The sequence below is a fragment of the Pedobacter jeongneungensis genome (genome assembly GCF_000633455.1).
GTDB lineage: Bacteria > Bacteroidota > Bacteroidia > Sphingobacteriales > Sphingobacteriaceae > Pedobacter > Pedobacter jeongneungensis_A.
Map to the genome: position 1 here is coordinate 1 of NZ_AYMG01000014.1, position 230,686 is coordinate 230,686.

General features: G+C 38.3%; 190 protein-coding genes (1 of these 190 cut by a window edge). 117 read left to right on the plus strand and 73 right to left on the minus strand.

Annotated elements, in window-relative coordinates:
- The first annotated feature begins 138 nt into the window (after positions 1-138).
- A complete protein-coding gene (locus tag U859_RS0113780; RefSeq protein ID WP_025143944.1) occupies positions 139-747 on the plus strand; it encodes a SprT-like domain-containing protein in 609 nt (202 codons plus the stop codon).
- 199 nt (positions 748-946) lie between these two features.
- Here the strand turns inward: U859_RS0113780 and ade are convergent, their stop codons facing one another.
- From ade to pdxA, 19 genes are all read right to left on the minus strand, one after another.
- On the minus strand, positions 947-2,584 hold the full coding sequence (gene ade / locus U859_RS0113785; RefSeq protein WP_025143945.1) for an adenine deaminase: 1,638 nt from the start codon (positions 2,582-2,584) through the stop codon (positions 947-949).
- 95 nt (positions 2,585-2,679) lie between these two features.
- A complete protein-coding gene (locus U859_RS0113790) occupies positions 2,680-4,656 on the minus strand; it encodes a thiamine pyrophosphate-dependent enzyme (RefSeq protein ID WP_025143946.1) in 1,977 nt (658 codons plus the stop codon).
- Between the two features lie 60 nt (positions 4,657-4,716).
- Positions 4,717-4,932: a hypothetical protein gene (locus U859_RS0113795; RefSeq protein ID WP_025143947.1), complete on the minus strand. Its 216-nt coding sequence runs from the start codon at positions 4,930-4,932 to the stop codon at positions 4,717-4,719.
- A 90-nt stretch (positions 4,933-5,022) separates the two neighbouring features.
- The gene (locus tag U859_RS0113800; RefSeq protein WP_029985760.1) at positions 5,023-6,408 is read right to left on the minus strand and encodes a LutB/LldF family L-lactate oxidation iron-sulfur protein; all 1,386 of its coding nucleotides are present in this window, start codon (positions 6,406-6,408) and stop codon (positions 5,023-5,025) included.
- A gap of 137 nt (positions 6,409-6,545) precedes the next feature.
- Positions 6,546-6,932: a type II toxin-antitoxin system VapC family toxin gene (locus tag U859_RS0113805; RefSeq protein WP_025143949.1), complete on the minus strand. Its 387-nt coding sequence runs from the start codon at positions 6,930-6,932 to the stop codon at positions 6,546-6,548.
- The gene (locus tag U859_RS0113810; protein ID WP_025143950.1) at positions 6,932-7,141 is read right to left on the minus strand and encodes a DUF2281 domain-containing protein; all 210 of its coding nucleotides are present in this window, start codon (positions 7,139-7,141) and stop codon (positions 6,932-6,934) included. The genes U859_RS0113805 and U859_RS0113810 overlap by 1 nt, the downstream gene beginning before the upstream one ends.
- Before the next feature lie 107 nt (positions 7,142-7,248).
- Entirely contained in the window at positions 7,249-8,883 is a 1,635-nt protein-coding gene (locus U859_RS0113815; RefSeq protein ID WP_025143951.1) for a M28 family peptidase, read from the minus strand.
- Between the two features lie 27 nt (positions 8,884-8,910).
- On the minus strand, positions 8,911-9,348 hold the full coding sequence (gene rpiB, locus U859_RS0113820) for a ribose 5-phosphate isomerase B (protein ID WP_025143952.1): 438 nt from the start codon (positions 9,346-9,348) through the stop codon (positions 8,911-8,913).
- A gap of 45 nt (positions 9,349-9,393) precedes the next feature.
- A complete protein-coding gene (tatC, locus tag U859_RS0113825) occupies positions 9,394-10,275 on the minus strand; it encodes a twin-arginine translocase subunit TatC (RefSeq protein WP_025143953.1) in 882 nt (293 codons plus the stop codon).
- 119 nt (positions 10,276-10,394) lie between these two features.
- A complete protein-coding gene (locus U859_RS0113830; protein ID WP_025143954.1) occupies positions 10,395-11,597 on the minus strand; it encodes an LVIVD repeat-containing protein in 1,203 nt (400 codons plus the stop codon).
- Positions 11,598-11,768: 171 nt separating this feature from the next.
- On the minus strand, positions 11,769-13,112 hold the full coding sequence (gene accC, locus U859_RS0113835; protein WP_025143955.1) for an acetyl-CoA carboxylase biotin carboxylase subunit: 1,344 nt from the start codon (positions 13,110-13,112) through the stop codon (positions 11,769-11,771).
- 217 nt (positions 13,113-13,329) lie between these two features.
- Positions 13,330-13,806 carry an acetyl-CoA carboxylase biotin carboxyl carrier protein gene (gene accB / locus U859_RS0113845; RefSeq protein WP_025143956.1) on the minus strand — a complete coding sequence of 159 codons (477 nt, stop codon included), beginning with the start codon at positions 13,804-13,806 and terminating at the stop codon, positions 13,330-13,332.
- 117 nt (positions 13,807-13,923) lie between these two features.
- Positions 13,924-14,922, minus strand: coding sequence for a beta-ketoacyl-ACP synthase III (locus tag U859_RS0113850; RefSeq protein WP_025143957.1), 999 nt, complete (start codon positions 14,920-14,922; stop codon positions 13,924-13,926).
- An 18-nt stretch (positions 14,923-14,940) separates the two neighbouring features.
- Positions 14,941-15,879, minus strand: a complete 939-nt coding sequence (plsX, locus tag U859_RS0113855) for a phosphate acyltransferase PlsX (RefSeq protein ID WP_025143958.1) — start codon at positions 15,877-15,879, stop codon at positions 14,941-14,943.
- Between the two features lie 101 nt (positions 15,880-15,980).
- On the minus strand, positions 15,981-16,172 hold the full coding sequence (gene rpmF, locus U859_RS0113860; RefSeq protein ID WP_025143959.1) for a 50S ribosomal protein L32: 192 nt from the start codon (positions 16,170-16,172) through the stop codon (positions 15,981-15,983).
- 15 nt (positions 16,173-16,187) lie between these two features.
- Positions 16,188-16,718: a YceD family protein gene (locus tag U859_RS0113865; protein WP_025143960.1), complete on the minus strand. Its 531-nt coding sequence runs from the start codon at positions 16,716-16,718 to the stop codon at positions 16,188-16,190.
- Between the two features lie 134 nt (positions 16,719-16,852).
- Positions 16,853-17,695 carry a sulfurtransferase gene (locus U859_RS0113870; protein ID WP_025143961.1) on the minus strand — a complete coding sequence of 281 codons (843 nt, stop codon included), beginning with the start codon at positions 17,693-17,695 and terminating at the stop codon, positions 16,853-16,855.
- 135 nt (positions 17,696-17,830) lie between these two features.
- Positions 17,831-19,012 (minus strand): MFS transporter, encoded by a 1,182-nt coding sequence (locus tag U859_RS0113875; RefSeq protein WP_029985761.1) that lies wholly within the window; start codon positions 19,010-19,012, stop codon positions 17,831-17,833.
- A gap of 281 nt (positions 19,013-19,293) precedes the next feature.
- Positions 19,294-20,373, minus strand: a complete 1,080-nt coding sequence (pdxA, locus tag U859_RS0113880) for a 4-hydroxythreonine-4-phosphate dehydrogenase PdxA (protein ID WP_025143962.1) — start codon at positions 20,371-20,373, stop codon at positions 19,294-19,296.
- 194 nt (positions 20,374-20,567) lie between these two features.
- Here pdxA and rsmA point away from each other — a divergent pair, with 194 nt between their 5' ends.
- The 3 genes from rsmA to U859_RS0113895 all read left to right on the plus strand — a co-directional run bounded on the left by rsmA (position 20,568) and on the right by U859_RS0113895 (position 22,468).
- Positions 20,568-21,353: a 16S rRNA (adenine(1518)-N(6)/adenine(1519)-N(6))-dimethyltransferase RsmA gene (gene rsmA, locus U859_RS0113885; RefSeq protein ID WP_025143963.1), complete on the plus strand. Its 786-nt coding sequence runs from the start codon at positions 20,568-20,570 to the stop codon at positions 21,351-21,353.
- A 140-nt stretch (positions 21,354-21,493) separates the two neighbouring features.
- Positions 21,494-21,757 carry a hypothetical protein gene (locus U859_RS0113890; RefSeq protein ID WP_162799934.1) on the plus strand — a complete coding sequence of 88 codons (264 nt, stop codon included), beginning with the start codon at positions 21,494-21,496 and terminating at the stop codon, positions 21,755-21,757.
- A 111-nt stretch (positions 21,758-21,868) separates the two neighbouring features.
- Entirely contained in the window at positions 21,869-22,468 is a 600-nt protein-coding gene (locus U859_RS0113895) for a thioredoxin family protein (RefSeq protein ID WP_025143965.1), read from the plus strand.
- On the opposite strand, the gene U859_RS0113900 is transcribed toward U859_RS0113895, so the two are convergent.
- The 3 genes from U859_RS0113900 to U859_RS0113910 are packed head-to-tail and all read right to left on the minus strand — an operon-like array spanning position 22,469 to position 23,331.
- Positions 22,469-22,798, minus strand: a complete 330-nt coding sequence (locus U859_RS0113900; protein ID WP_025143966.1) for a type II toxin-antitoxin system RelE/ParE family toxin — start codon at positions 22,796-22,798, stop codon at positions 22,469-22,471.
- Positions 22,788-22,994 (minus strand): hypothetical protein, encoded by a 207-nt coding sequence (locus U859_RS0113905; RefSeq protein ID WP_025143967.1) that lies wholly within the window; start codon positions 22,992-22,994, stop codon positions 22,788-22,790. Before U859_RS0113905 ends, U859_RS0113900 begins: the two co-directional genes overlap by 11 nt.
- 55 nt (positions 22,995-23,049) lie before the next feature.
- Positions 23,050-23,331 carry an ATP-dependent Clp protease adaptor ClpS gene (locus U859_RS0113910; RefSeq protein ID WP_025143968.1) on the minus strand — a complete coding sequence of 94 codons (282 nt, stop codon included), beginning with the start codon at positions 23,329-23,331 and terminating at the stop codon, positions 23,050-23,052.
- 156 nt (positions 23,332-23,487) lie between these two features.
- Here U859_RS0113910 and U859_RS0113915 point away from each other — a divergent pair, with 156 nt between their 5' ends.
- The gene (locus tag U859_RS0113915) at positions 23,488-24,534 is read left to right on the plus strand and encodes a 3-oxoacyl-ACP synthase III family protein (RefSeq protein WP_025143969.1); all 1,047 of its coding nucleotides are present in this window, start codon (positions 23,488-23,490) and stop codon (positions 24,532-24,534) included.
- A gap of 158 nt (positions 24,535-24,692) precedes the next feature.
- On the opposite strand, the gene U859_RS0113920 is transcribed toward U859_RS0113915, so the two are convergent.
- A complete protein-coding gene (locus U859_RS0113920; protein WP_025143970.1) occupies positions 24,693-27,143 on the minus strand; it encodes a hypothetical protein in 2,451 nt (816 codons plus the stop codon).
- Complete coding sequence (locus tag U859_RS0113925) at positions 27,109-28,134, minus strand: hypothetical protein (protein ID WP_029985763.1); 1,026 nt, start codon at positions 28,132-28,134, stop codon at positions 27,109-27,111. Before U859_RS0113925 ends, U859_RS0113920 begins: the two co-directional genes overlap by 35 nt.
- Before the next feature lie 30 nt (positions 28,135-28,164).
- On the opposite strand from U859_RS0113925, the gene dtd reads away from it, so the two are divergent.
- The 3 genes from dtd to U859_RS0113940 all read left to right on the plus strand — a co-directional run bounded on the left by dtd (position 28,165) and on the right by U859_RS0113940 (position 30,568).
- Complete coding sequence (dtd, locus tag U859_RS0113930) at positions 28,165-28,617, plus strand: D-aminoacyl-tRNA deacylase (RefSeq protein ID WP_025143972.1); 453 nt, start codon at positions 28,165-28,167, stop codon at positions 28,615-28,617.
- A 90-nt stretch (positions 28,618-28,707) separates the two neighbouring features.
- Entirely contained in the window at positions 28,708-30,249 is a 1,542-nt protein-coding gene (locus tag U859_RS0113935; RefSeq protein WP_025143973.1) for a glycosyltransferase family 39 protein, read from the plus strand.
- Positions 30,239-30,568 carry a nucleotide pyrophosphohydrolase gene (locus U859_RS0113940; RefSeq protein WP_025143974.1) on the plus strand — a complete coding sequence of 110 codons (330 nt, stop codon included), beginning with the start codon at positions 30,239-30,241 and terminating at the stop codon, positions 30,566-30,568. The genes U859_RS0113935 and U859_RS0113940 overlap by 11 nt, the downstream gene beginning before the upstream one ends.
- Positions 30,569-30,609: 41 nt before the next feature.
- Here the strand turns inward: U859_RS0113940 and U859_RS0113945 are convergent, their stop codons facing one another.
- Positions 30,610-30,921: a DUF4286 family protein gene (locus tag U859_RS0113945; RefSeq protein ID WP_025143975.1), complete on the minus strand. Its 312-nt coding sequence runs from the start codon at positions 30,919-30,921 to the stop codon at positions 30,610-30,612.
- 105 nt (positions 30,922-31,026) lie between these two features.
- On the opposite strand from U859_RS0113945, the gene U859_RS0113950 reads away from it, so the two are divergent.
- From U859_RS0113950 to U859_RS0113960, 3 genes are read left to right on the plus strand one after another with little or no spacing between them, the layout of a single operon-like run.
- Positions 31,027-31,290, plus strand: coding sequence for a hypothetical protein (locus tag U859_RS0113950; RefSeq protein ID WP_025143976.1), 264 nt, complete (start codon positions 31,027-31,029; stop codon positions 31,288-31,290).
- Between the two features lie 18 nt (positions 31,291-31,308).
- The gene (locus tag U859_RS0113955; protein WP_025143977.1) at positions 31,309-31,872 is read left to right on the plus strand and encodes a GNAT family N-acetyltransferase; all 564 of its coding nucleotides are present in this window, start codon (positions 31,309-31,311) and stop codon (positions 31,870-31,872) included.
- A gap of 32 nt (positions 31,873-31,904) precedes the next feature.
- Complete coding sequence (locus tag U859_RS0113960) at positions 31,905-32,561, plus strand: hypothetical protein (protein ID WP_025143978.1); 657 nt, start codon at positions 31,905-31,907, stop codon at positions 32,559-32,561.
- Positions 32,562-32,667: 106 nt separating this feature from the next.
- Here the strand turns inward: U859_RS0113960 and U859_RS0113965 are convergent, their stop codons facing one another.
- Positions 32,668-34,491, minus strand: a complete 1,824-nt coding sequence (locus U859_RS0113965; protein ID WP_025143979.1) for a tetratricopeptide repeat protein — start codon at positions 34,489-34,491, stop codon at positions 32,668-32,670.
- A gap of 226 nt (positions 34,492-34,717) precedes the next feature.
- Between U859_RS0113965 and U859_RS0113970 the strand changes: the two genes are divergently transcribed.
- The 3 genes from U859_RS0113970 (at position 34,718) to U859_RS0113980 (ending at position 39,145) form a co-directional block, all read left to right on the plus strand.
- On the plus strand, positions 34,718-36,601 hold the full coding sequence (locus U859_RS0113970) for a S9 family peptidase (protein ID WP_025143980.1): 1,884 nt from the start codon (positions 34,718-34,720) through the stop codon (positions 36,599-36,601).
- 2 nt (positions 36,602-36,603) lie between these two features.
- On the plus strand, positions 36,604-38,277 hold the full coding sequence (locus U859_RS0113975) for a sensor histidine kinase (RefSeq protein ID WP_025143981.1): 1,674 nt from the start codon (positions 36,604-36,606) through the stop codon (positions 38,275-38,277).
- Positions 38,278-38,455: 178 nt separating this feature from the next.
- Positions 38,456-39,145, plus strand: a complete 690-nt coding sequence (locus U859_RS0113980; RefSeq protein ID WP_025143982.1) for a response regulator transcription factor — start codon at positions 38,456-38,458, stop codon at positions 39,143-39,145.
- 109 nt (positions 39,146-39,254) lie between these two features.
- Here the strand turns inward: U859_RS0113980 and U859_RS0113985 are convergent, their stop codons facing one another.
- The 5 genes from U859_RS0113985 to U859_RS0114005 form a co-directional block, all read right to left on the minus strand.
- Positions 39,255-40,517, minus strand: a complete 1,263-nt coding sequence (locus U859_RS0113985; RefSeq protein WP_025143983.1) for a metallophosphoesterase — start codon at positions 40,515-40,517, stop codon at positions 39,255-39,257.
- A 92-nt stretch (positions 40,518-40,609) separates the two neighbouring features.
- Positions 40,610-42,097, minus strand: coding sequence for a sigma 54-interacting transcriptional regulator (locus tag U859_RS0113990; RefSeq protein WP_025143984.1), 1,488 nt, complete (start codon positions 42,095-42,097; stop codon positions 40,610-40,612).
- 20 nt (positions 42,098-42,117) lie between these two features.
- Positions 42,118-42,411, minus strand: a complete 294-nt coding sequence (locus U859_RS0113995) for a DUF3861 domain-containing protein (RefSeq protein WP_025143985.1) — start codon at positions 42,409-42,411, stop codon at positions 42,118-42,120.
- A 62-nt stretch (positions 42,412-42,473) separates the two neighbouring features.
- Positions 42,474-43,571, minus strand: coding sequence for a vWA domain-containing protein (locus U859_RS0114000; RefSeq protein ID WP_025143986.1), 1,098 nt, complete (start codon positions 43,569-43,571; stop codon positions 42,474-42,476).
- A 345-nt stretch (positions 43,572-43,916) separates the two neighbouring features.
- The gene (locus U859_RS0114005) at positions 43,917-44,795 is read right to left on the minus strand and encodes a carbohydrate kinase family protein (protein WP_025143987.1); all 879 of its coding nucleotides are present in this window, start codon (positions 44,793-44,795) and stop codon (positions 43,917-43,919) included.
- 94 nt (positions 44,796-44,889) lie between these two features.
- Between U859_RS0114005 and U859_RS0114010 the strand changes: the two genes are divergently transcribed.
- Complete coding sequence (locus tag U859_RS0114010; protein WP_025143988.1) at positions 44,890-45,315, plus strand: YybH family protein; 426 nt, start codon at positions 44,890-44,892, stop codon at positions 45,313-45,315.
- A 134-nt stretch (positions 45,316-45,449) separates the two neighbouring features.
- On the opposite strand, the gene U859_RS0114015 is transcribed toward U859_RS0114010, so the two are convergent.
- The 7 genes from U859_RS0114015 to hemW all read right to left on the minus strand — a co-directional run bounded on the left by U859_RS0114015 (position 45,450) and on the right by hemW (position 51,974).
- The gene (locus U859_RS0114015) at positions 45,450-46,064 is read right to left on the minus strand and encodes a sugar O-acetyltransferase (RefSeq protein WP_025143989.1); all 615 of its coding nucleotides are present in this window, start codon (positions 46,062-46,064) and stop codon (positions 45,450-45,452) included.
- A 104-nt stretch (positions 46,065-46,168) separates the two neighbouring features.
- On the minus strand, positions 46,169-47,047 hold the full coding sequence (locus tag U859_RS0114020; RefSeq protein ID WP_025143990.1) for a cupin-like domain-containing protein: 879 nt from the start codon (positions 47,045-47,047) through the stop codon (positions 46,169-46,171).
- A 126-nt stretch (positions 47,048-47,173) separates the two neighbouring features.
- A complete protein-coding gene (locus U859_RS0114025; protein WP_025143991.1) occupies positions 47,174-47,959 on the minus strand; it encodes a DUF3050 domain-containing protein in 786 nt (261 codons plus the stop codon).
- 82 nt (positions 47,960-48,041) lie between these two features.
- Complete coding sequence (locus U859_RS0114030) at positions 48,042-48,923, minus strand: cupin-like domain-containing protein (RefSeq protein WP_025143992.1); 882 nt, start codon at positions 48,921-48,923, stop codon at positions 48,042-48,044.
- Positions 48,924-49,126: 203 nt separating this feature from the next.
- Positions 49,127-49,678 carry a fasciclin domain-containing protein gene (locus U859_RS0114035; RefSeq protein WP_025143993.1) on the minus strand — a complete coding sequence of 184 codons (552 nt, stop codon included), beginning with the start codon at positions 49,676-49,678 and terminating at the stop codon, positions 49,127-49,129.
- 307 nt (positions 49,679-49,985) lie between these two features.
- Positions 49,986-50,768, minus strand: coding sequence for an SDR family oxidoreductase (locus U859_RS0114040; RefSeq protein ID WP_025143994.1), 783 nt, complete (start codon positions 50,766-50,768; stop codon positions 49,986-49,988).
- 72 nt (positions 50,769-50,840) lie between these two features.
- The gene (hemW, locus tag U859_RS0114045) at positions 50,841-51,974 is read right to left on the minus strand and encodes a radical SAM family heme chaperone HemW (protein ID WP_025143995.1); all 1,134 of its coding nucleotides are present in this window, start codon (positions 51,972-51,974) and stop codon (positions 50,841-50,843) included.
- 192 nt (positions 51,975-52,166) lie between these two features.
- On the opposite strand from hemW, the gene U859_RS0114050 reads away from it, so the two are divergent.
- From U859_RS0114050 to gldN, 9 genes are all read left to right on the plus strand, one after another.
- A complete protein-coding gene (locus U859_RS0114050; protein ID WP_025143996.1) occupies positions 52,167-52,625 on the plus strand; it encodes a mobile mystery protein A in 459 nt (152 codons plus the stop codon).
- A complete protein-coding gene (locus U859_RS32210) occupies positions 52,616-52,798 on the plus strand; it encodes a hypothetical protein (RefSeq protein WP_205314400.1) in 183 nt (60 codons plus the stop codon). Before U859_RS0114050 ends, U859_RS32210 begins: the two co-directional genes overlap by 10 nt.
- Before the next feature lie 28 nt (positions 52,799-52,826).
- The gene (locus U859_RS30435) at positions 52,827-53,213 is read left to right on the plus strand and encodes a mobile mystery protein B (protein WP_240183053.1); all 387 of its coding nucleotides are present in this window, start codon (positions 52,827-52,829) and stop codon (positions 53,211-53,213) included.
- Positions 53,214-53,303: 90 nt separating this feature from the next.
- Entirely contained in the window at positions 53,304-54,281 is a 978-nt protein-coding gene (locus U859_RS0114060) for a DUF4271 domain-containing protein (protein ID WP_025143997.1), read from the plus strand.
- 14 nt (positions 54,282-54,295) lie between these two features.
- The gene (locus tag U859_RS0114065) at positions 54,296-55,066 is read left to right on the plus strand and encodes a uroporphyrinogen-III synthase (RefSeq protein ID WP_025143998.1); all 771 of its coding nucleotides are present in this window, start codon (positions 54,296-54,298) and stop codon (positions 55,064-55,066) included.
- Positions 55,067-55,290: 224 nt separating this feature from the next.
- A complete protein-coding gene (locus U859_RS0114070; protein ID WP_025143999.1) occupies positions 55,291-56,616 on the plus strand; it encodes an SUMF1/EgtB/PvdO family nonheme iron enzyme in 1,326 nt (441 codons plus the stop codon).
- A gap of 41 nt (positions 56,617-56,657) precedes the next feature.
- Positions 56,658-57,464 (plus strand): gliding motility protein GldL, encoded by an 807-nt coding sequence (gene gldL, locus U859_RS0114075; RefSeq protein ID WP_025144000.1) that lies wholly within the window; start codon positions 56,658-56,660, stop codon positions 57,462-57,464.
- Positions 57,465-57,506: 42 nt separating this feature from the next.
- Positions 57,507-59,039, plus strand: coding sequence for a gliding motility protein GldM (gldM, locus tag U859_RS0114080; protein WP_025144001.1), 1,533 nt, complete (start codon positions 57,507-57,509; stop codon positions 59,037-59,039).
- A 7-nt stretch (positions 59,040-59,046) separates the two neighbouring features.
- Positions 59,047-59,961, plus strand: a complete 915-nt coding sequence (gene gldN / locus U859_RS0114085; protein ID WP_025144002.1) for a gliding motility protein GldN — start codon at positions 59,047-59,049, stop codon at positions 59,959-59,961.
- A gap of 324 nt (positions 59,962-60,285) precedes the next feature.
- On the opposite strand, the gene U859_RS0114090 is transcribed toward gldN, so the two are convergent.
- From U859_RS0114090 to U859_RS0114110, 5 genes are all read right to left on the minus strand, one after another.
- A complete protein-coding gene (locus U859_RS0114090) occupies positions 60,286-61,659 on the minus strand; it encodes a DNA/RNA non-specific endonuclease (RefSeq protein WP_025144003.1) in 1,374 nt (457 codons plus the stop codon).
- Between the two features lie 38 nt (positions 61,660-61,697).
- Positions 61,698-62,096, minus strand: coding sequence for a nuclease A inhibitor family protein (locus tag U859_RS0114095; protein ID WP_025144004.1), 399 nt, complete (start codon positions 62,094-62,096; stop codon positions 61,698-61,700).
- Between the two features lie 129 nt (positions 62,097-62,225).
- Positions 62,226-64,028, minus strand: coding sequence for an excinuclease ABC subunit UvrC (gene uvrC, locus U859_RS0114100; RefSeq protein ID WP_025144005.1), 1,803 nt, complete (start codon positions 64,026-64,028; stop codon positions 62,226-62,228).
- 192 nt (positions 64,029-64,220) lie between these two features.
- Positions 64,221-66,440 carry a transglycosylase domain-containing protein gene (locus U859_RS0114105; RefSeq protein ID WP_025144006.1) on the minus strand — a complete coding sequence of 740 codons (2,220 nt, stop codon included), beginning with the start codon at positions 66,438-66,440 and terminating at the stop codon, positions 64,221-64,223.
- Between the two features lie 105 nt (positions 66,441-66,545).
- Entirely contained in the window at positions 66,546-69,311 is a 2,766-nt protein-coding gene (locus U859_RS0114110) for a tetratricopeptide repeat protein (protein WP_025144007.1), read from the minus strand.
- A gap of 111 nt (positions 69,312-69,422) precedes the next feature.
- On the opposite strand from U859_RS0114110, the gene U859_RS0114115 reads away from it, so the two are divergent.
- The 11 genes from U859_RS0114115 (at position 69,423) to U859_RS0114170 (ending at position 78,431) form a co-directional block, all read left to right on the plus strand.
- Positions 69,423-69,647 carry an AtpZ/AtpI family protein gene (locus U859_RS0114115; protein ID WP_025144008.1) on the plus strand — a complete coding sequence of 75 codons (225 nt, stop codon included), beginning with the start codon at positions 69,423-69,425 and terminating at the stop codon, positions 69,645-69,647.
- A gap of 206 nt (positions 69,648-69,853) precedes the next feature.
- Positions 69,854-70,243 carry a hypothetical protein gene (locus U859_RS0114120; protein WP_025144009.1) on the plus strand — a complete coding sequence of 130 codons (390 nt, stop codon included), beginning with the start codon at positions 69,854-69,856 and terminating at the stop codon, positions 70,241-70,243.
- A 14-nt stretch (positions 70,244-70,257) separates the two neighbouring features.
- Complete coding sequence (gene atpB, locus U859_RS0114125; protein ID WP_025144010.1) at positions 70,258-71,391, plus strand: F0F1 ATP synthase subunit A; 1,134 nt, start codon at positions 70,258-70,260, stop codon at positions 71,389-71,391.
- Positions 71,392-71,433: 42 nt separating this feature from the next.
- On the plus strand, positions 71,434-71,646 hold the full coding sequence (gene atpE, locus U859_RS0114130; RefSeq protein WP_025144011.1) for an ATP synthase F0 subunit C: 213 nt from the start codon (positions 71,434-71,436) through the stop codon (positions 71,644-71,646).
- Between the two features lie 89 nt (positions 71,647-71,735).
- Positions 71,736-72,230 (plus strand): F0F1 ATP synthase subunit B, encoded by a 495-nt coding sequence (locus U859_RS0114135; protein WP_025144012.1) that lies wholly within the window; start codon positions 71,736-71,738, stop codon positions 72,228-72,230.
- Positions 72,231-72,348: 118 nt separating this feature from the next.
- Positions 72,349-72,888 carry an ATP synthase F1 subunit delta gene (gene atpH / locus U859_RS0114140; RefSeq protein ID WP_025144013.1) on the plus strand — a complete coding sequence of 180 codons (540 nt, stop codon included), beginning with the start codon at positions 72,349-72,351 and terminating at the stop codon, positions 72,886-72,888.
- Positions 72,889-73,031: 143 nt separating this feature from the next.
- A complete protein-coding gene (atpA, locus tag U859_RS0114145) occupies positions 73,032-74,606 on the plus strand; it encodes a F0F1 ATP synthase subunit alpha (RefSeq protein WP_025144014.1) in 1,575 nt (524 codons plus the stop codon).
- Positions 74,607-74,693: 87 nt separating this feature from the next.
- On the plus strand, positions 74,694-75,590 hold the full coding sequence (gene atpG, locus U859_RS0114150; protein ID WP_025144015.1) for an ATP synthase F1 subunit gamma: 897 nt from the start codon (positions 74,694-74,696) through the stop codon (positions 75,588-75,590).
- A 183-nt stretch (positions 75,591-75,773) separates the two neighbouring features.
- Complete coding sequence (locus U859_RS0114155; RefSeq protein WP_025144016.1) at positions 75,774-76,538, plus strand: 5'-nucleotidase, lipoprotein e(P4) family; 765 nt, start codon at positions 75,774-75,776, stop codon at positions 76,536-76,538.
- 57 nt (positions 76,539-76,595) lie between these two features.
- On the plus strand, positions 76,596-76,814 hold the full coding sequence (locus tag U859_RS0114160) for a hypothetical protein (RefSeq protein ID WP_025144017.1): 219 nt from the start codon (positions 76,596-76,598) through the stop codon (positions 76,812-76,814).
- A 723-nt stretch (positions 76,815-77,537) separates the two neighbouring features.
- Positions 77,538-78,431 (plus strand): DUF4349 domain-containing protein, encoded by an 894-nt coding sequence (locus U859_RS0114170; protein WP_025144019.1) that lies wholly within the window; start codon positions 77,538-77,540, stop codon positions 78,429-78,431.
- Between the two features lie 404 nt (positions 78,432-78,835).
- Here the strand turns inward: U859_RS0114170 and ruvC are convergent, their stop codons facing one another.
- Positions 78,836-79,423, minus strand: a complete 588-nt coding sequence (gene ruvC, locus U859_RS0114175) for a crossover junction endodeoxyribonuclease RuvC (protein ID WP_025144020.1) — start codon at positions 79,421-79,423, stop codon at positions 78,836-78,838.
- A gap of 39 nt (positions 79,424-79,462) precedes the next feature.
- On the opposite strand from ruvC, the gene U859_RS0114180 reads away from it, so the two are divergent.
- From U859_RS0114180 to U859_RS0114190, 3 genes are read left to right on the plus strand one after another with little or no spacing between them, the layout of a single operon-like run.
- Positions 79,463-80,440, plus strand: a complete 978-nt coding sequence (locus tag U859_RS0114180; RefSeq protein ID WP_025144021.1) for a lysylphosphatidylglycerol synthase domain-containing protein — start codon at positions 79,463-79,465, stop codon at positions 80,438-80,440.
- The gene (locus U859_RS0114185; RefSeq protein WP_084153070.1) at positions 80,418-81,554 is read left to right on the plus strand and encodes a glycosyltransferase family 2 protein; all 1,137 of its coding nucleotides are present in this window, start codon (positions 80,418-80,420) and stop codon (positions 81,552-81,554) included. The genes U859_RS0114180 and U859_RS0114185 overlap by 23 nt, the downstream gene beginning before the upstream one ends.
- Positions 81,554-82,696 (plus strand): ABC transporter permease, encoded by a 1,143-nt coding sequence (locus tag U859_RS0114190; RefSeq protein ID WP_025144023.1) that lies wholly within the window; start codon positions 81,554-81,556, stop codon positions 82,694-82,696. The genes U859_RS0114185 and U859_RS0114190 overlap by 1 nt, the downstream gene beginning before the upstream one ends.
- Positions 82,697-82,801: 105 nt before the next feature.
- Here the strand turns inward: U859_RS0114190 and U859_RS0114195 are convergent, their stop codons facing one another.
- From U859_RS0114195 to pgi, 6 genes are all read right to left on the minus strand, one after another.
- A complete protein-coding gene (locus U859_RS0114195; RefSeq protein WP_025144024.1) occupies positions 82,802-83,749 on the minus strand; it encodes a DUF5777 family beta-barrel protein in 948 nt (315 codons plus the stop codon).
- 5 nt (positions 83,750-83,754) lie between these two features.
- Positions 83,755-84,297 carry a YceI family protein gene (locus U859_RS0114200; protein ID WP_025144025.1) on the minus strand — a complete coding sequence of 181 codons (543 nt, stop codon included), beginning with the start codon at positions 84,295-84,297 and terminating at the stop codon, positions 83,755-83,757.
- 48 nt (positions 84,298-84,345) lie between these two features.
- The gene (locus tag U859_RS0114205; protein ID WP_025144026.1) at positions 84,346-84,714 is read right to left on the minus strand and encodes a hypothetical protein; all 369 of its coding nucleotides are present in this window, start codon (positions 84,712-84,714) and stop codon (positions 84,346-84,348) included.
- A 377-nt stretch (positions 84,715-85,091) separates the two neighbouring features.
- On the minus strand, positions 85,092-87,170 hold the full coding sequence (locus tag U859_RS0114210; RefSeq protein ID WP_025144027.1) for a M16 family metallopeptidase: 2,079 nt from the start codon (positions 87,168-87,170) through the stop codon (positions 85,092-85,094).
- A 33-nt stretch (positions 87,171-87,203) separates the two neighbouring features.
- Complete coding sequence (locus U859_RS0114215; protein ID WP_025144028.1) at positions 87,204-88,517, minus strand: M16 family metallopeptidase; 1,314 nt, start codon at positions 88,515-88,517, stop codon at positions 87,204-87,206.
- A 178-nt stretch (positions 88,518-88,695) separates the two neighbouring features.
- Complete coding sequence (gene pgi, locus U859_RS0114220; protein WP_025144029.1) at positions 88,696-90,342, minus strand: glucose-6-phosphate isomerase; 1,647 nt, start codon at positions 90,340-90,342, stop codon at positions 88,696-88,698.
- 157 nt (positions 90,343-90,499) lie between these two features.
- Between pgi and U859_RS0114225 the strand changes: the two genes are divergently transcribed.
- The 8 genes from U859_RS0114225 (at position 90,500) to U859_RS0114265 (ending at position 98,435) form a co-directional block, all read left to right on the plus strand.
- Positions 90,500-91,009: a hypothetical protein gene (locus U859_RS0114225; protein ID WP_025144030.1), complete on the plus strand. Its 510-nt coding sequence runs from the start codon at positions 90,500-90,502 to the stop codon at positions 91,007-91,009.
- Positions 91,010-91,074: 65 nt separating this feature from the next.
- Positions 91,075-92,256 carry an NHL repeat-containing protein gene (locus U859_RS0114230; protein WP_025144031.1) on the plus strand — a complete coding sequence of 394 codons (1,182 nt, stop codon included), beginning with the start codon at positions 91,075-91,077 and terminating at the stop codon, positions 92,254-92,256.
- A 102-nt stretch (positions 92,257-92,358) separates the two neighbouring features.
- On the plus strand, positions 92,359-93,663 hold the full coding sequence (locus U859_RS0114235) for an amidohydrolase (protein ID WP_025144032.1): 1,305 nt from the start codon (positions 92,359-92,361) through the stop codon (positions 93,661-93,663).
- A gap of 156 nt (positions 93,664-93,819) precedes the next feature.
- A protein-coding gene (gene prfB, locus U859_RS0114245; protein WP_115684151.1) for a peptide chain release factor 2 occupies positions 93,820-94,894 on the plus strand; the annotation gives its coding sequence in 2 pieces (ribosomal slippage) (positions 93,820-93,879 and positions 93,881-94,894; 1,074 coding nt in all).
- A 10-nt stretch (positions 94,895-94,904) separates the two neighbouring features.
- Positions 94,905-95,819: an alpha/beta hydrolase gene (locus U859_RS0114250; RefSeq protein ID WP_025144033.1), complete on the plus strand. Its 915-nt coding sequence runs from the start codon at positions 94,905-94,907 to the stop codon at positions 95,817-95,819.
- Between the two features lie 40 nt (positions 95,820-95,859).
- A complete protein-coding gene (locus tag U859_RS0114255; RefSeq protein WP_025144034.1) occupies positions 95,860-96,696 on the plus strand; it encodes a hypothetical protein in 837 nt (278 codons plus the stop codon).
- A 364-nt stretch (positions 96,697-97,060) separates the two neighbouring features.
- Positions 97,061-97,885, plus strand: coding sequence for a glycoside hydrolase (locus U859_RS0114260; protein ID WP_025144035.1), 825 nt, complete (start codon positions 97,061-97,063; stop codon positions 97,883-97,885).
- 67 nt (positions 97,886-97,952) lie between these two features.
- Positions 97,953-98,435 carry a CAP domain-containing protein gene (locus U859_RS0114265; protein WP_025144036.1) on the plus strand — a complete coding sequence of 161 codons (483 nt, stop codon included), beginning with the start codon at positions 97,953-97,955 and terminating at the stop codon, positions 98,433-98,435.
- Here the strand turns inward: U859_RS0114265 and U859_RS0114270 are convergent.
- Together U859_RS0114270 and U859_RS0114275 are read right to left on the minus strand one after the other, a co-directional pair.
- The gene (locus tag U859_RS0114270; protein ID WP_025144037.1) at positions 98,430-99,551 is read right to left on the minus strand and encodes a glycoside hydrolase family 18 protein; all 1,122 of its coding nucleotides are present in this window, start codon (positions 99,549-99,551) and stop codon (positions 98,430-98,432) included. The genes U859_RS0114265 and U859_RS0114270 overlap by 6 nt on opposite strands.
- A 14-nt stretch (positions 99,552-99,565) precedes the next feature.
- Positions 99,566-100,429, minus strand: a complete 864-nt coding sequence (locus U859_RS0114275; protein WP_025144038.1) for a transglutaminase-like domain-containing protein — start codon at positions 100,427-100,429, stop codon at positions 99,566-99,568.
- 44 nt (positions 100,430-100,473) lie between these two features.
- On the opposite strand from U859_RS0114275, the gene U859_RS0114280 reads away from it, so the two are divergent.
- The 6 genes from U859_RS0114280 (at position 100,474) to U859_RS0114315 (ending at position 109,259) form a co-directional block, all read left to right on the plus strand.
- Positions 100,474-101,256 carry an O-methyltransferase gene (locus U859_RS0114280; protein ID WP_029985770.1) on the plus strand — a complete coding sequence of 261 codons (783 nt, stop codon included), beginning with the start codon at positions 100,474-100,476 and terminating at the stop codon, positions 101,254-101,256.
- A 4-nt stretch (positions 101,257-101,260) separates the two neighbouring features.
- On the plus strand, positions 101,261-101,932 hold the full coding sequence (locus tag U859_RS0114285; RefSeq protein WP_025144040.1) for a DUF1345 domain-containing protein: 672 nt from the start codon (positions 101,261-101,263) through the stop codon (positions 101,930-101,932).
- 836 nt (positions 101,933-102,768) lie between these two features.
- Complete coding sequence (locus U859_RS0114300; protein WP_029985772.1) at positions 102,769-103,137, plus strand: BlaI/MecI/CopY family transcriptional regulator; 369 nt, start codon at positions 102,769-102,771, stop codon at positions 103,135-103,137.
- Positions 103,134-104,693, plus strand: a complete 1,560-nt coding sequence (locus U859_RS0114305) for an N-acetylmuramoyl-L-alanine amidase (RefSeq protein ID WP_025144042.1) — start codon at positions 103,134-103,136, stop codon at positions 104,691-104,693. Before U859_RS0114300 ends, U859_RS0114305 begins: the two co-directional genes overlap by 4 nt.
- Positions 104,694-104,705: 12 nt before the next feature.
- The gene (locus U859_RS0114310) at positions 104,706-106,880 is read left to right on the plus strand and encodes a M56 family metallopeptidase (protein WP_025144043.1); all 2,175 of its coding nucleotides are present in this window, start codon (positions 104,706-104,708) and stop codon (positions 106,878-106,880) included.
- Complete coding sequence (locus tag U859_RS0114315) at positions 106,881-109,259, plus strand: outer membrane beta-barrel protein (protein ID WP_025144044.1); 2,379 nt, start codon at positions 106,881-106,883, stop codon at positions 109,257-109,259. It abuts the gene before it with no gap.
- On the opposite strand, the gene U859_RS0114320 is transcribed toward U859_RS0114315, so the two are convergent.
- Positions 109,256-109,501: a hypothetical protein gene (locus tag U859_RS0114320; protein WP_025144045.1), complete on the minus strand. Its 246-nt coding sequence runs from the start codon at positions 109,499-109,501 to the stop codon at positions 109,256-109,258. The two genes, U859_RS0114315 and U859_RS0114320, sit on opposite strands and share 4 nt — an antisense overlap.
- Positions 109,502-109,726: 225 nt before the next feature.
- Positions 109,727-110,857, minus strand: a complete 1,131-nt coding sequence (locus U859_RS0114325) for a BamA/TamA family outer membrane protein (protein WP_025144046.1) — start codon at positions 110,855-110,857, stop codon at positions 109,727-109,729.
- 677 nt (positions 110,858-111,534) lie between these two features.
- Between U859_RS0114325 and U859_RS0114330 the strand changes: the two genes are divergently transcribed.
- The 33 genes from U859_RS0114330 to U859_RS0114490 all read left to right on the plus strand — a co-directional run bounded on the left by U859_RS0114330 (position 111,535) and on the right by U859_RS0114490 (position 151,401).
- Positions 111,535-112,515 carry a deoxyhypusine synthase family protein gene (locus tag U859_RS0114330; RefSeq protein ID WP_025144047.1) on the plus strand — a complete coding sequence of 327 codons (981 nt, stop codon included), beginning with the start codon at positions 111,535-111,537 and terminating at the stop codon, positions 112,513-112,515.
- A gap of 255 nt (positions 112,516-112,770) precedes the next feature.
- The gene (locus tag U859_RS0114335; protein ID WP_025144048.1) at positions 112,771-114,069 is read left to right on the plus strand and encodes a c-type cytochrome; all 1,299 of its coding nucleotides are present in this window, start codon (positions 112,771-112,773) and stop codon (positions 114,067-114,069) included.
- A gap of 48 nt (positions 114,070-114,117) precedes the next feature.
- Positions 114,118-117,156, plus strand: a complete 3,039-nt coding sequence (locus U859_RS0114340; protein ID WP_025144049.1) for a TAT-variant-translocated molybdopterin oxidoreductase — start codon at positions 114,118-114,120, stop codon at positions 117,154-117,156.
- Positions 117,157-117,182: 26 nt separating this feature from the next.
- The gene (nrfD, locus tag U859_RS0114345) at positions 117,183-118,655 is read left to right on the plus strand and encodes an NrfD/PsrC family molybdoenzyme membrane anchor subunit (protein ID WP_025144050.1); all 1,473 of its coding nucleotides are present in this window, start codon (positions 117,183-117,185) and stop codon (positions 118,653-118,655) included.
- A 2-nt stretch (positions 118,656-118,657) separates the two neighbouring features.
- A complete protein-coding gene (locus U859_RS0114350) occupies positions 118,658-119,194 on the plus strand; it encodes a DUF3341 domain-containing protein (protein WP_025144051.1) in 537 nt (178 codons plus the stop codon).
- Positions 119,166-119,771, plus strand: a complete 606-nt coding sequence (locus U859_RS0114355; RefSeq protein ID WP_025144052.1) for a c-type cytochrome — start codon at positions 119,166-119,168, stop codon at positions 119,769-119,771. The genes U859_RS0114350 and U859_RS0114355 overlap by 29 nt, the downstream gene beginning before the upstream one ends.
- 16 nt (positions 119,772-119,787) lie before the next feature.
- Entirely contained in the window at positions 119,788-121,011 is a 1,224-nt protein-coding gene (locus U859_RS0114360; RefSeq protein WP_025144053.1) for a hypothetical protein, read from the plus strand.
- A 69-nt stretch (positions 121,012-121,080) separates the two neighbouring features.
- Positions 121,081-122,313 (plus strand): cytochrome c oxidase subunit II, encoded by a 1,233-nt coding sequence (locus U859_RS0114365; protein WP_025144054.1) that lies wholly within the window; start codon positions 121,081-121,083, stop codon positions 122,311-122,313.
- A gap of 23 nt (positions 122,314-122,336) precedes the next feature.
- Positions 122,337-124,217, plus strand: coding sequence for a cbb3-type cytochrome c oxidase subunit I (locus U859_RS0114370; protein ID WP_025144055.1), 1,881 nt, complete (start codon positions 122,337-122,339; stop codon positions 124,215-124,217).
- 83 nt (positions 124,218-124,300) lie between these two features.
- On the plus strand, positions 124,301-125,359 hold the full coding sequence (locus tag U859_RS0114375) for a COX15/CtaA family protein (protein ID WP_025144056.1): 1,059 nt from the start codon (positions 124,301-124,303) through the stop codon (positions 125,357-125,359).
- Positions 125,360-125,371: 12 nt separating this feature from the next.
- Positions 125,372-126,280 (plus strand): heme o synthase, encoded by a 909-nt coding sequence (cyoE, locus tag U859_RS0114380; protein ID WP_025144057.1) that lies wholly within the window; start codon positions 125,372-125,374, stop codon positions 126,278-126,280.
- 15 nt (positions 126,281-126,295) lie between these two features.
- A complete protein-coding gene (locus U859_RS0114385) occupies positions 126,296-126,862 on the plus strand; it encodes a heme-copper oxidase subunit III (protein WP_084153072.1) in 567 nt (188 codons plus the stop codon).
- A 31-nt stretch (positions 126,863-126,893) separates the two neighbouring features.
- Positions 126,894-127,601 carry a cytochrome c oxidase subunit 3 gene (locus tag U859_RS0114390; RefSeq protein ID WP_025144059.1) on the plus strand — a complete coding sequence of 236 codons (708 nt, stop codon included), beginning with the start codon at positions 126,894-126,896 and terminating at the stop codon, positions 127,599-127,601.
- Between the two features lie 25 nt (positions 127,602-127,626).
- Complete coding sequence (locus tag U859_RS0114395; protein WP_025144060.1) at positions 127,627-127,980, plus strand: cytochrome C oxidase subunit IV family protein; 354 nt, start codon at positions 127,627-127,629, stop codon at positions 127,978-127,980.
- Entirely contained in the window at positions 127,980-128,675 is a 696-nt protein-coding gene (locus U859_RS0114400) for an SCO family protein (protein WP_025144061.1), read from the plus strand. Before U859_RS0114395 ends, U859_RS0114400 begins: the two co-directional genes overlap by 1 nt.
- 70 nt (positions 128,676-128,745) lie before the next feature.
- Entirely contained in the window at positions 128,746-129,288 is a 543-nt protein-coding gene (locus U859_RS0114405) for a DUF420 domain-containing protein (RefSeq protein WP_025144062.1), read from the plus strand.
- A 102-nt stretch (positions 129,289-129,390) separates the two neighbouring features.
- Entirely contained in the window at positions 129,391-129,993 is a 603-nt protein-coding gene (locus U859_RS0114410; RefSeq protein ID WP_025144063.1) for an RNA polymerase sigma-70 factor, read from the plus strand.
- A gap of 111 nt (positions 129,994-130,104) precedes the next feature.
- Positions 130,105-131,070, plus strand: a complete 966-nt coding sequence (locus U859_RS0114415; RefSeq protein WP_025144064.1) for a FecR family protein — start codon at positions 130,105-130,107, stop codon at positions 131,068-131,070.
- Positions 131,071-131,107: 37 nt separating this feature from the next.
- Entirely contained in the window at positions 131,108-134,689 is a 3,582-nt protein-coding gene (locus U859_RS0114420) for a SusC/RagA family TonB-linked outer membrane protein (protein ID WP_025144065.1), read from the plus strand.
- Between the two features lie 10 nt (positions 134,690-134,699).
- Positions 134,700-136,277, plus strand: a complete 1,578-nt coding sequence (locus tag U859_RS0114425; protein ID WP_025144066.1) for a RagB/SusD family nutrient uptake outer membrane protein — start codon at positions 134,700-134,702, stop codon at positions 136,275-136,277.
- 1 nt (position 136,278) lies between these two features.
- Complete coding sequence (locus U859_RS0114430; protein WP_025144067.1) at positions 136,279-137,172, plus strand: putative zinc-binding metallopeptidase; 894 nt, start codon at positions 136,279-136,281, stop codon at positions 137,170-137,172.
- A gap of 11 nt (positions 137,173-137,183) precedes the next feature.
- Positions 137,184-138,053 carry a DUF4302 domain-containing protein gene (locus tag U859_RS0114435; protein ID WP_025144068.1) on the plus strand — a complete coding sequence of 290 codons (870 nt, stop codon included), beginning with the start codon at positions 137,184-137,186 and terminating at the stop codon, positions 138,051-138,053.
- A 262-nt stretch (positions 138,054-138,315) separates the two neighbouring features.
- Positions 138,316-138,879, plus strand: a complete 564-nt coding sequence (locus tag U859_RS0114440; RefSeq protein WP_162799935.1) for an RNA polymerase sigma-70 factor — start codon at positions 138,316-138,318, stop codon at positions 138,877-138,879.
- 63 nt (positions 138,880-138,942) lie between these two features.
- The gene (locus U859_RS0114445) at positions 138,943-140,103 is read left to right on the plus strand and encodes a FecR family protein (protein WP_025144070.1); all 1,161 of its coding nucleotides are present in this window, start codon (positions 138,943-138,945) and stop codon (positions 140,101-140,103) included.
- Between the two features lie 342 nt (positions 140,104-140,445).
- The gene (locus U859_RS0114450) at positions 140,446-144,060 is read left to right on the plus strand and encodes a SusC/RagA family TonB-linked outer membrane protein (RefSeq protein WP_084153073.1); all 3,615 of its coding nucleotides are present in this window, start codon (positions 140,446-140,448) and stop codon (positions 144,058-144,060) included.
- 8 nt (positions 144,061-144,068) lie between these two features.
- Positions 144,069-145,541, plus strand: a complete 1,473-nt coding sequence (locus tag U859_RS0114455; protein ID WP_051584702.1) for a RagB/SusD family nutrient uptake outer membrane protein — start codon at positions 144,069-144,071, stop codon at positions 145,539-145,541.
- Positions 145,542-145,560: 19 nt separating this feature from the next.
- Positions 145,561-146,901, plus strand: a complete 1,341-nt coding sequence (locus tag U859_RS31100) for a putative zinc-binding metallopeptidase (protein ID WP_025144073.1) — start codon at positions 145,561-145,563, stop codon at positions 146,899-146,901.
- Positions 146,902-146,924: 23 nt separating this feature from the next.
- Positions 146,925-148,244, plus strand: a complete 1,320-nt coding sequence (locus tag U859_RS0114465) for a DUF4302 domain-containing protein (RefSeq protein ID WP_025144074.1) — start codon at positions 146,925-146,927, stop codon at positions 148,242-148,244.
- A gap of 192 nt (positions 148,245-148,436) precedes the next feature.
- The gene (locus tag U859_RS0114470; protein ID WP_025144075.1) at positions 148,437-148,820 is read left to right on the plus strand and encodes a hypothetical protein; all 384 of its coding nucleotides are present in this window, start codon (positions 148,437-148,439) and stop codon (positions 148,818-148,820) included.
- Between the two features lie 98 nt (positions 148,821-148,918).
- Complete coding sequence (locus tag U859_RS0114475) at positions 148,919-149,191, plus strand: hypothetical protein (RefSeq protein ID WP_025144076.1); 273 nt, start codon at positions 148,919-148,921, stop codon at positions 149,189-149,191.
- 4 nt (positions 149,192-149,195) lie between these two features.
- Positions 149,196-149,594, plus strand: coding sequence for a hypothetical protein (locus tag U859_RS0114480; RefSeq protein ID WP_025144077.1), 399 nt, complete (start codon positions 149,196-149,198; stop codon positions 149,592-149,594).
- 138 nt (positions 149,595-149,732) lie between these two features.
- Positions 149,733-150,395 carry a DUF2461 domain-containing protein gene (locus U859_RS0114485; RefSeq protein ID WP_025144078.1) on the plus strand — a complete coding sequence of 221 codons (663 nt, stop codon included), beginning with the start codon at positions 149,733-149,735 and terminating at the stop codon, positions 150,393-150,395.
- A gap of 166 nt (positions 150,396-150,561) precedes the next feature.
- Positions 150,562-151,401 (plus strand): flagellar motor protein MotB, encoded by an 840-nt coding sequence (locus tag U859_RS0114490; protein ID WP_025144079.1) that lies wholly within the window; start codon positions 150,562-150,564, stop codon positions 151,399-151,401.
- Between the two features lie 467 nt (positions 151,402-151,868).
- Here the strand turns inward: U859_RS0114490 and U859_RS0114500 are convergent, their stop codons facing one another.
- Entirely contained in the window at positions 151,869-154,403 is a 2,535-nt protein-coding gene (locus U859_RS0114500; RefSeq protein ID WP_162799936.1) for a hypothetical protein, read from the minus strand.
- A 298-nt stretch (positions 154,404-154,701) separates the two neighbouring features.
- Between U859_RS0114500 and U859_RS0114505 the strand changes: the two genes are divergently transcribed.
- The 4 genes from U859_RS0114505 (at position 154,702) to U859_RS0114520 (ending at position 174,594) form a co-directional block, all read left to right on the plus strand.
- Entirely contained in the window at positions 154,702-168,165 is a 13,464-nt protein-coding gene (locus tag U859_RS0114505; protein ID WP_084153074.1) for a putative Ig domain-containing protein, read from the plus strand.
- 37 nt (positions 168,166-168,202) lie between these two features.
- On the plus strand, positions 168,203-169,204 hold the full coding sequence (locus tag U859_RS0114510; protein ID WP_037505489.1) for a PorP/SprF family type IX secretion system membrane protein: 1,002 nt from the start codon (positions 168,203-168,205) through the stop codon (positions 169,202-169,204).
- Positions 169,205-169,290: 86 nt separating this feature from the next.
- On the plus strand, positions 169,291-171,294 hold the full coding sequence (locus U859_RS0114515; RefSeq protein ID WP_025144084.1) for an OmpA family protein: 2,004 nt from the start codon (positions 169,291-169,293) through the stop codon (positions 171,292-171,294).
- Positions 171,295-171,792: 498 nt separating this feature from the next.
- Positions 171,793-174,594, plus strand: coding sequence for a lantibiotic dehydratase (locus U859_RS0114520; protein WP_025144085.1), 2,802 nt, complete (start codon positions 171,793-171,795; stop codon positions 174,592-174,594).
- Here the strand turns inward: U859_RS0114520 and U859_RS0114525 are convergent.
- Positions 174,591-175,706: a sensor histidine kinase gene (locus U859_RS0114525; RefSeq protein WP_025144086.1), complete on the minus strand. Its 1,116-nt coding sequence runs from the start codon at positions 175,704-175,706 to the stop codon at positions 174,591-174,593. The genes U859_RS0114520 and U859_RS0114525 overlap by 4 nt on opposite strands.
- A gap of 145 nt (positions 175,707-175,851) precedes the next feature.
- On the opposite strand from U859_RS0114525, the gene U859_RS31995 reads away from it, so the two are divergent.
- A complete protein-coding gene (locus tag U859_RS31995; protein ID WP_162799937.1) occupies positions 175,852-176,001 on the plus strand; it encodes a hypothetical protein in 150 nt (49 codons plus the stop codon).
- Positions 176,002-176,055: 54 nt separating this feature from the next.
- Positions 176,056-176,202 carry a hypothetical protein gene (locus U859_RS32000; RefSeq protein WP_162799938.1) on the plus strand — a complete coding sequence of 49 codons (147 nt, stop codon included), beginning with the start codon at positions 176,056-176,058 and terminating at the stop codon, positions 176,200-176,202.
- A 67-nt stretch (positions 176,203-176,269) separates the two neighbouring features.
- On the opposite strand, the gene U859_RS0114535 is transcribed toward U859_RS32000, so the two are convergent.
- On the minus strand, positions 176,270-177,013 hold the full coding sequence (locus U859_RS0114535) for a LytR/AlgR family response regulator transcription factor (RefSeq protein ID WP_025144087.1): 744 nt from the start codon (positions 177,011-177,013) through the stop codon (positions 176,270-176,272).
- 384 nt (positions 177,014-177,397) lie between these two features.
- Between U859_RS0114535 and U859_RS0114540 the strand changes: the two genes are divergently transcribed.
- Complete coding sequence (locus U859_RS0114540; protein ID WP_025144088.1) at positions 177,398-177,772, plus strand: hypothetical protein; 375 nt, start codon at positions 177,398-177,400, stop codon at positions 177,770-177,772.
- A gap of 21 nt (positions 177,773-177,793) precedes the next feature.
- Positions 177,794-178,288 carry a type I restriction enzyme HsdR N-terminal domain-containing protein gene (locus tag U859_RS0114545; RefSeq protein ID WP_051584703.1) on the plus strand — a complete coding sequence of 165 codons (495 nt, stop codon included), beginning with the start codon at positions 177,794-177,796 and terminating at the stop codon, positions 178,286-178,288.
- A gap of 261 nt (positions 178,289-178,549) precedes the next feature.
- Here U859_RS0114545 and htpG read toward each other — a convergent pair whose 3' ends face one another.
- From htpG to U859_RS0114580, 7 genes are all read right to left on the minus strand, one after another.
- A complete protein-coding gene (gene htpG, locus U859_RS0114550; protein ID WP_205314401.1) occupies positions 178,550-180,436 on the minus strand; it encodes a molecular chaperone HtpG in 1,887 nt (628 codons plus the stop codon).
- A gap of 1,003 nt (positions 180,437-181,439) precedes the next feature.
- Entirely contained in the window at positions 181,440-182,180 is a 741-nt protein-coding gene (locus U859_RS0114555) for a DUF4241 domain-containing protein (protein WP_025144090.1), read from the minus strand.
- Positions 182,181-182,279: 99 nt separating this feature from the next.
- Positions 182,280-182,672 carry a PleD family two-component system response regulator gene (locus U859_RS0114560; RefSeq protein WP_025144091.1) on the minus strand — a complete coding sequence of 131 codons (393 nt, stop codon included), beginning with the start codon at positions 182,670-182,672 and terminating at the stop codon, positions 182,280-182,282.
- Between the two features lie 116 nt (positions 182,673-182,788).
- Complete coding sequence (locus tag U859_RS0114565; protein ID WP_025144092.1) at positions 182,789-183,652, minus strand: N-acetylglucosamine kinase; 864 nt, start codon at positions 183,650-183,652, stop codon at positions 182,789-182,791.
- Between the two features lie 248 nt (positions 183,653-183,900).
- Positions 183,901-185,211: a TolC family protein gene (locus U859_RS0114570; protein ID WP_025144093.1), complete on the minus strand. Its 1,311-nt coding sequence runs from the start codon at positions 185,209-185,211 to the stop codon at positions 183,901-183,903.
- Position 185,212: 1 nt separating this feature from the next.
- Positions 185,213-188,323 (minus strand): efflux RND transporter permease subunit, encoded by a 3,111-nt coding sequence (locus U859_RS0114575; RefSeq protein WP_025144094.1) that lies wholly within the window; start codon positions 188,321-188,323, stop codon positions 185,213-185,215.
- A 2-nt stretch (positions 188,324-188,325) separates the two neighbouring features.
- On the minus strand, positions 188,326-189,423 hold the full coding sequence (locus U859_RS0114580; RefSeq protein WP_025144095.1) for an efflux RND transporter periplasmic adaptor subunit: 1,098 nt from the start codon (positions 189,421-189,423) through the stop codon (positions 188,326-188,328).
- A 369-nt stretch (positions 189,424-189,792) separates the two neighbouring features.
- Here U859_RS0114580 and U859_RS0114585 point away from each other — a divergent pair, with 369 nt between their 5' ends.
- Entirely contained in the window at positions 189,793-191,622 is a 1,830-nt protein-coding gene (locus U859_RS0114585; RefSeq protein WP_025144096.1) for a M61 family metallopeptidase, read from the plus strand.
- Between the two features lie 135 nt (positions 191,623-191,757).
- Here the strand turns inward: U859_RS0114585 and U859_RS0114590 are convergent, their stop codons facing one another.
- Positions 191,758-192,222, minus strand: a complete 465-nt coding sequence (locus tag U859_RS0114590; RefSeq protein ID WP_025144097.1) for a hypothetical protein — start codon at positions 192,220-192,222, stop codon at positions 191,758-191,760.
- A 253-nt stretch (positions 192,223-192,475) separates the two neighbouring features.
- Between U859_RS0114590 and U859_RS0114600 the strand changes: the two genes are divergently transcribed.
- From U859_RS0114600 to U859_RS0114615, 4 genes are all read left to right on the plus strand, one after another.
- Complete coding sequence (locus U859_RS0114600; protein WP_025144098.1) at positions 192,476-194,251, plus strand: AMP-dependent synthetase/ligase; 1,776 nt, start codon at positions 192,476-192,478, stop codon at positions 194,249-194,251.
- Entirely contained in the window at positions 194,223-195,944 is a 1,722-nt protein-coding gene (gene ggt, locus U859_RS0114605; protein ID WP_025144099.1) for a gamma-glutamyltransferase, read from the plus strand. Before U859_RS0114600 ends, ggt begins: the two co-directional genes overlap by 29 nt.
- 87 nt (positions 195,945-196,031) lie before the next feature.
- On the plus strand, positions 196,032-198,368 hold the full coding sequence (locus U859_RS0114610) for a GAF domain-containing protein (protein WP_025144100.1): 2,337 nt from the start codon (positions 196,032-196,034) through the stop codon (positions 198,366-198,368).
- A 465-nt stretch (positions 198,369-198,833) separates the two neighbouring features.
- Complete coding sequence (locus U859_RS0114615) at positions 198,834-200,156, plus strand: DUF6089 family protein (protein ID WP_025144101.1); 1,323 nt, start codon at positions 198,834-198,836, stop codon at positions 200,154-200,156.
- A gap of 207 nt (positions 200,157-200,363) precedes the next feature.
- Here U859_RS0114615 and U859_RS0114620 read toward each other — a convergent pair whose 3' ends face one another.
- Positions 200,364-201,341: a hypothetical protein gene (locus U859_RS0114620; RefSeq protein WP_025144102.1), complete on the minus strand. Its 978-nt coding sequence runs from the start codon at positions 201,339-201,341 to the stop codon at positions 200,364-200,366.
- A gap of 110 nt (positions 201,342-201,451) precedes the next feature.
- Between U859_RS0114620 and U859_RS0114625 the strand changes: the two genes are divergently transcribed.
- From U859_RS0114625 to U859_RS0114675, 10 genes are all read left to right on the plus strand, one after another.
- Entirely contained in the window at positions 201,452-201,886 is a 435-nt protein-coding gene (locus U859_RS0114625) for a MarR family winged helix-turn-helix transcriptional regulator (RefSeq protein WP_025144103.1), read from the plus strand.
- Between the two features lie 79 nt (positions 201,887-201,965).
- On the plus strand, positions 201,966-204,371 hold the full coding sequence (locus tag U859_RS0114630; protein ID WP_025144104.1) for a 3-hydroxyacyl-CoA dehydrogenase/enoyl-CoA hydratase family protein: 2,406 nt from the start codon (positions 201,966-201,968) through the stop codon (positions 204,369-204,371).
- A gap of 74 nt (positions 204,372-204,445) precedes the next feature.
- The gene (locus tag U859_RS0114635; RefSeq protein ID WP_025144105.1) at positions 204,446-204,820 is read left to right on the plus strand and encodes a four helix bundle protein; all 375 of its coding nucleotides are present in this window, start codon (positions 204,446-204,448) and stop codon (positions 204,818-204,820) included.
- A 137-nt stretch (positions 204,821-204,957) separates the two neighbouring features.
- Positions 204,958-206,133 (plus strand): acetyl-CoA C-acyltransferase, encoded by a 1,176-nt coding sequence (locus U859_RS0114640; protein ID WP_025144106.1) that lies wholly within the window; start codon positions 204,958-204,960, stop codon positions 206,131-206,133.
- A 105-nt stretch (positions 206,134-206,238) separates the two neighbouring features.
- Positions 206,239-206,595, plus strand: coding sequence for a four helix bundle protein (locus U859_RS0114645; RefSeq protein ID WP_025144107.1), 357 nt, complete (start codon positions 206,239-206,241; stop codon positions 206,593-206,595).
- Between the two features lie 171 nt (positions 206,596-206,766).
- Positions 206,767-208,560, plus strand: coding sequence for an acyl-CoA dehydrogenase family protein (locus tag U859_RS0114650; protein WP_025144108.1), 1,794 nt, complete (start codon positions 206,767-206,769; stop codon positions 208,558-208,560).
- 576 nt (positions 208,561-209,136) lie between these two features.
- On the plus strand, positions 209,137-209,583 hold the full coding sequence (locus tag U859_RS0114660) for an FKBP-type peptidyl-prolyl cis-trans isomerase (RefSeq protein ID WP_025144110.1): 447 nt from the start codon (positions 209,137-209,139) through the stop codon (positions 209,581-209,583).
- A 155-nt stretch (positions 209,584-209,738) separates the two neighbouring features.
- Positions 209,739-210,230 (plus strand): FKBP-type peptidyl-prolyl cis-trans isomerase, encoded by a 492-nt coding sequence (locus U859_RS0114665; protein WP_025144111.1) that lies wholly within the window; start codon positions 209,739-209,741, stop codon positions 210,228-210,230.
- Between the two features lie 3 nt (positions 210,231-210,233).
- On the plus strand, positions 210,234-211,172 hold the full coding sequence (locus tag U859_RS31105) for an FKBP-type peptidyl-prolyl cis-trans isomerase (protein WP_025144112.1): 939 nt from the start codon (positions 210,234-210,236) through the stop codon (positions 211,170-211,172).
- Between the two features lie 171 nt (positions 211,173-211,343).
- Positions 211,344-212,354, plus strand: a complete 1,011-nt coding sequence (locus tag U859_RS0114675; protein ID WP_025144113.1) for a hypothetical protein — start codon at positions 211,344-211,346, stop codon at positions 212,352-212,354.
- Here the strand turns inward: U859_RS0114675 and U859_RS0114680 are convergent.
- Together U859_RS0114680 and U859_RS0114685 are read right to left on the minus strand one after the other, a co-directional pair.
- Positions 212,351-213,646, minus strand: a complete 1,296-nt coding sequence (locus tag U859_RS0114680) for a cryptochrome/photolyase family protein (RefSeq protein ID WP_025144114.1) — start codon at positions 213,644-213,646, stop codon at positions 212,351-212,353. The genes U859_RS0114675 and U859_RS0114680 overlap by 4 nt on opposite strands.
- Positions 213,647-213,735: 89 nt before the next feature.
- Positions 213,736-214,638, minus strand: coding sequence for a TIGR01777 family oxidoreductase (locus U859_RS0114685; RefSeq protein WP_025144115.1), 903 nt, complete (start codon positions 214,636-214,638; stop codon positions 213,736-213,738).
- 168 nt (positions 214,639-214,806) lie between these two features.
- On the opposite strand from U859_RS0114685, the gene U859_RS0114690 reads away from it, so the two are divergent.
- The 4 genes from U859_RS0114690 to U859_RS32650 all read left to right on the plus strand — a co-directional run bounded on the left by U859_RS0114690 (position 214,807) and on the right by U859_RS32650 (position 220,832).
- The gene (locus U859_RS0114690) at positions 214,807-216,081 is read left to right on the plus strand and encodes a DASH family cryptochrome (RefSeq protein WP_025144116.1); all 1,275 of its coding nucleotides are present in this window, start codon (positions 214,807-214,809) and stop codon (positions 216,079-216,081) included.
- A gap of 187 nt (positions 216,082-216,268) precedes the next feature.
- Positions 216,269-219,064 carry a 2-oxoglutarate dehydrogenase E1 component gene (locus U859_RS0114695; protein ID WP_025144117.1) on the plus strand — a complete coding sequence of 932 codons (2,796 nt, stop codon included), beginning with the start codon at positions 216,269-216,271 and terminating at the stop codon, positions 219,062-219,064.
- 83 nt (positions 219,065-219,147) lie between these two features.
- On the plus strand, positions 219,148-220,386 hold the full coding sequence (odhB, locus tag U859_RS0114700) for a 2-oxoglutarate dehydrogenase complex dihydrolipoyllysine-residue succinyltransferase (protein WP_025144118.1): 1,239 nt from the start codon (positions 219,148-219,150) through the stop codon (positions 220,384-220,386).
- Positions 220,387-220,472: 86 nt separating this feature from the next.
- Positions 220,473-220,832, plus strand: coding sequence for a DUF2809 domain-containing protein (locus tag U859_RS32650; RefSeq protein WP_025144119.1), 360 nt, complete (start codon positions 220,473-220,475; stop codon positions 220,830-220,832).
- Positions 220,833-221,044: 212 nt separating this feature from the next.
- On the opposite strand, the gene U859_RS0114710 is transcribed toward U859_RS32650, so the two are convergent.
- From U859_RS0114710 to ileS, 5 genes are all read right to left on the minus strand, one after another.
- Complete coding sequence (locus tag U859_RS0114710; protein ID WP_025144120.1) at positions 221,045-221,725, minus strand: DUF1080 domain-containing protein; 681 nt, start codon at positions 221,723-221,725, stop codon at positions 221,045-221,047.
- Positions 221,726-221,995: 270 nt separating this feature from the next.
- On the minus strand, positions 221,996-222,514 hold the full coding sequence (locus tag U859_RS0114715) for a DUF4269 domain-containing protein (protein WP_025144121.1): 519 nt from the start codon (positions 222,512-222,514) through the stop codon (positions 221,996-221,998).
- A 305-nt stretch (positions 222,515-222,819) separates the two neighbouring features.
- Positions 222,820-223,422 (minus strand): lipoprotein signal peptidase, encoded by a 603-nt coding sequence (locus U859_RS0114720; RefSeq protein WP_025144122.1) that lies wholly within the window; start codon positions 223,420-223,422, stop codon positions 222,820-222,822.
- The gene (locus tag U859_RS0114725) at positions 223,422-223,805 is read right to left on the minus strand and encodes a TraR/DksA family transcriptional regulator (protein ID WP_025144123.1); all 384 of its coding nucleotides are present in this window, start codon (positions 223,803-223,805) and stop codon (positions 223,422-223,424) included. The genes U859_RS0114720 and U859_RS0114725 overlap by 1 nt, the downstream gene beginning before the upstream one ends.
- Before the next feature lie 30 nt (positions 223,806-223,835).
- The gene (gene ileS, locus U859_RS0114730; protein WP_029985787.1) at positions 223,836-227,237 is read right to left on the minus strand and encodes an isoleucine--tRNA ligase; all 3,402 of its coding nucleotides are present in this window, start codon (positions 227,235-227,237) and stop codon (positions 223,836-223,838) included.
- A gap of 268 nt (positions 227,238-227,505) precedes the next feature.
- Between ileS and U859_RS0114740 the strand changes: the two genes are divergently transcribed.
- The 5 genes from U859_RS0114740 to U859_RS0114760 all read left to right on the plus strand — a co-directional run.
- Positions 227,506-227,775, plus strand: coding sequence for a hypothetical protein (locus U859_RS0114740; protein WP_025144125.1), 270 nt, complete (start codon positions 227,506-227,508; stop codon positions 227,773-227,775).
- 130 nt (positions 227,776-227,905) lie between these two features.
- The gene (locus U859_RS0114745; protein ID WP_025144126.1) at positions 227,906-228,571 is read left to right on the plus strand and encodes a DUF6134 family protein; all 666 of its coding nucleotides are present in this window, start codon (positions 227,906-227,908) and stop codon (positions 228,569-228,571) included.
- 1 nt (position 228,572) lies between these two features.
- Positions 228,573-229,577 carry an NAD-dependent epimerase/dehydratase family protein gene (locus U859_RS0114750; RefSeq protein WP_025144127.1) on the plus strand — a complete coding sequence of 335 codons (1,005 nt, stop codon included), beginning with the start codon at positions 228,573-228,575 and terminating at the stop codon, positions 229,575-229,577.
- Positions 229,578-229,720: 143 nt separating this feature from the next.
- On the plus strand, positions 229,721-230,512 hold the full coding sequence (locus U859_RS0114755; RefSeq protein ID WP_025144128.1) for an SDR family NAD(P)-dependent oxidoreductase: 792 nt from the start codon (positions 229,721-229,723) through the stop codon (positions 230,510-230,512).
- 126 nt (positions 230,513-230,638) lie between these two features.
- Positions 230,639-230,686: the start of an RNA polymerase sigma-70 factor gene (locus U859_RS0114760; RefSeq protein WP_025144129.1), read on the plus strand. The gene runs 519 nt beyond the window's last position; only the first 48 of its 567 coding nucleotides appear in the window; the start codon lies at positions 230,639-230,641; the stop codon falls past the right edge of the window.

Genomic DNA, 230,686 nt, shown 5'->3' on the forward strand with positions numbered 1-230,686 from the left:
ATAAAGGATGGAGTAAAGCGTATTGTAAATGGTTATTAAAACTGCCTCTGTTTTCTCTGTGTAAACTCCGTGTACTCTGTGGTTAATCTATCATAAAATTGTGTTTTCTATGCAAAACTTTGCGAACTTTGCGGTTAAATGGAAAAGGTTAAAGTTTTAGCGCAGTACATGCCAGAACCAGCGGCACCGCTAATTGCCAAGTGGATAGATTATTTTCAATGTGAATTTAAGATCGCTAAAACCCGTTCTACAAAACTGGGTGATTACCGTCATCCTTATCAGGGACGAGGCCATCGCATCTCGGTAAATTTCAACCTTAACCACTATGCTTTTTTGGTTACCACTGTGCACGAGTTTGCGCATTTACTCACCTGGAACGATTTTAAAAATAAAGTAAAACCACATGGCTCTGAATGGAAGAAGAATTTCCAACGGATGATGGTCCCATTTTTTGAGCTGAACATTTTTCCTGATGATATCCACAAAGCGATTGATAATTACATGTCTAATCCGGCCGCATCAAGCTGTTCCGATCTGCATTTATCACGTGCATTAAAAAAATACGATAGCAACAAAACCGAAACGCTGCATTTGGAGCAACTACCGATTAATACCATTTTTAAAATCAAAGATGGGAGACGTTTTACCAAAGGTGAAAGGATCAGGAAAAGGTACCGCTGTGTATGCCTGGATGATAAACGTTTGTATCTGTTTAATCCTTTGGCAGAGGTTTTTGTAGTGGAATAACGAAAAGTCGTCATTTCGAGGAATAATTTATTGCATAAAAGTCAATATGAATAACAGGGGAGCCTCAACCCACAGATAAAACGCCAGAAGTCGTCATTGCGAGAAGGCTTTTTCAGCCGACGAAGCAATCTTAAACTATAGGTTATAGCGATCGTTGTAAGATTGCTTCGTCGTTCCTCCTCGCAATGACGACATTTTTTTATACAAACTTAAACTCATCCCCATCAAATAAACCTTTGTCGCTTAGTTTTAAATGTGGAATCACCAATAGAGCCATAAAAGAAAGCGTCATGAAAGGGGCAAGTAAAGTGGAGCCTAAATCTTTTGCAAACTGATCTATTGAAGTATAACTTTCTGCAACTCGGTAACCGTTCTGATTGCTCATTAATCCGGCTACAGGCAAAGCTAGAACTTCTTCTTTCCCGTTGCCCAGGGCTACTACACCTCCGGTTTCTTTGATGACCAGGTTCACAGCTTCACAAATGCTCTTATCATCAGCACCAACGGCAATAATGTTATGACTGTCATGGGCAACGCTCGAAGCAATTGCGCCGTGCTTCAAGCCAAAATTCTTAACGAACGAAATTGCAACAGGTGCATCATGGTAACGGTTTACGACTACCATTTTTAATACATCATTTTCCAGATTGCTGACAATGTTATTATTTAAAATCTTTGGTTTAGCTGATAAGCTGTTGGTGATCAATTGTCCGTCTAAAGCTTCAATTACGGGAATTTCTTCTTGTCCTGTAAATGGATAAACAAAATCTTCTTCTTTTTTTAAACTGCAGTCGAAATGGTTTACCGATTCCTGATCTTTTACATGTTTTACCCAATCTCCAACGGTTTTACCATTTTCGGCAAGTAATAACCCATCGATATAGGTTTGGTTAACTTTAAAGTTTTTTAAATCTTCTAATATGATAAAATCTGCCGGATCGTTAAATTGTAACGAACCAACATCTAGTTTATAATGAAGAATAGGGTTGATACAGGCTGCTTGTAGGATATTGAAAATGTCGATCCCCTTTGCTACTGCCCTTGCACAAAGCTGATTGATGTGGTTTTCGACCAAGCTATCGGGATGTTTATCATCACTGCAGAACATCATCATTTGAGGCCAATCGTTTAACAGATCGATCAATGCTTCGAAATTTTTGGCTGCACTTCCCTCGCGGATGAGGATTTTCATTCCGCGCTGTAATTTGTCCAGCGCTTCTTCTGCAGTAAAACATTCGTGATCTGTAGAAATTCCGGCATCGATATATTGTTGAACGGCATCGCCGCGTAAGCCTGGTGCATGTCCATCAACAGGTTTACCTAATTGATGAGCGGCAGCAATCTTTTTTAGAACCTCTTCATCTTTATAAAGTACACCCGGAAAATTCATCATTTCGCTGAGGTATTTTATCTCAGGACGTTCTAAAAGCGCTTTTACATCATCGTGATTTAATTCTGCACCTGCAGTTTCAAAAATTGTGGCCGGAACACAGCTCGGTGCGCCAAAGTTAAATTTAAAAGGCACGGTATTGCCGTTTTCGATCATAAATTCTACACCTTCCATGCCGCAAACATTGGCAATTTCGTGGGGATCGCTTATGGTAGAAACCGTTCCGTGTACAACTGCCAGCCTCGCAAATTCACTTGGAATTAACATGCTGCTTTCTATATGCACATGACTATCAATGAAGCCCGGAGAGATAAAAGGAAAGCCTTCCCGCTGGTCAGAAATTTTGGTGATTGATTTTATTTTGCCTCTATCAACCTCCACTTCGCCAAAGAAAATATTTCGTTTTGTGATGTCGATGATATTTCCTTCGACTTTAAAATTGCTCATTTATTTTGTGTTTAACTGGTTAATTGTATAATCGGTTAACTGTAGATTTACCTTAACAATTAACCGATTTGAACAGTTTATACGATTAATCTATCTTAGTATTTTAATAATTTATCTATGGTTTCTGCTAATCTTGCCTTAGCCAGGAAATCGTCTTCTAATACCTTGCTCATCGGGATTGCCGTATCTAAACTTGCACAACGCATTACAGGAGCATCCAGATAAGAGAAACAATGTTCCCCGATCCATGCGGAGATTTCTGCACCAAAACCGTTGGTTAAGGTATCTTCGTGTAAAATTAAAACTCTCCCTGTACTTTTTACGGCTTTACTAACGGTTTCTTTATCCCAGGGTTGAAGTGTACGCAAATCAATTAAGGTAGCACTGCTTTCCGGGTGTTGTTTAAGGTAATCTAAAGCCCAATGAACGCCTAAACCGTAGGTAACAATGGTGAATTTATTTCCATCGATAAGTTTAACGGCTTTTCCAATTTCCGTAGTATAATAACCATCTGGAACAGGAGCAGTTAAACTTCTGTACAGGTATTTATGTTCAAAGTACAGAACTGGATTAGGATCTTCAATAGCTGCCAGTAGCAAACCTTTCGCATCTTCAGGGAAAGCCGGATAAACGATTTTCAAACCAGGTGTTTTGGTAAACCAGGCTTCATTACTTTGTGAGTGAAATGGGCCGGCACCTGTTCCTGCCCCTGTAGGCATGCGCACTACCACATCGGCCTTTTCGCCCCAGCGGTAATGTGTTTTGGCGAGATTATTCACGATCTGATTAAATCCTACGGTTACGAAATCGGCAAACTGCATTTCTACCACGGCTTTATAACCATTAATGGATAAGCCTAAACCAGCACCAACAATGGCCGATTCGCAGATGGGAGTATTGCGGACCCTGCCTTTGCCATATTTTGCGGTAAAACCATCGGTGATTTTAAAAGCGCCACCATAATCAGCAATATCCTGGCCCATTAAAACCAGATTAGGGTATTTTTGCATAGCCAAGTCCAATCCATCTGTTATGGCATCTAAATATCTTTTATCTGTGGAAGTTTGACTAGATCGAATAACTTCTTGCTGATAGGGATAATACATATCAGTCTCTTCCTGATTGGCATTCGCCACAGGCTCAGCTTCGCTAAAAGCTTCTTCAACTTCTAATTCAATATCTCTTTTAACCTGAATTTTAATGTCGATTACCGCATCAGAAGTTAAAATGCCTTGCTCAATTAAATAGGCTTCGTAATTGTTCAAGGGATCTTTCTTTTCCCATTCATCAAATAGTTCTTGTGGGACATATTTAGTGCCTGATGCTTCTTCATGTCCACGCATCCTGAAAGTAAGGCATTCTACCAAAACTGGTCTTGGATCTTTTCGGATTTCCATGGCTAGCTGGTTGATGGTATCATAAACTTCTAAAATATTATTCCCGTCTATCTGAATACCTTCTACACCATAACCAACGGCCTTATCGACCAAATTTTTGCACCTGAACTGTTCTGAATTTGGCGTAGAAAGCCCATATCCATTATTTTCGATAAGGAAGATAACAGGGAGGTTCCAAACAGCCGCAACATTTACAGCTTCATGGAAATCGCCTTCGCTGGTTGCACCTTCACCGGTATAAACCAAGGTGGCATGTTGTTTACTGGCCAAAACATCGGCCAATGCAATACCATCGGCTAAAGCCATCTGTGGGCCGAGGTGGGATATCATCCCAATGATTTTATAATCTTGCGTGCCAAAATGGAAGGAGCGATCGCGGCCTTTTGTAAAACCGGTGATTTTACCCTGCCATTGGGCCATTAATTTTTTTAAGGGGATATCGCGTGAGGTAAAAACACCCAGATTACGGTGCATAGGTAAAATATATTCATCGCTTTGCATGGCCAGGGTGCTGCCAACTGCTATGGCTTCCTGACCAATGCCCGAAAACCATTTGCCAATCCGGCCCTGACGCAAAAGTTTAAGCATTTTGTCTTCAACCATCCGGGGGTAAAGCAATCTTTTGTATAAATTCAATAAGAATTTGTCGTCTTTATCTCCTCGATTGAAATGCATAGTAGGCTTTTGATTATTGCTTTAAGAAATATCCCATGGATTGAAGGCTTTAAATGGAACTTAGGCATTATTGTTGTTGCCTCTACCATCAATTACAGATTGTTGAAATTCCTCATATTGCTCATCAGTTAGATTTAAAGAACCTCTAAATCTTTTATGAAGACTTTCTTTTGGCTTGTTATCTTTTTCTAAGATTTTAACAATACCTAAAGCCTCTAAATCTTGTATAAGTTTGTAAGCTTTATCGTTTTTGATTTGCAACAAAACCGTATCCATATTTTTTTTCTAATGTATATCAAATATACAAAATATGAGGTTGACTATGTACTTTATGATTTAATGTTAGGCGGACTGAAGACTCCGGACTTAGGACTCCCGACTTTTCTTCAACTCTTCCCACTGTTTGGCGAAAGATTTATCTGCTACTTTTGGCATTTCGCGGTACTTGCCCCAGCTCTTTTTGAAGAAACTTTTGAGCATAAAGTTTTTAAACTTGCCACCGAAGAAATCCATCCATTTGCGGTTTTGCATCATTTTATTAAACATGCTCCAGCCAATTTCCTCTTTTTTGCCATTATCATGAGCCGCTGCAGCATCCCTACGATTAAGGAGTAACATTTTATGGATATCGATTTTAACAGGGCATACTTCCGAACATTTGCCGCAAAGGCTGGAAGCATAGCTTAAATGTTTAAACTCTTCCATGCCTTTAAAATGAGGCGTAATAACCGATCCGATAGGCCCACTATAAGTAGTATTGTAGGTATGCCCACCAATATTTTTATAAACCGGGCAGGCATTTAAACAAGCACCGCAACGGATGCAGTATAAAGCCTGTCTTTGGTCTTTTTGTGCCAATAAATTAGTACGACCGTTATCCAGCAAGATCACGTACATTTCCTCAGGTCCATCGGTTTCATTTGGCTGGCGTGGACCACTTAAAATGGTATTATAAACGGTTAAGTTCTGTCCGGTTCCGTGTGATGCCAGTAAAGGCCAGAACAGATCAAGATCGGCCATAGAAGGAATTACCTTCTCAATGCCTACAATTGCAATATGAATTTTAGGGAAAGTGGTACTTAAACGTGCATTGCCTTCATTTTCAGTAAGAGCAATGCTTCCGGTATCTGCAATTAGAAAATTCCCACCACTGATGCCAATATCGGCTGTTAGATATCTATCACGAAGCAATTCCCTTGCTTTTTGTACCAACTGAGGGGGAGTAGCATCTATAGGGGTGCCAAATTTATCATGAAATAGCTGAGCAATATCAGTTGCACTTAAGTGCATGGCCGGGGTAACAATATGGTAAGGCGCTTGCCCAAGCAATTGAACAATGTATTCGCCTAAATCACTTTCTAAAGATTCAATGTTGTTCTTTTCAAGGAAATCGTTGAGGTGGATTTCCTCAGTGGTCATCGATTTTGATTTGATAACCGTTTTGCCGTTATTCCTTTTGATGATGTTGAGGATTTCCTGCTGTGCTTCTTCGGCATCATTTGCCCAGATTACCTTACCGCCACGGCGCTGGAAATTCGACTCGAATTCTGGTAAGAACTTGTCGAGATTTTCCATTACCCGCCATTTAATAACGTGTGCCTTTTTTTTGGATGCCTCTAAATTTTCAAATTTTGACAGGCCGCGTTCAACAGCTACATTGTATTTGCCAATATTATAATTTATGGTTTTACGATGCGGTAAATCGAAAGCTTTTTCGTCAGATTTCTCTAAAAATTCCTCGGCAATATTCATCAATAGTTATTTTGTAATAGGGTAACGAATATTAAATGATTTTAGTTTTTAGCTATTCCGTTATAAATTCAAAGATAGGAAACCGTATTGAGTTTATTTTTAGAAAAGTTAAACAAACGAAATAGTTGTTTTTTGTTTTACCAGATTACAGTAGCTAGGTATCTTTTTGCAACCTCATCACTTGAAATTAGATTTAAACCTAATTCCATACTTGTAGCTATAATAATTCTGTCAAATGGATCGCGGTGAATAAAAGGGAGTGTCTTAAGTATTTTTAATGTCTCAAAATTAATCGGGATGATAGTAATTTTACTGGCATTACACGAATCTATTAATTCATCTAATGAATATTGTAACTGCAATTTGCCCAAAGATTGCTTTATGGTAATTTCCCATAAACTTGCGATACTTAAGTAAAGTTGTGTGGTTGAATCTTCTAAAATTTTTCTTGCTGCTTTCGATAGTGCAATATTATCATCTTGCATCCACAGTAAAACATGAGTATCAAGCAAATACTTATTCACTACATATATTCTTTGAAATCATCCAACGGGGCATTAAAATCATCACTCATCTTCATCTTCCCCTTAAGTAAACCGAGTTTTCTAGGGTTATTTCCCTCATCTTTTTTATTTACTTTCTTTTGTAAAATAAAATCAATAAAGTCTTCTACCTCTTGCTGATAGGCAACAGGGATCATCTTAATTTTTTCAAAAATATTGAACTGATCCATAAATGCGCTTTTATCAAAAATAACATTTTAATCTTGAAATATAAAGTTGCAAATCACTGTACATAAAAAAGCCCCGACATTAATCGAGGCTCAGTGTTTTTATATCATTATTTCTTTGGATTTCCTTTTCCATCCATGTCTACTGCCGGACGTTTAGGTCTGTTGGCCAGTTCCCATGCGGTAAAATAGGTCAGTTTTGCTCTTTTAGCCAAAAGTGGAAAGTTGATTTTGCTTACCTCATCACCTGGCTTGTGGTAATCCTGTTGTAGCATTCCGTCATAATAGAAGATGATTGGAATACCCAATTTAGCGAAGTTATAATGATCTGAGCGGTAATAAATCTGCTCCGGATCTTTTGGATCATCATATTTGTAATCCAGTTTCATTTTGGTATAAGTTGCATTAACCTGCTCACTTAATTTACCCAAATCGCTGCTTAGCATATTCGAGCCTACAGAGTAGATATAATTTGCAGAATCTGGCTTGCCCAAATATTCTTCACCTGTACGGCCGATCATGTCTGTATTTAAATCCGCAATGGTGTTTGCAACAGGAAAAACAGGGTGTTCAGAATACCATTCAGAACCCCAAAGTCCTTTTTCCTCACCAACAACAGTCATAAAAAGGATACTGCGTTTAGAACCTTTTCCAGCTTTTTTAGCATCTGTAAATGCTTTAGCCATCAATAAAACACCAGTAGTTCCCGATCCGTCATCGTCGGCACCATTGTTTACTTTGTCTTTTGCATTTGGATCAGTTTCTAAACCGATGTGATCATAATGACCTGTAAGGATCAATACTTCTTTTTTAAGTATCGGATCAGAGCCTTCTAAATAACCTAAAACATTTTCGCATCTAACCGCGGTTTCTGTTTTTGCTGCACTTGCCGAGAAAGGTGTATTTAATACTTTTGAAGCAGGAGCCTGGCTTTCTGTTATTTTTTTCTGAAGATCTGCAACAGTAGTATTAGATGCTTTGAACAATTCATTTGCTAAAGCTACTGATATCGAGATACGAGGTGTTTCATTTTGCTTTTGAGCTTCGATAGCCGCATTGGTTTTCACCATCACGCGACCTTTTTTTAAGGTTTGTTTGGTGTTTTCGGTTATCCTGTCAACAGCAGGATCAATCAGGATAATTGCTTTAACATTGTTTTCGGCAAAATATTTTGCCCTTGCCTCCAAAGTTGCACGATAAGCTGCTCTATCGATCCTTGTGCCTGGTTTTAAGGTTGGATCGCCACCATTGAACATCATCACTACTTTACCTTTAATATCAGTACCTGCAAAATCGTTGTAGTTATCTCTTTTTATTCCATAACCAATAAATACAATTTCGTCTGTAGAGAAGGTAAAACCTTTATCGCTAATTAAGCTAGGTGATACCAGGTAATCTTTTTGGTATTCTTTTGGCTGACCATTCACCGTTAACTGGCTTTCTTTTAAAGTAACATTAACCAGATCGATCTTTTGGAAGTAGCTGCCATTTACCGGTGCTTTTAAACCTAACGACTTGAAGTAATTGCTGATATAATCTGCGGCCATCCAGGCACCTTTAGTTCCCGTTTCACGGCCCTCATATTCATCAGATGCTAAAACAGAAAGGTGTTTGTAAGCATTCTCAGGATTAATCGCCTTGCTAAACTTTATGGCATCCTGATTAGGCTTTAGTGGTGTGATTTGGCTAAAGCAACTCGCTGATATAAGCGACGCCAAACCAAAGGTTAAAAATTTTTTGTTCATTATGATAATAGTTAGTTGAGTTTTTTGTTAGCACGAAATTTTTTCTACCCTGTTCTGGTGGCGGCCGCCCTCAAAATCTGTAGTTAAAAAAGTAGTGGTAATTTCTTTAGCCAGTTCTTCTGAAACAAATCTTGCCGGAATGCACAAGACATTTGCATTGTTGTGTTTGCGTACCAAAGAAGCAACTTCATTTTCCCAACATAAACCAGCTCTGATGTGCTGATGTTTATTGGCCGTAATAGCTACTCCGTTTGCCGAGCCACAAAGTAAGATGCCGTAGGTAAATTCTCCATTTTCTACTGCTGCCGCAACCGGATGAGCAAAGTCTGGATAATCTACAGAGCTTTCAGAATAGGTTCCAAAATCTTTTACTTCGTAATCCTGTAAAAAATCTTTTAATATTTCTTTGTATTCAAACCCGGCGTGATCCGCTCCAATAGCAATTTTAATTTTTGTATCAGACATTGTCAAATTTATAGAGAATTATGAAATCCGTTCGTAATGTTTTTGTTAGTTAGCATAGAAAGCTGCCTCGGCTTTTTTCTTCTTCTTTTCAATGTAGGCCGAAACAAAAATACTTAACTCATAAAGTAAGAATAATGGTGTAGCTACAATCAACATCGTCATAATATCAGGTGTTGGGGTAACAATAGCGGCAATAATTAAGATAATTACAGCTGCGTACCTTCTGCTTGATCTCATTAGTTTCGGGGTCATTAATCCCAGTTTTGACAGGATGAAAATAATAACGGGGAGTTCGAAAATAATACCTGTACCTAAAGTTAAGGTAGCAACAGATGAAAGGTAAGAATCAACAGTGAATGTGTTTTTGATTTCGGCACTTACGGTATAACCAGTTAAAAAATTAACTGATAACGGACATACTACAAAATACCCAAAAAAGATACCGATAATGAAAAGTATAGAGGCAAAGAATACAAAACCACTAGCCGATTTACGTTCGTTCTCGTGTAGTGCTGGTTTAATAAAACGCCAGATTTCCCACAATAGATAAGGAAAGCCAACCACAATACCACACATTACACAAACGTTTAGCTGGAGATTAAACTGGCCGGCCATTTCGGTGTTGATAATTTCGCCGTTAATTTTGGTAATACACATATCCTTACCCAATGATGGGAAATGTTCAACCAATTTACACATCATGCGATAAGTCCAGAAATCTGGCTTTTTCGGCCCGAAGATTATTTTATCAAGGATCTCTTCATTGAAGTAAAAAGCGATACCCGTAAAAACGGCAACTGCAATTACGGCTCTGATTAAATGTTTGCGGAGAACATCCAGGTGATCAAAAAAAGACATTTCTGCCTCTAATGTGGTGCTCTTTTGCCCGATAGCTTTTGTAAGTAGATTTTTTTTAGTGTCGCTCATGTTGAAAACAAAAATACCATTCTATTTGAATAGAATGGTATTTACGTGTTAAATATAGAAATAGTTTATATTATAATGAGAAATGATTATAAAAATTGAACACAGCCACAGCAGTTGTTTTAAAGTTGCACCTTAATTACGCTCATTTGCATTAAATTAGCTGCATTGTTGTAATTAAATTGATATACACCATCGTCTCCTGTAACGATTAAAGATTTAGGCCCGGCAATCACATCAAAACTTTTGATCGTATTTAAATGCTGCAACATGTTGTCGCCTATTTTGGTCTTATTTGCGATATTAAAGCTTTTTATTCCATAACTGCCTTCGCATAGAAATAAATTATCACCACTGGTGCTCAGGCCGTGTGGGTTTTGCATGGTATAAACTGCAATCTGTTTCGGGTTACTTGGGTCTTCTATATCTACAACTTCCAGTTGATTGTTTGCTTGCCTGCACATATTGCCCGTACGCAAGGTAACATAAGCATACTTTCCCTGAACAACAACGGGGTCACAGGCAAAAATATGGCTGTAAGTAGATAGTCGTACAGGATTGGCCGGATCGGTAGTGCTAAAAATATGCATACCCCTATTGGTACCGATAAATAATTTGTTTTCGTATGGGAAAATAGTTTCAACACCCCAGTCTAAATTAATGGCCTTCAAAAAAGTTGGGTTTGATGCTGTCTTAACATCAAACAGGCTTAAATTATTCATACCAACAGTATAGAGGTAATCGTTCATTAATGTAAATCTGGCCATTGAGCCACCTTGTCCAGACGAACCTCCTTGCGATGCGTTGCTGATATAAGCAGCATCATAAAACATCCCTTTTTTGTAAGTTTGTTTCTTAACCAAGGTGTCTTTATAAGTGTAAAGATATTTTTCTGCACCTGCTGAATATAATTGATTGAAAACATCAGTTACTCTTTTAACCTGTTTGATATCATTCATATTTGAAAGATCAAAAGCCAGTAAATCAATAAAATTGTCGGCGTAAAGGATGTTATTGTGAACCGCTAAATCCACGTTTCCCGGAATTTGCAGAAAACCCACATTTACAGGAGCACTCGGATTAGCATTATTATAGATATGAATACCTTCGTTAGGTTCGTTAATGAAGAGGTAATCGTTGTAAATGTATATCTTCCCAGTTCTTTTGGCTTGAACAGCCTTAGTCATTCCTACAGGTAAAGCCCTCATTTCTTTAACAGAAATCATTTTTACAATCTGTATCCTTTCGTACTCATCTTTTTTACAGCTGGTAAATACTGCGAAAACAAGTAGAAAGAATAATGCGTTAATTAGATTTTTTTTCATAATTCGAGTGTTTCTTTATCAAACGTAAAAAATTAATTAAACGCTACAGTATTGGACTTAAATATTAATTATCAGTTATTTATCTAATAACTTGATTGAAATCTGGAACAATAAAAAAGGCTGTCCAAATATTTTGAACAGCCTTTGTATGGTTATACGTAAAAAACGTGTTTATCCTTCTACAAATTCAAAAGTTTCCATAAATTTCGTAGTGAAATTTCCTGCCCTGAAGTTAGGGTCTTTCATCAACTGTAAATGGAAAGGAATGGTAGTTTTAATCCCTTCGATCACGAATTCACTCAAAGCACGCTCCATGGTACAGATGGCTTCTTCGCGGGTTTGCGCTACGCAGATTAATTTTGCAATCATCGAATCGTAGTTAGAAGGAATTGAATACCCTGCATACACGTGGGTATCAACACGCACACCGTGTCCGCCTGGAGAATGGAAATTAGTAATTCTGCCTGGAGAAGGACGGAAGTTGTTTGCAGGATCTTCTGCATTGATACGACATTCAATGGCGTGCATTTCAGGCGTATAATTTTTGCCTGAAATCGGGATTCCGGCAGCAACTTTAATCTGTTCTTTAATTAAATCGAAGTTGATTACTTCTTCAGTAACCGGATGCTCTACCTGGATACGGGTGTTCATTTCCATAAAATAGAAGTTGCGGTGTTTATCAACCAAAAATTCGATTGTACCTGCACCTTCGTAGTTTACAGCCATTGCACCTTTAATCGCAGCTTCGCCCATTCTTTCGCGGAGTTCTTCAGTCATAAACGGAGAAGGAGATTCTTCTACCAATTTCTGGTGACGGCGTTGAATAGAACAATCGCGTTCTGATAAGTGACAAGCTTTACCAAACTGATCTCCGATGATCTGGATTTCAATGTGGCGTGGATCTTCGATATATTTTTCTAAATATAAACCATCGTTACCAAATGCTGCGCCAGATTCCTGACGGGCGCTATCCCATGCATTTTCGAAATCTTCATCTTTCCATACCACACGCATCCCACGGCCACCACCACCGGCAGTTGCTTTTAAAATAACAGGATAACCCATTTCATTGGCAATTGCAATACCTTCTTTAACGCTGGTAAGCAAACCTTCCGATCCCGGGATGGTTGGAACACCCGCAATTTTCATGGTTTCTTTTGCAGAGGCTTTATCGCCCATGCCATTGATCTGCTCAGGAGTTGCACCAATAAATTTGATGTTATACTCACGGCAAATGTTAGAAAACTTAGCATTTTCTGATAAGAAACCGTAACCTGGGTGAATGGCATCGGCATTTGTTAATTCTGCTGCCGAAATGATATTCGGGATATTTAAATAAGAATCTTTACTAGGTGGGGGGCCAATACAAACAGCCTCATCAGCAAAACGTACGTGTAAACTCTCACGATCTGCGGTAGAGTAAACAGCAACAGTTTTGATGCCCATTTCCTTACAGGTACGGATAATACGCAAAGCGATTTCACCCCTGTTGGCAATTAGTATTTTTTTAAACATAATTTTTTAATTGATGATTGCACCAATGATATAATTACACTGATCATTTGCGTAATGTAAACCGATATAATCAAATTTTAAATTAAATGCCATGGTTCGTGTCGCCACGAACCATTTATATTTTTTCAGTTTGCTAAATGCAAAACTGAAGATCATCATAATTTTACGGTATTTCGGTCAGTGAGGACACAGACCGAGGCGTAAGGTGACGTTACGATTAAATAGGTTCTACTAAAAATAACGGTTGATCGTACTCTACTGGTGATGCATTATCTACCAAAATTTTAACGATACGACCAGAAACTTCACTTTCGATTTCGTTGAAAAGTTTCATCGCTTCAATAATACAAACTACTTTACCTGCACTGATCTCGTCGCCAACATTAACAAACATTGGTTTATCCGGACTAGCTGAGCGGTAGAAAGTACCGATCATAGGCGATTTAATTGTCAGGTATTTCGAAGTGTCTTCTGCGGCAGGTACAGCAGGTGTCGCTGCAACCGGAGCAGTAGGAGCTGTAGCAACTGGTGCAGCAGCCTGTACAAGCGGAGCTTGTGGTACGGTAGCATGCACAACTGTTGGTGCTTGGTTTGTTTTGATCGTGATTTTGAAGTTTTCCTGCTCAATAGCAACTTCATTTACTCCAGAACGAGAAACAAATTTAATCAGTTCCTGTATTTGTTTGATATCCATTTTTTAGGCTAGTTATGTAAAAAATAGTGTTTATTGAATTAACTAAGTTATACTTTTTTTGTTTTATTTTTTTTCGGGCGATACTATTACATCGGACTCCGGACTAAAGGCTTCTGACTATTTTGTGTCGTATGCCCATTTAAGGTATATAGAACCCCAGGTGAAACCGCCACCAAAGGCAGCTAAAACGATGTTATCGCCTTTTTTCAGTCTGCTTTCCCACTCCCATAAACATAATGGAATGGTTCCGTTGGTTGTATTTCCGTAACGTTCGATGTTAATCATTACTTTATCGGTGGTAACACCCATGCGGTTTGCAGTAGCATCGATAATGCGTTTGTTGGCTTGGTGAGGTACTAACCAGGCAACATCATCAGCGGTTAAGCTGTTACGTTCCATAATTTCTGCAGCAACATCGGCCATATTGGTTACGGCAAATTTAAATACCGTTGGTCCTTCCTGGTGTGCAAAATGCTCTCTTGCATCAACCGTTTCGTGTGTAGCTGGTTTAACAGAACCACCGGCTTTCATACCCAAAAAGTCTCTTCCGGCACCATCTGTTCTTAATATAGAATCCTGAATGCCTAAGCCTTCTTCATTTGGTTCTAATAAAGCACAGCCACAGCCATCGCCAAAAATGATGCAGGTGGTACGGTCTTCGTAATTGATAATTGATGACATTTTATCGCCCCCAACTACTAAAACTTTTTTATGTCTACCTGATTCGATGAATGATGCACCGGTAGCAAGACCGAAAATAAAGCCAGAGCATGCAGCTTGTAAATCGTAACCCCATGCATTTTTAGCTCCAATTTTATCAGCTAAAACGTTTGCTGTAGCAGGGAAAGTAAAATCTGGAGTAGTGGTGCAAAAGATAATCAGTTCAATTTCCTTTGCATCAATTCCCCTCTTTTTAAGTAAACCATTTACAGCATGAACCGCCATATCGGATGTACCTAAACCTTCTCCCTTTAAAATTCTACGTTCTTTAATTCCCGTTCTGCTGGTAATCCATTCATCCGAAGTGTCAACAATGGTTTCTAACTCTGCGTTTGTAAGCACATAGTCGGGAACGTAACCATTTACTGCTGTAATAGCAGCGTGAATTTTACTCATTTTAAGAATTTTAATAAATTATTTAAATGCCATTCTAATTTTTTCTACCAATCCGGTGGTAATCATTTCCCTGGATTGGAGAACCATATTTTTAACAGCTAGCGGACTGGAAATTCCGTGTCCGATAACAACTGGAGCGTTAACACCTAAAACCGGACTTCCACCGTACTGTTCATAGTTAAAACGATCGAAGAACTCATCTTTAAGTCCTTTTTTGATGGTAAGCACGTAAAACGATTCTGCTAATTTAAGCATTACATTTCCAGTAAAGCCATCGCAAACAATTACATCCGCTTTTTCATTAAACAAATCCCTTCCTTCAACATTACCCACAAAGTTGAACAGATTGGTTTCTTTCATTAACGGAAAAGTGGCCATGCTAAGCATGTTTCCTTTTTCATCTTCTTCACCAATGTTCATTAAGGCTACTTTCGGATCGTTAATCTGCAAAAGGTTTTCTGCATATAAACTACCTAAAACACCAAATTGTAATAAAATATCAGGTTTACAGTCGGCATTCGCACCTACATCTAACAGTAAACCGGTACCGCCTTTAATTTTTGGAAGAATTGTACATAAACAAGGGCGGATAATGCCCGGGATGGTTTTAACGCTAAATACAGCGCCAACCAACATGGCTCCAGAGTTACCTGCACTTGCAAAAGAATCGAGTTTACCTTCTTTTAAAAGGTTAAAACCAACTGCTATGCTCGAATTCGGTTTCTGAACGATTGCTTTGGTGGGATGTTCGCCCATACCAATTACTTCATCAGTATGAACGTATTCAAAATGATCTGGATTAAAACCTTCTTCTGCAAGGATGGGTTTAATCTGTTCGGTATCGCCAATAAGAACTAAATGCTCTTCGGCGTTAAGCGATTGATGAGCAGCTATTGCTCCCAAAACAATTGCTTTGGGAGCATAGTCTCCGCCCATTATGTCGAGGCCTATTTTCATAGAAAAAATCTGTTTGTGTTAAGTCAGGTGTAATCCTGAATTTTTCAGTGGACTAAGGTATGACTAAAGCCGCTGAAAACACAAACAATTTTTTAAGAAAATTACCCAATCTGAGTATTTTCGATAACCAGTTTGCCGTTGTAGTATAAGTTACCATCAACGTTGTAAGCACGGTGAGGTACGTGGATAGCACCTGTTGCCGAGCATGTTGCTAAAGAAGGAGTAACAGCTTTATAGTGCGTTCTTCTTTTATTTTTTCTCTGTTTCGAGATCTTCCGTTTTGGATGTGCCATTGCTGTATAATCTAATTATTTTTTTAACTTATTAAGGGCTTCCCAACGTGGGTCGCTTGTTTGTTCATTTTCTTCAGCCTGCTTTTGGATAGATAACTGATTTAAGCGATCAATCATTTCCTGATCACAATCTTTACCTGCCTGTTCGCAGTTTTTGATATAAGGTACCGCTACGTTAATCATTTCGTATAAAGGGCCCGATATATCAATTTCGGTATCTTTACGGCTTAAAGAGATAATTTCTTCGTCATCGCTTTCCAGTTCATCTTCAGCAAACTTTACAATCTGCCTTTCGTAAAGGTTTACCGGGTAAGCAAATTCTGATAAACATTTATCACAATCTAAATTTACGGTACCAATAACTTTAAATTTTAGAAGTAACATGGTCTCTTGTTTCTCAAGTTCCAGGTCTACTTTTAAATTTCCACTTTTGATTAACGAGTACTCAAATGCATTAAAAAAGGCGTCATCAAGCTCATAATCAAACTGATGGGTTCCCAATTTTAATCCGGTAAACGGTAATGAAAATTGTTTTAGTGGGTTCAAAGTACTGTAAAATTTTAGCCTGCAAATGTAGGGATAAAAAAATTAGATTAAAAATGTTTTTTAAAAATTGTTGGTGTTAACTCTTGATTTTTAGACCTTATAGGTTTGAGAAACTTATAAGGTCTGCAGGATGGTTAGTTAGCTAACACCATTTCTTTATTGTTTCTGCTCCATTCGCTCCACGAGCCTACATAAAGTTTAGGAATGGGTAAACCGGCATAATCCATAGCCAAAAGGGTATGGCAGGCCGTAATGCCCGAACCGCAGTGAACAATTACATTTTCGGGCTTCACATGTGCTAAAGCTTCTACGTATTTTTCTTTTAATATTTCAGGAGCGAGGAAAGCACCGCTTGCATCTAAATTTTCGGTATAGGGAATATTGGCTGCACCCGGAATATGTCCGGCAATTAAATCAATCGGCTCGGTTAAACCCGCAAAGCGGTTGGCATCGCGTACATCGATTACAATATAATCGTCGGTTTTAGCTACTTTTTCTACTTCGTTAATGTTGGATAAAGGAAGCTCCCATGCTTTTACTTCATAAGGATCCACAGATTTTGGGATTTCTACTTTATCCGTAGTTGGGAAACCCGCTTTTACGGCCGCCTGGAAGCCGCCATCAATAACCTGTACTTTTTCATGCCCAATGGCTTTTAGCATCCACCAGAGTCTTGCAGCTGCATTACCGCCATTTTTATCATCATATACAATAACATGACTGTGTTTGGTAATCCCGAGTTTTTGTAATACGGTAGAAAACTGTTCAGAAGTTGGTAGAGGGTGACGTCCACCTACAGCAAAATCGCCAATATTGGCTAAATCTTCATTCACGTCTGCAAAAAGGGCTCCGGCCAAATGTTGTTCATCGTATCTGGCTTTTGAACCAGCACTGGCATCAATAATCACGATTTCATCGTCTTGATTTAACCAGGTTAATTCTTCGGGTTTTATGATTGGGGATAATTTATTTTCCATTTTCTAATTCTGTTTATCTATAATTAAACCATACGGTACCAGTGCCGTTGGCGCTGTGATTAAGTGAATGTCAAGTCCCATGACTTAGGTTTTGGCTCAAATTTCCTGCAATATAAGAGATTTTGGAAATCAGCTCTAATCTGTTTTTTTGCTGATCAAAGCCCATAGTCCCAATATAGGCCCGATTGCTAAAACCATATAAAGATATTGAACATTGAGCTGTTTTGATAATAAACTGACTACCTGGATACTGATAATCGTGATGGCAAAACCAATGCAGTTTACTAATGTTAGCGAAGTTCCCCGCAAACTCTCTGGTGCATTTTTGGCAATTAAGGAAGAAAAAAGTGGCGAATCGGCTGTACCGGATAAACCCCAGCAAAATAAAAAGATAAGGAAAAGGTAAGCTGAGCCGCTGAAAAGAAAAATGGGAGAAAGCAGACAGCATAAGCCTGAAATAGCCAGTGCAATGGTTGCTATTCTTTTTGTACCAAATTTTTGCGATAACATACCACCAATCATACAGGATATTCCGCCTGATGCAATAACCAAAAATGAAAATAATGGGATATTTAAAGTCGAAAAAGGATGTTTGCTGTTAAAAAGCATTAGCATGCCAGGCAGAAAAGCCCAGAAAGTATAGAGTTCCCACATGTGGCCAAAATAACCGAAAGCTGCCGACCGGAACCCCGGCTTTTTAAAACCACTGAGGCAGGAACGAAAATTGAATTTCTGACCAACTGTTCTGAACGGGCCATTCGGTACGAATAATAAAATCGCAAGCGCACCAATGATCGACAAAGCTGAAGTAGCAAAAATGACATACTGCCAGGGGAAACTCGCCGTAAATGTTTTTAATAGATGTGGAAAAGCAGTTCCAAATACCAGCGCACCGACCAAAAAGCCCAACGATTTGCCGAGACCTTCTTTAAAATAATCGGAAGCGATTTTCATTCCAACCGGATAAATCCCGGCAAGCATAAAACCGGTTAAAAACCGGAAGAGCAATAATAAATGCACATCGGATAATTCGAGGCAGATGCCCAGGTTAAACAATGCAGCTGCAATTCCACAGATAAAGAACACTTTTGAGGGTGAAAAAATATCTGAAATGGCAAAAAACGCAAAAACTAAAGTGCCGCTGATAAAGCCAAATTGTACCATGCTGGTAAGGTTGGCCAAAAGGTTCGTTTCATGAGGGAAGTTTTTAACAATATCGGGTAATACGGCATTACCCGCAAACCACAAAGAAGTGCAAAGGAATTGCGCAATAACGATTGTGGGGAGAATGTATTTAGTTATTTTAGTGCTGTTCATTTTTAATTTAGTGCACAATTTTAACTAAAATAAACCTGATTGGACGAAAAGCCCCAATTCTTCATTGGGCTTGTAGGGAAAGCAGGGCTTTCGGAACCGATGGAACACAAGGCCTTGCTTTTCAAAAAAAAATCGACCACCTAGGCCACCTTAGTATATCTGAGTTATAGAAAGTCTGGGGTCGGGTGTCCGAAGTCAGGGGCCATGGTTGTTTAGCCTATAGCTTATCTGCTTTGGTCTTTCAGCTTTAACCTTTCTGCTCTTTAAAAACTTTCTACCTCCTAAGAAGCATCATCTTTAATATCGAACTGTGTTTCTACAACTTTACCGCCCGAACGTAATTGGTTAGCCAACATTTCTTCCTGTTCTCTGCGGTTTTTTACAATATGGATGGCCGAAAATAGCGCTTCGGTAAAAGAAGTAGAATCAGCAAGATCTTTACCTGCAATATCGTAACCGGTACCATGATCGGGAGAGGTACGTACAAAGTTTAAACCTGCTGTATAGTTTACGCCATTATGGAAAGCCAAAGTTTTAAAGGGAATTAAACCCTGATCGTGGTACATGGCCAAAACGGCATCAAACTGTTTGTAACTACCATTGCCGAAAAAACCATCGGCAGGGTATGGACCAAAACAAACAATACCTTTATCGTAAGCTTCCTGAATGGCAGGAGTAATGATTTCAGCTTCTTCGGTACCTAATAATCCGTTATCGCTTGCATGTGGGTTTAAACCCAAAACAGCAATTTTCGGCTTTTCGATCCAGAAATCTTTTTTCAGACTTTCGTTTATTAGCTTTAGTTTACTGATGATCTTGTCTTTCGTAATTGAGGTTGGAACATCCTTTACAGGGATATGACCGGTAACTACACCCACGCGTAAATTTTCGCTAATCAGAAACATCAATACATCTTTACTTCCGCTTTTTTTCTGTAAGTATTCGGTATGTCCCGGAAAAGCAAAAGTTTCTGATTGAATGTTATGTTTGTTGATCGGGGCTGTAACCAAAGCATCGATATCACCGTTTACCAGGTCGGCGGTTGCCCGTTCTAACGATAAAAGTGCATATTTTCCGCCTGTTGCAGTAACCTGCCCCAATTCGATTTTTACGTCTTCTTCCCAGCAATTGATCATGTTTGCCTTTTTAGGCTGCGCCTGATTGGCATGATTAACCACGTTAAAACTGAAATCGCCAAGGTTATTTGCTTTTCTGTGAAAAGATGAAACCTTGGTATGGCCATAAACAATTGGTGTACAATAATTTAAAATAGCAGGATTGGATAATGTTTTAATGATTACCTCTAAACCTATGCCGTTTACGTCGCCTATACTGATGCCAATTTTAAGTTTATCGCTCATAATTACTGGAAAATTTTAGCGCAAATTACTGATTTTCGTTTAAACAGGTGCTTACCGGATAAAAATTAGTTATTTTGTATAAAATAGAGTTGCTATAGAAACACGGTTTGCAGAGAGGAGAGATAGTGTTATCCCATTACTAAACCTAATTTTTCTGTGGTTTCTGTGCCTCCGTGGCAAAATAAAGCGTAAAGATGAGTTTAGTAAAAGCAAAAAAACATTTAGGTCAGCATTTTTTAACCGACAAAGGCATTGCCAATCGCATTGTTGAGGCTTTGGTGAGTACCAATAAATACCATCAGGTTTTAGAGGTAGGACCAGGGATGGGAATTTTATCTGACTTTTTGTTGCAACGTAAAGACCTGGAAACTTATCTGATTGATATCGATACAGAGTCTTTCCATTTTTTGAATGAAAAATATCCTCAGCTTGGCGACCGCTTAATTAATGGTGATTTTTTAAAACTCAATTTTGACGATATTTTTCCTGAAAAATTCGCCATTATCGGTAATTTTCCATATAATATCTCATCGCAGATCTTATTTAAGATTTTAGATAACCGCCATAAGGTGGTAGAAATGGTGGGCATGTTTCAAAAGGAAGTAGCACAACGTTGTGCAGCGCCTGCAGGGAATAAAGAATACGGTATTTTGAGTGTGTTTCTTCAGGCTTATTATAAAATAGAATACCTGTTTACCGTTAAACCAGGGACGTTTAATCCACCACCAAAGGTACATTCAGCCGTAATTCGCTTAACCCGCAATGAAGTGGAGGCTTTAGACTGCGACGAAAAATTATTCTGGCGTGTAGTGAAAGCGGGTTTTAATCAGCGGAGAAAAACCTTGCGTAATGCTGTTTCTGCGGTAATGCCAAAAGATAAAATGGACGATCATATCTATTTTGAGAAGCGTGCCGAGCAATTAACCGTGGCAGATTTTGTGGCGTTAACGCAGCATGTGAGCAAGTTGATGCAACCTTAAGTTTTAATTACTCGTCTATCTGAAATAAATTAACGCCTGACATGAAAAATCAAATTAAGACCGCTTTTAGTATCTTTTTGTTATCCATAATAATGATTAGCTGTTCCTCTTTACATATGGATACTAAGTCGTTATATATTATGAAACCTTTGGCTCCAGGTAAAAAGTTATTAATATATCTGGAGGACAGATCCGCATTCGATATGGATATTAAAAATGCTACAATGGATACTTTAGTACTTAAAAGGACGGGTCATGAAGATCAGATAATAATAAATAAGCAGATTTCGATAGCGGTGGTTGAGAGAAGTGATGTTGAAATATTAAACCTGTCAAAGAAAAATATTAAGACGGTTGTACGGGTATATAACCATAAATCAAAAGTTATTAATGAAATCAAGTAGGCTTTAAATCGCAAGCTTTTTCATTATTTAGGCTTAATATATCAAATTGCAAAGCCATGATCATTTTCAGCTAATTTCTCCTTTCCTTTGCGCTGTAATTTTAAGGAAAACATGATAAATTATCGCGAAATTTTTGAACAACAAGGACTTGATTATTTAACCTACCGTGCACTGATTGACCAACTTCTGTTAGAGGGAAAGGCCACTGGCGATGTCACTTACGATTTGCACTACACTAAAATGAATGTGCAGCGCATGAATCGCGTGGATAAAACGGTTAGCTTAAATGATGAGTTGACTTCAACTATTGAACATCTTAAAGAAAATTATAAATTTCTGGTAATTACCGAAGGCTGGTGTGGCGATGCCGCTCAAATAGTTCCGGTGTTCAATAAAATCGCAACGGCATCATTAGGTAAAATAGATCTGAAATTTGTGCTTAGAGATAAAAATCTGCCCTTAATAGATGCGCATTTAACCAATGGTGGAAGGGCTATTCCCGTTTTAATTGTGTTAAACGAATCAGCAGATCAAGTTTTAGGCACCTGGGGCCCAAGACCACAAATTTTACAGGAACTTTTAAAAGAGTGGAAAAAAGAAAACACTGAAATGCCAATTTTAGCAGAAAAACTTCACGGCTGGTATGCTAAAGATAAAACGCAAACCACGCAGGCTGGGTTAATAAATCTTTTGAAAAGATTGGAGAATTAATTATTCCTCAATTGATTTTAAAACTGCTTCAAGTTGTTTCTCTGCAATAGAATCCCGTTCTGATTTATCATAAATAGATAAAAGATAAATTATTTCATTAACGACACGTATTTTAGTGATTAACCTAACGCCTCCCGACTTACCTTTTCCTTTACTAGAAATGGCTATTCTTATCTTGTAACAATCGTTACCGATAGGAATGCCCTGTGTTGGGTTTGTCTTAAGATTTTCTACAAAAGTAATAACATCACTTTTTGCAGATTTATGTTTTTTACAGAGTTTTTTGAATTCTTTATTGAATAGGGATGATGTAAATACATCAAATTTCATTTATTAAATCCTCAAACTTTTTTAAGTTTATTTTTCCTTTTTCCGCTAATTCTGTCTCTTTATAAGCATTTGCTAGATCATTAAGATATTTTTCATTTGATTGCTCAATGTTCTTAATCTTAATTCCTTTAATACTCTTCAATGTCTCCAGAATTGAAAAAGCATTATCATCCTTTATTTCTAATGTAACTTGCATAGCTCTAATTACTTATTTAAAGATAGTGATTTTGTTTCTTTAAAGAAAGTCACATTTAATCAACAGAAACAGTCAAGCCTTCTTGTTGTAAAATTTTGCGGTATACCTCCATTTCAGTAAATGATCCTTCTAAAACAGGACATTTACCTTCATTATGCACTTTCCATGCAATTTTTTCGGCCTGCGATTCGTTATAATCGAGGTATTTCATCATGCAGTAAATCACGTGATCAAAGGTATTGATATCATCATTCCACAAAATAAGGCGATGTACGGTTTTTAGGGAAGTTAAAATTTCTTCGAGCGTAAAGGTCTCTTCTTTGGTTTCTGTAGACATGGTGCAAAAATAAACAATAATTTAGAAGATTTGAGACATTAGATCTGAGATATTAGATTTTAGGACGTTAGGATAAAATCTCACCTCTCAAATCTCACCTCTCATATCTTTTTTTAATTAACTAACTTTGCTAACCAAATAATAATAAATACGAGCATGCACCAGTCTAAAATTGCAGGAATAGGTTATTACGTTCCTAAAAATGTATATACCAACGATGATTTAAGTCGTTTTATGGATACTAACGATGCGTGGATCCAGGAGCGTACCGGAATTAAAGAACGTCGTTTTGCCGATCGTAACGAGGAAACCACCACCACAATGGGCATTGAAGCAGCTAAAATTGCGATCGAGAGGGCTGGAATTACCGTTAAAGATGTCGATTTTATTGTTTTTGCAACCCTTAGTCCTGATTATTATTTCCCAGGTTGCGGTGTATTATTGCAACGCGAAATGGGCATGGGTGAAATTGGTGCGCTCGATATTCGTAACCAATGTTCTGGCTTTGTATATGCCCTTTCAGTGGCCGATCAGTTTGTAAAAACCGGCATGTATAAAAATGTGCTGGTGGTGGGCAGCGAAAAACACTCCTTTGCAATGGATTTCGAAACCCGTAGCCGCAATGTATCGGTAATTTTTGGTGATGGTGCAGGAGCGGTAGTATTGCAGCCTACAGATGAGCCAGGAAAAGGAATTTTAAGCACACATTTACATAGTGACGGTGCCGATGCAGAAATTTTGGCCATGTATTACCCAGGTTCTCACGCCAATAAATGGTTAAAAGATAAACCAGCTTACCCGGAACAGGAATTGGGCGGGTTATTTATGACGAATGAAATTTTAGAAAGCGGTGCCGCCTTACCTTACATGGATGGTCCGGCAGTTTTCAAAAAAGCGGTGGTGAAATTTCCGGAAGTAATTAAAGAAGCGTTGGCAGCAAATAACTTAACCGAAAAAGATATTGATATGCTGGTGCCACACCAGGCAAACTTGCGTATTAGTCAATATGTACAACAACTGTTGGGCTTGAGCGACGATCAGGTTTTTAACAATATCCAAAAATATGGCAATACAACAGCCGCTTCTGTTCCGATTGCTTTATGCGAAGCATGGGAAGCTGGCAAAATTAAAGACGGCGATCTGGTTTGCCTCGCTGCATTCGGTTCGGGCTTTACCTGGGCAAGTGCGCTGATTAGGTGGTAGCTGTAGATTCGTTATTTCGAGCGGAGCGTAGCGAAGTCGAAAAATCTGGGGCATTGATATAACCTAAGCACCTTATTTATTTACCATTAAGAAGTTAAGAACATTAAGTTTTTAGTACATTTTCTTAATTACCTTAACTTCTTAATGATAAAAACCATCTATTGCGTTTTCGGCTTAATAAAATCTCCTAAATAACTACATTCTCCGGCTGCAACAGCATAAAAAGGTGTTTTGCCGTAGCTAAGCCTTAATTCTTTAAGGTAAGGATTGTTATAATTGGCCTTGATGAAGTTTCTCCACTTTACATCGGTTTTATCATAATAGTAAAACGATAATGGATTTGCATTCATAATAATCTGCTTTTGCAAACATTTAGCGAGCATAAAAGTACATTTTGCTTTAAAATCGGCATTAGTGCTTAAGGCCCTCGCTTTTAAATACCAGGCTTTTGCCGTTTGTGCTTTTTTATAATCGCCATCGTACACATATTTTGCCGGATTGCTATTATCGTAAGATGACCAATCATAACTGATCAGAAACCAGCTATTTCCAAAATAACCTGTTTGGTAAACCGCATTGGCCATCTTATAGTAATAAAGCGCAGCATTCTTTTTATCGCTCACCGTTAATTTTTGCAAGCGGAGCATTTCTGCAGCGTAAGCCTTTTTGGTAATTGATGCCTTGGCCGTTACATACTTTTTAGGGAAATCGTTAATGGTTTCGATAAATGGATTGGCATACAGTTTTGACTCCGATTCTGCCCCATACCAGTTCTCCGGACTGAAATATTTGTAATTTGCTGAAACTTTTGCAAACATTTGAACAGCCTTGTCGTATTGATGTGTACGTAAATAGGTAGTGCCATAAAGCTCATAAAAATCATCGCTTTTGAGTTGATTTAAGGCTGAAGCCAATAAACTGGTAACATCATTGCCTGCTGCCTTGGTTTTATAAACGGCTAAACCCTGCATGCTTTTCGGACTTAAATTTTTCTGCCAAAAAGCGATGCTCTGGTAGCTCATGTTCTGAAAAAGAGAATTTTCTTTCAAAGTTTTGTATGTAAGGTCACCTTTAACCATGGCTAAAGCCGCTTTAGCCGTATCGCCCATATTTAAATAGGCGGGTGCCAGTATCTGTTGATAAAAGTTTCTGGTCGTTCTGCTGAAACGTTTATCGGCCTGATCATTATCATAATATTGCCCACTTGGCTGACTTTTATTTTCTGCAAAACGTTTTTCATCCAGCCATTTTAGAGTAGGTAGCAAATCATTCTCATTAAAAGGATTGCCTTTTTTAATGTTTTTAGCTTTGATCAACAGATCCGTAATGCGGTATTGATCGCGTAATCTTTCCGGCAGTTTATCTGGTTTTAAAATGGCAAGGTAATTTGAGGCCAGAAAATCTTTATTCTCCATCCACGATAAATAGGCAGCTGTTAATGTGCCCAGTTCTGGCTGCGGATATTTTTTTTCGGTAGCCAGTTTTACAGCAAAATTCCTGATTTCATTCAGGTATTTTAGATTAACTGTTTTCAAACTGTCTTTATATTTAGGATTGCCATTATCCGAAAAGTAATAATTATAACCAATTTTAGCAATGTCGTTCGCTTCGATAAGATCTTGCTCTAATTTGTTTACTTCACGTACCAGCAATGTCCCGTTCAGCTGACTTTTCGGTTCATACTGGTAAACTTTATTTAAACTTTCTATACCTGAATCGTTACCGCCAAATCCATTTATCGCCCAAATATTGGCTTTCTCATTATTGGTTTTGGCATATTTTAACGCCCCGTTAACAGGAGTGCTGTTATAGTAATAGTTTTTATAAGCTTGTACCCTCCGTTCCGGATTACTTGCAAAAACCTTTGAAAACAAAAAGGCAGATTCTTCTGGATTCCCTAATCTGCGGGTAGAACCTGCATATAAGGCTAATGCCCAGCCTTTGGCGGCACTATTTACCTTGCTGCTTTTAATGTATTTATCGTAGGTTGATTTACTCTCGGCATGGTAACCAGCAAAATGGAACATCCGTTCAGCCTGATATGCGTAGCGTAATTTCAGAAAATCGTCTTTTTCAGCTTCTGTTAATTTTAGTGCTTCTTTAGCTTTTGATCCCATAGCTGCTGTATCACGGGGCTTCGGATCCCAAAGACTAAAATCTACATTGGCCAGGGGTTCGCAGCTCTTTGCAAACAGGTAATATTTTAAAGGTTCTTTACGTTTGCTTAAAGCCTGTATAAAGCTGTTCTGCTTTAAACTGTCTGGTAATGGCGAAAGGTTGCCATCAAAATTAACCAGTTTTACATTTGTAGCGCTATCCGTTTTGTACATTACTTTTAGCACATCCTCTTTTTTTACATTGAGGTATTTTGCCCACTCCCGGCTGTTGATGTCTGGCTCGCTTTCTGTATCGGTTTCACTGTTGAGGTAAACCATTTGGTTATAGGCGAATGGCGAATATTCATCTCCTTCAATATTGTTGTGGAAATAGGAAATGTAATAATCGTATGGATCTATCTCACCTCCACAGGCAAGATTTACGGCAATTTCGCCGAAAAAAGTAATCAGGAATACACTAAAAATTAGCGATAACTTTTTGAAGGTCTTCATGGGTAAAATGTTTTAATAGGTCGGTGTCTAAATGGTAGAAAACGAGATTCCGGTCTCTTGGGGCTAAATATCGGGATAAAAATTTAGAGGTAGCAAGTAAATCTTCAGGAGAAATCCGTTCCCATCTTACTACATCGCCTTTTTTTAATCCGGCTGCCGGATAATCAACCAAAAGATCGTAAAGAATGGAATTTCCCCTTTGCTTAAAAAGTTTTTTGTCGTCGATTTGGATTTTACTGATCCGTTTAGAAATACCCGCATATTGCCCGTTCCTGAATACCACCGCCCATTCGAAAATAGGCAGGGCCACATCAAGCGGTATAGGATATTCTCCTAAATAGCCTTTTAGGTATAGATCCATTTCGTGTTGGTCCAATATGGAATTTTGCTCGCCATATTTACGCAGGTTGCCCATGTTGTAACACATTAAAATGGCCTTTTCTGCCGGAGGTACACCGCTGGATACGATGTTTTTAACCTGATGCAGGCGCAGGGTTACCGAAATGGTTTTTCCCTTTAAAAGCGGATTTGCCTTTAACTGTTCAAGGAATTTAAAATACCTGTTCCTCGTGCCTTTGGTCCAATCGCAATCGATCTGAAGTTCGCGGTAATTTGGTTTTCCAGCTTGTTTTACCTTAGCAGATACAAATTTAGCAATGCGATCGGCCATCACCACAGTCTGCATGGTGTCGATTTTGTTAAAAACCTGGTTCACAATAAACACAACTGGTATAATATCGGTCTGTTTGGGGATTGGATCCGAAAATTTAATTGGCGAAACAGGTACGGGTAGTTGCAGATCGGGATTAAAATCTACATCCATCATCCTTACATACAAAGAGTTGGATTTAAACTGATTGAGATAAGCAGTTTCTTCCTTTTTGTTCTGGTAATCCGTTTTCCAATAATAAAAAGTAGGGTGTACAATTGATTTTTGTTTACAACCAAGGAAGAAAAATACAGAAATCACTAAAATACTTATCTTGCGCATATCAATTTTATTAAGCAAAAGTAGTATAAAATGCGGGCAGTTTTACAAAGAGTTACACAGGCGAGTTGCACAGTTGGTGGCGAAATAACGGGAGCAATTAAAACCGGATTTTTGGTGTTATTGGGTATTGAAGATGCAGATACTTTAGAAGATCTGGATTGGTTGGCACAGAAAATTATCGGGATGCGCGTTTTTGGTGATGAAAATGGAATGATGAATAAAGCACTTGCCGATGTGGACGGAGATATTTTATTGATCAGCCAGTTTACCTTATTCGCATCTACCAAAAAAGGAAATCGTCCGGGTTTTACAAGGGCAGCGCGACCAGGTGTGGCGATTCCACTTTACGAGAAAATGATCGAAAAGCTATCGGCTTTATTGGGTAAAAAAGTAAAAACCGGGATTTTTGGCGCCGATATGAAAATAGCTTTATTAAATGATGGACCGGTTACGATTATCATAGATACAAAAAATAAAGAATAATAAATTTAATGGTGCTGAACGTAACTAATTTGGCAATGATTGGTCAAAAATCGTAATTCATCCATTTCAAAAAATTGAACTTAAGCAAATATGAAGGATAAAAATCCGAACCGACTGGCGGAATATGCTTGTCTTGTGGTTTTTCTGATTTTAAAATTAACCTTATCTTTTTTATTGGTTAATTCAGTTTACGAATTACATCGAGATGAGTTTCTCCATTTAGATCAGGCCAATCATATTGCCGCTGGTTTTACCTCAGTGCCACCTTTAACCTCGCTATTTTCGTGGCTGATTAAAGCTTTTGGCAATGGTGTTTTTATGGTTAAACTCGTACCTGCATTAATGGGGGCTGTAACCATATTGTATTGCTGGAAAACCGTCGATTTCTTAAAAGGGAACCTATTGGCCAAATGTTTGGTTGCCGTAGCCTGTATATTTTCTATTCTGCTTAGGCTAAATACTCTTTACCAGCCCAACTCTTTTGATGTTTTAGCGTGGACAGCAATATTCTATTATTTATTGAGGTATTTCGATCAAAAAGAGACTAAACACCTGTATGCTTTTGCCGTTTTTGTGGCTTTAGGCTTCCTAAATAAGTATAATGTCCTTTTTCTGGTTATTGGTTTGTTGCCCGCCGTAATTATTACGCCAAATCGAAAAATATTTGCCGATAAACACCTTTATCTGGCCATTTTGCTGGCACTTTTAATTATTTCACCTAATGTAATCTGGCAGATCAACCATCACTTTCCGGTACTCACGCACATGAAAATTTTGCAGGCTACTCAATTGGTACATGTAAACCGGATTGATTTTTTTATCGGGCAGTTTCTCTTTTTTATCAGTTCAATTTTCATCCTCCTGGCAGGGATTGGAAGTTTGATTTTTTATAAAGATTTCAGGAAATACAGCTGGATTATTTTAACCTACATCATTACCCTTATTGTCTTCAGTTATTTTAAAGCCAAAGATTATTATGCCTTAGGTTTATATCCGGTTTTACTGGCTTTTGGCGCTGTTTATTTAAGTCGGGTTTTAGTGAAAAAATGTATACTAACAGGTTTGCTGTTCGCTTTTAAAATAGGCACATTTATTTACCTGTTACCACTTTTGATGCCGGTTTATAGTCCTGACGAAATTATCGCGCACCATAAAAGATTTGAGCGGGTAGGGGCACTGCGCTGGGAAGATGGGAAAAATCATGCGCTGCCACAGGATTATGCTGATATGCAGGGCTGGAAAGAATTGGCAGCATTGGTTGACATTGCTTACGGAAAGGTTAAAGATAAATCAGTATTGTTAGTCCGTGCCGATAATTATGGACAGGCCGGCGCGATTAACTATTATTCAAAATATAAAAACATCAATGCGGTATCATACAATGCCGATTACCTGTATTGGTTTAAAATGGATAAACCGATCAAAGATTTAATTATGATCACCGGGTGGAAAGATGAAGATCCGCAACGTAAGCGGGAGCAGCCTTATTTTGCCAGGATTACCAAAATCGGGGAAATAAAAACACCTTATGCACGTGAAAAAGGGGCAGGTGTGTTTTTGCTTGAAGGTGCTAAACCCGAAGTAAGCAGTATTATAAAATCAGAAATAGAAGAAGAGAAAAATGACCATTAACGAAGCACAGGAAACGGTAGACCGCTGGATCAAAACCACAGGAATCCGTTATTTTAATGAATTAACCAACACTGCCATTTTGATGGAAGAAGTTGGTGAGGTTGCAAGGATTATGGCCCGTAAATACGGCGAGCAGTCGTTTAAGAAAAGCGACGAAGAAGTAAATCTTGCCGATGAAATGGCCGATGTCATGTTTGTGCTGATCTGTCTGGCCAATCAAACCGGTATTAACCTAACCGATGCTTTAGAAAAGAACCTGGAGAAAAAGAGCATCCGAGATGCAGACAGGCATAAGAATAACGAGAAGCTGAACCCCTAAATCCCCCGAAGGGGCTTATATTTTTAAAGGTTCAAGTCCCCTTAGGAGGTTGGGGGCACAAACTCCATTAAGCTACGATAGGCTACAAAACGGTTTTTATACCTTTCGTTTAACTCGGCCTGTAAAGCTGGTGCAAATTCTTCCTGGTACTTATTGTATTGTTCGAGTGTTTCTGCAACATACTGTGCGCAATAAGTTACGCCTTCGTTTGGCGAATCTACAACCTTTAATAAGCGGTTAGAAACAAACAGACCTGTTGCCATCACTTCAGGGATGTGAACATCCTGCATCCATTGTAACCATTCTTCGGCTGCTGCATCTTCGAGGATGAGCGTAACATTATATAAAAACATATTGCAAAGGTAAATAATATATAAATGGCAAAAAATGTATGGATAACTGTTTTTATTCTTTTAAGTGCTATTATTCAATTAAATTTGTAGTACCCTTTATTTAGCATGATACGAAATAACGCCTCTCAAAAAATAGATAACTCAACGCGCAATTACATTTACACAGGTTACCTTACCGCAATTTTCGGTGGTATTTTGGGCCTGGTAATCGGTTGGGATTTAATGAAGAAGAAAAAGACGCTGTATAGCGGCGAAAAGGTATATTCTTATTCTTTAATGGACAGACAGCATGGCGCAAGAATTTTAATTTTAGCTGGCATTTGCTTTATTTTGTTGTTAACCTTAGCTATTATTGCATTAGATGCATAAGTTAGCTGCAATATTGAAATGATTACCATTACCACATCTTCTACCATAAAAGAGCTTGAGGGAATTCTTAAACTTCAAAAGCAAAACCTAAAACAGGATTTAACCCCAGAACAAATTAATGAACAGGGTTTTGTTACTGTTTCGCATTCGCTCGATGATCTGGAGAAAATGCATCAATATGAACCTAATGTTATTGCAAAAGATGGGGATATCGTTGCAGCCTATGTACTAGGAATGACAGAGCAATCAAAAAATGATATTCCGAGGCTGATTGAAATGTACGAAAGCTTCGATGATATTTTATATCAGGGGAAACCCGTTTCTGATTATCATTATATTGTGGTTGGGCAGGTTTGCGTTGGGCACGATTATCGGGGCAAAGGTTTATTTGATGAATGCTACAATGCCTATAAAGATTATTTTAAAAGTAGATATGACTTCGCAATCACTGAAATTGCAAGTATTAATCTTCGATCGATGAATTCACATAAACGCATTGGCTTCGAGATCATTCATACTTATACCGATAGTAGCGGTGTAGAGTGGAACGTGGTGGTTTGGGACTGGGATGATTTTAATTAGTATCTTCATCCTGACGCTTTATTCAAATAACCATGACCACTGATTTTGTAACCTTCCAAAGATTTAATGATAAAGCGGCAGCTATGGCGCTGGCCGAAACATTTAGAGAAAACGGGATTGAGTGTGGGTTGGAGGATGTTTCTGAAAACTTTGATGTTTCGTTTGCCAATAATGAAATCAATAAAGACTTTAGAATAAAGTTGAAACCTGTTGATTTTGAACGGGCCGACACTTTGCTGCTACAACTGGCAGAGAAAGATTTAGCAGATATCGACCCGGGTTACTATATTTTTGATTTCAGTAGTGAAGAACTAAAAGAAATTATTGAAAAACAGGATGAGTGGAGCAGTTTAGACTTTTTGTTGGCCAAAAAAATATTAAAAGAACGTGGTGTAGAAGTAAATGTTAACGAGATTCAAACACTTAAAGCAAAAAGGATAGAAGCATTAGCTAAACCAGAAAAAAGTCCACAATTGCTTATTATAGCAGGTTATATTCTGGCTGTTATTGGCGGATTAATTGCCATCATCATTGGAGCCTATTTACGCACTCATAAAAAAACATTGCCTAACGGAGAACGGGTCTTTGGTTACGCCCCGGCAGACCGGGCACATGGAGAAAGAATTTTGATTATAGGTATCTTAGCATTGATACTTTCAGCAGCATATCAATTTTTAAAGTACACTTAATCTGGTCTGGCACTTGAAGCTGAGTGTGTGGGGCAATTAACCAGTTACAACAATTAACCGATTAACCATTACGAATGAACTAATGACTAATGAACGACTGAACTAATCAAACCCCATCTCCCCTTAAATTCCTGAATCTTTTTCTCGCTTCAGCGCTGAACATGCTACCAGGATAATCTGTAATCAGTTTCTGGAAATATATTTTTGCCTGTGCAATATCATTCAACTTCTTTTCGTACAGATCTCCTAGTGTAAAAAGTGCATCATCTGTCCAGATCCCATCTTTAAATTCTTCCGTTACTTTTTTAAGGATATCGGCAGCTTTTTGAAAATCGTTCGCTTTAATAAAAATCCGTGCTTTACTCATCATAATGGCATCTGCCAAACTGTTTTGAGGATAGGCAATTGCGATGCTGTCCATTTTTTTTACCGCTTTTTCGGGCAGGTTTCTGAATAAAAGCATTTCTGCATCAGCATACATTTTTAAGGCATTGCTATCGGCAGGTGTCTGGATGTTATCACTGATCAATAAACTCAGGTTTAAGGCATCATTGGCAATCAGTTGAGAGGTAGCGGCCTTTAAAACCAAACATTGCCCATTACTATATTCGAAATTGCCCTGATAAAAAGAAAGTTTTGCGCTGCGGAAACGGGCTTCGTTACCTACGGGCTGCCCTTCGAACTGTTTGCTTACCTGTTCGTACACCAAAAATGCTTCCCATGGCTGGTTGGTTAGGATGTAAATATCACCTAAATCCAGTTTCAGCTGGCCAAGTTCCATCTCATTAATGCCTGGCATTTTAATCGCTTCTTCCAGCTCTTTTTCTGCTTTAGCGGGTTGGTTTAAATAATAAGCCTGCAGGTTGGCTAGTTTTTTAATCGCGAAAAGGGTATTTCTGTTTTTGCCGTTTTCTTCCAGTAAGGCCTCGTAATCTTTCGCCAGCAGATCAAGATTAGCAGCCGTGTATTTTCCGCTGGTACGCAGGTTATACCTGGTATTGAGCATCTCGATTTTTGATGGCAGGTAATATTGGCTATCCTTTCCTTTGGTCAGCAGGTAATCGTATGCTTTAATCGCCGTTTCATAAGCACCATTATCAACAAAAGTGTAAATGGCGTTAAATAGGGTACCACCATCTGCCTTGGTCCGTTTATCAAAAGCGATTAACTGGCGCAGGGCCATGTCAAATTCCTGTTGCTGGATGTAATTCCAGGTAAGTAACTGGATGTAAATTTCGGCATCGGGCTCTTTCTGTATTTTCTTTAATATAGCCGCCTGAAAAGTCTGGTAGTCGTTTTTATCTTCAAAAATAGATGATAATACGGCTTCGGCCTGTGGTAAGAGTTGTGGCATGGCAGCCATTGCATCCAGGTATTCCTGCATGAGCATGGGCTTATCTTTTTTGAAACGGTAAATGTTCAACAGTTCAAAAGTAAAAGCCTGGTCGTTGCCCAGTAGTTTTCTCCCTTGTTTAAAAGTTTGAACCGCAAAATCGTAATTTTCGAAACGGTAAAAACTGTTGGCTAAATTCCTGATCTTAAATTCTTCTTTTGGCAATTTGTCAATTACCTCATTAAAAATCTTATTGGCCGCCTGTGCATCACCTTTTTCCTGGTAAAGTTTGCCCAACGCGATAGGATAAAGTTCGCTTTGCGGATTTTTTTTAACCTCACGTTTTACCACTTTTTCGGCAACATCATAACGCTTTAATTTTAACAGCGTATTAAAATAAATGTCGAAATAAGCATCATTGTTAGGGATAGCATAAAGTTTTTCTAACAGTACAACCGCCTTTTCATAATCTCCATCCTGGTAATATTGAATGGCCAAAGTGCTTTCATCAGGCGCAACCTGTTGATTGGGACGGAAAACCTGCGCATCTGCCCCGAGTGTTAGCAATAAGAATATGATGAAAAGCAAGCGGTTCATAATCCTAAATTATAAGTTTTAAATGTAACATTTTAATACATCTTTAGCTAAAGCAGTTATAGATATAAAACGTATTTTAAATGTTACCTGTGTTTTATTTCTTGTAAATTTTATAAATACTAAATTGAGCAACAACTTATTATTATTTGCATAAGTAACATTGTTGGTGTAAATCGCTTAAAGTTGTTATGTTGCTTATTTTTGTCATCCGGTGAAGGATTTATTTATGCTGAAAAGGTTTTTTCTATTCTTAATGATCGTGTTGATCTGGGCCTGTAAGGGTTCAAACAGTGATACTATCCCTGTGGACGATTTTTTTAAAACACAGGATAAAGCCTATTACCGCATTTCTCCGGATGGCAAAAGCCTGTCGTATTTAAAACTCCAGGATAAAAAACTCGATCTTTTTGTGGAAGACCTCGCTACAGGAAATAGTGTTCAGCTTACCCATTTAAATGGAAAAAACATTAGTTTTCATTTCTGGACAAGCAATAATGAGCTGATTTATTACACAGAAGATGGATCTAAAGAGCGTAGATCTGATATTTTCGTCATCAATAAAGACGGAAGTAAGCAGGTTCAGTTAAGTGCCAATGAGAAAAACCGGTTGAGGGTAATAGAAGATCAGCTGATTGATGATAAATACATTATTGTGGCTTCCAACAAGCGCGATTCGACCGTTTTTGATGTATACCGCTTAAACGTACGTGATGGGAAAATGGATATTGCCGCTAAAAATCCGGGTAATATTACCAAGTGGATGACAGATAGCAAAGGTGTACTTAAAATTGCAGTTGCAAGTGATGGGGTGAATGAAACCTTAATGTACCGCGAAAACGAAAATCAGGCTTTTGCACCGGTAATTACCAATAATTTTGAGACTACCTTACAGCCTATAGCCTTTTCGGAAGACCAACCCAATGTACTGTATGCCATCTCCAGCGTTAACCGTGATAAGAACGCATTGGTAGCGCTTGATTTAAAAAGCGGAAAAGAAAAGCAGGTGCTTTTTGCCAACGATACCTTAAACGTAGTGGATGCAACCTATTCGCGTTTCCGGAAAAAAATGCTCTTCGCGACCTGCGAAACCTGGAAAAGGGAGAAATTTTACCTTGATGATAGTACCAAAGTGGCTTACTCGAGGATAGACAAACTTTTACCTGGTACCGAATGGGTAATTATGGATAAGGATAAAACGGATAAAGTGTTTGTAATACGCACCTTTACCGATAAAAATCCAGGTTCTTACTATTTATATACGGCTGTTGATAAAAGACTTAAAAAACTTACTGATGTGAGTCCTTCCATTAAACCGGAAGATATGAATGCCATGAAATCGGTCAGTTTCAAAAGCCGGGATAATTTAACCATTAATGGTTATTTAACCCTGCCTAAAAACAAAAAGGCCGTTAATTTACCAGTGGTGGTGCTTCCGCATAACGGGCCAAAATCAAGAAACAGTTGGGGTTATAATGCAGAGGTACAGTTTTTGGCCAATCGTGGTTATGCCGTTTTACAGGTAAATTATCGCGGTTCTACCGGTTATGGAAAATCATTTTATGCTGCGGGTTTTAAACAGTGGAGTGATAAAATACAGGAAGATGTAAATGACGGTGTAAAATGGCTTATTGCAGAAAAAATTGCCAATCCTAAAAAGATTGCCATTTATGGTAATGGTTTTGGAGGTTATATTGCATTAAATTGTTTGTATAAAAATCCTGATCTTTATAAATGTGGCGGATCAAATTCGGGCGTGATTAACCTGTTTAGTTACCTCAAAACTTTTCCTCCATTTTTAAAGGCCAAATTACAGATGTATTACGAAATTGTAGGCAATCCCATAACTGAAACCGATTATATGCGTTTTGCATCGCCTGTATTTCACGCAGACCGGTTTAAAGCACCTGTTTTTATTGCACAAAACCCTAAAGACCCAAGTGTTAATGTAGCAGAAGGCGTGCAGTTTATTAAAGAACTTAAAAAACGGAATGTTCAGGTTACCTATATCGAAAAAGAGGAAGGTCCCGATCCGGTAGTACGCCAGCAAAGCAGAACAGCCCTGTACAAAGCCTTAGAAGAGTTTTTAAACGAAAATCTAGGTAAGAAATAGGTATGGCCTTAGATAAGAAAAGCAGTTACCGTAAAAACTTCTCATTAGGTGTAACTTTCATTATACTCATTTCCATTCTTTTTATCCTGTCGCTTTTCCTTGCATTTAACTATAGCAAAAAATCGATAGAGAACGATTTTGTTTCCGAAAAGGTAAATGTGCTTGAGCAGAGTATTAAGCCATATAACGACTTCTTTCAGAACAAAATGCCCGAAATTTCTTATTATAATGGCTTTTTGGATTCTTCTACTGCATCGAAGTTTGTAGATACGGTGATGTTAAAATATCCCTTTATCTCAAAGGTTACTTTTTACGATACAGAGGTGAAAAACGTTGCTGTTAAAGATGGTATCAATGCGAATCATTTGGGTATTGGGCCTAAATCTATTTATCAGTTTGGTAAAGGGGTAAAGCCAGATTCGGTAAAACTATACTCAGAAGATGATACCCGCTCTTTTAACGTAGGGAGTGATTTTAATGCAATAGCTATCAAACTGGCCACTTTTGTCGAAGATCTCGATACGGCGTCGGTACCCACGCAAGAAGAATTGTTTACCAATTTTTCTATTGTAAACTCGAACGAAAATAAAATCACCTACCTTAATATTCCCCGTCGGGAAGATTTAAGGATTTATAAGGATATGATCAGGCGCAAGCTTAACCCTGCTCCGGTTTACCCTCAGGATATAATGGTTTTTAAGCTCGATGCACATAAAATAAAGATTGTTAATACCCGTCCCTTATTGTATCAAACCATCAGGATTGAGCCGCTTACTTACGATCCGATAGATACTTCTGATGAAAATATTACGACAGAAATTGCATTACCAGGAGCATTCTCTGATTTTAAGTTTTACCTGATTTCATCTAAATCTTACATCAAAAAAGAGATTTTTATTTACTTTATGCCAATTGCCCTGGTACTCTTACTGGTGTACGGCGTATTATTATTGGTGGCTTTTTTAATTTACCGTAACCTGAACATCAATAGCAAAATGTTTAAGCTCCAGTACGATTTTGTGAATAACCTTACTCATGAATTTAAAACGCCCGTAAGTGTGATTAAAATTGCTGGAAACAATATTAAAAGTGCTACAGCTTTAACCCAAAGAGAACAGCAGCTTTATGGTAAAATACTGGATGAAGAAGCAGATAAGTTAAATGGTTTAATGAACAAGCTGCTGGCCTTTACACAGATCGAAAATAAGGCAATCAAGCTGAATCATGAAGAGGTAAATATTGTTGATTTTATTGAAAGTACCATCGAATCGCATACTTTAAAACATCCCGATTTTAAAATGACCTATGAGGTATCGGGTTTTAAAACCTTTATTACCGATCCGGTGTTATTGGGGAGTTTGTTTGATAACCTGGCAGAGAACGCTTACAAATATTCCAAACCCGAACAAAAGAAACTGAATATCAGTGCAAAACTGATTAAAGGGGTACTTGTGTTTCGTTTTACCGATAAAGGCATCGGTATCGCATCATCAGAATTAAACAATATATTTAAGAAGTTTTTCAGGATACAGAATGAATATAATCAAATGGGGAGTGTTGGGCTGGGTTTGGCATTCTGCAAAGAACTGGTTAACTTTATGGAGGGAGAAATTACCGTAAAGAGCAAAGTAGGAAGCGGTACAGAGTTTAAAATTGTGCTGCCATATAATAGTTAAATTTAATAGTTGAAATGTTAAACGTTAAAAGGTTGGAATGTTGAACTTAACCTTAAAACATTAAAACTTTTCAACCTTACAAGAATAAAGAAGTTTAAAAGTTACACGTTAAAGGTTGGAATATTGAACCTTCAAACATTGCAGCGTTTCAACATTAAAACAGTAAAAAAACACATAAATGTCTAAAGAAGTAAAAATATTAATCGTAGAAGATGATGAGAATCTTCGCTTTCTTGTTGCTCACCGTTTAAAAGCTGAGGGCTATACTGTGCTTGAAGCAAATGATGGCGAAGCGGGTGAGAGAATGATTTTGGCCGATCAGCCCGATATTGTTTTATTGGACTGGATGATGCCGGGTAAACAGGGTGCCGAAGTTTGCGAAAATGTACGTAAACAGGGTTTCGAAAACCTGGTAATTATGATGACAGCCAAGGCACAGGATGTAGATAAAATTGATGCTTATAACTTTGGTGCATCTGATTATATCACCAAGCCATTTAATATGGATGTTTTGGTGGCCATGTTAGAGAGCAAGGTGAAGTTTATTGTTAATAAAGATTCTGCAGAGATTCACCGTTTTGGCAATATGGAACATCATCCAAACATCCATACTTTGTTTAGAGACGGAAAGAAAATCGAGTTAACCATATTGGAAAACCGTATCCTGCTTTATTTCCTGCGCAACCCAGGCAAAGTAATCAACCGTGATGAACTGATGTTGGTGGTTTGGGGCTACAACTCTGACGTAAATACCCGCACACTTGATATGCATATTGTACGCTTGCGTAAAAAGATCGAACTGAATCCAGACAATCCGCAGTTGTTACAAACCGTTAGGGGAGTAGGTTATCGCTTTAACGCGGGATAGAGATATTTATTGAATGAGGGAATTTGTGTGCCGTCAGATGTTACTATCTGACGGTAAGATATGTGTCAGATGGTAACATCTGACACCATTATTGGATTTTATCTGGTATCTAAGCCCTTTTTAAAGTAAATATCGTAATCTCAGGTAAAATGCCAACCCTACCCGGGTAGCCTAGAAAGCCATAGCCAACATTTACGTATAGCTGTTGTTTTTTCTCCTGGTACAATCCTGCCCATTCCTTATAGATGTATTGCACAGGGCTCCATTGATATTCTTTTAAACGTACACCAAACTGCATGCCGTGTGTGTGCCCGCTAAACATGGCATCTATTTGAGGGTATTTTTGTAAAACTTCTCCACGCCAGTGTGAAGGATCATGACTTAACAAAAGCTTAACCGGTAAATCATCTGTATTTTGAACAGCCAGTTCCATTTTTCCATATTTTGGAAAACGACCCATTCCCCAGTTTTCAATTCCTAAAATGCCGATTTCCTCTCCATCTACTTTTAACCTGCGGTTTTCGTTCATTAACAGGTCGTAACCCATTATTTTGTGTACATCAACCATATCTTTCAGGTTTTTTACTTTTGCAGGAGACGATTCCTTCCCAAAATAATAATCACCATAATCATGGTTTCCTAGCGATGAATATACGCCCAAAGGCGCCTTTACTTTCGAAAATATATCCTGGTAATCCCTTACTTCGTTGGTGAGGTTGTTTACTAAATCGCCGGTAAAAAAGATGAAATCAGGTTTTTCTCCCAATAACATTTCTACACCGCCTTTTACCGCTGTTTTATTATAAAAACTGCCTGAGTGAATATCAGAAATCTGCCCCATCGTAATCCCGTCAAAAGCTTTGGGCAGGTTAGGGAGGATTAAATTTACCCTTCGCACCTGATAATCGTAAGCGCCTGAAATTATTCCCCAGCTTAACGATGTTAGTGGAACAGCAGCGGCCACCAATCCGGCTTTAACCAAAAATTCTGACCTTGAAATCGGCTCTGCAGCTGTAGATTGTGCGGTTTGCGTTGTTGTTGAAACTCCAGTGGTTTTATTTTTTCTGAAAATTCTGATAAACAACCTGCGTAAATCATCCAATACCAAAAAGGGTAACATGGCCAGTTTGCAGGCTACCGTTAAAAAGAAAGCAACTAAAATAATGGCCCTTAATGTAAGAAAAAGATTAAGGTAAATGCCACAGAATACACCAATAATCAATAATGCGCTATAGGTCCAGTAAGCAATGCCAAATGCTTTTTTTGTGCCCGGTTTCCATTTTTTAAAAACAGCAATTATGGCTTTAAAGCAGTAAATATCAAATGCAATAATAAAAATGCAGGCGACAATAATAAAAGGTAATCTTCCCATTATATATTCGGGTTTGTAAATAAAAAAGCTTCGACAGATTCTTCTTTAGGGGAAGAATTTGTCAAAGCTAATCAAATTAGAGAAATTCAATATTATCTGAAATCGTCTTCATCCTCTTCTTCGTCGAATTCGGCGTTAAATAAACTGCCAAACATATCAGAAAAGCCGAAGCCACCATTTAAAAAGTTTTTGCTCAATTGCGAATATTCAGCCAGGCCATGTAATACAAACTCCATTAATAATAAAGTTTGGTTTTCACTTAATTTGGGATGGAATTTCTTTACCAGATCATACAAGCCTGGTACCAGCATCAATGCCTTTTTATATTGCGCATTGCTCAAAGTATCTGTAACATCAACATTATTGCCTTCGGTAAACCATTCGGTTACTTCGGTATAAGGGTTGGCTGTTTTGGTTTTTTTTGCTTTTTCCGGATCTGGGAAATACCGTGCAAACAGGGTTTTAACCGCTTTACCGATCAAAGTTGTGGCTACATGAGCTGGTCCTTCCAGTTCACCTTCGTAAACCAGTTCTATTTTACCGGTTATGGCTGGAATAATCCCGGCCAGATCTGATAAACGCACGAATGTGTTTTTCTCTCCTGCAATCAGCATCCTTCTTTCTGCAGTGCTGATTAAATTTTCGTAGGCAGAAATAGTTAGTCTTGCCGAAACGCCCGATTTTTGATCGATGTATTCACTTTTACGCGCTTCGAAAGCAATCTGTTCAATCAAATCTTTCAGCAGGCCATCAGCTTCGATATTGGCTTTTTGCTCGGCAGTAAGTTTTGCCTCCTGAAAAGTAATTTTACGCGAAATTTCGACCGTTTTAGGGTAGTGTGTTAAAATCTGACTTTCAATCCTGTCTTTCAATGGCGTAACGATACTTCCACGGTTGGTATAATCTTCAGGGTTTGCGGTAAATACAAACTGGATATCCAAAGGTAAACGCAATTTGAAACCACGGATTTGTATATCTTTTTCCTGTAACATGTTAAAGAGCGCTACCTGGATACGAGCCTGTAAATCGGGAAGCTCGTTAATTACGAAAATGCTGCGGTGAGCACGTGGAATTAAACCAAAGTGGATTACACGTTCATCGTTATAGGTTAACTTTAAAGTAGCGGCCTTAATCGGGTCAACATCGCCTATTAAATCGGCAACGGTAACATCTGGTGTGGCCAGTTTTTCGGTGTACCTTTCGCTGCGGTGCAACCAGGCAATTTCGGTATCGTCGCCTTTGGTGGCGATTTCATTTTTGGCGTACCATGAAATTGGGTTTAGCGGATCATCAAAGATCTCGCTTCCGGCAACGTAGGGCACATATTCATCCAATAAATTTACCATTAAGCGGGCAATACGCGTTTTTGCCTGTCCGCGTAAACCTAAAAGTAAAATATTATGACGTGATAAAATTGCGGTCTGTAATTCTGGAATAACCGTTTCATCGTAACCGATAATACCTTCAAATTCGGTTTTTTTATCGCGCAGCACTTTTATCAAATTTTCCCTCAGCTCTTCCTTAACGCTTCTTGATGTATAATTTGTAGCCTTTAACTGGCCTAATGTTGTATTTTGCATATATTGGATTATACTATTCTTTATTTACTCTTCAGTTTTTTCATAAACTCACCAATTGCGGGCTGTAGTTCTTTGAAAAGTTCAAGGTCTCTGTTTTTCAACACAACTTCTGTTAACATTTTCAAACCAATGGCAAATTCAGTACTCTGATTTTCATCTTCAAAAATGTTTTTGCTTTTTACAGCGTTTATAATGTTAAATATATTATCGTGATTATCAAACTCAAGTGTTAAAGGTGCATTGCTAATGTCTTCTTCTCTTGCTAAAGATATTTCTTCTAATGTTAACTTGTATTTATTTGTGCGTTTAGCCATGCTTAATTTATTTTGATACCCTTTTATCCACCAACTCGGGACTAAAGACTTTGGACTCCCGACTATTTCACCGTCTTACGTCTATTTTTAATGTAATCTTCAAAAATGTATTCGCCCAAGCCGTTTAATGAGCTGTAAAAAGCCCTCCCCCCATTAATTTCGGTAAACTGACGTACAAATTGCTGTAAATATGGATCCTTTGCAATCATAAACGTCGTAATCGGGATTTTTAAACGTTTACATTGCGCCGCCATGTTTAAGGTTTTGTTGATTACCTTTCTATCCAAACCCATGCTGTTTTTATAGTATTTGCCATTTTCTTTCAGGCAGGTTGGTTTCCCATCCGTAATCATGAAAATCTGTTTGTTGTGGGTTTTTCTGCGACGAAGCAAATCTGCAGCAAGTTCTAAACCTGCATAAGTATTGGTGTGGTAAGGTCCAACCTGTAAATACGGCAAATCTTTCACACTGATCGGCCAGGCATCATTTCCAAAAACAACAATATCCAAAGTATCTTTCGGGTATTTAGTTTTAATCAGCTCGGCCAGGGCCATTGCAACTTTTTTAGCAGGTGTAATCCGGTCTTCACCGTACAATATCATCGAGTGCGAAATGTCGATCATCAATACCGTAGAAGTTAGGGTTTTAAAATCTTTTTCCTCTACCTCTAAATCGCGGTCGGTTAATGTAAAATCACCAATTCCGTGGTTAATCTGCGCATTTTGGATAGAAGCCGTCATGTCGATCTGGTCCAAACTATCGCCAAAACTATACTCGCGCCTATCCGCATTTTTCTCTTCACCAATACCCGATTGGTTACTATTGTGATTACCACGTCCAGATTTCTTCAGTTTCCCGAAAATTTCGTCCAATGCAGATTTTCGGATCGTCTGTTCCGTTTTGGCTGTAATCTTAAATTCTCCCGATTTGTTATCTTCAGTAAGATAACCTTTGTCTTTCAGGTCGTCGATAAAATTACCGATACCATAATCGTTATTGGTTAACTTATATTGTTTGTCGAGCTCGTTCAGCCAGCTTAAAGCCTCTGCTGCATCTCCTGCTGTATAATTTAGCAGTTCGCTAAATAATTTCAGCAACTCATCGAACCCACCCTTTGGCGCATCGCCCGGCTTATAATCAGAAAAACGAAAACCTCTCATGTGCTTGTATTAACGATTTATCGAAGATAAAAGTTTCGCTTTGTATTAATTTAAGCGCGGTGTCATATTTGGAGCCAAGAAGAAAGGTAAAAGCTGAAAGACCAAAGCATAGTTAAATTGGAAACTGCCAACTGAAAACTGCCAACTGTCAACTGCCAAACTGATTAGGGCATTCCCCAATCCCGTGAAATACGGGAAAGGGTCTGGCTTTTCAGGGCTACGCTTCGCTTCGGTACCGATGAAGGATCGGTACTAAACCCTTACAATCCCTAACGCAAAACCCATCGTTTAAAAAATAAATCTAACAGACCTTATAGGTTTCAAAAACCTATAAGGTCTGGGTCTTTAAAGCGCCATATGGTAAATTTTTTTATTATATTCTGGGTTTGCACCTGGCTGTGAGGCTACAAATGCACCAACCTTACAGGCATTATCCAAGGTGGTTTCCATAGGGTAGCCTTGCAGGTAGCAGGCAATAAATGTAGCTAAGAAAGCATCACCTGCACCAACCGTATCAGCTACCTGAACTTTGTAACCAGCATGTTTAAACAATTTGCCTTCTTTTAAAACACAGGCACCCTTATCGCCAAGTGTCAGGCAGATGATTTCGATATTAAACTGACTTGAAAGCTGTTTTAAAAGTTGCTCATCCGTACTTCCTGTTAAACCGAACGATTCTTTTACCCAAATAATTTCGTCCTCATTTATTTTTAAGATATCAGCTTTTGCCAAAAGTTCGCCAATTAATTCTTTCTCGTAAAATGGAGCGCGAAGATTGATGTCGAATATTTTGGTTTTTGCATGGTCTAAAAGCTCGAGGATAGTTTTTTTAGATTTTTCCTCCCTGCAGGTTAAGCTACAATACACCAGAGCATCGGCCTGTTTTACCGCAGTTATATTTTCTTCGGTAATTTTAATGGCATCCCAGGCCACAGGCTGTTTAATGGTATAAGTGGCCTGATGTTGCTCATCCAGCTGAACCACAACGGTACTGGTGGGTAATTCATTATTCACCTGGATTAAATCCGTTGCAAAATGATTGCTGGCTAAAAAATTGAGGAGCTCTTTGCCGTTATCATCATCGCCAACAGCACTAATGAAACTGCTTTCTATACTTTGTTTGTGTAAATTAAGCGCAACGTTCATACTCGAACCGCCAGCTTTTTTCCCCTCGGGGAAAACGTCCCAAAGTATTTCGCCAATTGTAATTACTTTATTTTGCATGGTAGATTGATAAAAAATGTAAATAAACAATTTTTACCGATGGAACGAAATAATTTGTTTCATATCTTTAATTTTTACCAAAATTGTAATAATCATGAAAAAAATACTCTTTATTGCCTTGCTTTTAGTCTCATTTGGCACCTATGCTCAAAATGCAAAAGATAAACAAGCGATACTCGATCTGCTTGAAAAACAACGTACCGATTGGAACAAAGGCGATGTTGAAGCTTTTATGCAAGGATACGAAAAATCAGATAGTTTACTTTTTGTAGGTAAAAGCGGACCAACCTACGGTTGGCAAAAAACATTGGATAATTATAAAAAAGGTTATCCGGATAAATCTGCCATGGGCTTTTTGGTGTTTGGGATAAAAAAGGTCGATTTTCTGAAACCTGATCTTGCCTTTGTATTGGGCAGCTGGAATGTAAAACGCGAAAAAGATGAATTAAAAGGATATTTTACCCTTTTGATCAAAAAAATAAAAGGAGAGTGGAAGGTGATTGTTGATCATAGCAGTTAGGGATGGAAGATAAATAGTCCTCGTTTGTAACGAGGATTCGCGAGAACAGCATTTTTAATGCTGTAAAAGCAATTTAAAGGCGATAAAATCGCCTTTCTCATACATCCCCGTTGCAAACGGGGACGATGATTGGTTTATTCGCCTAATTTAAAATCCTTATAGTAATAATCCTTATCAGCATCTGTTAACTGGCGGATTACCCTGCATGGGTTTCCTGCTGCGAAAACATTATCTGGAATATCCCTGGTTACGATACTGCCTGATCCTATAACCACATTCGATCCGATTTTTACGCCGGGGTTAATCACTACATTTCCTCCGATCCACACGCTATTGCCAATGGTCACTTCCTGTGCCCATTCATACTCCTGATCCCTCAAGTATGCGTGAATGGGATGACCAGCCGTGTAGATGGCTACGTTTGGCGCTATAAAAACGCTGTTACCAATGCTGACCTTAGCGCAATCTAAAATAACCAGGTTGAAGTTTGCATAAAAATTATCGCCAATTTCGATATTATACCCATAATCGCACCTAAACGGGGGCTCTATATAAAACATTCGCTCTGTTTTTCCAAAAAGCCTTTTAAGTAATTCTTTCCGCTGTTTAATAAATTTTGGTGCGAGGTTATTAAATTCAAAAACGATTTCACGGGCTTTTAATCTTTCTTTCGAAAGTTCTTCGCCACCAGCCTGATAAGCTTTGCCTGCAAGCATTTTTTGTTTTTCGGTAAGTGTGTTGATATCCATTTGTGATCTGATTTTTTTATTTGCACTAAATGTTATTCACAATAATAACAAAAAACGGGACTATCGTTACCGATGCCCCGTTGTATTTTAATTTTTTTTAATTTTTATGGTTTGCCGTTTGCTAAAGCCTTTTCAGCAATTTTAACAGCTTTTTTCTCTCTCCAGTGAGCATATTTTTCTTTGAAAGTCATTTTAATTAAACTATCAATCGCACCATGGGTAAATAAACTCCAAACACTTGCCACTTTTCGGGTAATCGATTGATCCCATGCCCTTAAGCTTAAAGAGAACGAGCCATCCAGATATTTCATCCAATGCCACATACCAGTTGGCATAAATAAGGTATCGCCATGCTCTAAGAAAACTTCATAACCCTCAACACCATTTAGCGCAGGGAATTTTTCGAAATCAGGATTGGCAACATCATAATCTTCCAAAGCATAAGTTGCATTGGGTAAGCAATACAACCTATCTTTCCATTTATTGTCAAATAAAACAATGTGTTTTCTGCCACCAAAGTGAGTATGGAAAATGTGTGGCAAATCGATATCGTAATGCAAAAAGGTTACCGAGTTAGAACCTCCAAAAAACATGGCCGGCATGCTCTCAATAAAACCGCCCATTAAATCTTTCGGGATTTTTACATCATTGATTAAGCTAGGCACTTTTTTAAACAGGTTGAAAAAGAAAATCCTTAATTCAGTAGGCTCACGTTTGATCAGGTCAAGATAATCGCCAAATTTCATGTGTGCAGTAGCCGCATTAATTGGTTTTGACGGATCAGCTTTAGAGTTATCGTAAAGAGGAACCTCTAGGTCGCCGCCAATTTCTTTTAAATATTCGGTCGTCCATTTTTCTCTCGCTGGCCAATCTTTGGTAAGGCCCCTGATGACTAACGGACGTTTGGTTTTCAAATAATTTTTCTTAAAATCTTCAGGAGTGATATTCTCAACAATATCAACAGGTTTTAAAATGAAACTCATGCGCTTAAATCGGTTATTTGTGCCGAACAACAAATGTGTAAATTTTATTTTACAAAATTGATGTTAACAGGTAAATGTGACTAAAATCACGTAATCTAAATTAGCAAATACTTAACAATTTAATAATTACGCTTCAACTTTATTTTTAACAATTCCGGCATAAGCAGCATCCCAAAGGTCGATCCTTTTTTGTAAGGCCTGTTTTGTAGTTTCTTCCGCCTCGGCCCAAAATGCTTCCTCTTTTTCGCAGAGTTTCTCTGTCATGGAGAGTGCCAAATGGCTATGGTGATCGCCATCTACTTCGATGTGACGTTCCAGATAATATTTAAAAATCGATACCTTATCGGCCTGGGTGCTGTTCAAATCATTTACCATGCTGTAAAACATGTTTGGGATCAAATCTTCGCGGCCAAATGTAAAACTGGCTGCTTGTAAATGTGTTTTACCACTGTTAATGGTTTCGAATGTAGCATTCACGAAATCTTTGGCAGCAGCAGGTACATTGGCTATGTCAAACGCTTCATTAAAACTTTTACCGCTTTTTAACGCGTTTAAAAAATCATTGATGGGCTTTGTATTTGCCCCACATTGATCCATGGCATCTAAATATAACTCAAAATGGCTTTTAATGGCACCACTTGCATCCACATCCGATTCTTCTCCAGCAACAATTTCGTTGATCAACTGTCTGGTAACCGGATCACCAACCGGGAACCACGGTAAGCTGGTGCAGGTAAGGTTAATCTGTAAAGCCTTAAGCAGCGACATAAAATCCCAAACGGCAAAAATATGGTGTTCCATAAAAACCCGAAGATCTTCTAATTCACTAATCGCTGAATAAACTTTATGGTTAATAATTTGCTGCTTAAGCGGCGTGATGCTTTCTTGTATTTTTATAATGTTAGGATGCATATTTGGGTTTGGTGTTTGGAGTGTTGAGTTTGGAGTCCAAACCTCATCATCCTGTTTAATCGTTCGCTTCTATTCTTTTTGCTTACTTGGGTAAATTTTTTTCTAACGCTTTACTTGCTCTCTTAACCGCAAGTTCTTCTTTCCAGTGCATGTACTTTTCACGATAGTTTGCTTTCATAAAGTCGTCAAATTTACGCTGTAAAGTTAAGTTATACAAGCTTTTTGCTTTTACAGCCCAGCTTTTGTCCCATGCCCTCAGGCTAATAGAGAAAGATCCATCCAGGTATTTCATCCAATGCCAATAGCCTGTAGGCATAAATAAGGTATCGCCATGCTCTAAATAGGCCTCCACTCCTTTAACGCCTTTTAATGCCGGGAATTTATCAAAATCAGGATTTTCTACATCATAATCTTCCAGTGCATAAGTGGCATAAGGAATCTGGTACAAACGTTCTTTCCATTTATAATCAAACAGAATAACGTGTTTACGGCCATTAAAGTGCGTGTGGAAAATGTGGGCCAGATCAATATCGTAATGCAGGAAGGTAACAGAGCCCTTACCGCCAAAAAACATATTTGGGTAGCTGTCTAAAAAACCGCCCATTAAATCTTTTGGCGCGATATAATCTTTCAGTAATTTTGGGGCAAACTTTATCGGATCGAATAAAAAAATACGCAAATCCGTAGGTGTATCTTTAATCAGGTCGATATAATCGCCAAATTTCATTTCGGCAGCAGAAGCATTTATTGGTTTAGATGGATCGGCTTTCGAACTATCGTAAAGTGGAACAGTTTTATCCCCAACAACATCCTTCATGTATTCCATCGTCCATTTCTGGTAGGCCGGCCACTTCCTGGCCATATTTTTTATTACCAGAGGTTTGCGGGGTTTAAGGTAGTTCAGCTCGAAATCTGATTTAGATATGTCTTCAACTACATCTATCGGAGATAAATTGAATTTCATGTTAAATAACTATTAATGCAGCAAAATTAAATAGTTAAAAAACAGCAAGCATTAGAAATGGAAAAACTTGAAAAAAAACTGACAATTCATCAAAAAAAGTCAGATGGTATGAACTAAGAATGATAAGAGAATAATTTAGCTAAAACAAAAACGTTCCGGCAAAAGCCGGAACGTTTCAAGTTGATCATAAGGATAATGATATGTTATTTAGGCATTAAAACGGTATCAACCACATGGATTACACCATTTTTTTGATAAACATCTGCAATAGTTACAGTGCTCATTCCACCTTTTTCATCTTTTAAAACCAGTTTTTTACCTTCCATCCAGGCCCAAAGTTTGCCACCTTGTACAGTTGTTAATTCTGCTTTGCCACCACCGGCTTTAATTGCTTTTGCGATTGCTTTGCTGTCCATTTTACCGGCAACAACGTGGTAAGTTAAAATTTTGGTAAGGGTTGCTTTGTTTTCTGGTTTAACCAAATTGTCTACAGTTCCGGCAGGAAGTTTGTCAAAAGCTGCATTGGTTGGAGCGAAAACGGTGAAGGGACCAGCACCTTTTAAAGTTTCTACCAAACCTGCTGCTTTAACTGCTGCAACCAAGGTAGTGTGGTCTTTAGAATTTACTGCATTATCAACAATGTCTTTAGTTGAATACATGGCCGCGCCGCCAACCATTGGATTTTTTTGAGCGTAAACTTGTGTCGTAAATGCCATTGTAATTACGGCAAAAACTGATAGGATTAAATTTTTCATTATTTCTAATTTTTAAGTTTCTGTTATTTGATTCCATTTACGACGGCTTACAGATACTTGGTTTTTAGAAATTGAAATTATTATTTAATTTATTGATTATTAGGTCTTTAATTTTTTATTTTAGAAAGGTGCTGTAGTAGTTCTTAGGGGAGAGCATTCCCGCTTTTCGCTAAATCTTTTGGCTGTTCTTCGACTACGCTCAGAATGACAGCCAAAAGGATACCGCTACAATCGGGTTTAGGTATTTGCGTTCATCCTTAAGTCGCATTCTTTATAACATCGCTAGTCACGCTTAACGCCCCCCCATCTAGTTCACCTTCGCAGTTCTCAATTTCTTAGAGAAAATCTTAGGGAAAAAGCGTTTCAGTAATACCGCTTTTGTTTCCTTTCCGCCAATGTAAACCTCTTCTTTTTTGCTGTTGATAGCCTGTACTATTTGTTTGGCACAATCGGCAGGACTCATCGCATTTTCATGTGCATCGCCCATCATATTTAATGGTTTTCCATCTGCTGTTAGGGCATTATAGGTTACATTGGTTTTAATAAACCCCGGGCAAATTATGGTGATGTCGATGTTTTTATCATAAATTTCCGATCGGAGGGAATCGAAATATCCATGTAGTGCATGTTTCGATGCTGCATAGGTAGAACGGAACTTTGTGCCGAATTTGCCAACCAAACTACTGATTACGGCAATTTGTCCGCCGCCATTGGCTATCATCAAGGGTAAAACTGCTTTGCTTAGTACAACCGTTCCCCAAAAATTGGTATCCATAATCTGCTGTTCCGTTTGCAGGTTGGTTTCTAAGGCCAAACTCCGCTGACTTACCCCTCCGCTATTGATCAGTAGATCTATCTTCCCGAAAATACGGATGGCATCAGCGGCTTTATTTTTCAGCGTTTCGGTTTCACTTAAATCGAATGGTAAAACATGCACATTAAATGAGTTTTGGCAGTTTCCTTTAACACGGAACAGTTCATCGCGGTTTCTTCCCGAAATAATCAGTTTGTTGCCCGCTTTAAAATATTCATATACCAGGGCCTCGCCAATACCTGATGATGCACCTGTTATCCATACAATTTTTGACATAAATATATATTTATTGAATTATAGAGTGATTGAATAATGGATTTATACAAAAGCATTTAATCATTCTCTAATTTAATCATTGTCAACAATAAACAATTCTGAAGCAATATGATCGGCAAATAATTTTCCATTCTGGCTTAGCCGGATTTTATCTCCATCTGTAACCAGCCAATCTTTATCCTCAAAATTTTTAAGATTGTATTGCGTTTCTTCTAAAAAATCTTTCCCGAAATCGGCATTTATTTTCTGCAGGTCAGTTCCCCACATGGTTCTGAGCGAGGTCATTACATATTCATTAAACCTATCGTTCAAACTCAGTTCTTCAACCATTTCAGGGAGTTTATTCTTGGCCAAAGTTTCCATATATAAGGCGTTATTTGCAGGGTTCATATACCTGTTCTGGCCGTTAAAGCCATGCGCTGAGGGGCCAATACCTAAATAATCTATACCTTTCCAATAATTGGTGTTATGTATGGCGTAATGGTTGGGTTTGGCAAAATTAGAAATCTCGTAATGTTCAAAGCCAGCCTCAACCAGTTTCTCCATTAAAATTACAAACTGTGCAGCGCTCTGGTTGTCGCTAACCGGACTTTGCTTTTTGTTTTTAATGGCATGGGCCAAAGCTGTTCTGGGCTCAACTGTTAAAGCATAAGCCGAAATATGCGGTACCTCCAGTTCAATCGCCTTTTGTATATTGCTAAGCCACTTTTGATCGGTAAGTAAAGGATAGCCGTAAATTAAATCCAGTGTCAGGTTTTCAAAACCTGCATCCTGGCTTCTCTTGATACAATCTTCAGCTTCCTTAGCCTGGTGCGCCCTGTTCATCCAGATCAGGTCCTCATCATAAAAAGACTGTATACCCACACTAAAGCGGTTAACAGGCAGTTGTTTAAGCTCTTTTAGTTTTTGAGGCGTTAAATCATCAGGATTGGTTTCGATGGTGATCTCTGCATTTGCATCAACCGAAAAAGTATGGTTAATGGCGTCGAAAATCTTTTGCAGAGCCGTCTCAGATAAAATAGATGGGGTGCCACCACCCAAGTAGATGCTTCCAACCTGGCCCGTAATCCGGTCTTTTTTCATTTTAATTTCCTTGCAAATAGCCTCAACCATTTCATCAGCGAATTTTAGCGAAGTGCTGAAATGGAAATCGCAATAATGACAGGCCTTTTTGCAGAAGGGAATATGGATATAGATACCAGACATTTTGCAAAGATACTGAAGTTAAATTTTCTTTATTGTCATAATATGTGATCAGTGATTGAGTCATTTAAAATTTTAATTAAGCTGCTTAATTACATTAAGTAAAGTAATAGCTTTACTTTTTAGTTGTTTAAGTAAAGTAATAGCTTTACTTTTGTATTGTTTAAATAAAGTAATAGCTTTACTTTTTATGTTATGGGAAAAAAATCACTAATGCTGCAACAGTTAAATGGTAAACTTTTAAATTTTGCACCTCTGAGCAAAATTGCAATCCCACCAAGTGGTTGGATTAAAGCGATCCGGAATACCCTAGGCATGTCTATGCAGCAATTGGCTAATAAATTATCGATAAGTAAACAAGGAGTTTTAGACATAGAAAAAAGAGAGGCCGATGGTTCAATTACCATAAAGTCTCTTAGGGAGCTGGGTAGGGTTTTAGATATGGAACTGGTTTACGGTTTTGTGCCTAAAGATGGGTCATTAGAGGCAATGATTGAAAAAAAGTCAAATGAATTGGCTACAAAAATTGTGCTTCGTACCTCGAATACGATGCAATTAGAAGATCAGGGTAATTCTAAAGAAAGGATTGAGAAGGCTATAAAAGAAAGGACTGAAGAAATTAAAAACGAACTGCCTAAGGTTTTATGGGATTAGATTTGAACTATATTGATGGGCAAACCCCTTTGGATGAAGAAGAGAAAGAAGGTTTGCTCATTTCTACTATTGCAACCAGAGAAGAACTCGATGAATTTGAGCAACAAAATATCGAAGAAGCTATAAAATGGACGCTAGGCAAGAAGTTTAAACCTGAAAAAATTATTAACTGAGGCTTTTATTAAAGATATACATAAACGGATGTATAAAGATGTTTGGAAATGGGCAGGCGCATTCCGCAAAACAAATAAAAACATCGGCGTAGACAGATGGCAGGTTGCCATTGAATTAAAGAATTTACTGGAAGATACCAGGTTCTGGATTGAAAATAATGCTTATTCTCCTGATGAAATAGCCATCCGCTTTAAACATCGGATAGTGAGCATACATTGTTTCTCTAATGGAAATGGCAGGCACAGCAGGTTGTTGGCAGATATTATTGTTGAAAAGCTATTTCATGGAGCGGTATTCACCTGGGGAGCTGAAAATCTTTCGAAAGAAAGTGAGAATAGGAGAGGATATCTTAATTCATTGAAACTGGCAGACAAAGGCGATTACACAGAACTTCTTCTGTTTGCAAGGTCGTAACAGATCTGCATATTCATCAATCCATTTATTTTCTTTAGGTAAACAATGATTATTCGACTACTTTTGCAACCTTAAGTTTTGATTTACAGCATGCCGAAATTCATTTTTGTTTTGTTTGCCTTTTTATGGTCTGCAGATTTTGTGGCAGCACAGCAGTTGCCTGTTCAAACAGATAGTGCGGTGGTAAATCAATACCGGTACAGGAGGTATCGCCCCGATTCGGCAACGTTGGCCAGGCAGAAATTTTCTACCGATTCCTTAGTTCACCATACCTGGGTACTTCCTGACAGCTTAATTAATAAAAATGCGCTTTTAGATACGATTGAAAAAGAATATCTTTCTCCAAAGCTTGATTTGTGGGCATGGCACAAGAAATACCAGCATTTAAAGAAAAAAGCAAACCCTTACCAGTTGGGTACAAAAATCCCCAAAGGCAATGTAGGGTTGCTGGGCTTTATTTTTGGCATGCTCATTATTTTTGCCATTTTAAAAAATGCATTTTCCAAACAGCTATCCGCCATTGTACAATCGTTTTTTAGCAACAGGATATTAAACAACATCAATAAAGAAGATAACCTTTTTAGTTCGTGGCCGTTTTTGTTGCTTTTTGTGCAGTTCGGTTTTGTTTTTGGGATGTTCTTTTTTCTGGTGGCACAATGGAACGATATGTACCAGGCCAAAGATGGCTTTAAATTTTTCTTTAGCATATCCATTACCATAATTGCTTTTTATGCGCTAAAATTAATCCTCTTACGCTTTCTGGGTTATCTGTTTAATGTTCAAAAACCAGTAGGCGAATACATTTCCATATTATACCTTAGTTACTTTAATGCATCGCTATTATTTATTCCTTTAGTTGTGGCTTTTGCCCTCTCGCCGCTTAAATACGGGGCTGTTTATATCGTATTGGCATTCTTGTTGTTAGGCATCATTTTTGCTTTTCAGTTGTTAAGGGCGGGTATAACGATACTTTCTAATAATAAGTTTTCTAGAATGCATTTAATTTTGTACTTTTGCGCCCTCGAAATATGTCCTATCCTCATACTAATTAAAACGATAGGGCTGTAGCAGGAAAAAGGAAAATGCAAGAAAAGAACGACTCTAGAATCCGCAAAGTAAAAAGTATTTTGGTTACTTTACCAAAACCTGAAACCGAAAAATCTCCCTATTACGATTTGGCCAAAAAACACAACTTAAAAGTTGATTTCAGGTCTTTTATTCATGTAGAAGGGGTGCCAGCAAGAGACTTCAGAAAGGATAAAATTAACCTTGCCGATTTTACGGCAGTGATTTTTACCAGTCGTAATGCAGCAGATCATTTCTTTAGGATCTGTGAAGAAATGCGTTATGATGTGCCGGCAGAATTGAAATACTTCTGTCTTTCAGAAACAATTGCCTTGTATCTTCAAAAGTATATCCAATATAGGAAGCGTAAAATCTTCTTTGGTAAACAAACTGCAGCTGATTTGGCAGAAGTACTTAAAAAACATGCAGGTGAGAAGTTTTTATATCCTTGCTCGGATGTAGCTACAGAGGATACCATGAAATTTCTGGAAAAAAGCGGATATAATTTTACCCCTGCAGTTTTATTCAGGACTGTAGTAAGCGATTTATCCGATCTGGCTGAAGTTTTTTATGATGTTATTGCTTTCTTTAGCCCGTCGAGTATTCAATCTTTGTTCAAAAATTTCCCTGATTTTAAACAAAATAACACACGGATTGCCGCTTTTGGCGTAAATACCAGTAAAGCATGCGCCGATATGGATCTAATTGTTGACATTGCTGCACCAACCCCGGGTGTGCCTTCAATGACAATGGCCATTGAAAACTATATCAAAATATCTAATAAATAATACGATTGATAAATTATTTTACGTCAACACAATAAATGCGTAACTTTGCTGTTATATAGGGGGTTACGTATTTTTTTTAACAAAATTGTGAAAGCTAAAAAATCATTAAAGTAACTTTAACCGCTTTGTAGTAATGATTTAACGTAAAATATTTGTTTTTGTTGATAATTTCAGTGATTTTTGATAAAATTGCTCCTAACCGTGCGTTGCACACCATAAAAAATATGAAGAAAATTTACCTTCTAGCTATTGTAGGTATAACTGTAATGCTAGCAAGCTGTGGCCATGGTGGTCAGGGTGAGCTGGTTGGTGCTTATAACCGAAAATTTAAAAACGATCGAATTCCTTTGGGAATGGTTTATATTCCGCCAGGGCATACCGTAATCGGAGGGGCTGATGAGGATATTACATTTTCTCAGAACTTACCGGGTAGAATGACTACAATTAGTGCATTCTTTATGGATCAGACCGAGATTTCGAATGCCGAGTACCGCCAGTTTACGAATTGGGTACGCGATTCTATCGCTGTCGTGATGATGGGTAATCCTCAACAGTTTATGATGACACCAAGGGGTAATGCTGCAGCGGCTGTTGGTGGAGAGAAATACATCGACTGGAAAAAAGTTGGACCGAACGGAGCAAATATTTGGCGAAACAAAGGTAGAGGGGGGGCAGCAGCCCAGGCAAGTCAGTTAGATGGCATGTATTACTCTGGCCTTGATGCACTTCCAGGTAAAAAAGAACTGGATGTACGTAAATTTGAGTACTCTTATGCTGAATTAAATATGGAAAAAGCTGCTATTGGACATAAGGATCCAAACAGCAAACGCCAGGATTATATCGATCGTTATACCATTGCCATTTATCCTGATACAATGGTTTGGAAAACAGATTATTCTTACTCTCAAAACGACCCGATGGTTCGCGGTTACTATAACCACCCTTCTTATGATGATTATCCCGTTGTTGGGGTAAGCTGGGAGCAGGCTAAAGCTTTCTCTCACTGGAGAACCAGGTTATATGACGGTGTTGCTACAGCTAGAAAATTACCTGTTGGATCGAGATCTGATTACAGATTACCGGCTGAAACAGAGTTTGAGTATGCTGCAAGAGGTGGTAATACCAAAACAAAATATCCATGGGGCGGTCCTTATATTAGAAATACCAAAGGTTGTTTACAAGCTAATTTTAAACCAGGCCGTGGAGATTACTCCAGCGATGGTGGTATTTATACTGTTGGTGTAAGATCTTACTTCCCTAACGATTATGGATTGTATAATATGGCAGGTAATGTTTCTGAGTGGACAATAACAGCATACAACAAAGGTGCAAGCCCATTATTGCATGATCTGAACCCTAACTTTACTTATGATGCAGGTGCAAACGACAGTAAATATAAAAAACGTAAAGTAGTAAAAGGTGGTTCGTGGAAAGATACCGGCTACTTTTTACAGAATGCGGTAGCAACATATGAATATCAGGATACACAAAGATCATACATTGGTTTCAGGTGTGTTTCATCTTACCCTGGTACCGATTTAAGACATTAAACCAAAACAAACTAAAAACTAAAGAAAAACATCAAAATTTTATGGCAGCAAAGAAACAACCAGGCTGGTTACACGTAGCGATTTCATGGGGAGCAAGTATTGTAATTATCGGAGCGTTATTTAAAATTCTACACATTGGTGGAATAGTGGGTAATTACATGATCGGGCTTGGTCTAGGAGTGGAAGCATTTTTATTCTTCTTAACCGGATTTTTCCCACCAGAACCAGAACCAGCATGGGAAAGAGTTTACCCAGAATTAAAAGAAGATTTTAAAGGAGAATTACCAACAGCTTCAGCAAGACCAGTAGCAGCAGTTGCTTCTTCGAATACTGCAGCTTTAGATAAAATGTTATCAGATGCCAAAATCGGCCCTGAATTAATCGAAAGCTTAGGTACAGGTTTGCGTACGTTTGGTGATAAAGTTGCAACAATTTCTAACGTTGCAGATGCTTCTACAGCAACCAACGAATTTACAGGTAAAATTAAAACAGCATCAGCTGGTTTTGATAATTTAAGTGCATCTTTTGAAAAAGCTACTGCTAATTTAAAAGCAATGGGCGAGAGCAGTGTAGATTCTCAGGCTTACCACGATCAGGTGAATAATTTAGCTAAAAATTTATCTGCTTTAAATGCGGTTTATGAATTGGAATTACAAGATTCGAGTGCACATTTAAAATCGATGAATAAATTTTATTCTAACTTATCGTTAACCATGCAGAACTTTAACGAATCGATGGAAGATTCGAAACAGTTTAAAGAAGAGGTGAACAAACTGGCTAAAAACCTATCATCACTTAATGCTATTTATGGCAATATGCTATCGGCTATGAATGGCCCACGTGTATAATTTGTTTAGTTTTTAATTTTTAAAGGAAAAGCTACATCAAACATGGCAGGCGGAAAAGAAACAACAAGGCAGCGGATGATCAATATCATGTATTTGGTATTGTTGGCCATGCTCGCCTTAAACGTATCAGATACCATTTTAGATGCATTCAAAAATATCAACGATAGTTTGGATACTTCTAAAAACAATGTAAATACAAGTATTAATCAGTTATTTTCTGCCTTCGAAAATTCGAAGTTGAAAGAGGAGCCAGCACGTGCACAGCCTATTTACGATAAGGCAAAGGAAGCACAGAAGGCCGCTGATGAATTAAATAATTATATTGAGAGTATTAAAAAAGAGTTTACTCAGGCAGGCGACGGGATAGACCCTGAAACCGACGACCTGGTAAATAGATCAAATCAGGATATTGCTCAAAATATCATGATTAATCAAAAGAAAGCAGATGAGTTGAAAAAGAGAATTAACGCAACACGCGAAAAGTTAATCTCTTTATTAGATCCGGCTGATAGGGCAGGTGTTGCATTTTCTCTTGAAGCTAAAGATCCTGCCAGAAAAAGAAAAGGCAACTGGCAGGAAACTTACTTTGGTGAGGGAACGCCATTAACCGCTGCAATGACTATTTTAACCAAACTGCAAACAGATACGAAAAATGCTGAAGCAGAAGTAGTTAAAAAATTATTTGGAAACATGGATAAGGCACAGGTTAATTTAGATCAGTTTGCCGCAGTTGCAGTAGCACCTACTTCTTATGTAATCCAGGGTCAGCCTTATACTGCTGAAGTATTTTTAACAGCTAGTGATTCTAGGTCAACTCCTGATATTACCGTTAACGGAAGTAAATTATCGGTTAAAGAAGGTAAAGGAATTTACACTGGTGGTACGGGTAGTGTCGGTCAGTTTACCTGGGTAGGTACTGTCCGTGTTCGTCAAACTAATGGACAGGTTAAAGAATACAAAACGCAACCACAAACTTATCAGGTAGCGAAACCATCGGCATCAGTTGCTTCAACAAAATTGAATGTAATTTATGCAGGTATTGCTAATCCATTTACGGTATCGGCAGCAGGTTTTCCATTAGAAAGTGTTCGTGCTTCTATTTCAGGCGGTTCAATGTCTGGTGGCAACGGAAACTACAATGTAAATGTTCCCGGTAGTATGGTTGGTTCAGAAGTATCAATCAATGTATCGGCAAGTAATGCTGGTAAAACGGTTAGTTTAGGCTCACAAAAATTCAGGGTTAAAGCCATTCCTGCTCCGGTAGCAAAGGTTGGTGGCCGCGCTGGAGGTGATGTAGCTTCGGTGCAGTTAAAAAGTGAATCGGAAATTGAAGCAGATCTGGATGATTTTCCTTTCGATGTTAAATTTAAGATACAGCGTTATAAATTAACCATTATCAAACCTCGTTCGGATGCAGTTACCATTGCTGGTAGCGGCGGAAGTTTTGCTGGTGCGGTTAAAGGTGCCATTAACTCGATTACGCCTGGTACAAGGGTGTTTTTTGAAGATATTGTTTCTGTAGGTCCTGATGGCCGTCAAAGAATTTTACCTTCATTGGCGTTTAGTGTAAAATAAAAATAAGATGAAAAGGATTTTAAGTATTGCTATTTTAGTTTTGTTAACCACGTTTGCTTTTGCACAAAAAAAGCCCACTAAGTTGGCACCAAAAAAAGCTGCGCCAGTGGCTGCTGCTCCTGTAGTTGATACGGTGAAAAAAGCTCCTGTTAAAACAGCTAAAAAGAAACTAAAGGTTCCACCTAAAGATGGTTTCTATGCCCGTAAGGACATTGACAGTACTGAAATGGTTCCTTTGGCGGATGTGAGAGAAGAGGATGTTTTTTACGCAAAAAGGATCTGGAGGGAAATAGATTTACGCGATACGGTAAATTCGCCATTAAGGTCACCGAAATCAAGATTAATCGATGTTTTGATTGCAGCCATCAAATCTGAAGAGCTTACTGCTTATTCACCTATTGATAGCGCATTGAACGAAGATGATGCTTTCCTTAATCCAATGTCTGCAGATTCTGCAGCTAAGTCGGCATTAGGAACAGCAGAGGTTTCAAATAATAAAACAGGAACAGTTACTACAGTTGTTAATGATTTTAATGCAGATTTGTTCCTGAAATTCAGGATCAAAGAAGACTGGATCTTTGATACCAAACGTTCTATTTTTGAACCGCGTATTGTAGGTATTGCACCATTAAAATTTAATGAAGTTTCTAAACAATGGCAACCTGTATTTTGGGTATACTATCCTGAAGCAAGGGAGATTTTGACTAAGAAACGTTTAATCAATACCAACAATGATGCGTCTTCATTAAGTTTCGACGATTTCTTTATCCGCCGCTTATTTAGCAGCTATATTGTTAAAGAATCTAATCCAGGTGATAACAAGATCAGGGATATTATTTCAAATCCTAAAGAGAGATTGTACGAATCAGAAAGAATTAAAAAATCTGTTCTTGATTACGAACAAGGTCTTTGGGAATATTAATCTCATATAAAAAGCTCCGATGAAAATCGGAGCTTTTTTTTCTATTAATTTCTTTCCCCTTATTGTCATTTCGAGCGGAGTGCAATGAAGTCGAGAGCCCGCAGGCTTAGCGAAGCTAAATCTATCGGGGTAGATCTCTCCGCTTCTCTGCATTGCGGTCGAGACATTTTATTGGGATTGTTATCCTGAGTGTAACGAAGGATCTTTTAGTAAATTTATTAAAAGATTCTTCACTGCGTTCAGAATGATATAATAGCATAATGCAAAAAGCGGTAACCCAAATTTATGGATTACCGCTTTATCATATAAAGAACTGAGTTCTATTTATTGGTTATCAGTAGTTGCCTCAATTACATTTTGAATTGATGTAGATACATTTGATAAAAGATCGTAACCTGTTGCAGATTCTACTGCATTAACGGTAGTACGGTAATTTTTCCAGTTGGTATTTAAACCGTTGGTATTCGGCATATTTACCGTAATTACCCTGGTAGAAGAAGTAATTCTGCTTAAATCATTATTACCATTAGGCAATACCACAATAACTTTCCAGGTATTGGATGGAACGTTAACACGGCCGTTATCAATGGTGTAGGTAATGCCTCCATTACTTCCTGTACCTCCAGATCCATAAGAACCACAGATTACATAAACTTCGTTGCCTGCTGTTACTAAAGAACGGGTATAGTTTTCTAAATCAGCCCATGGGCCCTGGTTGTTATTTGGGGCCTGTGGCATCATGTTACTCATTAAAAAGGTAGAAGAGTTGGCTGCAACTGAAGCTGTTCTATCAGCCGACGGACAGTTGTGGCCGCGATCAAAACCTGAACCAGAATAACTGCTGTTTGATACCTGGTACCAGCCGGCTGGCAACGTGTTATCAGCCCTAAAATCATCCTGACGAGGGGTTGAGCCTAAATCAGACGATCCGATATGCCAGCTTACCCAGTTAGGGGTAGCCCTGCTTTTACTATACGAACTTGAATAATAAGTACGTTCCATTAAATAGTTTTCTGGATAGGAGGTACTGGCAACGGCATTGCTGGGGTTACCCATTAAGAGATGGCTGTTGTCTCCAGGGGTTGTAGTTGGCGGGGTAGTTGTGCCACCGCCGGTTGAAATACTGAAATCATCGATATTGATCCGGGCAGTACCCCCGCTGATTTTACGGACCTGAAAGCGTACACTGCCAGAAATGGCGGTGTTAAAAGTAGCTGTAGATAAGGTTGTGGCGCTACTGGTAATGGTGCTACCGGTTTGTTGCCAGCTCGAACCGCCATTGGTAGAATACCAGAGCTGCCAGGTACTATTGGCATCGGTACCATATTTGGCATGGACAATGGTGATTACATCGGCTCCGTTTACATCGAAATTCATACTTAATATACCTGTGTTACGGATACGTACTGATTGACTGCCATTTTTGGCATCTGCAGCTAAATTTCCAATTAAGGCGTCGTCAAGACTCCAGCTTCCGCTACTTAGAGTAACTGATGCCACAGTGTAGCTTCCTTTAGTACCCGATTCGAAAGTTTCAGGAAAACCAGCAACTACAGCCTGTGCGTTTGCTGTAACTGCTTTGGTGTTTAATTTTTGTTCAAAAGGGTTTGTTTCTGGCTGTGTTTGATTTTCTTTTTTACAGGCAGCCAGGCCGAGGCATAAAACGGCCAGTAAGCTTAATTTTTTTAATGCTTTCATTGTTTTGGTTTAGGATTATTTAATGGATGGGATAATTTTTAGGTTTCTATAGCGAAGGTTTCTATCACGATGCAGGTGCCATCAGGTAAATAGCCTGCAATCAGCACAGGGATCCGGCTGGCGCCCTCTACTCTTATTACGGTAATATTGGATAGGTTTTGCTTTAAAAAAGCATAGCAAGCAGCTATTTTATGGGCATTCTCGACCATTGGGGCATCGGATGGATCAACTTTTGAAATAAGATGCTCGAAAAAGGCAATTTGATCTATTTGTTTTAAGCTGGAGGGAGAAGCTTGATATTCAATTGCAATTTTTTGCAATAGTTCTGCTGATGTGATTTTGCCCCAATCATCTACTTTAAAAGGACTTTCTGATTCAGTAAAATACAATACGCCCAATAAAAGTTTGGTAATGGTAGCCAGGATGTTGTTATTCATGTAAATAGGGATAGATGTTTAGTATAACAATGCCCTAATTTATAGAAAAAGTATTCAACTTATGCCAATTCAAGATTAATAAAGTGTTAACATTTTTACGGCTCCGTCTGTTATTGTTTACAAGCAAATTTACCCTTCTTTGAAATGCGCCAATAGGGTAACTACCTGCTTTTTATTTAATACTTCCGAAAGTTCTTTCTCTGTAGCTTCTTTAATCTTTTTAACTGATTTAAAGTGGGTAAGTAATTTATCAGCAGTGGTTTTACCGATGCCCTCAATTTGCTCCAGTTCAGTTTTAAGGGTACCCTGATCGCGTTTTTTACGGTGAAAGGTAATACCAAAACGGTGGGCTTCATCACGGAGCTGTTGAATGACTTTTAGTGTTTCTGATTTTTTATCTAAATACAAAGGGTAAGAATCACCCGGATAGAACAGTTCTTCCAGACGTTTGGCAATACCAATTACAGTAACTTTGTTTTCTATCCCCAATAACTTTAAACTCTTCATGGCAGACGAAAGCTGGCCTTTACCGCCATCAATAATGATAAGTTGAGGCAAAGTCTGGTTTTCATCCAACATGCGCCTGTAACGGCGGAAAACGGCTTCTTCCATGGTCGCAAAATCGTTAGGACCTTCAACCGTTTTCACATTAAAGTGGCGATAGTCTTTTTTAGATGGTTTGGCATCTTTAAATACCACAATTGCCGAAACCGGATATTTCCCCTGGAAGTTGGAGTTATCAAAACATTCGATATGTTTTGGCAGCTGTGTTAAACGCAGGTCTTTCTGCATCGTAGTTAAAATCCGGTCGGTGCGTAAATCGGGGTTTAACTTTTCGTACTGGTTGAGTTTTTCTTTTTTAAAGAACAGTACATTCTTCTGAGAAAGCTCTAAAAGTTTTTTCTTTTCGCCCAGTTTAGGAACAGTAAATTTTAAACTTTCATCTTCCAATGAAGGTTCAAAAGGGACGATGATTTCTTTTGAGGTACTGTTGAATTTTGTTCTGAATTCCAGCATGGCTAGCGTCAAAATTTCATCATCGCTTTCATCCAACTGTTTCTTAACTTCTATGGTTTGTGTCTGGATAATGGTTCCGTTCATCACCTTCAGGTAGTTCACAAAAGCATAACGCTCATCAGAAGCAATGCTCACTACATCTACGTTGGTAATGGCGCTGTTTACCACGGTCGATTTGCTCTGGTATTTCTCCAAAACCTGTAATCTCCTTGCATACTGATGCGCCAGTTCAAAATTCAAATCTTCAGAAGCGGATTTAATAATCCCTTTAACATCGCGGATGACGTTTCCGATTTTACCGTTCAGGATTTCCTTGATTTCGCCGATATTTTTATCATAGTCGGTTTCGGTCTGATAGTTTTGACAAGGACCTTTACAGTTGCCAATCTGGTATTCGAGGCAGACTTTAAATTTGCCTTCATCTATATTTTTCTCCGTTAGGGGCAAACTACAGGTGCGTAAAGGATAGGTTTCTTTAATCAGATCCAAAATGGTATGCATCATGCCTATCGAGCCATAAGGGCCGAAATACGTTGAACCATCTTTGATTACCTTCCGTGTCCAGTAAATACGAGGGAAGTTCTCATTTTTAACGATAATCCACGGATAGGTTTTATCGTCTTTTAAATTGATGTTAAACTTTGGCTGATGTTTTTTGATCAGACTGTTTTCCAATAGCCAGGCATCAATTTCCGTATCAACAATGGTAAAGGTAATTTTACGGATTTTGGAAACTAATACCCTCGTTTTGCCATTAAACTGGTTTCTGTCGCTATTAAAATATGATCCTACACGGTTGCGCAGGTCTTTCGCTTTACCAATGTACATTAGCTTTCCATCGGCATCCCAATATTGGTAAACGCCGGGTTTATGTGGAATTGCGGTTAATGCTGTTTTATGGTCGAAACTGCTCATTATTTACAAAAATAGGATTCGGGAGGGGAAAATTTTAATTAAATGATCCGATTTACTGTATTTATGATTTGGGCGTGCCCCTAAGCTACGCAAAGGGTCAGGCTATCCGTTACAATCTTTTGTTGTGTTTCGGCTGCGCTCAACTGGCAACAAAAGGATTTCCACTGCTATCCTTCACGCAGAAGCTAATGATTAAAATCCCAGCTTCTCGTCCAGTTCGGTAGTACCTTCTTCCTGTTGCTGGTATTGGTTACAATCGAAAGTGATGGAAACGCCCGATTTTGGTGCCTCGAAATCAGCGTGACTGATTTTTAAAGCCGGATTGGCATATACCCTTTTGATAAAACCTGCAAAAATAGGAAGGGCCGTATTGGCACCTTCACCCTGGCTGGTGCTAATAAAGTGGAATGCCCTGTCCTCGCAGCCCGTCCAGATACCCGTTACCAATTGAGGGGTAATGGCCATAAACCAACCATCGGAGTTATTTTGAGTCGTACCTGTTTTCGCTCCAATTGGTGCATTAACTTTATATTTATAGTTTAATCTCGATCCTGTTCCGTTGGTTACTACACCTTTAAGCATCCGTGTCATTACATAAGCTACTTCTTCGCTCATAATGGGCTTGGGTATTTCCTTTTGAGAAAATAACACCACACCATTTTTATCTTCAATTCTCAATAAATAAATCGGTTTGGTATAAGTTCCTTTATTGGCAAAGGCACCATAGGCACCCACCATATTATAAACAGATGAATCGAATGTTCCTAGGCAGATAGATGGAAATGCGGGAACATTTGGAATGCCCATTTTGGTTGCTAAGGTAGATACTGCCACCGGACCAACCTGTTTCATTAAATAAGCCGTAACAAAATTTTGCGAGTAGGCCAGCGCTTTTTGTAAGGTAATACTGCCTGGTAGCGGTTTGCCTGAGTTTCTTGGCGTCCATGGCTCTCCATAACCTTCAATCGTTACCGGAACATTAGGTACGGTATAACATGGGGAATAACCATTTTCAATGGCTACGGCATAAGTAAATGGCTTTGCTGTCGAACCCACTTGTCTGGTTCCCATTTTTACCTGATCGTATTTAAAATGTTCGTAATTAATTCCGCCTACCCATGCTTTTACATGCCCGTTGGTTGGATCCATAGTCATCATGGCATTACGCAACAGCATTTTGTAATAACGCACAGAATCAATCGGTTTCATTACAGTATCAATATTACCCTTCCAGGTAAAAATGGTCATTTCTGTTTTGGTATTGAAATCACTGGTAATTTCCTCATCCGATTTGCCCTCGAGTTTTAATGATTTATAACGGTCGGATCTTTTAATACCCTGTTCAATCTGTAAGGTTTTATCTTTAAATGGGTTTCTACCTTTCCAGCTCGCGATAAACTGCGCCTGCAGCACTTTCATGTATTCCTTTTGGGCTTCCTCAGCATATACCTGCATATCATAGTTCAATGTGGTATAAATCTTTAAGCCGTCGCGGTCTAAATCGTATGGGGTTCCATCTGGTTTGGTAATCGATTGCTCCTGGAAAATGGTTTTGATATCATTCTTCAATACCGAGCGGAAATATGGTGCAATACCATCATTAACTGTTGCCGCGTTGAAATGTAAGTTTAAAGGTTTGTCTTTCTCTTCATCAAATTGTTGCTGGGTCAAAAGCTCAGATTTAACCATTAATGCCATTACGGTATTTCTACGATCTCTCGAACGCTCCGGGTGGCGGGTTGGCGAATACATGGTAATTCCTTTTTGCATCCCAACCAGGGTTGCAGCTTGCGTTAAAGTAAGTTTATCGGGCGTAGTATTGAAATAAACCCTTGCTGCCGATTTAATCCCATAAGCCTGGTTACCAAAATCGACCGTATTTAAATACATGGTGATAATTTCTTCTTTGGTGTAGTTGCGTTCCAGTTTAACGGCAACAATCCATTCTTTAAATTTGGTTAATACCAGCGAGAAGAAGTTCAGGTTCGATTCGCGTGGGAAAAGGTTTTTGGCCAATTGCTGGGTAATGGTACTGGCACCCTGTTTTTTGCCAATTAAATTGTAACCAATAATAGAGAAAGTACGTTTAAAATCGATGCCAGAGTGCTCTTTAAAACGGGTATCTTCTGTTGCAATTAATCCGTTAATTACATTTTCTGAAATGTCCTTATAAGTAACATTCGATCTGTTCTGAACAAAATAGGTACCCAATGGACGGCCATCTTCGGCAATAATTTCTGAAGCCTGGTTGCTTTTTGGGTGTTCAATATCCCTGAAAGAAGGCAGCGCTCCAAATAAACCCAAACCGATCATCGAAATGAAAATGGCAAACAGGGCAATGCCCCCGATCAGTAATTTCCAGATGATTAAACTATATCTTTTTGTTTCTTGTGCAGAAAGGGACTTATTCATTTTGTGTTGTTATTTTCCAAAATCACCAGAATGGCGATTTTGAATGCAAATTTATTAATTTTTATAGAATCAATGTTCAGACTAAGGTCTTAATACCTTCTATAATTATTTGTAGTTGTCTTTTAAAAACTCCAAGTATTCGTTAATCCGCGATCTATCTGTTAGCTTTTCGAAGTTTTCTTTACTGATGATAAAACCTTTATACAAGTTGGCAGGCACCTTCATAATGTTCTTTAACTGGCCAGTAATGCTTGATTCGTAAATTTTTGCATCTTCAAGATCGACAAAGCTGGTAATGTAAATCAGCTGATCGTTATCCAGTTCTACCAATTTGTGTACCAAATCATTGTCAGGATAATTTCCCCTGTTAAACTGGCCTATCCCAAAACGTGATGAGCTTAAAGTTAAAGTAGCATCTGCCACATCAATTACGTAATAATATTCTTCTGATTTTACCGCGCTAAAAATGCTGGCGGGTTTGGTTGGGTCAATTTGTTTAACTTCAACAGGTTTTGCTATTGGAGTTGGTTCTGCTGTTTTTGCTACAGGATTTTCAACTACCAAAGGTTTGGTTGGAACGGCAACCGGAGCAGCCTGACTTACAAAGCGGGGCTCGTTTGCATCAAAATCAATAAGGGCAACAGGCCTTTGTTTAAATTCATCAAGGTTAGCCTCAATGTATTTTAAATGATCGCGGACTAATGGCGTAATAATTTTATCGTTTGGATAATTGGAGGTAATCAGGTTAAATTCGGTCAATAAAGCATCAACTTTTGCGGTACGGCCAACAGCTATTGCTTTTAAATAAGCATACTGTGGTGCCAGATCGTTATTTGGGAAAGCTGAAATATTATCATTCGCCTGTTTTACCACATCTGGATAATCTTTTTTTGCATAAGCATCAAAAGCCACATTGTAATTGTTGATGGCAATGTTTTCCATCTGTGTTTGTTTGGCCGAATATGACGGATCTAAAATGTTCTTTGCAAAATTAGATTCAGGGAATTTTGTAAGCACCAATTGTTTATACTGATCGGATTTTACTTCATCTGCACCTTTATAATTAAGGTAAAGGCTGTAGTAAATGGCTACCAGGTGATTATTGTCAGGATATCTTTTGATCAGTTCCAGGTATATTTTATTTGCTTCCGGTTTATCATTGAGTTCCTGTTGATAAAAACTGGCGATTTCGAAATAAGCATCGATAATTTTCTGATCGGATGTGGCCAATAGTGCAGGTGTGGTAGGCAAGCCATCCAAAAACTGCTTTTCTAATGAAGTCTGGTCGGTAGCGGCCTGATTGGTTGTTCCATTTGCAGGCGTAATTCCAGTGGCTACGTTTCCACCTGCCAAAATTTCTTTGGTTTCCTGTGCAGATGAACGCACACTCTGGCGCCAGTTATCTTCAAACTGACGGTTTCCCCAGCGTTTTTTAAAATCGCCAAAACCGTTGCTTATTGCTGCATTGTTATTGAAATAAAAGGTGCTTCCTGCAGTATTATTCGAAGCATTTAAGCTCCGGTTAGGAAAATCCGGATCGTTTAAAAACTGGTTGTTGATTACGCCTCCTGTATTTACTACCTCAACTTTTGGCGTTAAGTAAGCTTTTACCTTTGCCTCGCGTTGGTCGGCAGGAAGTTTGGCAATGGCCTGTGCAGTATCTTCTTTAGTAATAATGGTGTAGCGATCTGTTAAATACTGGAGATTATCAGCCTTTTTAACAATATTGTCGTAATCAGGGAAGTTTTTTGGTAAAATCATAACCGTACTATCGTAATACAGCTTTGCTTTAATGTAGTTATTAAACTCTTTAAAATTTAAATCTGCAATCCTTAAATAAGATAATGCTTTTTGGGTTTGATTACGTGTACTTTTGGCAACCGATTTATGGTAATTCTCTTCAGCTTTTATAAAATTCCCTTCGGCAGAAAAAAGCTCACCAACCTGATAGTAGATCTGATCTGTATAATCGAAATTTTTATCATCTTTTAGCAAAGCCAGTAACTGATCTTCTTTATTCAATTTTACCCCGCTAAGCAATGCCTTTAATTTAATCCGGTTTAAATTGGCGTGGAAATACATTTCGAAAGGCGCATTGCTTTTTTCAACTTTGGTGAAATTGGCATAGGCATCCTGTATGTTTTTTTCTTTTTCCTGCAACTGGGCCAGGATAAAGCGCCAGCGGATACGCAACTGTTTTTCTGCAGGGAGCGCAATGGCCGATTCTAAAAATAAAATGGCTTCTTTATTCCGTTTCTGATAAATGCGCATCTGGGCAGCTGTGGCCAAAGGTTCGGCAAGGTCCTTCTTTAACTGATCAGAAGCACGCAGCATGGTATCGATTATTTTATCGGCCAGTACCATATTGTTCAGTTGCATCTGGCTACGCGCTTTCCAGTTCATGGCCATAATGAACGTTTTCAGGTCGCTATTGTAGGTTTTTGCGGTATAATCAAAATATTCTGATGCGATAAAGTAATTTCCTTTTAAATAGTTTGCCTTACCCAAAAGCATATAGGCATCATCAATATAGTTACTAAAACTTTTATCGTTGATGATGGTTTGACCTTTGGTAATCACGTCATCAAGCTGTTTGTTGGCAACGCCCGGTGTAAGCACCAGGTTTACCTGTGGCTCTGGATCGAGGTAAACAGGAAGCGTTTTTTCGTAATTATCTGCATAACTTTGCAATAAGCTTTCATTATACTCGGTGAGTAAAACATTAGAATTATAGATATAGTTATATCTGGCCGTTAAGTTTTGAAACCTACGGTCTACTGCGGTATCTTTATTCGCTACACAGCCATAAATAAGGAGCGCGCTAAAAAGGAGGATGAAGGGATTTAAGTTTTTGTTTGCGTTTTTTTTCAATGATGCTAAATCTCTTTAAGTTGATATACAGTAAACAATATATATAGAAAAATATTTTATCTGGCAACAAATTTTAATTATCCCAAAGTTAATTTAATTATTGCATAAAAAATGGAAAATCCAAAAGAAGAAAATACAAAGAAAAAGGTAAATGCAGCCGCTAAATATTCTGCCATTGGTTTCCAGATGATCGCTACAATTGGTCTGCTTACTTTTATCGGCTATAAGATTGATGAACACAGAAATAGTAAAACCAATTTGATTACGGCGGCTTTTGCTTTAGCAGGGGTGGGTATTGCACTTTATCAGGCCATTAGGCAGGTTACGAGGAATTAGTTTTCAGTTGATAGTTTTCAATTTTCAGTTAGTCAAACTAACAATTTAGCAATTCAACAATACATTTACAATTAGGCTATCTGCTTCAGTTAACCGGTTAACCAACAAACAATCTAGCAATATAACAATTAACCAGTCTTCATTAGTTACTTGATACTAAAAACCTTATCTTTGCAAAAGTTTTTATCTGCTAAGAAATTATTCCATTGACTCTAGCCAAATTTACCAGTATCTATTTCATCTTTGTAGGCTTATTAATAGGCGTTGTTGCCGTTTTACCTTTATTATTTCCCGATAAACCGCTTTTTGTAAACAATTTTTGGTTGATGTTTGGCTTTTTGGCCGGTATCACTTACATCGCTTACATGTTGGTTGATATTGGTGTAAAACGCGATCCTGAAGTGGGTATTATGGCTATTATGGGATCAATTGCGGTGAAGATGATTTTTTGTATGGCTTTTGTGTTGATTTACAGTATAAAAGCGAAGGGAATTGGGCTTGTATTTCTGCTTAATTTTTTTTCTTTATATTTATTGTTTACGGTCTTTGAAGTTTCCTGTTTGTTACGTAACTTGCGCCACCAAAATTTAAAGTAAAAAACTGCCAATAAATGGATTGTAACCGAGTTTTTGTGTCTAAAGTTAAAAGGCTAACTATTGTTTTTACGCTTTTAATCGCGTTTTTATCTATCAAAATTGATACTTTCGCTCAAGTTGATAGCGCTGTTGTACCTGTTGATAGTGCTGTTGCCGAGTCTGTTCATGAGGTTTCTGGTGAGCACGGAGCTGAAGCTAAACATGGTAAAGAAAAATTCGAGCCTACGAAAGTAATCATGGAACACATTGCTGATTCGCACATGTGGCATCTTTGGGGGCATACTTCATTACCTCTTCCTGTAATTTTATATACGGCTAATGGTTTAGAAGTTTTTTCTTCTGGTAATTTTCATCATGGAGAGCACGATTATAATGGTAAATACAATAATTACCGTTTAGAGGAAGATCATATTAAAGTGGTTGGTGCTGACGGAAAAATCGATGAAGAAGCAAGTAAATCAATTTTAGATTTTTCTATCACTAAAAACGTTGCGGCAATGTTTGTGGCGATTTTGGTAATCTTAATCGTATTCATTTCGGTAGCTGGATCTTATAAAAAACGTGTTGGTAAAGCACCAAAAGGTTTACAGTCTTTTATAGAGCCTGTAATCGTTTTTGTAAGAGACGATATTGCTAAACCAAATATTGGTCACAAATACGCGAAGTTTATGCCTTATTTGTTGACAACGTTTTTCTTTATTTTATTCAATAACTTATTTGGTTTAATTCCAATTTTTCCAGGTGGTGCTAACGTAACCGGTAATATTGCATTAACTTTTGTAATGGCCTTAGGTACTTTAATTATCGTTAATATCAACGGGAACAAATATTATTGGAAACACATTTTCAGACCAGACGTGCCTTTTTGGTTATATCCAATTATGATTCCTGTGGAATTGATCGGTATCATCTCTAAGCCATTCGCTTTAATGGTGCGTTTGTTTGCAAACATTACAGCTGGTCACATTATCGTATTAAGTTTAATCTCCTTAATCTTTATTTTCGAAACGTTGGCTATTGCTCCGGTTTCAGTTGCATTCGTATTATTTATGGATGTATTAGAATTGCTGGTTGCATTTTTACAGGCCTTTATTTTTACATTACTTACTGCCTTGTTTATTGGTATGGCAGTAGAAGAGCATCATTAACAGAAAACTATTTTTTACAAATTAATATAAATTAAATTAGTTATGGTAGGTTCAATCGCGGCAATTGGTGCCGGTTTAGCAGTAATCGGTGCAGGTATCGGTATCGGTCAAGTAGGTGGTAAAGCAATGGAAGGTATTGCTCGTCAACCAGAAGCTGCATCAAAAATTCAGACTGCAATGATTATCGCCGCTGCCCTTATCGAGGGTGCTGCTTTATTCGGTGTAGTAGTTGCATTATTAGGCTTAAACGGTTAATAATCACTGAAAAAATTAGGTTGGGTATTTAACGATTGGTTATTTACCCAGCCCTATTAAAGAAGATTGTTTTTAAAAATTAGATAAAAATGGAATTAGTAACCCCAAGCATAGGATTGGTTTTTTGGACGTCGTTAGCATTCATCTGCTTATTGATCTTACTTAGAAAATTTGCATGGAAACCTATTTTAGGTGCAATTCACGAACGTGAGCAAAGCATTGATGAGGCCCTTAACAAAGCTGAATTAGCCAAACAGGAAATGGCACGTTTAACGAGCCAGAATCAGGATTTAATGCAACAGGCGCGTGCTGAACGTGATGAGATTTTGAAGGAAGCTAAAACCTTAAAAGATGGTATCTTAAACGAAGCTAAAAAACAAGCTCAGGTTGAAGGTGCTAAATTGATTGAGAAAGCTAAAATCGAGATTGAAAACCAAAAGAAAGCAGCTTTAGCTGAAGTTAAAGATCAGGTTTCTTCTTTATCATTAGAAATTGCAGAACGTGTTTTACGCACTCAGTTAGATGATAAAACCAAACAGGAAGCTTTGGTAGCTAACTTGTTAAAAGACGTTGAATTAAACTAGTTTGAGAAAATAGATAGGAGAAATTAGATTTGAGACACTAGATATGAGATAGGAGATTAACTCTTAATACTCAATCTCACATCTCACATCTCACATCTTCCATCTCACACCTAAATATATGTCAGAAATTAAAGTTGCAAGCAGATACGCCAAATCATTAATAGACCTAGCCGTTGAAAACAACGACTTGGAAGCTTCTTATAATGATATGGTTTTGTTTGAAAAAGTGGTTGATGAAACCCCTGAACTAGAAGCAATATTAAAAAACCCGATTGTACCTTTAGATAAAAAGACTGGTATTTTAAACGGTATTTTTGCAGATAAAGTAAATAAACTAACCACCTCGTTTTTCAAGATTGTAGTAAGTAAAGGTCGTTCTGCGATTTTATTTGCCACTGCAAAACAGTTTATACAGCAATATAACTTAATTAAAGGTATTGTTACTGCTGATGTAACTACTGCAAGTGCTTTAAGCCCTGAAGCTAAAGCGCAGATTATTGAAATTGTAAAAAGAGAATTAAAAGCTAACCAGGTTATTGTTAACGAAAAAATTAACGAAAAACTGATTGGTGGTTTTATATTAAAAGTTGGTGATAAGCAATTTGATGCAAGTATTGCCAGCGGTTTAAGTAAACTTAAAAAAGAATTTGCGCAGTAAGCGCCAGGCGATAAGCGTATAGCGGTAAAACGCCAAGCGCAAACCGCCAAACAAAAAAGTATTGCGATAAGCGTATGGCACGGAAAACGCCAAGCGCCATGCGCTAAGCACTAAACATTTATAAAAAGATATAAAGTAAAATTATGGTAGAGGTAAGACCAGACGAAGTATCGGCAATTATCAGACAGCAATTGGCGGGCTTCAAATCAGAAACCGAACTGGAAGAAGTTGGTACCGTGTTGCAAGTGGGCGACGGTATTGCCCGTGTTTACGGTTTAACTAAAGTTCAATCGGGAGAGTTAGTTGAATTTGCAAACGGCCTGCAAGGTATCGTATTAAACCTTGAAGAAGATAACGTTGGTGTGGTACTTTTGGGTGCTTCAGACGAGATCAAAGAAGGTGATACTATTAAACGTACCAAAAAAATTGCCTCTATTAAAGTTGGTGAAGGTATGCTTGGCCGCGTAGTTAACACATTAGGTGAGCCTTTAGATGGTAAAGGCCCGATCTTAGGTGAAACTTACGAAATGCCATTAGAGCGTAAGGCACCAGGTGTAATTTACCGTCAGCCGGTAAACGAGCCTTTACAAACAGGTATTAAAGCAATCGATGCAATGATTCCAATCGGTCGTGGTCAGCGTGAGTTGGTTATCGGCGACCGTCAGATTGGTAAAACTGCCGTTTGTATCGATACCATTATCAATCAAAAAGAATTTTATGAAGCAGGCCAGCCAGTGTTCTGTATTTATGTAGCTATCGGTCAGAAAAACTCTACCGTTGCCAACATTGTACGTACATTAGAAGAAAACGGCGCTTTACCATATACAGTTGTTGTTGCTGCTTCGGCTGCAGATCCTGCTCCAATGCAGTTTTATGCGCCGTTTGCAGGTGCTGCAATTGGTGAGTTTTTCCGCGATACAGGTAGACCAGCTTTAATTGTTTATGATGACTTATCTAAACAAGCAGTTGCTTACCGTGAGGTATCTTTATTACTTCGTCGTCCACCAGGCCGTGAAGCTTATCCAGGTGACGTTTTCTACTTACACAGTCGTTTGTTAGAAAGAGCTGCGAAAATCAACGCTAACGATGATATCGCTAAAGCAATGAACGATTTACCTGAGTCGATTAAACATATCGTTAAAGGTGGTGGTTCATTAACAGCTTTACCGATTATCGAAACACAAGCGGGTGACGTTTCTGCATATATCCCTACCAACGTAATTTCGATTACTGATGGTCAGATCTTCTTAGAGTCGAACTTGTTCAACTCTGGTATCCGTCCGGCAATTAACGTAGGTATTTCGGTATCACGTGTGGGTGGTAACGCGCAGATTAAATCGATGAAAAAAGTAGCAGGTACTTTAAAGTTAGATCAGGCTCAATACCGCGAGTTAGAGGCTTTCTCTAAATTCGGTTCTGACTTAGATGCTGCAACTAAATCGGTATTAGATAAAGGTGCACGTAACGTAGAAATGTTGAAACAAGCACAGTTTTCTCCATTTACTGTTGAGAAACAAGTTGCAATTGTTTACGCTGGTACTAAAAACTTAATGCGTAGCGTTCCGGTTAACAAGGTAAAAGAATTTGAAACTGAATTCTTAACCCAATTGGAATTACGTCATCCGGAAACTTTAGCAGCATTAAAAGCTGGTAAATTTGACGATACCATTACTGGTGTATTAGATACCGTAGCAAAAGAGATTTCAAGTAAATATTAATAAGATTTGAGACATGAGATTTGAGATTTGAGATTGGGCCGGAAACGTCTCACATCTTGTATCTCACATCTCACATCTAAATAAAGAATGGCTAATTTAAAAGAAGTAAGAAACCGGATTGCATCGGTACAATCAACACAGCAGATTACCAAAGCTATGAAAATGGTTTCGGCAGCAAAGTTGAAACGTGCTACCAATGCAATTATCGCTTTACGTCCTTATGCAACTAAACTGAAAGAGATTTTAGGTAATCTATCTGCAAGTTTAGAGGGATCGTCATCGCCTTTTATCCAGGAGCGTGAGCCCAATAAGGTTTTAATTGTTACAGTATCTTCAAACCGTGGTTTGGCTGGTGCTTTTAACATGAACGTAATTAAAGCGGCCAACAATTTAATTGCTGAGAAATATAGCGAACAGTTGAAAAACGGTAATGTGAGCATTATTTCTATCGGTAAGAAAACTCAGGATTTTTACGAAAAACGTAAATACAATGTTATTGGCAACAATAACGAAGTATATTCAGCCTTAACTTTCGAAAATGTAACTAAAATTACAGACGCGATTATGGCTGGTTTTATTAAAGGTGAGTTTGATAAAGTAGAAGTGGTTTATAACCGTTTTAGAAATGCAGCAGTGCAATTTATCACTACTGAGCAGTTGTTGCCTCTGCCTAAAGCAGAAGACACGATAGCGGATCTAAAAGCCGATAAGAAAACAACAAACGTTGATTATATTTTAGAGCCTTCTCAAGAAGAAATTGTAGAACAGTTAATTCCTAAATCAATTAAAATCCAGTTGTACAAAGCAGTGTTAGATTCTCATGCTTCTGAGCACGGTGCGCGTATGACATCAATGGATAAGGCTACTGAAAATGCTGGTGAGTTATTGAAAGCTTTAAAACTTTCGTACAACCAGGCACGTCAGGCAGCAATTACAACTGAGTTAACGGAGATTGTAAGTGGTGCAGCAGCATTGAACGGATAAGATTAGTCTAGAGTCGAAAGTCTTTAGTCTTCAGTCAAATAATACAAAGCCCATTTCTTAATTGAAGTGGGCTTTTTTGTTAGTCTTTTTAATAACCTAAACTATTATGTTTTTTACAGATTGAATCATCAGATCAAGTTTTTTTGAAAGGTTAAACTTTATCTTTGTCCTTTATTTTATATCATGAAAAGATACTCCATCATCATCCTATTGCTCGCTCCGTTTTTTGTAAAGGCACAAAATCCGGCAAGAGATTATACCAACGCCGTACTTTGGCAGCAAACTTCGGGCGAATATAGGGCCTTATGTTTCCAGGCTTATAACTTTGCCCGTTTATCGTTAAAAGAGGCATTATGGGCCGATACAAGCAAGAAACCAAACTGCGTAATTGTTGATATTGATGAAACGGTTTTGGATAATTCTGCCTTTCAGGGCCACGAAATTAAAAAAGGACTAAGTTATGTACCTGCCGATTGGACAGAATGGACCAGTTTAGCTCAGGCCGATACCGTTCCGGGCGCTTTGGCTTTTTTAAAATTTGCTGCATCCAGGAACATCGAAACATTTTATGTAAGCAACCGTGATGAAAAAGACTATGCCGCTACTTTAAAAAACCTGCAGCATTTTGGTTTTCCTTATGCAGATGATGCACATCTCATTGTTTCAAAAGGAACATCCAATAAGGAGCCGCGTAGACAAAAAATAACTGAAACACACAATATTTTAATGCTTTGCGGTGATAATTTGAGTGATTTCAGTAACATTTTCTATCGTGAACAGAAAAATACCTTTGAGCAGGTAAATACAAACCAGGGCTTATTTGGAACGAAGTATATTGTATTGCCAAACCCCATGTATGGCGATTGGGAAAAGCCTTTGTATCAGGGCGAAAAGCTGAATGATAAAGATAAATCAAAACAAAGGTTAGAACGATTAAAAAGTTACTAAGTTTTATAATTATTCAGCAATAAGTATTACTTTTGCAGCATCATAAACATAAATATTATGGAGAACAACGAATTAAAGCACAATACAGAAAGTATGAAAGCGGCTAACCAGCCAGGAATTTATAAATTAATAATTTTTGGTGTAGTGGTTTGCATGGTGGGTACTTATTTGCGTTTCGCTCACGATTCTTGGCAAATGTCTTTAGTTTCATGGATTATCTTATTTATCGGTGCAATTATCGCTATTAAAGGTGTTTTCAAAATATTAGACGCATAAGCAATTTGCTATCAAGATATAAAGCCGGTTATGAATAAACATAACCGGCTTTTTTGTTTTATCGTCCAAACCTATCAGGTTTCAAAAACCTGATAGGTTTAAATAAAATTAGCGCAATTGTATGATTTATAATAGTAAAGAAAGCCTAAGCAATTTAAACCTGCTTTTCAAAAAACAGCATCGAATCTCAACTTAAGTGTACTCAGGTGACTTAGGTGGTCAATAATTTTTAGAAATGAGCGGTAATGTGTTAATGGCGGCCTGCAGTCCTGCTATCGCTTCAAGTCCGCGCTCGTGCCTCGCTTTGGGCTTTTCGCTTTATCAGGTTTAGTAACAGCAATTCTGAGTTACAAACCACTGGTTTAATTTGCAGTTTTTAAAACTGCGGGGTTCAAAATTACTTAGGTAGACTCTTCGGTGTTAAACCTGACAGGAGCGGGCACCGAACGCAGAGAGGTAAAGCGGATGGCAGGACTATCGGAACCGATACACAAAGGAACCTGCTTTTCAAAAAAAGCTATAAGTCTCAACTCAATCCCTCTGCCAGGTAATAATTACCTCCCAAAACCCCTTTTTACCACTCCAAACTCAACATCGGGTTACCTAAATACAATTATTGTATTAAGGGTAAATACAGCGTTAACAACTAACCAATACGCTGCACTTCTCATGGCCATTTGAAGCAAATATTTAAAATGATTATTTATTTAGAACCACACAATCATGAAAAGGAATATTATTGCTATAGCCATCGTTTTAACCATTTTTGGCTGCCAAAACGAAAATAAAAAATATGCAAGTGCTGATACTGCATCGCTGGAGCCATTGAGCAAAGAATCTTCAGATAGTACTACCACTGAGAAAATCATCAAAACTGCCGATATGCGGTTTAGGGTAAAAGATGTTCAGCAAACCAAAGAACAGCTCAGCAAAACCATTAAAGCCGAAGGAGGAACAGTTGCAGAGTTCTCCATCGAAAGTACTATCCAGGAAACCGATAAGGTTAAACAATCAACCGATTCGTTAAAAGAAATTACTTCTTACCGCACCCAGGGCTATCTGGTAGCGAAGGTACCATCAGATAAACTTGATGAATTTACCAACACCATCGCAAAAATGGCGGTTTTTGTCGATAATCAATCGATGAAGATGGACGATCAGAGCATCGCTTATCTAGCCAATAAATTAAAGGCGCAGAACCGCATTGATGCGATTGAAAAGATCAATAAAGTAGCCTCGAAAAAAAGCGCAAATGTAGAATCATCTCTTTACATCAAAGATGATTATGTGGATAAAAGAATCGAGAACATGCAGATCGATAGCCGCGTAAAATTTAGCACCATTACCCTTAATTTTTATCAGGACAATACGGTTAAAACGATGATTGTTGCCAATGATAACCTATATGATTACCGTCCGGCATTTATAAACAGGCTTTGGTTGGGTATTGTAAACGGATGGACAATCTTTAAAGAAATCATCATTGCCATTTCTAACTTGTGGATGTTGATACTGGTAGGTGTAGTAGTGTTCTTTGTAATAAAACATTTTATTAGGAAAGATAAAATTGCGAGGGAATTAGCAACTAAAAGTTTGATTGAAAATAATCAGTTATAAATTTCTGCTCCTTGGTTCGTGCATAGCACGGACCATTTAATATTCTCTACCAGGAAAGGTTGCTTCACTCCATTGCCTGCATCCTAGGCTTCAGTTCGCAATGACGAATTAGAAAACTCCTTTATGAGGCTGGCTACTGAAGAAGCTACAAGAAACATGATCGATCGGGCAAGGCAATAACGGGATATTTATTGGTTGTCAGTCTGAGCTTCGACTACCTTCTCATTTACAAATTTAAATAATTGATCGTCATTCCCGCGCAGGCGGGAATCTTAAAGCTTATAGCATTAGGATTCCCAATCAAGTTAGGAATGACGATACTTAGCAGACTATTTTAATGGTCGGTGGGCCACCGACAATTGGATCTAAACTTTTCCATCGGTTGATGATTTACCAATGGAAAATTATTTCTTCGTCTTAACGGCTATACCTTTAACCTTTGTTTTATTATCGCTTACAAAAGATTCCCAGCCCGAATAGGTTTTGGATTTACCACCAGAAGTAATTTTTTGAAAAGAATGGCACACGGCTACAGCCAATCCATCGGTAGCGTCTAAAAATTCGGGAGTTTCTTTAAAATTTAACAAACGTTGCAACATGGCTGCCACTTGCTCTTTAGTAGCATTACCGCTGCCTGTAATCGATTGTTTGATCTTCCGGGGTGAATATTCGGTTACCGATATATTTCTCGATAGCGCCGCTGCAATGGCGATTCCCTGGGCACGGCCAAGTTTTAACAATACCTGGATGTTTTTTCCATAAAATGGTGCCTCGATAGCCAGAACATCTGGTTTATATTGATCGATCAGTACAACCGTTTTTTCAAATATCCGCTGAAGTTTAAGAAAAGGATCATCTAAGTGGGTCATCTTTATTACCCCTAAACTAATCAGTTCCGTTTTATTTCCCTTCTCTAAAATTACGCCATAACCCATTACCGCAGTACCCGGATCAATGCCCATAATTACCCGCTCCTTTTTTTCGTTCAACATTACAGCAATATTAAGCATATTTGCAAAAAAAAGATAATCTTGACAGGCAAGCACAAAAAAATACTATCACTTTTAATTAAAGCTGCAATTGTAGTATTTGCCTTTTGGTTTATTTACCATAAACTCGTAGCCAATAAAAACCTCCGCGATTTTAGTACCCTGTTAAAAGATATCCCCCAGGCAGAAATTATCTCCATCATTGGCATCGTTGTACTCTTGATGTTGGTGAACTGGTTTTTAGAGGCTGGAAAATGGAAATACCTGATGAGCCACATTGAACCCATCAGCTTTTACCGTGCCATCGAATCTGTTTTCTGCGGTTTAACACTGGCTATTTTTACACCCAATAGATTAGGGGAATACGGAGGCAGGGTATTTTTCCTTTCGCCCAAACGAAGAATAGTTGGTATAGTGGCCATGAGCGTGGGCAGTATTGGTCAACTGGTATTAACCAATGTTTTTGGCGCCATTGCCGCCTGTTTTTTTGTATACCGCTTTATCCCGATAGATCGGGTATTGTTTATTGCATTGGTATTCTTTGCAATAATTTTTTGTCTGTTTTTTCTGATCTTTTATTTTAACATCCGATGGCTGAACGGTATTTTGTTATCCTTTAAATTCACCAGGAAATACAAAAAGTTTTATGGCATTTTGGCAAGGTACAGAAAAATAGAGCTTTTCAAAATCATCACCTATTGTTTTGCAAGGTACCTGGTATTCAGTTCTCAATATTTCATTTTGTTTGTGTGGCTGGTGCCCGGCTTACATTATGCAGATATCATCATGATGACCTGTTTACTTTTTTTGGTTCAATCGGCACTCCCCTCACTGGATCTTTTTGATGTGGGCATCAGGAGTGTTACTGCTGTTGAATTATTTAAACATGTAACCGATCAACATGTGGCTGTTATTGCATGTACTGCGAGTATTTGGCTTATAAATATCATAATTCCTGCTATCTTAGGCACTTATTTCGTTTTTAAACTCAATTTTTTTGGAAATTCTAAATCTAATTAGTCTATTATCTGCTGTTTTGACCTTAATCTATGGTTTTTTAGTCCTTTATTTTATCAGGGGATGGCACAGGTTGGTTTATTTTACCCCTCAAAAATCAGATTCACACACCAAAGTATCGATCATTGTAGCAGCCAGAGATGAAGAAGCCAATATCAACAAAACAATTGATGACCTGATCGCACAACAGTATCCAAAAACTTTAACGGAGATCATTATTATTGATGATCATTCTACAGACCGTACAGCAGAGATTGTGCTCAGTTATGCAGACCGTAATGTGAAACTGATCAAGCTAAATGAAAACAGGGCGTTAAATTCTTACAAGAAAAAAGCGATACAAACTGCTATTGGAACCTGTACCGGCGAACTGATCATCACCACTGATGCCGATTGTAGAATGGGGCCAAACTGGCTGGCTACAATCGTTAATTTATACGAGGAAAAAAACTATAAAATGATCTCTTCTCCGGTAGCCTATTTTCAGGAGAAAAGTTTTTTTGAACGTTTGCAATCTTTAGAGTTTTTATACCTGATCGGTTTAGGCGCCTCTACCATTGGAAACCAGAAACCATCAACCTGTAACGGAGCAAATCTGGCTTATGAGAAAGCCACTTTTTACGAGGTTGGCGGTTTTCAGGGTATTGATGACCTGGCATCGGGCGATGATGAATTGTTACTCCATAAAATAGCAGCCAAATATCCTGATAAAATCGGTTTCTTAAAAAACAGGGAAGCCATTGTATATACCCACGCAAAAGAAACGCTGGGTTCGTTTATTCAGCAGCGCAAACGCTGGGCCTCAAAGAGTACCCGTTATAAAAATAAAGCAATTATTGTTTTGGGCGTACTCATCTGGATTTTCAATCTCAGTATATTGTCAAACTTTATTACCGGACTGTTTATTCCGGGTTTTTTGGCCCTTACTTTATATCAATTGTTGTTTAAAATGGTTTTAGAAACCTTATTTTTATGGGATGTAACCGGCTTTGCTAAAAGGCGCAGTTTACTCATTTTAATCCCTGTTTTAAATGTGCTGCATGTAATTTACATGGTATACATCGGTATTGCCGGAAACAGCGGAAAATACAATTGGAAAGGCAGAATGGTTAGATAATGGATAATAGCCCATCAAAAAAAGTATGGTTAAAGTTTAAGCGGAATAAACTTGCGTTCGGTGGATTGATTTTTATCCTGTTGTTAATGTTGATGGGCGTTTTGGGTTATTTGATCATGCCTGATCATTCGCCCAATGCCAATGTTCAAACGCTCCAGTTAAACAAAAAGAAGCCTGGCAGCACCTTTACGTTTTTGATTATTAGCCAGAACCCGAAAGTAGAAAAAGTTAACTTTTTCGAAAGGATGCTCAATGGGCAAACACCGACTTTTAAAAGTATACCGATTACGTCATATAAGATAAAAGGTACGTCAGTTTTTGTACAGGAATATATTGGGGAAGACGAAAAAGCCAAAGAAACGGAGTATGAATTAAAAGATTTATGCCCTGAATGTGTTTTACCTTCAAAAAATGGTAATCCAGAAGCACTTTTTGCGAAGAATAACATTTATAAACAAACTTATATCCTTGGAACCGATATTTACGGTCGTGATTTATTAAGCCGTTTAATTTTGGGTATCCGCGTTTCACTATCCGTAGGTTTAATGGCGGTACTTATTTCTCTTTTTATCGGCGTGAGTTTGGGCGCAATAGCAGGTTATTTTGGCGGTAAGATAGATGCCGCAATCAGTTGGTTTATGAATGTGGTTTGGTCGTTGCCATCACTTTTATTGGTAATTGCCATCTCATTTGCATTAGGTAAAGGTTTCTGGCAGATATTTATTGCGGTTGGCCTATCAACCTGGGTTGATGTGGCCAGGTTGGTACGCGGGCAGGTAATGGCATTAAAAGAGGTAGAATTTGTAGAGGCTGCAAGGGCCTTAGGTTTTAGTACCAGCCGAACCATTATTAAACATATACTCCCAAATATTGCAGGGCCGATTTTGGTGGTGGCTTCTTCTAATTTTGCCTCGGCCATATTATTGGAAACAGGACTAAGCTTTTTGGGCTTTGGCGCTCAACCCCCAATGCCAAGTTGGGGCAGTATGATCAAGGAACATTATGGTTATATCATTATGGATGCCGCTTACCTCGCTATATTGCCCGGATTGGCCATTATGCTTACTGTTTACGCTTTCAATGTGCTGGCCATCGGCTTACGTGATGCATTTGATGTAAAGGGCCAAAATGTAACTGTTTAAAATCTTTCCATAAAAAAAGCAGTACCCATTACGATACTGCTTTACCCTTAAAAAACAAAAATTAAGCCGTTGCGGTCAACGTATTTGATGAAACGGTAAGTGGAACTACTTAGCCTTTTTCTTGTCGAAAGAAAATCTCCTGGCAATGCTAAATCCCCAGCGGTATTGTCCTTTTAGCCATGAAGTGTTGGTGTCGGTAATAAACTGTGATTCCTGTATTGCGGTTGCATTGGTAAAATTGAGGTGGAAAATATGTCCTCCTGTTTCAAATTCCAGTCCGGCACCAAGTGTGTTGTAATATTGTGTACCCAATGTATTTTCGAGATAAGCTTTTTTATCCTTATCTCTGAATGGAATAGTATAATCGGCAACAAAAGCCATGCGTTTGGTAATTTTGATACGACCCCCAACTGATACGGCAAGCATATCATTCTGATCGCCAAAAACAGTAAAGTTTCGGTGTACATACGATGGCATTACCAGCATCGAAAAGTTCGAATTAAATTTGCGGGCAATTACAGCTTGCACTACATAGGTTAAGCGGTCCTGAAATTCGCTGAATGCATTAGCCGTAGTAGGATCTGTCGAAGCTTTTGCTGCCGAAAGTGTCGTGCTTCCGAATAACGTTACCGCAACAGGTACTTTATCATCAGCGGTTTGCTCCAATAAACGGTATTTTAAGTTTCCTTCGTAAAGCTGTGTAACTACACCGGCTCCTTTTGCCCTCGATAAACCTACAGAAAGTCTATCGCTGATCCCGTATTCAAAACCGATGCGGATATCTGTTGATTGATCCAGTCCGAAAAAGTTTTTTGTTCCTCCCGCACTGCCCGCAATATCTCCAAAACGGTGATCTACCCTAAAATCCAGTTCGTTTTTATAAATGGTTTCGTTGGTTTGGATATTGATCAGTTTAGTAGCCTTAAAAGTTGCTTGTACATTCTTTTTTTCGGTGGGCATCTCCAATGCTTTTTCGAGCGAATCCTGAGCAAAAGTCAAAGAAGGCAAACAGATAACAGATAAGTATAAAAGAGATTTTAGATGATATTTCATAAATTTTATTTTTTGGGTTGATAAATAGCGGTCATTTTTACCTGTACAGTTTCTGCAATCTGTTTAAAAACGATTGTTGGGATTTTGATGTCATGATCAGCCAGTTTTACATTAAAAGTTGAGCTTGCTTTGGCTTCATCACCGGTAATTACCAGCGATCCTTTTGCCGTATATTCTTTGGTTACCCCATGGATCTGCAGATTTCCTTTAACGGTAATAGGATAGGTGCCAGGTTTCGAAAAATCGATCTGTTCTACAACCTTTCCTTTAAAATCTGAAGTTGGGTACTTATCACTCTCGATATAATTTTCGTTAAAGTGCTCCTGCATCAGTTTTTTCTTAAACTGAAAAGAAGTGTTGTTGATCTTGAAAATGATATCGTTTGTTTTAGTATTAATAGCCGAAGCCCCTGTTTTGCTCTGTGCATCAATATCTTCAACAGGTGTTGAAGAAAAAAATGAAGAATTAACGCTTTTGCTTACCCAAATCTGTGCTTTTATGCCAGTGCATAAAAGAAGGGCTGTTAATGTGAAAAATAATTTTTGCATCTGTAATGTATTTAAGTTCTTGATAAACCGGGCGTTAATTTTTAGAGGCTATTCAGGCATGCCTTTATCGAACCATGCTTGTAACAGCTCCCTTTCACTTACCGTTAGGGTACCTCCTTTAGGCATCGTTTTGGTAACCAGTATGCTATTGGCCACACGGGTATCGTTTTTAATGGAAGCTAAACCATTAAATAACCAGATTGATTTGAGTGCGCCATTAGGCCCATGGCAGTTGTTACATTTTGTTTGAAACAGTGCGCCGGCGAAATTTGAGTAGGTTACATTAGCTGTGGTTACAGGTGTTGGACCAGTAGTTGTTGGAGTTTCAGGCTTTATTTCCTCCGCTTGTTTTTTAGAACAGGCAAAAAGTAATGCGGCAAATGTGGCTAATAGAAAAATGGAAACTTGTTTTTTCATAAAGTAGTTTTTAATGAATGGGGTAGACACTTGGTTAATTTTATGGATTTGTGTGGTTAATGGCTGTTGTAATTAAATTTTTTGCTGAATCATGCTCTGTATTTCTGGATATGCATAGCATAATCAGAAATACAGTAAATAAAATGGCGATAACCTGATTTTTTGCTGTCATATTCTGATTTTTTAGGATTTATGTTTTATTTATTTGAGGATTATTATACTTTTTGTAAATGCATTAAATTTTAAATGGTGTTTCTTTCGAAATCTTAGTTTATACGTTGGCTTTTAAGGATAGGTTGCCTCCTAAAGAAAAAAACACAAAAAAAGCCGCCCCAGTTTTTACATTGGGGCGGCTTTGAATTAAATTTATTTAGGTCTTAATTAAAATCTTCAGCTTTTAATGGTGGATTAATTATAACATCCTTAATTATAATTAAAAACTCTTGCGACCCCTGTGGAGTAGAGGCTGATGATGTTAAACTAAATGGAAATAATATATCACCAATTTTTTTGTAGTTTGAATACTCTATAGATTGGCTAATTTCGATAGCACCTTTTGTTGAGGTACTCTCGGTTTTTAACATCAGGCCAGATTTTATATCGTAATATTCAGTTTTCTTGTGTCCTGATGGAGAAGTGATATTCAATTTAAATGCATCAGCTGTACCTACTTTAGCCGTTCCTGCCGATTCAATCTTAGCTCCATCAGCGGCGTAATACAATTGCCCGCCAAAGCCTTTATCATCTTTCTTTTCGGCAAGATCGTTTCCGGTTAATTCAACTTTTTGTCCCATTTGCATATCATAACCCGTTTTTCCATTAAAAGCTTGTTTCATTACCGTTTGGCCCCCCATCGATATTTCCATGCTGCTTAAATTAGGTGCCATATTTTTTATGGTAACGGTTAATTTCTGACCCTGCATTTCCATTTCTCCATTTAGTTGTAAAGAAGTGATTTTTTTAATGGCTGCTTCGCCACCAATGGCTTTAATGTACTTATTGATGATTTCAGCCGGAGTGACAGTAGGTGCAGAAATTGGTTCGGCTGCTTTAACCGGATCGGCATAGTTGTCGAAAACCTGTGTTTTAAAACCAGCTTTAGTTAAACCAGCTGCAAAAGCATCAGCTTTACCTACAATAACGATACGGGTATTATCATGATTAAAGTATTTTTTTGTTACCCTTAGAATATCATCGGTAGTTACTGCATTTACCTTTTGTAGAAAAGTACGATAAAAATCTTTTGGTAAATTATTGATCAGGATATTGCTCGCAAAACTTGCAGTCCGTGCCGGATCTTCTAAACCCAATGCAAACGATCCGTTGAAAAGGTTTTTGGCATTTTGTAATTCATCTGCAGTAACCTTAATGGTGCGAATGTTATTGATTTCTTTTAGAAATTCTACAACAGCACTATCAACCTTTTCGTTTCTAACGGCGGCATTGGCAGAAAATTTTACTTGGAAACGTCCTGAGCCCGTATTAGCATAGGCACCATAAGTAAATCCATGTTGCTCACGGAGATTTTTATATAGTCTCGAATCAGAGCCACCGCCTAAAATTTCGTTTGCCAACCGAACCGCGAAATAGTCAGGGCTGCTCATTGGTAAGTCAATTAAGTTCACCACGGTAATTTCTGATTGAACAGCATTACTTAAATTAATAATATCGACTTCTGTTTTTGCCGGATTTGCTACTTTAGTCAACACAGGCAAGTTTAAAGCCGTTCCTTTCCAGTCGCCGAATGCTTTTTCGGCCAGGGCTTTTGCTGCTTCTGGGCTAATATCACCTACGAAGGTTAAATAACCTCTTGATGGGGTAATGTATTTTTGATAAGCAGTTTTAACATCGGCTAAGGTAATTGAATTAACGGAAGCTTCGGTTTCGAACTCACCGTTTGGATGGTTTTTACCGTAAGCCAAAGCATTTACCACACGTTCAGAAATTCCTTTTGCACTTTTTTCGCTCGCTTTTAAGCCTGTAATCGTTTGTGATTTTAATTTCTCAAAAGATTCTGCAGGAAATGCAGGTTTACGGATACTTTCGGCCATTAAAGCAAATGCCTGTGGAAAATAACGGGTTAAAGCAGGTACAGAACCCCCATTGGCACTTGCACTTACGTCGGCACCTAGCTGATCTACTGCTTCATCAAACTGTACTTTTGTTTTGGTTGCGGTGCCTTCGTTAAGCATGCTTCCCATCAAAGCTATTATACCTGCTTTGGTGCCTTGGCTAATCGGGCCGGCATCAATGCTGTAACTGGCCGATATTTTTGGTAATTTGTGGTTTTCTACTACTAAAACAGTAATACCATTGGTTAATTTATAAATAACAGGATCGCCTATGCTAATCACCGGTGCCGGACCAGGTTTTGGTTTGTGGCTCCTGTCTATGGTTTGTGCTGAAATACCTTGAGCCAATAAGGAAACTGCAGCTATTATGAATAATTTTTTCATGTTTTTAATAATTAAAATGAAAAAGCGGTCAGCTTATTTCTTAGGTAAGTAATACAATACAACTCTTTGGTTTTTGTTCAGGTATTTTTTGGCAACATCTCTGATTTCCTCACGGGTGATGGATCTGATTACCTCTAATTCCTCGTTAATATTGTTTGTGTCCTTATTATGAAAAGCATATCCATCAGCCAGGTTTTCTGCAACACCAAGCATTGTACTATTTGCACTTACATAATTGTTTTCGAACTTGTTCTGCAGCTTTTTATAATCGCTTTCGCTAATCAGATCGGTTTGAAGCTTCAAAACTTCTTCATCAATATCTTTTAACAGATCGTTAAGCGGAGTGTTATTATTCGGTAGTGCAAAGGTAATGTAAGCCCCATAATCTTCAAGTGAGTAGTTAAAAGCTGCAACCTGTAGCGCGGTTTTCTTTTGATCGACCATTTTAGTGCTTAACCTCGAACTTCCTCCTTCTGATAAAATAGAACTAATCATGGCCAAAACCTTATTCTCTCTGCTTTTCATACCGGGTACGCGGTAAGCTGCAAAAATTGCTGGAATCTGAATGTTGGCATCGTAAGCCGTATCGATAATTTCTTTGGTGATTTCTGGTAGTTTGTCGGTTTTATGCTCTATAGCTGCACCTTTAGGTACCTCTGCAAAGTAAGATTTGACCAAAGTTTTTGTTTTATCAATATCTAAATCGCCTGCAATTGTCAAAACTGCATTATTAGGTACATAATATTTTTTAAAGAAAGCGATAAATTCATCCAATTTTGCAGCATCCAGATGTTCCATTGAACCAATTGGTTCCCAACGATACGGGTGGTTAGCAAATAGATCGGAGAATATTTTCTCCGTAAATTTCCCATAAGGGGCATTATCCATGCGTAAACGTTTTTCTTCTTTTATCACTTCGTTCTGTGTTTTTACGCCAACTTCGTTAATTACCGGATGGAGCATTCTCTCACTTTCTAACCATAAGCCTAACTCCAGTTGATTTGATGGAAAAACTTCATAATAAAGTGTACGGTCTTGATCTGTTGTAGCATTGTTCTGGCCACCATTACTGCTTACCAGTTTCATAAATTCGCCACGTTTGATGTTTTTTGAACCTTCGAATAACAGATGTTCAAAGAAATGCGCAAAACCTGTACGTTGTGGATTCTCATCTTTGGAACCTACATGATAAAATACGGAAACTGCTACTACCGGAGCGGTTTTGTCTTGGTGTAGAATAACACGCAGGCCATTGTCTAAGTCAAATTCGGTAAATTTTACTTTTTGGGCATACGCATTTAAACATATAGCCGAAATAGCCAATGCAAAAAGAATTCTTTTTTTCATTAGTAATTTTTTTAAGTCGTTAAAATGATCAAAAACGGAAGTCAGTGATTATTTCTTTAAATAAGTTCGTTTGGGATGTTCACAGAGCGTGGGTAGGAACTAAGGATGTCCTAATTTAGGAATAAAAACAAAAAAAGCGGGTATAAACCCGCTTTTTTAATGATTTTTTTTGGAGATTTTATCTCCAGGCTTTATATTGATTAATTAAACCGTTTGTTGAACTATCATGGCTTGAAACTTTTTCGCTTCCTGATAATTCAGGAAGAATCTTTTTGGCCAATTGCTTGCCCAATTCTACGCCCCATTGGTCGAAGCTGAAAATGTTCCAAATTACACCCTGAACAAATATTTTGTGTTCGTAAATGGCTACTAAACTGCCTAAGGTATATGGGGTTACTTTTTTCAATAAGATAGAATTTGTTGGACGGTTACCTTCAAAAACTTTAAATGGAGCGATTTTTTCAATTTCAGCATCCGATTTGCCTTCTTTCTTTAATTCAGCTTTAACTTCTTCATCTGTTTTACCGTTCATTAAAGCTTCTGTTTGGGCAAAGAAGTTGGATAATAAAATTGGATGGTGATCGCCCAATGGGTTTAAGCTCTGCGCTGGCGCAATAAAATCGGCAGGAATAATCCTGGTACCCTGGTGGATCAACTGATAAAAGGCATGTTGACCATTTGTACCTGGTTCGCCCCAGATAATCGGTCCGGTCTCGTAATCAACCTCATTACCGTTTCTATCTACATGTTTACCGTTACTTTCCATATCTCCCTGTTGGAAATAGGCAGCAAAACGGTGCATATACTGGTCGTAAGGTAAAATCACCTGGGTTTCTGCATTATAAAAATTGATGTACCAAACGCCCAGTAAACCTAAAATTACCGGTAGGTTGCTTTCAAATTCAGCAGTTTTAAAGTGGTTGTCGGTAGCATGTGCACCTGCCAGTAATTGTTTAAAGTTATCGAAACCAATGCTTAACGAGATGGATAAACCGATGGCGCTCCATAATGAATAACGGCCGCCAACCCAATCCCAAAACTCAAACATGTTTTCGGTATCGATACCAAAGGCTGAAACGTCTTTCGCATTGGTAGATAACGCTGCAAAGTGTTTGGCAATATCGTTTTCTTTACCCCCCTTTTCTAAAAACCAGGTACGTGCAGAGTGTGCATTGGTCATGGTTTCCTGTGTCGTGAATGTTTTCGATGCCACTAAGAATAGGGTGGTTTCGGCGTTTAAATCTGCTAATGTTTCTGCAATATGTGTACCGTCAATATTAGAAACAAAGTGGATATTTAAATGGTTTTTGTAATGCTTCAATGCTTCGGTGACCATAACTGGTCCTAAATCAGAACCTCCGATACCAATATTTACAATATCTGTAATGGCTTTGCCGGTATAACCTTTCCATTCGCCGCTGATAATGCTGTTGCTAAATTTTTCCATTTTAGCCAATACCGCGTTAACTTCGGGCATTACATCTTTACCATCAACTAAAATCGGGGTATTGCTTAAATTACGCAGCGCAATATGGAGTACCGAACGATCTTCTGTTTCGTTGATTTTATCACCGTTGTACATTGCCTTTATAGCTTCGTCCAATTTACACTCACGTGCAAGCTGAATTAACAGCGCCAATGTTTCATCGCTGATGCGGTTTTTACTATAGTCCAATAAAATATCCTCAAAAAAAACAGAAAACTTATTGAAACGATCTGCATCTTCAGCAAAAAGATCTTTAATGCTTTTTTGATTAATATCTATAAAATGATCGGCTAAATATTTGTAGGCCTCAGTTTCTGTAAAATTTACTTTAGGTAACATAATCTTTGTTTTTTGTAAAAGTAATAAAGCAAAATTTTAAAACGGTCTTTTTAATGTTCAAAATTATTAAGAATTTTTAATCTCGATTAAACAAAGTAACTTTAAAACAACATCCCTGTTAGTTCATTAATTATTTTAATCTTTTAATTCTACACTCATGTTAGAAAATTTAAATGAAATGGTGCGTGAAAACGTACAGGAAAGTGTTGTTAATAATGCCGCTATTCCAAACGAGCACAATGAAGCGGTGATCCAGGCTGCTTCAGGATCTATTTTCGATAGCCTGAAAGATCAGGTGTCATCAGGTAATATTGGCGCCTTGACTGATATTTTTAATGGGAATAAAGCCGAAGGTAGTCAGGTTGCCGAACAGGCCTCCGGAAGTTTTATTGATAGATTAAGTGGATTGGGTATTAACGCTGATACTGCAAAATCTTTGGCATCAAGCATCATCCCCGGGCTTATTGCCAAGTTTACACATAAAACCAATGATCCTAATGATGGTTCTTTTAACCTTAAAGATGTTTTAGGTAGTTTAGGTGGTGATGATGGTAAGTTTGATGTGAGCGATGTAATTGGCATGTTTAATGGTGGCGGACAGGCACAACAACCCGGACAAAAAAGTGAGGGAGGAATTATTGATAAGTTGAAAGGGATGTTTGGATAGCACCGATAGAAGATAATTATTTAACATGTGCTGTTAAATAATTATCTTCGTCAAAATTTTAAAATATGTTTAGATCGCTCTCACTATTAGCAGCCTGTTGCCTTTTTTTTTCCTGTTTCCTTTTTTCTTCTTGCGAAAAAGAAGGGTTGACCAAAATAGATACCCTAAGAATTATCGATACGCTTGATGTTGATCGACCAATAAATCTAAAAGCAACAAAAGGTATTTATGGATCACGTATAACTGTATCCTGGACACCCATGCCTTTGGCCCAAAAGTATCAATTATACAAATTTGATAATGTGGCTCAAAAATATGTTTTGTTAAAAGAATTGGCTGATACAACTTTTGATGATTCGGCGATTAGTAAATCATTAACAAAGAATTTTTATAAGGTGAGGACCTACAATAGTCCGAAATCGTTTAGTAGGTTTAGTGATGCTGATTTTGGATATACTTCAGGGTTAAATTACTATCGTGCATTATCTTTTGGTTCGGAGGGGAATGGAATTGGTCAGTTTAGCTTTGCATATCATGTTGAAACAGATAAAACAGGAAATATTTATGTAAGTGACGAGGGATTAAATCGTGTTCAGAAATTCGATATTAATGGAAATTATAAGGAGTTATTTTATAGTGGATCGGGAGCCAGGGCAACTGGTTTTTTTAATAATGGAAATTATATAGCAACCCGCACGCAGAGTAGTAGTTACGTCCAAATATTTGATGCCAATAAGCAGTTGATTAGAGAATGGGGCGTTTATGGAACAGGTGATAACGGATTTGGAAATATTGAAGAGCTGACTATTGATGATGAACAGAATATCTGGATCGTGGATAGCCTAAATGATCGGGTTAAGAAATACGATTCAAATGGGAAGTTACTTTTTACATTTGGTACTGAGGGTAGAGCAAGTGGTCAATTCTATACACCATTAGGCATTTGTTATTTTAAAGGAAATATTTATGTTAGTGATGCTGGTAGAATGCAGGTTTTTGATAAGCAGGGCAAATATCTAAAAACATGGAAAGTTTCAGATAATTATTGGGCCATTAAGGCTAAAGGTGATTACTTATATATTGCAGCTGGCGGCTATATTATTAAAACTGATGAGAATGGAGATGTTAGAGAAAAAATAGGACTTGGCCAGTTAGATTTTGCTAGAGGAGTGGCAATTGGTGCTAATGATGAGGTAATTGCTTGTGATATTTATGTACGAAAGATTGTTATCTATAAAAAAGGTTAATATTCTAATAGCCATCCTTCGGGATGGCTATTATCGTTTTATACAATTCCGTCTCTCCCCAAAATTGTTTAGATTAGGGCACCTAAACTAAACAACTACATCATGAAAAAAATATACCTGATTGGTTTTTTCCTGCTTGGATTAAATGCTTTTGCTCAAAAATCGGATTTGAGACCTTTGGTTTCAAAAAAAGCCGATGCCATTGAACAAAAAGTAATTGCCTGGAGGCGCGATTTTCACGAGCATCCCGAATTGGGAAATACCGAAGTAAGGACAGCGGGTATCATTGCAAAACACCTTGAATCATTAGGAATAAAAGTAACTACTGGTGTAGCCAAAACGGGTGTGGTAGGGATTTTAAAAGGTGGTAAACCTGGTCCGGTGGTGGCCCTGCGTGCCGATATGGACGGATTACCTGTTACCGAAAGGGTAGACGTACCGTTTGCTTCAAAAGTGAAAACGCAATATAACGGACAAGAAGTTGGTGTAATGCACGCCTGCGGACATGATAGCCACGTTGCCATTTTAATGGGCGTAGCCGAGGTACTAGCTTCTATGCAAAAAGATATTCAGGGAACAGTTAAATTCATATTTCAACCCGCAGAAGAAGGTGTTCCGGCAGGAGATGAAGGCGGTGCGGCTTTAATGATTAAAGAAGGTGTATTAGAAAATCCTAAAGTAGATGTAATTTTTGGACTGCACATCAACTCTCAAACAGAGGTTGGTGAGGTAACATACCGCCCGGGTGGAACCATGGCAGCAGTAAACGATATGAAAATTACGGTTACTGGCCGTCAAGCACATGGCGCTTACCCATGGAGCAGCATCGATCCGGTGGTGATTTCTGCACAGATCATCAATAACCTGCAAACCATTGTAAGCCGAAACTTAAATGTAACTGAAAATCCTGGTGTGGTTACCATAGGTGCTATTAATGGTGGAGTACGCTCGAACATTATCCCTGAAAAGGTAGAAATGTTGGGTACGGTACGTAATTTCAGCAAAGAAGATGAGGCCATGTTTATCGAGCGTATTAAAACCATCGTAACTAAAACAGCTGAAGCTGGCGGTGCAACTGCAGAAGTTAAAATTCCATACAGCAATCATTACCCTGTCACTTTTAATAACATCGCATTAACCGAAAAAATGCTGCCAAGTATGCAATCCACAGCAGGTAAGGAGCATGTTAAAGTAAAACCGCCAGTAACTGGTGCAGAAGATTTCTCTTTCTTTCAGGAAAAAGTACCAGGTTTATTTGTGTTTTTAGGAGGGATGCCAAAAGGCAAGGATCCATTAAAAGCGCCATCGCACCATACGCCAGATTTTTACCTCGATGAAAGCGGTTTTGTGTTAGGTGTTAAGTTATTATCCAATCTAACGCTGGATTATATGTCGATGAAGAAATAAGGGTGGTTCATTAGTTCATTGGCCGTTGGTTAATTGATCATAGTGCCTGATTGGTTAAAGAAAACAAAATTGCTTAATAAGCAGTAAAGGATCAGTTTTAACCGAAATCGCTTTGCGCCATGCGCTATGCTCAAAGCGATTTTATATATTTGTTCCATGACCAAAGAACAAATTCAGGATTTAAGGGACAGAGTAACGTCGCTGAGGAGGTATCTTTGACGTTGATGAGCTACTTTACGCCATTCGCGAAGAAGAAAAATTAACAATGGCGCCCGATTTCTGGGACGATCCAAAAAAAGCAGAAAAAATTCTTGCCGAAATCAGTTCAAAGAAAAAATGGACTGATGGGTTTAACCAAACCAATAATGCAGTTGAAGATACTGCTGTGATGTTTGAGTTTTTTCAATCAGGCGATGCTTCGGAAGCAGAATTGAAAGACCAGTTCGAGATCGGCAAAACTGCTGTAGAAGAGCTGGAACTCAAAAATATGTTGCGGAATAAGGAAGACCAGCTTTCTGCTGTACTACAGATTACCGCAGGTGCTGGTGGAACGGAAAGCTGCGACTGGGCTTACATGCTCATGCGGATGTATATGATGTGGGGCGAGAAAAACGGTTACAAAATTACCGAGCAAGATAGCCAGGAAGGGGAGGTTGCAGGTATAAAATCGGTAACACTCCAGTTTGATGGCGATTTTTCTTATGGTTACCTTAAAGGCGAAAATGGTGTGCACCGTTTGGTGCGGATTTCTCCATTCGATTCGAACGCCCGCAGGCATACTTCTTTTGCTTCGGTTTATGTTTATCCACTGGTTGATGATACCATTGAGATCGATATTAATCCTGCGGATATAGAATTCGAAACTTTTAGGGCCGGCGGTGCCGGTGGGCAGAATGTAAACAAGGTAGAAACTGCCGTACGTTTATACCACAAGCCATCGGGTATTATCATTAAAAATCAGGAGTCGAGATCACAGCTGCAGAATAAAGAAAATGCCATCCGTTTATTAAAATCGCAATTATACGAGATTGAAGAGCGTAAACGTAACGAAGCAACAGCGCTTATTGAAGGATCGAAAAAGAAAATTGAGTGGGGCTCGCAGATCAGAAGTTATGTGCTGGATGACAGGCGTGTGAAAGATCACCGCACCAATTATCAAACTTCGAACCCTGATGCAGTTTTAAATGGCGATATCAACGATTTTTTAAAGGCTTATTTAATGGAGTTTTAATTTAAATCAAATGGCAAAATCATCAATCCTTATCATGTTATTGTTTATGGCAATTAACTATTCAAATGCCCAGGAAATCGTGCCCTTATATCAGGGCGAAATTCCTGGAGCTAAACCAACCCCTGCTGATTATGTAGAAAACACCGAAGTACGATCGAATGGCACTTTAAGTGTAACCAAAGTATCAATACCTACATTCACGGTTTTCGAAGCGCCTAAAAACATCGCTACCGGAACCGCAGTAATTATCTGTCCGGGAGGAGGCTATAGTGCCCTCGCTTTTAGTCATGAAGGAACTGATGTTGCCAAAAGATTTAATGCCATTGGCGTAACGGCTTTTGTATTAAAGTACCGCTTACCAAGTGATGCCATCATGGTAGATAAAACCTACGGCCCTTTACAAGATGCCCAGCAGGCCATTTACCTCATCAGAAAGAATGCTAAAAAGTATGGCATTAAAGCCAATAAAATCGGGATTATGGGCTTTTCTGCAGGTGGTCATTTTGCATCAACCTTAATTACGCATTATAACGACTTGAAAATTGCAGACCCTGAAAAGGTAGACTTAAAGCCAAATTTCGGGGCATTAATTTACCCTGTAATCAGTTTTGAAGAATCAGTGCATACTGGTACTATGAAGAATTTATTGGGCCCAAATCCTCCCGAAAACCTTAAACACTATTTTTCTGCAAATAAAAATGTAAACAAAAAAACACCACCAACTTTTTTTGTACACGCAAAAGATGATAAAACGGTTCCTTACGAAAATAGTGTTTTGATGAATGAAGCATTAAAAAAACACGGAGTAGATACCGATATTTATCTGTATGAAAAAGGTGGTCATGGTTTTGGTTTAATTAATAAAACATCAGATGTAGATTGGTTTAACTTGCTGGCTGACTGGATGAAAAAAGAGAAATTTTAATATCTTTGCTGATATTTTAACCTCTTAACCAGAAATTTCAATGCAAAAAACAATCAAATATGCCATGGTAGCCTTTGTTGCCATCATCACAATAGCGGGTTGTAAAAAAGAAATTAATTTTAACGAACAGCTGCTTGCCAAAGGCAACGGTTGTAAGCTCACTACCCTAAAGGCTGATTTAGATTTTTTGGGCAGTTATACGATCACTTTTGCTTACGACGCTTTGGGACGGATATCGAAAGCAACTACGGGACCTGAAACAAATACTTATACCTATTCTGCCAGCAAAATTACCGCAGTTGATGAGAGTGGGTATATGGCCGAAATTGTTCTCGAAAATGGAAGGGCAGTATCGAGTGGAAGCAAGGGTATAATTATGGTTGGGGGTGTTTATTACGATTATACACGAAAATACACTTACAACAGTGATGGTTATCTGGTTCAGGTAAAGAATTATTTAAATAGCGATTTGAGTACCACTGATAATTTAACTTACTCAAATGGGAATTTGGTGAAAGCTGTATCAGTTAGTGGAGATCTACGTTTCACTGAAACTACTATTTATTCTTATTCTAACGATATTGCCGTTAATACCTACGAAATCTCCGATCCACTTTCATATCATGTTGATTATTTCCCTGGAGGATATTTCGGCAAACAATCTAAAAATGTACTCATTAAAAGTGTATCTAAAACCGTTGATCAGGATGGTAAGCCATTTAGTGATGATGTAATAACTTTCACTTCACAATATGATGCAAAGGGTAATGCCAGTTCACTAAACTTTTCAAATATTTCTACTTTTTACCCCTCGAGCGGGCCTTCTACAACTGAAACTTATAATGCAAAATACACTTTAAGTTATACTTGTAATTAATGGTTTAAAAATATTGAAAAGCCTGATCATGAAGCCTGATCAGGCTTTTGTTTTTAAACGCTTTTTTGTCGTATTCTTATAACTGGTTGATTAAAGCGCTCATTTTACCACTCCTTTTTTACGATTTAGCCCCTCATTTTTTGGTGAGTCGTCGTCTATATTTGCTTACAGTAATGTCGTTTCGAAACCGATTACTATGCGCTTGATCTAACCAAATTTAATAAAAGTACATCAACCTGAGTTTATTTATATGCCATCTCAAACGGTAATTATTGTTGAATTACGGGTTTTATGTTCTTTTTTAATTGGCGTTCAATAGCTAAATGCTTTACAATTAACCAAATATTTACCTAATTCAAAAAAAATGAGAAATGAAAAAATGTGGTGTATGCTATTTGCATGCGCATTTTTATCCCTTTTATCTTGTAAAAAGGATAAAGAAACAGTTCAATCAGAAAATGGTGAGGTTAAAGCCTGGGAAACATTGCTTGATGGTAACTCATTAGCCAGTTATACTGCTTTCGAGGCACAATGGAATTATAATTATCCCTGGGGTACCGATCATAATGGTTCTGCACGTATGGTGGGAAGTACCACCAACCATAACCAGATTTCGTTGAGTGGTGGAGTACTAACCATTAAAGCTACACGTTTAGCTTCCTCGCCTGGAAACAGTACGGCCAATGGTTTTACCAACGTGGCCATATGGTACAATTCGGGCGCCTGTTATGCCAAACAACAGGTACTCATTAATGATCAGTTTCCCAGTTATACCATTTCGGGCGATTTTGCTGTACCAACTACCAAAGGTACCTGGCCTGCTTTCTGGATCACCGGTGTTAATTCGTGGCCACCCGAAAGTGATATTATGGAGTTTAAAGGCAGTAATACCAATTGGCAGAATACCTACGATGGTGGCTGGGAAAATAAACTCACAACAGTTTCTACTGCGGGCTCATACCATAATTACAAATGCTGGTACAATAAAGTGAGCGCAACCGATGTAGATTGCCATTATTATATCGATAACGTTTGGGTAGCTAAACATACCATGAGCAATTCGGTAAATAAACCGATGTGGCTCATCATCAACATGCAAATGGAAGGTGATAGCGGCTCTCCTGGTCCGTCTGGTAATACTTTTTACACCGGTAAAAATGTTTACATGGGCAGAGAAAGAGCCTTTTAATTGATAGAATCAACATGCATATTGGAGGTAACTTTACAGTTGCCTCCTTTTACAGGATAAATAAAATATGAAAAAATACCTAAGCGTGTTTGCTGCCATGTTGCTCTTTATTTTACTGGTGCAATGTAAAAAGGATGAAATGACTGTGCCGGATCGGGACGTTGATTTGGTGATCGATAAAATTAATGCATTACGGCAAAGCGGATGCAATTGTGGCACCACTTACATGCCGCCAGTACCCAATTTAGTATCAAATAAGCAATTACAGGATGCAGCACTAGCGCATGCTAAAGATATGGCGCAGCGGAACTATTTTGATCACCTATCTCCAGAAGGCAGTACACCAGAGGAGCGTGCTTTAAATACTGGTTATACAGGCGATTTTAGAGCAGAAAATCTGGCTAAAGGATACAGTCAGGCCGATCAGGTAATTGCCGCCTGGAAAAATAGTGTAAGCCATTGCCTGGCAATGATGGATGCTAAAAGTAAACAAGCGGGTGTTGGTATGGCTCAAAATTACTGGGTAGTAACCTTTGGTAGCCCCTTATAATTCTTTTATGGTTTTATCAATCACATCCAGCAAGCCATCTGTATAGGCATCATCAGTAAGTTCCCAGAACATGATGCCATTTAGTTTTTGATCAATCACATATTTGGTTTTCAATGATATTGATTTCGGGTCATCAAACGTAGCGAGGTATTTTGTTTGAGGATTATAATAGTACGGCGCCTGGGCCTTTTCGTCCCAATAATAATTGTAGCCGTTTTCGCTTGAAAACTGTTTTTTAAAGTTTTTAAAAGATACCCCGCTAATAAATTTTGTAGGTTGATATAATCCCTGGTTGGCATCAGTAGTGTTTTCAAAAATACGGGCATAGAAAGCTGCTCCCAAAGCTATTTTTTGAGCGGGGACGCCTAGTTTTATTAAAGCTTTCACCCCAAAATCGCCTGATAAATCTTGCTCAGCCGTAGCATATAAAGGTGAATGGTGACCACTTTTAACCGCATAACCACTCACCAGGTCATAACTCATTAAATTTACCCTGTTTACCAAAGGCATCACCTTGTCCCATTCGAAGCAGGAATCGATACAGTTTTTCGTTCCGCCGGCCGCGAAACTGATTTCAGCCTTTTTGCCTAATTTTTTTCGAAGTTCTTTAATCAATAAAGTGAAATTGTGTTTGTCATCCACCGTGTACCTGTGTCCCGGATAGCCCATTACCGCAGGATATTCCCAATCAAGATCTATGCCGTCGGCACGGAAAAAATCAAGGATTTCTTTAGTGGTTTTGGCAAAAGTTTTCCGTCCGTCAGCCCTGCTGAATACTTCAGAACAAGGCGCGCAGCCACTCCAGCCACCCAGCGCAATCATCACCTTCAAATCAGGATTACGCTTTTTTAATTCTACCATTTTAGCAATTAAAGCCGAATCCTTCGCCGATCTGATGTTTAAACTATCACCCTTTAAATGCCCGAAACTGTAAATCAAATGGCTCAATTTTTCGATGGGAAAGCTGTCGATCACCGAATTTTGCCCTGTGTAATACGCAATAACATTCGGTTTAACTGTTTTTTGAGCTTTTGATTGGCTACTCAAAAAGGATAACGAAATAATGGCTGCAATGCAGAACAGTATAGTTGGGAGGGTAAGCTTTCTTTTATGCATGGGATCTGGATAAACTATTTTTCGGCAATAATATCCTGTAATTCGTTTAATTCGGCGACTTTATCGGTAGCTCCCGCATTTTCGTAAGCCGAAATCAGGTTTCTAATTACGCGACGGATAATGTCGGTATTGCTGCAAGGTCTGTAATATTCAGGTAAAGCTTCTAAATTAAGCTGGCGTAAAAACTGATCAACATCATGTTTGCCGAAAATATTGCCACGGTTAAAAGCATTGATATAGAAAAGCACACCATATTCATTTCCTTCTTGTTTGCTATCGTCTATATAGCCTAAAATAAAATGCTGTGGCAAATTAATTCCATAAACAGGAAGATCAAGTTTTTGAGCCAGAGTAGAATAAATAATGGCCAGCGTAATCTGGTTCCCTTTTTTACTTTCTAATACCTGATTTAAATAAGAATTTTGAGGATCGTGGTGGTTTTTGGTGTTCCCTCCAAAGCCATATTGCTGATAAAGTACATGGTTGATCAGTTTTACCTTTTCAACCGAACTCATCTCATATTGCAGGCCCAGCCAAATATCACGTTTAATTTCTTCGATCTGGTTAATTACTTTTTGTTCATCTAAATCAGGATATTGATAACGATTAATAATCAATGCACCCTGCAATAAATCAAAAGCTCCGCTCAAATACCATAGATTTAAATCTTCTTTAACCGTTTTAAACTGGATCTGGTGAACAATATTCTCAATACGTTCCTGTAACAGCCCATCGAAAGATTGTTCCCAGGCATTTTCTAAAAAATGGATAACCGAACCACCATATTCCAGTAGTTTTTTCTCAACATGTTGGAATACTTCCTCATCAGGATCATCCAATAATTTTACTAAAGCACTTATCTCTGCGTTATTTTCCATAAAACATACATACGTTTGCGGTGTTTAATTACTTTTGCAATATTATGCTATTTCAATTTATTACAGATTACCTAAAACACCGTTTAACAGCAAAAAGCAGGCATGGAACGCATTCACCATTCGTGTACAAGCTAGCTGATGAGGTAATTTACGATTTTACCGACAAATCTGAATACAAAAATATAGAAGAACAGCGAAAAAAACTTTTTAATGACGATTCGATAATCACTGTTACCGACCTCGGAGCGGGTTCTCACCTCAATAAAAACCGTACAAAAAAGGTGAGTCAGATTGCAAAAAATGCATTGAAAAGTCCACGCTTGGCTAAACTGATTTACCGTTTGGCTAAAAATACCAAGCCTAAAAGTGCAATAGAATTGGGTACCTGTTTGGGTATAACTACAGCTTATCTGGCCAAAACAGATCCCGAAACTGAAATTATTACCATAGAAGGCTGTCCGCAAACCGCTGAGGTGGCCAGAAAGAATTTTGAAGATTTAAATCTTGATAATATTGAACTTCATGTGGGCAATTTCGACCTGATTTTACCCGATATTATTGCCAAACAACCAAGTTTGGATTTCGTGTATATTGATGGAAATCACCGCAAAGATGCTACGCTGAATTATTTTAAATGGTGCCTGCCAAAAGTTAATGAAAATTCGCTGCTTATTTTTGACGATATTTATTGGAGCGAAGGCATGAAAGAAGCCTGGACAGAAATTAAAAACCATCCTGATGTTACCGTAACGGTTGATTTGTTCTGGATCGGATTGGTTTATTTTAAAAAAGGACAGGTAAAAGAACACTTTAAGCTTAAATTTTAAGAATATGAATGTTGAACCGAAATTAGAAGGTATCCAAAAAAGATCGGCATTATTTATTTTGCTGATCAGTCTATTTTCGGGGATTGTAGTTTACCTGGTTTCATTTTTTATCGAAATGAGTGTACTGGCGCATATCATGTTAGGTTGGGATGTATTTTGTTTAATCCTGATCAGCCTTCACTGGTATATGTTTTTTCATACCTCGGCAGCCGAAACACACCTAAAGGCCAGGATGCAGGATGAAACCCGGGGTGAGATTTTTGCCATCGTAGTGGTTTCAACCTTTGCAGGGCTGCTGGCGGTAGTTTTACTGCTCATTAACAAAGATATCGAGCCGCTTGATTTAGTAGTAGCCATTGCGGGTATGTTTTTATCCTGGTTTTTGGTACATACCACTTTTAGCATGCGTTATGCGCACCTTTATTATGGCGACGATAAGGATGGTAACACAGAAAAGAAAGGCTCGGGGCTGGAGTTTCCCGGTGATGATGAACCCGATTTTATCGATTTTGCTTATTTTTCGTTTGTGCTGGGCATGACTTTTCAGGTTTCTGATGTAGAAATTTCGGACCGGAAACTCAGAAGACTATCGCTGTTACACAGTTTAATTGCATTTATCTTCAATACGGTAATCGTGGCCTTAACCATCAATGCCATTGCAGGTTTAAGTAACTAGATTCATCGTTTGTAAGGGTTCGTCATAAACTAAACTGTCATGCTGAGGCACGAAGCATCTGTAACCTATTAAGCACTACATTCAACAGTTATTGTGAAATGTACAGTTCTGCTCCTTTGGCGGTCTTCAGCCCCGCTTTCCCTTCTGCAGATTGAAGGAATCTGCATTCGTACAATCGGGTTTATTTACAACAGTCAAATGCCTTTTTGCCACACGCCAGGAGCAGACCTTTCCTTATAAACCTGACAGTAGCGGGCATCCCGTCCTGATTTTACATCGGGATCACGGGATAAAGCGAATGGCAGGACTTTAATTGCCAAGAACCACTGCACTTTCATTTCCAAAACGATAGACGCCGTCATCTCGACCGAAGTGCAATGGAGAGATCTATATGTCGTAATTAAAAAATCGAAGTTTATGTTTAACCACCTAAGTCACCTTAGTGCATCTAAGCGATAAACTAAACTGTCATGCTGAGGCACGAAGCATCTGTAAGCTATTAAGCACTACATTCAACAGTTATTGGGAAATGTACAGTTCTGCTCCTTTGGCGGTCTTCAGCCCCGCTTTCCGTTTAAAGTCCTCGCTGCGCTGCGGGCTTTCACTCCAATCGGGTTTACTTACAACTGTCAAATGCTTTTTGCCACGCGCCAGGAGCAGCCCTTTCCTTATGGCAGGACTTCAGTTGCCAAAAACGATTACGCTTTTATTTCCTGAAAAATAAAAAAAAATAAATTATCTTTCTAATAATCAGTTTTTTATAACTTGAACTGGTTTTTCAGTAATATAACTTATTTTATAGTTGTAAAACTGAAAAATAAGTTATAGATTTGAGTATGGAAGAATTAACCAAAGCAGAAGAGCGTATTATGCAGGTTTTATGGAAACTGCAAAAAGCATTTGTAAAAGATATTATTGATGAGCTGGAAGAAGAGCCTAAGCCTCCATATAATACCATTTCATCAATTGTTAGGCTTTTGGAGAAAAAAGGTTATGTTAATTACAAGGCTTATGGCAAAACCTACGAATACTTTCCGGCTATAAGTAAAGATGAGTATGCCAAAACCACTTTCTCCAAACTATTCTCTGGTTATTTTGATAATTCCCCAAGCAGTCTTTTATCCTTTATGGTAAAAGAAGAAAAGCTGAGTGAAAAGGATATAGAAGAAATTAAAAAGATCATCAATCAAAACTCAAAGCCATGATTTTAATCTATTTGTTAAAGGTTTCGGCCTGTACGCTGATATTTTTTGCGGTTTATCAATTTTTATTGGCCAAACTCACGTTTTTTAACTTCAATCGTGCTTATTTATTATTGATGTTGTTGGTAAGTTTTGGTATTCCGGCCATTACTATTGAAAACAGGCATGAAGTGGTGGTTTCCAGCGACCAAATTCCTTCAAAAATCGCCTATAATAATGATGGTTTTATAGAGCAGGATAATGAAGATGGAGTAAGCACAATTAACAACAGTGTACACTGGGATCAGCTCCTGATATATAGTTATTGTGCTATCCTGACTATCCTTGTTTTTAGGATGTTGTTTATGATGGTGCGTATCCAGCTCCAATTGCATGAACATGCGATAAATAAAGATGGCGACGTTATTTTAGTCGATGAGCAATCGGCCATAAAAAACTGCTCTTTTTTTAACCAGATTATTGTCGACTCTTCCTTACAATCAAACGAAAAGGACCTGATTATAAAACACGAATCAGTCCATGTACAGCAATTGCACGCTTTCGATAAACTTTTAGCAAACTTAGTAACCGCTATCCTTTGGTTTAATCCCATCATTTATTTCTGGCGTAATGCAATTGATCATAACCATGAATTTTTGGCCGATCGCGGAACAACCCAATCTGCAGATAAAAAAGTATATGCTTCACTGCTGTTAAACCTGGCCATGCCTGCTAAAAATTTAGCGGTGAATAGTTTCAGTAAACTCCCCTTAAAAAACAGGATTAAAATGTTGTACAAAGAACCAAATGTAAAGTTTCAAAAGTTAGCCTATCTGGCCATTCTTCCTGTTTTAATGATTTGTTGTATGGCATTTATAAACAGGGAAGAGGTTATTATTACAAAAACAGCAAACGGAAATCAAGTCGCTGCAGATGCGCCCAAAAGACCAAATGTTTATGCAATGAACTATTTAACCAGCAATATTAAAGTTAATCCGAATGCTAACCCTGCTTTTAACGAAGTAGAGCCAGTGCTGGTTATTGATGCCGGTCATGGAGGGAAAGATGGTGCGATAGCTGCCCTGGACGGACAAAAGGAAAAAGACCTGAACTTAAGAGCCGTGAAAATACTGAAGGAAGAAGCCGCAAAAAGAGGCATTAGGGTAATCTTAACAAGAAATGCTGATCAGTATATTTCACTTCGCGATCGATTGCCAAAACAGGAAGCCACTGCATTTATTTCTATCCACCATAATGCTGCACTTGCAAATACTGCTGCTCCTTTTGGCGGAATTGAGGTTTATGTTTCTAAACTGAATGGAAACATTAAAGCTGCCGAAGATCTGGGCGCCGGTATTTTAGGCAAGTTGAAACAATTGAATGGTTTGGCGGTAAAAGATTCTTTAAAAGATGCAAACCTGCTGTTGCTAAGAGAATCGAAAGTGCCGGCGGTTTTAATTGAAATGGGAAATATCTCGGATGCGAAAACGCTGGATTACATCAATCAGGAAAAAAATATCAGAAGGATCAGTAACCTGATTTTAGATGGCTATGTACAGTTCTCAAAACGTGGATGCTAATTAATTACAATTATGGAAGGATTAATCTACCTGCTTAAAGTTACCGCCTGCACGGTATTGTTTTTTGGTTTTTACCTGTTGTTTTTGAGAAAACTGACTTTCTTTAAAATCAACCGCTTTTACCTGTTGAGTACCTTGTTGCTGAGTTTTATCATTCCGCTTTTGCAATTTGAAATTAAGCGCGAAATGGTGGTAACAGACACTCCAGTTTCGGCCAATGTACCCGAAATAAAACCAGTTAATCCTGCTCCGGTGCAGCTTATTCAGCCGATAATGCTGGAGTATGATCAGCAGGCAAAACCTGAAATCAAATGGTCAGAGATGATTTATGAGGCTTATGTTGGTATCGCTTTGCTTTTATTCCTGATCTGTTTGTGGCGGTTGTTCAATTTGCTAAAATATACGGGTAGATACACTAAAAATAGTAATGGTTTAAAGCTCATTTCCAAATCGGCTGGTTTTACCAATTGCTCCTTTTTTAATTATGTTTTTATCGATGAGCGTAATGTAAGTAAGGCTGATCTGGCTGTTTTGCTTAAACATGAAGAGGTGCATGCCAGGCAATTCCATTCTGTAGATAAAATGATGTTGATGATTTCTAAATCAATTTTATGGTTTAATCCTATTATTTATTTGTACGATAAGGCTTTAGAACAGGTGCACGAATATGAGGCCGACGAGATGACTTCAAACGGTTTTGGAAATGAGGCTTATGTCAATCTGTTATTGAAACTGGCCATCGCTAAAAGTGATATGCCCTTGATCCACAATTTTGTGAAAAGCCCTATTAAAGACCGCATTAAAATGTTGTTCCACTCAAAATCTAAAAACATGAAAAAGTTAATGTATTTATTGACATTGCCGGTTGCTTTGGGACTGTTTTGGTTATTTGCTGTACAGGTAGTATATGCACAAAATATAAAGGAGGAGAGCAAACCTTCTAAAGATTTTTATAAAGGAACATTGAAAGGCAAAGTCCTTAATATTAAAAAAGAAGCGATAGGTTTTTATACATTCGATTTATTATCGGATGGAAAAATTTATCCGATTGAAGCCACCACTTTTAAAGAAAAAATTAAAGTCGGCGATGAACTGATCGCTTATATATCGGGTAAAGGCTTTAACATGAAAAAAGTGGATAAAAGCGGTAAAGTTATCGCAGAAACGAACGGACCGATTTATAACGCAACAAAAGTTACCACTTTATCCGGAAGCTTAATATATGAGCGAAAAATAGAAAACCATGCGTTTTTATACGAAGCGAATAAGGCTCGCTTTGCTACTTCAAAAATTAAAGCAATAGAAAAGTTGGATAATGGCAAGATCGAAAAAATTGTTTTAAACGATGGTTTATTTACTATCAACCTCAACCTCAAAGCACAAAATATAAAGGATTATAACTTTAAAGTAGGCGACCAGGTATTGGTTAAATTTATTGGTGAAAAATTGGTGGCAAAAAATACCTACACTACCGATAAAATGATTGTAATGTATTCTGAACCTAAAAAATACCAGATCAAAAATGAAGCACTTTTTAATCGTTTTTATTTTAATGATGGGAAACAGAAAGTTGCTGCAGTAAAAAATGAACCAGTTATAGTTACTGATGTCACTAAGCCTAAGATCATTTCATATACTAAAATGAGGGGTGATGTAAGGAATAATGTTTCTTACATGGAAAATGCTGTGATGGAGATTATGAATAATAGATTGGAAGCCCGGTATGTAGAATTTGATCAGGCCAATAATAAAATACTTGCCAAAAATGCCACGCTTAAAACGGTGGATGGGAAAGGAACAGTAAAAGCAACTTTATTTACATTCGACCTCAATAAAGGGAGTTATAGCGCAGAAAATGGAGAGGGTAAACCTGGAGTGAGTATAGAAGATGCTGCGCGTGAGAAGGATTTTTTAGCAAGGTTGAATGATAAAGTAGAATACGTTGCCAACGATTCGGTTAAAATGAGCTCAGATAAGTTTATCATATCGTTATTCGGAAATGCAAGGTTGTTCTATAACGAGATAAAGTTGTCAGGATCTAAAATTGTTTACAATAAAAAAAATAATACAGTACTTGTTAACGATGCCACCATGACCTCGGGCGATACTAAAGTGAAGGCCGATAGCTTATTTTTTGATATGAAAACAAAAAAAGCCAAATTATACGGTGCTGATTTAAACCACTAGATGTTCAGGTCTATTTTTTTTCTTATTGCGGTTTTTTCTGGCTTATCTTCACAAGCACAGTTTAATCTTTCGGGCAAGGTAACCGATGAGGAGTTTAAAATTTTACCATTTGTTAATGTTAAAATTTCTGGGTATAAAAATGTAATCAATTATACCCAAACGGATAGCTTAGGATTTTACCATTTCAATAAATTACAGGCAGGAAAATATTCAATTATTTGTTCTTCGCTTAGTTTTGAGGTTGCAAGCCAGTTATTTACGCTAACAAAGGATACTGTAATTAATATCCGGCTTAAGGGAAATCAACATCACCTTGCCGATGTTCAGGTGATTGCTAAAAAAGTATTGATCGAAAAAAAGATCGACAGGACCGTCTTTAATGTAGAGAATAGCATTTCAGCAATCGGAACAGATGCGTTGGAGCTGCTCTCAAAAGTTCCTGGCGTACGGGTATTGAATGATAAAGTTTCATTGGTGGGTAAAGGCCTGGTTAATGTAATGATTAACGATAAGCTAATACCTTTGTCGGCAGATGAACTGTCGAATTATTTAAAATCCATCTCCTCAGAAAATATTTCAAAAATTGAAGTCATTACCAATCCGCCAGCCAAATATGATGCACAGGGAAATAATGGGCTGATCAATATTATACTCAAAAAAGCGACTACCGAAGGTTTCAAAGGTTCGGTAAATTCATCTCTAACCAAGGCAAGCTATTTTACCACATCTGCTGGCGGGAATTTAAGTTATCGGAAAAACAAAATTACACTGTCTTCAAACTTCAATATAAGAAAAGGCTCTATTGTTCCGTATGAGCAAAGCGATGTTTTTTATCCTGCGCAAACCTGGAATATGGTAAATAAAGACCGGAATTTTAGAACAGTACCCAGCGGACAGGTCGGAATGGATTACCAGGCTTCCAAGAAAACACTGTTGGGTTTATCGTATAACGGCGGACTTACCAATTTCCATTCGGAAGAAAATATTAAAACAAAGGTTTATAACCAAGGCTATGGTTTAGATTCTGTATTGAATTCTGATGCGAATGCTAAAATTAAATCTCATTACCATTCGGCGAATATTTATTTAAAACAAGCTTTAGATTCGACCGGAAAGCAACTCACCATTAATGGCGATTGGTTTATCTATAGGGATGATAAAAACAGGTTTTTTAATAATACAGGTTATTTTGAAAACGGAACGGTAATTCCGAATTCCTTTGCCGAATACCTGTCAGCCAGTAAACAAAATATTGATTTTTTTACCTTAAAAGCAGATGTAGATTTGCCCTATAAAACCTTTAACTTATCTTTTGGTACAAAATTGAGTTTTATCAAAAACCAGAGTGATCTTGCTTTTTACAAAGTGCTTAATCATCATTATGAAATTGATCCGGGGCAAAACAATCAGTTTAATTACCATGAAAATACCCAGGCGCTCTATGTTAATTTCAATAAAAGAATCAAAAAATGGGATTTTCAGGCAGGATTAAGGGGGGAATATACGCAGATTGAAGGAATATCGGTTAATGAACGGAATAAAGATGATTATTTGCGACTTTTCCCTACACTTTATGTGATTTACAGATCAAATGATAAAAATATTTTTTCGATAAACTATGGCCGCCGCATTAACCGGCCACCTTACCGTAAACTAAATCCTTTTCGGTGGTATAGTAATCAGTATGCCTATGCAGAAGGTAACCCTTTCTTACAACCTTCTTATAACGATAACATTGAGCTTTCTCATACCTATAACAATATATTCAGCACTTCTTTATCTTTTAACAAAACCACTGATGGTTTTAATGATATCAATTTTGTTGAGGCAAGTAGTAAGATTCAGATTGCTAAACCAGTTAACTTTATTACAGCGTATCATTATCAATTGAGCAATGCCATTACTTTTAATGTTGTGAAGGGGTGGGAAAGTAATAATCAGTTTGATGTTTTTTATATGGTCTCAAATTCCAGCATTGCCCAAACCTTAGGTAGCCTGAATGGATTTGGTGCTTATTTTTCTACCCTTAACCAGTTTGTTTTTAACCAGTCGAAAACCATTTTAGGCGAAATAAGTTTTTGGTATCAATTCCCCACAATTGATGGGCTGAACCGGAATAAAAGTCAATGCAACCTTGATTTGGGGATTAAAACTTTATTATTCAATAAAAAAATACAATTGGCCATTGCGGCAAGTGATGTTTTTAAGACAAATCGATACCAGTATAGTAGTTTGATAAACAACATCAGGCAAGAATACAATAACTATTATGATAGCCGCCAGCTGCGAATCACCTTCCGTTATAATTTCGGTAACGAAAAAATTAAACAGCAGGATCGGAAATTAGGGAATGAAGAGGAGCGGAGGAGGAGTAATTAGGGATGGGAAATGGAAAGAAGATTTTTCTTGCTGAATTTTTCTACATCTATTTTTCTGTAAAGATCCTTCAACTCCGCTACCATTGACAGATACGAAGAAAAGTCGTCATTGCGAGGAGGTACGACGAAGTAATCTTTCCTGCTAGCGATCCTTGCTAGAAAGATTGCTTCGTCGGCTGAAAAAGCCTTTCTCGCAATGACGATTCCTCCCGGCCAATAAACCGCATTAAAACCTTCTGTCATTTATATTGATTTTTATAAAATAAATTATCCCTCAGGATGACAAACCTGGCAGAATGATGATTAAAAATTCTCTGTGCTTTCTGCGCCTCCGTGGCTATAATATTATCTGTGTTGATCCGTGTGTATCTGTTTTTAAAGATCCTTCGACTAAATTCAGGATGACAAAACAAATGGATGATTGCATCAAACCCATCATCGATTTTTCCCTCTTACATCATCCCTCCCCTAAAACGCTTCCGCTAAACTAATGTAAAATCCTGCCTGACGTTTTTCGTTCGGTAGTTTTTCACCCATTCCATAATCTAAGCGAACGCTCAAACCTTTTGCCGGGTCGAAAAAGTAACGACCGCCAACACCAAAGTTTGGCTTTAGTCCATCGCCATTAAACTGGCCGTTAGCAAATACTTTACCAGTGCCGGCAAAAGCTACGATCCCAAAACGGTTCATAAAGCGGTAGCGGAGTTCGGCCTGAGCGGCCATTAGGTTTTCATCACGGTAACGGCCACTGTAATAACCACGCATCATTTGGTCGTTACCCAATTGCTGCAGTAAATAAAATGGCGTGCTTTTGCTCTGTATGGTGTAAAATATTCCTTGTACGCCCAAAACCACTTTCGGTGCCAGGCTAAAGAAACCGCGAAGATCTAACTTAATCTGCGAGCCATTAAAACTGTCTCCACCAAAAAAATCAGGAGCATACTGATAGGTTGCCCTGCCAAAAAAACCTTTTGTTGGGTAATTGTTGCTGTTGCGGGTATCGTAACTTTGCGATGCGCCGATCCAGGCCACCGAACCACCGTCTTTATCCAAAATCTGTGGATTGGTACTATAAATACCTCCGGCTACCTTGTCGATAAAATGGTAATTCTCAAAACCAAGTGAAACACCAGTATAAGCTTTAGGCAAAGTATTCATTTCGGCATCGAAAAGTGTTTTAAAAACCCTTTGGTCTAATTTATCTTCATCTATCTTTTTAGCATTATTGCCGATGCCATAAAAATTGAAGGGCTGGTTTTTGAAACGGATATCACCTATAAAGTGATATTTGTTTCCTTTCGTCCACATGTCACCCTTTAACATAAAATTAGCAGTCTTTTTAGTAGAATAGGTGGTATTCAAAGCGAAATTGGAACTGCGGTTCAGTGTATCCTTCCGGTCGATATAAAATGAGTAGATGGCACCCACACCAAATTCAAACCCGGTTTCCTGACTATAGCCAAAAGCAGGCAGCGGCAAAAAACTGGCCTTACGGGTAGTGTCTTTTTCGTTGGAGAGCATCTTCCTGATCAGTTTCATCTGTGCGAATGAACTTCCTGAAACGAGCGCAAGTAAAATAATTAGATAATATTTTTTCATTTCTGCAAAGAAAAGGAAATTTAGTTATAGTTCATTTGTTCAATAGTCATTAGTTCATTGGTTAGCATAAGGCTTAATATTGTTTTGTTGTTGGATTGTTTAATTGTTAACTGAAAACTGGCAACTGAGAACTGTATTATTGGTTAATCGGTTAACTGATTACCCTTCGACTACGCTCAGGGGGTTAATTGTACCAGGCGACTGCTCAATCTCAACTCCAAAAACCCAAATCGTCCTTTCGAGCGGAGTGCAACGCAGTGGAGAACCCGTAGGCTCTGCAAAGCAAAATCTACCTCAAGATAGATCTCTCCGTTCCGCTGCGCTTCAGTCGAGATGACGATCGCTAGGATTCGAGGCAATGCCTGCCGCCATCTAAACCGGATTGAAGGGAAAAGCCCGCAGGTGAGGTACGAACCGCGGACTTGTACCGGAAAGCCGGACTACCTTTAATAAACGCTACTGCAGGTGCTTTTCAAATAAAAAGATCCTTCGACTACGCTCAGGATGACGATCGTTGAATGGAATTCACGTAGTTTAATTGACTAAGGACTGCCAACTCTGGACTGAAGACTCCGGACTAATTTAAAGCCAAACGCCAGCCCCTGAACGCTAAACGCTTTTACGCTTTCACCTTTCGGCCTAAATACCTATTTTTGCGGCAAACAATACAAAACGAAATGAGCAATACAAGAGGACCAATATCTCAGTTTATGGAGCGTAATTATCTCCATTTTAATGCTGCGGCAATGATGGATGCGGCTAAAGGATACGAAACGCATTTAGATGAGGGTGGTAAAATGATGATCACACTTGCTGGAGCAATGAGTACTGCAGAATTGGGTATTTCACTTGCAGAGATGATCCGCCAGGATAAAGTGTCTATTATTTCTTGTACAGGTGCCAACCTTGAAGAGGATATTATGAACCTGGTTGCACACTCACATTATAAACGCGTTCCTAATTACCGCGATTTAAGTCCGCAGGATGAGTGGGATCTTTTAGAAAACCATTATAACCGCGTTACCGATACCTGTATCCCGGAAGAAGAAGCTTTCCGTCGTTTACAAAAGCACATCCAAAAAATCTGGATGGATGCCGAAGCTGCTGGCGAACGTTACTTTCCGCATGAGTTTATGTACAAAATGCTTTTAAGTGGCGATTTAGAGCAATACTATGAAATTGACCCTAAAAATTCGTGGATGTTAGCTGCTGCAGAAAAGAATTTGCCAATTGTGGTACCAGGATGGGAAGATTCTACCATGGGTAACATCTTCGCTTCTTATGTAATGAAAAAAGAACTTACTGCAACTACGGTAAAAGGCGGTATTGAATATATGGGCTGGCTGGCCGATTGGTATATTGCAAACAGTGGTGGCAAAGGAATCGGTTTCTTCCAGATTGGCGGTGGTATTGCCGGCGATTTCCCGATCTGCGTAGTGCCAATGTTATATCAGGATATGGAAATGGAGAACATTCCTTTCTGGAGTTACTTCTGCCAGATCTCAGATTCGACCACTTCTTATGGTTCATATTCTGGTGCCGTGCCGAACGAAAAAATTACCTGGGGCAAGCTTGATATCAATACACCTAAGTTTATTGTAGAAAGTGATGCGACAATTGTTGCGCCGTTAATGTTTGCCTGGATATTAAAACAATAATGATAACATTTTAATAAACCAAATTGGTTTCTGGTATGCCCATTTGAGATAAAGTATCAAAAATGGGCATTTTTATGCCTTGAATGGCTTGAAACGACATTTGTTTAGAATGATTATAAATTGTATTTCCAGTCACTATTATGTCATGGGATTTATTAATAAGTTATACTTTTGTTCAAGTTTTGGTGGGGCTATCTGGGTTCAAGCATCAATTTCACAACAAAAAGTAAATTAAATAAGTATAAAGTGTTCATTATGAGAGATATCTCGATGATTTTAAAAAGCGTTTGGAAGTCGTTATTCGTATTTTCAGCAATTTCCGTAATAGCGGTTTCCACCGTAAATGCGCAGGATGCTAAAGAAGGAAGAACGCTTTTCAAAGCAAAATGTTCTTCGTGCCATGCGTTAGATCACAAAGTTATTGGTCCGGCACTAGAAGGAGTAAGCGATCGTCACCCTGAAGCGTTCCTGTTAAAATGGATCCCGAACAACGCAGCAATGATTGCCGCCGGAGATCCTGCTGCTGTTAAATTATTTAACGATAACGGTAAAGTAGCAATGACTACCTTCCCTGAGTTAGATGAGGCGAAAGTAAAAGATATCTTAGCATACATTAAAGAAGGTGAGCCAAAAGCTGCTGTAGATCCAAATGCACCAAAAGCTGGCGCTGAAGATAACGGTACTTCAGGTTTATCAATTGCAGGTATCGTAGCTATCGTAGTTTTAGCTGTAGTTATCCTGGTTATCTTAGGTCGTGCCTCTAAATTATTAGAGCGTTTGATCCTACAGAAACAAGGTATCGAGATCGAAGAAGATGTGCCACTAAAAGTTGGTGTGCGCAAAATGTTCAAAAACAAGAAGTTCGTGATGTTCTTTATCTTGTGTTTGATCATCTGTTTAGGTTCTTTCGGTTGGATGGGCATGTGGAATACTGGTGTTCATACCGGTTACCAACCAGTTCAGCCAATTAAATTCTCACACGAGTTGCACGCTGGTATCAATCAGATCGATTGTCAGTATTGCCACAACGGAGCGTTTAAATCTAAAAATGCAACTATCCCTTCATTAAACGTTTGTATGAACTGTCACAAAGCTGTTCAGGCAAGAGATAAATATGATGGTGAGATTTCTCCGGAGATCAAAAAAATCTATAGTGCTTTAGGTTACGATCCTGAAACGCAGAAATACGACGAAAGTAAATCAAAACCAATGGAGTGGGTACGTGTACACAATCTACCTGATTTTGCTTACTTCAACCACTCTCAACACGTAGTTGTTGCTGAAGATGCAATTCGTAAAGCAAAAGGATTACAACCAAACGAGCCTGTGTGTTTCGCTTGTCACGGTCCGGTTAATACCATGGAAGAAATTTATCAATATTCTCCATTAACCATGAAATGGTGTATTAACTGCCATAAAGAAACAGATATTTCTGGTCAGAAAAACAATGCTTTCTACGCTAAGGTTATCGAAGCGCACGAGAAAATTAAAAAAGGCGAGAAAATCACACCAGCTTTATTGGGTGGTTTAGAGTGTGGTAAATGCCACTATTAATAGATTAGAGTTTAGTAAGAACGTTCGATAAACAGTAATATAGCTTAAATGGAAAGCAATAAAAAATACTGGAAAGGCTTAGAGGAGTATAACAATACACCCGATTTTGTTAAGAATAACAAAAACGAATTCGCCGAGCCACTTCCAATAGAAGATGTTTTAAATGAAGCAGGGTTAAGTACCGTTACCCCACGCCGCGACTTTTTAAAGGCGTTAGGTTTTGGTTTAGGTGCGGTTACCTTAGCTGCCTGCCAAAGTACACCGTTAAAAAAATCAATTCCTTATCTGGTAAAACCTGAAGAAGTAACTCCGGGTATTCCTAACTTCTATACTTCCAGCTTTAACGGTCAGAGTATTTTGGTTAAAACAAGGGAAGGTCGCCCAATTAAAATTGAACCAAATCCAAATGCGGGTCAGTTTAACTGCGGTACTGATGCAAGAGCGCAGGCTTCTGTATTAGATTTATACGATGTATCTAAACTAAAAGCACCTGCTACAGTAAAAGGTGGACAAGTAGAAGAAACTACCTGGGCAAAAATCGACAGCTTTGTAAAAGGCGAGTTGGCAAAAGCACAGGCTGGCGGAAAGAAAATCCGTATTGTAGCATCAACGGTAAACAGCCCATCAACTAATGCAGTAATTGCACAGTTTGTGACTAAATATCCTGCTGCTAAATTGGTACAGTATGATGCGGTTTCTTATACCGGTATCATCCAGGCCAATCAAAACAGTTTTGGTAAAGCAGTTTTACCAAAATATAACTTCGATAAGGCTGACTTAATTGTAAGTTTCAGTGCCGATTTCTTAGGTACGTGGATCAGTGGCGAAGAATTTACTGCTCAGTACACTGCTAACCGTAACTACAAATCGTTAGAAAATAAAAAAATGAGCCGCCACATTCAGTTCGAAAGTGGAATGAGCTTAACTGGTACCAATGCAGATACCCGTGTTCCGGTTAAATTGTCGGAAGAAGGTCCTGCTTTAATTGCGTTATATAATGCCATTACCGGTGCTGCTTTACCAGGCGGAACGTTGGGTAACAACACCACTGCTGATAAAGTAATTAAACTGGCAGCAAAAGAATTATTGCAAAATAAAGGTAAAGGCCTTGTAGTTTGCGGTTCGAACGATGTTTCTACACAAATTTTAGTAAATGCCATTAACGCCGCTATCGGAAGTTATGGTACTACTATCGATTTAGATAATGCTTGCCACCTATATGCAGGTAACGATGCTGAATTTAATGGTTTAGTTGCAGAAATGAGCCGTGGTGAAGTTGGTGCTGTTTTATTTTTAAACAGTAACCCTGCTTACGATGCAGCGAATGCAAAAGCATTTACTGATGCATTGGCTAAGGTACCTGCGAAAATTTCATTCTCAGACCGTGCTGATGAAACTGCTACACTTTGTGATGCCATCGCTATAAACCATAACTATTTAGAATCATGGGGTGATGCAAATGCTTACGAAGGATATTATTCAATCGTTCAGCCAACCATTAACCCTGTTTTCAATAGCCGTCAGGCAGAAGAAAGTTTATTAACCTGGGCTGATGCTCCTGTTAAAGATTACTATCAGTTTGTACGCAGTAACTGGGAAGCGAAAGTATTACCAGCAGCTGGATTGAAATGGGACGAGGTATTAGAGAAAGGTGTTATTACTGTAGCAGCTAAACCTGCTGGTACTTATAGCTTTACCTTATCATTAGGTGCTGTTGCAACTTCAATTGCAAACAGCAGTAAAGCTTTTAAAGGTGGCGATCAGATTGAGTTACAGGTTTACGAAAACGTACCAATGCGTGATGGTAAAAATGCAAACAATGCATTCTTACAGGAGTTACCTGATCCGGTATCGAAAGTAACCTGGGATAACTTTGTAGCCCTTGCACCTAAAACTGCGGAGAAATTAAAAGTTAAAGAATTTGATGTTGTGTCTGTTAAAGGAAGCAACGGATATTCAGTAGATCTTCCGGTGTTAATCCAGCCAGGACAGGCACAAGGAACTGCATCTATCGCTGTAGGTTATGGCCGTACCAAAGTTGGTAAAGCGGGTAACGATGTAGGTAAAAATGCTTTCCCTTTTGTTTCTTTTGTAAACGGAACCATGCAATATGCTACAAACGTAACCATTACCCCAACAGGCGGTTACTATGAGCTTGCACAAACACAAACTCACCACTCTTTCGAGGGCCGTGCAGTGATTAAAGAAGCTACTTTTAAAGAATTCTTAAAAAATCCTGGAGCTGGTAACGAAAAAGGCGAGCATAAAGATTACGATCTTTGGGATCAATATGAAAAACCAGGTAACAACTGGGTAATGGCAATCGATTTGAATGCCTGTACAGGTTGTGGTTCTTGTATTGTTGCCTGTAACGTAGAAAACAACATTCCGGTTGTAGGCCGTGATGAAGTTCGCCGTCGCCGCGAGATGCACTGGATCCGTATCGACCGTTACTATAGCTACGAAACACCAACTGGTGATGTAACCAAAGAAAAAGAAATTGCTAAGTTAGAAGACTTAGATCATGTTTCTGTTGTTCACCAACCCATGTTGTGCCAACACTGTGATCACGCACCTTGCGAAACAGTTTGTCCGGTATTGGCTACGGTACACTCATCAGATGGTTTAAACCACATGGCTTACAACCGTTGCGTAGGTACACGTTATTGTGCAAACAACTGTCCATATAAAGTACGTCGTTTCAACTGGTTCAATTACTGGAACGATTCTCGTTTCGATAACTATTTAAATAACGAGTTTACCCAATTGGTTTTAAATCCTGATGTAACTACACGTTCACGTGGTGTTATGGAGAAATGCTCAATGTGTATCCAACGTATACAAGGTGGCAAATTACAGGCTAAAATGGAGAAACGTCCATTAAAAGATGGCGATATTAAAATGGCTTGTCAAGAAGCTTGTTCAGCAAATGCAATCATATTTGGTGATTCAAACGATCCTAATTCAGAGGTTTCAAAAGCATTACGTTCTGAGCGTATCTACTACGTATTAGAAGAAATCAATGTGAAACCAGGTATCGGATATATGACTAAGATTAGAAATACAGATACAAAAGTACAAGCGTAAGCTTTAGCATAAAGAAAATACAAATTATGTCAGGACATAACGAATCAATACTTAGAGAACCATTAATTACCGGCGATAATATCACGTATGCTAAAATTACGGATGATATTTTGATGCCGGTAGAAAATAAGCCAAACAAAGCTTGGTGGATTGGTTTCACCTTTGCTTCATTAGGTGCTTTACTTTGGGTGGTTGCAGTAAGCTACACCTTTTGGAACGGTATCGGAGCATGGGGCTTAAATAAAACAGTAGGTTGGGCTTGGGATATCACCGGTTTCGTATGGTGGGTAGGTATCGGTCACGCTGGAACATTAATTTCAGCAGTACTATTACTCTTCCGTCAGAACTGGCGTAACTCCATCAACCGTTCGGCAGAGGCGATGACGATTTTCGCCGTAATCTGTGCCGCAACTTACGTAGTATCGCACATGGGCCGTCCATGGTTAGCTTATTGGGTATTACCTTTGCCAAACCAGTTCGGATCCCTTTGGGTAAACTTTAACTCACCATTGGTGTGGGATATGTTTGCAATCTCTACATACTTCTCTGTATCATTATTATTCTGGTACACAGGTTTATTACCAGATATTGCTACCATCCGCGACCGTGCAGTGGGCACACGTAGAAAAATCTATTCTATCTTCTCTTTTGGATGGAGTGGAAGTGTTAAAACATGGCAACGTTTCGAAGCGGTGTCGTTAATCTTAGCCGGTATCTCTACACCACTTGTACTTTCAGTACACACCATTGTATCAATGGACTTTGCAACATCGGTAATCCCGGGATGGCACACCACCATCTTCCCTCCATACTTCGTGGCGGGTGCGATCTTCTCAGGCTTTGCGATGGTATTAACCTTATTATTGGTTGCACGTAAAGTATTAGGCTTAGAGAACTACATCACCATGTTCCACATCGAGTCGATGAACAAAATCATCATCTTAACCGGATCAATCGTAGGTGTGGCTTATTTAACTGAGTTTTTCATTGCATGGTATTCAGGTTCTGAATATGAATCATACGCATTCGTTAACCGTTCAACCGGTCCATACTGGTGGGCATACTGGATGATGATGACTTGTAACGTAATCTCTCCACAGTTATTATGGTTTAAGAAAATCCGTTTAAGCATCCGTGCTACCTGGATCCTGTCTATCGTAGTAAACATTGGTATGTGGTTCGAGCGTTTTGTAATTATCGTTACTTCATTACACCGCGATTATATTCCTTCAAGCTGGGCAATGTTCTACCCAACCTGGGTTGATATCAGTGTATTCGTAGGTTCAATTGGTCTCTTCTTTACTTTATTCTTATTATTCTTAAGGGTATTGCCATCAATCGCTATCGCAGAGGTTAAATTATTATTGAAATCTGCAAGTGAGCAAGCTAAAATGAAACAGATTAAAGAAGGACATGAGAATAAAGAATATGTAGCTGAGTACATAGAGTCTTTAGAAAAATTTGATAGTGTTAAACAAGAAGATTACGCAAAAATATAACAATGAGTGATATCAAATATATTTTAGGCAGCTTTGGCGATCCTGATGAAATGATGCACGGCATCGAAAAACTTCAGGAAAATAACATCAGCATTTTTGATGTATATACTCCAATGCCTATACACGGAATAGAAGCCAAATTAGGAATTAAAAGATCTAGAATCGATATCGCAGCTTTTTGCTTTGGTATTACCGGTACTTGCTGTGCATTCGCTTTGATTTATTTCTGCGCAGTAATCGATTGGAGAGTAAACATAGGTGGTAAACCATCATTTGCATTGCCGGATTTTATTCCGATAATGTTCGAGCTTACAGTATTATTCTGTGCTTTTGGTATGGTGTTAACTTATTATGCATCTACACACTTATTTCCGGGAAGAGCACCACGCGTGATGGATTTAAGAGCTACTGATGACCGCTTTGTGATTGCAGTTGATGCAAAAGACAATGCAGCGCACACTGTAATTGATGGATTATTAAAAGATGCAGGTGCTTTAGAAGTAAAGTATAATGAAAGGAAGTACATTAGCTATGAATAAGAATAAATTTGTTTACACGGCGTTTTTAGCTATCGCTTTTGCAGCTACCTTTTCTGCTTGTAAAGATAAGCGCAGTACTGGCTTAGAATATGCCAGAAACATGTATGATCCGATTGCTTACAATCCGGATCAGCCAAATAAGAATTTTAAAGATGGTAAAACTGCACAGTTGCCACCTGCACATACTAAACCGGTAGGCTTTACCGAGTATGATGAGTTTCCTAATACAAAAGAAGGATACGAAGCGGCAGGGGTAAGCATGGTTAACCCTTTACCAGTTGATACGATCAATTTAGCTCAGGGACAACACCTGTTCAAAGTTTTCTGTAGCCCTTGCCATGGAGAAAAAGGCGATGGACAAGGACACCTGGTTAAAATTGAGAAATTTAGTGGTGTGCCTTCGTACTTCTCAGGAAGTTCATCAAGAGGTGGAGATATGAAAGCGCTTACCGCTGGTAAAATCTACCACACCATTACATACGGTGTAAATAACATGGGTTCGCATGCTTCACAAATCACGCCAATAGATCGTTGGAAAGTGGTGATGTATGTTCAGGAATTACAAAAACAACAATAAGTAAAGCAGAATATAAATGGGAACTCACAATATTAATTTTAGTGAACAGTTTGAGTTTACAGGTAAAGTAAAAACATTAAGTATAGTTGGTATCGCTCTAGGTGTTGCCGCTATCGCTTTTGGTTTCTTAGCTGGTGATAAAGTGATGCACGAGCGTACTTTTGCCAACCTGTTGCTTATGGCATATTACTTTGCATGCGTATGTATGTCAGGTACATTTTTCCTTGCTGTTCAATATGTAGCTCAAGCGGGTTGGTCTGCATCAATTTTACGTGTACCACAAGCTATGGCAAAAACATTGCCTATAGCAGCTGTAATACTTATTGTAGTAATTTCAGCAGGTTTATACACACACAACTTATATCACCACTGGCATGCTGATGGATTAACAGATCCAAACAGCCCCAACTACGATTCATTAATTGCTGGTAAATCAGTGTTCCTGAATGTACCTTTCTTTTTAGGCCGTCAGGTAGTGTTTTTAGGTGTTTATAGTATCTTTTCTACCTTATTTGTTAAATTTTCTTACAACGAAGATTTAGCTGGTGGTTTAAATTCTTACAGAAAAAGCTTTAAAAATGCTTGTATCTTCCTGGTAATTTACGGTTTTACAACTCCGATTTTTGCTTTCGATACCATCATGTCATTAGAAGCTCACTGGTTTTCAACCATGTTCGGTTGGTATAACTTCGCAGCAATGTGGGTTAGCAGTTTAGCTACTATTGCCATTATCATTATCTTATTAAGAAGAGCAGGTTACATGCAATGGGTTAATAATAGCCACTTGCACAACTTAGGCCAGTTTATCTTTGGTTTCTCTATCTTCTGGACTTATGTATGGTTTGCGCAATTCTTATTAATCTATTATGCAAACATGCCTGAGGAAACTGTATATTTCTACAAACGCTTTGAATATTACAAATTCTGGTTTTTCTTAAACCTTGCCATGAATTTCTTAGCGCCGGTATTATTGTTAATGGATAGAGATAACAAAAGAACAGACGCTAAATTATTATTCGTTGCCATCGTGGTATTGTTAGGTCACTGGGTAGATTATTACCAGATGATTATGCCAGGAGCGGTAGAGGATGGACATAATGGTTTTGGTATTGTTGAAATTGGTACTGCAATAGGTTTCGTAGGATTGTTTACCTTTACGGTTTTAACAGCATTAAGCAAAAAACCTTTAATTGCAAAGAATCACCCATTATTACAAGAAAGTTTGCATCATCAGCTATAGTGGTGATAGGATAGAGCAAATATTTAATTATTATTATAATTAGCAGTACAGCGTACTACTTTTAAGAAAATGAGTTTAAGAAAGTTTATAACGAATAAAACGACCGCAGCTTTAGCAGTATTGATTACTGCTTTTGCCAACACTAGCGTATTTGCGCAAGATGCAGCAGCAGGTGCTGCCGCGGCACCGAAAGTTGATATGGGCGAGGTTTATAAATCTGTAATATTTTATATTCTGGTTTTCCTTGCCGTATGCTTATTCATTGCAATTATTGGTAAAGCAATAAGGGTATACGAATTAAGCCGCGAAGCACAGGGTAAAGCTTTGGGTATTAACTGGAACAGGATCCATGCGAGTTTATTTGCCCTGTTTTTAGTGGTAGGTTTATATGGTGTGTATTGGGAATATACAGTGCATGGAGCCATGTTGCTTCCTGCTGCAGCATCAGAACACGGAAAGAAAATTGATGAAATGTTTAACTTAACGTTAATCATTACCACAATCGTATTTGTGGTTACTCACATCCTGTTATTCGGGTTTTCTTATATCTATAAATACTCTGCTAAAAGAAAAGCTTACTACTATCCACATAACAATACAATTGAAAAAATCTGGACAATCGTTCCTGCTTTAGTATTAACCGTATTGGTATTAATGGGTTTCTTAACCTGGAGATCAATTTTCTTCAAAGTTGAAGATCCTAAAAATAAACCATTGCAGATCGAAGTTACTTCAGAGCAGTTTAAATGGTCTATCCGTTACCCGGGAGCCGATGGGGTGGTAGGTAACAAAAACTACAAATTAACTACTGCTACCAATCCGTTGGGTATCGATTTTAAAGACCTGAACTCTCGTGATGATGAGATGGCTGATGAAATGGTAATCCCTGTTGGAAAACCAGTAAAATTAATCTTAACCAGTAAAGATGTAATTCACAGTTTTTACATGCCACACTTCAGGGTACAGTTAAACACCGTACCGGGTATGAGAACTTTCTTTGAGTTTACGCCTACAAAAACTACTGCCGAAATGCAGCAGGAAACTAACGATCCTAACTTTAAGTACCTTTTCTTCTGTGCTAAAATCTGCGGATCTGGTCACTACAACATGCAAAAGGTAGTACGTGTAGTTTCTGAAGCCGAGTACAAAACCTGGATAGCTGAGCAGAAAACATACTTAAACGACGATTTAAGAAAACAATTTAATTTGCCAGTGGCACCTGCACCTGCAAAAGCAGCAGCAGATTCAACAGCTACAGATTCAGCAGCTGTTAAAACTAACCAAATGGCTTTAAATAAATAATATTAAGCAGGAGCGAACGAATTATGTCAACAATAGCATTACACGACGAACACAATCACGATCACGCTGATCATGGGCATCATAAAGAGACTTTGATTTCAAAGTATATCTTTAGTATGGATCATAAAATGATTGCTAAGCAATTTTTGATTACCGGTATTATTATGGCGGTAATTGCAATGGGCTTATCAATTTTATTCCGTATTCAATTGGCATGGCCAGATAAAAACTTCCCATTCTTAGAAACATTTTTAGGTAAATGGGCAGAAGGTGGCCGTATCAAACCCGATTTTTACCTAGCTTTGGTAACCATTCACGGTACCATCATGGTATTCTTTGTACTAACCGCTGGTTTAAGTGGTACCTTTAGTAACTTACTGATCCCGCTTCAAATTGGTGCAAGAGATATGGCTTCGCCATTCTTAAACATGCTTTCATACTGGTTCTTCTTTATGGCTTGTGTGATCATGATGTCATCGTTCTTTATCCAAACAGGGCCTGCATCTGGTGGCTGGACGGTTTATCCGCCGCTATCTGTTGTTGCGAAGGCAATGCCAGGATCTGGAATGGGTATGACCTTATGGTTAATAAGTATGGTACTTTTCGTAGCGTCATCACTAATGGGTGGTATCAACTATGTAAGTACAATCTTGAACATGCGTACTAAAGGTATGGACCTTTGGAAAATGCCATTAACCATCTGGGCTTTCTTCTTAACCGCTATTTTAGGTATCTTATCATTCCCTGTTCTTGTAGCTGGTGTGGTATTGATGGTATTCGACCGTAGCTTTGGAACAAGTTTCTACTTATCAGATATCGTAATGGGTACTGATATTTTACCAAACGAAGGTGGTTCTCCAATTTTATGGCAACACTTATTTTGGTTCTTAGGTCACCCTGAGGTATACATTGTAATTATGCCGGCATTGGGTATCTCATCTGAGGTTATTTCTGTAAACTCACGTAAACCGATCTTCGGTTACCACGCGATGGTTTACTCTTTAATTGGTATTACCGTATTATCATTCATCGTTTGGGGTCACCACATGTTTGTAACGGGTATGAACCCGTTGTTGGGTGGTGTGTTTATGATTACCACGTTAATCATTGCGGTACCATCGGCAGTAAAAACCTTTAACTATTTAGCAACATTATGGCGTGGTAACATCCGTTTCACTCCGGCCATGTTATTCGCTATTGGTTTGGTTTCATTCTTTATCTCTGGTGGTTTAACCGGTATCTTTTTAGGAAACGCATCTTTAGATATTAACTTACACGATACTTATTTTGTTGTTGCCCACTTCCACCTGGTAATGGGATCTGCAGCAATCTTCGGTATGCTTGCAGGTGTTTATCACTGGTTCCCTAGAATGTTCGGTAAAATGATGAACGCTAAATTAGGTTACTTACACTTCTGGTTAACTTTCATCGCAGCTTACCTGGTATTCTTCCCGCTTCACTTCTTAGGTTTAGATGGTGTACCACGTCGTTACTATGCATTTACTGAGTTTGAGTTTATGAAAAAATGGTTAACCGTGAACGTATTTGTAACATGGGCAGCCATTATGGCCGCACTTGCTCAGGTAGCGTTCTTGTTCAACTTCTTCTACTCAATCTTCAAAGGAAAAGTAGCACCTCAAAACCCATGGGAATCTAATACATTAGAGTGGACTGCACCTGTTGAGCACATTCACGGTAACTGGCCAGGAGAAATCCCAACAGTTTACAGATGGCCATACGATTATAGCAAACCAGGACATGATGCAGACTTTATTCCTCAAACTGTTCCTTTCTCTCAAACCATGAGCTCTAACTTGCCTCACGATTTTGAAGGAAATGCAGAAGCAGAAAAAATTCAGCAAGACTGGGAATTAGCTAATCCTGTTGCAGAAAACAAAGGCTAGTTTAAGCTTAAAATAAAAGTTTTAAAAGGGGTATCTGATTAAGTTTCTGCTTATCCGGATACCCTTTTCATCTTAATAGATATATGGTCAGTAGATCAGAACAACGTTTCATTAGAATTAATCTTATAACCATTATAGTTACACTATTGGTTATACTTGCCGGTGGTATTGTGCGCAGTACCGGATCGGGCATGGGCTGTCCGGATTGGCCTAAATGTTTCGACCGTTATATTCCACCAACCAATGTATCACAACTTCCTGCCAATTATAAAGAGAAATATGTAGCAGGCAGGTTGAAAAAGAATGAAAAGTTTGCCAAATACCTGGAGAGCATGGGTAAAGTTGCCCTGGCTGATAGTATCAGGCACGATAAGAGCATTACCGTACCCGAAGAGTTTAATCCAACAAAAACCTGGACGGAGTATTTAAACAGATTGGCTGGTGTAGTTGCAGGTATATTTTTGTTATTAACAGTTGTTTACTCTTTTACTTATCGCAAAACGGCCAAGCGGATTATCGTATTAAGTATTCTTAACCTATTAGTAGTAGGATATCAGGGCTGGTTAGGATCCATCGTGGTATCAACCAATCTGGCTCAGTGGGTGGTAACGGTACACATGCTTTTGGCACTTGTTATTTTAGCCATATCCATTTATACTTATAATTATGCGAAGCAGCTTAATAAGGCGCCTTCGGTAATTATGTACCGGATATTATGGTTGAAAGGATTTTTGTTCTTTACGCTGGTGATCAGCATTATCCAGATCGTTTTAGGGACTGATGTGCGTGAGGCCGTAGATGTGATTGCAAAATCACTTGCTTATGGCAGTAAAGCCACGTGGATTTCGAAAGTGGGATCTGTGTTTTCTTATCACCGGGATCTGGCCATTTTAGTGGTGATAACTAATGCGATTGTTTACAAAATGGTTATCGATCGTTTTAGTGGTAAAGCAGCACCATTGTTAACCGCAAGGTTTATATTAATTACGCTCCTGATCCAATTATTAAGTGGTTTTGCATTAGCTTATATTGCTTTTCCACCCGCAGCGCAGGCATTACATATTTTGTTCTCAACGCTGTTATTTAGTTTACAGTTTTATCTGTACTTATTGGTTTACCGAACAAGTACCTATAAACAATAATATTTAAGGAAATTGAAACAATATCTTTCAGATTTTTCTAAACTCATCAAATTCAGGCTATCGTTTACGGTAGTGTTTTCGGCGTCGATTTCTTTTTTAATCGGACAGAAAATGCAGGTTGGAAGAGGTCATATCCCTACAATTGATTGGGGTAACTGGTTGATTTTAATAGCCGGCGGATTTTTGGTTACTGCAGCAGCAAACTGTTTTAACGAGATTATAGAAAAAGATCTGGATAAATTAATGTCGCGTACAAAAGACCGCCCGATGCCTGCTGGTAGAATGACTACCGGGCAAGGATTGATCTTAGGTGTTTTTATGGCATTTTTAGGAACATGGTTACTCGGTAAGTTAAACCTCGAAACAGGTTTATTATCTGTATTTTCCATTTTATTATATGCTTTTGCTTATACGCCATTAAAGAGAAAATCGCCAATTGCTGTTTTTGTAGGTGCCATTCCGGGAGCGTTACCACCACTTATCGGTTATTTAGCTGCTTTTGGTAGTTTAAAAGCCGAAATGTTTCACGAAATAGATTATTACATTGCAGGTATCTTATTTTTAATCCAGTTTGTATGGCAGTTTCCTCACTTTTGGGCCATTGCCTGGGTGCTGGATGACGATTATAAAAAAGCTGGTTTCAGATTATTGCCAACCAAGAAAAGAGATAAAACATCAGCCTTGCTTACTTTTTTAAGTACATTGATTTTAATTCCGGTGAGTTTATTGCCAACCATTTATGGTTTTGGCGGTTATTACATTGCTGGTTTATCATTAATAGCAGGATTGATATTTAGCTGGCTGGCGTTTAAACTTTTAATGAACAGAGAACTGATCGATGCGAAGAAAGTGATGTTCTGTTCGTTTTTTTACATCCCGGCTGTACAGTTGGGCTTATTATTAAATTTTATAGCAAAATAACTTATGGTTATCACAATGGAAAAAATCCAGGATACATTTGATCCAAAACCCAGAAAGTTTATTGTTTGGCTATTTGTAGTATCATCTACCATTATGTTTGGGGGCTTTACCAGTTATTATCTGGTATTTGCGGCATCTAAAGGTAAAGGGCATGGTTTAGTATTGCCTGATGCATTTATTTACTCCAGCTTAGTGATTATAGCAAGCAGTATTACCTTGTTTTTAGCCTCGAGGGCACTGAGAAAACTCAACTTCAGCTTACAGCGCAACCTGCTTTGGGTTACCGTAATATTGGCCATTGCTTTTGGTGTAATGCAGTTTAATGCATGGGGAAGCATGGTTAGAACAGGGGCAACCTTAGTGGGTAACAATGCCGCAATTTCATTTATTTATGTGGTATCAGGCATGCACTTGCTACACATTATTGCAGGTGTTGGCCTTATTATTAATGCATTAGCAGGTAGTTATAAAAGTATCCCTACCGCTAAAAGCCAGTATAGAATGGAAATCGCTTCTATTTTTTGGCATTTTATAGATATATTATGGATATATCTGTATGTTTTTTTACTTTTGAACCGTTAAATTTGTTAACAAACTATTATACTATTTCCAAATGAATGCAGTATCACAATTAGATCAAGTTAAAACCGGGCCATGGAATGGTGGTCGTTCTCCGTGGTCGGTAGAATATGGTAAAATCATGATGTGGTTTTTCCTTTTGTCAGATGCTTTTACCTTTTCATCTTTATTGATCTACTACGGCGCTCAGCGTTTTTCTAAATTAACATGGCCAGATCCGGATTTGGTTTTCCAATCTATCCCTGGTATTAAAGATACAGGTGCACCATTAGTTTTTGTGGGTATCATGACTTTTATCCTCATCTTAAGCTCTGTAACCATGGTTATGGCAGTTGAAGCCGGGCATCGTCGCGCTAAAAAAGAAGTAATAGGATGGCTTGTAGCTACCATTATCTTTGGTTTTATGTTCTTAGGCTGTCAGGCTTTAGAATGGAGCCACTTACACCACGAAGGTTTCTGGTGGGGAACGATTCCATCTGCTGAAGAATTGAAACACTTATTTGATGGACCAGTTTCTTTAGTTGCTGCACAACAGTTCGCAAACTTATTCTTTACCATTACAGGTTTCCACGGTTTCCACGTATTTAGTGGTGTAATGATCAATGTGATTATTTTAATCATGACGATTAACGGAACTTTCGAAAAAAGAGGCCATTATTTAATGGTAGAAAAAGTTGGTTTATACTGGCACTTTGTAGATTTAGTATGGGTGTTTGTATTTACATTCTTCTATTTGGTTTAATTTTCAATTTATAAAAATATTTAACATGTCAGAACATTCACATTTAGAAGAAGGACACGAGCATGGCGAACATGCTGGAATGGATAAAGCAAAAATCTGGAAAGTAGCAGGTATTTTAACTTTAATCACTGCAATCGAATTTATTATTGCATTGTGGGCTATTCCTGGAGGACATATTCCTCAGCATGTAGGTAACTATATTTATATTGCTTTAACGTTGGTAAAAGCTTTCTATATTGTAGCCTATTTTATGCACTTAAAATATGAGAAATTAGGCTTACAGCTTGCATTAACGGTATCATTTATTTTCATTATTTACTTTATTGTTTTAATGTTAACAGAAGGTGGGTTTTTAAACATCCATATGATGAACCATTAATGAAAAGAAGCCCTATAAAAAAGGTAATAATCCTGGTAAGCATTTTAGCTATACCGGGATTTTTGTTTTTTTACTTATTGCCACACTTTGCCAAAAACAGGTATAAAAGTTTACCTGTTTTTGGTAAAAAGGTTGTCGCATCCACTTTCCATAGCGTAAAAGGAAAGAAAATCCCGGATACCATATATCATCAGGTTCCTGATTTTAAGTTCATCAATCAGCAGAATGATACCGTAACATGGAAAACACTGGAGAATAAGATTGTTGTACTTAATCTGTTTTATACTGGCGCAAGTGGTCAGCAAACCAGTAGATATATTAAACAACTTTCTGATGGTTACGAACAGAAACCTTTGGTGAAGTTTTTAAGCTTATCTGTAGATCCTGCTGATAAAAATAAAATAAAAGACTTTGCGGCTGGTTTTAAAGCAAAGGAAGGCAAGTGGGATTTCTTAGCAGGAGATACTGCTCAAACCTATCCGCTGATTAAACAAGGCTTATTGCTTGATGTGATAGAGGATGATACCAAAGAGAAACCAACTTTCATTTTTAGTAACAAAATTGTACTGATCGACAACCTTCACCGCATACGTGGCTTGTATGACGCAGACAATGCCGAAGCTAATGCTAAGTTGGAAGACGAAATAAAAGTACTTATAGCAGAGTATTTAAGAAACGTTAAGGATGGTAGATAGTCTTTAGTCATAAGTCTGGAGTCTGCAGTCGAACACATTTAATAAAAGTATAAAGAGATAAAAAATACTCATGGAAAATAGCCCGATTGAGAAAAAGTATAGCAAATGGATCATCATCCTTTCCATTTTTATTCCTGTTGCAGTTGCATTTTTGTTTGTGGTAAAGCTAAAAGATTTGGGTATCAATGCACCAACGCTTCCTTTTCTGCCACCTATATACGCTACCATTAATGGTATAACTGCGGTATTATTGATAGTTGCAGTATGGGCAATTAAAAATGGTAAAATAACCCTGCACCAAAATTTAATGAAAACAGCAATTGGTTGTTCTTTGTTGTTTTTGGTGATGTATATTGCTTACCACATGACCACCCCATCTACCAAATTTGGAGGAGAAGGGGCTATTAAGTATGTATATTTCTTTATCCTGCTAACACACATATTGCTCTCTATTGCCATTATTCCTTTGGTGTTGGTTACTTATGTAAGGGCATTGGCACAGCGTTTCGATCGCCACAGAAAAATTGCAAGAATTACCTTCCCGCTTTGGCTTTATGTAGCCGTAACCGGAGTAGTAGTTTACCTGATGATTTCGCCATATTATCAGTATTAGCCAGTTCTATCACTGTTTTATTGTTAAAAATCTTTATTTACCCCACATTTTCACCCATTAATTTGTAATATTGAAGTCAAAACTCTTTAATCAGATTTTTTGATGGATGTTTTAGATATAGAATCGGGGCAACATTTGATTGAAATAATTGAAAAGAATCGAACATCGGTTTTTACTCAATTTTATAGCTCATATTTTCAGAAACTCCTGTTGGCTAGTGATAAATATGTTAAAGATGTTTTTGTCACAGAGGAAATTGTACAGGATATTTTTCTTAAAATTTGGGAAAACCCCTATCATATTTCTGAAGTAAAATCAATAAAGTCTTACCTGTATAAGTCGGTAATTAATGCCTCTATTAATTATGTAAACCGTCAGAAAAACATAGAGCTGCATCATTTAAAATTAGTAGCCGAATTTTCTGATGAATATGTCAGGGATCTGGACGATGAGAATGAAATGATTGTTTTGCTCCATTCAGAAATAGAACGATTACCTGTTCAATGTAGAAAAGTGTTTAAGTTAAGCCGCTTTGAGCATTTGAAATATAAAGAAATAGCATCGCAATTGGGTATTTCTGAAAAAACAGTTGAAAATCACATCGGTAATGCACTCAAAATTCTTAGAGAGCGGTTTATGAACGATGAAAATCTAAATCGGAAAGGTAAGGGCTATTTGCTTTTGGTAAATATCTTCCTTTATTGATCTTTTAAAGCCAATTTTAGTTTTATTTTAAATTATTTTATTTTTTTTTGATAGAACACTAGGGGTTTTTGGTTTTTTATTTGTCTACCTACTAACAAACCAAACTAACTAATGCATAACTATCCCGAATACCTGAACTTAATTGTTCGGTATTTAAACAATCCTCAGGATGAATCACTTCATGCTGAAATAACTTCTTACAGAGCAGAATCTCCAGAAAATGAACTTCATTTTAAAGAAGTGGAGAGGATTTGGCAACTTTCATCTAAATCATCCAGGCTTGATCTGCTTAAAGTTAAAGATGCGGAAAAGAATTTCAAGTTTTCTTTAAAAGCTGTATCATCGCGTTCATCAAGCCTTACCAAATGGTTGAGTGGAGTTGCTGCAGGTATTTTTATAGCAGGTGCCGGATTAATCTTTTTTAATACTAAAACAAGGGCTGAATTGGTTACGGTTAAAACCGGTGTTGGACAAACAGATACAATTTCGTTGGTTGATGGGTCTAAAATCATTTTAGCTGAGAACAGTGTGATCAAATACCCTAGTAAATTCCTGGAAAAAACCAGGGATGTTAGCTTAGATAAAGGAAGAGCTTTTTTCCTGATTTCGAAAGATCCAAAACATGCATTTCGTGTAAATATGGGCGAGTCGAGGGTAAGCGTTCTGGGTACCTCTTTTAATCTGATCTTTTCAAAATCAAAAATCGATCTTGATGTGAAAACCGGCCGTGTACTATTTTTGCCATATAAAGATGCCGTTTCATCCATTCTATCTGCCGGACAAGGATTATCTTATAACATTAGTCAAAAACAATTTGTAGCAAGGCTATCTCAAAATTCAGATTCGTGGATCACAAAAGAGTTAATATTTGTAGATACGCCATTGGAAGAAGTTTGTAAACAGCTTTCGGCTTGCTACGGTGTAGAAATCACCTTCGATCCAGGTAAACGCATTAACAAGAAGTTTAATGCAACTTTTAAGAATGAAGACTTAAAAGACATTTTAAAGGTTTTACAAGAAACCTATGATATAAAAATTCGAAAAGAGGGGACCCAACTAGTCCTTAAAACGCCTTAAAATTAAACCAATTAACTTAATATCAAACAACCAAACTATGGAGAGAAATTTCTACAAAAGAAATGCTGTGCTAAGTTGGGGCCGAATGGTCACGCTTATCTGTGCGATTTTTTGGAGTGTTTTGGCCAAAGCTGATGCTCAGCAAGCTAAATTGCAACCCGAAAGATTAGAAAACTATCTGAAAAAGATAGAGCAAGCTTACAAGCTAAGTTTTGTGTACGATGCATCTGAAATCAGTAAAATGATGATTTTGGACGTACCATCTAAACTAAGCTCATTACAAGAATCACTTGATCAATTAAAACAAAAGAACATTGGCTACACCAGGGTAGGTAGTCAGGTTATTCTTAAAATTCAGCCATCGGTATCTAAAGTAAAAGAGATAACTGTTAAAGGCCATGTTAGGGATAAAAAAGATAACGCTACTATGCCTGGCGTAAGTGTTCGTGAAAAAGGTTTAGCAAATGCTGTTTCAACGAACTCATCCGGCGAATATCAGATCAGGGTAAAAGACGGTGCAACACTTGTTTTTTCATCTGTTGGCTACAAAACAGTAGAAGTTGCAGTTAACGGCAGAACAACGATCGATGTATTAATTGAGGATGATGCCGGACAATTAAAAGATGTTGTTGTTACCGGTATTGGAGGTACAGTGGATAGAAAAACCTTTACGGGAGCAACTACTAAGATCTCTGTTAAAGATGCCGAACTTGGCGGTTTGCCCGATCCAAGTAGAATGCTTGAGGGTAGGGTAGCCGGTGTGAGTGTACAAAATACCACCGGAACATTTGGAACAGCCCCTAAAATCAGGGTGCGTGGTGCAACTTCAATTTATGGCAGTTCGAAACCTTTATGGGTAGTAGATGGAGCTATTTTAGAAGATGTGGCTGATGTTTCTGCCGATGATCTTTCAAGTGGCGACGCACTTACCTTAATCAGTTCTGCTGTAGGTGGAATAAATGCTAACGATATCGAATCATTTCAGGTGTTAAAAGATGGTTCAGCAACCTCTATTTATGGTGCGAGGGCTAAAGCCGGGGTAATTGTAATCACCACTAAAAGAGGACGTGCAGGCTACAGTTCACTTAATTACGTAGCTGAACTTACTTCAAGAGCCATTCCTTCTTACAACACATTTAACATCATGAACTCACAAGAGCAAATGGGCGTGTACCAACAGCTCTTCCAGAGAGGGGCATTAAATTTGTCAGATGTTTCAAACGCTTCTTCGAGCGGGGTGTATGGAAAAATGTACCAGTTGATAAACTCAGGTCAGTTGTTAAATACTGAAGAAGCACGTAACGCTTATTTAAGAGAGGCAGAATACAGAAATACGAACTGGTTTGATCAATTGTTCAGCACTGATATTATGCAGAACCATTCGTTAAGTATTACTTCGGGTACGGATAAATCTCAGTATTACGCTTCGGTAAGTGCGCTTACCGATCCAGGCTGGTCTAAACAATCGCAGGTAAAAAGATATACCGCTAATTTAAATGCAACATATAACATATCTGATAAACTTAAGATCAACATTTTAACAACAGGTAATTACAGGATTCAAAAAGCGCCTGGTACACTTGGGCAATCTACCAACGTGGTAACTGCTTTAGTTAAAAGAGACTTTGATATCAATCCTTTCGCCTATGCTTTAAATAGTTCGCGAACGCTTGATCCTAACGAAACCTACACCAGAAATTATGCGCCGTTTAATATCTTAAAAGAGTTGGAAAACAACTACATGGATATCAATGTTGCCGAACTTAAGTTTCAGGGGCAGTTAAACTGGAAAGCAATTAAAAATGTAGAGTTAAGTGCTTTTGGTAGCGTAAGGTATCAGCAAACCTCACAACAGCATTACGTTAAAGATGAGTCTAATCAGGCAATGGCTTACCGGTCAATGGGAACAACGGTTATACGTGATAGTAACCCATATTTATATAGAGATCCAGCTGTTCTTTATGCAGTGCCAATATCAATTTTGCCTTCAGGGGGTATTTACAACAGAACGGATTACAAAGCGCTGGTAAACGATCTGCGTGCCAATGCCAAGTATCACAATAAATTTGCCGAAAAACATGTACTTGATGTAGAAGCAAGTGCTTCAGTAAATTCTATCCAAAGAAACAACAACTGGTACAGAGGCTGGGGCTTACAGTATGGTTTAGGTGAAATTCCATTTGTTGATTACCGCGTTTTTAAAAGAGGTCAGGAAGAAAATAGTCAATACTATTCAGTTGGTAATACCAGAGGTAAAGAAATTGCTTTTTTCGGAAAAGCAGCTTATGCCTACGATGAAAAATATAGTATCGAGGTAACCGGCAGGTACGAAGGATCGAACAGATTAGGTAAGAGTACATCAGCAAGATGGATGCCTACATGGTCTGTGGGAGGTTTATGGAATGCAAGTGAAGAAAATTTCTTTAAAGATCTAAATACACCTATATCTACTTTAACTTTTAGAACTTCTTACAGTTTAATGGCAGACCGCGGACCGTCTAATGTAACCAACTCATTAGTGGTAATACAAAGTTATAACCCATGGAGGCCAAGTACAACGGATAATGAAACTGGTTTACAGATCAGTGATTTAGAAAACTCTGCTTTAACTTACGAAAAACAGTATGAATTAAACTTAGGAATGAACTTTGGCTTGTTCAAAAACAGATTAAACGGTGAGGTTAACTTTTATAGAAGAAAACAGTTTGACCTTATCGGCCCAATAAATACACAGGGTTTAGGTGGACAGATCAGTAAATATGGTAACGTTGCCAATATGAAATCGGGCGGTTTAGAAATCGCACTTTCTGGTACAGTTATAAAAACGCCAAATTTCTCGTGGACATCTACTTTTAATTATACCCATGCAACCACTAAAGTTACCAATCTGGAGAACAGACAACGGGTTATCGATCTGATCACCGGTAACGGCTTTGCCATTAAAGGTTATCCCGTAAGGTCATTATTTTCTATTCCTTTTGTTGGTTTGCAGGCTGATGGTTTACCTGTATTTACAAATGCAGATCAAACCACAACCGTTACAGGTGTATATTTCCAAAACAGAACAAACCTTGATTTCTTAAAATATGAAGGACCAACGGATCCAACTGATTTAGGTGGTTTTGGTAACGTTTTTACTTATAAAGGATTTAGCTTAACACCATATATTACCTACTCTTTCGGTAATGTGGTACGTTTAAACCCGGTATATAAAACAGATTATTCAGATTTAGATGCTACAACAAGGGAATTTTATGATGCATGGACTGTTCCGGGTGAAGAGCATGCAACCAATATTCCTGTAATTTTAGATACCAGATTTATCCGCAGCAATAGCCAATATGGCTATGCATATAACGCCTATAACTATTCTTCTGCTACAGTAGCTAAAGGAGATTTTGTAAGGTTAAAGGATATTTCACTTACTTATCAGCTACCTAAGGCCTTCTTGGCCCGTGTAAAAGTGGCTTCAGCAAGTTTGAGGTTTAACGTTTCTAACCTGTGGCTAATTTATGCAGATAAGAAGTTAAACGGGCAAGATCCCGAGTTTGTAAATTCAGGTGGTGTAGCATTGCCTTTAGCAAAACAATATACGCTAACCTTAAAATTAGGACTTTAAATTTATTAATATGAAAAAGAGATTTATATATATCGCACTTAGTGCAGTTATATTATTTAATTTTTCTTCGTGTAAGAAATATTTAGATGAATTGCCAGATAACAGAGCCGAATTAAATACTACTGATAAAATATCACGGTTATTGGTTTCAGCCTATCCTACTAACGCTTATGTGGTGACTACAGAACTAGCGTCAGATAATGTTGATGATTACGGGCCTAACTTTACGAGCTCTAGATTAACTGAGCAAATGTATGGGTGGCAAGATATTACTGAAACCAGTAATGATGGAATTGAAAGAATCTGGGGAGCTTGTTACAGTTCAATTGCAAGTGCAAACCAGGCGCTTACGGCCATCGAAGAGTTAGGTAATCCGAGTTCCCTAAGTGCGGCCAGAGGCGAGGCTTTGGTAGCAAGAGCTTATGCACACTTTATCCTGGTAAATGTATTTGCGCAGCATTACTCGCCTGCCAATTCTGCCACAGATCTCGGTATAACGTATATGACCAAGTCAGAAAATACTTTAAACCCGAAATATACCAGAAACACGGTAAAGGAAGTATACGATTATATCGTACAGGATTTAGAAGCTGGTGTGCCCTTAATCAATGATGCATCATATGCAAATGCAAATGCTGCAAAATTCCATTTTAACAAATCGGCAGCCAATGCATTTGCAGCAAGAGTTTATTTATATATGGGCCAGTGGGCAAAAGCAGTAACTTATGCTTCCGCATCATTTGCCAATTCGCCAACCAGTTATGTTAGAGATTATGCTAAAATTGCATCCTATGCCGCATCATTTTCTGATATGGCGCGTGAGTATAACGGAAGTGGAATTAAAGCCAATTTTTTAATTACACCTTCATTTTCTACCATGGGAACTCTTTTTGGTGGTTATAGCACCTTATCAAGGTTTGTACCCGGTTTGGCGATTTCCAATAACGAAACCATTGCATCAAAAGGTCCCTTCGGAACCTTCAGTACCACTGGTTACAGGCTTAAAGCATTTTCATATTCATCAAGCAATAACAAGGTGCTTTTTGCACACTTAAGTTACCAGTTCGAATATACCGATCCGGTTGCCCGTACCGGTTATGCTCACGGGGTGTTTACGCCTTTTACGTTCGAAGAAGCTTTGCTTACCCGTGCTGAAGCAAATATCCAGTTAAAAAACTATACGGCTGCATTAGCTGATATGCAATACTGGGGCAGTTTTACCTACACAACCGCTAGCTTACCAACTTTAACCGAAACAAGCATTAATAACTGGGCAAATTCTTTCGCCTATTTTACGCCAACAGCTCCTACGCCTAAGAAAAAGTTGAATCCCGAATTTGCAATTGAAGCCGGAACACAGGAAAATATGCTGCATGCCATTTTATACATGAGAAGGATCGAAACTTACAGTGCAGGTTTAAGGTGGTTTGATGTGAAAAGATATGGTATTGAAATTACCAGAAGAAGCACAACAGGCGCGGTGGTAAATAGTGTTTCAACAAATACTTTGATTATAAGAGACCCAAGAAGGGCGATTCAATTGCCACAAGATGTAATTGCAGCAGGTTTAACCCCTAATCCAAGATAATATGAAAATAAAATATAACCTGATATGCTTAGTTCTTATTAGTCTGATTTATACCTCATGTAAAAAAGAAAAACTAAGCGAAGAAAGTGTTTTTGTAGATTCAACACTTCCAAAAAATGCTTTGGATAGCTATATCTATAATAATTATACGGTTCCATACAATATCGATATCATTTATAAATATGTCGACAGGGAATCCGATCTGACTTACAATTTAGTGCCTGCAACTTACGATGGTTCGGTAAGGATGACGAAATTGTTGTTAAACTTCGGTTTAAAGCCGTATGATGATATTACCGGAAGTAAAGCTTTTATGAGAGCTTATTTTCCGAAAATTTTAACTTATATAGGTACTTCATCTGTTAAAAGTAACGGTACGATTGTACTGGGAACAGCCGAGGGAGGTAAAAAAATCAACCTGTATAATTTAAATAACCTGGCTGGAAATTCAACCAGTATCAGCTATTTAAACAAGTATTATTTTCATGTTATTCACCATGAGTTTCAACACATTTTAAATCAAACTAAGCCATTTCCTACAAGTTTTAATACCATTTCTGGGGTCGGCTATGTGGGAGATGTATGGAACACAACCTATGTAACAGATGGAGCTGCAATTGCCGCTGGCTTTATTTCTCCATATGCCTCAAAAGAATCAACAGAAGATTTCGCTGAGCTGTATTCATTTTATGTTACTTTATCCGCAAGTGAATATACCGCATATTTAAATTCGGCAGGAAGTACGCCTGCAGGCATAGCCATTATTAATACCAAAATGGAGGTTGTTAAAACCTACATGAAAAATGAATTTGGTATCGACATGGATGCATTACGTGCAAATATTCAGGCTAAAGTTGCCGGCCTATCTACATTCGATCAAACAACTTTACCTTAACTAGAAGAATTATGAAAACACAATATTTATTTATAACGGTATTAGCTATTCTTTTATTTACAGGTTGTGATAAAAAGAAAGACCGGATATTTGAAGATAGTCCTGCGGCAAGGTTAAATGCCAGTATTAACGACGCATACAGTGCTTTAAATGGAAAAAAAACCTGGATATTCAGCTTTTATCCTGGAGCAAATGTAGAGTATGGAGGATTTAACCTCTTTCCTAATTTTACAACATCGGTTGATGTAACTTTACAGGCTGATTATGCTACCACCACGCAAAGCAGCACGTTTAAGGTTTATGCAGGTTCTGGTCCTATATTGACGTTTGATACCTATAATTCCGTTATTCACTATTTTTCGTTACCCGGATATTACACTGGTAACAGTACCAGTTTAGGTATTGGTGCTTCAGATAGCGGTATGAAAGGAGAATTTGAATTTTTAGTGCTTAGCTCCAGTCAGGATTCTGTGGTGTTGAAAGGTAGAAAATACGGCAATGTAATGAAGATGAGAGCTGTTGCATCCGATCAGCTTGCAACGATTATTGCCAATTACAAAACGGCCAATACTAAATTTAATACTTACAGAGGCTTTGCTATTGAAGTTAATGGTAAAACACTACAAGGGGTGCCTACGATTGCAACGGTAAATGGAACATCAAGGCCAAATCGCAGTTTTACTTTAGCCACTACACCAAGCCTGACCGTTTCTTATATCGCAACAGATACAGGTATCGAATTTTATAAAGAATATACCATAGAAGGTGTTAAAGTAAATAAACTAACATTTTTTGCTGCAACTACCCAATATCCGTTAGGTTATTATGCAAACAGTAACAATACGTTTAAAATGATTCCTAGATTAACAACAACGCCTTAGGCCCATGTTTCTGACCTAAAAACAGTTTTGGATTTTTAAAAACCTCGCTTTAAAAAGCGAGGTTTTTTTATTTTATTCCATGCAGCTATCAAATCAAATTGTATATTTATAAATATATCTACCTAATCTATATGAGACTATGCGTTTTACTTATTCTTTTATGAACGCTTCGTAAACAAACCAATTATGAGCTCGGTTAGGGAGTTGGAAGGATTTATTTTACAATATGCGCTTTAAAGATTCTGAGGGTGAAAAAATACTTGTGAAAAAAATTGTTGAAGGAGATGAACAGGCTTTTTCTGTCTTGTTCTTCAAGTATCTTCCTGTACTCCAAATTTTCGCTACAAAGTTTACCAAATCTGATGATGCTGCTGAAGAAATTATTCAGGATGCTTTTTTAAGGGTTTGGCTTAACCGTGATAAATTAGCAGAAGTAGAGAATGTGAAAGCCTATCTTTATAAATATGTATCTAATGAGTGCTTGAGCTACCTCCGGAAAAAGCTTAAGGAAGATAAAGTGATCGATGCTTTTACCAACAAGCAGCCGAATAGCCACAATAGCACCTCGGAAGAGATTAATTTGAACGAAATTACCAAGATTATAGCTGTGGCAGTAGAAAAGTTACCCGAACAGCGCAAAAACATTTATCAGTTAAGCAGGCGTGATGGTAAAAGCATCCCGGAAATTGCAGAAATACTTAATATTTCGCCAAATACCGTTAAAAATGCCCTCGTAATATCGCTTAAATCAATAAGATTACATTTAAATCAACATGGAATTACATTTGTTTTTCCTATTGTTTGCTTCTTTTTTAAAATAAAATAAAAAAAAGTAAAATCCCGATAGTCCTAATTTTCTTTTGCGGCTTCTTAGTATCAGAATCTTTATATGGAAGAACGTATACTTTATCTATTACAACAATTTACAGCTAAAACATTAAGCCCGGCAGAAAGAGAAGAACTCTTAGCTCTGGCTGAGCATAGCAATTCGATCCTTACTGACGAAATCGTGAAAATGATTGTTGCAGAGGAAGAATATGCTGTTGATATTGTTGATGAAAAATGGAACCCGGTTCTAAATAAAATTCTTAATGTAGATAAACCTGCGCGCTCACCCCGTAAAATTTTGATGAGTACCATAAAATGGGCTGCGGCTGCAGTTGTATTTATAGTGTTCTCATTTACGGCTTACATTTCTTTAAATAAAAAGAAAGAGCACGTTTTTGCCACTGATGTTGCCCCTGGTAAAAATAAAGCTATTTTAACTTTAGCCGATGGGAAAAAGATTTCACTTTCTGACGCCACCACAGGTAACATTGCAAAGGAAGCAGGATTTTCAATCACCAAAACAGCTGATGGTCAACTGGTGTATAACATTGCCGAATCAGAAAATATTGAGGATACACGGTTAAATACCATATCTACCCCTAACGGAGGTGAATGGCAAATCCGCTTGCCTGATGGATCAACTGTTTGGCTAAATGCAGCATCTTCAATTCAATACCCTTTAAATATAGGTACAGCTAAACAACGTGTGGTAAAACTTGATGGTGAAGCCTATTTTGAAGTAGCCAAAGATAAAGCACATCCGTTTATCGTAGAAACCGATAAGCAATCCGTAGAGGTATTAGGTACACACTTTAATATCAACAGCTATAACGACGAAATTGTAACCAAAACAACCCTGCTTGAAGGTAGTGTACGTGTTTCGCAGAAAAATACTAATCAAAGCGAGATATTAAAACCCGGTGAGCAGTCTATCTTATCCGTTTCTGGTATTGATGTAAAAGGAGTTGATGTAGACGAGGCAATAGCGTGGAAAAACGGCTATTTCATGTTTAATAACGAAAAACAGGTCAGCATTTTACGTAAAGTGGCCCGTTGGTACAATGTAGAGGTCGAATATGCCGATCCGGAAGCCAAGGAAGTAATGTATTACGGTACCGTAAGCCGTTTTGAAAAAATATCGAAAGTGCTTAGAAAGTTTGAACAAACTGGAGAAGTACGGTTTGATATTAAAGGCAATAAATTGATTGTCTACAAAGAATAAACGAGAACAGATGAAGGAGTAACTAACCTTTATCTCTAAAAATAACTAATTAATCAACCTTTAACCTAACAAAAAACCATGACTAAACTTCGACAACACTCCTGACGATTCAATGCTGGATAAATAAAAAAAGGAGTGCTTGCAACACCCCTTTCATATCTGTTTAGCTATTCCGTAAGCCGGAATCGATTAAAAATCAATTTATTTCTTGGATAATCGCGAAACGCTTTTTGGCGTCCAAACTTAATTGCGTTCCGCACAAAAACAGACTATTAAATGTACAAAATTTATATTAGAATTTTATGTACGCATCGACGCTACATACCTAAATTGCTATTAATTATGAAGTTAGTTACGGTCATATTACTTGCCTCTTTAATGCAGGTAAGTGCAGCTTCATTTGGCCAGCTGGTTACATTAAAGGAAAAAAATGTAACATTAGAAAAAATGTTCAGAGAAATCAGACTGCAATCTGGTTATGATGTGCTATTATCAACCAACAAGATTAAAAGTACCACTACTTTTAACGCCAATTTTAGCAATGCTACTATCGAAGAGGTAATGGCACAGATTATTTCTGGAAATGATCTAAGCTACACCATTGAAGATAAAACCATCTTAATTATACCTAAAGAAAAATCGATTATTGATAAAGTGATCGGATACTTTGTTGCCGTAAAAGTAAGTGGAAAAGTAAGGGATAAGAACGGTGCTGTATTACCTGGTGTAAGCGTAAGGGAAAAAGGTGCTGCAAATGCAGTATCAACCAGTGCTGCAGGTGATTATGCGATTTCTGTTAAAGAAAATGCAACTTTGGTTTTTAGCTATATTGGATACAAAACCCTTGAAGTAGAAATTGGTTCGCGTGCTGTGATTAATGTAACTTTAGAAGAAGATGCTGCCCAGCTTAAAGAGGTAAACGTAATTTCAACAGGTTATCAGGATCTGAATAAAAAACTTTTTACAGGTGCTGCCACTGCATTAAAAGCATCTGATGTGAAACGTGATGGTATTACTGATATCAGCAGGATGCTTGAGGGTAGGGTAGCCGGTGTTTCCGTGCAAAACGTTTCAGGAACATTTGGAGCTGCTCCGAAAATCCGTGTACGTGGTGCAACCTCTATCTCAGGTGATAATAAACCGCTTTGGGTTGTTGATGGTGTAATTTTGGAAGATGTTGTAAATATTTCTAACGAACAGCTTTCATCTGGTGATGCCAATACATTGATTGGTTCATCGGTAGCAGGATTAAATGCTGATGATATTGAGAGCTTTAATATTTTGAAAGATGCTGCTGCTACCGCACAATACGGTGCAAGGGCAATGAATGGTGTGGTTGTTGTAACCACAAAAAAAGGTAGAAATACAGAAGGAAAACCTTTGGTTTCATACACTGGTAACTTTTCAAGCTATTTAAAACCTTCTTACAGCAATTACGATATCTTAAATTCTGCCGACCAGATGAATGTTTATCTGGAAATGCAGAGTAAAGGCTGGTTAAACCAGGGAGTTACTGCAAATAATGCAAATGGTGGTGTATTTACCAAAATGTACAACCAGATGTATAGTTATGATGCGGCAACAAATACCTATGCTTTAAGAAATGATTTTCCGAGTCAAAAGGCTTATTTACAGCGTTATGCTAATGCCAATACAGATTGGTTTGATGTTTTGTTTAAAAACTCATTACTACAGGAGCACTCTTTAAGTGTAACATCTGGAACAGATAAATCTAAATTTTATGCTTCAACAAGTTTCTTAAACGATAACGGTTGGACGATCGGTGATGGTGTTAAGCGTTTTACCGGCAATTTAAGAGGAACATTTAAGTTAAGTGAAAAATTAACATTCGAATTATTGACTCAGGGTTCAGTCCGCGATCAGGTTGCGCCAGGTACATTGGGCAGGAACAGTAATCCGGTTTTTGGAACATACGACAGGGATTTCGATATTAACCCATTTAGTTATGCGATAAATACAAGTCGTGTGTTAACCCCTTACGATGCAAACGGCAATCTGGAATATTTTACTAAAGATTATGCTCCGTTCAATATTATTGATGAGTTAAAAAATAACACGTTAGGCCTTACCCAAATCGATTTTAAAGGTCAGGTTGGTATTAAATATAAAATAATTAAAGATTTGCAATATTCATTTGATGGTGCTTACCGTTTTGCTAAAACAAATCAGGAGCATAAAATCACTGAAAATTCAAATCAGGCAAAAGCTTATCGTGCAGGCGTGGCAGAACAAAATCCAACCATTCTTAACAATAACCGTTTCCTTTACAGAAACCCTGATAATCCGAATGCTTTACCAGTTTCAGTTTTACCTTTTGGTGGTTTTTACAATACTGTTGATGATAACATTACCAATTATTATTTCCGTAACTCATTAGAGTATAATAAAACCTTTAATGAAGATCACCTGGTAAATATTTTTGCTACTCAGGAGTTAAGGTACATTAACCGTCAGCATAAAACTTTTGATGGTTATGGTTATCAATACGATCAGGGTGGTGTGCCCTATATTGATCCTAATATTGTAAAACAGAATGTGGAGTCTAACTTCAACTATTACAGTATGAAATATAATTACGAGCGCTATTTAAACTATTCGTTAAGAGCAGCTTATTCTTATAAAGGTAAATATAGCATCAATGCTACCGGACGTTATGATGGTTCTAACCTTTTAGGAGAATCGCGTACAGCAAGATGGTTACCTACCTGGAACGTATCGGGTGCATGGAACATCGATACCGAAAACTTTATGCAGAAAGAAAGCATTAAAAAAGTATTAAACCGTGCTACTTTACGTGCAACTTATGGTTTAGTTGCTAGTTTAGGCCCGGCTACAAACTCTAGTTTGGTTCTTTTAGCACAGGGTACACGCAGACCATACTTATCTGAAAAAGAAACAGCCTTGTTTATTTCCGGCTTAGAAAATTCTCAGTTGACGTTTGAAAAAATGAACGAGTTAAACTTAGGTCTGGATTTAGGCTTTTTTAATGATCGTTTAACTTTAACGGTTGATGCTTATGATAGAAAAAGTTACGATCTGATTGGTGCAATCAGAACATCAGGTATTGGTGGCGAGCCAGTTAAAGTTGCCAACTATGCTGATATGAAATCGAGAGGTATTGAAGCAACAATTGGTGCTACAATCTTCAAAAAAGAAGATTGGGGATGGAATACCCAGTTAAACTTTGGACACAACACTTCGAAAATTACCAATTTACAAAATCAACCTTTAATATTTGATTTGGTTAATTCTGATGGTGGTGCACAATTGGGTTACCCACAAAGAGGTTTGTTCTCTATCGATTTTCAAGGTTTGAGCCATGCAAATGGTGTGCCTCAATTTATTAAAGAAGATGGTACAGTTGGAACAAATGTTTACTTGCAGAGCGATGTAACTAAATACTTAAAATACGAAGGCCCTATTGATCCAACCTTAACAGGTGGTTTTTACAACTCATTTAGATACAAAGATTTTACTTTCAGTGCATTGGTAACTTTTAGTGCTGGTAATAAAGTGAGGTTAAATCCTGTTTTCAAATCGAGTTACAATGATTTAGACGCAATGTCTTCAGTTTTTCTTAACAGATGGGAAATGCCTGGTGATGAGTTAATTACCAATGTGCCTTCAATTCTTGATAGAAGACAGGTTGCACAACTGGATGGATATCCTTATAACAATTACAATTACTCATCGGCGAGGGTTGCAGATGGTGGCTTTGTGAGGTTGAAACAAGTTTCGTTAAGTTATAATGTTAAACCGGCATTGATCAGCAAGTTTGGTTTCAGAACAGCTTCGTTAAGTCTTATTGCAAATAATGTGGTTTTAATTTACTCAGATAAAGCGCTAAACGGACAAGATCCAGAGTTCTTTGGAACAGGTGGTGTGGCCTTGCCAATCCCACGTCAGTTTACTTTATCACTAAAAGTTGGATTTTAATTTATAACATGATGAAAAAAATATATAGTTCAGTATTATTAATTCTTGCAATTACTTCTTTTAGTGGTTGTAAGAAATATTTAGAAACTGCTCCCGATCAACGTACCAAATTAAATACCCCTGAAAAGGTTGGTGAGCTTTTAGCTACAGCATACGCACAGGCAGATTATGTTACTTTTGCAGAAGCTGCTTCCGATAACTCTGAAGATAAAGGTGTTAACGTTGGTGATATTGCAGTTGAAAATCAGGATGCTTATTTATGGAGGGATGTGAACGGTAGAGATACAGGAACACCAACCAACTTTTGGAATGCAAGTTATACGGCTATAGCCGCTGCTAATGCAGCCCTTGAAGCCATAAATAGCATGCCAGATCAAACAGCATATCTGGCCTACAAGGGTGAGGCATTGGTTGCCCGTGCCTATGCACATTTTATGCTGGTAACGTTTTTCGCAAAAGCATACGATCCAACAACATCGAATGATTCTCCTGGCATTCCGTATGTTACTGTACCAGAAAAAATAGTTTTTGGTCAGTATACCCGTGGAACGGTGGCCTCAACCTATGCCGCAATAGAGAAAGATCTTTTAGAAGGTATGCCATTATTAAAAGATAATGCATACAAAGTTCCGAAATATCATTTTAACCAGGCCGCTGCAAATGCTTTCGCTGCCAGATTTTATTTATTCAAAAGAGACTATGCAAAAGTGGTAACTTATGCTACAGCGGTAGCGCCAAGCGGTAGTTTTGCAACGATCATCAGGCCATGGAATACGCGTTATTATGCTGCATCAGCAAACGAGTTTCGTATTGCATTTACCCAGGCTGCTGAACCTTCAAATTTATTAATTACTGAAGCAGCATCTAGTTGGGCACGTAATCAGGCATTTTACCGTTACGGAATGGGTTTGACATTAAATGCAGCCTCGTATCAGCCAAATGTTACCGGAACAAGTTTTACTTCTCAAAAAGTATTAAGCTATGGTGTACCAAATTACACACTCTATAAATATTTAGAATTATTTATCCGTACAAGCCCTAATGCAACAATTGGGTTTCCGTACACGATGATGATCCAGTTTACTACTGATGAGGTTCTATTGAACAGGGCAGAAGCCTATGCAAATTTAGGACAGAATACTTTAGCATTAGCCGATCTAAATACTTTTGTAAGCACAAGGGTACAAGGTTACAACTCAACAACACACGCTGTAACATTGGCAAAAGTTGCTTCTTTCTATAATACGAACGATCCTAAAGAAGGATTGGTAAAAACCGTTTTAGACTTTAAAAAGCAAGAATTTGCACAAGAAGGTTTACGTTGGTTGGATATTGTAAGGTTAGGTTTAACTGTGAGACACAATATTAAGGCGGTAGACAATTCTGATACTTTTGTAACACTTGCACCAACTGATCCACGCCGTTTATTTCAACTTCCTTCTGAGGTTAAATTATCAGGTATAGACCAAAATCCTAGGTAGTATTATTAAATATAGAAATATGAAAAAGATATTTAAAATAAGTTTGTTGGCACTGGTTGTATCTGTGGCCGTGTCATCTTGCAAGAAGGATAAAACACTTAATGCAAATTTAGATGCAATTGACAGAAATAATACCGTAAAATCAGATATCGATAACTGGTTGACTACCAATTATCTTAATCCTTATAACATTGAAGTGAAATATCGCTTCGATCCTTTTGAAGCTGATTTAGACAAAGATATAACCCCTCCGAAAGAAAGCCAGGTAATCCCGGCGATGGAAACGGTTAGGGATATCTGGATAAAGCCTTATGAGAAGGTGGGTGGTCCGAATTTTATGAAGATATATACACCTAAACAGTTTTACCTGGTAGGAAGTCCATCTTATAATGGTGACGGTACCATTACTTTGGGTACTGCCGAAGGAGGAAAGAAAATTGTTTTGTATGTGATCAATAATTTCTCTAAAAGCAATACGGCCGCTACTTCAGAAATGATCCATGTAATTGAGCACGAGTTTACGCATATTCTGAATCAAAAAGTGGCTTATGATGTGAATTTCGATCTGGTAACCAAAGCTGATTATACCGCAAACTGGAACATTCCAAGTCAGGCTGTAGCCAGGACTTTAGGTTTTATTACGCAATATTCACGTTCTAATCCGTTAGAAGATTTTGCCGAAATGACCTCTATTATGTTACAGTATGGTAAAGCAAAATACGATGCAACAGTTAATGCGCTAACAGCTGATTCTCAAACAAAGCTTCGCAAAAAAGAAGCATTTGTGGTAGATTATTTCAAGAAAGCATTTAATATTGATTTCTATGCACTTCAGGCTGAAGTTACTGCTGCTACAGATCGTAACGCACCACCACTGTATACTGCAATAGGCACTGGTAAAACTTATACTACTCTTACAGCTAGTCCTTCTACACAAACCCCACAATCTCCTGAGTTTTTAGCACTTTGGAATACAGCTAAAACAGCAATGACTGCTCAGGGTTTTGGTTTAACTACCTATTCGATGTTGTTCGGTGCCAATAACCTGGTTACCATCAGATATACTTTTACACAAGGTACAAATACATTTAGTGGTGATGCAGACTATACGATATCATTTGATGCAAATGGAACAGCAACACTAACATTAAATAGTGTGCAACCAACTTCAGCAACTTATAGTAATTATGGCATTATTAAAACATCACTTGCCGGACTTGCTGGTTATGTGGCTAATAATAAATTCAATATAGATTATGCCCCTAATTTCGTTCCTGGAACTAAAGGTTTGCCAGGTGCTTTTGGTGCATTCTATAAATCAACTGATCCAACATCATTCATTATTGGAACGCTGAATTAATTTTCATACTTAAAAATATAAACATGAAAAAATATATATTATATGCCCTGCTTTCTGTTGCGCTATTTAACAGTTGTAAGAAAGGCATAGATCCAGGGCCAGGAGAAAGGCCGGAAGAAAGAACCGAAGCTGCGCTTACCTCTTATAAGGATGCTTTAACAGGTAATACCAATGGATGGAAAGCATTGCTTTTTCCATCAGGAGGTGGCGTGTACTTGTTCTCGATGAAATTTGGTACCAACGACAGAGTTAATATGATATCGGATTTCACTACAGCAGCAGCATCAACAAGTGCTGAGAGTGGTTATCGGTTAAGATTACAACAGGCACCAACATTACTTTTTGATACCTATTCTTACATCCACTTGTTAGCCGATCCTGATCCATCAGTTGCAGGAGGCCAGGCAGGTAACGGTTACAAATCAGATTTTGAATTTTATTTTGACAAAACTTCAGGTGATACCATCAAGCTAATAGGAAATAGATTAGGAAGTAAGTTATTTTTGGTAAAGGCTAAAACAGCTGCAGAATACGATGCATTTCCAAAAGGTACAAATGATGTATTGTCAAAATTAGCACAGCTTAGAACTTATTTTAAAAGAACTACCATTGGTGGGGTTGAATGTGAAGTTAAAGTTGATCCAACCAATAAACAGTTAATTTTTACCTATTATGTTAATGGTGCAGCCGTTGTGGTAACTGGCGCTTTTTATGTAGATGGAACAACAATGGTATTTCTTAATCCAATTACTATAGGTACAGCAACTATAAGCCAAATTAAGGATACAAGCTTTGATGCTACAAACAGGGTTTTTGCAGGAACAATAAATGGTACTGCCTTCTCATTAAATGAGGCTATAGCTCCTTTAAAATTCGACGCAACTGCCGCACAAAAATGGTACAATCAAAAGGCTTTAAACTTTAATGATTGCTGGGTTTCTGATAAAGCTTTTCATGCCAATGGCGTTGATGATTTTTGTAATTTCAGAAGTGTTCCTGGTTATACCAACTTATGGTATGCGGGAGCATCAGTATTTGGTGGTGCCAATGATGGTTTAATCGCTTTTACGACCGGATTAGTTGCCCCTTATGCTTTTTCAGTAACACCCGTAACTGTTGTTAGTGGTATTGCCCGGTTTACACTGGTTTCGAGCGCCGGAACGTTTACAGGAACTGCACCATTGGCTGTTTCAATGACAGCTGCAAGAGCGCTTCTGTACGGGGGAGCAACAGCAGGTAGTTCTCAAGATTGGTACCTTATTTCTACGTCTCCTGATGGAACACGTTACGATATGGTACGTAAATCTGATGCACAAGCTTGGATTAGCTGGAGACCTAGATAGATATATTCAATAAATTAATATATGCTCTTAAAACCCTTACCCTAAAAAGTAAGGGTTTTTTATTAAGCTCATTTAACATTTTGTTCATTAAGTACTTTTTAAGGCTTTATTTATAGATGAAAAATCGCTTTCTGTTTTATCCTTAAAAATGTATATTTATCTATATTTCAAAACCTTATAAAATCATTCCTTATGAAAAAACTATTATTATTTCTCCTGCTGGGGACATTTTCCATCATTGGACTATCCTCATTCCAGTCGTTTTCTAAAAAGGCAATCCATAAAACGGAACCTGTTTTAATTAGTTTAGGTGTAGACGGATATTTTGGTGAATTGTATTTTGATGACACAACCGATCAGTTTTTAAGCGGAACCGTTATGAAAGAGGTTCCAAATAGTGGTGGTGCATTTAGGGTTTATACCATCAATTCAGTGAGTGGAAGTTTGGTCCGTTCTTTACTCAATAATCAGATTACCCATTTTGAGGGCAATATTTACGGCTCATCGGCAAATGGCCAGCTTTCTGTTACTTTAACATTAACTTCAAATAATAACGCGGCACTAATAGCTCAGTAAAAAAATAAATTGTGCCAAAAACCTCACTCAAAAAGTGAGGTTTTTTTATGACATAATTTTTAAACCCCTCCAACCGTTTATGCTTATATTTGTAGCTCATGAAGAAGAAAGCAATTTTTATCCTGTTTGTGCTGGTATTTACCTTTGCGGTAAGCCCTAAGGTAAATGCACAATGTTCTATGTGTACCATTAATGCCGAACAGGGTGTTAAAAATGGCAATACGCAAACGGCAGGTTTAAATACCGGGGTATTATACCTGTTGTCTATTCCATATTTAATGGCGGTAATTGTAGGTGTGGTTTGGTATAAAAAATACCGTAAAAAGAACATTCACCTCAACATGAAAAAAGAACCCTTTAATTTAAATTAAAAGTGTGGAAGGGCAAACTTCAAAGTTATATGCCATTGTGCATTGTAAATGCCCGCATTGCCGTAGGGGAAATATTTTTACCGGCAGCATGTACGGCTGGAATATTCAGCATACCAAAGAAATTTGCGGTCATTGCGCACAGCGTATAGAAATCGAACCCGGTTACTTTTACGCAGCCATGTATGTAAGCTATGCGATGAACGTAATCGAAATGCTTTTTGCCAGTTTCATTACCTATTTAATTTTCGGACCATTAACTGATGCTACTTTCTGGCATTATCTGATCGTGATTTTTGCAGGCTGTTTTATCCTGTATCCCTTTAATTACCGTTATTCGAGAATTATATTGCTTCATGTTTTATCGCCAAACATCAAGTACAAGCCGTATTACGATAAAGGTTAATTGTTTAAATTGTATAAACTGGTTAACTGTTCGATTGATAGATCAAACAATTAACCGATTAAACGAGTTTGAAATTTGCGGCTGGCTTTTGAGCCAGTTAACCGATTAAAACAATTAACCAGTTAACCATAAAACTGTATGCTTAAAAAAGAAACGCTAAATTTTATAAAAGATGTTGCGGAAAATAATAACCGCGAATGGTTTGCTGCCAATAAAGAGGTTTACGAAACAGCAAAAGCCGATGTGCTTGAACTTGTAGCCGCACTTATTCCCGAACTGGCTAAGGTAGATCCACTACTTTCTGCAGAGGCAGACCCTAAAAAGAGCCTTTTACGCATTTATCGTGATGTACGTTTCAGTAAAAATAAAGATCCTTATAAAAATAACTTTGGTATCTGGTTTTCGGCAAAAAGCAAGGGAGGCAACGAGCCGGGTTATTATCTGCACATTCAACCAGGCAAAGGGTTTCTGGCGGGTGGTTACTGGATGCCCGAAGCAGCGCATTTAAAACTGATCAGACAGGAAATTGATTATAATATCGGCGATTTTAAAGAAATCATCAATGAGAAGGATTTTAAGAAAAGCTTTAAGTTAGGTGTTGATAATGCACTTAAAAATGCTCCAAAGGGTTATGATCCGGCAGATCCTAACATCGAATTTTTAAAACTGAAAAGCTTCGAAGCAACCACCAAAATCAGTGATGAAGAATTTTTAAAGCCGAATCTCGTTAATAAGTTGATAAGTTCTTTTAAAACGGTACAACCTTTAGTTGCATTTTTACGGAATGCAATAGAACAATAATCAAACAATAATCAATAATCAATAACCAATTAACAATAATCAATAACCAGTAGCAATGACCAATTTTCAAACAGAATAACCCTATTGATACTTGCTACTAAATACTTGCTACTAGATACTTGCTACTGAATATCCAACCTAATACTAAACTCTTGAAACTTTAAACATGAAAAATACCTTTCTTGCCTTTGCCGTTCTCCTCTTTATTTCTTCGCTAACCTCCTGTGTGGTATTATCTCCAAAAAAGTATAAAGCTTTATTGGGAACCAAAGATTCGCTTTACACAGCTTTTAATGAAGGTTTAATTAAAATCGAAAATCTTGAAAAAGAAGTAGCAAAGCTGAAAAAAGATACCACATTAATGGCCGAAGAGCTGCGCGACCTGCAAAATAGCTACAATACTGTTGATGCAAACTACAAAAAACTTAAAAACAATTCTTCAACCGAAATCACCAAACTATCAGGCGATTTAGCTGCCCGCGAGAAACGTTTAAAAGAAGTAGAAGAAGTGCTGCGTAAACGCGATGAAGCAACTAACTCACTAAAAGAAAAACTGCAACAGGCCTTATTGGGCTTTACCAAAAACGGTTTAACTGTTGAAATTAAAAATGGTAAAGTTTATGTTTCTTTAACTGATAAACTTTTATTCCCTTCGGGAAGTATCATCATTGATGAAAAAGGTAAACAAGCTTTAACACAATTGGCTAATGTATTAAAACAACAGCCGGAAATTAACATTGCAGTTGAAGGCCATACTGATAACCAGAAAATAAATAATTTAGGACAGATAAAAGATAACTGGGATTTAAGCGTGCTTAGGGCAACATCAGTAGTACGTTATTTAACGGAGAATGAAAAAGTAGAGAGTGTGAGGATGACGGCTACTGGCAAAGGCGAATTTCAGCCATTAGGTACCAATGCAAATGCCGAGGGAAGAAGCAAAAACAGAAGAATTGAGATCGTGCTTTCTCCAAAACTGGATGAGCTTTATAACTTGATTAAATAAGGTCTCTTAACAACCAAAATTAAATAAGGACTTATCAGAATAATCATATTCTATAGTCAGAAAAGGAAGGTGTAGCAGTTCCTGGCTGCTTTATTCCCGCCATTCGCTTCAATCTTTTTGTGCTACTGTTATGCTGTGAGGTACGAAGCATCTGTTTCATAGGTTACAGATGTTTCGTACCTCAGCATGACAGCGTATTCAGGGTTGCTGCAACAAAAAGTATTTTCGCTGCTATCGGGTTTAGGAACAAGGTTTTGTGCACCCCGTACCCTCAAAAATGAAAAACTGTTTTGGCCGTATAGCCCCGCTTGAAGCATTACCCTGCAGCAACGAGGCACGAGGAAGCAAGTGTAAAAGCGGAAAACGGGGAGAAATTTATTGTTTTGTACAGGCCTCGCGCTCCAAACCAAAAAATTGTTTAACATTATAAAATGAGAAACTTGTATTTTTAGAAGAAAAGGCCTCTTTTAAAGGTTTTGGTGACGGCGATAGGATTTTAAAATCTTAAAAGTATGCTCAAATTCACTACCGCTTAAGTTCGAATAATCAGGCATAGAGAGTTTGTGTACTGTTAAAAAATTAAGCAGTTCTTTAATTACGTTTGATACTTCTTCCGATTCTTCGGTATGTTTTAAGGTATCTATTTTACTCAGCAGAAGCGAAATCTCGAACATTTTAAAATCATTACGGTGCGTAATCTCTAAACCTGCGTTGGCTTCTATCAGTGCCTGTTCATAATTGTTCGTGGCATTATAAAAGTTTGCTTTAAAAATCCTAACACTGGCCAGGATGAAATTGGTATGGTAGGTATAATCGCTGTTGATGATCTTATCTACAAACTGCATAATGCGCTGTGCCTTTTTAAAGTAGTTGAGCTTAATATAGGTCTGGCCTAAATGCAGCAATAGGAAAGGCGAGAATACGGAATGCCTTATGTAAAAGATGTTTGGATATTTGCTTAAAATGGCCATAATAAAGCGGTGGCATTCTGCATAACTTTTCTGCGAGAAAAGTGCAATTAATACCAACCGGTAAGATAATATTTCAGTTGCGGTAATTTCTTCGTTTTTCCGCGGGTTGCTTCTGTCTATTTCCTGGCAAAGTTTAATGATTTTATCTTCAAGGGTTTTGCTCTCATTGGGTTTGTTAACCAGGTTATTGTAGAAATACAGGATTAAATCATACGGATTGATCGGAAACAGCTCATTTAGTCTTTTGTAATTCCTTTTTAGGAGCTGCATGGTGTTTGCCAACGATATTTTGTCAACATCGATCAGGTTTACATTACACTCTATTACATGCAGCATAATCTGGATATCTTCATTAAGTACGTTCTCCGAAATGGTTTTGATTGTTTCTTTATAAAGTGTACTCATGGTACGCCCGGAAGCCATAATGTCTACAAAATCGACATCGATACTCAACTTGTTAAAGTTGGAATTGGGCTTGCCGAGCTCGAATTTAGATACGTAACAAATAAAATCGAAAGCACTGTTTTTCTCTCTGTTGGTAAACGGAAGTTTGAAAATGTTTTTTAAGGCTGCAATTTCATTCCTGTTGATACAAAACCGGATTGACCAGTTTAAAATATGGTCTCTGCGCGAATTTTGTGCCGGAAAACTATTTAAAATATACTCGAAAAATGATTTTCCCGGTTTATATTCAAACTTATCGGTAATCTGTATAAAAAGGAAATAAGTATAAATATCGTCGCTTAAAAAACGGACAATTTCAGTTGGTATAGTGGTGCTCAGTCTCTTTTCTTCGATAATAATCCCAGCATGCAAAAGTTCCTCATAAGCATCAGGATAGCAATTGATATAGCTTAATATCTTTTCTTTTGATACCCTAAGCTTTTTGTTTCCTTCTGAAATACAATCACTTATTTTTTTGAGCAAAAATATTTTTTCAGTACTCTTTTTGGCAAGGAATACGCGTTTTTCTAAGAAATAGCTGATTAATTCATAGCATAATAACGGATTACTCAGTTCAAGATGGTGGTTTTCATCTTTGAGTTTAAAATAAACCTGTAACCAAAATGGCGTTTTAAACTGGGCCAGCAGGGGAGGGCTTACGTCAGATCTGTTAATAATTTTGTTTTCGATGTGACTGAGGGTATACAATACCTCGTCGGCATTTAAGGGTGGCACATTGCTTAAGGTATCTTCATCATAAAACAGGCCGGTGTACCAGGCCTTGGTTAAAGATGCAGATCCGTAAATAGCGGGCTGTAAATTAATCCAGCTATTGGTGCGCAATCCGAAAACAAGCTTAATAAAATTATTTTCTTCTATGCTGTATAAAAAATCTATAAATGTTTTAAAATAATTGCTTCTGGCCAACAGTTCATCAATACCATCAACAATGATGATAAAACGCCCCTCACGTTTTTCGGGGTTTTTCTTAAAAAAACCGATCAGCTCACTTAGGCTTCCAAACTTAAATTCTTTTAAAAACCAATCTTTTAAGGTCACTCCGTTTTGTATAATGGTATTAATACTGGTAGAGTTTACCATTAAAACAATATCATTTTTATACAAGGCATTTTCTGAAAAGAAAAAATACTCTACCATATGGGCCAACAAAATTGATTTTCCCTGGCCAGGCTGTGCACTTACCGTAGTAAACTGATAGTTGTTTTTTAGAAAGTAATCAAAATCAGGATAGAAAAAACTTCTGTTTGCTGTGGCAGTAAATGGAACACCCGAGTTGTTTTTTTTTGCAATTAACGATACATCTGTAATGGCGTGTGCTTTTAGCTTTAAATCCTGCCATATACTCTGAACAGAAGTGGTTTGGTTCTCCTTGTCTTTACAGAAAGCATCCCAATCATTGTACCCAATATACTGCGAAAGGCTGTTCAGTGTAAACAGTGAAAATTTATGTAGTGTATTTGCGAAGCCGAAGAAGCGCTTTATAGTAGTTTCACTTACGTAGTTCTTGGTTTCTTGAAATACATACTCGGAGATGATCTTACAATGGGCTGGGTCAATGTTTCTCAAACCAGATTTTATAAGGACAAACTTCCTGAGTTCGATAAGGAGATCGTTAGCGTTCATGAATTGACTGATGGGATGACTAGCGCTAATGTCATCATAATTTCACAATTGAAGAAATCTATTCACGAAGAATGGTCTGTATGAATAAAATGAATGAAACGCATTTTGCAAAAATGAATAGCAATGGATAGGATAGGTTGCTATTCTAGATATAGATTTGTCATAATTATATAATGCCCCTGAAAAAACATTTACCTAACAGTAGCATCCCACATAGTAAGTCTTCTAAATAACGCCTGACATGATGAAAACTCCTACTTTATCTTCCCAACTAGGGATAATCCGCAATACCTGTGTTGCAGTCATCATTCTATTAACGCTCTTCTACTCGAAATCGTATGCGCAAACAAAAGTTTTTGCGAATACCGTATCTGCACAAAGCAGGGTCGATAATGCAAACAACGCTACACTGAACGATAATACCTTCGCTACCGTAAATTCATATGGTGGAATCGCTGTTGGTATTGGTGGATATAGCGGTGAACTGGAATTAAAATATCCGGCAGCGGTTAATGCAGGAACGACCTCCTTCATCAGAATAGATTTTGACGGAGACATCCTGAACAGGTTACTGGGAGGTAGTTTGGGCGGCTTGCTGGCTAATGTGGGCGGTACCGTGATTCTTGGAAACCACTCGTTCGAAGTGGGCGCGAGGAACGGTGCTTCAACTGTATTAACAGGTAGCAGTACGGCAGCATTTTCAACAGATAATATCAGGATTGTAAAAGATGCCAATGGTTTCTTTTATGTGGCCATAACGCCAACACAGGCTTATGACCGTATATATATTAAAGACGTTACCAATGCGGTTTTGCTTGGGGTTACCAACAGTACCAAAGTTTATAATGCATTTTATGTTTCTGGTACCGATCCTTGTGCACAGGCATTTAGCACAGGTTATGAAGGAACAGGAATAACACTTGATGCTTTACAACTCGGCAGTTCGGGTGTTACCAACAGCGAAAGGGCAATTGATAGTGATCCAAATAATTTTTCTACATTAAGTTTAGGCATACTTGGCGTGACTTCATCGATTAGCCAAAATTTTTATTTTACAACGCCTTCAAATCCTGGTGATGACATTAACCTTAGGTTTAGCACTACACAGGCATTATTAACAGCCGGAGTTTTACAAAACATTTCGATAACGGCTTATAACGGAAATACCCAGGTTTATACCGGATCAGTTCCAACTACTTTAAATCTTGATTTACTCGGCTTATTAAATAGCGGTCAGCCTGTAACCATACCTTTTTCTCCGGGTGCAGGTGTTGTATTCGATAGGGTGAAAGTTACGCTAGGGTCGGTTTTAACATTAAACCTTACCCAAACGCTTAATGTTTATGGTGCAACCCGTTCTGCACCGAGACCAACTTTTACCGCACCGGCAAGTAATGCCATTGCTGCATGTTATAACACTACAGTACCTTTAACTGCAACTACCTCTAGTGCCAACCAATTAATCTGGTACGATGTGGTAGAAGGTGGAACAGCATTACAAACAGTTGCTTACAATGGTACATTTACCACGCCGGCATTAACTGCCAATAAAACTTATTATGTTGCTGCCAGAAGAATAGGCTGTACAACAGAATCGACAAGGGTACCGGTTGTAATTACCGTTAACCCACAGATTATTTTTAACGGAGCTACCTTAACCAATGCTACCCCAGGTTTTGCCTACTCTAAACAATTAGATGTAGCTACTGGTGGAACAGCAGGTTATACTTATGCTTTGGCTGCAGGCAGTACATTGCCGGCAGGTTTAACTTTATCATCAACAGGTGTAATTACCGGAACACCCACTGTGCCAAATGCGTATACTTTTTCGGTTGTAGCAACTGATACTAAAGGCTGTAAAGCAACCGCGAACTATAATTTAACGGTTACTGCTGCCTTAGTGCTTACACCAGGCGCATTGCCAAATGGCATAACAGGAACAGTGTACCCAACACAGACTATTCCGGCTGCCACTGGTGGAACAGGGCCATATACTTATACCGCAACAGGTGTTCCCCCGGGTTTAACCTTTAATCCAACTACGAGAGAGATTACCGGAACACCAACTCAACCTGGAACTTATAACATTCCGGTTACCGTGGTTGATGCAAATGGTAATACACTTACTTCAACCTATACTGTAAAAATTACTGATCCTTTATTGTTGCCAACTGCTACTTTGGCCGATGGAACAACGGGGACAGTTTATACTACGCAGATTATTCCAGCTGCAACAGGTGGAACCACACCTTATACTTATTCGGCAACGGGTCTTCCTCCAGGTTTAACTTTTAATCCAGCTACCAAAGCCATTACGGGTACGCCAACAACTGCGGGAACTTATACCGTACCTCTTACGGTAACTGATGCTGATGGTAAAACGGTAACTACCAATTATAGTATTACCATAAATAACCCATTGGTTTTACCAGCGGCAACTTTGCCAGATGGAACCGAAGGAGCAGTTTATGCTACACAGACTTTACCAGCTGCAACAGGCGGTATTGGTCCGTACACTTATGTAGCTACAGGTGTTCCGGCCGGATTATCGTTTAATCCTGCTACAAGAGAAATTACCGGTACGCCAACACAGGCAGGTAATTACACTATTGGTGTAACGGTAACCGATAGCCAGGGTAAAACAGCCAGTAATAATTACCCTATTAAGGTAAACGGAACATTAACTTTGCCAACAAAAACATTACCTAACGGCATTGTAGGTACTTCTTATCTGCCACAAACATTACCAGCGGTAACAGGCGGAACTTCTCCATATATTTATGCGGCAACTGGTCTTCCTCCGGGATTATCGTTTAATCCAACTACGAGAGAAATTACCGGTACGCCAACACAAGGTGGTAATTATACCATTTCTGTAACGGCTACCGATGCAAATAATAATAAAGCAACTACTACTTATGCATTAGCGGTAACGGTAAATGATCCGGTTGTGGCTTCTGCAACAGTTTGTACAGGAAGCACGGCTACTTTAACCGTAAGCAACCTTCAAGCCGGTGTAACTTATAACTGGTATGCTTCTACAGGAAGTACACCTTTAACCACTGGCAACAACGGTACCTTTGTAACCCCTGCGGTTACCTCGGCAACTGTGTTTTATGTTGAAGCTGTTTCTGGAACAGCGGTAAGTGCAAGAACATCGGTTACCGTTTCGGTTAATCCACCAGCAACTTTAGCTACAGTAACGACCAATAACCAGGTAATCAATTCCGGACAAACCACAACTTTAACAGCAACTGCTGATGCGGGAAATACCATTGCCTGGTTTGATGCACCAACGGCAGGTACTCAGGTAGGAACCGGAACTTCGTTTACTACACCAGCTTTAACTGCAACCAAAACTTATTATATAGAAACCACCAGTACTAACGGATGTAAAAGCGCAAGTCGTGTTCCGGTAACAGTAACCGTAATTAACGGTGGTGGTGCTACTGCTTGTAACGCAGCCAACAGTCAGAATACTGGTATAAACGGTATCTGTTTATTGTGTGCTATAAACGGAGCGGGTAACTCAACAGATGCGGATGCGAACAACTTCACCAGGATTTCTCTTGCTGTAGGTGTTGCTGCAAATGGTTACCAACAATTGATTTTCCCATCAGTTGGCGTAGCTACCGACAGTATTCGTTTAGATTTAGCTTTACCAACGGGTTTAGCTGATGTTGGACTTTTAAATAACGTAACCGTTACCGTGTTAAATGGTACTACAGTGGTAAGAACTGTACAATTAAACACCGGATTATTAAATCTTCAACTTTTATCAGGTAACCGTTTTGCAGCGACTGTTTTAGCAGGTGGTGCTTACGATAGGGTTCAAGTGAGCTTTGGTGCCTTGGTTTCGGCAGTAACCAGTTTAGATATTTATGGTGCAACCGTAGTTTATCCTAACCCAACCTTTATCGCTGGTGCACAATCGATCTGTTCGGGCAGTACCGCAACATTAAGTGCAACAGCAAATGGTGGAACAACCTTAGCCTGGTTCGATGCGCCAACAGGTGGCAACCAAGTGGGTACCGGAGCAAACTTCACTACTCCGGCTTTAACAGCTACCACTACTTATTATGTTCAGGTAAGCAAAGGCACATGTTCTAATACAACAAGGGTTCCTGTGGTTATTACCGTTAATCCGGCAATTGTATTTGCAGGTACAACTTTAACAAATGCAACAATTGCCTCTCCTTATAGCAAACAACTCCCGGTAGCAACAGGTGGTACACCGGGTTATACTTATGCTTTGGCTTCGGGTAGTACTTTACCGGCTGGCTTAACCTTATCTACAAGTGGTTTGGTAAGCGGTACACCAACTGCAACAGGTAACCCAACATTTGATGTTGTAGTAACTGATACCAAAGGATGTAGCAAAACTGCAACTTTTACATTAACAACCACACCAGCATTGGCGCTTGCTCCAGGAGCATTGCCTAGTGGTGTAACAGGCACAGCATATACTACAAACGGCATTCCAGCTGCAACAGGTGGAACTGGTCCTTATGCTTATTCGGCTACGGGCCTTCCTCCGGGATTGGCTTTTAACCCGGCAACAAGAGAAATTACAGGTACACCGACTCAAACCGGAACCTTTACTATTCCAGTTACGGTAACAGATGCCAACGGCAATACCATTACGGCTAACTATACCCTTAAAGTAACCGATCCTTTGGTTTTACCACCAGCAACTTTAGCTGATGGCACCACAGGAACCGTTTACACCCCTCAAACCATTCCTTCTGCAACAGGAGGATCAACGCCTTATACTTATTCGGCTACGGGTCTTCCTCCGGGATTAACCTTCGATCCGGCTACAAGAACAATTACAGGAACACCTACACAGTCAGGAACTTTTACAGTACCAGTAACCGTTACAGATGCTGATGGAAAAACAACTACCAGTAACTATACTATAAACATTGTTAATCCTTTACAGTTACCGGCGGCAACTTTGCCTGATGGAACAGAAGGAACAGTTTACGCTGCACAGACTTTACCGGCGGCAACCGGAGGTGTTGGTCCTTATACTTATGTAGCAACCAATCTTCCTGCAGGATTAACTTTTGATCCGGCCACCAGACAGGTTTCGGGTACACCAACACAGGCCGGAAATTATTCGATCGGGGTTACCGCTACGGATAGTGAAGGCAGAACAGCAAGTAACACTTATGCTCTTAAAGTAATCGGTGTATTATCGTTACCAGGTGCAACTTTACCAAACGGTATTGTAGGTACTGCATACCCTACTCAAACTTTACCAGCTGTAACCGGTGGAACAGCGCCATATACTTATTTGGCAACTGGTCTTCCTCCAGGATTAAACTTTAATACTGCAACAAGAGAAATTACAGGAACACCAACTTTAGGTGGAACCTATACCATCTCTTTAACTGCAACAGATGCAAATGGCAACAAAGCAACAACAGCTTATAGCTTAACTGTAACGGTTAATGCTCCGGTAGTTGCTGCAGCAACTGTTTGTTCTGGAAGTCCTGCAACGTTAAGTGTAAGCAACCTGCAGGCAGGTGTAACTTATAACTGGTACGCTTCTACAGGAAGTACACCATTAGTTACCAATAATACTGGTGTTTTTGTAACGCCTGCAGTAACCGCGCCGACCGTATATTACGTAGAGGCGGTATCTGGAACTGCAATAAGTAGCAGAACTGCTGTAAATGTTTCAGTTAATCCACCGGCAACTCCTGCAACGGTAACCACCAATAGCCAGGTAATTAATGCTGGTCAGTCTACTACTTTATTAGCTACAGCAGATGCTGGCAATACCATTCAATGGTACGATGCTGCTACAGGCGGAACGCAGGTAGGTACGGGGACTTCATATACCACTCCGGTATTATCAACAACTACCACTTATTATGTAGAAACTACAAATGCCAATGGTTGTAAAAGTGCAAGCCGTGTTCCGGTAACCGTTACCGTATTAAATAATGGCGGTGGTACAGCTTGTAATGCTGCAAATTCGCAAAACTCTGGTATCACCGGTATCTGCTTATTATGTAGTGTAACCAACCCTGGAAACTCTACTGATGCAGATCCATCTAACTTTACCAGGATATCGCTTTCGGTAGGTGTTGGTGCATCAGGTTATCAGCAATTAATTTTCCCATCAGCTGGAACAGCTACTGATAGTCTTCGTTTAGATTTAGCACTACCAGGTGGTTTATTAGATTTAACTGCGTTGGGTAATGTTACCTTAAATGTAATGAACGGTACTACTATAGTTAGAACAGTTCAGTTAAATTCATCATTATTAAATCTTCAGTTACTTTCTGGCAACCGTTTCGCTGCAACCATATTGGCAGGCGGCGCTTATGATAGGGTACAGGTGAGCTTTGGTGCATTGCTTTCTGCGGTAACCAGCTTGGATGTTTATGGTGCAACCATCATTTATCCTAATCCAACAGTAACAGCAGGCGCACAAACCATATGTGCCGGAAGCACTGCAACATTAAATGCAACTGCAAATGGTGGTACCACTTTAGCCTGGTTTGATGCGCCAACCGGCGGAACACAACTGGCCGCTGGCGAAACTTTTACTACGCCGGCATTAACTTCTACTACTACTTATTATATCCAGGTAAGCAAAGGCACCTGTGCAAATGTAACCAGGGTGCCTGTAACGGTAACCGTTACGCCAGCATTAGCTACACCGGTATTGGCAACCATTGCCAATGTTTGTGAGGGATCATCAGCCACTTTATCAGTAGCTAACCCTGATCCGGCGGTAACTTACAAATGGTATGATGCTGCAACGGCTGGTAACCTGGTATTCACTGGTGCGGTGTTCCAAACTCCGGCCTTAACTGCTGCCACTACTTATTATGTAGAAGCATCACAAGGAAACTGTACAAGTGCTGCACGTGCTGCGGCAGCAGTATCAGTTAATCCTCGTCCGGTGTTGCCTGTTGTAACTGCAAGTTCATCAACAGTGAGCGCAGGTCAGACCGCAATTTTAACAGCAACTTCTGCTGATCCAACCAATACTTTCAATTGGTATACTTCTAATACTTCAACAACACCAGTTTATGTAGGTGCAACTTATGTTACGCCTCCATTATTGGCTACCACAACTTATTATGTAGAATCGGTTTCTACCAATGGTTGTACTTCGGCAAGCCGCGTTCAGGTAACTATTACCGTTGACGGTAACGGGTCGCCAAATCCGGTTCCTTGCGAGGCAGCAACCACACAGGTTAACGGTGTTACTGGTGTAGCCCTATTATCAGGTGTATTTAATCCAGCTTTAGCTATTGATAACGATACACAAACAGCATCTTCATTGGTAATGCCGGTTGGAGCGCTAGGTGCATCAGTTTATCAGCGAGTTGGTTTTGGATCTCTATCTACTGTAGGCGATACCGTACGTGTATTGGTATCATCACCAGGAAAACTATTATCACTTTCATTATTGGGTAATGCCACCGTAACCACTTATGTTGGAACGAACAGCAATGGTGATTCGCAATTATTAAACAATAACTTATTAAACGTTCAGTTGTTAAGCGGTAATACACAAGCTTTAATCACTTTTGTTCCAACCAATGTTTTTGATGGAGTAGAAGTAAGATTGAATTCAGGTGTATTGGGTGCATTAACATCGATCAACTTAAATTATGCGCAACGCATTTTGGTTGCGCCAACAGTAACGGCTGCTAATGTAACTGCTTGTGTGGGCTCAACTGCTCAATTGCAGGTGAATAATCCTTCAGCTGGTTTAACTTACAGGTGGTACGATGCTACAGGTACTTACCTAAGCGGTAAAGACGGTGTTATCTTTACTACTCCTGTTTTAACAGGCGATACTAAATTCTACGTGGCTGCAGTTTCTGCGACAGGTTGTGTAAGTTACAAAACTATAGTAAACGTAACTACAAACCCTGCTCCGGTAACGCCTGATCTACTTTCGGCATCGGTTAATACCTGCCCTAATACATCAGTTACCTTCCAGGTTAAAAACCCGGTTGCAGGTACTACTTATAACTGGTACGATACTGCAACCTCAACCACTGTATTATTTACTGGTGATAACTTTACCACACCATTAATTACGGCAGACAGAAGTTACTTTGTAGCTGCGGTAAACAGCTGCGGTACTTCATCAACCAGAACTGAGGGTAAAATTGTGCTTGGAACCATTGATGTTCCGGTAATTACGCCGCCATCAATCACCATTAGTGAAGGTTCGGTTGCAGTATTAAAAGCAACTTCGAGTACAGCAGGAGCAACCATTAACTGGTACACTACTGCAAACGGAACAGTTCCGGTATATACTGGCGAAACTTATGTAACGCCTCAATTAAGCACCACAACAACTTATTATGTGGAGGCGACTATTCCAGGTGGATGTACTGCAACCAGCAGGGCTACTGTAACCGTTACCGTAGTGCCTAACGGTAATCCGGTAGTTACCCCTTGCGGCGCAGCAACTACAACAGTAGCTAGCGGGGTAACAGGAGTAGCATTATTGGCTGGCGTTTATAACCCAACTTTTGCAGTTGATAACGACATCAATACAGGATCTAGCCTGGTTATTCCGGTTGGCTTATTAGGTGCATCTGTTTATCACCAGGTTGGTTTTACCGGTTTATCAAATGTAGGCGATACCTTAAGGGTGAAAATTACCACGCCAGGAGCATTGCTTTCGGTAGGGGTGTTAACTAACTTAACGGTAACTACTTTCCAGGGTACAACCAGCAATAACGATGCGGTTTCTATATCCAACCCGTTAATCAACTTACAATTATTATCAGGCGGAACATCGGCCATATTAACTTTCGTACCAGCCAGCAGATTTGATGGAGTAGAATTGAGGTTAAACTCAGGCCTTCTAGGTGCATTAACTTCTGTTAATTTAGATTATGCACAAAGGGTAATCACTGCGCCAACAGTTGCTGCTGCTACAGCAAGCGCTTGTCAAGGTTCATCTGCAACATTAAGTGTGCAGAACCCACAAGCAGGTGTGGTGTACAAATGGTACTTAGGCGCAACTTATCAGGCAGGAAAAGACGGAACAACTTTCACAACCGACCCAGCCTTAACTGCCGGTACTTATACTTACTCGGTAACAGCAACAGCTAATGGTTGCGAAACTTTAGGAACCAAAATAACGGTAACAGTATTGCCTCCGGCAGTAGCGCCTGTTCCATCAACTACCAATCCGGCTACAACCTGTATCGGTACATCTGCTACTTTAAGTGTACAGGCAGTTGCAGGTATTACTTACAACTGGTACGATGCAGCAGTTGGCGGAAACATGTTGGTAACCAATAACAGCAGCTTCAACACACCTACAACACTTGCAGCAGGAACCTACGATTATTATGTAGAAGCCGTAAGTGGAGCAGCTTGTTCAAGCTCAACCCGTACCAAAATTTCAATTACGGTTAATCCATCGGCATTAGCTACCGATTTAACTGTAACCGGAACAACTTCATTATGTGCTTCTGGAACAGCAGTACTTACGGCAACCAGTACAACCGTAACCAACCCGGTATTTACCTGGTACAGCGATGCGGCTTTAACACAGGTTGCTTTTGTAGGCGCAGTATTTACTACACCAGCCATTACAGCAACAACGAAATACTATGTTACAGTAGGCGGAACAAATAAATGTGCTAACACAGCGGGTAATGCAAAAGAGGTTACCATTACGGTAAATCCGGTTGCTGGTCCATCTGATATCAATTTGGCTGGAACAAGCACTGTTTGTGGCGGATCTTCAGTTACTTTAACTGCAACCAGCACAACCGTAACCAACCCGGTATTTACCTGGTACAGTGATGCTGCCTTAACAACGGTGGTGTTTACCGGAGCTAATTTTGTTACCCCAACACTTAATGCCACAACCACTTATTATGTAACGGTTAAAGGCGATAACAAATGTGAAAATACCGCAGCAACTGCAAAATCGATTACCATAACGGTTAATCCTGCTGCTACTGATGCTGATATTACCGCAAGCGGAATTACTTCGATCTGTAAAGGATCAACCGCAGCTTTATCTGCATCCACAACTACAGTAATTAATCCGGTATTTACCTGGTACAGCAATGCTGCTTTAACAACAGTAGCTTATGTAGGACCAAACTTTACTACCCCGGTACTTAATGCAAACACTACTTATTATGTAACCGTAAGAGGTGATAATAAATGTGAAAATACACCGGCCAATGCTAAAGTAGTTACCGTAACTGTTAAGGATTTTGCTACAGCTGCAGACATTGCAGTAAGCAATGCCCAAATCTGTTCGGGTTCTACTGTAATGTTAATGGCTTCGAGCACCACGGTAACCCAACCAGTATTTACCTGGTACAGTGATGCTTCGTTAACCAGTGTAGTATTTACTGGTCCAACCTTTACTGTAACGGGTTTAACTGCCACTACCACTTATTATGTAAGTGTTAAAGGAACCAATAAGTGCGAAAATGCTGCAGCAGATGCTAAAGCGGTAACGGTAACAGTTAATCCTTTAGCAATTTCTACCGATATTATTCTGAACGGAAGCACAACAGCTTGCGCAGGTTCATCGGCTGTATTAAGTGCAACTTCGGCAACAGTAACCAATCCGGTATTTACCTGGTATAGTGATGCCGCCTTAACCAATGTTAGTTTCATTGGCGCAACATTTACTACACCGCCATTAAATACGACCACTACTTATTATGTAACCGTAAAAGGTGACAATAAATGTGAGAACGCACCTGGTACTGCAAGGGTAATTACCATTACCGTTAGTCCGGTGGCTACCGCTTCTGATATTACCGCCGCTGATGCAACCATCTGCTCAGGATCGGGTACTACTTTGGTAGCCAGCACCACAACAGTAACCAACCCAACCTTTACCTGGTACAATGATGCTGCCCTAACTTCAGTGGCTTATGTAGGTGCCTCTTTTGTAACGCCAACATTAACCGCAACCACTAAATATTATGTAACGGTTAAAGGCGATAACAAATGTGAAAACTCAGGTATTACAGCTAAAGTAGTTACGGTTAACGTGAACCAGGCTGCAACAGCTGCTGATATTACCTTATCAACACCAAGCTTGGTGTGTGGATCGGGAACGGCAGTAATCAATGCCAGCTCAACAACAGTAACCAACCCGGTATTTACCTGGTACAACGATGCTTCGTTAACCAGCGTGGCCTTTACCGGACCAATATTTACTACACCAGTATTAACCACTACCACCACTTATTATGTAACGGTTAAAGGAACTAATAAATGTGAAAACAGTGCGGCAAATGCAGCAGCTGTTACCATTAAAGTTAACCCAATAGCAGTTGCTACTGATATTGTGGTAAATGGATCAACAAATGTTTGCGGAGGATCTGCAGCTGTATTAACTGCCAGCAGTACAACCGTAACCAACCCGGTATTTACCTGGTACACCAACGCAACTTTAACTAATGTAGCTTTTGTAGGTGCAGTATTTACTACACCAATATTAACCGCTAATACCACTTACTATGTTACAGTAAAAGGCGATAACAAGTGCGAAAACAGTGCTGCCACAGCTAAATCTGTAAATATTGTAGTTAATCCGGTAGCTTCAGCAAGTGATGTTACCGCAGCGGATGCAACCATCTGCGCAGGCTCATCAGCAAGTCTGGTAGCCAGCAGCACAACCGTAACCAACCCAATATTTACCTGGTACAGCGATGCGGCCTTAACCACGCCGGTATTTACTGGAGCAACTTTCAATACGCCAGCATTAACGGCAACTACTAAATATTACCTAACTGTAAAAGGTGATAACAGGTGTGAAAGTTCTGCTGCAAATGCAAAAGTGGTTACCGTTACGGTAAACGCAGGTGCAACAGCTGCTGATATTACTTTATCGACTCCGGTAATCGTATGTGGATCGGGTACAGCGGTAATCAATGCCAGCTCAACAACAGTAACCAACCCGGTATTTACCTGGTATAACGATGCTTCGTTAACCAGTGTGGCCTTTACCGGACCAATATTTACTACGCCGGTTTTAACAGCTACCAAAACTTATTATGTAACCGTTAAAGGAACCAATAAATGTGAAAACACTGCTGCGAACGCAGTAGCGGTAACCATTAAAGTTAATCCGGTTGCCACTGCAACAGATATTACCGTAAATGGTTCAACTTCAGTTTGTGCAAATTCAGCTGCAACATTAGCTGCAACAAGTACAACAGTAACCAATCCTATATTTACCTGGTATAGTGACGCCACTTTAAATACGGTCGTATTTACTGGTCCGGTATTTACAACCCCGGTATTAACGGCAAATACAACCTATTATGTAACCGTTAAAGGTGATAATAAGTGCGAAAATTCCGCAGCAACAGCAAGGGCGGTAGCCATTACGGTAAATGCATTACCAAACAACCCTGTGGTATCTGCTCCAAACGGAGGCATTTGCGCGGGTGACGGTGCAACCCTAACCGTAACCAATGCACAAGCAGGCGTTACTTACGAATGGTACAACGCAGCAATTGGTGGTAACTTATTATTTACTGGTACAAGCTATAATGTTACAGCTTTGGCTGCCACAACAGATTACTATGTATTGGCAATCGGTACAGGCGGATGTAACAACAATGGTGGTCGTGTTAAAGTAACCGTTACCGTAAATGCTAAACCGACAGTGCCAACCGTAGCTTCATCATCGGTTAGTGTATGTACAGGAAGCCCTGCAGTATTAACAGTTACAAACCCTCAAACAGGTGTTACTTATAACTGGTATACAGCATCAGCAGGTGGAGCACCGGTAGGAACAGGTGTAAACTTTACAACGCCAGCTGTTACGGCAAACATTACTTACTATGTTGAGGGTGCAAATGGAAGCTGTATTTCAACATCAAGGACACCGGTAAATGTAAATGCACTACCGGTACCAGTCGCACCTGCATCGGTAACGGCAGCAAACGGAACACTTTGTGCAGGCAGCTCAACCATATTAACCGTAAATAATCCGGTAACAGGATTAGTGTACAGGTGGTATGCTGCAAGCTCTAATGGTCCGGTACTGGCAGAAGGGATAACCTTTACCACACCAAACTTAAGTGCTACCACAATCTATTATGTAGAAGCTATAGCAGTAGGTGGTTGTGCAAGTCCAGGCAGAACAGCCGTAACCGTTACCGTACTTCCGGTGTTGGCTAAACCTGATGTAGTTGTACAAACCACAACGCCTAATAGCATCACATTTGCATGGGCTGCGGTTACAGGTGCTACGGCTTACGAAGTTTCGCTGGATAATGGTTTAACATGGATCAATCCAACAAACGGACCAACCGGAACAACCTACTTTGTTACAGGCTTAAAACCAGATCAAAGTGTAACCATCTCGGTTAGGGCCAAAGGACAGATTGACTGTCAAACCAGTGCAAACGGTTCAGTAACAGGCAAAGCAACCAATCCATTTGGAAACCAGGTGTACATACCAAATGCATTTACACCGAATAACGACGGTAAAAATGATGTATTCTTAGTGTACGGCAATACCATTGCCACAGCTAAAATGAGCATCTATACACAGTGGGGTCAGTTGATCTTCCAGTCAGATAACGTGGCAAATGGATGGGATGGAACCTTTAAAGGTGTAAATCAGCCGATCGGGGTTTATGTATATATGGTTGATGTAACTTTTACCGATGGAACAACCACATTGAGAAAAGGTACAGTAACGCTGATCAGATAAGAAGAGGATTAATAATAAACAGATAAAATCAAAGACCATGAAAATACTATCGGCTTTAAAAATATATGTTGCGGTGCTGGGATTACTGCTGTGTACAGTTAAATCCTTTGCACAAACTGATCCGCATTTTTCACAATATTATGCAAACCCGTTATACCTTAACCCAGCCTTAACGGGTGTAATAGACGGCGATTACCGCGCAACTGTAAACTTTAAGCAGCAATGGAGCGCACTTAACAGTTCTTTCTTAACTGGTGGTGCATCTTTTGATCTTGCTCCGAAAAAGAACTTCGCTTTTGGTGCAACCATCTTAAACCAAAGGGCAGGGGAGTTAGATTTCAACTACCTGTCGGCGCTGGTATCGGGTTCTTACCGTTTAAGATTTGGTGCCGAAGGTTTGCAGATGGTGAGCTTTGGGTTACAGGCCGGAGTAATTAACCGCAGTTTCGATTTCTCTCAAGCCAGGTTCGGTAACCAGTTTAATCCGGTATCAGGTTATGATGGCGGGATGATGAGTGGCGAAACACTTTCATCTCAGTCGTCATTGGTTCCTGATGTAAACGCCGGTATCATGTTCTTTGATGGTAACCCAAACAAAAGTGTAAACGTTTTCTTAGGTGCTAGTGCAGCGCACTTAACCCGTCCTATGGACCGTTTCTCTGGTACAAATTCGCGAATTCCTGTTCGCTTTACAGCGCATGGGGGTGCCAGGATCAAAGCTTCTGAACTGTTGGATATTGTACCCAATGCATTGTTTATGTACCAGGGTAATACAAACGAGGTTTCTTTAGGGGCTTATGCACAGCTTAATGTTAATCCATCAGCAAACATTTTATTTGGTGGTAATTACCGTAATAAAGATGCTGCAATTGCCTTTGTTGGCCTGCAGTTAAAAAATATGGTTTTCGGATTGAGTTATGATGTTAATACCTCTACTTTCAACCGTGCATCAAACAGTAATGGCGGTTTAGAGCTTTCGGTATCCTTAATTGGCCGTAACGGAATTATTGGTCCAAACTTCTTTTGCCCGCGTTTATAATCTTTATCATCAATGCAAACAAACCGAGCTAGCGGGTTCAATACCATTATTGAAAACGATAGCAAAACGATTAATAATTTATAAAGATGAAAAAAATATTACTCATTTTATTAGTGGCATTTGGCGGTTTTGCTAACGCGCAGTATGTGGTAAATTATAAAAAGGTTGCTGATACTTATTTCGAAAATAAGGATTATTATGCAGCGTCAACTTTTTATAAGAAAGCCTTAAAAATTACTGGCGATAGTACCCAGGCCATTTTACCTTATGGCAAGGAAAGAAAATCAGCCTCTGATGATAAAGTGATAGAAGATTATGAAGGATCGATTTATAACCTCGCCGAATCGAGCAGGTTATACAGGGAATTTAACGAGGCCGAGAAATATTATGCCATAGCCAGTACTTTTACCAATACCCGTTTTAGAAAAGCACTGTTTTATTATGCAGAAAGCTTAAGAGCCAATAAAAAGTTTAACCTGGCTATTGATACTTATCAACAGTTTATTCAAAAAAATGGCGACGATCCTTTAGCTAAAACAGCACAAAAGGAAATCGAATCTTGTAAATTTGCCATCGAAGAAATGCGTTTTCCACGCATGGTGCAGATTAAAAAAGTACCGGCTAATGTAAATGGCCTGGGATCTAACTATGCTGCGGTAAAAATAAACAACGAACTTTTCTTTACCTCATCACGTCCTGTTGCTGTAGGTAGTAAAAAAGACATGGTAAAAACTGAAGCCGGCGGCGAAGTTCAGGTCTCAACCAAAGCTAATCCATTTATCAATAATATTTATTCGGCCAAAGGTGAGTTAAGCTCAGCTGACATTGCCGTTAAAAAATTGGATATCAATTTTACAAGAGGTACCGAAATAGCTGCTACTGCTTTTACGCCCGATGGAAATACGCTTTATTTCACCTCCTGGAAAGATAAAGATAAATATGCCATTTATAGTGCTAAAAAAACCGGCGATAAATGGTCTGATCCACAGGCAGTAGGGTTACAGGTAAATAGTAAAGATTTTAACTCATCGCAACCCTTTGTTACCAGTGATGGTAAGTTCCTTCTTTTCTCATCTGATAGAAGTGGTGGTTACGGTAAGTTCGATATTTGGTATTGTGCCATCCGCGAAGATGGTTCATTGGGCCAGGCCGTAAATTTAGGTCCAACCATTAATACCGAAGATGATGAACGTGCACCTTATTACAATACCCTAACTAAAAAATTATTGTTCAGTACCGATGGAAGAATAGGTTTTGGTGGACTTGATTTCTTTGAATCAGAGGGTGATCTGGTAGATTGGACGACTCCAAAAAACATGGGTTATCCTTTCAATTCATCAAAAGATGATATTTACTTCACCGCAACCGATGATAAAGGAACAAAAGGATACATCAGTTCCGATCGCGAATCATCTTGCTGTTTGGAAATATTCGAAGTGAAAAAAGAATATTTGTCAATCTCAGGTATTTTAACCGATTGTAAAACCAAATCGCCTTTAGCAGGTGCAAGTGTAACGCTTAACAACGCAGAAGGTTCACAAAAACTAACTACAGGTACCGATGGTATTTATAAGTTTAAAGTAGATTCGAAAAGACCAATCAAATTGCTTTTCGCAAAAGATAATTATTTTGCCGTTACTAAAAACTATGTTTACGAAGAATTGGCAAAAGCAGATACCTTAATTTATAAAGATTATTGCCTAAGTCCTTTCAAAATAGGTATTCCGATGGCATTGGATAATGTTTATTACGAATTTAACAGTGCCGAATTAACCGAACCTTCTAAAAAAGTGTTAGACTTCCTGATCCCGATTATGGAAGATAACCCTGAAATGGAAATTGAATTAGGCTCACACACTGATAATATCGGTACTGATGAGTACAACCTCGATTTATCAAACAGAAGGGCAAAATCTTGTACCGATTATTTAGAGAGCAAAGGAATTGCCGCTGCCAGAATGACCTCTAAAGGTTATGGCGAATCGATGCCGATTGCACCAAACGAAATCATCGTTAAACGTAAGAAAAAAGACAACCCTGAAGGAAGGGCTAAAAACAGAAGAACCGAATTTAAAGTAACCAAAAAATAGAACACAATTAACATCCCGGTAAAGCCATCTTCGTAAGGAGATGGCTTTTTTGTTATTGGTTGGGATTTGCAATCCCGACCTGTTGTACTGTGGATTTTAATCTGCTAAATAAAGGATTGAAAATCCTTAGTCCATTCAGACGGGATTACAAATCCCGACTAGCAAGCATCCTTTTTATCTCCCGAAATCGGGACAAGTTGTGGTTAAATTATTTTACCTGTGCCAATGGCTTAAATTTATAACATTGTCTCCGCCTCTGTGCCGTGTTCTCACAGATCAAAATTTAAATTAATTATAGGTTCGTGGGAAGATGAACAGCGTTTGGCTAAGAAAAATTTAAATCTGCGTAAATCAGTGTAATCTGCGGAACCCCCTTGCGCACATTTATTCCAGCAGATTTTGTATTTTGAGATTAAAATAGACCGAGAACCGCCAACTGTGAACTGAAAACCGATAATTAAATTAATCTTTGTAATTTCCCCGCACCATTTAAATCCGATGAAGCTTAATATTCAACCCAACATAATTTTTAGAACACCTAAATTTTCATATCAATCTGAACTTGCCGATTGTTGGGAGGAATTAAAAAAAGCAATCGCCATATCTTCAGCTGCCTTTTACGAAAACATAAAGGATGTAGAAGCAAACCAACTACAAAGCCTGCCTCCAAAAGTGTACTTTACCATATGGAAATACTTTAACCGGGCAAAATTCCGCCCCACACCTTATGGTACATTTGCAGGTTTTAGCTTGTTAAACGATGGTATTAAACCATCAGACGGTAAGATTATAATAGAAGAAGAACAAAAAATCTGCGAGCTGGTTGATTGGCCTTATAAAAACAACATTCAACTTCCATTAGCCGGGTTGCTTAAAAAAAACTGCATGTTATTCAGTAATAGCAGTTATTATTTTACACCTAGTAGTATCCGCTATATTGCCTGCACCGATGGGGTTTTCGAACTTGCAGAGCTTGATGAAGATGATTTTGTAAAACAGATATTGGATGCCTGTATAAAACCAATCCGTATTAACGAACTTATCCAGCTACTCAATTTAAAAAACGAAGAAGTAGAAAACCTTTTTGGGTTGCTTCAGGATATGCACGACCTACAGCTCATATTTACCAATTACGATCCCAATATCATCGGAAAAGACTATTTCGAACGCTTAGGGCTTACCAGTGCACAGGATTTACCAAAATACCTGATTGCCCAAAGAAGTGTAAAAACCGGACATTTAAAAGAACAACTGCTTTATGCTGTTCCCGGATTGATCAAAGTGCTTCATGGTATTATGCCAAATAGCGAGCGCGAAGCGCTAAGCCAGTTTATAACAAAGTTTAAAAAGAAATTCGAAGATCAGGAAGTACCGCTTTTACTGGCATTAGATCCCGAAATGGGTGTTGGTTATGACCAGCTCGAACAAACCGGAGAAAATGATGATTTTATATCGAAATTAAATAATAAGTCGGGCAAAAAGGAGAGCGATACCGATAGCATTAAATCAGTACTTAAAAACAGCATCACTGCGCAAAGTTTTGAAAAAGGTAAACCGGTGTTTTTAAATAAGCTTACAATAAAACCAAATGAAAACCCGAGGCCGCTGCCCAATTCATTCAGTATGCTCCTCTCTGTACATGATGAGTTGATTTTTACTGAGCAGATAGGGGGAGCAACTGCCAACGCACTAACGGGCAGGTTTACCATGGCCGATGAAGCTGTTGAAACTTATGCTAAAAACATTGCTGCAGCCGAGCAAGAAGCCAATCCTGATGTGTTGTTTTTTGATGTAGGTTACATGGTAGAAACCAATATTGATAATGTAAACCGCCGGAAACTTATTTACGGCCACGAGCTATCCATATTGAATTTTGATACTTCCGAAGATCCACTCAGCTTAAACGATATTCAGCTTTCGGTTAAGGGAACAGAGGTTGTGCTCCGTTCACGCCGTTTAAATAAACGTTTGGTGCCTAGAATGGCCTCTGCTTATAACTATTCCCGTTCAGATCTTTCGGTATTTAGGCTTTTGTGCGATTTGCAACATCAGGGGCTGGTTACCAGTCTTTCGTTACCACTCGATAATCTGTTTCCTGATCTTGATTATTATCCGCGGCTCCAATATCAAAATATAGTATTAAGTACCTGCAAGTGGAAAATTAAAAAAGAAGATCTTTTAGGTAAAGACTCAAAATTTTTATCAATCGTACTTTGCCGTGCCCATCTTTTAAATATAGGCGTGAGCAATTATTTTAAAGCCGGCGTATCCGATCAAACCCTGTGTTTCGCCTTGCATAGTGATGATGATCTTGGTGCTTTTCTTCAATACATGCAGAAACACACCTCTTTGTATATCGAAGAAGCAAATCTGCCCCAAAATAGTATCGTTGTAGATGAGGTGGATAAGCCGTATTTGGCGCAGTTTGTTTTAAATATCAATCACGGAGAGAAAATTTATAATGCTTTATTGCCTCAGGTAGAGCATACTGGTGTAATCCGGTATTTCCCGCCAGGAACAGCATGGCTTTATTTCGAGATTTTTTGCCACCAGCAAAGGTCTGATCAGATTTTAGCTGAAGTAATAGCCCCGTTTTTAGCCAATCATTCGGCTGATATTAGTTCCTGGTTTTTTATCCGTTATAATGAAAATGGAAACCACATCAGGTTTAGGGTGCTTTTAAACGATAAACTTAAAACGCAAGCGCTAACAGCTGGCTTAATGGATAACCTGACCGTATTTTTAAATTCGGGGCTGGTGTCTGATGTGCAGATTAAAACATATAAGCGCGAACTCGAGCGTTATGGCAGCGACATCATTGAGCAGGTTGAAAAACATTTTGCTACAGATAGTGAATTTGTACTGTCCCTTTTCGAAACACAGCCCGATCATTTTGGTAAATACAAACTATGTGCAAACCTGTTATCCGAAATCATTAAAGCAGGATTGTTTGATCAGCAGACTGCAGGAAAAGTAATCAGGTCCTTATCAGATTCTTTCAACCGCGAACACCAATTAGATGCAGCCGGCTTTAAACAGCTCAACAATCACTATCAGCAGTTCAGAAAAACCGAATTTGCTGAACTGACCCCGGCGCAAGAACAGCAGTTCGAGGAATTTTCAGCTTCCTTTATCGGTATCCTTAAACAGGTGCTGCCCGAAAAACGTGTTAAGCTGTTCAGCGATTTAATGCACATGCATGTAAACAGGCTCTTTAATAAAGACCAAAGAACACATGAGATGGTAATGTATTACTTTATATTAAAAGATATTCAACGGCAAAATGCCATTAACAATTAACGGTTTAGCCTCGCCATTGGGTTAATTACAGTAACTTCAATTTCTGTAATGTAACGGTTAAGCGGGTCTTTATAGTACCTGAATACATAATCGTTGCCGTAAAAATTATTCAGGCGCTTGCCGATGTTTTCGATACCAACATGATGACTTTCAGTTTGTTTTCCCTTATTATCATTAATCATGTTTATCGTGCTGATATGGAGATTATCTTTTTCGTAAACAATTTTAATTAACGCGGGTTGTGTAGAGTGTGAAACATTTCCGTGCTTAAATATGTTCTCTACTAAAGTTAATAAAATAAGGGGTGGAAACCTTAACCCAAATAAATCTCCCGTTACTTCAAGTTCCAGATTAATCGTGTTAGCTGTCCGGAGTTTATGAAGATTGATTAAATGCTCAATTTGCTCAATTTCTTCACTTAAAGGAACCATTTCTGATGCTTCAGGGCGTTTTAGTGCATAGCGCATCATTTCAGCAAGATTCATAATCGCATCTGCTGCCATGGGTGCCTTTTTACGGGCGTCGTTATAAATAAAGTTTAAGGTGTTGAATAGAAAGTGCGGATTGATCTGACTGCGCAGATAATTATTTTGCGATTGCACCAGATCGTTCTCTAAAGCTTGTTTCTCGAGCTGGGTAATCAGGTTCAGTCTTTCAAGCGCTTCAACCTTCTTTTGATCCTGAAATGATTTAATGATATAAACATAACCTGTAGAATAACCAATAAATAATATTGACCGATAGACACAGGATAATATTAATTCCCGGTCAAAGGATCTGGCCGGGTTTGTTTTAATTAAACTTATTTTTTCGAATAAGATAATAAGAAGAAATGTAGAAACGACGTATGCGAAAATTATTACTGTAATGAGTAGGGTAACCTTTAAAATTTTTAAAGCATTTGATCCCGTTTTTAATATCTTTTTTAGTAAAAAACCATAGGTATAGAATGTTAAAATATTAACGATGTAAACAAGTAGATAGGCTCCCGGCTCTCTGAATCGATTTGTGGTTAAACCAAGAATAAATACCTCATAAACGATGTAAAGACTCCATACCAACAGGTGAAACTTATACTTTTCGTAGAATATTTTTAAGTGTAAAAAGTTCATTTTTTTCTCTTTAATCTATTGAAATGGGGCTTTTATCTCCCAAAAGTAGGGGTTTGTGTAAAAAACTGGTTGCGTGTGGTTTTGAGGTGCATCTTTACAGAAAATTAATAACAACGATAATAACAAGAATTACATATATCATATTATGAAAGCTCAACACACAAATACTTCAGCTAAACTTTCTAAAAAAACTGTTTTTGTTTATAAAAACATCAAAGCTCAAAACAACTACGCAACTAGTCCAACAGGAGATCAAAGCCATAGTGCAATGACAAGTTTTATCATGGAATTTTAATTTCCATAATTACCTTATTTTAATAATATATCATCATATTTAATACTTAATACCATGAAAACTCAAAATACTACTAAACTTGCTAAAAAAACTGTTTTTGTTTATAAAAACATCAAAGCTCAAAATGCTTACTCAACCAATCCAACAGGAGATCAAAGTCATACTGTAATGACAAGTTTTATCATGGAGTTTCCAAATTAATTATTATTCTGCCAGTAGATCAAAACCATAATATAGTAAGGATCAGCCGGGTCGATGTGAATCTAATTTACTGGTTTCGGTTCGATTTGAGTAAACTGCTCTGAACATAGGCGAAGAAAGCTTCTTTATAGCCTTCGCCAATCTGTATCATTTCATTGTTTACTAAACGGATAATATTTCCATCTACCTTTTTAATCGCTGATTTAGCAACGATATTCGATTTATTAACCCTTATAAAAGCGTGCGTTTCTAAGGCCTTTTCAATCTCTTTTAGTGTAAGATAGGTGGTGTGGGTTTCAGATTTGGTTATAATCTGGATATAATTTTGTAAGGCTTTAATGTAAAGTATTTCATCAATTGCGATATTTGAAAAAGCATATTTATGATCGCCTTTGATATAAAGTGCTGCTGCCTGCTCGGTTTCTTTTGTAGTAACTTTAGCATTGTTGGCCTCTTTCTTTAAAATACGGTCAATGCCCAAAGCAAATTTTGCGAACGAAATGGGTTTAAGTAAATACTGATCTGATTGTACATCAAATGCCTGTAGGGCATAATCTGGATGGGCAGTGGTAAAAATCAAATACTTTGCTTTTTCCCTGATATTCTTGGCAAGTTCTAAACCATTGATGCCAGGCATGTCTATATCCATAAACAATAAATCAATCTCATCGTCGATGCTGATCTCCATAAGTGCCTGCACTGGGCTGGTAAAGGTCTTAAAAATGGTTAGCCCCGGCATTTCTGCAATATGGTCAGTTAGCACCTCAATTGCATGTTGCTCGTCGTCTATAACAACGCATTTTAGATTCATGATTTTAAATATGTTTGTTTTGATTTGATTTGAATGCAAGTTAAATAAAAATGAATTGATTTAGCAAATGGGCTAAAAAAAATCTTGAATCCGTTTCATCTAAAAAACTTACTGGTTTCGTGTAATATTCTGAGGGGTTGATGTAAAAAAATTATTCAGCACGCTTCTTTTTGTAATCTTTAAACTGTTTGCCAAAAACAAAACAATCAGGGAGTTAAAAGCCCCGGATTAAAATTAAACATCTACCTGCCCATTATTGTGTAGCCTGTGGATAAGAAAATAAAAACAGGCCATACAACACTGGGTTACAGATTTTATTAAAGTTTAAAAAAAGAAGAAATACCGAAAAACAAGAAATATTCCCCTACATCTATCTACCTCCAAATGAAACACAACGAATACGAGTACTTACTTAACAAAATCTATTACAAGGGGATTCTTAAAAGCCAGGGAATCAACGCTGATATGTATCAGAGAATGCAAAACGAATACAGCAACTTGGATATGCCAAGCCTTGTAAACGGAAAACTCGATAGCGATTATGCATTCAGAAAATCTTTTTTGGTTGTTCGTAACTATGTTCAGCAAGCCATTAAAGACGGATTAAAAAGCTTTCAGTTTAGCATGAAAGCCACTGATATTAACAAGTTGACTTATATGGTAGATATGCTGAACAGGAACTTTTTTGATAAGCAAAGTTTAGATCAGATCATTATCACAGCAAATTCGGTATTTAACCAGTATAATTTAAAAAACTAACACCTATAAAAGATATATAACATGGAATTAAAAGACGAAATAGGGCAATTTGCCGTAAGAATCAAGAAAATGCTTCCACAAGTTCAATCTGAAGATTTAACAAGGAACGCTTTGGTAATGCCTTTTATCCAAATCTTAGGATTTGACCCTTCTGAGGTTCAGTCTGAAGCGGTATTAGATTTTGGGGTTAAAAAAAGCAAAAAGGTTGATTATACCATTATGAAAGATGGTGAGCCTACAATTTTGGTAGAGTGCAAACACCATAACGATAATTTAGATATCCACGATTCACGCTTATCTAAATATTTCCGTAAAACAAAAGCTAAATATGGTTTATTAACCAATGGTTTGGTTTACCGTTTCTACACAGAGAAAATGGTGAGATCAAAGAAAAACCAGGAGCCTTTGTTCGAGTTTAAAATTACCGATACCAAAGCTGCTACCATTGCAAAAATGATCGAAGAACATAAAGATTATTTCAATGTAGATCATAAACAAGCTCCTTTAGCGAGCTAGAACAATATCCTTCAGAGAATTTATTCCTGAATGCCTTAAAAGAGTCCCGATCAAACGATTGGGACTTTTTTTGTTGCTGGAAAACTTAATTGCTTAATTGTTTGAATCGGTTAACTTTGAGCTACAATTATTAATCATTAGTTGACGAAATAAGCGTTAAACGTAAACGCTTATCGCCAAACACGAAACGCTCAGCGCAAAAAAAGAGGATGTCCGGATTTTCTCCGAACACCCTCTTTTTTATTGTTCCGTATTACGCGATTAAATCAGTTCTACGCTTCTGCTTACAAATGCTGTAAGTTCTGCACCAGTTAACATGCCCTGAGCCAATAGCGCTAAATCTATCGCTTGTTTGGCTAAAGTGCTTTGTTCTGCTTCGTCAGACTTTAAAATCTTACTGATCAACTTATGGTTTCCGTTAATGGCAACTTTGTAGCTATCTGGCATCTGGCCATAAAAGCCCATTCCACCGCCCATAGCAGCCATGTCTTTCATACGGCGCATAAATTCATCCATGGTAATGGTTACCGGTAGTTCTTCAGGGTGTAAAGCCACAATTTCTACCTGCATACCTGGTTTGGTAATCGCTTTTTCGAAAATGGTGGTTACTTCCTTAACCTGATCTTCAGTTAAAACGTGTTCGTTTTGCTCGTCTTTCTCTATTAACTTATCTGCAACGCTAGAGTCAACACGTTTAATCGATGTTTTTTCTAGTTTTTGCTCTAACTGGTTGATAAAGTGGTTGTCTATAGGTGAATCCAATACCAAAACATCGTAATCTTTTTTATTGGCCGATTGGATAAAAGCATCCTGTTTTGAAGCATCGTTGGTATATAAATAAACCACTGTGCCGTTTTTATCAGTTTGTAAAGGAGATACCTTTTCTTTATACTCAGGAAGGGTGAAAAGTTCGTTTTTAGTGTTTCCAACCAAAGCAAAATCTTTGGCTTTATCGTAAAACTTCTCTTCGCTGATCATACCGTATTTTACAAAAAGACCAATATCTTTCCATTTGTCTTCGTAAGCTTTACGATCTTTAGCAAACAGTTCAGCTAATTTATCAGCAACCTTTTTGGTAATGTAATTGTTGATCTTTTTAACGTTGCTATCGGCCTGTAAGAAACTACGTGATACGTTTAACGGAATATCAGGCGAATCGATTACCCCATGCAATAACATTAAAAACTCAGGTACAATATCTTTAACCTCATCAGTAATGAAAACCTGGCGTGAGTAAAGCTTGATTTTGTTGCGCTGCATTTCAAAGTCGTTTTTCAACTTAGGGAAATACAATACACCGGTTAAATTAAATGGATAATCAACATTAAGGTGGATCCAGAATAATGGCTCTTCGCTAAATGGATATAATTCGCGGTAAAAGCTTAAATAATCCTCGTCTGACAAATCTGCAGGAGCTTTTGTCCAGATTGGGTTGGTGGTATTGATAATGTTATCAACCTCAACATCATTATATTTTGCTTTACCTTCTTCATCAACGCCATCTTCAACAGATTCTGTTTTGGTACCAAACTTAATCGGAACAGGTAAAAACTTAGCGTATTTATCCAATATTTCCTGAAGTTTACTTTCTTCCAAAAACTCTTCAGAATCTTTGTTCACGTGAAGGATGATATCGGTACCTCTGGTCGTTTTAGTGCCTTCAGTTATCTCGAATTCGGTACTGCCATCGCAAACCCAACGTGCAGGCTCTGCGCCATCCTGGTATGATAAAGTTTGAATTTCAACTAAATCAGCCACCATAAAGGCCGAATAGAAACCTAAACCAAATTTACCGATGATTTCGTTTGCATCTTTAGCATCTTTAAATTTCTCTACAAACTCACTTGCGCCAGAAAATGCAACCTGATTGATGTATTTTTTTATTTCTTCGGCAGTCATTCCCAAACCATTATCGCTAATGGTAATGGTTTTTGCTTCTTTATCAACAGCAACCTGTACCAATGGTGCGCCCACTTCGCCGCTAAACTGACCTAATGAACCTAATCTTTTGATTTTCTGAACCGCATCTACTGCGTTAGAAACCAATTCACGAAGAAAAATTTCGTTATCAGAGTATAAAAACTTCTTAATTATCGGGAAGATGTTCTCGGTATGTATCGAGATATTTCCTTTTTCCTGTATGCTCATACGTAAATAAATTGTTTAAATCTATATCAGGCATAACAAGGCTTGTTCCAAAAGAATTTGTTTGCCAAAATGACAGTAGGAGGTGAGATGGAAAACGTGAGATGGATAAAGGTCAATATAGAAGAATGATGAATTTTTGATTCCATGGCCTGTGTCCCCACAGACCATTAGTAACCTAATTATTTAATCCATGGTTTGTGTCCCCACAGACCATTAATAACCTAATTATTTTTTGGTTTAGCTAATCATTTGAAAAGCAAAACCTGTGTTTTAATTATTTTTAGTCCCGCTGTACCTCCTGCCAATTGAAGGATTGGCATCCGTCCTATCGGGTTTAGTGCAGTTGATTCTGTGCTGATAGGAGGGGTTTCCCCTCGTGTGGCACCATAAGGGAAGTCATTTTAGATTCCGTGGTATGTGTCCTACAGACCATTAGTAATCTCAGTAATCATTATCTGATTCCAAGGTCTGTGTCCCCACAGACCATTAATAACCTAATTATTTTTTGGTTTAGCTAATCATTTGAAAAGCAAAACCTGTGTTTCAATTATTGTTCGTCCCGCTGTACCTCCTGCCAATTGAAGGATTGGCATCCGTCCCATCGGGTTTAGTGCAGTTAATGCTGTGCTGATAGGAGGTGTTTCCCCTCTTGTTGCACCATAAGGGAAGTCATTTTAGATTCCGTGGTCTGTGTCTCCACGGACCACTAGTAATCTCAGTAATCATTATCTGATTCCAGGGTCTGTGTCCCCACAGACCATTAGTAACCTAATTATTTTTTGGTTTAGCTAATCATTTGAAAAGCAAAACCTGTGTTTCAATTATTGTTCGTCCCGCTGTACCTCCTGCCAATTGAAGGATTGGCATTCGTCCCATCGGGTTTAGTGCAGTTAATGCTGTGCTGATAGGAGGGGTTTCCCCTCGTGTGGCACCATAAGGGAAGTCATTTTAGACTCCGTGGTCTGTGTCTCCACGGACCACTAGTAATCTCAGTAATCATTATCTACTCCTCACTGTAAGCCAGTTCAATATCAATAAACTGGATAATTAGCGAGCAAACATTACCTGCAACATCAAAACCATAATAAACAGGATAGGTGCCATCACCAAAACCACTCTGGAAAAATGGAATGTGATAATCAGTTCCTGGGATTTTCCAGTTAATCCAGTCGCCGGCCTCGCGTTGATAAATTGGGTTTTCAGCGTAGTTAGCGGCAAAAAGTACAGCAAAATAATCATCGTACAAATTTTTGCCTGGGTTTTCGCTATGGAATTTATCCTGAAAGGCACAGAAATATTTTAGTGTTTCCTTATCTAAAACACAACCTAAACCAGCATCTACATTAAAGCCGAAAAATTCACCTTCGCTAAAATCAACAAGGTCTTCAGTTCCGATTAATGCTTCTTCAAACCTGATCGCATCATAAGCGGTAAACTGTACCTTAACCGCGGCATAACGGGCACAATCCTCATCATTATCGTCGGGTACCACTACAGCAGCAGTAACGGGAAATTCGCCTGTTGGTACTTTAATCAGGTACGGCTCGGCATCTTTTTGGATATAAACCAATGGATCGCGGACTAAAATATCTCCAGTTGGGATGGAAACACTTCCGAGTTCAAGGTGATCGATTGTTTTGCCTGCTACTGTTGTTTCTTCGAAATAATCGTTAAGGTTATTAGGGCATGCCAACAGGTTACGTTTTTCATTCCAGGTTTTTAACCACGCTTCACTTGGTTTCATGATAGTAATTTTTGTTTAAACAGATAGATTTGCTATAAAAATAAAAAAGCCAGAAAAATTTAAGGTCTTTCTGGCTAAATATTTTAATCCGATTGGAAATTAATTCAAATGAAAACTTGGTTTATCTTCTTCCAGTGACAGTATTTTGGAAATCTTTTTAAGCAGCACATCCATTTGGAACGGTTTTGATAAGAAATCATCCTGACCGTAATTCAGAGTGGTGAAATCTTTCGGATCGTACAAACCTGAAATCAATAAAATGGGTATTTTAGAAGTGCTTTCGATCGATTTTAACTGTTCGCATAACACACGCCCATCTATATGGCCAAGAGAAATATCGAGTAAAATTAAATCTGGGTTAAAATTTTCAATCCTGTTGAAAATTTCTTCACCATCACTAAGTGCTGAGACCTTAAAGCCTCCGATTTCCAGTATCAATTGTATGGTTTCTAAAACCTCAATATCATCGTCTACTACCAGTATTCTCTTCATATGTGCTAGCAATTTATATGCTATTAAAATTATAACAATGTTTTGTGTTGTTATGTTTACAATCTTAAGAATATTTTAACAATAAATTTATAATTGCCCGAAAATAGATTTCAGCTTTAACTGGCCTGCTGTATAATGCCTTCTTTTTGCAAGATGAAATTGAACAGCTCTTCAATTGGCTTTTGTAAGATTTTTCCCGGCTCAATACCGTTTTCAAGCAATACCGAAATCAATGAATCCTGATAGTAATACGCAATTGATCCAACAAAATGGCATGGAACACTTTTATGTTTCGGGTAATCTTTAACATTCGTATCAACAAATTCCTGAAATCCTGTACGAAGAATATCCTGGATAAAGGGATGGTCTTTATGATTGGCCATGAAACGGCTAAATCCGGCTAAATAAATATTTGGAAAAGGCTTTTGGTAAACATTGGTAATAATCTGTTCCTTTTCGGAAGGAAAAGTTTTTTTAAACTCTGCCGCTAAATTGGCTGGCATTTTATTATACAAATAGCTTAAAAGCACCTTTTTTCCGAAAAAAGTACCAGAGCCTTCATCACCCAGTACATAACCCAGGCCATGGTGGCCATCGTGAATCTTTTTGCCGTCAAAATAACAGATATTAGATCCTGTACCTAAAATACAGTTTAAGCCTTCAGCATTTCCGCAGGTGGCATATACAGAGCCTAAAAGATCATGATCTACAGAGATAAAAGCATTTTCAAAAACAGCCGATAAGCCATTGGAAACCACTTCGTGTTTATCAGGTGAAGAGCAACCGGCGCCAAAAAAGTATATTTCCTTAACATCGCTGGCATACTGGATCAAGAATTCATTTTTGGTAATCAGTTTGGTAATTTCCTGCTCACTTAAGAAATAAGGGTTTATTCCGGGAGTGCTAAATTTAATGGTTTCGCCATTATGATAGCCCATCCAATCCGTTTTTGATGAGCCACTATCTGCAACAAGTATCATGGGATTAAATATAAAAATTAATTACAGAATTTTATGATTGCAATAATTTCTTTACTTCTGTTAAACCATTTTAGTTAATAAAAAAATAAACAATCATCAATAACAAATGATCAATCAATTACCAATGAACTAGTTGCGCGTTTAGTGCCTGGCGCATTTAGTTTAGGATAAATAATTTATCACTCAGAGACTTTATGCGATCTTGAGCTACTGCAAACCAATGAACGAATGACCATTAAATAAATGAACTATTTTGATAAATCTATATTTCCGCTAATTGCTTTTAAATTGGTTTCTGCTATTTTAGCCTGATATTGCATTTCGATAAAACGATTTTGTGCGTCAATGGCGTTGCGTTGTGCTTCTCTTAACTCTAAAGGAGCGATGCTGCCCAAGCGGTATTTTGCCAGTGTGATATCAAGATTTTCTTTTGCAATATCTACATTGCGCTGTTCTAATTTAATCAGATCCAGATAAGTGCTGTAATTTTGATAAGCTGTGAGCAATTGCGAATTTACATCGAGTTTGGTTTTGCTTAAGGTTAAAGTCGAGTTTTCAATGTCTATCCTGGCATTGCGCTCATTTTGTCTTTGTAAAAAACCGTTAAATAAATTAAGGCTTGCAGTAACCCCATAGGTAAATCCGTTTGCGGCAAATTTCTGGTTAAAGCCTGTTGGACTGGTACTGTTTGCCCTGCTGTAACCAGAATTTAAACTGATAGATGGATATCTTGCCCCGCGCACAGATTTTAAGTTTAAAGAGGCAATGCGCTGGTTAATAAAGGCATTTTGTACATTCGGATTTTGCTGTTCGGCCATTTCGGCCATCTTGCTAAATAAAAGGCCTTTATCAACATCGATATTATTATCCACCGAAAATGAAGTGCCGATATCCCTAACCATCAACTGGTTTAACCGCACTTTAGCCACTTGCAGGGCATTTTTAGTTTGCAGGTAATTTGAGGTATCGGTATTGTAATCCACCTGTGCTGTTAGTACATCAAGTTTTGAACCGCGACCCAATTGTAATTTGGTTTTAGCAATATTGGTACGCAACACAGAAACATCCATAGCACTATCGGCAGCAATAACAAGCTGTTGTTGCCGCACTACATCATAATAAGCGGTAATTACATCGGCAACGGTGGTTAAAATGGTTAATCGCGAATTAAGTTCACCCTGTTTTTGCAGTTCTTTCAAACGATCGTAATTGGCAAACATGCTAAAACCGTCAAAAATGGTCCAGTTTAAGTCGGCACCGTAGCTATTATTGGTACTTTTTGCACCCGTAATCACCCGGTCAGGACCTGTTGCAGGCGTTTGACGGGTATTTTGGATACTTCCACCATTGGTATAACTTCCTGATAAATTAGGCAACATCCCTGCATTACCGATATTGGCATTGTTTTTTGCAATATCGATCTGGTTTTTGCTGATTTTTATGTCGTAATTATTCTGTAAGGCAATTGTTATGGCCTCTTGTAAGCTTAGTTTCTCTTGTGCAAAGCCCGAAAGCGATAGGCTTAACAACAGGATCAATATTTTTAATTTCTTGCTCATCTTATTCTTCTGTGTGTAAAGCTTCTTGTTCAAAACGATGGGCTTCTTTTAATTCCTTGTTTGGTTTGTATGGTTTTGCCCAATAAGAGTAAATGGCCGGGATTACAAATAAGGTTAATACCAGCGAGAACAATGTTCCACCCACAATTACGGTTCCCATACTCATCCTGCTTTTTGCAGCGGCGCCTAAAGCCAAGGCAATAGGTAAGGCACCAATCGCAATGGCTAAACTGGTCATTAAAATCGGGCGCAAGCGCGAAACAGCGGCTTCTCGTATGGCTTCCGGGATGGGAGTGCCTTTTTCTTTTAACTGGTTGGCAAATTCGACAATCAAAATACCGTTTTTAGTTACTAAACCAATTAACATAATGGTTCCGATCTGGCTGAAAATATTCCAGCTCTGTCCGCAAAGCCACAGTGATAAAAATGCACCTGCTACGGCCATTGGTACGGTTAAAATGATGATAATCGGATCTTTAAAACTCTCAAACTGTGCCGAAAGGATTAAATAAACGAGTAAGAGGGCTAAACCGAAGGCAAAGAAAGTGTTTGATGAACTTTCTTTAAAATCCCGCGATTCTCCACTCAAATCGGTAGAGAAGGTTTCGTCCAGTACTTTTTTAGATATGGCATCCATGGCATCAATACCTTCACCAATGCTTTTTCCTGGGGCTAAGCCAGCTGAAACGGTGGCAGCGATAAAACGATTGTTCCTGTATAATTGCGGCGGACTGCTTTCTTCTTTAGCGGTAACTACGTTATCCAGCTGAACCAGTTCGCCTTTATCATTACGTACGTAAACCGAACTTAAATCCAATGGATCTTTTCTGTCGCCACGGTCAAACTGACCGATTACCTGGTATTGTTTACCATTCATGAAGAAGTACGAGAACCTTTGTCCGCTTAACCCCAGATTTAAGGTTTGGGCGATGGCAGAGATGGAAACACCTAAATTTTTGGCCTTATCACGATCAATCGTCAGGTTAATTTCGGGTTTGTTAAATTTCAGGTTCACATCCGAAACGGTAAAAGTAGGATCTTTAGATACGGCATCCATAAACAAAGGAATTTTCTCCCTTAGCTTTTCGAAATTCTGCGCCTGAATAATATAACTGATCGGTAAGCCTCCCCGGCGACCAACCGAAATGGTAGGCTGCTGGTTAACGATGGTTTTGCCCTCGGCATATTTTTTGGTGATGCGGGTGAGCATATCGGCAATATCCTTTTGCGAACGTTCACGCTCTTCCGGATATATCAAACCCATCCTCACAAAACCTGAGTTTACTGAACCTGATCCACCAAAACCCGGAGAGGTAATGGTAATGTTTACATTTTTCTCCGGAACAGAATCAATCACCAATTGGTTCAGTTTCATGATAAACTGATCCGTATAGGTAAAAGATGCACCTTCTGGCGTAGTTACGTTGATATTGATTGCGCTTCTATCATCATAGGGAGCAGTTTCTTTTGGTAAAATCTTCCAGAATAAGAAAATTAAGCCCATACACACCAGAATAATCGGAATGGAAAGCCATCTTTTATCTAAAAATTTATTCAGATTCGATTCGTACGCATTGTTTAACTTCACAAAGTAAGGTTCTGTCCAATTGTAAAACCTTGATGGTTTATGCCCCCCTTTTTTCATCAGGTAAGCATTCAGCATTGGGGTTAAAGTAAGCGATACAAAGGCTGATACCAATACGGCAGCGCCGATTACCACTCCAAATTCCCGGAATAAACGCCCCACAAAACCCTGTAAGAAAATTACCGGTAAGAATACTGCTGCAAGGGTAATGGAAATGGAAATTACGGCAAAAAAGATTTCGTTTGATCCTTTAATGGCTGCCTCAAATGGCGACATGCCCTCTTCAACCTTTTTAAAGATATTTTCGGTTACCACAATACCATCATCTACCACCAAACCTGTAGCCAATACAATGGCCAGTAAACTCAATACGTTTATCGAGAAGCCAAAGGCATACATGATAAAGAAGGTGAAAACCAGCGATACCGGAATATCAATCAATGGCCTGAAAGCAATGGCCCAATCCCTAAAAAACAGGTAAATGATCAGAATTACCAGCACCAGTGATAAACCAATGGTTTCGGCCACCTCTGTTACCGAACGTTTAATAAACAAGGTATTGTCTAAAGCTACTTTAAGCTTAATGTCCTGTGGAATATCAGCTTTTAATTTATCAAAACGTTTGTAAAACTCTTTACTGATATCAAGATAATTGGCTCCAGGCTGTGGAATAATGGCAATGGCCACCATCGGTTTGCCCGATTCGCGCAAAATGGTTTCTTCGTTTTCCGGGCCTAAAACTGCATAACCAACATCTTTTAACTTAATTACCTGATTGCTGTCTGATTTCAGGATCAGGTTGTTAAACTGGTTTTCATCGGTCAGTTTTCCAAGGGTTTTTACCGTTAGCTCTGTTGTTGCACCCGTAATTTTTCCTGATGGAAGCTCCACGTTTTCGTTATCCAAAGCGGTAACAATATCCTGCGAGGTTAAACCGTAAGCACTCAGTTTATTAGGATCCATCCAGATACGCATGGCATATTTCCTTTGCCCCTGAATCTGCACACTACTTACACCTGGAATGGTCTGGATACGGTCGGCAATTACGTTTTCTGCATAATCGCTTAATTCTAAGGTATTTCGTTTATCACTCTGGATCGTCATCGATAAAATCGGATCAGAGTTTGCATCGGCCTTACTTACCACTGGTAAACCGTCGATATCTTTAGGTAAAGTACGTGCTGCCTGCGATACTTTATCGCGGACATCGTTTGCCGCCTCTTCAATATTTTTATCAAGGTTAAACTCAATGGTGATGTTACTGGTACCCTGGTTACTCGATGAAGAAATATTCCGGATCCCATCAATCGAATTGATTGATTTTTCTAAAGGTTCGGTAATCTGCGATTCGATGATATCTGAGTTGGCGCCTGGGTAAGATGTTCTCACCGAAACCACTGTTGGATCGATAGAAGGATATTCCCTTACACCCAGAAAGGTATAGCCGATTATCCCGAAAAGGACAATCAATAAGTTCATTACAATGGCCAGAACGGGCCTTTTTATACTCGTGGTTGAGATACTCATAATTATTCTTTAACCAAATGAACTTTTACAGGAGCATCTTTCTTTAAAGCCATCGATCCGGTTGTTAATACCGTATCGCCAACTTTTAATCCTGAAGTAATTACGATATTTTCATCGGTACGTGTTCCGGCCTCAACCTTAACTTCCTGTGCTTTCCCATTCTTTTGGATATATACAATCTTGCCTTTTAAAACGGGTACCACTGCTTCATTTGGAATCAATATTGCATTTTGCAGGGTGCTTAATGCCAGTTTGATCTTCGCAAATGAACCTGGTAACAGCGCATTATCTGCATTTGGTGCCAAAGCCCTGATCTGTAAAGTCCGCGTTGCAGCATTAATTCCAGGCTCTATTGCGTAAACTTTTCCTTTGTTCTCTTTTGATGAGCCATCGGTGGTAAAGGTAATTTCTGAATTTATTTTAATCTGTCCGGCATACTTCTCAGGAACTGAAAACGTAACCTTAACCGGATTGGTGCTTACCAGATTGGCAATTACCGTTGCTGGTGTTAAATAGGTTCCTGCTGAGATGCTGCGTAAACCAACACGACCTGTAAAAGGCGCGCGGATGGTAGTTTTTGCCAGTTGTGCCCTGATTAATTGTGCCTGCGCCTCTAAAGATTTTAAATCGGCTAAAGAAGTATCATACTCTTCCTGACTGATGGCGCCTTTGGCTAAAAGCTGTTTAGCCCTGTTTTCGTTTGTTCCCGAAAGCTTTTGTTTGGTTAATGCATCCTGCAACTGTGCCTGTATATCCCTGTCGTTTACTTTTACCAGCACACTTCCTTTTGATACAGTTGTACCTTCCTGAAAATAAATGCCGGTAACCAATCCCGATACTTCACTTTTAAGCACAACAGATTCGTTGGCATCAATGGCGCCTGTAATTTCAAGGTCGTTATCAAATGATGTTGTTTTTACCACAATACCATCTACCACAAGTGGTGCCGATTTTCCATCTTTACCACCTGATTTTCCTTTTCCTGCCCCTGCAGATGCCCCTCCTTTGCCCTCGAGTTTTTTGTTTGCGTTAATTCTGTAATAGACTAAATAAGCCAGGCCTATGGCTAAAACAGCATAGATAATATACCTTTTCTTCATGTTTATATTTGTGTCGTGCGTATTCCAAACATTAAAATAAGATTAATGTTCCAGAATTAGAGCGTAAAAATATTCAAATAGTTTAGTCCTAAATTTGTTGTATTAAGGATGTTACCGATTTTATTCCGGATTCTGAAGTCGGAAGTCCATAGTTTGGATGCAAAATAATAAGTACTGATTAATTATTATCCCTCGAAAATCAACAAATTAATGCCTGGTGCCACTTGGCTGTTAAAGTTCCATCCGCTTTCCGCATATCGCCCAACGCCAAACGCGGGGCAAACAGAAACAACTATTTTACACCACATTTAGCTATTTTGTTCCAAAACCTCATCAATAAATATAAATTTGCAACAAAACACCCTCAATATGTTTAATAAAAAATCAATTTTAAGTTTAGTTTTACTACTAACGTGTATTATGGCAGCGAAGGCGCAGGTAAAAATAGGCTTTGAGGTTTCTTTTAAAGAGCCACAGGCACACTATGCTGAAGTGCAGATGAATATTTCTGGCTTAGCAAAAGATTATGTAGATGTAAAAATGCCAGTATGGACCCCTGGTTCTTATTTGGTGCGTGAATTTGAAAAAAGTGTAGAAGAATTTAAAGCTACAGCGGCAGGTAAAGCGGTTAAAGTAGAAAAGGTAAGAAAAAATACCTGGAGAATTTTCTCTGCAAAAGCGGCCAATATCCAGATCAATTACCGTGTTTATGCATTCGAAATTTCGGTGCGTACACCATTTATCGACGAATCACATGCATTTTTATCTCCAACAGGTATTTTTATGCATCCTGATGGTTTGATCAAATCGCCAAGTACCGTAAAAATTATTCCTTTCAATACCTGGAGCAAAGTTTCAACCGGTTTAACACCAGTTGCAGGCGAGCAGTTTACGTATAAGGCAACCGATTTTGATATTCTTTACGATAGTCCTATTGAAGTGGGTAACCAGGATGTTTTCGAATTTACAGCAGCCGGTGTTCGTCACGAAGTGGCCATGTACGGTGGTGGTAACTACGATAAGGAAAAGCTTAAGGTAGATATGGCCAAAATTGTTGAAAAGGAAACTGAAGTGTATGGCGAAAACCCAAATAAACACTATGTTTTTATCGTACACAACTTTTTAAAAGGCGGCGGCGGTTTAGAGCATTTAAACTCTACTACTTTGGGTGCGAGCAGAAATGCATACAATACCGCAGAAGGTTATAAAGGCTTTTTGAGTTTGGTTGCACATGAATATCATCACCTTTGGAATGTTAAACGTTTGCGCCCTGTGGCATTAGGCCCATTCGATTACGATAATGAGAATTATACCACCAACCTATGGGTAGCTGAAGGCTTTACTTCATATTATGAGAATAAATATATACACAGGGCTGGTTTTACAGATATAAATGAGTTTTTGAAAGATCTTGCAGGTGGGGTAGGTACAGTTTTAAATACACCTGGTGCAAAATATCAATCAGCAGCTTCATCAAGTTATGATGCATGGATTATCGGTTACCGCCCGAACGAAAACTCAAAAAACAATTCTATCTCTTACTATAATAAAGGAGAGGTGATCGGTATTTTAATGGATCTCGAAATCATCAATGCCACTAAAGGCGCTAAAAGTTTGGATGATGTAATGAAAGCCATGTACTTACAGTGCAAAACTTTAAAACGTGGTTATACCGACGCAGAATTTAAAGCCATGGTTGAAAAAATATCAGGAATCAGTTTTACCAATTTCTGGGCAAAATATGTGAACGGTGTAGATGATGTTGAATATGTAAAATACTTCGCTTATGCCGGTGTAGATGTATCAACAGAAAATGCAACACCTGGCAAACCGGTTACAGGTGCTTCCGGACAGTTAACCAATGACGGTTTAGTAATCACCTCAACAACAAGAAATTCTGCAGCCTGGATTAATGGCTTAAATGTGAATGATGTGATACTTACTTTAGACGATACTACATTAAGTGATGCATTATCAACCGTGAGGTTAAAAAGCCCGATGATTTCTTTAGACGCCATCCCTTTGGTAGGTAAAAAGAATATCGGTGATGTACTGAAATTAAAAGTTAAACGCGATGGTCTTGAAAAAGAAATCTCTTTAACCTTAAAAGAAAACCCGAATGTACGCTTAAAAGCAACCGTTAATGAAAATGCAACTCCTGCACAAAAAGCAGTGTTAAAAAAATGGACGGGGGTTTAGTTTAGAGTCTTAATTCCTCAGTCATGAGCCTATAGTTCAAGGCATAAAAAAATCCCGTAAGATGAATTTCTTACGGGATTTTTTATGTTGCGTACTTCGCTTAACGCCATGCGCCTAACGCTCCACGCTTTCCGCCTAGAAAGTATATCTAAAGCCTAAACCGAATCTTCCAGCATTAAAATCGCTATCATTACTGCCGATGTATAACCTTGGTCTCCAGTCTAAAGCCAACGCTAAAGGTGCACCTGAGAATTTATAATCTAAACCCACCATTGGTACTAAATAAAAGCTAGAGCCACCATCATACAATTGGATAGAAGGACCACCACCTAAGTACCAATCTAAGCCTTTAGCTCCAGGGATTGAAGAGTTATATTGAAGAAACCCTTGGATAATGGTAGAGTTTCCGCCAAATAACACATCACCTTGAATGGCTGCTTTTGGACTGAAGTGATGTCTGATTGAGGGACCAACCAATGTTGCGCCATCACCAAAATCAATGCCTAAACCTAATCCGGTTTTATAGTTTTGGGCTTTAACGTTTGTTGTACTGAAGGCAAATAGTGCAATACATCCTAAAATTGTAAATAACTTTTTCATAATTTAAGTGTTTTTTAAATAATTACCAGCCTAACAACTTTAGTGCCGTTTATGTTTTTTTGGTCAAAATCTAAAATCATAAAAAACAATGCTTGCATAGTAATTTTGTAATTGCTAAGTTTATTTAAATATTTTTTGATAAGCATAAATGCACTGGTTTCTTAATGGCGAGGTATTATTTTTATTAAAAAGAGATATAGACATCAATCTTTGAGATTGAATTTTTAACTTAACCAAATATTATACAATTCATATGGCGGCAGAAATTAAACGGGTTTTTGATCTTTTGAAATACAGCCTCGAAAATCCAAAGCAAGAGTTCATCAGCGGAAAAGTTAGTGGAAAATGGATAAATTATAGTACAGTCGATTTTTGTGATGCTGTAGATCAACTGAGCCGTGGATTGATTAAACAGGGGATTACCAAAGGTGGTAGGGTGGCGGTAATGTCGCACAATAGACCCGAATGGAATATTGCAGATTTTGCAGCCAACCAGATTGGTGCCTATCAGATTCCTTTATACCCAACACTTGCCGAACACGACATTGAATTTATATTAAAGGACGCAGAGATCTCGATCATTTTCGTAGCCGACGAAGAACTGTATAAAAAAATCAGGCCCTGCGCGGATGCCATAAATCCTAATATCAAAATTTACAGCTTTAACGAAATTCCCGAAGCTGAAAACTGGAATACATTAATCGAATTGGGTAAAGCCAGTACCGATATTGATCTGGAAGAATACCGTGCTAAAGTAGCGCCCGAAGATATTTTAACTTTAATCTACACTTCCGGAACTACAGGTACACCCAAAGGGGTAATGCTAACGCATGATAATTTAGTAGCAAACTTTGTAAACTCGGCCGTGGTGATGCCCGAAGGTGTTAAAAAAGGTCTCAGCTTTTTGCCCCTCTCGCACATTTTCGAGCGGATGATCATTTATCTGTACTTATTTAATTACACCGCTATTTATTATGCTGAAAGTATGGATACCATCGTGGCCGATATTCAGCATGTAAAACCAAACGCGTTCTCTACCGTTCCACGTCTGCTCGAAAAAGTGTACGATAAGATTATGGAAAAAGGGAAAGCTTTGACGGGCGTTAAAAAAGGAATTTTCTTTTGGTCGGTGGCCTTAGCCGAAAAATATACCATTAATGCAGGTGCCTGGTATAATTTTAAACTTGGCATTGCCCGAAAACTGGTTTTTAAAAAATGGCAGGAAGCACTTGGTGGTGAGATTGTAGTGATTGTATCGGGCGGAGCAGCGCTAAACCCACGTTTGGCCAGGATTTTCTGGGCAGCAGGCATGCCGGTTTTCGAAGGATATGGCTTAACTGAAACCTCGCCCGTAATTACCGTTAACCATTTCGGAGGAACCATGTTCGGAACCGTTGGTGAAGTAATTAAAGGAGTGGAAGTTAAAATTGCACAGGATGGTGAAGTATTAACCCGGGGTCACCAGGTAATGAAAGGGTATTATAACCGTCCTGATTTAACCGATGAAGCGGTAGATAAAGACGGTTGGTTCCACACCGGGGATATCGGTGAGCTGGTTGATGGCCGTTTCTTAAAAATTACCGACCGTAAAAAAGAAATGTTTAAAACAGCAGGTGGTAAATACGTGGCACCACAAATGCTGGAGAATAAATACAAAGAATCGATCTTTATTGAACAGATTATGGTATTGGGCGAAAATAGAAAATTCCCTTCTGCCTTAATTGTTCCAAATTTTGAAACCTTAAAAACCTGGGCGGGCAGAAAAGGGATCACTTTTACCACAAACGAAGAAATGATCAAAAACGAACAGGTGCTTGCCAAATATAATGAAGTGATCGAAGCTGCAAATGTAGGTTTCGGTAAATGGGAACAGGTAAAAAGATTTGCACTATTGCCAAAAGAATGGAGTATAGATGGTGGCGAACTTACCCCCAAATTAAGCTTAAAAAGAAAAGTGATTACTGAGAAAAACAATGAAGTAATCGAAAAAATATACAAGGATGCAGAAAACTATAAAGCCCCTCATTAAACTTAAAAATTCTTTCGCTTCCTTAACCCTGGTGGTTTTGCTGGCTGGTTGCGTAACTGGTCAGCTAGGGAAAAACAACAGTGGCGAATATAAAAACGGGATGGTGGTTTCAGCCCATCCTGAAGCTTCGCAGGTTGGGATAGATATTTTAAAAAAGGGAGGTAATGCTGTTGATGCTGCCGTTGCAGTTCAATTTGCGCTGGCTGTAGTTTATCCCAATGCAGGGAATATCGGCGGCGGTGGCTTTATGGTTTACCGTGGCGCAAATGGCGAAATCAATGCTTTGGACTTTCGCGAAAAAGCCGCTGCCTCAGCAAGCAGGGATATGTACCTGGATAGCGCTGGAAATCCGATCGTTGATAAAAGTTTGTACGGGCATTTAGCTTCTGGTGTTCCCGGATCAGTTGATGGCATGGTAGAGGCACACAAAAAATATGGGAAACTTTCCTGGGTACAGGTATTGCAACCAGCGATAGACCTCGCTCAGAACGGTTTCAAAATCACTAAACGACAAGCCGGTGAGTTGAACAGTTTGCACCGTAAATTTATGGAATTTAACCCTGACGGAACTGCTTTTGTTAATTTAGAAAGTACCTGGCAGGAAAATGATTTGCTCGTTCAAAAAGAGCTGGCCAATACTTTAAAACTGATCCAGGAGAAAGGCAGAGCAGGTTTTTATGAAGGTGCAGTAGCCGATTCGGTTGTGGCAGAGATGCAGCGCGGTAAGGGATTGATCACTAAGGAAGATTTAAAAAATTATCACTCCGCCTGGCGTAAACCCATTACAGGTAATTACAGGGGTTATAAAATTATTACGATGCCACCCACATCAAGCGGTGGAATTGCTTTAGTACAACTGTTGCAGAGTGTAGAAAAATTTCCCCTTAAAAAGTGGGGACATAATGCTGATTCTACTGTTCAGGTAATTGTAGAAGCCGAAAGAAGGGTATATGCAGATCGGGCCACACATTTGGGCGACCCTGATTTTTATGCAGTACCACAACAACAGTTATTAAGTCCTGATTATAATCAAAACCGCATGGCCAATTTTAACTGGGCGGCCGCAACCCCAAGCAGTTCGGTTCTGGCGGGAGAGATAAAAGGTGCAGAACACGAAGAAACCACACATTTTTCTATTGTAGACCGTGATGGTAATGCCGTTTCGATCACCACTACATTAAATGGCTCTTACGGATCGCTGGTAGCCGTAAAAGGTGCTGGCTTTCTGCTAAATAATGAAATGGACGATTTTTCTGTTAAGCCGGGTGCTCCAAATATGTACGGTTTAGTTGGTGGCGAAGCCAATGCCATTGCACCGAATAAAAGGATGTTAAGCTCTATGACACCTAGTATTGTAGAGAAAGATGGAAAATTATTTATGGTGGTGGGTACTCCAGGAGGATCAACTATCATTACTTCTGTTTTTCAGACGATTATAAATGTAATCGATTTCGACATGTCTATGCAAGAAGCTGTAGCCGCAAAGAAATTCCACCATCAATGGTTACCTGATGAGGTGTACGTAGAAAAAGATGCAATCGACAGCTTATCAACAGAAAAATTAAAGGCAAAAGGTTATAAGATCGTTCCCCGCGGTGCGATTGGCAGGGTTGATGCCATTTTAAAAACCAAGTGGGGCAACTATCAGGGCGGTGCCGATCCACGTGGCGATGATAAGGCCATTGGCTGGTAGGAGATTATCACTCCAATTTTTTTATCTTAGCTTTAGTCAATCTGTTACAAATCAGCTAATAGATTGTCTAATCTAAAATTTAAAGAGATGAAGAAGCGCATATTTAATATTGCACAGAATTATCCCAGTTTGCCCGAGGTAGATTCCGCCATCTCTTTCGGACCTTTCGTTAAATACCTGAAGGAAAAAGTCAGAGAAGAACAGACGGTAAAATCTACGCTCTATAACCACGCGTTAAACGAATTTAAAAAGCAGGGCATAACCAATCAGGTTATTGCTTTCGATGACATCTACCAGTACGAATTATTACTGGAATATATGTACGCCTGTCTTTCGCCAGCATTTTTAACAGAAGATCATCAAGCCTGGGGACTTTGTGCGCCCATGCAACCCCTTACCTTTTATGGTACGGAACTGATGTATGAATTGCTTGAGCATGAGGAGAAAGATCAGCACAGTTTTGCCGGATCAAAAACACTGGAGCAGCATCAGCACGATCGCCTGCATTTTATTTATTCGTTCATCCTTGATAAATTATATGATTTTCACTCGCCGGTAAAAGAAAAATATCATTCCGCGATCAATTCGGATACCGGTTTGCCTGCTTATTTCCACATTGGCTTAAATGCCAGTTTCATCGAAGTGAAGGCTAAAGGAAGCTTGCCAGAACTTAGTTACCGCGAATTGCAACAATACTTAACTGATGAATCTGGCTTAGATAAATTGCAAGAGCTATTACCATTAGATCTTTTCGAACTCCGCGGTATTTCGGTATTAACCATTACTGATGTTACAGCAAAACAGGCGGTCGAAAATATTAAAAATGTAAGATTAAGCCGTGTGCCCGGCAGCGAAGGTGCTGCTTATGAAGAGGTAATTCAATCGCTTAAAGTATTGGTTCAAAATGCCAACATTCAGTTTGATCTTTTTCCTTTTGTTAGAGTGAATAATAAAATGGTTTATGGTTATGTAAAAGGCGGTAGCGGATTACTTTTTTCGGTATGGGGCGAAGAAACCCTAAGTCCTGAAGCTTTTAGGCAGATTGCCGAGGGTTATGCTGCAAATCCCAATTCTTTTTATTCGCCCGATATCTGGGCAGAAAGCAAAGAGATGTTTCCCTGGTTGGATAGGTTTAGGGAACTGAATGTAAAATCGATGGCGCTTATTCCTGTGTTCCATAATCATATTTTGGTTGGGGTGTTGGGCATGCATACCTGGCTTGGTGAAACTTTCGACGAAAGAAAAATCACCTTATTGGATCCTGTACTGGCTCCCATAGCCCAGTTATTACAGGTTTACATTGATGAATTTAACTTCGAGATTGAAAATATCATCAAAGAAAAATATACTTCTATACAGCCGGCAGTTCAATGGAAATTTAACGAAGCAGCCTGGCATTACCTTTACGATAAGAAAAAGAAGCTGCCTCTACGTACAGAAGACATCAGTTTTATTGATGTATATCCTTTTTATGGTGCTATCGATATTAGAAATTCAACTATCGAACGAAATGCCGCCAGTAAGGCAGATCTGAACCTACACCTAAACTTGCTCCGCGAAACATTAAAACAGCTTAGCAAAATCTATACTGATGCTTTATTGGTGGAAATGATATTCAACTGCAATAAATGGAATGATATTTTGCATAGTAATGAGTTGAATACAACCGAAGAGAACAGCCTCAATATTTTCCTAAAAGAAGAAACCAACGATTATCTGCAGCTCATTTCCCAATCACATCCCATCACGCAAAAAGTAATCGGTAAATATCTCGAGCATATTTCTGTGCATAATGGCCAGGTTTACAAACACCGGCAGGCTTTGGAAACATCGATGCAGCTCATTAACAGGGATATTAATACTTATTTTGAAACTGAACGGGAAAAACTACAGGAGTCTTATCCCTGTTATTTCGAAAAGTTCAGAACCGATGGAATTGAGTACGACATCTATATCGGGCAATCTATTGCTCCAGATATTATTTTTAACCGATTCCATCTAAAAAACCTGCGCCTGTGGCAACTTTCCTCAATGGCTGCCATAGCCAAAATGGTACGGCAACTTCAACCTGATATGCCCGTTAAGCTAGCTACTACCCAGTTAATTTTTATCCATAATCACCCTATTGACATTAATTTTAGGATTGATGAAAGGAAGTTTGATGTAGAGGGGGCGTATAACATCAGGTACCAGATGATCAAAAAAAGGATCGATAAAGTATTGATTCGCAATTCACAGGAGCGGCTTACGCAACCGGATAAACTGGCATTAATCTATTTCAATAAGAGAGATATAGAAGATTACCTGCCATTTGTAAAATACCTGCAAGAAACCAGCACATTGGGTACTGAAACAGAAGACCTTGATTTAGAAGATCTGCAAGGATTAAGCGGATTAAAAGCCTTGCGTTTAGTAATTTTATAAGGTTATCATTACATTCAGTAGCTTATAATGTGTAGAAAAAAATCCTCAAAAAAATTAAGAATGCAATTATTAGGGAGGGAACTCAAAATGCGTACTTAATTTTATTGATAAATCCAATGCTGTAGCGCTCATGGTTTTTTATGTGTAGGTATAATCAGACTTTGTGGTAAGGGGTTTATTTGAAGTTATAGTCTGATAAAATGTGCCTCAAAAAAAATAATATTGATTGTTAATTAGCTGGATCATAAAATAAACTATTGCTTACAGCTTAAAATCAACTACTTTATGTATTTATACTACGTAAAACGCGTGAAAGAGTGATTAGGTGTGACTAAGGTGGTGAATGCTTTAATATAGCCAATAGCTTTTAGTGTTAACAAGTTGATAATTATTTTGGTTGGTTCGTATTTTTGGTATGGCTATTGTAAAGGTTGTGAAACGCTATTCAACGTTATACATAAAATTATGAAACTACAATTATTTAAAACCTTACCAGTAGCACTCGCTGGTTTATTAATCGGTTCGGTTGCTTCCGCTCAGGAAAGCCCGGCAACTTCATCAACCTCATTCAAAACGTGGTCGATTGGAGTTAACGCTGGTGTTTTAACCCCTCTTTCTCCATTGGGTGGTAAAAACGATTTTAGCAACAACAAATCTAGCTTAGGTTATGGCCTTTACATCAAAAAACAGTTTACACCTTATTTCTCGTTACGTTTAGACGGAGTTCGTGGTAAATTAAAAGGCGATAACACCGAAGCTTACGAAAGTGGTGTAGTAAACAATTCTCCGGTAAGAGCTTTCGATACTGAATTATCTTATTCAGGAAGTTTAAATGCTGTAGTAAACATGTTCAATATCGATATGTTTAAAAAAGAGAACACTTTACAGCTATATGCTTCAGCTGGTGCTGGTATTGCAGGTTATAAACCTACAATTACTACAGCAGCTGGTTCTAGACTTTATGCAGGTGATGAAAACATTAACGAATTGATTATCCCAGTAGGTTTAGGTGCTAAATTTAAAATCTCTGATGCAGTTAACTTCGATTTAGGTTGGACAATTACATTCCTTGATGGCGATAACTTAGACGGTTACTACAGAGGCGGTAATGATAAATACAACTATGCTTACGCAGGTTTAGAGTTTGCTTTAGGTAGCGGAAAACAATTAGCTTTCCACAATCCGGTAGCTTTAACTTATGATGAAGCTTTAAAAGCAAAACAAACTGCTGATGGCTTGAAATCTGATTTAAATGCTCAAAAAGCCGATAATGCAAAATTACGTGCTGAATTGAATGATATCTTGAAAGATACAGACGGTGATGGTGTTGCAGATAAATTGGATAAATGCCCTGATACACCTGCAGGTACTGTAGTAGATGGTTCAGGTTGTCCATTAAAAACTCCTGAAAAAGTAGTAGAAAAAGTAATTGTTACTGAAGAAGACCGTAAGGTAGTTAACGAAGCAATTAAAAACTTAGAGTTCGATTTAGGTAAAGCAACTATTCGTTCTAAATCTTATGCTTCATTAAACAGGGTTGCTGCATTATTAGTTCAGAAAAACTTCAGCTTAAAATTAGCTGGTCACACTGATAATACTGGTTCAAAAGAGTTAAACTTACGTTTATCTAAAGAAAGAGCAGAATCTGTTAAAGCTTATTTAGTTTCTCAAGGTGCTAATGCATCACGTATCGAAGCTACAGGTTATGGCATGGGTCAGCCAATTGCTACCAATAAAACAGCAGCTGGTCGTCAACAAAACCGTCGTGTAGAGTTTACCCTTTACTAGTCTGTTTTTTAAATAACATAAAAAAGTCCCGATGCAAATCGGGACTTTTTTGGTTTTAAGAGGTTTAAAGCAATACAGTCGTCATTGCGAGAAGGCTTTTTCAGCTGACGAAGCAATCTTGATGCGGTAGCCATAAACCCACACTTGTAAGATTGCCTCCCCGATAAATCGGGGCTGGCTGTCGTTCCTCAGCAATGAGGGCTCTTCTTATTTAAGATCTACAATCACCTTTTTAATTTCACTTAAATCATTCATTTCAAAATTTGGCGATTGAGGATAAAAGCGCTGATAAATAATCTTATCGTCTTTACTATCATAAACACTGATTATTTTATCGTTTGACCTTTGCGTGTAAACCACATATTTAACAGGAGTTTCTTTGTTCAAAATTAAACTATCAAGCACTTTATATGATACAAATTTGAGTTTATAATTGTACGGTTCTAAAACTACACCCGATTGTGGCAGAAGTGCTAACCTTGATGAAAATACCTGTTTAATATATTCTGGCACATAAAGAGTTTCCCTTGCCAGCTCTGGCAGGCGGATTTTATTGTAAAACTGATAATCTATGCTGCAGGTTTCACTGGCCATTAAGCCGTCATTAATCTGTTTCAAATAACCTGTTAAAAATCCTGGCGACCAGTTCAGAAAGCTAGACTTATTATATAGGACCGATAAAATATTGTTTTTAATACTTCGCTTTGAACCAAATTGCTGATCCTGTGTTTCGATCAACAGATTTGTATTCCCATCAGCAAAAAGATTAACTGTTGCCAGTACGTTTTCTTCCTTTGTCTTCGGTTTTTTTGATGGCGTAACCAGTTTCAGCGCATAAACCACGTTTACATTAGTCGTACTATCCAGTTTTTCTGCATAGCCGTCAAAATAAAAAAATGAATAATTTGCAAGGGTATCATACTTTGCAAGTTCTTCAGGCTTGATAATTTTATATGGGGTGATGGTCCAGGTTTTTTTTATCGCCTGATCAAATTTTTCCAGTTCGGCATAATCAGCATACTGCAAAGTAAATAAGGTGGTGGTGTTTTTAAAAACTTCTAACTTTTGACTGTTTAGAAGTGCTGCTCCAAAATAAGATACCTGACTCTTGCAAATGGTGGCCGATGTAATAAATAGGCTAAACAGGAGTATTACTTTAGCTTTTAACATATGGTGTGTTTTCATTTTGTGTACAATTATAATAAGAAAATTTTGACAATTATTTTGAATTTTTCTATTGCATTAACAAAATACATTCATTAGCTTTGTTATGCAAGCATAATAAATTAACAAAAATGAAACAACAACAAACCATAGATTACCATATTAAGTTTGCCTGGCAAAATATGTTCAATAAGTATAATCAAATGGCTTCCAGTTTTGGAATTACACAGGCCATCGGGTATATGCTCATTAATATAGATGATACCGATGGAACTGCCGTTTCAAATTTAGCAGCCTTATTGGGTGTAAAAGCCACCAGTCTTTCGCGTATGTTAAACAATATGGAAGAAGCCGATCTGATTTACCGCGAAACTTCTGCGGGCGATAAACGTTCGGTTAAAGTTTTTCTCACTGATTTTGGTAAAGAGAAAAAACAATTGGCTAAGGGTGTTGTTCGGAAATTTAATGAATACCTGGATGAGCATTTTAGCAAAAAGGAGAAGGAAACATTCATTACCCTGTTGATAAAACTAAATGATATTACAGTAGCCTATACTGTTGATTAACAAATATAATCATGAAACCTGCTATGTAAATTTTTACATAATAGGTTACATCAGACCATAAAACGAAAAATATATACTGATGAAACGAAGCATTAATAAAGTTGCTGTTCTAGGTTCAGGTATTATGGGTTCCCGTATTGCATGCCACTTCGCCAATATTGGTGTTGAGGTTCTGCTTTTGGATATTGCCCCTAAAGAACTGAGCCCCGAAGAGCAGGCAAAAGGATTAGCACTGGATAACCCAGCTGTAAAAAACCGGATTGTAAATACAGCTTTGCAAACGGCTGTGAAAACAAATCCCTCGCCAGTTTATACCAAAAAAGCGTTAAATAAAATAAAAACGGGGAACTTCGACGATGACATGTCGAAAATTGCCGGTTACGATTGGGTAATTGAAGTGGTAGTCGAAAATCTTGATATCAAGAAAAAAGTTTTCGAACAGGTAGAGCAGTTCCGTAAACCGGGTACATTAATTACTTCCAATACTTCTGGTATTCCCATTCATTTAATGGCTGAAGGAAGAAGTGAAGATTTTAAATCGCATTTCTGCGGAACACACTTTTTTAATCCGCCACGCTATTTAAAATTATTGGAGATTATCCCTACGCCGCATACACAGCCAGAAATCGTTGATTTCTTAATGCATTATGGCGATAAGTTTTTAGGGAAAACAACCGTTTTATGTAAGGATACCCCAGCTTTTATTGCTAACCGCGTAGGTGTTTATTCCATCATGGCGCTTTTGCACCTTGTTGAGAAATTAGACCTCACGGTAGAAGAAGTTGATAAATTTACCGGACCAGCCCTTGGCAGACCAAAATCGGCTACTTTCCGTACTTCGGATGTGGTTGGTTTAGATACCATGATCAAAGTGGCAAAAGGCCTTTATGATAATTGCCCGCATGATAAAGCGCATGAGTTATTTAAACTTCCAGCATACGTGCAAAAGATGGAAGAGAACAAATGGCTTGGCGATAAGACCAAACAGGGTTTCTATAAAAAAACGAAAACGGCAGAAGGTAAAACTGAAATCCTTGCACTTGATTTAAAAACATTAGAATATAAGCCTCAGCAAAAAGTAAAATCGGCTACTTTAGAAATGACCAAACCGGTGGAAAACCTTCGTGAGCGCATGAAGATTTTTGCTAAGGGAAAAGATAAAGCAGGCGAACTGTTCCGACACTCTTCTTTTGGTTTGTTCGAATATGTATCTGATCGTATTCCTGAAATTTCTGACGAATTATACCGTATTGATGATGCCATGCGTGCAGGTTTCGGTTGGGAATTAGGTCCGTTCGAACTTTGGGATGCCGTTGGGGTAAAAGAAGCTATCGAAGGAATGGAGCAATATGGCAATAAAGCTGCGGCCTGGGTACACGAAATGCTCGATGCCGGAAATACTTCATTTTATAAAGTAGAAAACGGTGTTAAAAAATATTACGATATCCCTTCTAAAACCTATAAAGCATTACCGGGAACAGATGAGTTTATCATTTTAGATAATCTCCGCGAAAATAAAACGATTTGGAAAAACTCAGGTGTTTCGATTATTGATTTAGGCGATGGCATTCTTAATGTAGAATTCCATACTAAAATGAATACCATTGGTGGTGATGTAATCTCCGGAATCAATAAAGCCATTGATATGGCAGAAAAAGATTACCGTGGTTTGGTCATCGGCAACGATGGTGCAAATTTCTCAGCCGGTGCCAATGTGGGAATGATTTTTATGATGGCGGTAGAGCAGGAGTGGGACGAATTGAATATGGCCATAAAAATGTTCCAGAACACTTCAATGCGTATCCGGTATTCTTCTATTCCGGTGGTTGTAGCCCCTCATAATTTAACATTGGGTGGTGGTTGCGAGTTTAGCTTACATGCCGATCACGTGCAGCTTTCTGCCGAAACTTATATGGGTTTGGTAGAGTTTGGCGTAGGTGTTATCCCGGGTGGTGGCGGAACAAAGGAGTTTGCTTTGCGTGCTTCAGATGAATATAAAGACGATCAGATTGTGCAAAATGCTTTGAAAGACCGTTTTTTAACCATCGGAATGGCCAAAGTTTCTACTTCAGGTTACGAAGCCTACGAATTGGGTTATCTGCAAAAAGATAAATTTTCAATCTCAATGAACCGTAACCGTTTATTGGCCGATGCAAAAGCAAAAGCAATCGAGCTGGCTGATGCAGGATATACCAAACCGGTTCAGCGTAATGATATTAAAGTGTTAGGTAAACAAGGTTTAGGAATCGTTTATGCAGGCGCAAATAGCATGTATGCAGGGCATTTCATCTCCGAACATGATAAAAAAATCTCCGAAAAATTAGGTTATGTAATGTGCGGTGGCGATTTATCTTCTCCAACAGAAGTAACCGAGCAATATTTATTGGATCTGGAAAGAGAAGCATTTTTATCACTTGCGGGCGAAAGGAAATCTTTAGAGCGGATTCAGAGTATAATAACCAAAGGTAAGCCGTTGAGGAATTAAGATGAGAGTGGAGATGTGAGACACTAGATTTGAGACGGGTTGCACCGTTCATAGCCGCGTTAGAATAATAGAATATGAATAATTTAAAAGAGTTAAAAATTTGGAATAAAGCTATTGATTTAGCGGTTGACGTTTATAAAGCCACTTCAACTTTTCCAACTGACGAACGTTTTGGTTTGATAAGTCAATCTCGAAGGGCTGCTGTTTCAATTCCATCTAACATTGCCGAAGGTGCTGGAAGAAATTCAATTAAAGAATTTTATAACTTTTTAGGGATAGCCAATGGATCTTCTTACGAATTACAAACTCAATTGGTAATCGCTAATAAACTCGCCATTCTCGAATCAGAAATTTTAGATCCTTTACTTGCTCAAATAGACGAATTGCAAAAAATGACTTATGGTTTTCAGCAGATGCTGGAGAAGAAAATTAATATGAAAAAGATGTGAAAAACTAGATTTGAGATTTGAGACCAATTACCCTCTCATATCTCACATCTAATGTCTCAAATCTAAATAATAATCGATCTGAGTTTTGAATTTGAGCAGGTCTCAAATCTCAAGTCTCAGATCTCAAATCTTAAAAAATGGAAGCATATATTATAGCCGGATATCGTACAGCAGTGGGTAAAGCACCCCGTGGCGTATTCCGTTTTACAAGAGCTGATGATTTAGCCGCAGAAGTAATCAGGGCTTTAGTGGCGTCGGTTCCGAATTTAGATAACGAACAGATTGATGATGTAATTGTAGGTAACGCTACTCCGGAAGCAGAACAGGGGCTAAATATTGGCCGTATGATTTCGCTGATGGGTTTGGATACTGATAAAGTTCCTGGTGTTACCGTAAACCGTTATTGCGCATCGGGTTTAGATACCATTGCTACAGCGGTAGCTAAAATTAAGGCTGGCATGGCTGATTGTATTATCGCCGGTGGAGTAGAAGTAATGAGTGGAATGCCTTTCGGTGGGTGGAAATTGGTTCCCAATGCAGAAGTGGCAAAAAACAACCCCGATTGGTATTGGGGAATGGGCTTAACCGCCGAAGCTGTGGCAAAAGAATATAATGTGAGTCGTGAAGATCAGGATGCATTTTCATTAAAATCTCACGAGAAAGCCATTCATGCAATAAAAAATGGTCATTTAAAAGATGGTGTTTTGCCAATTACGGTGAACGAAAATTACCTGGATGCCAACCTGAAAAAGAAGACCCGTTCTTATGTGGTTGACACTGATGAAGGTCCACGAGCAGATACAACATTAGATAAACTGGCGAAATTGAAACCTGTATTCGACGCCGTTGGAAGTGTAACTGCTGGTAATTCTTCTCAAACATCAGATGGTGCAGCTTTTGTTTTGGTCGTTTCTGAAAAGAAAATGAAAGAGCTAAATGCTGAGCCGATTGCCAGATTGGTAAGTTACGGCATTGCAGGTGTTCCGCCCCGCATTATGGGTATCGGGCCAATTGAAGCGATTCCTAAAGCATTGAAACAAGCCGGTTTGAAAAAAGAAGATATAGATTTAATCGAACTGAACGAAGCTTTTGCCTCTCAATCTTTAGCCGTAATCAGAACTTTGGATTTAAACCCTGATGTGATCAATGTTAACGGCGGTGCAATTGCACTTGGCCATCCACTGGGCTGTACCGGAGCAAAACTAACCGTGCAGATCATGAATGAATTAAAAAGACAAAATAAGAAATACGGAATGGTAACCATGTGTGTAGGAACAGGACAGGGTGCCGCAGGCATTTTTGAGTTATTTTAAATAGTATCGAGATATGAGTATTTAGTATCAAGATTTAATAGCAGGTGAATAAACCAGTTTATAAATCATCCCAACATACTATTCAGTCACTAATACTAATAAAATATGCACAATTTTAAAGAGTTAAAAGTTTGGCAAAAATCAATTGAATTAGCCGTTGATGTTTATAAAGCTAGTTCATTTTTGCCTGTTGATGAGAGATACGGTTTGATTTCTCAAATGAAAAGATGCTCTGTTTCGATACCTTCTAATATTGCTGAAGGAGCCGGTAGGGGAACAAGCGCTCAGTTTAAATATTTTTTAACCATAAGTCAGGGCTCTGCTTTTGAATTGGAAACCCAGGTAATTATTTCAAATAGATTGGGGTTATTAGAAGATCCGCTTACCAATGATTTGATTGAAAAGACAACTGAAGTTCAAAAAATGATTTATGCACTTGAAAAAAGATTGATTATTAAGTAGGGGTATCAAGGTAGAGGTATCAAGATAGGAGTATCAAGTAAGAAACAATGTCGGTGCTTAATTTTGAAATTGTCTTAATACTAGATACTTAATAATAATAAAGAAACAATGGGAGTATCGGGTTCCCGGATTTATCGTGATACTTGATACTCGTTATTAGATACTAAAACAATGGAAACAACTGAAAAAAAAACAATTAAAGGTGGCGAATTCTTAATTAAAGATACCACTTATCAGGAAGTATTTATCCCTGAAGAATTTGATGAAGAGCAGCAGATGATTGCACAGACTTGTCGTGATTTCCTGGCCTCTGAAGTTTATCCCAATTTAGATAAAATTGATAAACAGGAAGACCCGGAGTTAATGCCAACACTATTAACCAAAGCTGGCGAACTGGGTATCTTGGGCGTTTCAGTTCCTGAAGAATACGGAGGTTTTGGTAAAAATTTCAATACTTCGATGTTGGTTGCCGATGTGGTTGGTGCCGGGCACTCTTTCGCAGTTGCACTTTCTGCACATACAGGGATTGGTACCTTGCCTATCCTTTATTACGGTAACGAAGAACAGAAAGCAAAATATATCCCTAAGCTGGGTTCGGGCGAATGGAAAGCAGCATATTGTTTAACTGAACCAAATTCGGGTTCGGATGCAAACTCTGGTAAAACAAAGGCTAAACTGAGCGATGATGGTAAACATTATATCATCACTGGTCAGAAAATGTGGATCACGAACGGTGGTTTTGCTGATATTTTTATCGTTTTTGCCAAAATCGACGACGATAAAAACTTAACCGCGTTTATTGTGGAGAAAGATTTCGGTGGAATCACCATGAATCCGGAAGAACATAAAATGGGTATCAAAGGTTCTTCAACCCGCCAGGTTTTCTTTAATGATTGCCCGGTTCCTGTTGAGAATATGCTGAGTGAACGTGAAAACGGTTTCAAAATCGCGGTAAACATTTTAAACATTGGCCGTATTAAATTATCAGCTGCCGCTATCGGTGCATCAAAAGCAACTTTAAATACAGCGATCAATTATTCAAATGAAAGGATCCAGTTTGGCCGTCCGATTTCAAAATATGGAGCCATCCGTTTCAAAATTGCAGAAATTGCTTCCAAACTTTATGCTGTTGATGCGGCAAATTACCGTGCCGGACAGAATATTGATGATACCTACGATCAATTGGTTGCTGGTGGAATGGAGTCGGGCAAAGCCAGATTAAAATCTGTTGAGCAGTTTGCTGTAGAATGCGCCATCTTAAAAGTATGGGGTTCTGAAGCATTGGATTATACAGTAGATGAAGGTGTTCAGATTTATGGTGGTATGGGCTTCTCTGCAGATGCGCCAATGGACAGGGCTTACCGTGATGCACGTATCAACAGAATTTTCGAAGGTACAAACGAAATTAACCGTTTGTTAACTGTTGATATGATGCTAAAACGTGCCATGAAGGGCGAATTGGATTTAATGACACCAGCCACTGCCGTAGCAGCTGAATTGATGAGCATTCCTGATTTCGGCGAAGAAGATACCACGTTATTTGCTGCAGAGAAAAAGGTATTGTCTAATTTGAAAAAAGCAACTTTGATGGTAGCTGGTGCTGCGGTTCAAAAATTAATGATGACCCTGAGTAAAGAGCAGGAAATTTTGATGAACATTGCAGATATGGCGGGTTATGTTTATGTATTAGAATCAGCTTTATTAAGAACAGAAAAATTAGTTCATACCCGCGGTGAAGAAGCATCTGCAGGCCAACTGGATTTGTTGAGGATTTATTTGGTAGAGGCAGTAGATGGTATTGCCAAAGCAGGTAAAGAAGCACTTTGGGCTTTTGCCGAAGGTGATGAACAACGCATGATGTTGGTAGGTTTACGCCGTTTTACTAAGGTAGAGCCATTTAATGTTAAAGATGCACGCCAAAGGGTGGCGCAACAACTGATAGAAGCGAATAAATATATTTTCTAAGGTAGAAGGCTGAAAGGCGTAGGGTTTAAGGATTGGGTGAATAACCTAAACCTTAAACCCTTTTTTATACTGCAGAAATCCATAATAGCTTGGCATGCTGAGGCACGAAGCATCTGCAGTGATGAAACAGATGCTTCGTGCTTACCATTGAACTTATTTTGCAATTATTTTTATGAGCGACTTGCGGCATCTATGTATTTCCGCATAGCTTGGCCACGGCACCGTATCTCCCGTTCTACTTAAATCCGGCCTAACAAATTTTTCGGGTTCCACTAAAAAAGCCATCCCACTTGCTTCGAAAGAAAAATTTTCAGCCGGTGTTTTTTGTTTCTTTTTGACATCAAAAAGAAAGAGCCCTTCGGCGGCGGCGAGCCGAGGCAAGGCTTTGCCTTGGGAAAAAAGTAAAGATATAAGTCATTCATATTGATTTTTATAAAATAATTAATTCTCAGCAAGACATAATCCGAATAAGAGAGAAGTGAAAATCAGAATTTTATCAGCCGAATAAGGAGGGAATTAGGCTTCAAAAAATAATAAGTCCTTAACTTTATAACATTAAAATCATATTTTCGTGCCATGATTAAATTTAGATTTCTTGCGGTACTTCTTTTATGTGTGGTTGCGGTTTCATCTTGTAAAAAAGACGAAGATCCTGAAAAACAGATTACCGATTTTATCCAAAAGAATAATATTAATGCGGTGAGAGATGCATCTGGTTTATACTACCAGATTATTAAACCTGGCACCGGTTCCTTTACCTATCCAGCCAATACCAAAATAACCATTAAATACGAAGGCAGGCTGTTAAATGGAGATGTTTTTGATAATGGAGGTGGTAAAGAGCAGACATTTAACCTGGCTGAGTTAATTCAGGGCTGGAGAATAGGCATTCCTAAAATTCAAAAAGGTGGCGAAATCAGGTTGATCGTCCCGCCAGGTTTAGGTTATGGCAGTAGTGCTGTGGGGTCAATTCCGGGAAATTCAGTATTGGATTTTACCATTCAGCTGTCCAATGCGCAATAAGAATAAAGACTAAAGGTGAAAGATCAAAGCTGAAGTCTGTATTGTCGATTTCCAATAATGTTCTTTGGTCTTTTTGCTTTTACCCTTAAGCGCTTTAAAAATTGTTAAAATAGGTTAAAAATTGTAGCATCCGTATTAAAAGCTTATTTTTGCGGATGATGGTTAAGTTTAAACATATTATTTTATTGATATGCCTAACAGGATGCTTTGCAGCTTGTAAGAAAGATGTATCTATTGATGATTCTTACGATCCCACTCCTCAGTTTAAAGCTGATACGGCTGCAATAAGTGCTTTTGTTAAAACTAATAATATCCCGGCAACAAAAGATGCCAGTGGTATTTTTTATCAGATTATAGCACCTGGAGCAGGAAACACAACTTATCTTACTTCAACTGTAATTACTGCAGATTATGAAGGCAGATTATTAAATGGTACTATTTTCGATAGCACCAAAGGAACCCCAACCTCTTTTAAACTTGGAAATGTTATTTTAGGATGGCAGTTTGGGATTCAAAAAATACAAAAAGGAGGAAAGATCAGGTTAATTATCCCATCTTATTTCGCCTACGGAACACAGTCGCCATCATCCCTGGTACCTGCTAATTCGATACTCGATTTTACTATAACACTTACAGACGTACAATAATAAATGAACAAATTTACTAAACTTGGCCTATTTACACTTTTACTGGCTACTGTAGTTTTCAGCTCGTGCAAAAAGGACTATGAGACGATAGAAAGCGTAGATGATGCAGCTATAAAGGCTTATATATCAAAAAATAATCTAACTCAAATGATACCTGATCCTGATAAAACAGGGTTTTATTATCAAACTACGAATCCTACAGATGGAACATTTTTCTTGAATCCTGATTCAGTATTATATGATGTTACTGTTAAATCAATGAACGATGGAACAAGCTATCTTCAGCCTTCTCCAAATGGAAATCAAGGAAATTATGTTGGATATTTAAATAGTTTTAGTGATCCGAGGCTTTCATCATTGACTTTTAATATTCCTGCAATTAGAACAGCAGTTTTAGGTCTTAAACCTGGTGGTAGTGCTAGAGTATTGTTACCTTCTTATCTTGCATTTGGTAAAAATGGAGTGGGTTTTATACCATCGAATGAAAATCTTGATCTTATAGTTAAAACATATACGTATCGTAAACAATGGTTATTTGATGATGATAAAATCAAAAGCTTTTTAACTACTAAAGGACTAACCGCGACTAAAGATGCAAGTAGAATATACTATATCGTTAGCTCTCTAGGAACTGGTAAGTCAATTGATCCGGAAGTTAGTACAGTTGTAATCAATTATACTGGAAGGTTTTTAGATGGATCATCATTTGATTCAAATACTGCCGGAACTTTCTCAACTGTTTTATCTAGTACGGCGGCTTTAATTCAAGGATGGAAAATATTAATTCCTAAGTTTCCTGCAGGTACAAAACTAAGAATGTTTATACCTTCAGATCTTGCTTATGGACCATCAGGGAGTAGAGATAGTGCTACTGGTCTATATGTAATTCCGCGTAACGCAGTACTAGATTTTGATATTGAAATTGTAAGTGTTACGGATTAATAAATGCATTAAATTCATTTTTTAAAAAGGATGCTCAACTATCAGTTGGGCATTTTTTGTGATATATTTTTTTACATTTATATCTTTTTAACGCAATTATCGATATCAACATTTTATAACTTGTTTTTTAGTTGTATGTTTGGGAAGTAAGGGGAAACATACATTTTAAATATGAAAAACAAAATTAATTTACGCTGCTTAATACTACCATTATTAGGTGTTATTTCAATAGCTTCTTGTAAAAAGGATGGCAATATTGATAATCTAAATGAAAAACTTGTAACAAATGCCGTAGCTATTGAGAATGGCTATTTGAAGTTTAGAGATCAGAAAGCTTTTGACTCTTTATTAAGTGTTTTAGTAAAACCTGAAAATATTAAGTCGAAACCGAAAGAATTAGCAAATTTTAAGTCTTATAAAGATATATTTCTGGAAATAGAAAAGGAATATGAAAATGTCAATACTAGTAAGGCATTTGATGATTTTAAGAATAAATATTCAGAAATAGTAGCAATTAAATCGGATAGCTCTTTAACCTATAAATTCGGTACTCCACTTTCTGCTCTCTTTACAAATAGCAAGGGGGAGGTGAAAATTGGTGATTTTACAACTGTATATACTAAGGATAATAGAATAGTATCTTATAAAGGAAAATATAAAAATGAATCTGAAGTCGCAACCATTAGTAAAACAGATAAAAGCCAGGGGATTTTTGTCACTAGTCTTTCTGGAGGGTACATTACTGCAAAAAGTAATCAAATGGCAGGTGTTGAGGGGACTACAACCAGAGTTGTAAGATCGCGTTTGTATTATAATGAAGATGGTAAACGAAGATTGTTTGTTGATATTTGGGTTGATGAAACTCCTAATCAAGGTCCAAATGATTGGACCCCTCGTCCTCCTATATCAAGATATTATTGCTCATCAAGGCAAGAGTTGAAGAAAACCTTTGGCGGGTGGAGAACTAATGAAACAGATTATTATTTTGATAATTTAAATTATGCTTGGCAAATTAGAGGAGGAATGGGAGATTATCGTTATTTCAATCTCGCATACCATAGTGTTCAGGGGGTATATGGTCCGGTTATAATCGACATGGCAACAATAAGTGAGGAAATTATGCTACTTAGCGGTTCAGGGCACTTTACGTCTGGGGGGGTTCCAAATACACCAATTTTTTAATTTAATGCTTCTTTAAAAACTTTTAACACTCTTTCCCTTGCAAAAGTATGCTCAACTATTGGTTGGGCATATTTTTTTGTCCCGAATTCTGGCACCCATTTTTTGATATATTCAAATTTCGGATCAAATCTTTTGGTCTGTAGTTCCGGGTTAAATACCCTAAAATAGGGTGCAGCGTCATTTCCTGAGCCTGCTGCCCATTGCCAGCCGCCAACATTACTGGCCATTTCGTAATCCAATAACTTTTCGGCAAAATAGGTTTCTCCCCAGCGCCAGTCAATCAGTAAATGTTTGGTTAAAAAACTGCCTACAACCATGCGTACACGGTTGTGCACCCATCCGGTTTGGTTCAGCTGACGCATGCCTGCATCAACAATAGGGTAACCGGTATTGCCCTCGCACCAGGCCTTAAATTCGTCCTCATTGTTGCGCCATTTAATCTTATCGTATTGCTTTTTAAAAGAATCAAAAGCAGAGTAGGGGAAATGCCAAAGTATCATCATGTAAAATTCCCTCCAGGCCAGTTCAGAAAGCCAGACATTCGATTTTGCTTTGATCGCATCGCGCACCGCCTTTCTAATGCTTAAAGTGCCGAAACGTAAATGGAGACCAATATGCGTAGTACCATCAATCGCCGGGAAATCGCGTTCTTTTGCGTAATCATTGAGCTTGCTTTTATAACTGATTTTAGGAAAATCCAGTTTACTCTTCTCAAAGCCCATTTCTTCCAAACCTTGGAGAGGCAAATGTTTGGTTTGTAATAAATTTTTAAGATATTTTTTGGTAGGATAAGCTTTTACATAAAAATCGTTCAGTTTGGCATGCCATTGTTTGTAAAAAGGGGTGAAAACAGTATAAGGTGTTTTATCTGCTTTTAAAATCTCGTTTTTTTCAAAAATAACCTGGTCTTTAAATGTCTTAAAGGCAATTTTTTCACTAGTTAAATATTCGGCCATATTATCATCACGTTCGCGTGCATAAGGCTCATAATCATGATTGGTGTAGACCTCCTTAACCTCATATTCCTTCAAAATCTCCGGCCATATTTTTTCGGGTTCTCCATATTTTACCAGTAAATCTGATCCCTGCTGCTGAAGTTCTTTTTTTAAATCCTCAATGGTTTGGTAAATAAAAGTTACACGCGCATCGTCTTTCGGCAGTTTGTCCAGTATATTTTTGTCGAAAATAAAAAGTGGCAAAACCGGATAGTCACTTTTTAAAGCATGGTATAGAGCAGCATTATCTTCTAAACGTAAATCGCGACGAAACCAAAAGAAGGATACAGAATTCATGTGTAATAGTAGGTTATTAATAAAATATAGATGACTTTAAGCGTTTGGAGTTAGGCGTTTTCGTTGATTAACCGATTTAAACACTTAACCTATTTATATAGGTCTTTCAAAGCATCCTCCAAATGTGTGAATTTAAATTTAAATCCTGCATCTAAAATTTTTTGTGCAGAGGTATTATTGCTCATTAAAACGGCTTCTACACGTTCTCCCAGTACTAATGCCAAAGCTTTTTTAGGTACTTTAATTGGCCAGACGGGGCGGTGCAACTGTTTGGCAATGGCTTTGGTTAAGGCACTGTTGGTTACCGGAAAAGGTGCACAGGCATTGTAGCAATTTTCCATTTTAAGATTTTCTACTGCTTCGATGTACATTTCAACCATATCATCAATATGTATCCAGGGGGTCCATTGTTTACCAGTGCCTAATGGTGCACCAGCAAATAATTTTACAGGTTGAGCCAACTGTGGCAATGCGCCGCCTTTTGTGCTGAAAACAATCCCGGTGCGGAGTTTTACAATCCTCAGGCTTAATTTTTTACCCTGATCTACCGCATCTTCCCATAGCTTACAGCACTCGGCTAAAAAGCCATAGCCGTTTGGACTCTCTTCTGTTAAAATTTCGTCACCACAATCACCATAAAAACCAACTGCAGAAGAAGAAACAAAAGATTTAATCTGATGATCTGCCCTGGATTTAATGGTTTTGAAAAGCAGTTCTGTAGATTTTACACGACTATCAATAATCTGTTTTTTGCGTTCGTCGGTCCATTTTTTATCTGCAACCGGTTCTCCAGCCAAATGGATAACGGCATCAACACCATTCAGACAATTGGCATCAATTGTTCCTTTGTAGACATCCCACACAAAACTATTCGGATCGTTACCCTTTTTTCGGGAAAGTGTATTCACCTCGTAACCTTTGTTTAATAAATGCTTTTTTAGCTCAGTACCCACAAGTCCGGTAGCTCCGGTAATCAGAATCTTCTTTGCCATATTTTTAAAACACTAAAGATACAAAAGGGTTTTTTGGCAGGACTTTAAATTGTATTAATCTGGTTCTAATTCTTTTGTTACCTATTTGTAAAGAATTATTTAGGGGTTTGATGTAGAAGAAAAATAAGATAAATTTGTAAAGCGTTCTTACACCCTTTCCGATAAAAGATGTCCAAAAAAATTTTAGTCTGGTTTAGAAATGATCTTCGCCTGCATGATAACGAAATGCTGGTCGAGGCAATTGCTAAATCTGATTCAATTTTGCCTGTTTACATTCTCGATCCCCGTTCTTTTGGCGAAACCAAATATGGTACGCTGAAAACAGGCAATATTAGAGCGCAATTCATTTTAGAAAGTGTTTTAGGCTTACGTAATGCTTTAAAACAGATTGGGGGAAACCTGCTGATTGCTGAAGGTAATCCGGAAGATATTATTCCTCAGCTTGTGCAGGAATACGAAATTACCGAAGTATACCATCACCGCGAAGTGGCTCGCGAAGAAACCCATGTTTCTACCCTGGTAGAAAATGCACTTTGGAAATTGCGCATCAACCTGAAGCATTTTATCGGCCATACCTTATATAATAAAGAAGATTTACCTTTTCCTATCAAGGATATACCCGACGCTTTTAACCAGTTTAAAAAGAAAATTGAACGCGATTCGATCATTAAACCCTGTTTTGCAGCGCCCGATCGGATTAACGTAGCCGAAGTGATCGATTGGGGCACCTTATCATCATTGGAAGATCTGAATCTTTTGCCCCAACAAAAAGATCAGCGTGCTGATTTCGAATTTGCGGGTGGCGAAGCCGAAGGTTTGGCGCATTTACAAAAGGTGATTGTGGCGATGCAACAGGCCGCAACGACCAAGAATTTAATTCTTGCATCAAAACTCTCTGCCTGGCTGGCTATGGGCAGTTTATCGCCCCGTAAAGTATATTGGGAAATTAAAAAAATGGAGGGTGTACCCAATACCAAAGCCATGTTCAACCATATTTTGTTGGGATTGCTTTGGAGGGATTATTTCCGTTTCATGTTCAAAAAATACGGCAATACATTTTTCAGTCCCGATGGATTTGGAAGTCAGGGTTTGGTTGATATTGCCAACGAACAGGACAACTTTTATAAATGGAAAAATGCACAGACCGGATTTGCGGTAGTAGATGCAGTAATGACAGAGTTAAATCAAACTGGTTTTATTTCAAATATTGCCAGGCAAACGGCTGCTTTATATCTGATCAATAACCTGGAAGTTAGCTGGATTTTTGGAGCTGCTTATTTTGAAGAAAAACTGATCGATTATAACCCGGCAAGTAACTGGGGTAACTGGGCCAATGTAGCTGGTGTGGGGAACGATCAAAAATCAAAAAGTGTGTTCGATTTGGATAAAAACATCAAAAATCTCGACCCAAAAGGCAACTATGCTTTAACTTGGGCATCATAGTTGTAATGACTGAATGATTGGGTGTTGAATGATGGAATTGAAATTTTATCGATTAGTACAAGTCATATTTTTATCATTCTCTCATTTTATCATTCTCTCATTCAATAATTCTCATTTTAATCGAGATTTTTGCCGTTTATATAAGGTAAAATTCTAATTTTGTAGTGCTTATAGTAAATAGTTAATAATGGATAAATTATCTTATCTTAATGGCGCAAACGCCGAATATATAGAATCTTTATATCAGTCTTATCAACAAGATCCTGAGTCGGTTGAGTTTGGTTGGCAGAAATTTTTCGAAGGTTTCGATTTTGGAAGAGGATCGGAAGCCCCAACAGTAACTGCAGAAACTCCTGAACAATTTTTAAAAGAGGTTAATGTTTTAAACCTGATTGATGGCTATCGCAGCCGCGGTCACCTGTTTACGCACACCAATCCGGTACGCGAAAGACGTAAACATTTGCCAACTTTAGATCTTGCCAATTTTGGATTATCAGATGCGGATTTAGAAACCGTTTTTAACTCTGGTGTAGAGATTGGTATTGGTGCCGCAAAATTGAAAGATATTGTAGCCTTTTTGAAACAAACATACGCACACTCTATCGGTGCAGAATATAAATTTTTACGTACACCTGAAGTGTTGAACTGGATTCAGCAAAAAATGGAAAGTGCACGTAATACCCCTAATTTCTCTATTGAAGAAAAAAAACGCATTCTCCGGAAATTAAACGAAGCGGTAAGTTTCGAAAATTTCCTTGGAACAAAATTCTTAGGTCAAAAGCGTTTCTCTTTAGAAGGTGCTGAGGCTTTAATTCCGGCATTGGATTCCGTAATCGAAAAAGGTGCCGAATTAGGAATTGAAGAATTTGTAATTGGTATGGCTCACCGCGGACGTTTAAACGTGCTGGCCAATATCATGCAGAAAACCTACAAAGATATTTTTGCAGAATTTGAAGGCAAAAGTTATAATCCCGATACCCCATTTGGCGGAGACGTAAAATACCATTTAGGTTATTCAACCGATGTAACCACAAACGCAGGTAAAAGTGTTCACTTAAGTTTATGTCCAAACCCATCTCACCTGGAAACAGTTGATGGTGTAGTAGAGGGCATGAGCCGTTCTAAAATCGATTTCAAATATGGTGGCGATAACAGCCGCTTAGCCCCGATTTTGATTCATGGTGATGCTTCAGTTGCTGGTCAGGGTATTGTTTATGAAGTAATTCAGATGGCAGGCCTTGAAGGTTATAAAACCGGTGGAACCATCCATTTGGTGATCAATAACCAGATCGGTTTTACCACCAATTATAAAGATGCCCGTACCAGTACTTATTGTACTGATATTGCTAAGGTAACTTTATCTCCGGTTTTCCACGTAAATGGTGATGATCCTGAAGCTTTGGTTTATGCGATCAACCTAGCAATGGAATACCGTCAGAAATATAAAAACGATGTATTTATCGACATTCTTTGTTACCGTCGTTTCGGTCATAATGAATCTGATGAACCTAAATTCACTCAGCCATTATTGTACAAAACTATCGAAAAACACCCTAATCCAAGGGAAATCTATATCGAGCAGTTAACTAAAGAAGGTAAACTGGAAGCAGGTTTGGCAAAAGAAATGGAGAAAGATTTCCGTGGTATTTTGCAGGAGCGCTTAAACGAAGCCAAAGAATTTGTTGCAGGCAGCACTGAAGTTAAATTTGGTGGGGCATGGGCAGATTTGCGTATGGCAACTCCTAAAGATTTCGAAACTTCGCCGGTTACTGCGGTTAAAAAATCTACTTTATTAGAAATCGGTAAACGCATTACTGCTTTACCGACCAATAAAAAGTTCTTCAAGAAAATCGAGAAACTATTTGTTGAGCGTAGCAAAATGGTTAACGAAACCAATGTTTTCGATTGGGCAATGGGCGAGCAGCTGGCTTATGGCACGTTGTTATCAGAAGGTAAACGCGTTCGTTTAAGCGGTCAGGATGTAGAACGTGGTACTTTCTCTCACCGTCATGCGGTATTAACGCTTGAAGATAGTGAGGAAGAATATGTACCATTGGCAAATATTTCTGATCAGCAAGCGCCATTTGATATTTACAATTCACACTTATCTGAGTATGGCGTTTTAGGTTTCGAATATGGTTATGCCATGGCAAATCCAAATGCTTTAACCATCTGGGAAGCACAATTTGGTGATTTCTTTAACGGAGCACAAATTGTTGTGGATCAGTATATTGCGAGTGCTGAAACCAAATGGCAACGTGAAAACGGTTTGGTGATGTTATTGCCTCATGGTTATGAAGGTCAGGGACCAGAGCACTCATCAGCACGTATTGAGCGTTTTATGGAGCTTTGTGCCGATTACAACATGCAGGTAACCAACTGTACTACGCCTGCAAACTTCTTCCACGTATTACGCCGTCAGTTTAAACGTGATTTTCGTAAGCCATTGGTGGTATTTACACCAAAAAGTTTATTACGTCACCCGGCCTGTGTTTCTAAATTAGAAGAATTTACAGAAGGCGGCTTTAAAGAAGTAATTGATGATGTAAATGCAAAAGTTGCAGATGTAACCCGTATTGTTTTCTGTAGCGGTAAAATTTATTATGAATTGCTGGAAAAACAACAAGCTGATAAAATCAAACACGTAGCCTTGGTTCGTGTTGAGCAGTTGTATCCAACTCCGGTTGATCAGATGGAAGCCATCCAGAAAAAATATAAAAATGCAAAAGAAATTTTCTGGGTACAGGAAGAGCCAGAGAACATGGGCGCATGGCCATATTTATTTCGCAGGTTGTACAAAACCGCATTAAAAGGTATTGATGTAATTTCGAGAAGAGAGAGCAGCAGTACAGCTACAGGTTTTGCAAAACAACATGCTAACCAACAAGCTTATATTTTAGCAAAAGCTTTGGAGGTTTCGGTTACGGAAGATGTGAAGGATATTGCTAAAAAAGCAACAAAGAAACTAGTTCAGATCGATTAGGTGCATAGTGCTAGGCGGTTAGCGCATGGCGTTTAATAATTGGAATAAGATCATTAGAAGATAAAAAACATAACATTACAAAAATGAGTTTAGAGATAAAAGTTCCACCTGTTGGTGAGTCGATAACCGAAGTTGTTTTATCACGTTGGATAAAAAACGATGGCGATGTTGTTGAAATGGATGAAGTAATTGCCGAATTAGAATCGGATAAAGCAACATTCGAATTAACTGCAGAACAAGCTGGAACTTTAAAAACCATAGCGGCCGAAGGTGATACTTTAGCCATTGGTGCAGTAGTTTGTAAAATTGAAGATGGTGGTGCAGCTGCTGCACCGAAATCTGAAAGCGAAAGCCCAAAGGCTGATGCACAAGCTCCGGCTGCTGTTGCCGAAGCACCTAAGGCTCAGGATTCAGCTGCTTCTAAAGATTCTTATGCCACAGGAACTCCATCACCTGCTGCTGGTAAAATTCTTGCAGAAAAAGGAATTGAAGCGGGTGCGGTAAAAGGTACCGGTGTGGATGGCCGCATTACTAAAGATGATGCTGTAAAAGCTGAAGCGGGTAAAAAACCAGAAGCACCTAAAGCGAGTGCTCCTGTTGCAGCTGCTGCTCCTGGAGGTAGTCGTGGCGAGCGTCGTGAGAAAATGTCTCCACTACGTAGAACGGTTGCAAAACGTTTGGTTGCTGTTAAAAATGAAACCGCAATGTTAACTACTTTTAACGAAGTTAACATGAAGCCAATTATGGATTTACGCGGAAAATATAAAGACCAGTTCAAAGAAAAATTTGGCGTTGGTTTAGGTTTTATGAGTTTTTTCACTAAAGCGGTTACTGAAGCTTTAAAAGATTTCCCGGCAGTTAACGGCCGTATTGAAGGTGAAGAATTGGTTTACAACGATTTCGCTGATATTTCTATAGCGGTTTCTGCTCCAAAAGGTTTAGTGGTTCCGGTAATTCGTAACGCTGAAAGCATGACTTTAGCACAAATCGAAAAATCGGTTTTAGAATTGGCTTTAAAAGCACGTGATAGCAAATTAACCATCGAAGAAATGACTGGTGGAACGTTTACGATCACTAACGGTGGTGTGTTTGGTTCAATGATGTCGACGCCGATTATCAATGCGCCACAATCAGCTATTTTAGGTATGCACAACATTGTTGAGCGTCCGGTTGCTGAAAAAGGCGAAGTGGTAATCCGTCCGATGATGTACGTTGCTTTATCTTACGATCACAGAATTATCGACGGACGTGAGTCGGTTGGTTTCCTGGTTCGTGTGAAACAACTGTTAGAAGATCCAGCCAGATTATTATTGGGTATATAATCCCTAAATCCCCTAAAAGGGAATTTATATATTTTAAGAAGAAGTCAAGTTTTCAAAAACTTGACTTCTTTTTTTATAACCGAAAAATGAAATTCACGTTCAACTCAAAATTCCTCTTCATTTTCCTTGTGATTTTTTTCATAGAAATCTTAATTGGTAAATACCTTAATGATGCAATTATACGCCCTTTTGGCGGTGACGTATTAGTGGTTGTTTTGATTTACGCTTTCTTTAGGATTTTTCTTAAAACCAATAACAGGTGGTTGGCGTTAGGCGTCCTAATTTTTTCTTTCATCATTGAGTTTTTGCAAAAAGTAAATTACGTTACCTGGCTAGGCCTGGAGCATAATAAGTTAATGAGTATTGTTTTAGGAACTTCCTTTAGTTACTATGATTTACTGGCCTACTTTGTTGGTTATTTGATTTGCCTATTATTCAGGGATTAACCTGAGATACTTTTCTTATTTAGATAGCGCTTTAATCGGTTTTAAATCCAGTTGTTTAAATTCTACTTCAATGTTGGTCAGGATTTATAATCCGGACCTGGTGCTTTAGATTTGCAATCTTTTTTAGCAGTTATGTTACAGGAACCAGTTTCCAGGGATTAAAAATCCTTAGCTCAAAAGGCGGGATTGCAAATCCCGCCTAACGATTTCTGTTATTTTGATAACGCTTTAATTGGTTTCAAATCCAATTGCTTAAATTCTACTTCGCTGCCTTCAGCTTGTAAGGCAATCTGGCCACTACTTACCGTACAGTTTGTGCCATAGTTTACCAATGTGCCATTTACCCACACTTTAACTTCATTATTTAAGCATTGTATCACCATGGTATTCCATTCGCCAACAGGTTTTTCGCTATCATCTGTTAAGTTTTTAATCCGGCGAAGTTTATCTCCATTTACTCCCCAGTTTTCTTTAGGCCCGCGTCTGGCAACCATATCTGGTACTGTAATATCCTCTTCTATACACCAAAAATCGCCGGCATCTTTATGCTGCATCTGAACTTCCAACGATTTTGGGAACATGCCGTACAAGGCCCTCGGTGTTGATGCATGTACCAAAACGCCACAATTACCTGGTTTACCTGCAAATCGGTATTGTACCGTTAATTGATAGTTTTTATAAATTTTATCGGTTATTAAGTGCCCGCCTGGCGTACCTAAACTTACCAGCATTCCATTGCGGACAATAAATGGATTAATGGTATCAGGCTTTTTATCCATTGCAGGGACATCTACATGCCAACCGTTTAGGTTTTTTCCATTAAAAAGGCTTTTTTGGGCAAATGCTGAGGTACTCAATGTTATAAGCAGTAAAAGGGCGTAATGTAATTTCATGATATTTGGTTTTGTATTTCAAATATAATATTTTAAGTATGAGATGATGAAATCCAAATCTCAGTATGAGAATAGGCAATTATATAATCGGTCGTCATTCTCGCGTATGCGGGAATCTTAATGCAACCTACAAGCCCTACCAAGGCATTACGATTATTCATAAGTTTTCCTTTTTTCAGAGGTATTCATGAGCACTTCGTGGTTCCCAATCAACCCGATAGCTATCGGGTTGGGAATGACGGCACCTCCTTACTTGGTCTTAGCGTCTCGCTAAGCATCCAATTTCAATAATTCCTCATAAGCGTTTCCCTCGATCCCCAGTAATTTCGCAAATGCTGGCTCGGTTTTATAACCTTGTTTTTTTAAGGAGATAATTTCCTGTCTGAATTCCTCACCTTTTTCTAAAAGTAATTTATATTCAATAAGCATGTGCAGGTAGGCGTTTTGCTGTGTTGTAGGCTTGTTTTGTCCGAATATTTCTATCTCAAAATCCTCAATTTTAAAAGTCACTTTAATTGCGTCGAATTTAGGGCTTTCAGAAACAAAAAAATCTTGATGGGAGCCAAAAACGGCAGTTAACTGATCAACAAATTCATCTCTGTCAGATACGTCACAAATGATATCCAGATCACTATTTTCAATGTCGATATTGATTGGTACGGTGCCGACTAAAATCGGTTTATATGCAGCAAGTTTTTCTAAAACCTTATTAGCTGTTAAAATTTGATAAACTTTTACTTGTTTTTCGTTTCCAATCCGGAGATAAGATATATCGAGGAAGTTGATCATTTGTGGTTAGTAGTTTTCAGCTTTTGTTTCTTGCAGTACCCAAAGTTAATAAACCCGATAGGATGAATGCCAATGTGTTTTAATGCTATCTGATTTTTTATGATGAAACACTGTTAAAGCACAAGCTGCATTGGCAGAAAGGATAGCGGGAACAGACTTAAATATTTGCTGCTGTACCTGCTTTCCAAAAAGCCTTATAATTGTCGTCATTCTTCGGCTGAAAAAGCCTTCTCGCAATGACGAAATTATATAATAAAAAAGCCCATCTCAGTTAAGAAATGGGCAATGTTTTTATTAAATTTTATTTAATCCTCTACAATTTCGCTGTTGATGCTTACTTCGTCCTTTACATCTTCTTTAAAGTAGTTTTTTTGGAAAATAAGGATAAGTATCACGCCTACAGAAATGGCTGCGTCTGCAAGGTTAAAAACGGGCCTGAAGAAAACAAATTCTTCGCCTCCCCATATTGGTAACCAGGTAGGGAAGTGACCTTCTGCAATCGGGAAGTAGAACATATCTACCACGCGACCATGGAACCAGCTTTCGTAGCCATAAATTTTTCCGTAAAATACAGAATCGATAATATTACCCAATGCGCCTGAAAAAATCAAAGCCACATTTAGGATCAACCCTCGGTGGAATTTATGCTTAATTAAATAATGTAAACCATAACCAATCCCTGCAACTGCTGCAATGCGGAAAAGCGATAAGGCCAATTTGCCAAACTCGCCACCAAACTCCATACCGAAAGCCATACCATTGTTTTCGGTAAAATGGATGATAAACCATTTACCAATAATATGGAACTCCTGGCCCAGGTACATGTGTGTTTTAACCCAGGTTTTAACCAGCTGATCGGCCAGTAAAACTAAAAAGATTACAATTAAAGGTTTTGTATAGCCTTTCATTAACTCTGCTTTAATTTAGCTTCCATGCTTAAAGTTGCATGAGGTACTGCACGTAAACGTTCTTTTTGGATTAATTTACCGGTTTCGCGGCAAATACCGTAAGTTTTGTTCTCGATACGCACCAATGCATTTTCCAGATTATCAATAAATTTTTTCTGACGGGCAGCCAATTGATTGATCTGTTCTTTCTCCATCGTTGCAGAACCATCTTCTAATGTTTTGTACGCACCTGAAGTATCTTCAGTTCCGTTTGCATTTGGGTTACTCAAAGAAGTGGTTAAAGAGTTAAGCTCCTCTTTCGCCATGCGTAATTTATCTTGAATCAATTCTTTAAATTCCTGAAGTTCACTGTCTGAGTAGCGTGTTTTGTTACTGTTTTCCATGTTTTTAATTTAGTTTTCTAATATATGGATTTATATTTTAGTTACTGAAATGCTTAACTCAACATCATCAATGGTGATTTTGTTTGCATTAGTTACAGTATCTGTTAATTCTAATTCGTCGGCCAATATTTCCGCGCAAATGTAGCCCTTGTTTTTGGCAACTGCATTAGCTACCAAGTTATCATTTTGTAACGAAACTTTAATCCTATCGGTCACCTCAAAATTTAGTTCTTTACGTAAATTCTGGATACGGTTAACCAGTTCGCGCGAAATGCCTTCCTGTTTCAGCTCATCGGTAATCGTCACATCTAAAGCAACGGTTAAGCTGCCGAGGTTGGTTACCTGCCATCCGGGAATATCTTCTGCAAATACCTCTACATCATCGTTTAAATTGATGGTAAATTCTTCACCATTATTGCCAACTACGATGATAAAGCCATCATTTTCTAAACGCTGGATATCATCCTGATTTGAATTTTCTAAAGCCTCTTTGACCAGACCCATATCTTTTCCAACTTTTTTACCTAAAGATTTGAAGTTCGGTTTAAGCTTTTTCTTCACGATACCGTGCGTATCGGTAATGAATTCGATATGTTTTACATTCGTTTCAGAAAGGATATAATCTGCAACCTTAGCTATTTTTTGTTCAAAATCACCACTTAAAGATGGGATTAAGATTTTCTCCAATGGTTGACGTACATTGATACCCGATTTTTTACGCAGCGATAAAACCATCGATGAAATATCCTGAGCGTAAACCATACGCTCGTTCAAATCAGTATCAATCAAACTTTGATCCGCCTCTTTCCATAAAGTTAAGTGAACAGACTGCTCTGCGTATGCATCGGTAATGGTTAAGTTTCTGTATAACCAATCGGCAAAGAAAGGCGCAACCGGACTCATCAGTTGTGCCAAGGTTTCTAAACAAGTATAAAGTGTTTCGTAAGCTGCACGTTTATCATCGGTCATTTCGCCTTTCCAGAAACGGCGGCGACTTAACCTGATGTACCAGTTACTCAAATGTTCATCAACAAAAGTTTGGATGGCACGGGTTGCTTTAGTTGGTTCGTAAGTGTTGTAACTTTCATCAACTTCGTTAATTAAGGTTTGCAATAACGATAAGATCCAACGGTCTAATTCCGTTCTGTCTTCAACTTTGCTCAGGTTATTTTTATCGATCTCAAATTTATCGATATTGGCATATAGGGCAAAGAAAGCATAAGTATTGTAGAGTGTTCCGAAGAATTTACGACGCACTTCAGCAATTCCATCAATGTCGAATTTTAAGTTGTCCCAAGGATTTGCATTAGAAATCATGTACCAACGTGTAGCATCAGCACCATATTCGTTAATGGTTTGGAATGGATCGGCGGCATTGCCCAAACGTTTAGACATTTTTTGTCCGTTTTTGTCTAGTACCAGCCCATTCGAAACTACATTTTTGTACGCTACTTTATCAAAAACCAATGTAGAGATTGCATGCAGGGTATAAAACCAGCCACGGGTTTGATCTACTCCTTCGGCAATAAAATCTGCAGGGAAATCTTCATTTCCATCAATGGTTTCTTTGTTTTCAAAAGGGTAGTGCCACTGCGCATAAGGCATCGCACCAGAATCGAACCAAACATCAATCAAATCACTTTCGCGGCTCATCGGTTTGCCTGATGGAGATACTAAAACAATCTTATCGACTACATTTTTATGTAAGTCAATCAGGTCGTAATTCTCTTCAGACATGTTTCCAATTTCAAATCCTTTAAAAGGATTTTCTTTCTGAAAACCAGCTGCTATCGATTTTTCAATGGCATTATAAAGTTCCTCAACAGAGCCGATTAATATTTCTTCTTTTTTATCTTCAGTTCTCCAGATTGGCAAAGGAATTCCCCAGTATCTCGAACGTGATAAATTCCAATCGTTGGCATTTTTCAACCAGTTTCCAAAACGCCCCTCGCCGGTTGATTTTGGCTTCCAGTTGATGGTTTCATTCAGGTCGAACATTCTGTCTTTAACATCTGTAACCTTAATAAACCACGAATCTAAAGGATAATATAAAAGTGGCTCATCAGTTCTCCAGCTGTGTGGGTAACTGTGAACATATTTTTCTACTTTAAAAGCTTTATTTTCTTCTTTTAATAAAATAGCAATTTCTACATCAACCGATTTTTCAGGTGCTTCACCAGCATTATAATATTCGTTCTTTACATATTTACCTGCAAAAGGACCAACATGTTTGGTGAATTTACCCTGCAAATCTACTAATGGAACAGGAGTATCATTTTCGTCTAACACCAGCATTGGTGGTATTTCCGGAATGGCTTCTTTAGCTACTTTAGCATCATCTGCACCAAAGGTAGGGGCGGTGTGAACAATACCAGTACCATCTTCAGTAGTTACGAAATCTCCTGAAATTACCCTAAATGCATTTTCAGCATTTTGATATGGCAATGCGTAAGTTAAAAGTTGTCCATATCTAATTCCAACCAACTCACTTCCTTTGCATTCGGCAAGTATTTGATATGGGATTTTTTTGTCGCCGGCTTTAAAATTTGTAAAATCTTCAACTTCATTGCTTTCGAAGAAAGTTTTGCTAAACTGCTTTCCAACCAGGTTTTTTGCCAAAATTACATTTGTTGGCAAGTAGGTATATTGGTTAAACGTTTTGACTAAAACATAATCGATCTTTGGTCCAACCGTTAAAGCAGTGTTTGATGGTAAAGTCCACGGTGTTGTGGTCCATGCTAACAAATAGATATCGCCAAAACCCTGCAAAAAAGATGGTAGCGTATCAGGTAATGCTTTAAACTGAGCTACAATTGTTGTATCGGTAACATCTCTGTAAGCGCCAGGCTGATTTACTTCATGCGAACTCAATCCTGTTCCCGCTTTTGGAGAATAAGGTTGAATCGTATAACCTTTATAGATTAATCCTTTATCGTAAATCTGTTTCAAAAGCCACCATACCGATTCCATGTATTTCGACTTATAGGTAATGTATGGATCATCCATATCTACCCAATAGCCCATTTTTTCAGTCAGGTCGTTCCACACATCGGTGTAGCGCATTACTGTTTTTTTACAGGCTTCGTTATAGTCTTCAATAGAAATAGTTTTACCTATATCTTCTTTGGTAATTCCCAATTCCTTTTCCGTTCCAAGCTCAACAGGTAAACCATGCGTATCCCAACCAGCTTTTCTTTTAACCTGATAACCCTTAATTGTTTTATAGCGGCAAAAAATATCCTTAATTGCACGCGCCATTACGTGGTGAATTCCGGGCATGCCATTGGCAGACGGTGGACCTTCGTAAAAAGTAAACGGATTAGATTTAGGACGGGAAGAAATACTTTTCTCAAAGATATTTTCCTTTTTCCAAAAATCCAGTATTTCCTGCCCTATTTTGGCAAGTTCCAATTGTTTAAATTCGCTATACATCAATCAAGTACCTCAAAAAATTAAGGTTGCAAAGTTAACAGAATTGACTGAATTTTGGTAGTTTTGATGTAAATACTTTTAACGTGAAATTATTTAATATCGGGCTTACATTGATGATTGTAGCCGTAATTGCATTGCCAATTGTTGCAGTTATCAATCCATCTGGCCATGATTTTATGCTTTATACATTTTATTTCTGCGGCCTGCTCGAACTAATTGGACTCATCTTTGTTTTAATCCATATTATTACACTAAAAAGAAAGAGCCCATGATCAAGCTGTTAAAATTGCAGAAAGCCGTTTTCGTACTCATTGCTGGTGTACTTTCTTTTATCGCCTATAAAATTTTAGATGCTAATGAGGTAAAAGGAAGTATCTATCTTCAAATGTTGGCTGGTGTACTTATCATTATTGGCGCGCTTTGGCTATTGTATCCGATTTTATTCGCCAAAAAAGATAAGGACGGCAACGCCGAAATCATTACCGATCCAACGGTTGAGGTTCCGGTAGATGAAGAAGAAAAATCTGTAAAAGAATAAATCTCTTAGCCTTGGGTTTAAACCCAAGGCTAAGAAATCCTTCTACCCAAGGCAAAAAAAAATAAATTTCCGCATAGGGGTAAATCTCTTATGAGTTGTAATAGCTCTAAATAACCAAAATAGAGATATTATGATACCTGCAATTATTATTTGGCTCTGCAAGAAATACCTTGCTCCAAAAAGCTACAAAAAATTCTCCCCCCAAAGTCCGGTTAATCCAAAAAGTGTTGCTACAGTACTTTTTCTGATCTGCTCATTGTCGTCGGCTTTTGCACAGCAGAGTAAATTTAACATCAAACGTAATGGTGAAATCATCGGGCAAATGTATTTCCAGCAAAAAGATGAAGGAGAAAATACTTATTTAACGATCACTTCAAAAGTACAGACACGGTTCGTATTTAAAATCAATATAGAAACAGAAGATCAGGCTCACTTTAGAAATGGCAGATTGCTTACCTCAAACGTGAACCGGGTTGTAAACGGTAGCGCCAAAGAAGTTAAAAAAACAAACTGGGTAAATAACATTTATCAGCTTAAAACCGGCAATAAAACCAGTACCCTCAACCAGCCCATTAGTTATAACATGATGCTTTTGTACACTAAAGAGCCTGTCGACATTGCTGAAATATATTCTGATAATTTTCAATGTTTTATTCCCATCCAAAAAAATGGAGCACATCAGTATCGGATTAAACTCCCAGACGGAAATTATAACGATTATCATTTCGAAAACGGGCTCTGCAAACTGGTGGTTGTAAATCATTCATTGTACACCATTAGAATGGAAAGGGTTTAATATGGAAGCAGTATCAAATAAATACCTGAGGGTTTTAGTAACCGGTGCATCAGGCTTTATCGGACGAAAATTAAGTTTTGCCCTGGCAGAAATGGGCTACGAAGTAATTGCACTTTGCCGAAATATAAATCATCCTTTTTTGATTCAGCACAGAAATATCCAGTTTATAAAAAGCGATATTTTAGATCCTGAAAGCTTGGAATGTGCCATGAAAGATTGCTATCAGGTTTATCATACCGCTGCTATGGCCAAAATGTGGTGCAGAAACGAGCAGGATTTTTACGATGTAAATGTAATCGGAACCAGAAATGTACTTCATTGTGCCTTGAAATTGGGCGTAGAGCGGGTAGTTCATACTTCAACATGTGGCGTTTGGGGACCCACCTTAAATTTACCGGTTTCAGAAAATGATCCAAGAGCAGTTGGTTTTCCAATCAGTTATGAACGTACAAAATACCTTGCCGAACTGGAGGTGAAAGAATTTGTAAAAAAAGGATTAGAGGTGGTGATTGTAAATCCATCGAGGGTATATGGCGAGGGGCCAATAACCGACAGCAATACGGTGAGTAAAATGGTTACAGGTTATATAAACGGTACCTGGCATTTTATTCCGGGAGATGGAAAAGCGATAGCCAATTATGCTTTTGTAGATGACGTAGTGGATGGGCATATCGCTGCCATGCAAAACGGCAGGAATGGCGAAAGATATATTTTAGGAGGAATTGATGTTTCGTTTAATGGCTTTTTCAATACTTTAAAAGAGCTTACAGGGAAACGACGGATTTTATATAAAATTCCGGTTGGCATTATTAAAGCCTATAGTTTGCTGGAGTCGATCAAAACAAGGCTGTTTAACCTAACGCCATTTTTCCTGCCAGAATTTGCAGATAGGTTAAAATGCAATCAGCAATACTCCAGCAATAAAGCCATAACCGAACTAAATTACAGGATTACGCCTTTTGTAGTTGGGTTAAGAAAAACGGTAAAGCATTTTCAAAGCAATTAATAATTTAATCAAACCATCGTCCTCGTTTGCAACGAGGATGATTGAGAGCCACATTTGTAATGTGGATAGTAGGATTAGAAAGTCGATAAAATCGACATTCTCCTGCATCCTCGTTTCAAACGAGGACGATAAAAAGATATAAAATGAAACAACTAACCGTATTAATTACAGGTGCAAGCGAAGGTTTGGGGAAATCTTTCGCCATTGAATCTGCCAAACGTGGGTTTGATTTGGTATTGGTTTCGCTGCCTAATAGTGGTCTCGATCATTTAGCGAATTACCTTCGCGTTAACTTTAACAGCAGGGTATTTTGTATCGAAATGGATTTAACCAAGAGTACTTCCGCAATCGAAATATTTGAGAAATTAAAGAAGCACAAGATCGAAATTAACGTTTTAATCAACAATGCGGGCTTAGGGAACTGGAGCTGGTTTGAAGATAAAAATGTAGATTTTTACCGTACACAGATTGACCTTAACATCACCAATACGGTTCTACTTACTCGTTTGTTTTTAAACCATATAGATAAAAGTACGGCAAGTTATATTTTAAATGTAGGTAGTTTGGGTGGACATTTTATCGTTCCGAAAAAGCAGGTTTATGGCGCAACCAAATCATTTATTGGTTACTTTACCCGTTGTTTGCAGCTCGAACTGAGCGGTACCAATGTACACATCAGTTTGTTGAGTCCGGGCGGAATAAACACCAAACCCGAATTATTGGTGATGAACAATGAGTTGAAAGGTTTTGCCAAAGCCACCATTTTAGAAGCCGATTACGTAGCAAAAACAGCCATGGATGGTATGTTGAAAGGGAAAAAGGAAATCATCCCAGGCTTTGCAAACCGGTTTTTGCTCGTATTAGATAAAATTATCCCAACCTTTTTAAAAGAAATAATTATTAGGCGTAAATTGAGATCAGTTTTAACAACATAATTAAATCATTTAACCACAACTTGTCCCGATTTCCGGAGATAAAAATGATGAGTACAGATAATAATAATCGGTATTTATCCGTGGCTAAAAAACTAATTTACCTTTAGAGAAATATTGTAAACAGGCTTGGAAAATAACGATACTCACCTTATCGGATTAATTAAAAGCGGTAAT

Excerpts from the sequence above, each read along its gene's own strand:
- U859_RS0114580 (WP_025144095.1), bottom strand. The coding sequence starts at position 189,423 with ATGAAGAAAAGGTATATTATCTATGCTGTTTTAGCCATAGGCCTGGCT.
- U859_RS0114320 (WP_025144045.1), bottom strand. The coding sequence starts at position 109,501 with ATGACAGAAGGTTTTAATGCGGTTTATTGGCCGGGAGGAATCGTCATT.
- U859_RS0114600 (WP_025144098.1), top strand. The coding sequence starts at position 192,476 with ATGGCGGCAGAAATTAAACGGGTTTTTGATCTTTTGAAATACAGCCTC.
- U859_RS0114585 (WP_025144096.1), top strand. The coding sequence starts at position 189,793 with ATGTTTAATAAAAAATCAATTTTAAGTTTAGTTTTACTACTAACGTGT.
- ggt (WP_025144099.1), top strand. The coding sequence starts at position 194,223 with ATGCAGAAAACTATAAAGCCCCTCATTAAACTTAAAAATTCTTTCGCT.
- U859_RS0114710 (WP_025144120.1), bottom strand. The coding sequence starts at position 221,725 with ATGAAATTACATTACGCCCTTTTACTGCTTATAACATTGAGTACCTCA.
- U859_RS0114475 (WP_025144076.1), top strand. The coding sequence starts at position 148,919 with ATGAAGAAGAAAGCAATTTTTATCCTGTTTGTGCTGGTATTTACCTTT.
- U859_RS0114330 (WP_025144047.1), top strand. The coding sequence starts at position 111,535 with ATGAGCAATACAAGAGGACCAATATCTCAGTTTATGGAGCGTAATTAT.
- U859_RS0113870 (WP_025143961.1), bottom strand. The coding sequence starts at position 17,695 with ATGGAAAATAAATTATCCCCAATCATAAAACCCGAAGAATTAACCTGG.
- atpH (WP_025144013.1), top strand. The coding sequence starts at position 72,349 with ATGTCAGAAATTAAAGTTGCAAGCAGATACGCCAAATCATTAATAGAC.
- U859_RS0113965 (WP_025143979.1), bottom strand. The coding sequence starts at position 34,491 with ATGAACCGCTTGCTTTTCATCATATTCTTATTGCTAACACTCGGGGCA.
- U859_RS0114205 (WP_025144026.1), bottom strand. The coding sequence starts at position 84,714 with ATGAAAAAACAAGTTTCCATTTTTCTATTAGCCACATTTGCCGCATTA.
- U859_RS32650 (WP_025144119.1), top strand. The coding sequence starts at position 220,473 with ATGAAATTCACGTTCAACTCAAAATTCCTCTTCATTTTCCTTGTGATT.
- U859_RS0114010 (WP_025143988.1), top strand. The coding sequence starts at position 44,890 with ATGAAAAAAATACTCTTTATTGCCTTGCTTTTAGTCTCATTTGGCACC.
- U859_RS0114275 (WP_025144038.1), bottom strand. The coding sequence starts at position 100,429 with ATGGAAAATAACGCAGAGATAAGTGCTTTAGTAAAATTATTGGATGAT.
- U859_RS0114105 (WP_025144006.1), bottom strand. The coding sequence starts at position 66,440 with ATGAATAAGTCCCTTTCTGCACAAGAAACAAAAAGATATAGTTTAATC.
- U859_RS0114365 (WP_025144054.1), top strand. The coding sequence starts at position 121,081 with ATGAGTTTAAGAAAGTTTATAACGAATAAAACGACCGCAGCTTTAGCA.
- gldM (WP_025144001.1), top strand. The coding sequence starts at position 57,507 with ATGGCAGGCGGAAAAGAAACAACAAGGCAGCGGATGATCAATATCATG.
- U859_RS0114000 (WP_025143986.1), bottom strand. The coding sequence starts at position 43,571 with ATGAGAGGTTTTCGTTTTTCTGATTATAAGCCGGGCGATGCGCCAAAG.
- U859_RS0114040 (WP_025143994.1), bottom strand. The coding sequence starts at position 50,768 with ATGTCAAAAATTGTATGGATAACAGGTGCATCATCAGGTATTGGCGAG.
- U859_RS0114465 (WP_025144074.1), top strand. The coding sequence starts at position 146,925 with ATGAAAAAATATATATTATATGCCCTGCTTTCTGTTGCGCTATTTAAC.
- U859_RS0113945 (WP_025143975.1), bottom strand. The coding sequence starts at position 30,921 with ATGTTTTTATATAATGTTACGCTCATCCTCGAAGATGCAGCAGCCGAA.
- U859_RS0114350 (WP_025144051.1), top strand. The coding sequence starts at position 118,658 with ATGAGTGATATCAAATATATTTTAGGCAGCTTTGGCGATCCTGATGAA.
- U859_RS0114435 (WP_025144068.1), top strand. The coding sequence starts at position 137,184 with ATGAAAACACAATATTTATTTATAACGGTATTAGCTATTCTTTTATTT.
- U859_RS0113800 (WP_029985760.1), bottom strand. The coding sequence starts at position 6,408 with ATGAATATTGCCGAGGAATTTTTAGAGAAATCTGACGAAAAAGCTTTC.
- U859_RS0114545 (WP_051584703.1), top strand. The coding sequence starts at position 177,794 with ATGGAATTAAAAGACGAAATAGGGCAATTTGCCGTAAGAATCAAGAAA.
- U859_RS0114470 (WP_025144075.1), top strand. The coding sequence starts at position 148,437 with ATGAAAAAACTATTATTATTTCTCCTGCTGGGGACATTTTCCATCATT.
- rpmF (WP_025143959.1), bottom strand. The coding sequence starts at position 16,172 with ATGGCACATCCAAAACGGAAGATCTCGAAACAGAGAAAAAATAAAAGA.
- U859_RS0114360 (WP_025144053.1), top strand. The coding sequence starts at position 119,788 with ATGGGAACTCACAATATTAATTTTAGTGAACAGTTTGAGTTTACAGGT.
- U859_RS31105 (WP_025144112.1), top strand. The coding sequence starts at position 210,234 with ATGAACAAATTTACTAAACTTGGCCTATTTACACTTTTACTGGCTACT.
- U859_RS0114355 (WP_025144052.1), top strand. The coding sequence starts at position 119,166 with ATGAAAGGAAGTACATTAGCTATGAATAAGAATAAATTTGTTTACACG.
- U859_RS0114420 (WP_025144065.1), top strand. The coding sequence starts at position 131,108 with ATGGAGAGAAATTTCTACAAAAGAAATGCTGTGCTAAGTTGGGGCCGA.
- U859_RS0114035 (WP_025143993.1), bottom strand. The coding sequence starts at position 49,678 with ATGAAAAATTTAATCCTATCAGTTTTTGCCGTAATTACAATGGCATTT.
- U859_RS0114155 (WP_025144016.1), top strand. The coding sequence starts at position 75,774 with ATGAAAAGATACTCCATCATCATCCTATTGCTCGCTCCGTTTTTTGTA.
- U859_RS0113810 (WP_025143950.1), bottom strand. The coding sequence starts at position 7,141 with ATGGATCAGTTCAATATTTTTGAAAAAATTAAGATGATCCCTGTTGCC.
- U859_RS0114405 (WP_025144062.1), top strand. The coding sequence starts at position 128,746 with ATGGAAAATAGCCCGATTGAGAAAAAGTATAGCAAATGGATCATCATC.
- U859_RS0114685 (WP_025144115.1), bottom strand. The coding sequence starts at position 214,638 with ATGGCAAAGAAGATTCTGATTACCGGAGCTACCGGACTTGTGGGTACT.
- U859_RS0114690 (WP_025144116.1), top strand. The coding sequence starts at position 214,807 with ATGTCCAAAAAAATTTTAGTCTGGTTTAGAAATGATCTTCGCCTGCAT.
- U859_RS0114650 (WP_025144108.1), top strand. The coding sequence starts at position 206,767 with ATGGAAACAACTGAAAAAAAAACAATTAAAGGTGGCGAATTCTTAATT.
- U859_RS31995 (WP_162799937.1), top strand. The coding sequence starts at position 175,852 with ATGAAAGCTCAACACACAAATACTTCAGCTAAACTTTCTAAAAAAACT.
- dtd (WP_025143972.1), top strand. The coding sequence starts at position 28,165 with ATGCGGGCAGTTTTACAAAGAGTTACACAGGCGAGTTGCACAGTTGGT.
- U859_RS0113910 (WP_025143968.1), bottom strand. The coding sequence starts at position 23,331 with ATGTCTACAGAAACCAAAGAAGAGACCTTTACGCTCGAAGAAATTTTA.
- atpB (WP_025144010.1), top strand. The coding sequence starts at position 70,258 with ATGGATTGTAACCGAGTTTTTGTGTCTAAAGTTAAAAGGCTAACTATT.
- U859_RS0114410 (WP_025144063.1), top strand. The coding sequence starts at position 129,391 with ATGGATGTTTTAGATATAGAATCGGGGCAACATTTGATTGAAATAATT.
- U859_RS0113970 (WP_025143980.1), top strand. The coding sequence starts at position 34,718 with ATGCTGAAAAGGTTTTTTCTATTCTTAATGATCGTGTTGATCTGGGCC.
- U859_RS0113955 (WP_025143977.1), top strand. The coding sequence starts at position 31,309 with ATGATTACCATTACCACATCTTCTACCATAAAAGAGCTTGAGGGAATT.
- U859_RS0114325 (WP_025144046.1), bottom strand. The coding sequence starts at position 110,857 with ATGAAAAAATATTATCTAATTATTTTACTTGCGCTCGTTTCAGGAAGT.
- uvrC (WP_025144005.1), bottom strand. The coding sequence starts at position 64,028 with ATGAGCAGTTTCGACCATAAAACAGCATTAACCGCAATTCCACATAAA.
- U859_RS0114745 (WP_025144126.1), top strand. The coding sequence starts at position 227,906 with ATGATACCTGCAATTATTATTTGGCTCTGCAAGAAATACCTTGCTCCA.
- U859_RS0113900 (WP_025143966.1), bottom strand. The coding sequence starts at position 22,798 with ATGAAATTTGATGTATTTACATCATCCCTATTCAATAAAGAATTCAAA.
- U859_RS0114190 (WP_025144023.1), top strand. The coding sequence starts at position 81,554 with ATGGATAATAGCCCATCAAAAAAAGTATGGTTAAAGTTTAAGCGGAAT.
- U859_RS32000 (WP_162799938.1), top strand. The coding sequence starts at position 176,056 with ATGAAAACTCAAAATACTACTAAACTTGCTAAAAAAACTGTTTTTGTT.
- U859_RS0114445 (WP_025144070.1), top strand. The coding sequence starts at position 138,943 with ATGGAAGAACGTATACTTTATCTATTACAACAATTTACAGCTAAAACA.
- accC (WP_025143955.1), bottom strand. The coding sequence starts at position 13,112 with ATGTTTAAAAAAATACTAATTGCCAACAGGGGTGAAATCGCTTTGCGT.
- U859_RS0114680 (WP_025144114.1), bottom strand. The coding sequence starts at position 213,646 with ATGAATTCTGTATCCTTCTTTTGGTTTCGTCGCGATTTACGTTTAGAA.
- U859_RS0114390 (WP_025144059.1), top strand. The coding sequence starts at position 126,894 with ATGAATGCAGTATCACAATTAGATCAAGTTAAAACCGGGCCATGGAAT.
- ileS (WP_029985787.1), bottom strand. The coding sequence starts at position 227,237 with ATGTATAGCGAATTTAAACAATTGGAACTTGCCAAAATAGGGCAGGAA.
- U859_RS0114430 (WP_025144067.1), top strand. The coding sequence starts at position 136,279 with ATGAAAATAAAATATAACCTGATATGCTTAGTTCTTATTAGTCTGATT.
- U859_RS0114280 (WP_029985770.1), top strand. The coding sequence starts at position 100,474 with ATGCTATTTCAATTTATTACAGATTACCTAAAACACCGTTTAACAGCA.
- U859_RS0113960 (WP_025143978.1), top strand. The coding sequence starts at position 31,905 with ATGACCACTGATTTTGTAACCTTCCAAAGATTTAATGATAAAGCGGCA.
- U859_RS0114695 (WP_025144117.1), top strand. The coding sequence starts at position 216,269 with ATGGATAAATTATCTTATCTTAATGGCGCAAACGCCGAATATATAGAA.
- U859_RS0113935 (WP_025143973.1), top strand. The coding sequence starts at position 28,708 with ATGAAGGATAAAAATCCGAACCGACTGGCGGAATATGCTTGTCTTGTG.
- atpG (WP_025144015.1), top strand. The coding sequence starts at position 74,694 with ATGGCTAATTTAAAAGAAGTAAGAAACCGGATTGCATCGGTACAATCA.
- U859_RS0114415 (WP_025144064.1), top strand. The coding sequence starts at position 130,105 with ATGCATAACTATCCCGAATACCTGAACTTAATTGTTCGGTATTTAAAC.
- U859_RS0114715 (WP_025144121.1), bottom strand. The coding sequence starts at position 222,514 with ATGATCAACTTCCTCGATATATCTTATCTCCGGATTGGAAACGAAAAA.
- U859_RS0114525 (WP_025144086.1), bottom strand. The coding sequence starts at position 175,706 with ATGAACTTTTTACACTTAAAAATATTCTACGAAAAGTATAAGTTTCAC.
- U859_RS0113895 (WP_025143965.1), top strand. The coding sequence starts at position 21,869 with ATGATAAATTATCGCGAAATTTTTGAACAACAAGGACTTGATTATTTA.
- U859_RS0114115 (WP_025144008.1), top strand. The coding sequence starts at position 69,423 with ATGGAAAATCCAAAAGAAGAAAATACAAAGAAAAAGGTAAATGCAGCC.
- U859_RS0114065 (WP_025143998.1), top strand. The coding sequence starts at position 54,296 with ATGCAAGAAAAGAACGACTCTAGAATCCGCAAAGTAAAAAGTATTTTG.
- U859_RS0114340 (WP_025144049.1), top strand. The coding sequence starts at position 114,118 with ATGGAAAGCAATAAAAAATACTGGAAAGGCTTAGAGGAGTATAACAAT.
- U859_RS0114625 (WP_025144103.1), top strand. The coding sequence starts at position 201,452 with ATGAAACAACAACAAACCATAGATTACCATATTAAGTTTGCCTGGCAA.
- plsX (WP_025143958.1), bottom strand. The coding sequence starts at position 15,879 with ATGAAAATAGGCCTCGACATAATGGGCGGAGACTATGCTCCCAAAGCA.
- ade (WP_025143945.1), bottom strand. The coding sequence starts at position 2,584 with ATGAGCAATTTTAAAGTCGAAGGAAATATCATCGACATCACAAAACGA.
- U859_RS0114535 (WP_025144087.1), bottom strand. The coding sequence starts at position 177,013 with ATGAATCTAAAATGCGTTGTTATAGACGACGAGCAACATGCAATTGAG.
- U859_RS0114310 (WP_025144043.1), top strand. The coding sequence starts at position 104,706 with ATGGAAGGATTAATCTACCTGCTTAAAGTTACCGCCTGCACGGTATTG.
- U859_RS0114615 (WP_025144101.1), top strand. The coding sequence starts at position 198,834 with ATGAAACTACAATTATTTAAAACCTTACCAGTAGCACTCGCTGGTTTA.
- U859_RS0113790 (WP_025143946.1), bottom strand. The coding sequence starts at position 4,656 with ATGCATTTCAATCGAGGAGATAAAGACGACAAATTCTTATTGAATTTA.
- gldN (WP_025144002.1), top strand. The coding sequence starts at position 59,047 with ATGAAAAGGATTTTAAGTATTGCTATTTTAGTTTTGTTAACCACGTTT.
- tatC (WP_025143953.1), bottom strand. The coding sequence starts at position 10,275 with ATGAGCGACACTAAAAAAAATCTACTTACAAAAGCTATCGGGCAAAAG.
- U859_RS0114025 (WP_025143991.1), bottom strand. The coding sequence starts at position 47,959 with ATGCATCCTAACATTATAAAAATACAAGAAAGCATCACGCCGCTTAAG.
- U859_RS0114200 (WP_025144025.1), bottom strand. The coding sequence starts at position 84,297 with ATGCAAAAATTATTTTTCACATTAACAGCCCTTCTTTTATGCACTGGC.
- U859_RS0113815 (WP_025143951.1), bottom strand. The coding sequence starts at position 8,883 with ATGAACAAAAAATTTTTAACCTTTGGTTTGGCGTCGCTTATATCAGCG.
- U859_RS0114630 (WP_025144104.1), top strand. The coding sequence starts at position 201,966 with ATGAAACGAAGCATTAATAAAGTTGCTGTTCTAGGTTCAGGTATTATG.
- U859_RS0114160 (WP_025144017.1), top strand. The coding sequence starts at position 76,596 with ATGGAGAACAACGAATTAAAGCACAATACAGAAAGTATGAAAGCGGCT.
- U859_RS32210 (WP_205314400.1), top strand. The coding sequence starts at position 52,616 with ATGGGATTAGATTTGAACTATATTGATGGGCAAACCCCTTTGGATGAA.
- U859_RS0113975 (WP_025143981.1), top strand. The coding sequence starts at position 36,604 with ATGGCCTTAGATAAGAAAAGCAGTTACCGTAAAAACTTCTCATTAGGT.
- gldL (WP_025144000.1), top strand. The coding sequence starts at position 56,658 with ATGGCAGCAAAGAAACAACCAGGCTGGTTACACGTAGCGATTTCATGG.
- U859_RS0113950 (WP_025143976.1), top strand. The coding sequence starts at position 31,027 with ATGATACGAAATAACGCCTCTCAAAAAATAGATAACTCAACGCGCAAT.
- U859_RS0113875 (WP_029985761.1), bottom strand. The coding sequence starts at position 19,012 with ATGAACAGCACTAAAATAACTAAATACATTCTCCCCACAATCGTTATT.
- U859_RS0114235 (WP_025144032.1), top strand. The coding sequence starts at position 92,359 with ATGAAAAAAATATACCTGATTGGTTTTTTCCTGCTTGGATTAAATGCT.
- U859_RS0114575 (WP_025144094.1), bottom strand. The coding sequence starts at position 188,323 with ATGAGTATCTCAACCACGAGTATAAAAAGGCCCGTTCTGGCCATTGTA.
- U859_RS0114260 (WP_025144035.1), top strand. The coding sequence starts at position 97,061 with ATGAGAAATGAAAAAATGTGGTGTATGCTATTTGCATGCGCATTTTTA.
- U859_RS0114570 (WP_025144093.1), bottom strand. The coding sequence starts at position 185,211 with ATGAGCAAGAAATTAAAAATATTGATCCTGTTGTTAAGCCTATCGCTT.
- U859_RS0114555 (WP_025144090.1), bottom strand. The coding sequence starts at position 182,180 with ATGAAACCAAGTGAAGCGTGGTTAAAAACCTGGAATGAAAAACGTAAC.
- U859_RS0114370 (WP_025144055.1), top strand. The coding sequence starts at position 122,337 with ATGTCAACAATAGCATTACACGACGAACACAATCACGATCACGCTGAT.
- U859_RS0114195 (WP_025144024.1), bottom strand. The coding sequence starts at position 83,749 with ATGAAATATCATCTAAAATCTCTTTTATACTTATCTGTTATCTGTTTG.
- U859_RS0114095 (WP_025144004.1), bottom strand. The coding sequence starts at position 62,096 with ATGAATAACAACATCCTGGCTACCATTACCAAACTTTTATTGGGCGTA.
- U859_RS0114505 (WP_084153074.1), top strand. The coding sequence starts at position 154,702 with ATGATGAAAACTCCTACTTTATCTTCCCAACTAGGGATAATCCGCAAT.
- U859_RS0114170 (WP_025144019.1), top strand. The coding sequence starts at position 77,538 with ATGAAAAGGAATATTATTGCTATAGCCATCGTTTTAACCATTTTTGGC.
- nrfD (WP_025144050.1), top strand. The coding sequence starts at position 117,183 with ATGTCAGGACATAACGAATCAATACTTAGAGAACCATTAATTACCGGC.
- U859_RS0114315 (WP_025144044.1), top strand. The coding sequence starts at position 106,881 with ATGTTCAGGTCTATTTTTTTTCTTATTGCGGTTTTTTCTGGCTTATCT.
- U859_RS0114425 (WP_025144066.1), top strand. The coding sequence starts at position 134,700 with ATGAAAAAGAGATTTATATATATCGCACTTAGTGCAGTTATATTATTT.
- U859_RS0113940 (WP_025143974.1), top strand. The coding sequence starts at position 30,239 with ATGACCATTAACGAAGCACAGGAAACGGTAGACCGCTGGATCAAAACC.
- accB (WP_025143956.1), bottom strand. The coding sequence starts at position 13,806 with ATGGATATCAAACAAATACAGGAACTGATTAAATTTGTTTCTCGTTCT.
- U859_RS0114070 (WP_025143999.1), top strand. The coding sequence starts at position 55,291 with ATGAAGAAAATTTACCTTCTAGCTATTGTAGGTATAACTGTAATGCTA.
- U859_RS0114565 (WP_025144092.1), bottom strand. The coding sequence starts at position 183,652 with ATGATACTTGTTGCAGATAGTGGCTCATCAAAAACGGATTGGATGGGC.
- U859_RS0114640 (WP_025144106.1), top strand. The coding sequence starts at position 204,958 with ATGGAAGCATATATTATAGCCGGATATCGTACAGCAGTGGGTAAAGCA.
- U859_RS0114750 (WP_025144127.1), top strand. The coding sequence starts at position 228,573 with ATGGAAGCAGTATCAAATAAATACCTGAGGGTTTTAGTAACCGGTGCA.
- U859_RS0114660 (WP_025144110.1), top strand. The coding sequence starts at position 209,137 with ATGATTAAATTTAGATTTCTTGCGGTACTTCTTTTATGTGTGGTTGCG.
- U859_RS0114520 (WP_025144085.1), top strand. The coding sequence starts at position 171,793 with ATGAAGCTTAATATTCAACCCAACATAATTTTTAGAACACCTAAATTT.
- U859_RS0114255 (WP_025144034.1), top strand. The coding sequence starts at position 95,860 with ATGCAAAAAACAATCAAATATGCCATGGTAGCCTTTGTTGCCATCATC.
- U859_RS0113890 (WP_162799934.1), top strand. The coding sequence starts at position 21,494 with ATGAAACCTTTGGCTCCAGGTAAAAAGTTATTAATATATCTGGAGGAC.
- U859_RS0114455 (WP_051584702.1), top strand. The coding sequence starts at position 144,069 with ATGATGAAAAAAATATATAGTTCAGTATTATTAATTCTTGCAATTACT.
- U859_RS0114305 (WP_025144042.1), top strand. The coding sequence starts at position 103,134 with ATGATTTTAATCTATTTGTTAAAGGTTTCGGCCTGTACGCTGATATTT.
- atpE (WP_025144011.1), top strand. The coding sequence starts at position 71,434 with ATGGTAGGTTCAATCGCGGCAATTGGTGCCGGTTTAGCAGTAATCGGT.
- rsmA (WP_025143963.1), top strand. The coding sequence starts at position 20,568 with ATGAGTTTAGTAAAAGCAAAAAAACATTTAGGTCAGCATTTTTTAACC.
- U859_RS0114540 (WP_025144088.1), top strand. The coding sequence starts at position 177,398 with ATGAAACACAACGAATACGAGTACTTACTTAACAAAATCTATTACAAG.
- U859_RS0114755 (WP_025144128.1), top strand. The coding sequence starts at position 229,721 with ATGAAACAACTAACCGTATTAATTACAGGTGCAAGCGAAGGTTTGGGG.
- U859_RS0114590 (WP_025144097.1), bottom strand. The coding sequence starts at position 192,222 with ATGAAAAAGTTATTTACAATTTTAGGATGTATTGCACTATTTGCCTTC.
- U859_RS0114450 (WP_084153073.1), top strand. The coding sequence starts at position 140,446 with ATGAAGTTAGTTACGGTCATATTACTTGCCTCTTTAATGCAGGTAAGT.
- odhB (WP_025144118.1), top strand. The coding sequence starts at position 219,148 with ATGAGTTTAGAGATAAAAGTTCCACCTGTTGGTGAGTCGATAACCGAA.
- U859_RS0113925 (WP_029985763.1), bottom strand. The coding sequence starts at position 28,134 with ATGCGCAAGATAAGTATTTTAGTGATTTCTGTATTTTTCTTCCTTGGT.
- U859_RS0114270 (WP_025144037.1), bottom strand. The coding sequence starts at position 99,551 with ATGCATAAAAGAAAGCTTACCCTCCCAACTATACTGTTCTGCATTGCA.
- U859_RS0114740 (WP_025144125.1), top strand. The coding sequence starts at position 227,506 with ATGATCAAGCTGTTAAAATTGCAGAAAGCCGTTTTCGTACTCATTGCT.
- U859_RS0113850 (WP_025143957.1), bottom strand. The coding sequence starts at position 14,922 with ATGAGTAAAATTCACGCTGCTATTACAGCAGTAAATGGTTACGTTCCC.
- U859_RS0114230 (WP_025144031.1), top strand. The coding sequence starts at position 91,075 with ATGTTTAGATCGCTCTCACTATTAGCAGCCTGTTGCCTTTTTTTTTCC.
- U859_RS0114725 (WP_025144123.1), bottom strand. The coding sequence starts at position 223,805 with ATGGAAAACAGTAACAAAACACGCTACTCAGACAGTGAACTTCAGGAA.
- U859_RS0114510 (WP_037505489.1), top strand. The coding sequence starts at position 168,203 with ATGAAAATACTATCGGCTTTAAAAATATATGTTGCGGTGCTGGGATTA.
- U859_RS0114485 (WP_025144078.1), top strand. The coding sequence starts at position 149,733 with ATGCTTAAAAAAGAAACGCTAAATTTTATAAAAGATGTTGCGGAAAAT.
- U859_RS0114250 (WP_025144033.1), top strand. The coding sequence starts at position 94,905 with ATGGCAAAATCATCAATCCTTATCATGTTATTGTTTATGGCAATTAAC.
- U859_RS0114285 (WP_025144040.1), top strand. The coding sequence starts at position 101,261 with ATGAATGTTGAACCGAAATTAGAAGGTATCCAAAAAAGATCGGCATTA.
- U859_RS0114385 (WP_084153072.1), top strand. The coding sequence starts at position 126,296 with ATGGAAAAAATCCAGGATACATTTGATCCAAAACCCAGAAAGTTTATT.
- U859_RS0113780 (WP_025143944.1), top strand. The coding sequence starts at position 139 with ATGGAAAAGGTTAAAGTTTTAGCGCAGTACATGCCAGAACCAGCGGCA.
- U859_RS0114015 (WP_025143989.1), bottom strand. The coding sequence starts at position 46,064 with ATGGATATCAACACACTTACCGAAAAACAAAAAATGCTTGCAGGCAAA.
- U859_RS0114215 (WP_025144028.1), bottom strand. The coding sequence starts at position 88,517 with ATGAAAAAAAGAATTCTTTTTGCATTGGCTATTTCGGCTATATGTTTA.
- U859_RS0114265 (WP_025144036.1), top strand. The coding sequence starts at position 97,953 with ATGAAAAAATACCTAAGCGTGTTTGCTGCCATGTTGCTCTTTATTTTA.
- rpiB (WP_025143952.1), bottom strand. The coding sequence starts at position 9,348 with ATGTCTGATACAAAAATTAAAATTGCTATTGGAGCGGATCACGCCGGG.
- U859_RS0114675 (WP_025144113.1), top strand. The coding sequence starts at position 211,344 with ATGAAAAACAAAATTAATTTACGCTGCTTAATACTACCATTATTAGGT.
- U859_RS0114090 (WP_025144003.1), bottom strand. The coding sequence starts at position 61,659 with ATGAAAGCATTAAAAAAATTAAGCTTACTGGCCGTTTTATGCCTCGGC.
- U859_RS31100 (WP_025144073.1), top strand. The coding sequence starts at position 145,561 with ATGAAAAAGATATTTAAAATAAGTTTGTTGGCACTGGTTGTATCTGTG.
- atpA (WP_025144014.1), top strand. The coding sequence starts at position 73,032 with ATGGTAGAGGTAAGACCAGACGAAGTATCGGCAATTATCAGACAGCAA.
- U859_RS0114335 (WP_025144048.1), top strand. The coding sequence starts at position 112,771 with ATGAGAGATATCTCGATGATTTTAAAAAGCGTTTGGAAGTCGTTATTC.
- U859_RS0114720 (WP_025144122.1), bottom strand. The coding sequence starts at position 223,422 with ATGAAAGGCTATACAAAACCTTTAATTGTAATCTTTTTAGTTTTACTG.
- U859_RS0113915 (WP_025143969.1), top strand. The coding sequence starts at position 23,488 with ATGCACCAGTCTAAAATTGCAGGAATAGGTTATTACGTTCCTAAAAAT.
- U859_RS0113905 (WP_025143967.1), bottom strand. The coding sequence starts at position 22,994 with ATGCAAGTTACATTAGAAATAAAGGATGATAATGCTTTTTCAATTCTG.
- U859_RS0114135 (WP_025144012.1), top strand. The coding sequence starts at position 71,736 with ATGGAATTAGTAACCCCAAGCATAGGATTGGTTTTTTGGACGTCGTTA.
- U859_RS0113920 (WP_025143970.1), bottom strand. The coding sequence starts at position 27,143 with ATGAAGACCTTCAAAAAGTTATCGCTAATTTTTAGTGTATTCCTGATT.
- U859_RS0114210 (WP_025144027.1), bottom strand. The coding sequence starts at position 87,170 with ATGAAAAAATTATTCATAATAGCTGCAGTTTCCTTATTGGCTCAAGGT.
- U859_RS0114665 (WP_025144111.1), top strand. The coding sequence starts at position 209,739 with ATGATGGTTAAGTTTAAACATATTATTTTATTGATATGCCTAACAGGA.
- U859_RS0114620 (WP_025144102.1), bottom strand. The coding sequence starts at position 201,341 with ATGAAAACACACCATATGTTAAAAGCTAAAGTAATACTCCTGTTTAGC.
- U859_RS0114560 (WP_025144091.1), bottom strand. The coding sequence starts at position 182,672 with ATGAAGAGAATACTGGTAGTAGACGATGATATTGAGGTTTTAGAAACC.
- U859_RS0113995 (WP_025143985.1), bottom strand. The coding sequence starts at position 42,411 with ATGGCTAAACGCACAAATAAATACAAGTTAACATTAGAAGAAATATCT.
- U859_RS0113830 (WP_025143954.1), bottom strand. The coding sequence starts at position 11,597 with ATGAAAAAAAATCTAATTAACGCATTATTCTTTCTACTTGTTTTCGCA.
- U859_RS0114005 (WP_025143987.1), bottom strand. The coding sequence starts at position 44,795 with ATGCAAAATAAAGTAATTACAATTGGCGAAATACTTTGGGACGTTTTC.
- pdxA (WP_025143962.1), bottom strand. The coding sequence starts at position 20,373 with ATGAGCGATAAACTTAAAATTGGCATCAGTATAGGCGACGTAAACGGC.
- U859_RS0114050 (WP_025143996.1), top strand. The coding sequence starts at position 52,167 with ATGGGAAAAAAATCACTAATGCTGCAACAGTTAAATGGTAAACTTTTA.
- U859_RS0114515 (WP_025144084.1), top strand. The coding sequence starts at position 169,291 with ATGAAAAAAATATTACTCATTTTATTAGTGGCATTTGGCGGTTTTGCT.
- htpG (WP_205314401.1), bottom strand. The coding sequence starts at position 180,436 with ATGAGCATACAGGAAAAAGGAAATATCTCGATACATACCGAGAACATC.
- U859_RS0114030 (WP_025143992.1), bottom strand. The coding sequence starts at position 48,923 with ATGAAATTCAATTTATCTCCGATAGATGTAGTTGAAGACATATCTAAA.
- U859_RS0114645 (WP_025144107.1), top strand. The coding sequence starts at position 206,239 with ATGCACAATTTTAAAGAGTTAAAAGTTTGGCAAAAATCAATTGAATTA.
- U859_RS0114490 (WP_025144079.1), top strand. The coding sequence starts at position 150,562 with ATGAAAAATACCTTTCTTGCCTTTGCCGTTCTCCTCTTTATTTCTTCG.
- U859_RS0114225 (WP_025144030.1), top strand. The coding sequence starts at position 90,500 with ATGTTAGAAAATTTAAATGAAATGGTGCGTGAAAACGTACAGGAAAGT.
- U859_RS0113980 (WP_025143982.1), top strand. The coding sequence starts at position 38,456 with ATGTCTAAAGAAGTAAAAATATTAATCGTAGAAGATGATGAGAATCTT.
- U859_RS0113990 (WP_025143984.1), bottom strand. The coding sequence starts at position 42,097 with ATGCAAAATACAACATTAGGCCAGTTAAAGGCTACAAATTATACATCA.
- U859_RS30435 (WP_240183053.1), top strand. The coding sequence starts at position 52,827 with ATGTATAAAGATGTTTGGAAATGGGCAGGCGCATTCCGCAAAACAAAT.
- U859_RS0113985 (WP_025143983.1), bottom strand. The coding sequence starts at position 40,517 with ATGGGAAGATTACCTTTTATTATTGTCGCCTGCATTTTTATTATTGCA.
- U859_RS0114610 (WP_025144100.1), top strand. The coding sequence starts at position 196,032 with ATGAAGAAGCGCATATTTAATATTGCACAGAATTATCCCAGTTTGCCC.
- U859_RS0114020 (WP_025143990.1), bottom strand. The coding sequence starts at position 47,047 with ATGAGTTTCATTTTAAAACCTGTTGATATTGTTGAGAATATCACTCCT.
- U859_RS0114375 (WP_025144056.1), top strand. The coding sequence starts at position 124,301 with ATGGTCAGTAGATCAGAACAACGTTTCATTAGAATTAATCTTATAACC.
- ruvC (WP_025144020.1), bottom strand. The coding sequence starts at position 79,423 with ATGTTGAACGAAAAAAAGGAGCGGGTAATTATGGGCATTGATCCGGGT.
- U859_RS0114300 (WP_029985772.1), top strand. The coding sequence starts at position 102,769 with ATGGAAGAATTAACCAAAGCAGAAGAGCGTATTATGCAGGTTTTATGG.
- U859_RS0113795 (WP_025143947.1), bottom strand. The coding sequence starts at position 4,932 with ATGGATACGGTTTTGTTGCAAATCAAAAACGATAAAGCTTACAAACTT.
- U859_RS0114060 (WP_025143997.1), top strand. The coding sequence starts at position 53,304 with ATGCCGAAATTCATTTTTGTTTTGTTTGCCTTTTTATGGTCTGCAGAT.
- U859_RS0114400 (WP_025144061.1), top strand. The coding sequence starts at position 127,980 with ATGAAAAGAAGCCCTATAAAAAAGGTAATAATCCTGGTAAGCATTTTA.
- pgi (WP_025144029.1), bottom strand. The coding sequence starts at position 90,342 with ATGTTACCTAAAGTAAATTTTACAGAAACTGAGGCCTACAAATATTTA.
- U859_RS0114395 (WP_025144060.1), top strand. The coding sequence starts at position 127,627 with ATGTCAGAACATTCACATTTAGAAGAAGGACACGAGCATGGCGAACAT.
- U859_RS0114635 (WP_025144105.1), top strand. The coding sequence starts at position 204,446 with ATGAATAATTTAAAAGAGTTAAAAATTTGGAATAAAGCTATTGATTTA.
- hemW (WP_025143995.1), bottom strand. The coding sequence starts at position 51,974 with ATGTCTGGTATCTATATCCATATTCCCTTCTGCAAAAAGGCCTGTCAT.